This is a genomic window from Cohnella hashimotonis, from assembly GCF_030014955.1.
Taxonomy (GTDB): Bacteria; Bacillota; Bacilli; order Paenibacillales; family Paenibacillaceae; genus Cohnella; species Cohnella hashimotonis.
On record NZ_JAGRPV010000001.1, the window covers coordinates 7,318,690 to 7,549,375 of the forward strand.

Genomic DNA, 230,686 nt, shown 5'->3' on the forward strand with positions numbered 1-230,686 from the left:
TGTCGAGGATCGCGTCCGCGGCGATAACGAGCTCCTGCCCTTCCTCCCGGCAGGGCTGCCGGTCGTACGCCGACTCGGGCGCGAACCACTGCGCATGGCAGCCCATGAACACGTGCCGGTCATGCCAGGTACGCACATGATGGGCCGGATATTTCTCCAGCGCCTTCATCATCAGACCCGCCGCTTCAATGGAGACAGGCTCATGCTCGTTTAGCAAACCGGCTATAGCGCTCATAACTCTCCTATCTTGGACGTAATCGCAATTTCCTTGGGGCCAATTATATCAGCATCGAATTTTGAATGTTGTCGCTTTTTGTCTTGGGGCTTATTATATCAATTTCGACAAAAATGCAAATGCCGCGGGAGGAGTAGCCGGGGATAGCGGATAGTAGTACGGACAGGGCAAAAAGGCGTTGCGGGGAGGTTTCCGCTTCGCCTGTTATCAATATATTTCCAGCAAACTCTGGCGAAAACGTTCCCCAGTGCATGCATGACGATAGCTGGACAATCGCCTCGGGTTCCCCAGCTCCTCGTTCCCATTGCTGCTGCGACCATGAGCTGGCCGTCCATCGATAACTTTGATCGCTCTATCGGAAATGCGGGATAACGGTTGCGGCGCTTTCCATGTTACGTTGAAGGAAATCAGGCGACATGAGGAGATGAAGGGACGCGATGATGAGCGAACAGCACCTACATGGAATATTCGTACCCACAGTTACGCCGTTTACGGCGGACGAAGAGATAGATCCGGTATCCTGCAGGCGCTATGTGGATCGGCTGCTGGCCTATGACATTCAGGGCTTGGTCGTCGGCGGCACGACAGGCGAATCGCCCACGCTCTCTTGGGATGAAGCGGCCTCGCTATTGCGCATGACGCAGGAAGCCGTCCGGGAAAAAGGAAGTCGGATACCGGTCGTGGTGGGCACAGGTACGAGCAGCACTGCCGCTTCAGTCAAGCGGACGGAGGACGCGGGAAGACTTGGCGCCGATGCCGTCCTAGTCGTCGTTCCATATTACAGCCGCCCTTCGCAGGAAGGCATACTGGCGCATTTCCGCCGCGTATCGCAGGTTGGCGTGCCCGTCATCGTTTATGAGATTCCGTCCCGAACCGGCACGAGGCTGAGCGTAGATACGGCCCGCCGAATCATGGAGCTGGATGGCGTCATCGGCATGAAGGACAGCACGGGCGACACCTCTCTGCTCGAGGCGCTCGTGCAGACGACCTCGAAGCCGGTGCTATGCGGTGAGGACCAACGTCTCTTCGATATGCTGGGTCGGGGCGCCCGGGGCGGCATCCTCGCCTCGGCGAACATAAAGACGGATGTCTTCGTCGATATGTATCGCAGGTTCGAGCGGGGAGATACGAAAGGAGCCGCCCAAGCGTTCACGACTGTGCTGCCCTGGATGGAGCGACTGTTCAGCGAACCGAATCCCGCGCCGCTCAAGTGGCTCCTGGCCCGTCAGGGCATCATCGCTTCCGATTCGCTGCGGCTGCCGATGAGTCCGATCTCGCAGACGCTTCGCACGGAGCTGGAGGTATTGCTTCAGGCGTCGTCATAAAAAAATCGCCGGGGCTGTATGCTCCGGCGATCCATTCTCTCGCATGTCCTTCTTCTCCTGGCTTCGTGATTCCCCTAGCTTCGTGCTTCCCTGGATTCGTGCTTCCCCTGACGTCAATCGGCCAGGATGCTGCGCATCCGCGCCTCCAGCTCCGCCCTCGCCCGGGCGCCGGCGACTTCCTCGAATATCGCCATGCCCGCACTGAGATTAGGCTTCCGGTTCACGTTGTGCGCGTCGGTCGCAAGCGTATGCGCATGTCCCGCCGCAATAAGCGCACGCCCGTACTGCTGCGCCTCCGGACCGAAATTGCCGACGAGGCTGTCCGCCGATACCTGCGTCCACAGTCCGAGCTCGATCAGCTGCGGCAGCAGCTCCGGATCGTCCCTGAAGAACGGATGCCGCTCCGGGTGCGCCATGACCGGCGTTACGCCCGCGTCGAGCAACCGCTGCACGATCTCCGGCGTAGCCGGATCGTAGCCGGTCCAGCGCTGCTCGAAGAGCAGATGCGTGCCCGGCCGGCCCAGAAGCGCGAACGAGCGGTTCCTTCGATGCTCGTCGAAGAACGCCGCGCTCACCAACTGGACTTCGTTGCCCGGATGCAGTCGGATATCGACGCCCTGCCTGTCCAGCTCGCGCTCCAGCTCTTCCAACTTGCGGTGCACGACGTCGGACATCGTGAGGTACAAGCCGTTGAAGTGAGGCGTCACGACGATATCCCGTATGCCGTCCTCATAGGCGATCCGCGCCATCGCCACGGACTCGGCCAGATCCTTCGCGCCGTCGTCCACGCCATGCAAGATGTGGCAGTGTATATCGATCATGTCAGCACCTCCCTTGTATTTTCCCTATGTTAGCAGACGGCTCCGCGAGGGACAAGGTACGACATCATGGGTTTATACACCTGCCAGCCAGCTTCGGCAATCCGATGCCAGCTCCTGAAGCTCGTTGAACAGTACGCCCGCATGGTATCCGTCGCAAACCGCATGATGGAGCTGCGCCGACACAGGCAGCCAAAGCTTGTCGTGTTGCCGATCGTATTTTCCCATCGTAAAGATCGGAAGCAGGAAGTTGCCCTCGCCGTAAATGTTCAGATTAAATCCCGTAAAGTTCACCCAGGGGATGCTGGAGATCGGAAAGGTATTCGGCGGTTCGTCGGGGCAAGGAAACAGCTGTCTCGCGTGTTTGTACCGTTCTGTTTCTTGCAGGCAGCGCTTGTAAAAGGCACCGAAATCCTCGCTATACGGCGTCCAGATGCTCGAGAAGGTACTGTCCTCCTCATGAAAAATCGTGAAGCTCGGCGACATCCGCTCCCATATGCCCAGCCTGCCTTCGGAATCGAAGCAGGTCCTGAACTCGGGATGGCGATTCACCGCCGTCGCGATCATATGGATCAGGGCAGGATATAGCTTGACGTTCTTGCGCTTAAGCTCCGCTTGTAAAATAGCGATGTCGATGTTCGCGGTCATGCTGTACGTGCAGCGTACCCGATTCATATAATGTTCGAAATAGGGTTTTCGGCTCCACGTTTCCATGGATATGGGATGAAATTTCATTGTTTTCGCCCTCCTAAAATAATTGGATTTTAGGAGGGCACATCGACTGCTTTGATCATATCCGTTCACGTCCCTCGTTATTGTCTCACCGAAGTATCTGTCGCGTATAAAACGCATCGAAATTTGCCCGATCATTCGCTTGCTTTAGCGCGTCCATCTTGACCGCATCCAAGTAGCCTACGCATATGAACTTCATATCCGAATCCCTCCCGGTTCATGGGCGAGCCTCGCCTTTATTGTAAATCGTTTCGCATTCGTGCGGATCCCTTTTTCTGTCCGGTTGTCTTCCATGAAGGCGCGAAGAACCTCGAAGTCTTCCTTTTCATGCCCGAAGCTGGGAATGATCGGCGTATGCTTCAAAAGAAAGATCAAGTCCTCAGGTGTCCGGTAGTACTCCTCCGTATCGAATTCCATGGACTGGATGTCCATAAATCCCGCCTCCGCCAACGCCAGCTCGTATTTACGCAGCAGCGTCCCGTCCGTTTCTTCATAACTCTGTCCTCGGCCGAAGGCCTGCTTCAAATTGAGCTTATCGCCCTCGGCGACCTGCTGGGTGATGAATACACCGTCGGGGGATAGCACCCTAGCTACTTGACTTGCATTGAATCCGGCATGACGACATGTCACGATATCAAAAAAACGTTCGGGAAAATCGAGTCGCTCGGCGTCCATTTGTACAAAACGCACGTTTGCGGCACCGACTTGTGCCAGATTCGCTTGCGCCGTCCGAATCATTCCGCTTGAACGATCGATTCCCACCAGCAGCAGTGCCGCATCGCGGATGTCCAGAACTGCCTCGCCGCCTCCGGTGCCGATGTCCAGCAGCAGATCGGATGGCCTGCACGCCCGTTTGACCTCTTCATAGATGTCGGCTCGCGCTCCCTCCGTCAGCACCTTCAGCTTGCTGAAGTCCCAGCCGTTCGACAGCCCGACGCGATCGTAGAACGCTTTGTATTCCGCTTCATTCACGATTGATCCGCCTTTCGGACGAGGCTCTCTCTTAACGATAAGGCCATCCGCGTTTACGTTACGACTTGCCCGTCTTGCCCGCTACGGAAAAATGGCTCATCTCCGTCGGGGAGACTGGCTTCTTTTTCGTCTTCGCCCGCTCCTCGCTTGCGCATTCACCGCGGTATCGCCCCTCCTCCAGCTTCAAGTCGATAAAGTCGACGACCTGCTGCAGCGAAGCGATCTGGCTGACGATATTTTCCCGATGGCTTCTTAAATGAGCGACCAGCTCGGGGTGATCCGCAGGATCGGCATCGGCGGACACCGCCAGGAACGGCCGCATCTCCTCCAGCGGCATTCCTGTTTTCTTCAAGCAGGACAGCAGCCGGATCGTTCGGATGTCTTCTTCCCCGTAGACGCGATGTCCATTGTCCTTCCGCTCCGCCCGGGGCAGCAGCGCGATCTTCTCGTAATACCGGATCGTGTCCTCGGAGACGCCGGTCAGCTCCGCGGTCTGCTTGATCGTATAGACAAGCTTTGTTTTCACCCGATCCCCTCCCGAAAGTTGCTTATGTCCGTATTGTATATCTTGGAGCCGGCTCCAAGTCAAGCGAGTCGAACGAAGGCCGGAACTTGACTGCGGCACCCTTGACTTGGAGTCGACTCCAACTTTTAGAATGTGCGCTAACGGGGCAAACAGCGCCCCGGCATCCGAAGGAGGCATACGACGAATGAATAACGACGAACGGGAAAATATTGCCCTGATCACGGGCGCAAGCGCGGGAATCGGCCTTGAATTAACGAGGAAGCTGCTGGCGGAAAACTGGCAGGTCGCGGCTGTCGTCCGCTCCGGCTTTCCCGCGGACGATTCGAACATCCGGGAAGCCTTGCGGCGCGGCCAGCTTCGCGCATACCAAACGGCGGACCTCGCCGATTTTGCCGGCTTGCGGCGGGTTCTGGAAGAGATCAAAGCCAAGGAACGGCGGATCGACGTGTTGTTCAACAATGCCGGCGGGTCCTTCCCCGAGCTCAGCTATTCGGCACAGGGACGGGAGCGGCATTATGAGCTGATGACCGTCGTGCCGTATATCATCCTGATGGAGCTTACGGAGAGCCTGAAGAACGGACATTTTAAAACGGTAATCAATACCTCGTCATCGGCGTTTAAGTACACGAAGGCGTTGAGCATCGATATGCTTGAACGTCCAAAAACCTTCCGCAAGCTGCTCGGCCCGTATGCCACCTCCAAGCTGGCGCTTTCGCTCTGGACGCAAGAGGCGGCCCCGCGGCTGCTGAAGGATGGCATCCGGGTTCGCAGCGTCGATCCGGGAGGCAACAATACGCTCCGAAAGGGGAAACAATCCGGGCTGCCCCTCGTCGTTAAAGCCCTCATGAAGCTGTTCTTTTCCCCGCCAACCCACGGCGCCAACCGCTTGTACGAAGGCGCGTTCGGGGAACATCGCGCGGAAACGGGCGTCTATTTGGAGAAAGGCAGCGTCAAGGACTTAAAGCACCGGGATCAAGCCAGAAGCGTGCTGGAAAGAATGAATGCGATTTATGAACGGGAGTTTCTCGCACAGGGGTGATAGCATAGACGGAGCAGTACCGGTCGCTGCTCCATTCTTTTCCAGAAGCTCAAACCGCCGATTCCGCTTCATACTCCCCGTCGAGCAGGCGATCCAGAAACACGCCCGGCGATTTAAAAAACTTTTTCCAGGATACCCCTCGGAAAATCGTCAAGCTCTGGTGCTCGATATCGTAGCTGCCCAGACTCTTCTGACACGGAATCCACACAAGCATTCCCGTGGCGCCGTACGCATCTGCGTCCGCCAGCAAGCTGATCAGCTTGATATCGTCCGCTTGAAATTCAGTAATCTCCACGAGAGAACAAAACTCTACGTAGGAGAAGTATTTGGAGTCGGGGAGTTCTATGCGTATTCTCGTTTCGGCTAGATCTTTAATGATGGCGGTAGGCAGCTTGGCCTTCTTCAGTTCTGCGATCCGTTTGTCGAGATCGTGGAGTTCCTTGGGTTCGTAGCCGGTAATCAGCTCCATAATCTCATGACGCTTATTAAACCTGGCTACGTGATAGGGTCTGTCGCCGTAGTGGTTTTTTAACCGGACATCCGCACCGCGCTCGAGCAAATATCGAACGACCTCGACATGGCCGGCGCATGCAGCAGAATGCAACGGTGTATTGGAGTCGTCGGGATGTCTCGCGAAGGATTGATAGTCGATATCGACCCCTTCCTCCACCAGCAGCTTCACGAATGCGAGATGTCCGTTAAAAGCTGCAAGCCCCAGCGCTCTGCCGCCATGGCTGGGCAGGTCCATGCCATTTTGGATCAGAAATGCGGCCAGCTTCACGTCTCCATTATAGGCTGCATGCCACAGTGCCGTGGTTCCGACGTGGGATACTGCATTGATCTGCGCCCCGCGATCGAGCAAATATTGAACCTCGTGAATTCGACCTTTTCTGGCGGCGGACGTGATAGAAGGATATGCCTTGTCGTTAAGGTCCGCGCCGTACGCAATAAGCAGCTTAACGATCTCAAAATCCCACTCGCGATATCCGCCCCAAGCCCAATCCAGGTAAGTTCCCCCGGGGCTTGGCGCATTCAAGTCCACACCCGACTCGACGATGGACTTGACCTTATCGTAATCGACGCTTTTAATGGCTTGAAGCAGTTCCTGATCAAGATGGTTCACGATCTTATCCTCCCTCATGATACCTGACTTAAGCGGCTCTTTCGAAGGATCTGCGGAGGTTTTTTCCACTTTGCCCCATTATACACGATCCAAAAACGTGCTTTGAGGGTGGGATGGGGGCTGGCGAGAGAGCGACAGTGGGCGGCGGAATAACGATTCGCCAGCGTCTTAATCTTGCGGGAGCGGCGGTACGCGGACTACTCCGTTGCAAGCTGGCGTTTGCCCGACGACTTGGGAACGACGAAGGAGACGATCGTCCCGCCTTCGGGACGGCTGCGAACGAGCAGGCCCTTGCCGTAGAGTTGTCTCAACCGGCGATCCGTATTGGCCAGGCCGATGCCTGCGCGACGTCCGGACGGCACGCCGGACAGCTGTTCCTGCGGAAGCCCATCGGGCGCCATGCCTACGCCGTCGTCTTCGATCGATATCTCAATCTCGTCTCCGATCTCCTGAATCCGAATCCGGACGGTGCCTCCCTCATGCCGCCTGAGCACGCCATGACGAACGGCATTTTCGACCAACGGCTGGATGGACAGCGGCGGAACGAACAGTTGAAGATGGTCCCCCGCCTCCAATACGGCGTGAAGCCGGTCGCCGAATCGCGCCTTTTCAATAAACAGATAGGCCCGCACCAGACGAAGCTCGTTCTCGAGCGGCACGAGCCGATCCGAATTGGAGGAGTCGAAGCTGGCCCTCAGGTAATCGCCGAATACCGACAGCAGCTCGCGCATGCGTGCGGTATCGACATCCGCCAGCGCAGCGATGGAATTGAGGGTGTTGAACAGAAAATGGGGCTGAATCTGCGCCTGCAGCCATGCCGCCTCCAGACGCTTCTGCTCGCGCGCGGCCCAGGCCACATCCGTGAGTGCCTTCACCCGCATCCGCAGCTCATGCGCATCGACGGGCTTCACGATGTAGTCGTTGGCCTGCGCGTCGAAGCCCGCCGCGATATCTTCCGCCCGGTAGCGGGCTGTGAGCAGCAGAATTGGCAGCTCGGAGGCGGAGAAGCACGCACGGGCGGTGCGGGCGACCTCGTACCCGGAGATGTCCGGCATCATAACGTCCGCAATCAGCAGATCCCAGGGGCCTGAATTCAGAAGAGACAGCGCCCGGGTGCCGCTCGTCGTCGTCGTGATCTCATAGAGCTCGGCGGGGAGCACATGCTCCAGCACGCGCAGATTAACCGGATCGTCGTCGACGGCAAGGATGCGGAAACGATCACCGCGCGCGGGCGCTTCCGTCGGAGCGTCCACCTCCGTCCCGGCGACCGCGGGCGCCGACGCTTCCGAGAACAGTCGGGCCGCGCCGACTTCGTGATGCGCCGAGTCCGAGTCGGCCGCGGCAGAGGAGACGGGATCAAGTAGGAGAGGGTTCAAAGCCGCGGGAGCGGAGTAGGCCGAATCCGAAGGGACCGCCTCCGCCGCGGGCAGCGAAAACCGAAAGACAGACCCCATGCCTGGCGTAGAATCGACCGTCAAGCGACCGCCGTGGAGCTCCACCAACCGCTTGCTGATTGCAAGTCCCAGTCCGAATCCCGCCGCATTCGTATCCGGCTGAAGCTCGCCTTGCTCATAAGGCTCGAAGATGCGCTTCGCCGTGTTGGCATCCATTCCGATTCCCGTATCCGCTACGCGAATAACCACCTGATCTCCTTCGACATCCGCGTCGATCCAGATCCGGCCTTCGTTCGTGAACTTGACCGCGTTATGCAGCAGGTTGAACAGGATCTGCACCAACCGGTTCTCGTCCGCCATTACGGCCGGCAGCGCGTCGGGCACCCGGTTCTCAAAACGAATCGGCTTCCCCGCGGCCAGGTACCGGACCATATCCAGCATGCCCGCAACCTCCGACTGCAGCCGGACAGGCGACGGCTTCACCGACAGGCTTCCCTCCCGCAGCCGATTCAGATCGATGAGGTCATGCAGCAGGAAGGACATGCGCTTGCCCATCGCGACGAGCAGCGCGAGACGATCCCGATTGGCCGCCTCGCCCGCCCGCTCTTCGCTGTCGAGTACGGCCTGGGCCATGTTCAGCATGCCGTGAAGCGGGTTTCGCAGCTCATGCGACGTGTGAACGAGAAATTCATCCTTGCGCTTGTCGGCAGTCTGTAGGCGCTCCGCCAATCGGACAGTCTCGGCAGCATTTCTGAAATATCGCTTGAACCAATAGAGCGCGAACGAAATGAAAAACGCCAGCATATCGAACGGATAATAGCCGACATCCAACGAAAAAGAGTAGCCGAATATGCCCCATATCAGATTCCAGGCGACGGCGACTACGCCCAGCAGCAAATAAATGGCGTCAGGCGCGCCTCTGCGGACGGCGAGATAGAAAACGATCGGGGCGGTAACAAATGAGATCAGCAACAGGACTGTATGTATCCCATCCGTAAGCATATAGGTGAACGCCCGGACCGGAGACGCCAGAACGAATAAGCCGAAGAGAACGCATGCGACGAGGTGCCAGCGCGCATAACGAAGCATCCTGAACTCGGGCAGTAAGGTTCTTACATATTGCAGCAGCAGCGCCGCCGTGCACAAATAGCTTAAGTAGAACGTTTTATACAAAGTCTCGAAGCCGACTCCGAACCAGACGGACAGCAAGCGGTCCTCGTTGCAGAGGATCGTTAATGCGCCGCATATCCCCAACAAAGAAAAGAGCAGCAGCTGACGCTGCCGGGCGCCGAGGAAAAACAGGGCGATCGCGTACAGGACATGCATGGCCATCAGCAGGACCAGCGCCGCTTGCGAGCCGACGGTTAAACCGTACGACCGGCCCATCGCCTGGACCGTTCCGAGCCGAATGGGCTCCATCAAGCCGCCTCTGACACGATCGTCGAAGTTGGCGACTTGAAGCACAAGGTCAAGTACGTCGCGATCGGCGACAAACGTGACGGAATAAGGCACGGCACTCGCCGTATAAGCGGACGCGCGGTCCGCCGGACGGCCGGCGCCGCCCATCAAGCGACCGTTCACGTACAGCGCCGACGACGAAGAGACTCCCGGCACGCGCACAGTCAATTCCCGCTCCGGCAAGCCGCCGGCCGGGAGCCGGATGCGAAGCCGATAGGTCCCGAAGCCGATGAGCGGGTCGCTCGAGTTATTGTGAGCACCTCTCCAGCTGCCGGGGACCTTGATTGAACGGGCGGAGCTTCCTTGCGATTGGAAGGTGCCGTCCGAATCGGGCGCAATCAGCCGAGACGGATAGAACGTCCACTGGCCGGAGAGGGAAAGAATCGGTTGGGATGCCGGATCCCAGCCGCTTAGATCCAGCTGGCCGTTTTCGGCCACCGCCCTCGCATTGTTCGTTTGAACGCCGATCCAGGCCAGGCGAATGCCTGTCAGCACGATCAGAAACAGCCCGACGACGGCTGCTATTTTTCGTTTTTTCACCATAGGATACGAGTTCGACAAAAAGCATGGAATTCCTCCGCAAGCTTGCCAGTCCGCTTAAGGTACCTTCACCACGAACGGGATCGTCAGCAACTGTCCGTCCCTTTGGAATTGGCCCCAGAGCTTATAGACTCCGCTGTGCGGGAAGGCGATGCCGAATAACGCTTGAGGGCCGGTCGAGGCCGCATTTACCGGATGAACATGAAGATATTCCTGCAGCTTGTCGTCTACCGCGATGATATGGCCGACGCTGCCGAGGTAGGGCTGCAGATCGGACACCGGCTTGCCCGTATCTACATCGCGAAACGTGACGCTTAGCCCTGTCTGCATATTCGCCATCAGATGCCCGAAGTGCAGCTCCACCTCCATCCCTCCGGCGACCTGCGACAGCAACGCCGGGCCTGCGGGAAACTCGGAACTGCGGGAGCCGTCCGGGTCCGAGCCGCTCTCCGACCCGCCCGACACCGACACCTCCGCGCTCCGCGTCAATTCATTCAAGCCGCTCGGGATGAAATCGGCGAACAATCGATAGTTCCCTCCCTCCTGAAAGGTAACGGGAAGAACGAAGGCTCCTTCTCCCTGATATTCGGGATGGATGTGCTGGAATTCCCGCAGGTCCGTCGAGATGGCGACCAGGTGCAGCAGCTTTTCGCTGTTCACGTCGAACTTCCGGACCGGCTGCCCGTCCGCCCCGCTAATCCGGATGACGAGCTTCGCGGACCGCCCGGCTTCAGGCTCCCCCTCCGGCCAAGACCAAACCGCTTGAACCCCCTTCTCTGAGGGACTCTCCGCCGCGGCGCCGGCATGCGTATGCCCTGCGGACAAGCTCATCGGATCGATCAGCGGATCCTGCATATCGGCGTCGACTTGCGGCATCGCGTTCATCATGTCGGCCATGTCGTCCATGTCGTCCATGTCAGCTATGCCAGCCGCGCCAGCCATGTCCATCCCAGCCATGTCCATCCCAGCCATGTCCATCCCAGCCATGCCAGTCATGTCGGCCATCCCAGCCATTGCAGCGTCATGCGCAACCATCGATTCCGTCTTTCGTCCGCTTTGCGCGAAGGCCGCGATCAGAAAAAAGAGCGATACCGCAAGCAGCGCGCAGAACGCCCATGTCGACTTGTTGTGCTTCATCTTCCGGATCGCCCTTTCTGGTTGAGACGAAGCCGATCGACTCTCAAGAGAGCGGATCGGCTTCGTTCGACTCCTTTATTTTGCCTTAATAATCGGAGCTCTTCGGCTTCGGCAGATCCAGCGTCGGCGTCGAATCCAGGAAGTTGAACGGCTTGAGCAGCATCGATACCCACTCCGTCGACATCATCGGCCATTCTTCGGAGCGCGGAATGTGCGTCGTGCCGGTCGTCACCCAGACGACGTCGTCCTTTTCGTAGATATCGCGATTCTGCTGCGTCCAAGCCCCAAGTCCGGTGTCCTTGGCGTTGTTGGTGACATACTTGCCTTCCGGATAAATCTCGTCCTTCTTGTATGGCGTCACCCAGATGTGCTTTTTCATGTAGCCCGCGCGCTGCATCAGCTCGTCGTCCGCGGTGAATAGCGGTTCTTCGGCGAAAGGGTGCGTGCCTCCGGCGTTGGCGATAATCTGATAGCCCGATACGTAACCAGCCTTGTTCTTGGAGGCCGAGTTGGTGAGCAGCACCACCTTGTCGGGATCGAACTTCTGCGCGGCTTCCAGTTCCGTACGATATGTCTTCTGCTCCAACACCATCTCGCTTTTCCGGTACTTGTCGTTCTTGGCCGCGACCGTCACCGGCTGCAGCTCCATCGCCGTATTCGTCTGTCCGTCCACGTCCATGTCCAGGCGGAAGTTGTAGATGTGCTGGTGATAGACGGCTACCGTATTCGGCGCGACCAGCGTACCGTTGCGAATCTCGTCGTTGCTCTCGTCCACGTATTCGTCTACCGAGCTGTCCACCTTGGCCGTGAAGGCCGACTTCGCCGCTTCGACACCGGAAGCCCCGACATCGATCTTGATATTGCCGTTCTGTTGGAAAATATAATCGAAGGTGTAGTCGTAATTGCCGATAACGGTGATGTAACGGACGACCAATTCGGTGCGGGCGCGGGCGCCGGCCGTGCCGTCATACTCGGCGTGCGTCCAGTCGGAATCCGCGTAGCGCTCGAATACGCCGATCACCTTCGGAAGCGTATAAGGGGCGCCTGCGTCGTCGTTGAGCGTCGCGTCGATCAGCGTCGTATTGGCAGGAACGTCCGCGCCGACGACCATCTTCCGCGCGAGCTTGCCCAGGCCGTATTCCCCCGCATCCATGTAAGTCTTGAAGTACCAGCTAAGCGACGCATCGCCGTAAGGCACCGTCATGCCGCCGAGCCCGCCGCTGTATAGAACCTTGCGGGGCGTGCCGTTGTCGTTGTAGCTCGCCGCCGAGATGAGTGTCCCCCGGCGAGAGTCCATGCGGACGTGAAACTTCCAGTCTCCCCACGTCACTTCCTGACCCTTGATCGTGTAGCCGGCGCCTTTCGGCTGCGTAATTACGATCGGGTGAGCTTCTTCCTTGAACTCCGTCTTGCCCGATCGATTATAGCCCTGATCCGCGGTCGGCACCGGGACGACGCCGTCGTCTTCTACTGCGATGACCTTCTGTTCGTCGATGTCTACCGTCACGAGCAGATTGTTCACCAGGTGCGCCAGGTCGTTGCCGTCGCCGACGTTAAGCAAGGTCTCGTATTTATACAGCCGTCTCGGCGCTGCATTCTCGTCCTTGTCGTTGTATTCGACAGGCAGCCCGTACACGGTGAGCTTCGACGTATCGGTGATGCCGCGCTTCTTAAGCGCAGCAAGATAATCGGGATCCTTGAGCACGATCTCGAGCGCTTTGTTCGCTTGGGCGTTGTTAATGAAGTAGAAGCCGCCGTCCTTGTTTTCCTTCCAGGATACGATCGTTCCCTTGTCGAGATCGACGACGCCCTCGAAGATCTGACGCTTCTCCGAGATGACGAAGGACGCCATGCGAGAAAGTTTGTTGATCTTTTTGCTCTTATAGGCATCGCTGGACAGCGTCCAATTCCATACGAGATTTTTGTCCGGCTCTTCCAGCGCGATCTCGTCGAAGTTCATGTCCGGCTTATAATAAGAACTTTTCTTGATAATGCTGGTCGCCAGCCGAATCTCGTGGGCGTTAAGCGGATTCAGCGGATCATAAGGCGCTGTCGGAGCGACGACCACGGCTTCGGCCTTCTGCCAAGCGCCGCCCGGGATGAGCCCCGTCGCCAGAAGCGCGACGACCGCAGTCCCGATTACGAGCATCTTTTTTCTTTTCATAACGTTATCCCCTCCTATGTGTTCGTTCGCCGATGTCAGATAATATCACTTGGTTATCTTCCATCCGGCAACATAGGCTTCATCTTAATCCCCTCAAGTAAACTGATAAACCGGTCCAACCTAATCCCGGGCTCAAAATAAAGTAAATTCAAAGTAAACCGATCGCGCGCTTGCTTGAATCCAATCATTTATGTCACATTTTTTAACACAAACTCATTGCCAAGCGCTGTATCTGTATTTATAGTTAAATTTAATTCGACGATCGAGACGGGAGTGGGCGAGATGCCGGGAGAAACGATATTGCTGGCGGACGACGAAGCGGACATTGGCGAGATTCTCGGGCTGTTCCTCCAAACGGAAGGATACCGGATGAAGCAAGCCTTCAGCGGCGCCGAAACGGTCGCGCTCGTCAAGGAACTGTCGCCCCAATTGATCGTGCTCGACGTACTCCTTCCGGATACGGACGGCTATGAGCTCTGCAAGCAATTGCGCATGTTCACCAAGGCGCCGATCCTGTTCTTAAGCTGCAAGGACAACGAGCTGGACCGTATTATCGGCCTTAGCGTCGGCGGCGACGATTATATCGGCAAGCCGTTCAGTCCGAACGAGGTGCTTGCCCGGATCAAGGCCCATCTTCGCCGCTCGAAAATGTATCAAGGGGACGACGCGAACAAGGCCGACCAGCCTCGGATGGTCGTTTCCCGTTCACTGAAGGTCGACTTGAAGTCGCACGACGTCTTCGTGGACGGGCGGCCTGTCGAGCTGTCCGTCAAGGAGTTTCAACTGCTCGTCTGCTTCATGAATCATCCGCGTCAGGTGCTCACCAGCGAACAGCTGCTCCGCAACGTATGGGGGCACAAGGCAGAGACCGACTCCAAGACGCTGCACGTTCATATCGGCACGCTGCGCAAAAAAATAGAGGCGGATCCCGCCCACCCGAAGCATATCGTCACCTTGCGCGGCGCCGGCTACAAGTTCTGCGATGAAGCTGAAGCGGTATAAGCAATTTCCCCGCACGCTTGTCGCGCAGATTCTGCTTGTTTTCCTCGTCGGATCCCTTTGTCCGCTTATCTCGCTGGGTCTACTCAACGAACAGACGACGCATTCCCACTTTTCGGCGTTCTCTCAATCCCAGATGCGGTTGACCGAGAAACAATACATCGACCTTTACGAATCCTATCTGGCCGAGCAGGTCAATGCCATCGATTCGGACATCCGCAAGGTCGAAGTGTCCGTGCTGTCGTTGCAGTCCATGGCGGAGACGATCTTCTCGCATCCCGAGCGGTACCGGCCGGAAGCGCCGCATCTTCTCAAACACGGCAAGGGCTACTGGTACACGCCTACCGCTCCGGTCGAAGGGAACGGTTACCAGAGCTTGTCCAGCCTCTCGATGGACGAGACGATCCTTCGGGATCTGTCGCTGTCCACGTTGCTGAGCCCTTTATTCCGGTCCGAATCGGAGCGCAACCCCAACATTTTGGCTATTTACTACATCCATCCGGAGAACGGATATAACTATTATTCGGCTACCGATGTCGTCTTGAACGACGGTGAAGCGGCTGCTTGGGCGGACCTCTCCGACTTGCCCTATTACCAGGACGCGCTCTCCATTCCTCGGGGAGAACGAAGGGTCGCTTGGACGCAGCCTTACCGCGACGCCACCTCCAACGATATCTACATGTTCACGGCTACAGCTCCCGTTTACGATGATCAAGGGCGTCTCCGAGGCGCCGTCGCCGCCGACGTATCGGTTCAGGACTTCGTCCAGAACATCGTGGATGCGCAGTTCAACGACAAGGAAGCATTCGCGATCCTCCTGGATTCGGAGCGTCATCTGATCGCCGCCCAGCGGCAAGGAGAGGCCGAATACGAGCGCATGCGGGCGACAGGCCTCGTACAATGGAACGAATCGACGCGGTACGCCGAATATCCCGATGGCGAAGAGACCCGGATGCTGTTCACGAAGACGGTTCCGTCGACGGGCTGGACGCTCGCGTATCTCATTCCCAAAGAGAAGCTGCTTCGGGAATTCGCAAGCTCGTCGGCCGAATTGACTGCGCGAACGAACGGGAAGCTGCTGAGGCAAAACGTGCTGATCACGTTGTCGGCCGCCGCCATCTGCACACTGCTCGCCCTGTTCCTATGGCGGAGAATCGCGAAGCCGATCCGTTCGTTAAGCGGCGCCTTTGCCGACCTTGGCAACGGGGACTTCTCGGTGACGATCAAGGATAACGGGACGCAGGAGTTCCATCAGCTGCTGCGCACGTTCAACCGGATGTCCGGCCGAATACGCGAACTGTTGAACCAGCAGGTGAAGCTGACGGAGGAGCTCGAGGTCAAGGTGCAGGACCGGACGGCGGAACTCAAGATCGCGAACGAAGAGCTGGAGCAGCGGATCGAGGAGCTGACGCGTCTGGAGAGCTGGCGGCGCAGATGGATCTCCCACATCTCCCACGACCTCAAGACGCCTGCCGCGGTCGCCAAGGGCTATATCGAAGCGATCTTAAGCCGGAAGACCGACGATGCCCAGGCCGAACGCTATCTTTTTAAGATCGACGAGAGAATCGAGACCATCTCCAGTCTGGTCAACAACCTTAATGATCTTAGCTTGCTGGAGACCAAACAGGTTCAGCCGAATCTGGCGCTCGTTCAGGCCGACGCGCTGTTCGGGAAGCTGCTGAGAAAATGGGCGGACCCTCTCTCGCTCGAAGGGCGTCGGCTTCAGCTTCGCTTGAATGCCGCCGAGGCCGCTATCCGGGCGGACGAACATCTGCTGGGCAGCGTGATCGACAACCTGATGAGCAACGCGATCAAATATTCGCCCGAGGGTACCCGGATCTCGGTAAGCTCCGATATCGACGGCGAAAAGGCCGTGCTGCGCTTCGCGGACGAGGGCATCGGCATTCCAAAAGAGGCGCTGCCGTTCATTTTCGACTCGTTCTATCGCGTCGACGCCTCCCGCAACAGCCGGATCCCGGGCAGCGGCCTCGGACTCGCGATCGCCAAGGAAATCATGCTCATGCACGAGGGCACGATCGACGTCGAGATGAACGAGGTCCGCGGCTGTACGTTCCTGATCTCGTTACCGATCGGCCATACCTGACATCAGGCCGCCCGCCTGCGTACCAGCGAAGCCGCGTACACGACCAGCAGCGGCACCGTGCTGCAGGTGAACACCCATAGCGGATGGATGCTGGAGACCATAAAATTCCAATACGCTTCGCCGCGAATACCGACGGATAATGAAATCAACGTCGTCAAAAAAGCGAGCGGAAAAATCAATTGGCGGTTGTCCCGGGGCAGCCTGAGCAGGCTGTTCAGCGTCAGATGCGCCGAGAAAAGCGCGATGGACGCCTTCATGAAGGAAGCGACGATCATGGAATAGCCCATGAGCGCCTCCAGACGTTCGAATAGTTCGGTGATATAGACTGTCCGGGCCACCTCGAACATCGAATATTTGCGCTCCCCCGAGAGCGGGCCGAAGGTGAGCACCGTGGCCATCGTGACCACGAGCAGAGAAGCCGCGTTCAGCGCGACTGCCAGCGCCATTTTCGACCCGATGCGTTCCTTGGCCATGGTCCGGACATACGGCAATATCATGCAAAATACCACCAACTCCCCATAAGGAAAGCCATAAATAAAATAAATGCCGTGCCAGATCGGCTTGACGCCTTGGTCGAGGATCGGGAGCAGATAGGGTAGATGGAAACCCGGGGAGGCCAGCGAGATATTGAAGACGACGAACAGCATGACGGACATCATCAGCACGCCGAACATCCCCGCGAACCGGCCGATGCCGACCCGGGCCGTCAGCGCCACGGCGAGCGAGGTCAGAACGGTAAAGTAGCCGTAAGGCGTATTGCGCATCATCGAGCTCTTGAGAAACATGGAGATGTCCATGATGATGCCGGCTATTATCTCTAACTGCATCGTCAGGAGTAATACGCCGAGCACGACGGCTACAGGCCGGGTCGTCAGTTTGGCGCTGTACTCGATGAAGTCCATATCGGGAAATCTGCGGGCGAGACTGACGAGCGGAATCAGGAGCAGCATCCCGAGCCCGGCCGCCGCGAGCAGGCAGATCCAGGCTTCGTTGTCGCTTATCGCGATGAGCGGCGCCGGAATGTTGATGATGGAGGAGCCCGTCAAAAAAACGAATAGCAGCATGGCGGCCTGCTTTGGCGTAATCACATTTTTCAAGACTAGACTCCTCCTTTCGGACTAAGATAGGCGACGATCCGCTCCGCGAGCCCGCCGTAAATCCCCGTGAAAAGGTCGTAATAGGATGGCGCGGAGATCGCTCCCAGGCTGATCAGAAAATGATAGCCGCCGGCCAGCAGCAGCAGCGCGTAAACGGCCTTCGTGCGCCATTTGGCGCTGCGCAGATGTCCGGCGGTCCAGTCATGAACCAAAAAGGCGATCAGCGCGAAAACCAGCAAGGCACGCATCACGACTCACCCGAACGCTTGTCGACCGGCTTGCCGACATTCGTGCCCGAGGTAAAGATGGTGACGTCAACGTGGACCTCGTAGGTCGAACGCGCGAACTGCCGCGGCCAGTCTGTCTTCCACTGCCGCCACAGCTCCGTATGACGCTCGAACAACCTGTTCCCTGCCCCGACGACGTCAAGCTGATTTTGCAGCAGCCAGTCCATGCTGTCGCTCATCATCTGCTCCATCGTTTTCTGAATCCGCAACCGCAGCGCTCGTTCGTCCTTAGGCATGAGCGTCTGTCCGCAGATGAGCTCGGAGAGCGCCGTGACGGCCTTCACCCGAAAAATCAGATGCAGATGGTCTCCCGCCGGCTGCACCCGCATCGCGGTCTTGGTGGACAGCACCTCTACCGAATCCTCTTGCTGGGCGCGCTCGGCGGACCGAGCTGCGGAGCACGGAACTTCGACGACGCCGTTCTTGTAGCCGTTGTCGAGCAGTTGGACGCCTTCGAGCAACTTCGCCGGGACGACCTCCTTCATCCGGCCTTCGACGAGGATCGCCGCGCCGGCCACGGTAGGAGCCGATTCGCCGCCCGACTCCCGCTCGTACAAATAAGGGAGTTTCGCGACCGCCGAGGGACTGCGGGATTCAAGCGCGAGCTGCAGCAGACTGGTGGATACAGACTTGCCGGTCATCCGGTGCGAAGATTGCTCGCTTAAAAAATATTGCTGGCTGACCGAATTCTCGATGTACGGCGCCGTGTCCATATAATGCGAAGCTTCTCCCTTGGTCACAATCAGGTGGGTGGTCAGCCTGGGCTCGTGATCCCGGTACAGAAAGTCGAGCAGGCGCAGCAGCGAATACTTGCGCGCGAGCGCATCGCTCACCAATATGATCCGCATATGACTCCACTGGGCTTTTCGCCCGAGATGGATCGTAATATCCCTGATGGCTTCGATCACCGACTCGTCGTCGGTCCGAATGTTGATGTAGGCCTTGTCGGGCTTGCCGCGCCCGACGATGTTCTGGGAGGGCTTGAAAATCTGCACGGTCAGCCCGATCCCTCCATTCGGCGCCTCGTCCAGCGCAAGCCCCATCACGAAGCCCCGCTGCGGGAGCTCCGCCCGGTCCCCGCAGCCGGTCAGCAGCGGACCGAGCAGCGTCGCAAGGAGAACGAGCCGTCCTATAGTAGCGTATCGGCTTAACATGCGGCACCTCCGTTGCGGCGGATTAGGTGGAGCTGGGCGGTCGGGGCCTCCGGACTAGTGCCGGGAGCTTGGTGCGAACCAACGAATCGCGGAACTGATCCGCCTTCCAAGGCGCGATTGGCGTGAGATAAGGCACCCCAAGCGAGGTAAGGGTGACGAGATGGAGCCAGATGAACAGGTAGCCGAGCAAAATGCCGAAGCCGCCGAGCAGCGAGGCGAACGCCATCAGCGGGAACTGAATCAGCCTCATGGCGATGGACAGATTGTACTGCGGCAGCGCGAACGAGGCGATCCCCGTCAGTGCGACGACGACGACCATAAAAGGCGATGCAATGCCTGCGTTGATGGCGGCTTCCCCGATGACCAGCGCGCCGACGATGCTCACCGCCGAACCTACGTTTCTCGGCAGGCGGATGCCCGCCTCCTTGAGCAGCTCGAAGAAAAAAACCATGATGACGGCTTCGACGAAGGCGCCGAACGGAATGCCTTCGCGAGAGTCGACGATCGCGAGCAGCAGGACGGTCGGGATCAGCTCGGTATGGAACGTCGAGATCGCGATGTACAGGCTGGGCAGCGAGATCGCGATAAAGAGGGCGATGAAGCGAAGCCACCGGATGAAATTCGATACGAGCACCCTTTGGTAATAGTCTTCGCTCGACTGCAGCAGATCGAAGAATAAGCCCGGACAGATCATGATCGAGCCGGAGCCCTCGGCCAGCAGGACGATCTTGCCGTTCAGCATCGAAGACGCGGCCACGTCGGTCCGTTCCGTATAGCGGAACTGCGGAAACGGCGACAACGGGTGGTCCTCGATCAACTCTTCGATGAAGGAGGTGTCGATAATGTCGCCCTTTCCCTTGCAACTCTGCAGGCGTCGCTCGAATTCGGCCAGCAGGGCCGGATCGACGACGCCGTCCAAATACCCGTAGCCGATCATCGTATTGGAATGCCCGCCTGCTCTGAAAAACTGAAATTTCAGCGCCGGCGTCTGCAGCCGCATGCGGATCATGCCGACGTTCTTCTGAAGACTCTCGACCGTGCCTTCCCGCGGCCCCTGGACGACCGGCTCGGTCTCCGGCTCCGAGACCGGACGCGTCTCAAGCCGCTTCGACTCGAAGCAGAGCGCCTGGTCCCAGCCGTCGATAAGCAAGATCGAATAACCTTGCAGCATGAGCCGATCCGCAGCCGCCCACTCGCTCTCGAGGCTCGCGCTCTCCGCGGATACGCCGCGAGCGCCGAAAAATACGCGGATCAGCTCCGGCGTGATGTCCAGCCCCGGGCCGATCACATGGTTCGACAGGTCCTGCAGGGCGCTTTTCATATAATTCGTGCCGCTGTCGGCCAGCGTCTTGAAGTGAACGGAGGCGGCCCGGTGCTTCAGGTCCGGCCCGTACCGCCAGTCCTTGACCGCCAGGTCGTCGCAATGCTTGTAGACGCGCCGCAGCCGATCCAGATTGGCGTTCAGCGACTTGGACAATCGTTCCGACGCGATACGTGCCACCTCCCTACCGTAAGTCGGATGGTGTAAAGTTTTCCAATGCGGTGCCGGTTTTATGCAACGAATCGTCTTCCGACAATCGGTCCAGGCGTTCGCTTGGGATGATCGAACGGATTCGGTATAATTGCGGTAGCAGGTTTTTGAATTGCAAAATAAAGGAGTGTATACCGTGGCGCAGACCATTAAAGGAAAAGTAGCGATCGTGACCGGAGCCGGGAAAGGGATCGGCAAAGCCGTCGCGCTCGAATTGGCCAGAGAAGGCGTCCATGTCGGCTTGATCGCGCGAACGGAGAAGGATCTGCTCGATGCTGCGCGCGACATTCAGGCGCTCGGCGGCAAGGTCGCTTATGCCGCGGCCGACGTGTCTTCCCTGCCGGAGGTCGAACAGGCGGTCGACAAGATCACCCGGGACATCGGCGCCGCCGATATTCTCATCAACAACGCCGGGATCGGCACCTTCGAGAAATTGGTCGAGATGGACCCCGCGCATTGGAAAAAGATCATCGAAGTGAACTTGCTGGGGACCTTCTACGTGACGCGCACCGTCCTGCCCCAGCTCATCGCCAAAAACGGCGGAGACATCATCAACATCTCTTCGACGAACGGCCTGAACGGCGCGCCCGGCTCCAGCGCCTACAGCGCCTCGAAGTTCGGCGTCATCGGCCTGACGGAATCGCTCGCGCAGGAGGTCCGCCGCAACAATATCCGCGTGACCGCGCTGACGCCGAGCACGATCGCGACCGATCTGGCCAAGAGCTCGTCGTTGATCCCGGAAGGCAAGGACGAGCAATATATGCATCCGGAGGACATCGCCGAGTATATCGTAGCTCAGCTGAAGCTGTCTCAGCGCATGTATATCAAGACGGCGAGCATGTTGAATACGAATCCTTTCTAGGATGGGGAAGGGCCACCATGAGAGCACTTCATGACAATCCGGACCGCCCCTTCCGGGAGGATCCGGATTTTTACCTGTCCCATTTCGGCAAAGAGGATTGCGTGCCCAGCCATGCCTTCGGTCCCGGCGTCCGCGATCATTACAAGATTCACTTCGTTCATCGGGGAACGGGCATCGTGCAGGCCGGCGGCCACACGTACAGGTTGACGGCGGGACAGGCCTTCCTCGCCTATCCGGACAAGCTCATCTTTTACCAAGCGGATGCGGCGGATCCGTGGACTTACTCGTGGGTCGGATTCCGCGGCGATCGGGTTGCGGATGTGCTGGCACGAACACGGCTGACGCCCGAGACTCCTATATTCCCGATGGACATGCGATTGATGCCCAATCTGTACGAGCTGCTGCGGGAGGCCGAGGGGAGGCCGGTCAATCGCGACCTGCGCATGACGTCGCTGCTGATCGACGTGCTCACGTCGATCGTCGAGCAGATGCCCGTGTCCGCAGATGGAAGGGCCGGCGTCGGCGCCGATGCCGTTTTGCCCATGCCGACCCGCAAGCAGGATACCTACGTCCACCGAAGCCTGGACTTTCTCCATTGCCACTTCAGCGAACCGATTACGGTCGAGCAGCTGGCGTCGACGCTGGGCCTGGACCGCAAATATTTGTCGGTCATCTTCAAGGAGGCGACCGGGCTGCCTCCGCAGCAGTATTTGCTGCATTATCGGATGGAACGGGCCGGAGAGCTGCTCCGAAAAGGGCAGTATACGGTCGGGGAGGTGGCTCGTTCGGTCGGATACCAGGATGCGCTGCTGTTCTCCAAAATGTTCAAAAAGCTGAAAGGCGTGCCGCCCAGGCAGTATCGCTGACTCGCAAATCGCCTGAAAGATTGTCTCAAAATAAGACATTATGCCATATTTCCCTTCCATGCGGACATGGGCTTATAAGCCGCGGCGGCCTATAATGGGCCTATCCGCATGAGAAGGAGCGTTCGAGATGACTTATTTAGCCAGACAAGATCGATACGACGCCATGACATACAACCGCAGCGGCAGGAGCGGCCTGAAGCTTCCGGCCATTTCGCTTGGACTGTGGCATAACTTCGGCGGCATCAACAACTATGAGAACGGCAGAGCGATGGTAAGACGCGCATTCGACCTGGGCATCACGCACTTTGACCTGGCTAACAATTACGGACCGCCGGCCGGCTCCGCGGAAGAGACGTTCGGCCGCATGCTGAAGGACGATCTGCAGCCCTACAGGGACGAGCTGATCATCTCCACGAAGGCCGGCTATTATATGTGGCCCGGTCCCTACGGCGAATGGGGCTCCAAGAAAAGTCTGGTCGCCAGCCTGGATCAGAGCTTGAAGCGGATGGGACTCGACTACGTCGATATTTACTACCATCACCGGCCCGATCCGGATACGCCGCTGGAGGAGACGATGGCGGCGCTCGATCTCATCGTTCGCCAAGGCAAAGCGCTGTATGTCGGCTTCTCCAATTATCGCCCGGAACAAACGCGCGAAGCTTCGCGCATTTTGAAGCGGCTGGGGACGCCTTGCCTGATCCACCAGCCGAACTATTCCATGATGTCCCGGTGGATCGAAGAGGGACTGCAGGATGTGCTCGACGAGGAAGGCATCGGCTCGATCGTATTCTCGCCGCTTAACCAGGGCATCCTGACCGACCGGTACCTGAACGGCATCGCCCCCGACTCGCGGGCGGCGGGTCCGAGCGTGTTCCTGCGCTCCGAAGGCATCGACGAGACGCTGGTCGCGAAGGTCCGGCAGCTCAACGAGCTGGCCGAGGGCAGAGGGCAGAAGCTGTCTCAGATGGCGCTGGCCTGGGTGCTTCGCGGCGGCCGCGTCACGTCCGCGCTGATCGGCGCGAGCAAGGTCGCTCAGATCGAGGATGCCGTGGGAGCGCTCGCGCAGCCGTCGTTCACGCAGGAGGAACTGGAGCGGATCGATCGGATCTTGGCTTAGCGTGCAGCAAAGGCGCCGGCATCAGCCGGCGCCTTTGTCGTTGTTTATTTAGAGCAAACCTCTACAGGGAAAGATTGCCCTGACAGTCCTTTTAGGTTTGGTCTTTCGCGGCCATGCCTGCAAATATACATCTAATTTCGTCGATATCGACCATTTTGGACAAGGTAGATGCATAAGAGCAGTTATTTTCTTCCATCAGCCCGATTTCCGACTTGTACTTTGAATTTACCTGCGTATTTGCATGTATTTCATCAAGTGTTGCGGGTCGGAAGAAAATACATGTACAAATGCGGGTATTACGACCCGCCAAACACGCTTGCAAGCTCCGGCACGCCGAAAGCGCGCTTACCTTCCATCAAGCGCCGCCGACCGAGTCAGGAAGAAAAGCACGGTCTCTTTTCTCACCTTCGATCACCGGTTCATCGATAGGCCTTCACCTGATTCCGACCAATCGAAGACAACCGAAAAGACTTGATCCGGCTGCAGACGCAATTGCTCGTACGAGAGCGGGGCCTCCCTGTAGGAAACGACCCGATCGATATAATGCCGGGGATCGATAAGCCTGCTCCGGATGGCTTCCACCGCGTTAAGCCGATCCTCCAGCCCCCTGTCCCCGGGCATTAGAAGAAGGACGCCCTCCGAGTTCAGGTCGAGCCTGGGATCCAGACTCAGCCTATCCAGGTAGTTGGCCTGGTAGACGATGCGTGGCCAGTGATTGACCAGCCCGGACATCGGGTTGACGTAGTACGTATTCGGATCCCGGTAAGTATTAGGCGTTCGGCGAATCAGCTTATGCGCAAGCGCCGCCCCCTGCTTGGAGCCCGAGGCCTCGACGACGATGTTCGCTCCGCCGTCGCAATAAGCGAGGATTCGCTCGGCGACATCCGGGTCGGCGGCCTGGACGCAGGCATGCACGCCATAGCTGTAGGAGCGCTGAAGCCTGGATTCGGAGAGATCGACCGCGATAACCCGGCATCCCTTGCTGGCCAGGAACCCGGCGGAGAACGCGCCGATCGCGCCCTGCCCGATCACCACCGCGCACTCGTGCGGCTGGGGCTGCGCCGCCATGACGCCTCTCAAGCTGATCGCCGCCACTGGGCTTGCGACGTAGTCCAGCGGATCGGCGCCCTTCGGCAAGACGATCGCCTTATCGCCCATCCCGACGAGATGGAAGCTTGCCTGCCCGCCCCATTGCGAATGGATGCCCGCCGGACCGTTCTGCGAATTGTAGCTCAAATAATCGCCTACGCGGTAGCCCTTTACGTCCTCTCCCATCTCGACCACTTCCCCGACGGCAGCGTAGCCGGGGATGAGCGGGAATTTGCCCGCAGCGCCATAGTGACCGCCCAGGACGCGGGTTTCCGTCCCACTGGAGACGAAGGTGTAGCGCGTCTTGACGAGCATTTGATCCGGCTTCATCGCGGGCAGCGTAAAGGTGCCGAAGCCTACCGTGTTTTCTTGTTCAAAAACGATCGCGTGAATGGTGGTCATTTTCGTGGAACTCTCCTTTTCTGTAAGTCGGCAGCGCAGCGGCACGGAACGCTGACCTTACGCAGATTGGCTGACCGATCCGCGTAAGGTCGGGCGCTATCCGGGTCCGGGTTATGCCTGAAACTCGATTACGGGTTGGGTTGCGATATCGTTAAGAATCTCCTTGTACGCTTCTTCATACTTCATGCCGAAGGTATAGGAGCCGGGCAGCAGCTCCTTGACGGCTTCTCCGCCGCTCGTCGTGCCGAAGGCTTTCCAACCATCCGCGTAGTAGCTTGCGTTGCCGCCGTCCAGCGGATGGCCCAGGCTATCCTTCAACAGCACCGTCACTTTGACTGTCTGAAATACGACCGCAGCGTCCGTCCCGACATTCTGCAACAGCTCCTTATAAGCGCCCTCGTGCTTCATGCCGAAGGTATAGGAACCGGGCAACAGCTCCTTGCTGACCTCGCCCCCGCTCGTCGTGCCGAAGGTCTTCCACCCGTCCGCATAGTAGCTCGCACTGCCCGTATCCAACGGGTTGCCCAGGCTGTCCTTCAGCCGCAACGTCACTTGGACTGTCTGAAATACGACCGTCGCGTCCGTCCCGACATTTTGCAACAGCTCCTTATACGTGCCCTCTTGCTTCATGCCAAAGGTATAGGAGCCGGGCAGCAATTCCTTGCTGACCTCGCCCCCGCTCGTCGTGCCGAAGGACTTCCAGCCTCCCGCATAGTAACTCGCGCTGCCTGTATCCAGCGGATGACCCAGGCTATCCTTCAACTGCACCTTCACCTTGACCGTCTGAAAAACGACCGCTGCGCTATTCCCCGTGTTCTGCGCGATTTCTTTATACGTTCCTTCATAAGACATGGCGAACGTGTACGCCTTGTTCGGCAAGGGCTTCCTTGCGATCCCGCCTGCGTCCGTCACGCCGAACGACTTCCAGCCGCCGTCGTAGTAGGACACGATGCCGCCGCTCAGCGGATTTCCGGCGCTGTCCTTGAGCTGCACTTGAACGGATGTCGTCGCAAGCGTGAAGCCGAGGGCCTTGGCCATCTCGATATTTCCCGCCCGATCCGTCGAGCGATAGCGCAAGGCGACCTCGCCTTGCGTATCGAACGTCACGGCAGCGGTATAAGGCTGCCAGGTCGTTCCGTTATCCAGGCTGATCTCGGTACTCGCCAAGCCGGATACGCTGTCCGCGCCCGTTAAAGTCACCGCAACCGGACTCGTGTACGTCCCGTTCGGTCCGTCCGGTGCCGCAGGCGATACGGTTGCCGTCGTTACAGGCGCAACCCGGTCGATTTGCAGCGTCCGGCTTTTCGCCGTCTCGACGTTGCCCGAGCCGTCAATGGCGCGATAGAGCACCTCGTAATTGCCGTCCGCCGCCAAAGTGACCGGCGCCGAATACGTCTGCCAGAGCCCGCCGTTGTTGGTGCTGTATTGCGTCTTGGCGATGGCTGACAAAGCGTCCGTGGCCGTCAGCGTGAAGGTCACGGGCTGCCGGTACGCGCCGTTCTCGCCATCGGGTACGGCCGGGGATACCGACAACGCCGTTACCGGCGGCGCCGTATCCACGGTTACCGACCGGATCTCCACGTCGTCCAGATAGTAGGTGTCCAGGGCGGCCGGCAGATCCGTAAACACGTACATTGAAACATTCGTGACGTTGCCCGTTTCCTGAAGCGTATACGTCCCGCTTATTTGCTTCCAGGACGTCTCGCTCAGCGGTTGGCTCGTCAAGATGATCTTCTGCTTGGAGACGCCGTCCACCCGATAGGACAGACCGATCCGTAGCACCGCGCCCGCCGATGAACTCGGCGCCAGCTTCGCCCAGGCGGAATAATAATACGCGTTGCCTTTCGCAATGTTGGCGGGGAAGCTCAAGCTTCCGAACGCGTTCGTCTTCGTAATCTTCAAGGACTGGGCGCCGCCATGCGCTTCCAGCGCGCTCAATTCCCTGACCACCTCCCAGCCGGTATACAGCGGCGTCGTGCCCTCCATGCCGGGATCGGAGACGAGGTTGTTGCCCAGAATCGGCGTCGGAACCGTTACAAAGGCCGTTGCCGTATGGCCGCCCTCAAAGGTGGCGGCCGTGATCGTGGCCGTGCCCGGACCGACGGCCTGCAAGGTCCCGTTCGCATCGACGGTCACCGCGCTGACGTTATCGGAGCTCCACTGGACATCCTGTTGCGTCGCGTCGGCCGGAGATACGGTCGCCACGAGCGCTTCCGTCCCGCCGAGCTGCAAGGTCAGCGTCGTCTTGTTCAAGCTGACGCCCGTCGACGCGACCCAGCTTTTGTTCCCCTTGAAGGAAGCCCAATCGGCCAGGACGCCTGTCAGCAGCGCGGGTTTGTTGGCGTTGATGGCCAAGGTGCCTGGCTGCGTGCCGATCGATATTTTCGTCCCGACCGCAATATTCCCTGTGAAGCCGTTCAGCTGGCTTTTCTTCAGGATGCCTTCCGTCAGCACCCTGCCCGATTGTCCCGGCACGACCCGCTCCAGGGTGAAACCCACGAAGCTGGCTGCCGGATCGGCCGCGGTCATGAGCCGCATCGAGCCGCTGTCGGCATCGAATACGACCGGAGCGAATCTCGGAATGCCGGCGGACGTGAGATTGCGCAGCGTTAGCTGCTTGTCTGGCACCTGCGGATAGTACTCGTTCAGGGTCACGTTGTATTCCTCCGCATAACCCGAAGCGCCCAACTGCGCATTGATCTGATCGATGATATAAGCGTTCGTTTTCTCGGTGTAGTTTTCGTTAAATACGACGGTTTTGGTCGTTCCGTCCTCGAAGGCGACGGACAGGGTCTTGCTATTGACCGTCAAATCCCCGAGCCTTCTTCCGAGCGTGTTGTTGACCGTAACGTTGGAACTGATGCCGACCTTGATGCCGGAGATGTCCCAATAGCCGTACAGATACCCTTTCAGGCCTCCGCCTCCGTCCCGCACCGTATACGAGCCCAATAGGTCGGACACCGCGGTGCCGCTTACCTGTACGGAGGAGCTGCCGCCTACGGCTTTGCTGAACAGCGCCAGGGCTTTTCCCCTGTGCCTGTCGTCATAGCCGATCGGCGTGCTGTTATTGAGGGTGACCTTGTAGTCCGCATGGTCGGCGTACTGATTTTCCGGCTTCTGCGTGATCCACGGAATGTCGTCCTGGGTCATGTAGGTGCCTACGAACTCCGTGTTGTTGAAAATGACTTCATCGTCCGTGCCGCTGCCCAGAGACTGGATGGCTACCGGCTTGGACTGCGAGGTCGATACGATCTTGCTGTCGTTGATGATGTTGATCTGCGGCTTCGTGAAATCCTCCCGGTTATGCACGTACCAGCCGGTCGCCTTGGAGACGAACGTACTGTCGTAGAACGTTTCCAATACACCGCTGGCCGAGCCGTATCCCCAAGCGTGGGAACCGTCGCCGCCGCTTCCGCCCCACACCTGGGCCGGATCGTGATCCGGATCAAGCGGAACCCCCGGATTGGCCGCTATCCAGTTCTGGCGGTACTGGACCGCTTCCAGGTTGCCGTAATGCTCGATATGAACGTTGCGTACGGTATGAACGGCATCCTTGTTACCGCCGCTTTGTTCGCTGTGAACCGGATACCGCATGTTCTTCGCCGTAATGGTCAGATTCTCCAGCGTCGCCGTTCCCCTCAGCCACACGGTGGACGATCCTGTGATCTGGCTGTTGTTAGACGATGCCGGGAGCTCTCCTTTCAGCCAGACGGTGTCCCTGTCCGTGCCCCGGAGCGTGACATACGGCTTCACGATCCATTCGATATCCGTATAGACGCCCGGATAGACCAGGATCACGTACGGCTTCTCGGCGCTGCTGTCCAGAATGCTGTCGTTGGCCAGCTTGGGCGAGGTAAAGTCGCCGGTGCCGTCGGACTTCACGGTCAAGGTGACCGTCTGGTCCACCCACTCGACGATCGTTACCTCGCTCGTCGCCGTTTTGCCGCCATCCACCGTGGTCGCCGTAATGTGAGCGACGCCCAGGCCTTTCCCGTATACGGTTCCGTTCGCGTCCACGATCGCAACTTGCGGATTGTCCGACTGCCAAACCACCTCTGTGTTGAACGCATTGGCAGGCTGCGCGGAAGCGGTCAACGTCTCAGTCTTGCCGAGCATGATCGTCGCTGCGCTCTTGTTCAGGCTCAGACCGGATACCGGTATCCAGGCGGGCGTATCCCGGTTGGTGACCGGCCTCGCCTCGACATCGTCCAGATAATAGACGTCCGTCTCCGCCGGGGCATCGGTAAACAGGTACACCGATACGTTTGTCACGTTCCCGGTTTCATTCAGGGTGTAGTTCCCCTTCACCTGCGTCCACTCCGTGCTGCTGAGCGCCGGGCTTGAGGCCACGACGATTTGCTTGGATACGCCGTCTACCTTGTAGGACAGCGCTAGCCGGATCACTTTTCCGGAAGCGCTGCTCGTCTGCAGCTTCGCCCAGGCCGAGTAGGCATACGTCGTTCCGTTCTGAACGGCGACCGGGAACGTCACGCTGCCATACACATTGGTCTTGGTCACCTTCAAGGCTTGATGTCCGCTGTGAACGTTGACCGCGTCCCATGCCCGGGTCGTCTCCCAGCCGTTCGGAAGCGGGTCGGCTTCCAGTCCCGGATTCGCGATCAGATTGCCCCCCTTGACGGGGACGCTTAACGCCGTATCCAGCGTAATGGAATCGATGGCGAAATCCCCTGCGGCATTCGTCGGAACGACCTTGATCTGCTTGATCGTTCCCGTCCAGCCCGGCAGCGCGCTCGGATCCCACACATACTCCCGAACGGCCGTGTCCTCCGGCAGGACGAAGGTCGTCAGGGAATTCAACGGATTCCATTGTGGAGAGGCCGTCGTCGTAAAATACACCTTCGCCTCATTGCCGCTCGTACCGTTCTTCAGCTTGAGCTTGATTCGCTTGATATCCGAAGCTTCGAGATCGATGTTGTCCGGCGAGATCAGCGCAGGCTCGCTGCCGGTAGCGGTCGCCCGGAGCATGCCGCCCGCTGTCTGAACGCCGCTTACCTGCTCATTGTTCGTCCAGCCTTCAAGGCCGTCGAACGCCCAGGTTTTCGATGCGGTATAAATCCGGATGAACTGTTCGTCCGGATCCCACCGCACGACGTATCCGAACGCCTGATTGAAGAAGGACACCGGAATGAGGAGCTCGCCCGAAGGCAGCAATGTCGGGGCATGCGCTAGCGTCATCGTCTGGCTGTCCTTATAAGCCGTCGTGTCGCCGGCCTTGAGCTTGTAGACGCGGTCGTCCTTGACCGCGATTAACGTCTGGGTCGCCTCGTCCCATTCGGTGCCGGCGCCGAAGCGCTTCAACAGTTCGCCGCCCGGCACCATGACCGTCCCGTCGGCTATAGCCGGCGCTTGATACAGCCGAACCGGCTTGCCGTCGACGCTCAAGCCGATGCCCGTGTCGGGAGAGAGGACGACCCCGATGGAATCGATGGCGAAGCTCCCCGTCGAAGTCATCGGATCGAACCGGAGCTGGCGGATCTTCCCGGTCCACGAGGCGTTTTTCCACATCTCGAGCAGGTAGTCGGTGTATCCGTCGACATTGCGCTCCACATAGAAGCTGACGGACTTGACCTCGTTCCAGTTCGGATCGGTATCCGTCGTGAAGAACAACTGTCCCGTGGAAAACACGCCGCTCTTCATTCGAATCCGGATATAGGGGTGATCCGAAGCTTGAATGTTCAATTGGTCCGCCGACCGAATGCCCGGGTCGGTGTTGTTGGCGGTTCCCGACAATGCGCCGCCTGCGACCGTCAAATTGTCGATTTGCTTCTCCACGGTCCAACCTTCCGCATCGTCGTCGGTGTCGAAGCCCCAGAGCGGATCGTACTGGCTCGTTACGGCCGGCGGCGTCGGCGACTTGAGCGGCAGCACCCGACCCGGCGGGTGCAGGATACCAAGGCGCGCCTTCTGGACCGGCGTCGGCTGAGCGTCCGCATGCGCGCCCCCTTCATCCGTAAAGACGTTCCGGATGGCATCCAGGTAGCCGAAGCCGGCCAAGCCCGCGGGCATCATGAAGTGCCCTTCCCCGAACTCGTTCCAGTTGTCGAACATCACCAGCTTCTTGCCCAGACTGCCGCTCGGTAGGGATGGCATGAACGAATCCGTAACCCATTGCGAGACGGCTTCGAACTCCGCGGGCGTCGCATAGTAGCCGGACTTGCCTTCCCACGCCGTATCGTCCCTGCCCATGCTGATCGTCGGCAGCGTATCGATGAAGCCGGTATCGCGCTGCGCGTTCATGTTCGCTTTTTGAACCTCGGCATGCCCGCCCGCGCTGCCCCAGCTATAGGCATAGATCGCGTCGAAGCCGGCCTGGTCCCGCTCGCTGAGCGACGTCGCGTCCGAAGCCGAGGTGGTCGTCAGCAAAATAACGTCGTCGAAGCCGGCGTTCTGGACCGCCGTCCGCAAATAATCGGTCTCGGCTTTGACCCCCGCCAGCGTACCGCCGAAATCCCGCTTCAATCCGGAGAGACTGTAGATGGAGACGACGGGCTTATTGTCGATCACCATGTAACGCGGATCCTTGAAATAATACTCGATCCAATACGGCACGATGTTCATGCGGAAATCCTGGCTGTTCTGCGCCTTGGAAGCCGCATTCTCCCACATGATCGCGAATTTCACGCTGTCCCCGTATTGGGAGTTGAAGAAGCCCTCGTGCAGCGACTCGTGCAGATAAGGATCCTTGATCGGCGCGCCTTCTCCGTACGCGGGCCTGATCCAGCACGCCATCTGGTAATCGATGCCGTGCTCGGCCATCCACTTGGTCTCCCAATCCGCCGTCTCCGGATTGCCCTCGTCGTAATAGCCGAGGTAGGGCTCCCGCTCCGCGTACGGGGTGATCGTATCCCAGCCGAGATGGCTGCCTTCGCGCCAGATCGGGCAGCTCTGCACGCCGACGGCATAATCGTCGGAGACGGCCGGCACCGGCTCGGGCACGTAGTCGGCCGGAAGCGGCAACTTCTCGTACAGCAAAATGTCGTCGAGCCACACGACGCCCTGCACGGATGCGGAGGTCTCGAAGGCCACCCCATCCAGGCTGGTTGCGCTCGAAGCGAGCGGCACCCCTTGCGCCTGCAGCTTGCCGTTTACGTAGAGATCCGCCGTCGCGCCGGACATGTCCAGCTTCGCTTTGACTTGATACCACAGATTGGCCGAATAATCGTAGAACGGGATCGCTTGACCCGCGGCGCCGATATATGCGAGCTTGCCATTCGCCGTAACCAGCTTCAAAGGGGAAGCGCTTCCATTAGTGAGGGATGCGGAGAACCCGTCTTTTTTCTGAGGCAGGAGGAGCTTAAATTCAAACACCCTGTCATACGTCGCCGCCGGCACGCTCTTCTTAAGACGCATGGTGCCGGTCGCTCCGGTCGCGTCCCACTTCAGGCTGTAAATATCTGGGCGCGTGGCGCTGTTCATTTGCTCGACCGCGAGCGCGCCGCCGGCCGTAACCGTCTGCCAGTCTCCGGGCAGATCCCCCGGCAGGAGAGAGAGGAATCGCTCGTTTACGTCGTAGCCTTTGTAAATCTTGACGGGCGCAATAAACATGTCGCCCTTCGCGGTCCCCCCGGTGAGAATCCCCACCCGGTTCAGCCTGGCAACTTCATGCTTGAAGCCGGCGCCCGCGGCTTTCTGCACGCCGTCGATATAGACGTCGGCCGTATCCGCATCGATATCCGCGACCACCTTCACGCCATATTCCGTGCCGGCGGCATAGGCTTGCAGCGTTTGCACGTTCCCGCCGGCGGTTTCCAGCCGCAGCTCGCCGTTTTGCGTCACGATGCTGACGGCCTCGGTATCGTTGTCGCCGAGCTGCCACTTCGCGCCATCCATGCCGGCTGATAACTTGAAGCGAAATTCCAGCGTCAGCACGCCGCCGCTTTGCGCGACAAACGCTCTTTGCATGGACACCGGCAGCGTCGCGTTCGTATCGGTGATCTTGAACCAGTTGTTATAGGCGCCGGTCACGCTGCCTCCCGCCTTGCGGATGTCCCAGCCGGACGGCAGCTCTTCGCCGCCGTTTTTGTACAGGAACGAGAAGTTTTCGTCGACCAGATAGCCGACCTTCGGGGCGGCGGGACTCTCCTCGGCCTTCGCGAAGGACGATTGTTGTACCAGGATGACGATCAGGATAATGACGGAATAACACAGAGCCCCCAATGCCACTCTTCTTTTTTGCATCGACATAGCACCCTTTCCGATCCCGGAGTAGTGTTTCTTCCGCGGCTTCTGCCGCAAAACCGTTCCAAGCGCCCGCTAAGGCTCCCCACCGTTACGCGGAAAGCCTTAGCGTCGTAATCGTTTCTGCTTCAATTACTGGTTTTGCGCTTTCCACGCGTCGATCTGCTTCTGGACTTCGGCCAGCACTTTATCCAGTCCCGCTTCGTTCAGACGCTGCTTCATATCGGCGAGGAATTTGTCAAAATCGGGCATCGAGCCGGTCTGCATGATCGGCCACAGCTCGGAATATACCGCGCTCACCTGCGCGATCTCGGTTTTGACCGCTTCTCCGTTGAAGAGGAAGCCGAGAATGGACGATGTCTTCGCTTCCTTGTTGTTCTTCTGCATCTGTTCGAGCGAAGCCGTCGAGTTCCAGCCGGAATCCCACTGATCCCACAGCGGCCCGAGCCAGTTATGCCAGATCGCCCACGTCTGCTCCGCCCCGCTCTTGGCTTCGATGGACGGACTGTCCGTTCCGGCGCCCGATTTTACGGTATAGTTCTTGCCTTCCAGCCCGTACGCGAGCGTATTGGACAGCTTCTTGTCCTTCCACACCTGGTTAAGCAGCTGCATCGCTCTCTCCGGATTTTTGGACGTCACGCTGATCGCCGTGGCCGCGCCCACCATATTCGGCGTGCCGATCGTCGGGTAGTTGGCCAGCGATTCCACCGTCGGATAGCCGAACAGGGCGGTCGATTTGGAGCCATCCGCCGTGTATCCGCCGGAGTCGCGCATGACCGCGTATTTACCAGATTTCGCTTCGGCGATGAAATCCGTTTTGATGGCGGCGTCCTTGGCTACGTAACCTTTCTTGTAGAAATCGCTCATCGTGCGGTAGTTGTCGAGGAAGGCCGGAATGTCGAGCTCCATGACGGCTTTTCCCGCAATCTCGTCATAACGGATGCCCTTGGTAATATTGGTATGATCGAGAATATAATCGCCCGGGGCATTGACCGTCTTGGTGACGAGCAGCGGCGTAATCTCCGGTTCGTTTTTCTTGATCGTCTCCAGATACGGCTCCAGCTCCTGCAGCTTGTGGACCTTCGTATAGTCGAAGTTGTACTTTTCTACCAAGTCCTTTTTGAAAACGATGCCTCCGGGCGTCGTGAACGGAGATTGCGACGGAATGGCCATGATCTTGCCGTTGTACGTGACCGCCTTCCAGGCGCGCTCGTCGACTTTGGCGAGAATATCCGGACCGTATTGCTTCAGCAAATCGTCCAGCGGCAGGAAGGCGCCCTTCTGCACGTTCAGGTCGATCGGATTCGTCCAGTTCGACGTGAATACCAGATCGTACTCGTCGCCGGAGGCCGACATGAGCTTCATCTTGTCTTCCCAGCTGGCGGCATCGATAAAATGAATGTGCAGGTTCGCGTTGACGGTCTCTTTGAGGCCTTTATTGACTTCCGCTTCGATCGCGTCCTGATCCTTGATCGTGTCGATCGGCTTGCGGATATACCAGCTCACGTCGACGAATTTCTCTAACGGATCGGCCGCCTTGCTCGCTGCGGGCGACGCCGCGCTCGCGCTTGGACTCGCGCTGGCACTTGCGGTGCCGCTTGCGCTCGATTCCGACTCGTTATTCTTCCCGCTGCACCCGCTGATGGCGAGCGCGACCATGCTTGCGGACAGAATAACGCCCAGCTTGCTGTCTACTTTAAGCTTGCCTACTCTCACACAAAGGCCTCCCTAGGTTTATATGGACGTGCATCTATATCAAACAGCCGCAGGACCGCGGATCCATGCGCCCGTATTGATACCAAGCGCAAGCAAGCTATCCTTTTACGGAACCTACCGTCAGGCCCTGCACGAAATATTTCTGAAAGAACGGGAACACGACCAGCATCGGCCCCGCCGCCAGAATGCACATCGCCATCCGGGCGCTAAGGCTGGGAACCTGCTGTCCCGGCTTGACCAGTCCGTATTGGACGGCCTCCGCGCTGTTCAGAAACTCCATATTGCGCAGCACGCGGATGAGCAAATATTGCAGTTTCATCAAGTTCTCGTTTTCGATATAAAGCAGCGTCAGCCACCAATCGTTCCAATATTGCAGCACCAGGAACAATCCGAGGGTAGCCAGCGCAGGCTTCGTAAGCGGCAGAACGATCTTCGTGAAAATAATAAACTCGTTAGCCCCGTCGATTTTGGCCGATTCGAACAGCGCTTCCGGCAGCGATTGCAGAAATCCCTTCATCAGCAGAACATGCCAGCCGGTGATCAGGAAAGGAAGAATCAGCGCCAGCACATTGTCCTTCAAATCCAGCCAGCTTACCATCAAAATGTAAGAGGGAACCATCCCGCCCTGAAACAGCATCGTGAAGAACACGTAAAGAGAAAGCTGCTTCCGATAGGCATAGTCTTTTCTGGAGATGGCGAACGCGAAGCCGGTCGTTATAAAAAGCCCCGCCGCCGCCCCGAGCGCCGTCGTATAGATATTGACCAGATAGGCGTTCAGCAGGACGCCGGGATTATGCAGCAGCACCTTGTAAGCGGTGAGATCGATCTGCTTGGGGAAGATAGCGTACCCGGATTTAAGGATATCGCTCTCGTTCTGCAACGACGTTCCCAGGACGACCAGGAAGGGATAGATGCATATGAAGCATACCAGAATAAAAAACAAGTGGACGACCGTTCGGCTTCCGATATAAGGGGAGCGAACGACCGGATTCGTCGGCTTGGACATGGCGGATACGCCCTCCTTAAAATAACGAGTTGTCGGCGTTGATCTTTCTTACGACGTAGTTGGTGAGGATGACAAGCGTAAACCCGACGACCGATTGGAAGAACCCGGCCGCGCCGGCCATGCCGATGTCGCCCAGATCGACCAGCGAGCGATACACGAACGTATCGATGACATCCGTCGTAGGATAGAGCAACGTGGAATTCATCGTCACATTATAGAAAAGCCCGAAGTCGCTGTAGAAAATTTTGCCGATCTGCAGGATGACCATCATCGTGATAATGGGCATGATCATCGGAATCGTGATGGACACTGCCTGGCGGAGCTTGGTGGCGCCGTCCATCCGGGCGGCTTCGTAATACTCCGCATCGACGCCGATAATCGCCGCGTAATAAATGACCGCGCCATACCCGAGCCCCTTCCAGATCGCGACGACGATCAGAATGAACGGCCAGTATTTCGGATCGTTGTACCACATGACCGGTTCCATGCCGAACGCTTCCAGGCCTTTGTTGAGGATGCCGTAATCCATGTTCAAGAGCGCCTGGAAAGCAAAGCCTGCCACGACCCACGAGATAAAATAAGGAATGAACAGCACCGTTTGATAAGCCTTCACGGCTTTCCTGCCGACTTCCCGCAGCAGCAGCGCGAAGAATACCGATACGGCCGTGCCCAGCGCAATGAACACGAGATTGTAGAGCAGCGTATTTCTGAGCACTCTGCGCAGGATATCGCCGTTGAACAGAAACCGGAAGTTGTCGAAGCCGACCCACGGGCTGTTCCAGATGCCGAGGTTGTACTTGTAGTCCTTGAAGGGAAGCAGCAAGCCGTACAGCGGAACGTAGTCCATCAGGAAGAGAAGCAGAATGCCGGGCAGAGCCAGTAAGGTGAGGCCGTAGCTTTTTCTGAATGTTTTCATGGGCTTGCTCCTTGCTCGAGGTGATACCCCAACAATAGTGATTTCCGTGCGCCCCGTATATTTTGAACTTTGTCTGTTTCTTTGAAAAATGCCTTTTTGGCGGAAATACGGGCTTCTGGGCACTCCGATAAATGTCCGAAACTCCGATATTGGCGCATTCGCGAGCGTACAGGGTATAAAAAAGAGCCTTCACGGGGCATTCAACCCGCCGTGAGGCTCTTCGTTGGGGCAGCGCTTTACCAGGAGATTTCGAGCGCGCCAGTGAGATTGTCGATCCTGATGCAGTCGCTTGACGTATAATCGGGCAGCTCCAGATAGACGTCGCCGCATTTCACTTCGACCCTCGCTTCGCGCAGGGCGTCAAGCGGCGGGTAAATCGTCAGGCTCGCCTCGCGCAGTCCGGCGACCGTGATCAATCGCGTCGAGCTTCGGTTCGGCGTGGGCATCGGCGAGTGCTCCCTGCAGGAGACCAGACTGCCGCCCGATTGGCGAACGAACAATCGGCATTCGTCGTGGAAGGTCCGGTCCAGCGAATACGCGGAAGGCCCGTCGCCTACCTTCGTCGTCTGGCCGATGAGGATCGGCACGCCCTGGGGAAAGCGCATCTGCAACGATACGGACGTATCCTGGCGGCAGCCGGTGAAAAAGTAGCCGTTGTCGCGGCGCGCGATGAACAGCAAGGCCGACTTGGAGGCCGCGGCCTGCTTCGTCTGCAGGAGCGAATACCCGAATTGCGCCAGCACATAGCGGGCTTGCACCGATACGTCCAGATAGCGCTGCGGCTGCCTGACCGGCAAATCCGTGACGCTGCCCCGCAGGAAAGGCAGCGAACCCCGCACCCAGCCGGCTTGCCCGCCGTTCCAATCCGGCAGCCGCCGGGTCAAGGCCATCACGCGTTCTTGACCTTCCCGCTGCGCGGTCGAACAGACTTGCATATAACGATCGCTCGCGTCCGCGAGCACCTCGCCGATTCCGCCGCCGCCGATGAGCGGATCGTGATCGATGATCGACGGGGAAGGACTCTCGTCAAAGATGGGGTCTTGGGCCAGCGCAGCAGAAACGGAAACCTCCATTTCCCCTTCAAGGCCTTCCTCCTGCCGAATATTCAGCAGCCGCTGCAAATCAGGGTCCAGCGCCGGTCCGTAGAACAACACCTTCCCGCCGCCGCGAACGTAATCCGCGAGCAGGCCTGCATTGGCCTCGTCAATCCACGAGGTCGGCGTAAATAGTACGGTTCGATGCAGCTTCCGCCGGGTGTCTTCGCTCATCTTCCGGAAGCTGTCCGTGCTGAGCACAGTGTTCAGCGGCAAGCCTTCGTTGACCGCGTTGCGCACGAACCATTCCTCAAAAAATATCGTCTTCGATCGCGCCTCCGAATCGGCGACGGCGGCATGATACTCGGCGAACGGATACAGCCACGTCAATATGCCCGGCTCGTCGGGGAAGTCCTCGATCGCCCGCCGAAGATGCGGAATCACTTCCTGCGCGCACGTATCGATCAACTTTCCCTTCTCCGTATCGATGGTCAGGATCTCCACGATGCCCGGACTCTCCAGCTTCCCGTCCGCGTTCATGCGGCCGACGGACAGCGGACAGTAGATATCATGGGGCTCCCGGTCGTACAGGTCCCGCCACGGATTTTGCCAGAACCACGGGTCGTTCGCATAGAAGCGGTAAGGATACGTGTCCCCGGGAAGCACGGCGATCCGCGACATGTACGAGGCCACTTCCAGGCCGAAGTCGAAGTTGAGCGCGCCCCAAGGCGAATTCGGCGGCGGCAGCTCGATATATCCGGCTTCGTACAACTGCTTGAGCGGTACGAAATCCTTGGTCAGATCCATGCCCGTGCCGAAGTTCGTGCCCCGCACCTCGGTCCGGAAGCCCGGACATTCCTGCTTGAACGCCTCCCAGAAGGATAGCAGCTTGCCCGACAGCTCCTCGTAATCGGCCAGCGGCAGCGAAGTTCCGTCGAAGTTCGCGCCGAGATACGTCCACGGAAAAGAGGAGAAGCCGAAGCCGTTGGAGAACCAGATGTAATCGAAGCCGAGCGCAGGCAGGTAGCTCGCGCATTGCCGTCCCAGGAATTGGCCGAACGGTGTACCCTCCGGAATGCCGTCCGGGTACGTCGCGTAGGCGGCCTTGTCCGCGTGCAGCTTGGACCAGACGCAGACGACCGTGTAATCCGCCCTTAACGCGACGAATTTCCCGCCGAGCTCCGGCTTATTGATTTCAGGGTGATCCTTGTATTTGAAATCGGAATACGCGAACTCGGGTCCCGCGTCAAAGGTCGCGCCCACCTCCATGCGAATGCCGAACTTCAGCCCGGCAATCCGCTTGAAGGCCGCCACGATATAGCGCAAATCCCCGTAGGTGACGCGGCACGGGTCGTCCCGGTACAGCTTGGCGACTGCGGCATCGTTCTCGCTTTTGATATGGCTGAATTTGTCCTCGTTGGCGAAGCCGATATAGCGGCCCCATTCGAACTCGCTGTCGAAGTTCCCGTTCCAAGTCAATATTTCGCTGCCGTCCGATACCCAGAGCAGCATCGAGCAGCGATCGGCCAAGCCGATCAGCGGCAGCCACTGCCGAATCGCCTCCTCGCATACTTCGTCGATGGCCGCCGGCTCCATGCTCGTAAACGGCTTCAGACTCATCTCCAGCGTCACTCTCTTCAGCGCCGCCTTCTCGCTTGCTTGCCCCATGTTCCCTTATCCTCCCGTATTCGGATTACTGTGCTTGCTCCGGGTTGCTAATGCTCGTCGGACGAAGCTCGTCGCAAGAGAACGAAGCGTCGACGCCGTATACGGTCACTTGCCGGCGCTCTCCCGGAAGCAAATCGAAATATTCGTCGGACAGCCTCGTCCGATCGTCCAGGCCGAATTGCACCGCATGCGCATACGTGTCCGAGCTGACCGTGAAGCTCGCTTCGTCCCCGCGCACCTCGAAGGATGAGATCGTCAGCTTCGCGGCGGGGATCCGCAGCTTGCGGAACACCTCCGTCCGAAGCGTCGACGGCGCAACGATGCGCTCCCGCGGGGATGCGCCGTTCCCCTGCGCAGTAGAGCTAGAGCCGTGGCCTTGCGGCGATGCGCTGCGCGGAATGACGGCCAGCGTGCCTTGCAAATCATCGTGCTCGCCCAGCGGCAGCGTCAGCACCTCCCCGCGCGAATGCGCGGGCAGCTCAATCGTGACCGGACGCGTCTCGCGCTGCCGGCCGTCGAAGGAGACATACCCCGCCTCCGCCTCCAGCCGGATCGGTGCCGGCGTCTCGTTGATTCCGACCACGCGCGCGACGCCGCCTTCCCGGCGGATAATGAGCTTGACCGGGTCGAACGCCCGCTTCACGTAGTAGTAAGCGATCTTCCGCGTCGCGTAATAGTCGATAATCGACCAGCCCACCTCGCCCCAGCAATCGTTATACATCCAGAATAAGCCGCCCGAGCAGAGCTCCTTGTAGCGGAACGACTCCAGCGAATAGCCGTACATAAGCCCCTGGCACACGCCCGCATAGTGCAGGTATTCGTCGGTCGACAAGCCCTCGGCGTCGATATAATGCTTGCTCACGCCCGCGGCGACGGTTTCTTTCTCGAAAAAGTTATTATGGTACTTCCATATCTCCCCGTTCCTGTCCAGAGGAGACCCGCCATGGTAAGCCTCGATCGAGGATCGGCGGCAGGGTCCCACGTAGCCGTACTCGGACACGAACTTGGCGTCGAGGCGATCGTAGGCCTCGGGCGCGATGCGCTTCTCCATATCCGGGCTCATCATGCCTTCGTGCCAGTGATGCACGTCGCCCATTCGGTGGTCATTCGGCTGCGCGCCTCCGTACGGGGAGCCGTTCCAGTACGGAATATCCGGACAATTCCGCCTGACGGCCCGCGGAGCGAGCTCGTTATACAGCACCGCTCCTCCGAAGAACGGCGGCTTCCGCCCTTCCGCGGTCCATTGCACGATGGCCCAATGGTCTTCGTTGTCCCCGCACCAGAGAACGAGCGAAGGGTGGTTGCGCAGGCGGCGGGTCTGATAGTCCATCTCCGCCTCCGCTTCCCTTCGGAACCATGCCAGATGATCGGGAAACAGCCCGCAGGCGAACATAAAATCCTGCCAGACCATGATGCCGTTCTCGTCGCACGCGCGATAAAACGCGTCGCGTTCGTAGAGGCCGCCGCCCCACACCCGCAGCATATTGAACTGGGCCTCCCGCGCTTCCCCGATCAGCGTCGCGTACTTTCCGTCGGATACGCGGGTATGGATCGAATCGGCTGGGATCCAGTTTGCCCCTTTGCAGAAGGCGCGGACGCCGTTGATTTCGATCGCGAACAGCCGTTCATCCTCCCCGACCTTATCCTGCAGCAGCCGTACCGAGCGGATGCCGTGGCGAAAAGCCGGGAAGTCGACGCGCCCGCGCGCCGTCTTCGCCGCAACCCGAATCTCGTACAGGTGGGGTGCTCCCATCCCGTTGGGCCACCATAGCTTCGCGCCTTCGACGACGCCTTCCAGGTCGAGAAAATGGACGCCCGAGCGGACGCATACCTCCTCCTCCAAGGCCAGGATGACGCGATCGCCGTCCAGCACCTCGACGGTGATCGTCGCTTCCGTCGTCGCCAGGGAAAGGAAGCTCTCCAGCTCCACCTCCAGGCGCAAGTCCGCCCGCGCGTCCGCCTTTTTCGTATAGGCTCTGACGCCCCGGATCGCAAGGTCCCGGTAACCGGTCAGCGTGACTTCTCCCATGATGCCGCATGTCGGCACCTTCGGCCCCCAATCCCAGCCGAAGCCGTATTGCGGCTTCCGGACGAACGTTCTGTGCGGGTCTCCTCTGCCGTACGCTTCGCAGTCGATCAGGTTATTTCTAAGAAAGGCCGTATCCTGCTCGCTGAAGTGCTCGACCCCCGAAGTGACGCGCACCCACAGCGAATTGTCCCCTTCCGTCAACGCCTCCCTGACAGTCCTCGTAAACGGGTAGAACGCGCTGCGATGATGTCCGATGTGCCGGCCGTTCAGAAAGACGTCCGCCTCGGCGTCCAGCGATTCCAGGGACAGCTCGACCGTGTCGTAGGCCATGAACGCCGCGTCAAGATAAAAGCTCGTTTTGAACCACCAGGACTTCAGTTGCGTCCACTCACATGCGAAGGAGTTCAGGCCTTCCAGCGGTTCCAGGATGATGCCCGCTTCGATCAGCGGCATATGGATGTCGCAAGGCACCTGCGCGCCGAGCCAGCCTTCCGTCTGCCGCATTACCTCCGCAGCGTGCTCCGGCCCCCTGTGCAGCTCCTCGTAACGGACGAACCAATCCTGCTTCAATGCCAATCGTCTCAATCCGGCACCCTCCTATTTCAGAATTCCGATCATTCCTAAATGAAAGTCGGTTCCCCGGCAATCCTCGCGGTTGCCGTGAACGACCTCCAGCTCGATATGATGCCGGCCCGCCGGCAGCTCGTCCGCGATCCAGTACGGCCTGAGCCAGCCGCCGTCCAGGCACCAGTCCGGCCGGTCGCGGCTGACCGCGACGGCGTCTCCCCCGTCCAGCCGATAGACGAATTCCGCCGACTTCTTGCCGAAGTCGAAGATCAGGACCAGCCCTCTCCCCGAGAACGAGAAAGAGAGCTTCGCGCCGATCGCCGAAGTGCTCAGCAGCCGGTCCACCCTAGGCATCAAGGCAGCCGCCCGCCTGATCGTCCAGGGTCCCTCCAGCTGCACCTCCTCGAACGGCACAAGCTTCGTACGCTCCCAGTGATGGGGATTAAAGGCCGGCGGCAACGCCCGCGACGGCAGGTTCGCCCGGTCGAGCGGGTTCGGTGCGTCCGTATCCGAATCGGCATCGGGCGCTGCTGCATGAGGCGCTGCGGCAGGGAGCGTTGTCGTCAGCTCCCGCTCCAACAAGGCAATCACGCATTGGCCGTAACTCAGGCTTCCCCGATGGGTCGGGTGCAGCCCGTCCGGCAGCCATTCGTCCCAGGTCATGCGTCCTTTGGCTACTTCCTCCCAAGCATGGCGCCCCGCCCACACCGAGCTGATCCCGTAATGCTCGGCCAATTGCTCGAACTCGGCGATCGAGCCCGGCACCTCCTTGCGCGACATCGCTTCGTACATTCTTTGGCTGTAGGTATAGACCAGGACCAGTTCGCTGCGGCCGTCCGCCAGCAATTTGCGGAGCAGCCCTTCTCTTGCCCGCATGCGGGGCTCGGACGCCGTCAGATAGTCATTGACGGCGAACTCGACGAAGATCAGGTCGCATTCGCGTTCGATCAGATCCCGTTCCGCCCGGAACACCGCCAGATCGCTGCCCGTGGCGCCGATCGCCGCATTCTCGACGACGATCCGGGTGCGGGGAAACGTCTCCGCGAACCACCGCGTCACCGGCTCCGGCCAATTATGCGCCGATCTGCCGTCTTCCGTTATCGATCCTCCGATGAATCCCAACGTCACCGTGCCGCCCCGGAGCTTATTTCTCGTCCGTGCCAAGCTGCTTCTTGTTATGATCGTGTCCGTACCGATCCACCTCGTTCTCCGCTGTTTTCCTTAAATTTAGCGGGCCGCGCTTCCGGCGTACACTTTGATTTGCGTCGGTCTCTTCAAATAAACGCTCTAAATAATGTTCGTTTCTATGAGATTTGTCCGTTATATTTACTTTTGGCATGGCCTGGGCTATCTTAGCTTCTACCAGACCTATAAGGGGAAGCCCGTCCATGAAGCTGAAGACCAAGATCAAATCGAAAATCCTTCTGAAAATGGTGCTGTGGTTCAGCGCTTCCGCCTTGTTTATCGTCGGCATTCTGTCGGTCGTCATCTATTGGAACGCGCAAAGTCTGATGGTCAAAAAGGAATCGGACAACAACCAAAAAATCCTGTTCCAGGTCAAATACAATACGAACCTGATGAACGACGCCATTACCCGGCTTGCGCAATCGATCTTCCTGAACGGGGATATTAATAAGATCATGTACGCGAAAGAGGAAAATATGGTCGATGTCATCATCCGGATGAACACCGCCGTGACCTCCTTAACCTCGTCGTATCCTTACGTTCATTCCATCAGCATTTACAACCGCAATCTGGATCAGTTTTACAACGCCGGCTCCCCGGTCTTCTTCAACGATACGCAGCTGTCCGAGCTGAACGCGTCCGACCGGGTGCTCCCCAAGTTAAAACCGATTTATCGCGATATCCACAAAGTGATGAACGGCCGGGTCGAGAGCGAACACGTTCTTTCCTATTTTATGTACGAGACGCCGATGGACGACGAGAAGCCGAGCGCGCTGGTCATCAACGTCAAGCCGGAGTGGCTGCTCGAGAACATTCGGCAAATCAATATGATCGATCCGCAGAAAAAGAGCAGCATCTTCCTCCTCGATCAACAGGACGACATCGTGGATACCGATCAAGCCGCAGAGAAGCAGAATCAATTGAAATGGTTCCAGCAGGAATACACGCGTTACAAGCAGTCCGATCCCACCCCGTCAACCGACGGCTCCTTCAAGAGAACCTACATGGACACCCAATACTTGGTCACCTTCAGCTATATGGACAGCATCGGCATGACCCTGATGAAGATTCAGCCGGCGCTGGAGGTCAATGGCTACTTAAACAGCTTCAAAACCAGCATTATTTTCATAACGGTCTTCGTCCTGCTGATGGCGATCGCGATTTCCGTGAGCATTTCCCGCAAAATTTACAGTCCGATCGGCAATCTCGTACAGACGATATCCGCCGGACGGATGCACAAATTCGATCTGCGGGGGACCGGAGACGAAATCTCGTACCTGGACTCGGTATACAAGCAATCCATGGAGCAATTGAACCTGTTCGATAAGCAGCGGTACCAGTATGAAGACGTCATCAAGCATTATTGGCTGAATCGGCTGCTTACGGAAAAGGTGAAGCTGGGCAAGACGGAACTGGCGGATCTTTTTCTCGAAACGAAGATCGCGCTGCCCCTGGAAGGCACCTATGCCGTACTGCTCCTGAAAATCGACAACTACAGGCGCTTCCAGCAAACCTTCTCCGCGCAGGACAAAGAAACGATACGCTTCGCCATCATCAACATCGCTTCCGAATGGGTGGCCAAGAAATACGTGAACGAAGGCCTCGACCTGCGGGACGACCATGTCGCAATCATGCTCAGCCTCCCGGCGGAGGACGAGACATTCGAGGAAGAAATAGCCGCGTTGATCCGGGAGGCGCAGCAATTCGTCCAGCAGTATTACAAAATCACGTTTACCGCTTCCCTCAGTCCTGCGCTGCATCGGCTCGAGGCCTTGCCTACGCTCTACAACAAAGCGTTGGAGCAGTCCGTATACCGGTTCATCTACGGCCATCGTTCCGTCATCGATTCGAAGGCGGTCCTCGCCAACGAAGCCGGCAAGAAGAAGGGTTATTCCAAACCGCTCGAAGAGCAGTTTCAGGAAGCGATTCTCAAGGGCGATACGACCGGGATCGAAAGCGCCTTGAAGCCGTTATTCGATGAGATGACCCAGCTAAGCTACTATAATGCGATGGCTTCCACCTTCCGCCTGCTGGAAATCGCGAGAAAGACGCTGGAGCAGCGCCTCGCGACCGACTTGTCGGCGCTTCCGATCGATCTCTCCGCCTTCTCGCTGTCGATCATGGAGAACGAGACCCTGGGCGGGATCTTCGACAGGCTCGTCGATACGCTCGGCCAAGCGCTGCGCGCCCACGAAGGGGGAGAGCTTCCGCCTCCCAAGGTCAACCATTACGTCGTCGAGACGGTATCCGAATACATATTGACGCACTACGACGATCCGACGCTATGCCTGGCCTCGATCGCTTCGATGATGAAAATCACGCAGCGGCGCCTCGGCAATCTTTTCAAGGAGGTGATGGAGGTATCCGTTGCCGACTTCATCAATGAGACAAGGCTGACGAAGGCCGCGGAATTATTGACCGGAAGCGAAGTCAGCGTACGCGAGATCGTGGAAAAGGTGGGCGTGCTGAACGAAACCTATTTCTTCAGCCTGTTCAAGAAACGGTTCGGCGTGACGCCGAAGGAGTACGCCTTGCAGAATAACGTCAAGCAGCTGAAGAAATCCGGTCCCCATACGGAATAAGAAAGAGGGCCTCCCTTTATGAAGTACCGCATTATCGTGACAGACCGCGCCAAGCGAATCGTCGAGGAAATGAACTTCCGCCGCCTGCTGAAGCAAGTCTGCTGCCCGACCCTGGGACACGTCGGCGCGGAGCGCCTCGAGGAATTCGGCGCGATGTTCTTCCACCCCATGGATCGCGCGGAGCTGCAGGAAGCCATTCGCCGCTTGAAGGAAGTCAGCGAAGTCCCTCCGTTTATCGTCAGCGATATGGAGTGCGGGCCCGGCAATATGATACGGGGCGCCACGAAGTTCACTTCGATGATGGGACTCAGCCAGGCGAATTCGGAGGAACTCGCCTACGAGGTCGGCCGGATCGCCGCGGCGGAAGCCGGCGAGATCGGTTTTAACTGGACCTTCTCGCCGGTCGCGGATATCGCGTCGGACGCGGATAGCCCCGTCGTGAGCACGAGGAGCGCCGGCCACAAGCCGGAGCAAGTCGTGAAGATCGCAGGCGGCTATATGAAAGGTCTGCAGGAGCATGGCATGATGGCTACGATCAAGCATTTTCCGGGGGACGGATTCTCCTCCTGGGACCAGCATCTGACCACGCCGAACCTGCCGCTTGACGCAGCCTCGTGGAGAAACGGGCCGGGGCGCGTCTTTCGGGAGCTGATCGATCAGGGTGCCATGGCGGTAATGCCGGGACATATCGCGCTGCCCGCCTTCGACGAGCCCGACGCGCGCGGCCTGTATCCGCCGGCGACGGTATCGAGGAAGCTGCTGATCGAGCTGCTGAGGCAAGAGCTGGGCTTCGAAGGCTTGATCGTGTCCGACGCGATCAACATGGGCGGGGTCGTCGGCTATATGAACTATTACGACGCCTGCGCGGCGGCGCTGACGAACGGCTGCGACATGCTGCTGTTTCCGCAGATGGACGAGCGCTTCTATGCGGAGATGGAGCGGCGGCACCGCGAGGGGAGCTTGACGCTTGCGACGCTCCGGGACCGGGCGAGCCGCATCGTGTCGTTGAAGGAGCAGTTCGGGCTTTTCGGGGCTTCGTCCGCAGGGCGGGGTCGAGAGCGCGGCGAGCAGGCGATCGCGGGACGGCAGCCTGAAGGACAGGAGGTCCCAGGACAGGAGATCGCAGGACAGAAGATCGCAGGACAGGAGATCGCAGCGAGTAACAGCGCTGCCCGCAGCGCTGGCGCGGAACAGGAAGGCGCCGTTCCGGATAAAGCTGCCCGTGCGGTAGCAGTAGCGGAGGCCGTCTCGGAACGGAGCATTACCATCGTCCGCGATCGGGAAGGGCTCCTCCCTTACCGCTTCACGCCTGCAACGAAGGTGCTGCATGTCGTGATCGTCAATAATCACGACCGCTACGGCGAGCTCTGGGAGCGAATGAAACGCGAGATCGGCAAATATGCCGGGACGGTCGACCAATGGCTCGACCCCGGTCCCGACGCCTTGTTCCAAGTCGCCGCCGATCAGGCCTACGACGTAATGATATGCTCGATCGGAGGCCGCTTGAGCTACGGGCTCAATGTCGTCCGCCTGCACGACGAGGTGGCGAGGAACATGATGGGCGGCTGGACCAAGCTGGGGACGCCGGTTATTTTCATCGCCCACTTCCATCCCTTCGTGCACAAGGAATACGCGGCTTCGATCGACACCATCGTGAACACTTACGGCGATATCGATTGCACCGCGGAGCAGCTCTTAAAAGCCATTGCCGGCGCGGGCGAACGACCGATCAACGCGCGGCTGTTCGCGCATGACTGAGGCAAGTAGCAGGATAATGTTCGGTTTGAACCGGAGATTTCTGAGCTATTCCTCAAAAAAAGCCTATCCCCTGCAAACGACAGAGGATAGGCATAGACATTTCTCAGTCGAAATAGTTAAGACTCATCGCCTCCCGAACCTCTCCCATCGTGTCCTGAGCGATGTTGCGAGCGCGACGGGTACCGCTTATTAAGATATCATCAACGATATCCGGTCTCGCGGCATAATAAGACCTGCGCTCCCGCATGGGCTCAATAAGCTGTTCTAGTGCAAGCGCGATCTGCCCCTTGCATGCGGAACAACCCATCGTTCCTTTTTCGCAGCCCTCGCGAATTTCTGGCGCTCCGTCAGGCCTGAACGCTTGATGATAAGCGTAAATCGGGCAGACTTCCGGATGCCCCGGATCGTTTTTATGAATACGGGTCGGGTCCGTCCTCGCCCGTTTGATTTTAAGCGCGATCTCTTCGTACGAGGAATCCAGCGCGACGGCGTTGCCAAGGCTTTTGCTCATTTTTCCTTTACCGTCGGTCCCCACCAGTCTAGGCATCTCGCTGATCAGCGCTCTCGGCTCTGCAAGTACAGGTTTATACAATTCGTTGAATCGGCGCACGATTTTTCGCGACTGTTCCAGATGAGGCAGCTGGTCGTCTCCGACCGGAACGATCGTCGCTTTGCAAAAGGCGATGTCGGCCGTCTGGCTGACCGGATAACCCAGAAAGCCGTAGTACATATCGTCCAAGCCGCTGTTCTTGGACTCCGACTTGATCGTCGGGTTGTGGCGCAACGCATTGACCGTGACGAACATGGAGAACAATACGGTTAGCTCCGCGATCTCCGGAATCATAGACTGGACGAAAATCGTTGCGCGATTCGGATCAATGCCGACCGCCAAATAATCGAGCGCCACCTCGCGCAGATGGCTTCTGATGAGATTCGGCTTGTCGAAGTGCGTCGTTAACGCTTGCACATCCGCCAGAAGAATATACGTTTCATATTGTTGCTGCAGAGCCACGCGATTTTTGAGACTGCCGACGTAATGGCCAAGGTGAAGCTTGCCGGTAACGCGATCTCCTGTCAGTACCCGCTCTTTCATTGAATAACACGCTCCTTAATTTGGATAATGCAATTCGAAACCCTCGGATAATCCAGCGCCACCACCAACCATCTTCCATGGCCATCACCCCCTTTAAAAATCAAAAAAACTTCATCCAATAAGGACGAAGTTATCGTGGTACCACCTTAAGTGAACGTACCGTTGCGCATGCTGTGCGAACGATCCGATCGGCTCTGTACGGTGCGGAGATCCATACAGTCAGATCTCGATACCGCTCCCTTGGTAACGGCGGGATACCCGGCATTCCCCTACTACATTCAATATGCAATGGTTCGGGGAAGCAACTCCGAAGGCCATTCGAACATACGCTGGACACCGATTCGCAGCAACCACCGGCTCTCTGCAAGTCCATTAAGTATGCCTACTTACCCTTCTTCTGCGTTGTTGTGAATATTAGGTGTACTTTACCATAAAAGGATGCGGTCAGCAATCCGAATATATTATAGCCGCTCCGCCAGCTCCAGAATAATGCCCTCTGGCCCGCGGACGTAGCACATCTTATAGATATCTTTATAATTCTGTATTTCGCTAAAGGCTTCCATGTCTTTCTTTTTCATGTTGTCGACGATCGCTTCAATATCATCGACGGCCAGGCAAATATGACGGATGCCTAATGTATTCGAATGCGATTGCTGAACGCCGTTTTCATCCGTTGGATGGATATACTGGACCAGCTCCAACCACGTCTGACCGTCCGGCGAACGCAAGGCGACGCAGGATGTCTTCACGTTCTCAAGCCCGACGATCACATCCAGCCAAGCGCCTTCTGCTTCCCATTCCCCATGCACCTCGAGCCCGAATTCGACGAAAAAAGCTTTGGCCGCTGCCAGATCGTTGACGTTTATGCCGATGTGGTCGATGCGTTGGATTTTCATGCTGGACGCCTCCTCATTATTCGATCAAGATTGCTCAGATCTGTGTCGTAATTTTCCCCACCGCCATGTAACCCCTGCGCTCATAGCATACAACAACCCGCTTATAGAGAACAGAACGTCGATCGTCAACCAGTCGATGATATAGCCGCCGGTGATAATCGCGAACCCGGAGGCGGCGGAGGTCCAGAAATACCTTCGATAACCCGGGCTACTTTTAGCGGATGCAGTCTGCTGTAGTCGGTAATCAGATTCGGATTCTGGTCCGGCGTCGCGTTCTGAAAATAATTGATTAGAACAAGGGCCGAGAGAAGGAGGGGCGCAAGCGTCTTTTCATTTAGGCCTCCACGACTGCGATCTAACCGAGGATAAATTTTACATTACTTGCAACATTCCCTCTACCTGAATCGTCTAAATAGCGCATGTCGTTACACAACAGAAATGTTTATGTAATCGTTTTGTAACATTGCGCAATCGAATGGCATTTGTTAAAAGAAACCGCTATTCATTAATCGGGGGTGTCCAGATGGGAAAAAGGTTAGGCTTGTTGTCCGTACTTTTGATTGGCGCGCTGGTCGCAGGTTGCAGCTCAAGCAGCGACAACGATTCCGCCGCCAACCGTGCGCCGGAGTCGAAATCCCAAGCAGTCTCTAATGAAGCCGCAGCCGCAAGCGCACACGACCAACGAGCATCCACGCCCTCCGATATGTTTTTCCAGGATTACGGGACCAACCCCTATGTTTCTGCAGAAGATGACCGGCTGTCTACGTTCGCGATGGACGTTGATACGGGCTCCTATACATTGGCAAGAAGCTATATCAAAGACGGGAACGTGCCGCCTCAAGAGGCCATCCGGCTGGAGGAGTTCGTCAATTACTTCGATCTGAACGACGCGCCGCCCAAGAACGATACGTTCGCCATTCATGTCGACGCCGGCCCCTCTCCGTTCGGGGAAGCAGGCACGCAGCTCGTCCGGATCGGCATCAAGGGCAAGGAGATCGAATCGGAGGCGCGGAAGAGAGCGAACCTGACGTTTGTAATCGACGTATCCGGCTCCATGGATGAGGACAACCGGATCGGTTTGGTCAAGCGGAGCTTGGAGCTGCTGGTCAATCAGTTGAAGCCTAACGACCGGATCGGCATCGTCGTGTACGGCTCGACGGCGCGCACGGTTCTGCAGCCTACGGCTGTCGAGGACGAGGGTGCCATTTTAGCGGCGATCGATGATCTTCAGATCGAAGGCTCGACGAATGCGGAAGCCGGACTGCTGTTAGGTTATAAAATGGCGAGCAAATTCAACGACGAGGATGCGATCAACCGCGTGATTCTGTGCTCCGACGGCGTGGCCAATATCGGCGAGACCGGTCCCGAAGGCATTCTCCGTACGATTGAAGATTATGCCGCGAAAAACTTGTACCTCAGCACCTTCGGATTCGGCATGGACAATTACAATGACGTGCTTATGGAGCAACTGGCCGACAAAGGCGATGGCGCCTATGCTTATATTGACGATATGGATGAAGCGAAAAAGATCTTCCAGGAACAGCTGACCGAGACGCTGCAGACGATCGCCAAAGACGCCAAGATTCAAGTCGAATTCGATCCTGCGCAGGTGAAGGGCTATCGCCTCCTGGGTTATGAGAACCGCGCGATCGCGGATGAAGATTTCCGCAACAACAAAGTGGACGGCGGCGAAGTGGGTGCCGGGCATTCCGTCACCGCGCTCTACGAGCTCCAATTGAAGAGCGACGCAGCCAAGCCTTGGGGCAAGGTCACGATTCGATACAAAGACGTGGACGACAACAATCGATCGCGTGAATCGTCCGCATCCATCGGCCCCTCCGACAAGCTGTCCGATGCCACCTTGTTTATCGCCGCCGTCGCTGAATTTGCCAAGATCATGAAGGACAGTGAAGGCGTCGGGGAAAGCCGGCTGCAAAATGTTCTCCAGACGGCGGAGAAGCACGCGTCCAGCGAGCGGCAGGAGGAATTCGGGGAGTTGGTTAAGACGTTCATGGACATTAGAGGTTGATAGTATTGCGTTATACGTCTGAATGCCTCGTATATGTCAGAAGGCCAGCGTTCCCCAAAAGCGGGGCGGCTGGCCTTCTTTCTCGGTTTTTAAGATGCAGCCACCGCTTTATGGTTCATCTATTTACTCCGGTCGCTCGTTTTTTGATTAACTGCCGAACGCATCTTCAAAAGCCCTCATGCATTGACTATTCCTCGAACCGTCCAGAACCGCGAACGTAATATGCTCAAATAGCGAGCCATAGCCCTCTTCCACCAGAAGCGCGTTCCACCAGCCTGCGACTTGCACCGGATCGTTCCTGAAAACGCCGCAGCCGTACGCGCCCAAGATGAGGTTCTTGTCTCCATTTTTAGCGAACAGGGCCAATGCAATACGCATTCTTTCCTTCATGACGCGCAGCGCCAGCTCGGTGTCTTCTCCCTTTAACACGACCTGACCATAGTTAACGGCGGGCAGTGTCAGTACCGAAGCCGTGACAGGCTCAGCCAGGAGGTTAAACTTCTCATCTCTGAAAAAGACGACATCAGGGGAGTAGATGGCGTGATGCGTGTACATCATCGAACCGCATGCGCGATTCGCCTTATAGAATGCTTCATGCCGGAGCTGCGTGCCATATAGGCCGCTGGATGCAGCCAGGCTTTCCTCTTGCGCCATCGCTCCGTTTAAAAATCCGCCGCCCGGATTTTTGGCGCTGGCAAAGTTAAGGACGCCCACATGCGCCTTTCCCGATTGGACCCAGTTAAGGATGGCCTTAACGGTCGCCGCATTCACTACTGAACATTCAGCCAATGGGCCGTCCCGATCCACCCGGATAAGCTCCACTGCCGCTTTGGCTTGCTCCGGCGTAATCAGGGCGCTGCGATCCTCTGCGTATTTCTGTTTATCGGCGAAATTCACTTGCTCCCCGTTAATCGTATAATATCCCTGCTGCATATATTGGAGCGTATCTCTCGCAATTATTTTCCGATCCACGTCTAACTCCCCTCTTCCTCTAGCAAGTTGTCCCTGACCTCAGTCAAAGCAAAACCAAGCAAATTCGAGCCGCGCCATTTTAGCGGATTTTTCGCATCCGGATGATCCTTCTCCAAGCCGATACCCCAGATCCGGTCGAACGGGCTCGCTTCCACCAAAATCAGATCTTTTGTAGACTTCAAATATTCCCGCAGTCTCCGATTTTGCGAGAACTTTGCGTAGTTACCTCTCTTTACGATCTCATAGCAGTTCTGTTCCCAGACCGTACTTTGAAAATGTTTGACCGCGCGGCCTAAAGCCTTCATTTCCTTTGGTTGCGAAGCACTCATAATCTTACGAAGCGCGTCCGCATCGCCAAAAAGCCGCGCCTTCTCCGCCATCATGTACTGTTCCGTGCAGGAATAGGCTATTCCGTCGACCTCGAACCTGGACATCCACCATTGGCTCAGGCAACTCGGGCTCACGCTTCCGTCCGCCGCCGGCGTATGTCCCCAGAAAAACAGAAACTTTGGCTTTTCGCCTGCGTTGTATGCGCGTTGCAGTTGCTCCAATTTATTATTCATAAAAGTTCTCCCGCTTTCTATGATAGGCTTTGCCGGTGTTTTATTATTATCACTTTGATATTATCAAATTAATACAATTGAATCCAATTGTCAATCCATGATTTCTTTATCGCGCAAAAAAACATCGCCAGGGCTCTTGGGCCGTTTGGCGATGTTTTGATTCAATGTAAGGCGCAGCGCAAACTTAGCATTTCGCCCAAACACATTTGCTCGCCATAGCGACCAAATTCCGCTAACCTCATTGCCGTACCGCTGCGCGCAACCGTTTCCCGCTGAGTCATAAGACGCTCGCGCATCTCTATCTCGTTGTGTGCCGCCATTTTCGGCAAGATAAGACCCTGGCGCATCACTATTTCGTTGCGTGCCGCCAATTCCTACAAGATAAGAACCTGGCGTATCGCTATTTCGTTGCGTGCGGCCAATCCATCATATAGGAGAACGTATGTGGCGAACCGAACGCTATGACTCTTGCGTTGCAATCCACCAAGTGTTCCCAGCGGGGTCCTTCACGCCTGCGCGTCGATCAGGATCTCCTGCTTTGCGGGCCGGTTCCATGACGGATACGCCGCCTGCATGAACGGCATGCTGATAAGTCCCCCTAACATCCTCAACATAAATATGCAATTGAGCAACGGTTGCCTCCCACTTCTCCGTGGTCTCTCCCAGCATGACAACCGTATCCTCAATCTGTACTTCGACATGCATGACAGAGCCATCCGGTCGAAGATAACGCCTAAGTTCGTTTGCGCCGAAAGCTTCTTGCAAGAAATTCAATACTGGCTTTGCATCCGGCACGACTAAATACGGCGAAACACTTGAATATCCATTCGGCTTCCAACCGTTAGACATAGGCTTCCAACCGTTAGACATAGATGTGCCTCCAATTCGTTATTTCATCATTTCGTTCCACTCGCTTAAATAGATGGCATGTTCCATCTGTCTGGGTTCAGCCGGCAACCAGGCTATAAACTCCAGCTCATTGCCGTCAGGATCGTCGAAATAAACGGCTGCCGTAGGCATCCACGCATGTACGACCGGCTCGATCGGTTCTTTTCCGAGCGCTTTTTTAGGCTTGATCCCTCTTTCTCTTAGCCAGTCGATCGACCCCTTTAACAAATCCAGGTCAGTCCCAAAAGCAAAGTGCCGTTTACTAACCTCGGTGCCCTGCGGCACTTCCCAAATGCCAAGCAATTGGCGTTCCTTGCCGATGTAAAAGAATGCCCCTTTTCTTTCTTCAATGACTAAGGCAAGTTCGAGTCCCAGCTTCTTATAAAAAACAATCGATGCATTCAAATCCGTAACCTGTAAATGCGTCTCGTACAAATTTTTAATCATCGCGCCGCTCCTCAATTCCCGATCCGCTTGAATTTGCGGACTTTATGATCATTGTATAGGAAGGATATGTTGCCGCCAACTTTAACTGAATGTGGGCATGTAAAAACCGCCAAGGCCCTCGGGCTGTTGGCGGCTTGTTTGCCTGTATAGATACTGCTATGCTTGGCGCGGCGTTTCCTCATTCCCCGTCGCGATCGGGTTCTCGCCGTACGACACCCAATCGCTCCAGCTCCCGACATACAGCTTCACGTTCGGATACCCGGCCTCCGCCAACGCCAGCACGTTCGGCGTCGCCGTCACGCCCGCGCCGCAGTAGACGATGATCTCCGCGTCCACTGGAATGTCCTCGAACCGCGCCTTCTGAGCCGCCGCGCCCTGAAAGAAGCCACCCGGCGAGCCCGCTTCCCAAAAGCGGTTGATGGCGCCCGGAATGTGCCCGGCCTTGGCGTACTTGCTCGTGTCCTCGCCCGTATAGTGAGCGGGCTTGCGCGCGTCGATTAATACGGCGCCCTCGCGCCCGATCGCCGCCTGCACCCGCCCGACGTCCGCGAGCAGCGCCTCGTTCACGCGGGCAACGAACGTCCTGGCCACCGGCGCCGGCAGCTCGCGCGTCACGGGATGGCCGGCGTCGCTCCAGCCGGAGTAACCTTCCGCCAGCAGCCGCACCCGCTCGTGGCCGAGATACTTGAGCGTCCACCAGAGCCTCGCGGCGATGCTGCCACCCTGGTCGTCATACACGACGACTTCCGTCTCCTCGCCGATGCCCGCAGCGCCTAGCTTCCGCGCGAACGCGTCAAGCGGCGGCAGCGGATGCCCGCCTCCATGCTGCTCTTTCGGCCCTGACAAGTCCGCGTTAAGGTCAAAGAAGACCGCGCCCGGAATGTGGCCTTCCCCGTAAGCGCGCCGCCCCTCATCCGGCTGGCCGAGCACGAACCGCACGTCCGCGAAGACGACGTTCGGTTTGCCAAGCAAGGCCGCAGCCTCACGGATGCTGATCAAATTAGACATGTTTAAGCTCCTCCGATCGGCAAAATAAGCTCCGTGACATAGTTATCGCTGTCCGTCGTGCTCCACGGATCGATGATATATCGCTCGTACGAAGTCCCCTTCAGCGCCACCGACTGCCGCTCCGCCCACTCCTGCACCTCGCGGTACGTCTGCCCGATCGTCCGGTAATCGCCGCGATGGACGACGCTGATCGCCTCGAAGCCGCCGACTTCGGTCGTCAGCCCCTCGCTCGTCCCGTCGTCGATGACCGCCGTATAGCAGTCGACGCCCGTGAACGTCCGGTCGATGCGCTGCCCGATGTCCTCGAAGTACAGCATGAAAGGGCCGTACGCGTAAAGGTTGTGGCGATTGCACAGCTCGACGAACAGATTGCTGTACAGCACCTCCATGTCCGCCTCCTGCCGATCCTTCACCTCGTAGCGGAACGTCATCGTGCGGTAGAGCGGAAACTTCGCGATCTGGATCTCCCGCGCCTTTGGCGGCTCGGCCAGCAAGGACTCCCCTTGCTTCAGCAGCCGGTGCCATTCCTGGATGGCGAAGTGCTTCTTCTGCAGCTCGGCCATCTGCTTCTCGACGATCAGGAGCTCCTTGGCCATGTAATCCTCCAGCACGTCGAGGTTCTGGCGCTCCAGCATTTTCCCGATATCCTCGAGCTTGAAGCCCAGCTGCTTGTAATATTTGATGAGGGGGATCTTCCGCATGCCTTCCTTGGAATAGTAGCGGTAGTTGTTGTCCGGCGAGATGCGCTCCGGCTTGAGCAGCCCGATGTCGTCGTAGTAACGCAGCGTGCGGATCGGAATCCGGCACAGCTTGGACACCTCGCCGATCGAATACCATTCCATGGTTGTCCCCCTCCGCTCTTTTTTCCGAAAATGCCGATTGCCCGTTGCCCGTCATACGTACGTTAGAGCAGCCGCTTGATCGCTTCCTTCATCCGCAGCAGCTGCGGATCGAGCAGCCGCTCGCGCTTGTCGCCGAGTCCGAAGCCGACGGTCAGCTCCTCCTTCACGACGCCCGGCCGCGAGGACAGCACGTAGATCCGGTCCGACAGCAGAATCGCTTCCTCGATATCGTGCGTGATGAACAGGATCGTCGCGCCGAATGCTTCCTGCACCTCCAGCAGCCACGTCTGCATCGCGCTCTTGGTCATGGAGTCGAGGGCGCCGAACGGTTCGTCGAGCAGCATGATCTCGCCTGAAGCGAGGAACGTACGCAGAAAGCTCGCCCGCTGCTTCATGCCGCCCGACAGCTGGCCCGGGTATCGGTCCTCGTACCCGCGCAGCCCGACCCGATCGATCAGCGCATCCGCACGCTCGCGCGCCAGCTTCTTGTTCGTGCCCTTGAGCCGGAGCGGCAGCGTGATGTTATCCATGACCGTCTTCCACGGGAGCAGCAGGTCCTTCTGCTGCATGTAGCCGATCTCCCCGTTTACCTTCAGCTCGCCTTGGTCGGCGGGGAGCAGTCCCGTAATCATGTTAAAAAGGGTGCTCTTGCCCGAGCCGCTCGGCCCGAGAATCGAGACGAACTCCCCCCTGCCTACGCGGAGCGAGACGTCCCGCAGCACCTCTGTCTCGCCGAAGCGCTTGCCCACGCGGTCCAGCGCGATCAGAACCTCGCCTTCGCAGCTCGCAGTCGCCGGCTTCTCTTGCACCTTTTGCATAGCCATCACCTCGATCTCCAATGGGTTGCCCGGCTGCCGATCCGGTTGATGACGGCGATCAGGACGACGCTGACCAGGACGATGACCAGGATGGAGGCGAACACCTTATCGAGCGCGTAGGCATTCTTGGCCCGTACCATGTACACGCCGATCCCCTTCGTGCCGCCCTGCCATTCCGCGATGATGGCCGCCATGATCAGGTAGGTAGCGGCAATCTTGAGTCCTGAGAAGAAGTTGACCATCGCATAAGGCAGCTTCAGGTGCAGAAACGTCTGGAGCTTGCCGGCCTCGAACGAGCGGAACAGGTTCACGTAGTCCCGGTCCACCTTTTCAAAGGCGTCGACGAGACTGATGCAGATGGGGAAAAAGCACACCATGACGATAACGAGCACCTTGGGCAGCATGCCGAAGCCGAACCAGATGATCAGAATGGGCGTAATGACGATCGTGGGCACGGTCTGGGAGACGATCAGTATGGGATAGAGCGACTTCTTGACGATGTCGAAGCTGTCCATCAGAATGCCGAGCACGAACGCCAGCACGATGGAGAGCAAGAAGCCCAGCGCGGATTCGTACAGCGTCGTGCCGACATGGCCGGCGATGGCGCCGAAGTCGTCGATCAGCGCGTTCACCGTATCCAGCGGAGAAGGAAGAATATACATCGGCACGTCCGCCAGCGTCACGATGAGCTGCCAGAGGACGATGACGGCCAGCAAGGCGAGGATCGGGTACAACCGTTGGTCCGGTCGAATGCGTCTAGTCATCAGTTGTCACGCCTTATTTTTTATAATTCCGACTGAATTACTTATAATTTAACAAGCGTTTAAATACCTGTCAATCCTGCCGCAACGCCGCTTGGCCGCTACGGTACGGCCGCTGCCTCAAATGATCCAGAAGCGCCTGCCCATGCTCGCCCTGGAACCAAGTCGCATGCCCCAGCCAATACAGATCGTACGCCATATCCGCGTTGGACACGGATCGCACGATGCCCGCAAAATAGTCGATCTCGGAGAGCACGAACTCCGCATGCACGAGCGGCAGCAGCGCCGGTAGTGCAGCTTGTTCGGCGGCGCTTAACGGCCTGACCGATTCATAGCCGGCGAGCAGCGCCTCCATGTCGGCATAAGCGACCAGGCCGTCCTGCTTGCCCGCGTGAAGCGCGAGCCAATCCACCGTGCCCCGCTCGATCGCCGTCGCCAGATCGTAGACTGCGTTGGTGCGGTCCGCAAGCCCGAAGTCGAGGATGGACGCTACCTCCGTCCCTTCCGGGTCTTCGCGCCACAGCAGGTTCGAAGCATGCCAGTCGTTGTGCGACCAGAGCGGCTGCAGACCGGCCAGATGCGGCGCGAGCCGGTCATAGAACGGCAGGAGCGTGGCCTTGAAGTCCTGCTCCCACGGACGGCTCGCCAGATAGCCGGCGAGCGCCTCGCGGCGGGCGACATAGGCCCGCAGCGCGGCGCGCGGGTCAGCGGCGGCGCTTGCGAAGATCGAGAAGCTCGAGACGAGCGGCCGCACCCGTCTCGCCGGCGCATCGAAGCCCGCTGCCGCGACGTGCATGCGGGCCAGCGCTTCCCCGGCCGCATAGGCATGGGCTTCTCGCTGAAATGGACTCCACGAGACGGCATCCCGGTACAGATCCGTCCCCTGCGCAAGCCGATGGACCTCGTACGTCCACTCGTCCATCGCATAGGCGGTCGCCCCGTCCCGCCCCTCCAGGATCTCGCTGACCGGAACACCGTTCGTCCGCAGGTGGCGGATGAACCGATGCTCCTCGTTCAGTCCTTCGACGTCACGCACCGAACGGTGGTGACGCTTTACGAACAGGCGGCCGCCGCCGGACATCTCGGCGATCGTCGCGCTCGAGAACGGGCGCGGGCTATGCCAGACGAGCGCCGTAGCCTCGCCGACATCTGTCGCGAACCGGCTGAGCAGCCGGTTCGCTTCCTCCAGCGCGATCGGCGCCCAGTCCGGCCGGACCAGCTCCGCGCCCATGCCGTGGGCCTGCACCGCTGCGCCTGGCACTGCACCCGGTGCCGCCCCCGCCGCCGCGTGCGCCCGCTCGCTCATATCGCAGCCCTCTGCGGCAGATATTCGTTCGTGTATGCCGTCCGCCAGCTCTCTTTGTCGTGCAAAATGCCATGCTCGGCAAGCCATGCCGCGTAAGGCTCGATCAGCTCGACCCGCTGGCGCCCCCAGGCGCCGTCATGCAGCCAGGTCGGCGCGATCAGCGGCAGCGAACGCTCGAACAGCCGCCTTGGAAAGTATGGCACGAACTTCTCGAACACCGGCACCGCCGCAAGCGGATCGGCGGCGACTGCCAGGTAGCCCCGCTCGGTTGCCTCCAGAAACGAGCGGACTACCTCGGGCTCCCGCTTCGTCAGCGCCTCCTGCGTGCCGAGCAGATAGCTGTGATACGGGGGTGCCCCGATCTCGTCCACCGGCCATACAATACGCTCCGACTCCGGCACCGCGGTGTCCATCAGAATCTCCCATGCCCAGTAGCTGCCGAACGTCGCATCCGCTTCGCCCGCGGCGATCGCGTCCGGCGTCAGCTCCCGCGTGCCGGCATCCACAATGACGATCGCGTCAGGATCGCCGCCGTCCGCCTCCACCAGCTGGCGGATCATCGCGAGCCCCCGCGGCGTCGGATTCATCGCTACGCGCTTGCCGGCCAAGTCGGCCGGCCTGCGAATGCCCGTGCTCCGCACCGTCTGCACCGTCTCCATCCCGCGATGATTGATCGCCGCGACGCCAACCACCACCGGCTGTTTTTCCCGCTGCACGAGCAGCCGGTTGCTGGGAAAAATGCCGAAGTCCGCCTCCCCCCTCGCCAGATAAGCCAGCGTGTCTCCCCGCCCGGGGTCGTACACGGTGAATTCGACGTCGAGCCCTGCCTCTCGATACCAGCCCTGCTCTCTCGCATAGTAGAACCCGGCCGAATTCGTCCAAGGGTAGAAGTATTCCAGCATAACCTTCAAGTTTCTCATGAGGCCGACTTCCTTTTTTATAAAATGTTAAATCTCTCGGTTCCCTAGCAGGATCCCGTGTTGCTTGACCTTGCTTTCCCTTGCCTTACCTTGCCTCTTTGCCTTGCCGCCTTGCTTTGCCTGATGTTCGATCCTCGTCACTTTTTAGGCAGAAACTCGTTCGTAAAGGCGTCCGCCGCGACCAGCTCTTTGTCGATCAGGCCCTTCTCCTTCAGGAATTGCGCGTAAGCGTTCCACACCTGCTCCTTCATCTGTCCCCATGCCGGCGCATCGGCGATATACTGCGAGGCCAGGAACTTCTGGCTCTCCACCGCCAGCGTCTTGTCGATCTCCGGCGCGTGCTTGAGCAGCAGCTCCGCGCTCTCTTCCGGATGCGCGATCGCGTATTGGTAGCCTTCCTCGGTCGCCTTCAGGAACTTGCGCGCTTTGTCCGGATCGCTCTTCAGCGTCTTGGTGCCCGCGATCAGGATCGGCGTATAGTAATCGAGCGCGGGGTCCAGATCCTTGGCCGCGATATAGTTTATCTCGACGCCCCGGTTCTTCGCTTCGACCCCCGTCCAGCCCTCGAAGATCCAGGCAAAGTCCACGTTCTTGCTCGTTGCCGCGAAGAAATCGTCGCTGCCGATATCGACCCGCTTCAGCTTGCCGTAATCGGCGCCGTCCTTCTCCATGACCGCCTGCAGCACCGCTTCCTCGGAGGGCGAGCCCCATCCGCCGTACACCTTGCCTTCAAAGTCCTTCGGGCTCGTAATGTTCTTGTCCTTGGGGGAGGCGAAGCCCGACGTGTTGTGCTGGATCAGCGTGGCGACCGCCTTGATCGGCAGCGGATCCTTGCTCGTGAGCGCGTACGTCACGTCCTCCTGATAGCTCACGCCGAAGTCGCCCTTGCCGGCGGCGATCAGCGTCGCGGTCGTGCCCTCCGACGGTTGCGCGATGTCGACGTCCAGTCCTTCCGCACTGTAGTAGCCTTTTTCCAGAGCGACGTACAGGCCCGTGTGGTTCGTGTTCGGCGTCCAGTCCAATATGACCTTGACCGCCTCCGTCTTCGCCCCGCTTGCCTCATTCTTGTCGCTGCCGCAGCCCGCCAGCAGTCCTGCCGCCAATCCTGCGATCGCCAATATCTTTATCGTTTTTGCCGCCATCTTCATCTTCCCTCTCCTGCGTGGCCTGTTATAATTTTTGTAATTCCGATTGAATTACACTGGTTTAGAAAAATAATAACCCTCCAGTCAACTGGAGGGTCAAGTATTTCCTTGGCGAGTATGCGAAAATGGCTGGGACAGCATGTGAAGTTTCTCTAACTTTAAATAAAAGAAAATATGGGGGGCGATGTGAATCTTTTCATTAATAGCTTGCCTTGGCCCATTTACATAGCGATTACGGTTGGTTTTGTGGCTTAGTTGCATGCTACCTTCTGATAAACTTTAAAAAGTACCCATGGTTCGTTAGTCTTGGCTTTCTACTGATTTGCTGTTCAGATTTTTCGGCAGGTGCTGTAAAAGGGCCTAATTTACTGGGCTGGCATTCTAAATGGGTGGATACGTTACCTATAGTCGATATGCTGGGAATTCCAGTATTGATTGTTGCAGGAATAAAAAAATTCACATGACAAACCGGAAGTGCGCAGATCTCTGATCATTGCAGCCGTTCTGTTTACCTTCGGCGTTTTATTGATGGGGTCTATATTTGTCATGCTGTTGTTACGCGATTCTTAATAGAAAAATGGTTCTAGATTATAAATAGGGAGGTCTTAGGCGTCGTGCGTTATGCGCTACTCGATTGGGACAACACCATTCACCGGGGCTACACCATATATGGATTAACGGATCATCTTGTCGAAAAGGGGATTGTCGCGGACGGCATTCATCCGATTCTTGAACGGATTAAAGAGGCGTATCGCCTGCAGGAAATCTCTTACGCGGACTATACGCTTCAGACGTGTGAGACGTTTGCCGAGGCGCTGGCGGGTTGTTCTCTTGAGGCCTATCGCGCTTGTGTCGCTTCTTTTGTGTCCGAGAATGCGCGGCATTTATTTAATGAGACTGAACCTCTGTTCGCGCTGCTGCGCCGCTATCAGATCGAAGTCTATCTCGTCAGTGGCGCGCCCGCCGAGGTGTTGAGAGTTTATGCCGAGCGGTTTGGGTTTAGCGGCCTGTTTGGGTTTGAGCTAGAGGAGCGGGATGGTAGGTTGACCGGACAGGTTGCCTGCAACTATGGAGTGGATAAGGCTCGCGTGCTGCAGTTGCCGACGTTTCAGGCGCCAGGTGCCGTTCATGTGCTGAGCATGGGCGATGCGGTGGCGGATATTCCGCTGCTGGATCATAGTCGGTTTGCGGTAATTGTGGGGGAAGGAAGGCTGGTTCTGCGAGATGGTGTGAGGGTGCTTCGGTTTTGGGGTGAAAAATGGGACTTAACTCTCTTGGAAAGGAAATTGGATTGAATCCAGAGTCTGTAAAATACTTCGTATTATGAGGTTAACCAGCTAAATTCCTGGTTAGCCTCTTTTGTTTTAAGATTGCTGTAGCCGGGAAGAACGATAAATTTTTTGGGGCAGCACCTGCTAAGCCCGTTACACAAACTGTTCTCCCGCTATTGCACAAACCATGATTAAGCTGGTTGAGACATTCCAGATCTCGAATAACACGCGAAGCTATGGGCGTGCAATGGTTAGCGGGCTCCGGCAAACGAACTGTAGGAGGATTTATGAAACCTGTTATTGGAATTGACGTCTCAAAAGGTGAACGCGAAGGATACATGCTTCTAGAGCGGAATAAGCCTTTTGAAAAGGCGTTTCGCTTCCTGCACACACATGAGGATATGACAAGGCTCATCAATAAGTTGCAGGCTGTAGAAGATCTGGTCGGGGTAAAACCAGCTGTAGTTTGGAATCAACAGGACACTACCACTTGGGGCTGGTAGCTCTGTTACAGAAACATGGATATGAAGTCATTGCGCTCAATCCGCTTATTCCTCAACGTGCTCGGAAGTCCAAATTGAGGAAAGTAAAGACAGATACGGAGGACGCCAAACATCTGGCAGAACTGTATTACAAGGATGAACTACAGCCCGGACCGGCGAAGAGATCAATGGAACTGGACGAACTCCGTTTTCTGAGCAGACAGCACCAAATGATCAATCACTCCTATGTCCAAGCCCAACTTAATTTTCAATCTATACTGGATCAGCTATTTCCGCTGTACACGAACATATTTGGCCAGTTGTTTTCCGCTACTGCGCTTGAAGTGTTGCGGAAGTACCCAACGCCAAAATTTGTTCTTTCCACAACTACGGAAGAGATAACGGACACGATTATGACCTTCTGTAATCGATCGATCAACTGGGAGTCCAGTAAGGCCACAGCGATTGTCGCAGCAGCCAAAAGCAGCCTTATCATTGATCCGAACGCCAGCCAGGTTACAGCGTTGCGACTTATGATCAATTTGCTAATGGAGTACCAAAGCCATCTTGCAAATTTGGAACAAGAGATTCAAAAGAAAGCCAGTTGCATTGCCGGCTATGAGTTATTGCGCTCAATTCCCGGTATAGGCCCAAAGCTAGCAGCTGTGATCCTGTCGGAAATCGGAGACATCTCTTCGTTTGACCATGCTTTGCTAAGGGCGTCAGCACACGGGAGATCCAGGACCACCTGCAGAATCTCTACGGCCTGGAGGTCTCGCCAACCTTTAATTTCAATGTGACCAACAAGATCATCCCACTGATCAAGGAATGGCAGAATCGGCCTTTGCAGGGCGTGTACGCCGTCGTCTTCCTGGATGCGATCCACTTCAATGTCAAGCAGGATGGCGCCATTGTGAACAAGGCAGCCTTCATGGTCATCGGTATTGATCTGGACGGTAACAAGGACGTGCTGGGCATGTGGATCGGCGAGAACGAGTTCGCCAAGTTCTGGCTCCTAAACGACCTCAAGAATCGCGGCGTTCAGGACATCCTGATCACCTGCGTCGACAATCTCACCGGCTTCTCTCAGGCGATCTCGGCCTGCTATCCGAAGACGGAGATTCAGAAATGCATCATCCACCAGATCCGCAACTCCACACGTTATGTCTCCTACAAGGATCTGAAGAAAGTGACGGTGGATCTGAAGTCCATCTACAAAGCCACAACCGAAGAGATGGCACTGCTAGAGCTGGACCGCTTTGAGGAGGCGTGGGGCTTCAAGTATCCGCTCATTATTCGCTCGTGGCGCGGCAACTGGGATGAGCTCGCCACCTTTTTCAAGTATCCGCCCGAGCTGTGCAAGCTCATCTACACGACCAATATGATCGAGAGTTACCACCGCCAGCTTCGCAAGGTCACCAAAGGGAAAAGTATCTTTCCCGAGCGACGAAGCGCTGCTCAAGATGCTCTATCTCGTCACGATGGATGTCACACGCAAATGGACAGGCCGCGTCCAAAACTGGGGACAGATGCTCCTACAGCTCTCCGTTTTCTTTCCGGACCGGATCGGCCAGCACTTGCCTTGAGGCCAATCTCCCCTCCGGGGAGTTTCATATAAATGAGTTTACACAAATTTATTGACAGACCCTCAATCCACTCCTATACTGTCACCTACTAGAGGAACCTTAAAAAGACTTTTTTAAAAACAAAACAAACTCCATCCAATTAAGAACGAAGTTTTCGTATTGTTGCTCCAAATGATTGTATCGCTGCATCGTCATAGTTGCTCAATTCTTTTATTTACTGTGGATGATTCCCAATGCCGTTTTCAATAGCAATTTCTCTACAACGTGCAATTCTGTCATTCCTCTTTAGAATCTGACCCATGATTTATTCACACTGCTTACAAGTTGAAATTTAAATAGAATCAGATCAATATAGAAAAATCGCCACGTCCAATGTAACAAAACTCTAAAATTACATTGATTCTGTTAATTAACAATTAAATTGGATATTTGAATTCCAGTAGAATAATTGTGGCATAAGTTTCTTATTGCATTTTCATAGTTTAAAATTAGAAAGTTATTTGTAGCATGATATAATTGTACTTCTTTAAAGAACAGAACCAATAACTCTTCCGCGTGTGAGTCATCATCCCAACAATTCACGATTATACGCATTAAGGAATCCATAAATTGAGCATCATTATAGAATTGTTTCATTTTAGCAATCAAGCTGATTTCAGTCTCTTTTGTGATCTCCTTGTTAGCAAAGCAAAGCAGCAACCTACTAGATTCGTTTGCTAAATCAACATATTCTGCATTAATTAAATATTGAAAGTTGGTTTTATCTAATTTTAAAACTGTTTTGTCTAGCGCTAAGTTACTAAACATGGCAAAAAGTATTCTGATAATTGTGCCTTCTGTTTGAGTAAATGAAATAAGTTGCGCCGCTTTCTCAAAACTTTGTTGAATAATGTTTTGGTTTTGCACCGGGAGAAATCCTTCGTAAATATTAATATTATCAAAATTTATAATTCCATTATTTATATGTTGGTGTAATTCATAAACAGTATAATTATTAATAATATAACTCCAAAGTAAGTTAACTAAAAAGTCAATTTCTTCATTTGTATTACTTTTTAAAGCTATTACTATATCCTCTAACATTTTATTCTCTTTTAATGATTCCAAGGTTGTTTGAAAATCAGTATCAAATGCAAAGAAAAGCACAATTATTAGTTCCTCGTGTAATTGAGACCTTAATACATCATTTACTGATCTATAAAAAAGATAAAAGTTAATAAAACCCTCTTTTCTACTCACCTTAGTAATTTCAAAAATTGTGTTATATGCGAGTAGTTTAAAAGGAACTTCGTTGAGTAAATCATCAATATTGAGTAGCGAATTTTTAAACTTATTTTCATATTTCGTCCAATCATCTATGTCACCGTATAATCCATTACTAATCTCTTCTTCAACATTAAGTAGGTTCGGGTCATTTAAAAAAACCTTCCCGAAAACCCAATTAATTTCACTAGACATTATATTCAGTTGCACTTCATTATTCTCTATTTTTAATTGATGAAAAAGGTTCCATAAGTTTTTCTTGGTTGGGTTATTACAAAATTCAAAAAGATAACCCATAGTAACCATCCCGTACATTTTACATACATCGGCAATTTTCAGGCTATTTCTAGTGACACGCTCGATACTTACAAGATTTAGATGAATGGATTCAGAATATTCATGAACTATTAAATTTCTATTCAGAAGCACTTCATTTTCTAACTGGAATTCAGGCTCAAGAATTGAGTTAATTATCTTTAGCAATCTTGATTCCTGATTAAAAAAATGTTGAAAAACCATCATAAATGAATTTTCTAATATAAATTTTTTGATGATTTTATCGTCTTTATGATTTTTCGCAATCGCTTCCAGAAAATCAAACTTTCGAAACTCTCTAGGAATAACAACAATTTTTTCTTGGACTATAATATTACAAATCTTTGATATAACCCACCAATTTTCTTCTATACTCATATTATCGATTTTTAAAAGCTGATTTTCTATCTCATCATTATAAACATTGTCTAGAACCTCTGAAATTTCATTAAAGTTATTTTTCAACAAGTGAATTGAAACTACTAGGGATGTTCTCATACTAGTGTAGTCAGGAGAAACAATGTACTTTTCAACAAACCTTTTTAAATATTTTCTTTTAATTTCATTTGAAACCTTCCCTAGATTTGCATGTAAATCGCAAGCTGTAATAATGAACAATTCTTCTAAATACTTAGCAAACTTATTTTCGTATTTGGGAACGCCCCTAAATGTACCTTCATTTAATATATCTAATGCTAACCAGGAGCCTATCTTTCCAACACTTTTTCCAGTGGCACAGTCATAATCGTCACTTGATCCATTGAGTTCGCCACATAACGAATCAATAATATCAATTAAAAAGTCTTTATGCCGATATAAGTAACCAACACAAAATAAAAAAGTATTTCTCCAGTATGCACTTCCACAAATTAATTTCAAAGTTGTAATAATATATTGATCAGCCTTATTGTGCATTAAAAACTGTGCGGAAAAAAACTCTTGTAAAGAACGTATATTAAAACCTACTCTTCCGTCTTCAACTTCTGTGATAAATACTAGTCTTTCAACAATTGCAAAAGAAATTTCTTCTATATAGTTCTCGACAACTTGCTTTTCAAGTTCTAGTTCTTCCAGCTCTTGTCTAGCAAAAACTTTAAACTCGTCAATTAATATACTTGATGACGGTGTTCCTTTTCCTTCAGCGCTAACTTGGAGAAAATACCCTAACTTGTTATGAATGGCATCGACTTCCTTTGGATAATCATTAAGTACTTTAACTACTCCCTTTTGTTTTTCTCTCTTAAAAATTGTAGAATAATACTCATTGAACAAATTATACCTATCTCTTGGCGGCTCTCCTCCGCTCTTCACTAAAACAGCCATTATAGTTGCTTGTAAAGGTGTCCTCATTAAGCTTGAAATAACCTCATCTTTGAGAGCAGTCTTTAACAATTGCAAGTAATTTTCTCTATTTTCAACTGATGGTTCCATCATTTCCATAAGTTTATTTAAATACATCTTACAATCGTCCTTTGACAAGTCTGCAAGTTGTAAATGCTGAAATTTTGTATCATCAAACTCCCTTGTGTAGCCTTGAGGCCTTGTCGTTGCAATTATTATTGCATCAGAATTTCTTTGCCTTAACTCAATCTCCACAAATGTAACGATCTCTTCCAAAACAGTTCTTCTGTTTGAAGTAATGGGCACTTCATCTAATCCATCAAAAATAAATAAAAGTGACATGTTACTTAATAGTTCTCTAATGCTGTCATAACCAATTTCGCCGTCGCCCTTCTTTTCAAAGACATATTTCAGATAAGTCACAATTGATATATTCTTGTCTTCATCCTCCTTCTTTCTTTTAAGAACCCACCCGGCATAGTCTTTCAATGTTATTTTTATGGGGAGTCTGATACATTGCGGTTCTTCAATCCCGGAAGTCAAACAATCCTTTAAAAAAGAAATAACTTCCTCTGAAATACTTTGATTCGACATTGATTTTAATAAATTTGCACGGTGAATTTGACATAAGAATTGCGTTATCGTGGACTTCCCGTATCCAGGCCCTCCTATTAGAACAAATTTATTTATGTCATTTTCCATTATCTTAATATGTGCCTCTGAATGCATCCGGTGTGACTCGTCACCGATGTTAATTATTCGTTTTAAAAATTTGTATTCTCCTTTTATAACATTATCATTTAATAAACCATCTTTAGTTGCATAAAGATCAATAAACACCTTTTCTAGATTTATTGTTTTATCTGTCATATTACCTGCGTGTTCTAGCCTAGAGACCATGTCTCCTTTAAATTCTTTCTCTAAATACCTCGACAGAAGTTCGTATTCCATTTTTTTGTTTTTATTAAATAAGGTAAATAGAGAATGTAAGATGTCGCCTGGTAGAATAAAGCTCGAATATGAAGTTGCTACCTCTCGGTTATTATCCAAAAATCTGCATAAATCACTTTCTCCAAAAAACACAATATTCCCTACTAAGTGTTTATACTTCTTTGAGAGGTTCTCCAGTTTATCTCTTGTTCCCGTAGTTTCAACACCACTTATACTAGCATTAGTAAAGAAGATATAATTATCAGGAGTTCTAACCCCCCTTTTTTTCCTCTTTTCAAAACTCATCATTTCTTTCTCAAATTGCATTTTTATCCACGCAAAATCTTTTTCGTTTTCAGTTTTAATTTTATACTTAGCCTGAATAACCCAAAGACCATCCCATCTGTTTGATGAACTTGGGAATGGACACTCGCCTTCAAAAGTCGCTTCTCGCCCTCCATCAGGACCATCACCAAAAATAATAGTTCCGTTACCAAAAATTGTTTTTGATAAGGATTGTATCATATGTTCAAAATCTCTAGAGTTAAAGCGATCAAAAGAATAATTCGACATATACATCAACCCCAATTTTAATGATTTTAATTTTGACTAATGCAGAGTATAATTATATCATCAAAAATTGTAAAATGATGGAGTGTTTCCATTTTATTTATTGAAATTTGTATAATTTATCTTATCAATGCAGGATAAGTGTCTAACACTTTTTGTTCCAATATACACAATTTTAAAATCAACGCGAATCCACATGAACACACGCCGGCGCGCATTCTCTCTCCTTATATGGAAGACGCGCTGGTGACGTTGGGCGTGACGCCTGTGGCCAAGTATTCTGCGAGCGGCACGGTGCAGGAGCATCTGGAGCCTTGGTTGGCCGACTTGCCGACAATCGATCTGATGAACGACCTTTCTCCCCAAGCCGCGCTTGGCTTTCCGCCCGATCTCATCATGATCAGCTCGCACTTCCTCCCAGCCGAGGATTACGATACCATTGCCAAGGTCGCTCCGACTTATTTGTTCAATGGGGATCCGACGGACTGGAGAGCGCAATTGGGCAAGGTCGCCGAGCTTCTGGGCAAACAGAATGTTGCGGAGCAGAAGCTGGCCGAATACGATGACAGGGTCGCCGAGGCAAAAGCGCAGTTGGCCAATGCGACCGAAGGGAAGACGATCGCGATCGTATGACCGTCCGAGAAAGAGTTTTGCCTGGTGGGCAGCAACTTCTTGTCCGGTAAGCTGGTCTACGGCGAACTCGGCTTGAAGCCGCATGAGCTTGCCAACGGAACGCCCGACAACTTCGGCTCGCTCACGTTCGAGAAGCTGCCGGATCTGGATGCGGACGAGCTATTTATCATTATCCCGGAAGGCCAGACCGAGGAGCAAGTCCGCAAGCTACTGGAAGACATTCCGCTGTGGAAGACGCTGCCGGCCGTGAAGAACGATCGCGTGCACTACGTGTCCTCCGGGCACTGGATCAATTCCGCCTATATGGCCAATCTGGCCGTGTTGAAGGATGTGAGCGAGGCGCTGCTGCCTTAATTACAAAGATTTAAATGCCGGTACTCCTGCAGGGTGAGGAGTCCGGCATTTTTTAAAACAGTAAAATCGCCTCATCAATCAACGACGTCAAACCATCCAGGAACATTGGTAATCATCCCCCACATGACATCGGGAATCATTAGCTCCTTTTGCGAAGAACGCGATAGCGTCGTCGTAATTTCTGCTTGCCGTCCGGTCCTAACCTTCTCAACCCAATCCGGATTCAGCAGCATGGCATGGCCAAGCCCGATCAAAGGGATTCCGGTTGCGAGCGCCTGAACGACATCTTTGGGCGTCCACAACCCGCCGACGCCGATGACGGGAATACGGTCCCCCACGAGCTCCTGGATCATGACGATTCTTGACTTCTCTTTGTCCTTGTCCTCTTCTCTTCTTGGACCGGCCCAGAAGCGATCTACGGATAGATGTATAAAATCCAAGCCTTGTGCCGCCAGCACTTCCACGAATTGAAGGGTGTCGGCCATCGTAATCCCGGGGTTTTCATTTTCTTCCGGAGAGATTCGGTATCCGACCGCGAACGGTGATGCAGCGTGCTTGGCAACCGTATCCTTCACTCGCCTTATCAATTCGAGCGGGAAATTCATACACTTCTCCAGGGTCCTGCCCCAATGGTCTTTCCTGCGGTTCGAATGGGGAGAGAAAAATTGCTGAAGCAAAAAGCCGTTAGCCCCGTGCAGCTCGACTCCGTCAAAGCCTGCTTCGATCGCCCTGCGAGTGGCCTGTGCGAGGTCATAGATGACCGCTTCGATTTCCGTTACAGTCATTGCCCTGGGAACGACCGCACCCTCCCGCTCTGCCGCGACAGCGCTGGCGCTGAGCGCTTGGCCGTCCGGCAGAAGCAAAGGGTTGCTCAGTCGGCCGCCATGAAAAAGCTGCACGAGCGCTTTCGTTCCATCTTTCCGAATGACGGAGGCCATTTTCTTTAATCCCGGGAGCAGATCGTCATCGTCGATCCCAAATCTGTTCTCGCCCAGCTTGCTGGATTGCGACACGAGCGCGGCGTGATCGGAGATCATAATAGGTCAGTTCATTGTCCGTTACTTCTCCGTTAGATCGAGAAGCCATAAGGGTCATCGGGGCCATCGTAATCCGATTGTTGGCGGTGACGCCGGATGGGAAACGGAAGGATGAAAATATGAATTCGTACGATTTGTTCATGTTGACTCTCCTTCAAGCTAAATGTATTTCATTAAAGACCGATCGGTCCATAATAAGCAAAAAGTAATTACGGACCATACGGTCCATAATAATGAAAAAGAAAAACGAACTCTACTTGCGTTCGTTCAGCTTCTCCAGGATAACGGAAATGGTATCCTCCATGACGTCTCCCTGCGCTTTTGCTCGGATCATTACATTGATTTCTTGCAAAGATACCGTAAGGAAGCGGGTACGCTTTCGCGATTCTGTTCCAGTGCGGAGCGACCCGTTCTGTTTGCCTCGTTCGATCGCCTCCAGGAAAACCTGCTCGATTTCGTGAAAGTCGCTTTCCACCAACTCCTGAAGCTTGGGATCGTGAGGGGCCAACTCGATCGCTTCATTCGCAGTCATGCAGCCCATTTGATTTCCATTGCCGTCCAGCACCGTCTGAAAAGCGGTCGAGATTGCCAGATAAGCATTGGGCTGGCTCAAGCACGCGGAGAACCCATCCATCCGGTCCTTTTTGTACAATTGGAACGCCCGAAGAAACAGCTCGTGCTTGCTGCCGAAGGTCTCGTACAGGCTGCTCATGCTAAGCCCCGTCGCCTGAAGCAAATCATTTAGCGAAGTCGGCTCGAAGCCCTTTGACCAAAAAAGCGTCATAGCCTTCCTTATCACATCTTCCTCATTGAAATCATGCGGCCTGGCCACTTTGCTTCACCAACTGAATAGGAGTATGCAACATTACGGACCAATAAGTCCATAATGCCGATAGTCCTGGAAATTGAGGGCTCCGGCATTTTGTTAATTATAGGCGCTTCAGCTAACGAATTTTCCTGCTGCGATCTCAATGGCGCATCGCGCATGGTACGCCGCAAGATCCTTCGCGAACTTCTGATCCGGAAACTGCCTGTGAAGCAGCTTCAAGCCGCCCGCTGTCAATGACAAGTGATGGCAATAGCGATAGAAGCGCATGCGGGCCGGGTCCAGATCGTCCCTTTTCAAAAAGCGGTAGAAATCGCCGAACCGAAGCTGCAGAAGCTATGCTCGTGTTCGAGATCGTAAAATTCGGCTCCTTCAATATCAATGAGGAACGGCTGCATCTGATCGTCGACTAAGATATGGTCGGGACCGAGCTCACCGTGGATAAAGCGATATTGACTCCTCGGCTGGATTTCCGATGCGAGCCCATGCAGCTTATCGAGCAATCCGCTATCATTCTCCCTCACATTCGCCAGATGCCCGGCAGCATACGTCAAGGCCGACTCCGCATGCTCCCGCCGCGCTTCAAAACACGGCTGCTCGTCACCTCCATTATGATCCGCTTTCCCATACCGGTCCCTTTCCATCGCATGCATGGCACCTATCAAGTCCCTAACTCGGCGGAATAATGCATCCCGAGCATTGGCGTCTTTCAACTGAAAATAGGCTTCCGCTTTCTGCCCCTGTACGTACTCGACAAGCGCAAAGTCGAAAGGGATCCGGTCACGATCGTTATTCAAATCGTATAATCTTGGCGTGCTGATCCCGTGCTGCCGGAGATAACGATTATTCAAAGCGAAGAGGTCGCTCCCGTATGATCTGTGGGCCCCCGACTCGTTCAAGATCTCTTCTTGGAAATAGTTCTGGGAGAGGTCCCAAACGTAGAGCACGCAAGAGAATCCGTTCTGGCATTCGACTTTGTAAACGGCCTTTTGCGCGCCGCCGTGCATTCTTGCGATTCCAGCCACGAGATAGCCGGCGCCAAATACTTTGCTGACATGCGCTTGCACTTCTTCTGGCGCAAAATGAAATTGAGGGATCATCGTGCCACGCTCCGCTTCATCCGTATTTGCCGGCCGGCTATACAAATGTATAGGAAGCTGGTTCGAAAATATAGACTGTTTCTTTGCTGTCTGTTAGAGTGTTGGTTGAGTTCTGTCGTTTGCGAAATAAGGGCCGGGCGTTCACATCGCGTGAACGGACCGGCCCTTGATTTTTGGTATGAACCACGACTCTCTCGCAGCTAATTTTAAAGGCTCGTCACCGTCGTCCCCGCCATCAGGTCGGTCAGCGCGTCGTGGATGACCGAGGCCGGAATGGCAAATCCGATGCCTTGGGCCTCCGCGTTAACGGCCGTATTCACGCCGATCACTTCGCCCTTATCGTTCAGCAGCGGGCCGCCCGAGTTGCCGGGGTTGATCGAGGCGTCCGTCTGCAGCAGATGCTTGTACTGATGCTCGGTACCGTCCTCTTCGGCGATCGTGATCGGACGTTCCTTGGCGCTAAGCACGCCGACGGTCATCGTGTGATCCAGACCGTAAGGGTTGCCGATGGCGATCACCCAGTCCCCGATGCTGGCTTGATCCGAATCCCCGATCGTCAGGGCCGGGAACTTCTTGCCGTCCGGACTCTCTACTTTAATAACGGCCAGATCGAGATCCGCGTTCGCATTCACGACTTTTGCCGCGAGGGGTTCGTCGTAGCCCGGCACGGTAACCTTGAGTTCCGTCGCGTCCGCTATCACGTGCTCATTCGTAAGGATATATCCATCCTCGTTGAAAAAGAAACCCGTCCCCGTGCCCATCAACTCAGGCTCGCCGCTCTGCTGCGACTGCATCGATTGCCCGCGCGGATCCGTCCATCCGCCGCCGCGTCCTCCGAAGAGGCCGTTTGCCGACGATTGGCTCTCGACGCCGTAATTCTCGATTTCCACGACTGCCGGATTTGCCTGGTCGAACACGGTGGAGATCTTCTCGTCTACGTTCGAGGAAGCTGAGACCGACGCCGTCGTAATTCCGGCTGCGTCCGAATAAGCGCTGCCGGCCGCTGCCGACTCGGCTGCCGCGGAGGCGCCTCCGGTGAACAGGTTCAACCGATCCGACATGACGCTCATTCCGCCGACGACCATGGCGCCGACCAGGAATGAGGCAAAGATCGACTTGGGCGAGAATCCCTTAGGATTATCCCCGCGCCGATTGCCGCGACCGCCTTGACCGCTGCCGCCGTCTTCCGCAACTGCCGCTTGCTCGGCTGCGGCTGCGTTCAGCTCTTCCTCGTAAAAAGCGCGCAACGATTCTACTCGATTCGAAGGATCGTAATAATAGGTAGACACTTCATTCTGGTTATTTATTTCATGGTTCTTCTCGTTATGTTCGTTCATTCGAGTCATCCTCCCATGCTTGCTGGCTATGACTCTATCTTGGACCTCCAACCTAAATCTGAGCTTAAATGAGCCTAAAAGGTTCCTGAAAGATTACGTGGGCCCAGTCGCCTCGGAAGATAGGCTTCACGGCATGCTGCCGATAGCCGCAGTCCGCCATTATTTACAAAAAAGTGAATCAAAGCGTATCTCTCGGAATAACACCTTTGTCATGCGTCTATAATGAAGATAGCCATTATTAGTTTAATCATTGTTTGTTACAGGTTATTTTAAGTTAGTTGAAGTTCAAATAAGAAACTGCTAGACTGGAGGTGAGGTGAATGTATATGTTTGACGTGATTGAGAAGGAAATGGCTATTGCTCAAGCCGTGGCATTGTCGGAAAACATGAAGCCATATCTTCAATTGGAGGATGCTGAAAAAACGACGTTGCTTGTCAAAGCGCTGGCTAATTATATCGAGCGTTCGTCCACAAAAAATACGACGGACGTACTTCAGTCCATCGAGCAGTTATTGACGACGGGCAATACGCCGCAAGCGCTGCAACGCGCCCTTCTCTACATGGTCACGCTCGGCGTCGATTCCGCTCCCGCTTCTTTCCGGACATTCACGACAGGCGAAGCGGCCCGCTTTTTTGGAGTCAGCGTAGCTACGATTAACAACTGGATCAACCAGGGGCGGTTCCAAGGCGTGGAAAAAGGGGAGCGGTTCAAGCAGGCGCGCATTCCGGAGAACGCTGTGTACACGGCCCCGACTGGCGCAAACTCTACGGTTGCAGAAGTTGCACAGCGCTATGAGTCGGAGCAAGCGCGCTTGGGAAGAAACAAGCCAATGACGGCTGTCGAAGAATTGGCTGATCGTTTAAATACCGTCGTTCATTTCGAGGAGAAATACGGAGGCACGTGGGAAGAGACACTGGCAAAGAAATCGGATCTTACGCCAAGCGAAGCGCGGGATGCGGAGCAATGGGTAAGCCTGCTTAAATTCATAGAAAAGCGGGGGGACTGGTAATGCGTTTCCCCTCCAACATTAGGCAACTTGAGAGGGATTTCGACGCCGTCCTTCTAGATTCACGTGATGGGGACGGGACCGGGCTGTTAACAAGCATGCGAGTCACACGCCATTCATTCATCTTCAAGGATGGCTCGCGGCTTTTGGTCACGGAGGAATTGAGCGGCGGACTTATTGAAGTCTCTTACTACAACTGGGTCGATCAAGATGGACAAGACATTTTGAAATTCCACAGCGAGTCTCACAACGGCGATTCTCGTTACCAGACAGCCACTGAACCGCATCACATTCATCCTCCCGAGCAATCCACGCTGACCAATCGAACCCGTTTTCCTAATTTTCACCACCAGGAACTCCCCGCAATCATGGAACATATTTTTTTGGCGTTGCTCGCCTCAAAGAAGGTATAATTTCCTTCATGGAGATGCACAACGGGACGAGAAAGCTGTAGTCTGTGCGACTACAGCCTCCCCCTAAGGATCCGATTACCGTGCACTTTTACGCGCTCGACTACAAATTGATGCCCTGTGTATAGCGAAGGCTTCGGCAACGTCACTCCGTCTCCGTCTTGCCGCTCTCGACGACGTCCTCAAGCAGCAGTTCAGCGAAGCATAGCCTCCCAGACCTTAACTTAGACTGCTTGCTGCCTTTTTCCGGCTAGCCCTTCACCGCTCCGATCATCACGCCTTTGACGAAGTATTTTTGCAGAAACGGGTACAGCAGCAGGATCGGCACCGTCGCCACGATGATCGCGGCGTACTTGATCGTCTCGCCGATCGGCATCTTGTCGGCGCCGCCGACCCCGGTCATCATCGAATCCGTACTGTTCGTGATGAGGATCTCCCGCAGGATGAGCTGCAGCGGATACAGCTCCCGGGTGCGCAAGTAGATCAGCGCGTTGAACCAGCTGTTCCAATGGCTGACGCCGTAGAACAGGATCATGACCGCCACGACCGGCATGGACAGCGGCAGTATGATGCGGAACAGAACGGTAAAATCGTTCGCGCCGTCCAGCTTCGCCGATTCCTCCAGGCTGATCGGAACGCTCTGGAAGGCCGTCCGCATAATGATCAGGTTGTAGGCGCTCATCGCGCTCGGGATGATCAGCGCCCAGCGGCTGTCGAGCATGCCGAGGTTGTTGATGAGCAGGTACGTCGGGATCAGTCCGCCGTTGAAAAACATCGTGAAAACGATCATGAACATGACCGGATTTTTCCACTTCACGCTCTGTCTCGAGAGCGCGTACGCCCCGAGCGACGTCATGAGGATGTTCAATGCGGTGCCGGCGACGACGTAGAGCAGCGTGTTCCCGTAGCCCGTCAAGATCGCGGGATTGTCGAATACGAGCTTATACGAATCCAGCGAAAAGCCGTGCGGGTACCAGATGAGGCCGCGCATCTTCACCACCCATGCCGGGTCGCTGATCGAGGCGATCAGCACGTAGAGGAACGGATAAAGGGTAACCGCGGAAAGCAGGAGCATGAGCACGACGTTCGAGCCGTCGAAAAGGCGTTCTCCAAAGCTGCGTTTCATGAGAGCCGCACCTCCTTACCAAAGCTTGTTTTCGCTGGTCCGGCGGCTGATGGCGTTGGCCAGCACGAGCAGCGTAAAATTGATGAGCGCGTTAAACAAACCCACGGCGGAGCTGTAGCTGAAGTTGGATTCCAGAATGCCCTTCCGGTACACGAAGGTGCCGATGACGTCGGCCGTCTCATAGGTGGAGCTGTTGTACAGGAGCAGGATTTTGTCCGTGCCTACGCTCATGAAGTGCCCGATCTGGAGGATCAGCAGGATGACGACCGTCGGCATGATCCCCGGCAGCGTGACGCTCAGCGTCTGCCTCCAGCGGCTGGCGCCGTCGACGCGCGAGGCCTCGTACAGAGACGGGTCGATGCCTGACATCGCGGACAGATAGATAATGGAACCCCAGCCTACGCTTTGCCAGACGTTCGAGGAGATGAAGATCGTCCGGAACCAGCCGCTCTCGCGCAGGAAGGCGACCGGCTCCGCGCCGAACCACGACAGCACGTTGTTGATGAGGCCGTCTCTGGCCAGGAAGTCCACCAGCATCCCGGCGACGACGACCAGCGAGATGAAATGGGGCATGTACGTTACCGTTTGAACGAATCGCTTCAGCCGGGAGCTGCGAAGCTCGTTCAGCAGAAGAGCGAGGATGATCGAGGCGGGAAAGCCGAACAGCAGCTCGTAGAAGCTGAGCAGCAGCGTATTGCGGAGCAGTCTCCAGAAGTAATAGCTGTTGAAAAAGTCGTTAAAATACCGAAAGCCGACCCAATCGCTGCCCCACATGCCCAGGCCGGGGGAATAATCCTTGAATGCGATCTGCAAGCCGTACATGGGCACATAGTAGAACAGAACGTAATAAGCGACGACCGGCACAAGCATGATGTAAATATATTTGTTGATCCGGAGGTCGCGAAGGGTGCCGTACTTCCAGCCGTTCTTATCGACCGCCGGCTTCTCCGCAGCGGATCGCTGCTTAAGCATAAGGGACATTCGCATGCCCTCCTTTCGTCAACTGTGGCGTTCCCGCCCGGCATTTATGGCCGCCGATGACAGGGAGAGGGCAGACCTTCCCCCTCCCCATTTTCCGTTCGACTGCTATTGCCGTTGATTGAAACGGTCGAGCGCCGCCTGACGAACTTTGATCGCCTCGTCGATGCCCATTCCCTTGATCGTGTCGACGAACTTGTCGAAGTTATCGATCGGCTCGGTGCCCATGATGAACTTGTTGATCATCTCGTCCCGGTACGTCTTGACGTCGTTCATGATCGAGGACGTCTTGGAGCTCTCGTCCGCCGTGAGGGTCACCAGCGGCATCTCCTTGCTGTGGTCCGCCTGCGACCAGACCTGCTGCGCCTCGCGCTGCTCCGGCATCGTGAAGTACTGCTCGATGTAGCGCTTATCCTGCACCATCGGACCGTTGAAGCTGGCAAGGAAGTATTTGGCCATCGCTTGCGTGACCGGCAGCTTATCCGGGTTGTTCATGATCAGATCAGTGTATTTCGGATAGCCGTTTTCCATCTTGTAGCTCTCGCCTTCGATGCCGAAGTTGAACAGCATATGGCCTTCCTCGCCGTATTTGTAATCGAGCCACTTAACGATCTCCGCCGGATTCTTCGCCGAAGTCGTGATCGCCGCGCCGATGCCCGTGAACGGCATCGTATATTGGCCCATGACCTTGTCGCCCGCTTGCAGCCCCGGATAAGGCGCGCCGACGAGCTTGAAGCCTGGCGTATTCACCTGGGTAAGAGAGGTATAGCGGGAGATGCCGCTGCCGGGATACGCGGACAGCGCGCCGAGCTGGTTGTTCGTGACCTTCGCGTCCTTCAGCTTGCCGTCGGTCGTCGCATAGTCCTGATCGATCAGGCCTTCCTTGTACCACTTGGCCATCGTAGCCAGGAATTCTTTGAATTGCGGCTCCACCGGGCCGTACTTGATCGTGCCGTTGTCGTTGTAGAAGTCGGAGCCGATGCCCCAAGCCCCTACGAACAAGTGGTTGAAGTCCATATCCGCGATCGAGAACAAATAAGGGATCTCGTCCTTCTCGCCGTTGCCGTTCGGGTCTTTGTCGCGGAAAGCCGTGAGAACCGTCTCCCATTCCGCCAGCGTCTTCGGCACCGCAAGGCCCAGCTTATCCAGCCAGTCCTTGCGCAGCACCGGACCGTTCACGACGGCAAGGATGGGATCTCCGAGCAGGAACGGCATGACGTAGATGTTGCCTTCGTCCGTCGTGACCAGCTTGCGGAATTCCGGATTTTCCGCCAGCACCTTGGACAGATTCGGCGCGTTCTGCTCGATCAGCTCGTTGAGCCGGAGGATCTGTTTGTCCTTGATCAGGCTGTCCGGTCCTTTGGCGGCGCCGGCCCATCCGAATTCGATCACGTCCGGAAGCTTGCCCGAGGCGAGCATCAGGTTGAACTGATCCAGCTCCTGGCCCACCGGCGGATGCTGGAAATCCACCTTCGTGCCCGTGATCTTTTCCATTTCCTTGTATGCGGCGATCTCATTATAGTTTTTCATGGTGGCGGCTACGTTCGGGTTGAGCGACACCCAATAAGTAAGCGATTTCGGAAATCCGACTTCCTTGGCTGGCTCCGCTCCCTTGGACGCTGCCGTCGTCCCCGCGGCCGCGGCCGCCGTCGAAGCGCCGGGGGAAGTATCTTTTCCGTTGCACCCGGTCAATAACGCTGTCATCAATGAAGCTGCCGCTACTGAGGTTGTAAGCACTTTCAGAACATTCTTCATTCCTTTAACCCTCCCGTATGTTTCGTTCGCGGCTTGCGTGCCCCGCCACTTCACTCTAATTTGAACAAGAGCGGTCTGCCTACAGTCCGTTGACTGAAGTCCTAACCGCTCTTCATATGGGCGACCAACCGATTTTCAGCTGAACTAACCGTTCTTCGTCGAACCCGCTCGCTGCGCGGTTTCCCGGTACTTTCCAGGGGTAATTCCTTCGAGCTTCTTGAACACGCGGATAAAGCCGATATCGGTCGCGTACCCGACCTGCCGGGCCACCTGAAGGACGGACAGCTCCGATTCGGCGAGCAGAAGCTTCGCCTGACGAATGCGAATCTCCGTCATATAGTCGGTCAAGTTCACGCCGTTCTGCTTTTTGAAAAAACCGGAGATGTACTGCGGCGTCATGCCGAAATGATCGGCGATCGAGGTCAGGCTAAGCCCGTTGTGCGCGCAGTTGTCGACGATATATTGCTTGAGGCTCTCGCTCAGCCGATCCTTTTGGTCCGTCCTCGCCTCCAGGACGCTGTCGCAGACGGCCCGGCAGAGCGACTTGAGCCGGCCGAGCATATCCTCCGCCGATTTGCCCGCGGCTACGAACTTGGCGGGATCCTTGATGGCAGCCGGAAGCTGCTCTTCGCCGAGCTTCAGCGCGTGAATGACCTTCAGCATCGTGCTGAGCAGATCGAAGAAAAGCGCCTTGCCCATCTCCGGCGTGATCACCCCGCTCCCCATGTTCGTCTCGTACAATTCGTCCAGCAGCCGCAGGGCGTCGTCGCAGGCGCCGCTTTTCATATAGTTGATGAGCTGCGACTCGATCTCCATCGGATAATCGTAGTAGCTTCGCCCGCTCCGGTCGATCTGCTCGTAATAAATGACGGAATCCGCGCCGTGAATGATCCGGTAGTCCAGCGCGTTCACCGCCTCCGTGTAGCAGCGGCTGGCCTCCCGCAAGCCGGAACGGACCGAGCTGATGCCGATGGCGATCTTCATATGGAATCGTTCTTCAACGACCCTTTTCAGACTATCGACCAGCTCGCCCAGGTTCTCCCCGCTTTCCGGCACGCTTAGCAGCAGCGCCAGCCGGTTTAACTCCATCTCGGCCGCGTAACCGCTCTCTCCGATAAACTCGCTGCTTACGTTAAAAAGAAACCGCACGAGCGCCCAGTCCCATTCGCCGCCTTCGCGCAGGAATTCGCCGCTCTCGTCCAGCTCGACGAGCATCACTCTGAACTCCTCATGCGGGAAGCGAATGCCCATGAAGGCCAGCGATTCCTTCGTCAAAGCCGCCGTCTCCGCCTGCCCCTTCAGCAGCCGGGAGAGAAAGTGGGCGCGTACGACGGGAATGTATGCGTTCAGCTGTTCCTTGGCTTCCTCGCTATCCGCCAACGTCTGGGCGATCGACGTCTTGATGAATTCATATTCGTTCAGCTGAGCGGGCCGCTCCGCGTTTTTCCCCTTCATCAGGGCGTACATCATATCCTTGATCGGGCTGTAGCTCCGATACGCCATCCAATAGGCGGCCAGCGTCCCCGCCCCTACGGCAAGCCCCAGCAGCACCAAGGCCCATACTTTAATATCGTTCACCCGGGCCAGCACGACCTTTTCGGGCACGAGCGATATGTACTTCCAACCGCTTTTTCCTGTCGTAAACGAGATCAGGTCCGCGTTATCCTTCTTATAACCGTTGCCCGCCCGGAGCCACTCGTCCCGGAATTCCTCCGGAAGCTGCCCGCTGCCGGACGTAGACAGGATGACCCGATCGTTTTCGTCCAGAATAAACATGGAGCCGCTGTTCGCCCATTCGATCTGCTTCAGCAGGTCGAAAAACTGCCGGTCCTCGATCATCATCACCAGGGTGCCCCAGATGTGCTGCTCGTCCCCCAGCGGCAGAGATACCGCGCATAGAATGACGTTCTCCGTCGACGCGTCCACCTTCAGCTGCTGGACCGGCCAGAACGTCTTGAAGTGATAGTCCCCCAGCAGCTCCGAACGGATCCGGCTCATGCTCAACCCGGGGAACACGTACAGATTGTTGAAGTACAGGTTTGTATCCGTTTTCATAGATGGCGTTAAAATGACGTCCTGCTCGCGCAAATGGATGAAGAAGTCGTCGACGAAGCCGGTGCCGCTGCGAATGTTTTTGAGCGCCTGCACCGCCTCTTGGTACTGGACGTACTTGCCGCTCTCTTCGATCGTCCACATCGTCTGCAGCTTGGGATGCGTCGCGACCTGCACGATCAATTGATCGATATCCATCAGACGATTATCGGCCACCTGCCGGACCTGCTCCAGCATCGCCAGATTCGAACGACTCGCATTCTCGATCATCCGGGTCTCCATCCGCGTGTACAAGACGGCGGAGAACGAGACGGGAATGATCAAAATGACGATGTACGAGAGCCATAGCGTCAAAAAAACACTTTTGCGATTGCGCAGCACCGCGACTCCTCCCTCTGGTACGAAATGGCACAGCCACCGGAAAGTATACGATGGGAAGAAGTGTAACATAGGATACCGGGCGTGAATAGTCGATCTCATTCAACTATAGAGGTACGACAAAACATCGCACGGACATTTTCTTGTCCTGGCGATGTTTTTTAGAACTGCTATTTGTCCTTCCGTTCTTATAAATAGCGCGAGACGAAGTGTCGGTAGGGAGAAGTAGCCGGGATCGCATTCGCCAGCCGAGTGAGACAGGCTTGCATCTCTCCGAAGCACGTTCTGCCTAACCAATCTTCCTCCAGCAGTTCCTCGGGCAGCATGGGATCGTTCAGACTCAAGTCCGCCATCCTCTCCCCCAATTCCAGGAAGCGAACGAAGGCAGACAAACCGTCATCCGAATCTCCGATCTGTCCAGCGGCGATCACCGGCAGGAATTCCGAACGCAGCCAAGCGAGCTGCTTCTCATAAGTCTCGTTCAACGCGTCCAAGCGCCACAGCTGCGTGGCTTGCCGAGGGGTTGGGGCTCCGTGGACGAACGCGCCCCTCGACATAGTCACCCGATCGGCCAAGCCATGATGCTCCGCGAAGCGGAGCGCTTCCGCCGCATAATCCCAAGGCGAGATATAGACGCTCTTATATAAACCCCCGAAGCCAAGTTGCAGCAGATCGCCGCGGAACGCGTCGCGTTTCTTCCGCTCCGTCTCCGGCACCTCGAACAGGACGCTCAGCCACCGCCCGTCCCAGCGCCGGTCAAGGAGCTGCGGTTTGCTGTTGATTCCCGTGAGGAAGCTCATGCCCGCCTTCGTGAGCGAATACCGCGAGCGCTCCGGGGAGTGAACGTACCCTTCCCTTTTAAGCCTTGCTAGCGCGTTCCGGACGATCTGATGATCGACGCCCCGCGCCTCGTATATCTCGACAAGGAGTTTCACGTCGATGCTCTCCGCCGAGGAGATCAGAAATAGCACTTGCTTCTCCAGCGATATCAGTGTGTCTCGCCCCCAGCATAAAAAATCGACGCAAAAACAATTGACAGGTCATGTCGGTGATTATAATATGAATTAACACGAACGTACATATTTTTATTATAAAAGTGAGGGATTCCTATGCACATCCGCTATCACGGGCATTCCTGCATCCAGTTGACCGACGGGGCTCACTCCGTCCTGATCGATCCCTTCATCAGCGGGAATCCCCATGCCGCGACGAAGGCGGAAGACATTCAAGTCGGACATATTCTCCTGACGCATGGTCACGACGATCATATCACCGATGCCGTATTCGTTGCAAAGAGAAACAACGCTCCGATCGTGGCGGTAGAGGAGCTGGCCGAATTCATGGCGGGACAGGGGGTATCCGCGGAACCGATGCACGTAGGAGGAAAATGGATATTCCCGTTCGGCCGCCTCTACCTGACGCAGGCCACGCATACTTCTTCCGTGCGCGCACCGGACGGGCAGCGAATTTATGCCGGCGTTCCCGTTGGTTTCATCGTCGAGATGGGAGGCAAAGTCATCTATCACGCGGGGGATACGGGCCTATTCGGGGATATGCGTCAGCTCGGGGAACGGTTCGATATCGATGTCGCGTTCCTGCCGATCGGCGGGCGGTTCACGATGGGACCGGAAGAGGCGCTGTTGGCAGCGGAATGGCTCCGCGCGCGGCACATCGTGCCGATTCATTACGATACCTTTCCGCCCATCCGCCAGGATGGCGAGGGATTCGTCCGAAGACTGAACGACATGGGAATGACGGGAACGGCCATGAAGCCGGGATCCGGGCTGACTATCTATTAACCGCAGATGGCGGAACGAGGGGCGAGAGCGATGCCGATCCTTTATACCTTTTATCACATTATGCTGCCTATCTTGATTCCCATTGGCATCGGGGCGCTGCTGCACAAGAAGTTTAAATTCGAGCTTGGCAGTTTCTCCAAGCTGATCCTGAACTATTACGTTCCCGCGCTCGCTTTTGTCAAAATTTACGAATCGAAGCTGTCGGCGGGGCTGGTCGTGTCCGTATTCGGTTTTTTGCTGCTTCAATTCATCGTTATCGTCATGATCGGATATGGCGTCAGCCGCGTCATGGGCTATTCAAGACCGATGGCCGCAAGCTTCTCGAACAGCGTCTCCTTGACGAACAACGGGAATGTGGGCATTCCCATCAACGCCATGGCCTTCAAGCAGGATCCGTTCGCCATGTCGATCCAAGTCATCGTGGTCGTCTTCGAGCTGTTCGCCACCTTCACGTTCGGGCTGGTGAATGCCAGCAAAGCGACCGCAGGCCTGAAGGGCGCATTGATTCAATTCTCCAAGATGCCGGTCCTGTACGCCATCGTGGCAGGCGCTCTGCTTCGCGTCTTCGACATTCCTCTCCCCGAGCCTATCGTGACGCCGCTGGATCAGATCGCTGCCGGCATGCTGTCGTTCGCCCTCGTGTCGATCGGCGCGCAGATGGCGTCGGCGAAGCTTCAGCAGAACACCTCGGCCGTCCTTCTGAGCAGTCTCGTCCGGCTGGTCGTCTCGCCGCTCTGCGCTTTCGCGTTGATCCAACTGCTGCAGCTTCACGGCGTTGCCGCTCAAGCCTTGTTTATAGCCAGCGCGATCCCCACTTCGCGCAACAGCGCGGCGCTGGCGTTGGAATACGGTAACGAGCCGGGGTTTGCCGCTCAAGCGGTGCTCTTATCCATGCTGCTCAGCAGCGTGACGCTCACTGTAGTGGTCGATTTGGCCATGCGGCTGTTTTGACGCTCAAACGCTTGACCTGCAGTCTCGCGTGTATCAGGAGATCGCGATATAAATCTCCGCCTGTCCGTTGTTCGGATCGACCTGAGGGCCATAATACTCAAAATCGCCCGTAAAAGTCCGCTCGTTGCCGGGCTGCTGCGACCACTGCCAGATCTCTCCCCATGTCCGCTGCACCGCCTCGATGATCGGCCCTCTCTCCGTGACGAATACAGCGTATTGGGCGGCAGGCACGACAAAGGTTTTAACGGACTCCATCTGTATAACCGGCAAAGTGTCCCCCACGTGCACGCCGACCATGACTTCATACGTTCCGAGGTGGCCCTGCTCATAGTTAAAGTAGCACCCGTAGAGACCCGGAGATAAAATATGCGCCCCCAGTTGCGCTTCGATCCGATTCGCGTAAAACCGCTCATACAGCATCCCTATTTTGCCTGCACCGCTTAATTCCGCCGCATTTGTCGTGACCGTACTGATTCCGGCCAATAGGAAGGAAGGTCGTTCTTCGATACGTACAGGTTTTTGATTCATGGTCAATCACTCCTTTATCTGCATGCGCCCAGTATAAACAAACCAACCTGACAGCTTCCTGTCAGGTTGGCGCGCGGCTTTTATATTTTTCTGCAATATGCGCTGCGCGGCTGGCGATAATCTCGCGCAGATGAACAGGCTCTATGACCTCTACTTGATGACCCAAGCCGAGAATAAACCGGTACAGCCATTCGTCTTGCGGATAGGCCTTCTTCACCTGCCATCTGCCGTCCGCCGCCGGCGAGAGCGCCTCGATCCCGAACCATTCCTCCGCCAGATGACGGGCATCGTCATCGAATCGCAGGACGATCTCCTTCGCCTGAGGCAGTTCGCCGCTCGGGCTTCGGGCCGAGTCGTGCGTCTCCGGCGGAAGCTGCCTGCGGACGAATGTCCGTCCCGGGGCGATCTCGAGGTCTTTCATTCGCAGCAGCTTGAACAGTCTGAACTGCTCCTTTTCCAGACAATAGGCTTGCAGGTACCACTGCCTTCCCTTTAACACGAGCGTATGCGGCTCGATCTGCCGGCGCGATAGCTCGCCCTCTGCGTTGGAATAGGTGAGTCCCACGGTTAGGCAGCTATCTATCGCCTCTTTTAAAAGCTGCAATTTGGGCTGCAGCCTCTCGTTGCCGTCCCAAGGCGCATAGTCGATCCATACGCTGCTTGTCTTATGATGGAATTCCTCGGCGTAATCAGGCGCGACTACGCTGTTGATTTTCTCCATAAGGCGGAGATGCTGCTCGCTGCCGTACGAGGTCGAGATGCTTCTAAGCGCGGTGACGATGGCGGCAAGCTCGTCGTTGGTCATCACATTGCGATCCAGACGGTAGCCTTCCGTCAACCCGATGCCGCCGTTCGTTCCCTGGTAAGTGACGACGGGAATGCCGGCGGCATGAATGGCTTCGACATCGCGGTAGATCGTTCGAACGGACACTTCGAACCGCTCGGCAAGCTCCTTGGCTTGCACCATACGGCGATTCATCAGAAGGATGATGATAGACAAAAGTCTCTCGAGTTTCACTTCGTGCCCCCCTGGCGCGGTCTCGCTTTGGATCTATTCTATAAGGTATTTGGTAATTCCGGCAATTCAAGCGGGCTCATCGCGCTAGATTTCTCCCAAGGAACCTGGCTAACACGCACTTTTGCACGATAGACTGCACCTTAGCGCCATTCTGGCCGGGAATGCTGCACTTTGCAGGATAGCGGGGATATCGCGCTCTCTACATGAGGGCAGCCCCTTGGCAACGACACATTGACAACGCTTTAAATCCCTGTGTATGATTAGAAAACAAGACATAAACGCGCGTTCACAACCAGACGAAAGACTTCCACTTCAACTCGAAGGAAGGACAGACCGCTCATGCAAAACCCGCTCTCGTTCGACGGCTTCATCCAGATCGCCATCGAAGACGACCTCGGCGTCAATCTGAACGTCAAGCCGCGGGCCTAGCCCGTTCGGCGCAGACAAGGGAGGCAAGCGCTATGAACCGCTTAAAGGAGCCGCGCAAGCTCGATATCAACCCGATCGTCAGCATCCTGGAGACGGTCGACATTCAGAGCGGCGAGCGCCGCGTCCTGGCCGAGTTCGATCATCTGATCGAAGCGCCCAATTGGACCCGCGACGGCAGCCGGCTGATCTACAACAGCCAGGGACGCCTATACGAATACGATCTTGCCGCGGGGAGCAGCCGGGCGATCGACTCGGGCTTCGCGGTTCAATGCAACAACGATCACGTCCTGTCGCCCGACAACGACCGCATCGCCGTGAGCCACCATACGTTCGAGGACGGCCAGTCGCGCATCTACGTGCTGCCCTTGCAGGGCGGACATCCCGAGCTCGTCACGCCGATGGCCCCCAGCTACCTGCACGGCTGGTCGCCCGACGGCAGCACGCTCGCTTATTGCGCGGAGCGGGACGGCGAATATGACATCTACACGATCCCGGCGAACGGCGGCATCGAGACGCAGCTGACCGACACACCGGGCTTGAACGACGGACCCGAGTATTCGCCGGACGGCCGGCATATCTGGTTCAATTCCGTACGGTCCGGGCTCATGCAGGTATGGCGCATGAACGCCGACGGCAGCGAGCAAGTCCGCATGACGACGACCGAGGAGAGCAACAACTGGTTTCCCCACGTCTCGCCGGACGGACAATGGGTCGTCTATATCGCCTACCGCAAGGGCGACGTCGCGCCCGGCGATCACCCTGCGAACAAGCACGTCGAGCTACGCTTGATGCCCGCCGCCGGCGGGGAATCCCGCACCCTCGTCTCCTTGTTCGGGGGACAAGGCACGCTTAACGTAAATTCCTGGGCGCCAGACAGTCGCACCTTGGCGTTCGTTAGCTACCGGCTTGCCAAGTAATCATTTTTCGCGTCATCGAAAAGGCCGCAAGCACATCCATCTCGTCTTTAAACGAAGGGAAGCAAACACCGCAATGGCGTTTGCTCCCCTTTTGCCTTACGTTTCCCTCGTCCGTAATGATGTCGTTAATCCACGACGTTAAACCACCCCGGGACATTAGTGATCATCCCCCACATCTTATCCGGAATCCGCAACTCCTTTTGCGAAGAGCGCGAGAGCAGCGTCGTGATTTCCGCTTCGCGACCGGACCGAACCTTTTCGATCCAATCCGGATTCAACAGCATGGCATGGCCGAGCCCCACTAAAGGGATGCCGGTTCCGAGCGCCTGAACGACATCTTCCGGCGTCCATAAGCCGCCGACGCCGATAACGGGCACGCGCGCTCCTACTCGTTCTTGGATCATGACGACCCTCGACTTCGCGTTGTTCTCCTCTCTCCTCGGACCGGCCCAGAAGCGATCTACGGATATGTGTATAAAATCCAAGCCTTGTTCCGCCAGCACATGCACGAATCGAAGCGTATCGGCCATCGTAATTCCAGGGTTTTCATTCTCTTCGGGAGATAAGCGATACCCGACGGCGAACGGCGATGAAGCGTGCTTAGCAACCGTATCCTTCACCCGTTTAATCACTTCGAGCGGGAAGTTCATGCGCTTCTCCAACGTCCCGCCCCACTTGTCTTCCCTGCGGTTCGAATGCGGCGAGAAAAATTGCTGTAGCAAAAAGCCGTTGGCGCCATGAATCTCGACCCCGTCAAAGCCCGCTTCAATCGCTCTGCGAGCGGCCTGGGCGAAATCATCGATGACCGCTTCGATCTCCGCTTCCGTCATCGCCTTGGGTACGGCCACCCCCTCGCGCTCTGCCGCGACTGCGCTGGCGCCAAGCGCTTGACCGCCCGGGAGCAAGGCAGGATTGCTCAACCGGCCGCCATGAAAAAGCTGAATGAACGCCTTGGTTCCATTTTTCCGGATGACGGACGCCAATTTCGTCAATCCCGGCAGCAAGTCGTCGTTGTCGATGGCGAATAAGTTCTCCCCCAGCTTGCCGGATTGCGACACGAGCGCGCTGGAGGTGAACAGCGTGCCGATTCCGCGGGAACGGAGCTCGTAATACGCCAGTTCGTCGTCCGTCACTTCTCCGTTAACGGCGGATGCCATAAGCGTCATCGGCGCCATCGTCACTCGATTGTCGACGGTTACGCCCGAAGGGAATTGGAAGGATGCGAATAAAGGTTCGTAAGATTTGTTCATGTTCATTCTCCTTTTAAAGGTTGTATTATTAAGGACCACTCGGTCCATAATAAGCATCATAGTTATGGACCAAAAGGTCCATAATGGCGAAAAAGAAAACGAACTATCATTCGCGTTCGTTCAGCTTTTCCAGTGCAACGGATATGAAATCCTCCAAGACATCTCGCTTGGCTTGCGCTCGGATCATGACGTTAATTCCTTGCAGAGATACCGTAAGGAAGCGAGCGAGTTTGCGAGAATCAAGTCCGGCGCGGAGCGAACCGTTTTCTTTGCCTCGCTCGATCGTCTGCCGGAAAACCTCCTCGATATTGTAAAAGTCGCTCTCCACCATCTCTTGCAGCTTAGGGTCATGGGGAGCCAACTCAATGGCTTCATTTGCGGTCATGCAGCCCATCTGACTTCCCTTGCCGTCCAGCACCGTCTTAAATGCGTTTGTGAGCGCCAGGTAAGCATCAGGCTGACTCAAGCCTTGGGTCAAGCCGTCCATACGATCCTTCTTATACAGCTGGAATGCCCGGAGAAACAGCTCGCGCTTGCTTCCGAACGTTTCGTACAGGCTGCTCTTGCTCAGCCCCGTCGTTTGAAGCAATTCGGCCAACGAGGTGGATTCATAGCCTTTTGACCAAAATAGCGCCATAGCCTTCCTTAGCACGTCTTCCTCATCGAAATTGCGCGGACGGGCCATCTTGCATCACCTCTTAAGCAGCAGTATACACTATTATGGACCGTTTAGTCCATAACCATGTGTGCATGCCTCGTATCAAGTTGATTCCATGTCGGCTGCGGGACGTCAAAAGTACATCGCCGGGCGCTGACCGCGCGGCGATGTACTTTTGACGTCGATGACGTTATGCCTCTTTCGGGTCTTCCTTGTCTTCCGTACCGATCGGATTGTCCGCATACGCTCTTAGGACTAGGTGGCATCCTGCTGTTCCAGCCATCTCAAAATCTCTTGGTTTGTTTCTTCCGGCTTTTCTTCCATAATCCAATGACCGCAATCCAGATTAACCACTTCCACATTGGGCACGAACTTTTTCAGGTTTTCAGACTTCTGGACCATATCCCGGTCGCCGTAGATCATGAGGGTCGGCTGTTGGATGATGGGGTTAACCTCCGCCAATAAACGCCAGTTGCGGTCAAGGTTCCTGTACCAATTTATGCTGCCCGTGAACCCTGATGTTTCAAAAGCGGAGACGAAAACGGCCAGCTCGCTGTCGCTCATCAAGGGCTCGCCCAGTGGTGTCTCTGCTCTGGCGAGATTGATCAACGCCATTCCTGGCTGAGGCTCTGTGGGAGGCTCGTTCTTCCTGTACAGGTTACGAAGAAACCGGAACGTATTGTCTTCGAATACGGCGTCCGCGACGCCTTGCTGTCGATTGAAGTGGACGAAATAGAAGTCGCCGCCAAGTACTTCCTCCATGAACTCGATCCAGGGCTTTTCTCCGCGCTCTTGGTAAGGCAAGCTCAGATTTATCACTTTGTTTACACGGCTTGGATGCAATAAGGTCAGTCCCCAAACAACAAATGCACCCCAATCATGACCGACAAAGGTGGCCTCTGCGTATCCATAGTGATCGAGAAGTGCGATGAGATCACCCGACAAGCGTTCAATGTCATAGTCTGTTACTTCGGTCGGACGGGATGAGTTGCCGTAACCCCGCTGGTTTGGGACGATGACATGATAACCCGCTGCGGCAAGGACGTGCACCTGATGGCGCCAAGAAAAGGCATGCTCTGGCCAGCCGTGACAGAGGACAATAGGTTTTCCGGCATTTTGTCGGCCTGCTTCAAAGACTTCGAGTTCCACACCGTTGACTGAAATCGTGGTGGGCTTGGGAAAATCGGTTGGATTAAACATTGCATGGCTCCTTACATCATTTTCTGTAATTCGCTCGATACCTTATTGGCTGAAATCAAAACCTCCTTCTTGTGATACATGTAGTTTAATGGACTAAAGGTGACGTCTTTATGTCACCATTCTGAATTCATGTAGAAAAAAGAGAGCATTTATGGACAAAGTGGAGAGACTCATTTCGAATGATGAAAAAAGGGGTTGTTTCTACAAAAGTTATAAGAATAGACTCTAATAAGGTCATGTTGCAAACACTTTCTAGAAGCCACCTGTTGACTTAACGTTGACTTCTGCGCATAAAAAGCAGAGCAATGGCAACCCTCTCGCCCTGCTCTGTACGCATCTTCACAACCTACTATGTACTTTTCAGCCTTTACTCTTCCCCACCGCCACCGGATTTCCCGCATGACCAGCTTCGGACCGGCTAAGGCCGCCCCTTCTCGGTTCGACCCTCTTGGTGTTGAATTCGGATACACTAAACAAGCCGCCAAGGCCCTCGGGCTACATGGCGGCTTATTTGCTGTATTTACTGCTATGCCTTTCTCTGTTCTTACTCTTCCCCCGTCGCAATCGGGCTCTCCCCATACGAGATCCAATCGCTCCAGCTTCCCGCATACAGCTTCACATCCGTGAAGCCCGCTTCGAGCAGCGCCATAACGTTCGGCGTGGCGGTGACGCCCGAGCCGCAATAGACGATGACTTCGCCGTCCTGACTGAGGCCGGCGAAGCGTTCGCGCTGTGCGGCGGCGGACTTCCACTTGCCGTCGGCGTCGCGGCCTTCGCCGAAGGGGCGGTTGATCGCGCCCGGGATGTGGCCGGCCTTGCGGTCGATCGGCTCGACTTCGCCGCGGTAGCGGGCGCCTTCGCGCGAATCGATGAGCGCGACGGCCTCGGCCTTCGACCCGACGGCTCCCGCCGCCTTCGCAGCCACGACTTCGCGCACGCGGTCCACGTCCGCGAGCAGCTCCAGCCGCGGCGACGGCAAGAACGTCGCCGGCGCGACGCCCGGCGTCTCCGCCGTCACGGCGTGGCCCGCGCGCTGCCAGCCCGCGAAGCCGCCGTCGAGCACACGCACGGCGTCGTGGCCCGCGTAGCGCAGCAGCCACCACAGCCGCGACGCCATCGCGCCGCCCTGGTCGTCGTACGCGACGACCGTCGTGCCCGCGCCGATGCCGGCCCTGCCGAGCGCCGCGGCCAGCGCGTCCAACGCGGGCAGCGGATGCCGCCCGCCGTGCTCCCCGACCGGAGCGGACAAGTCCCGCTCCAGGTCCAGGTATACGGCGCCCGGAATGTGCGCCTCTTCATAAGCCGCGCGGCCCGCATCGGGCTGCCCGAGCACAAATCGGCAGTCTGCGACGACAAGTCCCGGTTCGCCAAGCCTCGCCGCCAGCTCCTCCGCCGCGATTACGTACTTGCTCATACCCGCTCCCCCTCCGCTTCCTTTTTCCGCTATGCGGTCGTTTGGTTCGTCGGGGCTGCCTCCCCCGCTATTTCCCCCTGCTCCGCGATTTGCTGACTCAGCGGGATAGCCTGCCCCCCTTCTTTTCGCGCCTCCGCATACCGATTCTTCGGCATCGCCAAGCCCAAGTGTCCGCGCAGCGTATCATGCTCGTATTCCTCGCGGAACAGCCCGCGCTGCTGCAGGATCGGCACGACGTGGTCGACGAAGTCGTCGATCCCCTCCGGCAGCACATGCCCGAGGATGATGAACCCGTCCACCGCCTCTTCGCGAAAAAACCGCTCCAGCACGTCCGCGATCCGCTCCGGCGTCCCGACCAGCGGCCCCTTCGGCGTCGCGTTGCGAAGCGCTGCCTGACGAAGCGTTAAGCCTTCCTCGCGCGCCTGCCGCTTGATGTTGTCGGTAACGCTCTTGTAGTTCTCGCTGCCGACATCCCCCAGATCGGGAAACGGCTCGTCAAGCGGATACTGCGTGAAGTCGTGATGGTTGAACCAGCGTCCCAGGTAGCGAAGCGCGTTCTCGATGCTGATGAGTCCCGCGATCCGCTCGTACTTCGCCTCGGCCTCTTCCTGCGTCGCGCCGACGACCGGCGCGATGCCGGGCAGAATGAGCAGCTCGTCCCGCCGCCGCCCGTACTTGGAGAGCCGCCCCTTCACGTCGTCATAGAACCGCTTGGACGCCTCGACCGTCTGCACCCCGCCCATTCCGGTGAAAACCGCGTCCGCGCCTTCGGCCGCCAGCTCCTTGCCGGCCTCCGATGACCCCGCCTGAAAGACGACCGGGTACCCCTGCGGCGAACGCCGGATGTTGAGCGGTCCCTGGACCGTGAAGTGCTTACCCTGATGATCGAGCCGGTGCATCTTGTCCGGATCGAAGAAGACGCCGCTCTCCTTGTCCCGCGAGAACGCGTCCTCTTCCCATGAATCCCACAGCCCGCGCACCACCTTCAGATGCTCGGACGCCCGTTCGTACCGCTCGCCGTGCGCGGGATGGCGCTCGCGGCTGTGGTTGAGCGCGGCGCCGTCCAGCGCCGACGTCACGAGATTCCACCCCGCGCGGCCGCCGCTCAGGTGATCGAGCGAAGCGAACTGCCGCGCCACCGTAAACGGTTCGCTGTACGTCGCCGATACCGTGCCCACCAGGCCGATGCGCGACGAGTAGGCCGACAGTACCGACAGCGTCGTCACCGGCTCCAGGCGGTCGAGGTACTGCGGCATGCTCACTTCGTTAATGAAGAGACCGTCCGCGATAAACGCGAAATCGAGCTTGCCGGCCTCCGCCTTCTCCACCATATGGCGGTAATGCGCGAGGTTCGTCGCCCCGTCCGCCGGCGTGCCGGGATACAGCCAGGAGGCCATCTGCTCCCCCGTTGCGAGCAGCGCCGCGCCGATGTGCATTTTCCGATTCGTATCCGTCATGCCCTTCACCTCTCGAAAGCTCGTCGCGAGCGTAATCTACCCTCATGGCCTGTCAGTTGCTCTGTCAGTTGCTCTGCCAGTTGCTCTGCCAGTTGCTCTGCCAGTTTCTTTGCCAGTTCCTCTGCCCGTCCGCCCCTTACTCGCCCGCCCGCTCGTACGCGATATAAGCGTTCACCCGATGCGCCATCGCCGATCCCGCCTTCAGCGCGCCGGCCACCACGATCGTCTCCGCGAGCTCCGCCAGCGACGCGCCCTCCGACTTGGCGAGCTTCGTATAATACTCGATGCTGTAGGCGCAGCCCTCGATATGCGCGATCGCGACCGCGACGAGCGACTTATCCTTTGCGCCGAGGCTTCTGGGCGTCAGCACTTCCCGGCCGAACGACACGAATGCCGTATACAGCTCCTCGTTGACCGCCTCCAACGCCTCCAGCTTCGTCAGATTCTCGCGCGCATACAGGTCGTCCGCAGGCGATTCCTCGTACGCATTCAGCGCATTGATGCCGTGGTACAGCGCCGATCCGCCCTTCACGAGCGCGCTGACGCCGATCGCCTCGACGACTTCCTCCTTGGTGGCTTGCAGCTTGCGGCCCGCCGCGACGTGCAGGTCGATGCAGTACGGACAGCCCGTCGCATGCGCCGACGCGATCGCGATGATCTCCTTCAGCTTGGCGCCGAGCGCGCCTTCCTGCATGGCCGCCTTGTTGAACTCGCCGAACGCCTTGAACGCCTCTGGCGCGTGCGGCACGAATTTTGGAGCGTATTTGGGAAAATAAGACCTCGCATAAAGGCTGTCCTGTTCAGCGGATACGGTCATGGGGTGCCTCCTTCAATGTGAGCGAGCGGTCCTCGCAATATTCCCTTGTATATAGGTGCGATTAATCGGTAATTAGTGCTATAATAACACGCATAATCGGTTTTGAATAATTGAATTATCGAATGCTTCCGTTTCCTTTTATCGAATCGTCATTTTAAACTTACAGTCATCCCGGGAGGAACGACCATGGACATTCGCGGCATATCGACCTTTCAGACGATCGTACGGACGGGAAGCTTCCAGAAGGCGGCGCAGGAGCTGCAGTACGCTCAGTCCACGATCACCAAGCAGATCCAGAACCTTGAGGACAGCCTCGGCGTGAAGCTGCTCGAGCGCGGCAAGAAGCTGCGGCTCACGCAGGCGGGCGAGCTGTTCATCGCCAAGAGCGACCGGCTGCTGCGCGATTACTACGAGCTCCAGCAGACGATGACCGACCTGAACGACGGGGAAAAGGGCGCCGTGAACGTGGGCATCATGGAACCCGCGGCCAGCTATCGCATTCCGGCGCTGCTGAAGCGGTTCGCCGACGCGTATCCGAACGTAGACATCCATCTTCGCATCCACAATAGCCATATGTTCAATCAGCTCGTCAGCGACGGCTCGGTCGACTTCGCCATTTGCGCGACGCCGGACAGCGGACTCGGCACGACATTCGAGCCGCTCTATGTCGAGGACATCGTGCTGCTGCTGCCGGCCGCGCATCCGCTGGCCAAGCAGCATCGCATCCGCCTTGCGGACTTGCGCGGCGAACAGATTCTGCTGACCAATGCCACGTGCCCGTTCCGCCGCAAGCTGGAGACCGCGCTGCACGAAGGAGGCGGCACGCCGTACCGCAAGATCGAGATCGGCAACATGGCCGCGCTCAAGTATTACGTCCATGTCGAATACGGCATTGCCGCCGTGCCGCGCATCACCGTGACGCCTCCGCCCGAAGGCACGATCGTCCGCGCCATCGAGGATCTGGATGCCGGCCTCACGACCGGCCTGCTCATGAAGAAAGACACGCGCCTGCTGAGCGCCGCAGCGCGCAAGCTATCGGCCTTTCTGGCCGAGGAGCTCGGCCGGTTGAGCGAGCGCGCAGAAGCGCCTGCGATCGCGGAAGCCTCGCCCGCCTGAGGCGCGAAGTCGTTATCGTCACCCCTGCCCTGCCCTTACTTCAGCCCTTCATCTCCCGGCCGCCGCTGCGCCGCCGCGCCTTCCACAGCCGACTCGCCACGGCGTACAGCACGCCCAGCGCCGTCAGTCCGAGCAGGCCGCCGGACAGCGGCCGCGTCGCGAAGATGGCGAAGTCGCCGTTGGACATGATGAGCGACTGGCGGAACGCGCCTTCCAGGATCTTGCCAAGCACAAAGGCGAGCACCATCGGCGCCGGATCGAAGCCCGCTTTTCGCATCAGATAGCCCAGCACGCCGAAGAAGAGCACGACGCCCATGTTGAAGCTGTCGTTGCCCAGGCTGTAGACGCCGATGAGCGTCAGCACGACCGCGAACGCCATCAGAATGCTGCTCCGCACCCGCAGCAGCTGGATGAACAGGCCGACGAACGGCAGGTTCAGCAGCAGCAGGAGCGCGTTGCCGATGTACATCGACGACACGACGCCCCAGAACAGGTCCGGATGCTCGCCGATCAGCTGCGGGCCCGGCGTGATGCCGTTCAGCAGCAGCGTGCCGAAGATGAGCGCCATGACCGCGTCCGACGGGATGCCCAGCGTCAGCAGCGGGATAAATGCCGCGCCGGCCGCCGCATTGTTCGCCGACTCCGGTCCCGCGACGCCCTCGATGGCGCCTTTGCCGAAGCGCTCCGGCGTCTTCGACACCTTTTTCTCCACGCCGTACGAGGCGACCGTCGCGATGATCGAGCCCCCGCCGGGCAGGATGCCGACGAAGAAACCGATGACCGAGCCCCGCACGATCGCCCACTTCGCCTGCGCGAAATCCTTGACCGTCGGCCACACGCGCCCGACCTTGGTCTGCTTCAGCGTGCCTTTGGACAGGTGCTCGAGGTTGTACAGAATCTCGCCGACGCCGAATACGCCCATCGCCATCGCCGCGAAGTCGATGCCGCCGAGCAGATGGTTCGAGCCGAACGTCAGGCGAACCGAGCCCGTGATCGGGTCCTGTCCGATCGTCGCGAGCAGCAGGCCGAACGCGGCGCACACCGCGCTTTTCAGAAACGACTTGGTCCCAAGGTACGCGACCAGCAGAATGCCGAGCGACGTCAGCACCGCGTACTCGGGCGCGCCGAATTTCACCGCGAAATTCGCCAGACCCGGCGCCAGGAAGCTCAGCCCGATGACGGCCAGCGTGCCCGCGACGAAGGAGCCGATCGCGGCGATGCCGAGCGCGATGCCCGCCCGGCCTTGCTTGGTCATCTGGTAGCCGTCGAACGTCGTGACGACCGACGCGGCTTCGCCCGGCAGATCGAGCAGCGTCGAGGTGATGGAGCCGCCGTACATGGCGCCGTAGTAGATGCCTGCCATCATGATGATCGAGCTCTCGGGCGGCAGCGTGAAGGCGAACGGCAGCAGCAGCGAGATCGTAGCGGTCGGGCCGAGACCCGGCAGCACGCCGACGATGTTGCCGATCAGCACGCCGATGAGGCAGTACATGAGATTGTGCCAGGACAGGGCGACTTCGAAGCCGGAGAGCATGGCATTTAGCGTATCCATCGGCTACCTCGCGCCGGACAGCAGAATGTCGTGGGGGAACGGGACCTCGAGGCCCCAGCCGAAAATCAGGTAGATCAGCGCGGTGAGCCCGACCGACACGGGCACCGCGACGCGCCAGCGCTCCTTGCCGAGCAGCTTCGTCCAGAACAGCAGCAGCGCAAGGCACGGCAGCGACAGCCCGAACCGCTCGAACATTAGAATAAACGCGGCAAGGCCGAGCACGGCGTACAGCGGATAACGGGAATTGCGCGTAAATCCCTCTTCTTCGGCGCCCTCGGTCCGCTCCCAGGCAGCCTCTAGCGCGGCGTCGTCGGTGCCGGGAACGTGGTGGACATGCTCCTGAAGCTGGTGTAACGTCCCGGCGGCGGGTTTCTTGCGCGTCGCCAGCGCGAGCAGCCCGAGCGAGACCAGCACGATGAGGACGGACAGGCAGGTCGGCCACAGGCCGGGCCCGGGATTCTGCCAGCTGCCGAACTTCATCCGCGCGGATAAAAAAAGAAAGTAGACACCGATGCCAAGCGGGACGACGCTGGGCCACAGGGCTGCTGTGTTTATTCTAGGCGTATTCATCGGTTTCGCACCCTTTTCCAGGCAGGAAGGCCGAGCGCGCGCGGTTGGTCCGCTTGGCGCTCGGCATCGCTGCCTTTATGAGTTTTAAATGAGGAATCAGGACTTCTTCAGATTTTCCTGGTAATAGCCTAGCGCGTCGTCGTAGGCTTTGCGGAAGTCGGCGGCCGGCGTGAAGATCGGCTCGATGAAAATGTTGTCGAAGCTCTTCTTCACGTCGGCGTCGGCGGTCGCTTGCTTGAGGGCGTCCTCGAGCTTGGCGACGACGTCGGCCGGCGTGCCCTTCGGTACGAACAGCCCGCCCGGAGGCGGCGCGAACGTGAGGCCGCTGAGGTTCTGCTCGTCCGACGTTTGCACGTCCGGCAGAATCGCGGAGCGCTTCTTGGTCACGATGGCGAGCGGACGGAACTTGTTGTCCTTCACGTACGACAGAATTTCCGAGTCGACGTTGACGATCGCGTCCACGTTGCCGCCGAGCAGCGCGTTGACCGCGTCGACGCCGCCGTTGAACGGCACGAGCTGGAGCTTGAGGTCCTGCGTCTTGGCGAACTGCTCGAGGCCGATGAAGGACGGCGAAGACGGGCCGGTCGTGCCGATCTTGATCGTGTTCGGCTTGGCCTTGATCGCATCGGCCAGCTCCTGCAGCGTCTTATAGGAGCTGGACGCCGATACGGCGAGCGCGTACGGGTTGTCCATGAAACCGCCTACCGCGTCGAAGTCGGCTGTCGTGTAGCCGACGTCGGACGACAGCGGCGTGATGATGCCGGGGCCGACCGTTACGAAGCCCACGGTGTAGCCGTCAGGCTTGGCCTTGAGCACTTCGTTCATCGAGAGCGCGCCGGCGCCGCCCGGCTTGTCGATGACTTCGACCTTCTGTCCGAGCACGGACTCGAGCTTCGGCTGGAGCGCCCGGACCGCCAGGTCCGACGCGCCGCCCGCGGAGAACGGTACGTAAATTTGAATGGTCTTGGTCGGGTAGTCGGTGCCTCCGGAAGAAGAACTTGCACTTGCGCTGGCGGAAGCCGGCGCGCTGCTGGGCGGTGCCGCTTCGCTCGATGCACCGCCTGCCGCATTATTGTTGTTGTTACCGCAGGCGCCCAGCACCGTCGTTAACAAGAGAGCCGCGCCAAGGGCGGCGAATCGGAATTTCTTTTTCATCTAGGTCCCCTCCAATTATCCATGTAAGTTACTCGGATTAATCAGATTATAGATGGCGACCTCAGACGATGTAAAGATGAAATAACGAATAGCAAATATCGAAAAAAGTGAATCGCCTGAACCCGTAACCGCCTCTCGCCGTCTATATTGAAAACGCCCAGGAGGGGAAGCGATTGGCTAGACTTGAATATAAGAAGAGCTGGAAGGGCTTGGGCAGCGCCGCTGCGATCCTGACGCTTCTATCCGCATGCTCGACGGCCGAGGCGCCCGGGCGAGATCCGACGAGCGAGCCGCCTGAAAATAAGACCGCTGGCATGACACCGGTCGCCTCCATACCCGACAAGGACGTCTACCTATATCCGGACACGGCAAAAACCGCGATTCTCGCCGTCGGAGATACGCGGCAGACGATGGATTGGAGGTACTCGACCGTCCGGGGCGTGATGCCGGCGCTGGAGATCGCCGACTACGATCACGACGGCGACGACGAGCTGGCGGCCGTGCTGGAGCTGGGCTCGGGGACGGGCTTGCTCCTGGACGAGCTCCATGTCGTGGAGTTGACGGGAACGAACGGCGCAGGCGAGCGGCCATTTGCCGACCATGTATTTCAGGAGGAGGATTACCTGGCACAGCTGGGGGATGCGCTCTCGTTCGAGAAAACGGAACAGGCGGGCAAGTGGCTCGGACGCATCGCGGCCGGGGATAAAAAGTATGAGGTTGATATAAGCGCGTTCGTCGATGCGTATGGCGCCGAAGCGATCGAGGAGAAACTGGGGTACGGCGCCGTTGTCTATTTTAATGCAGCAGACACGGGACTGAGCCTGCGGGCCGCGGTCGGCCTTGTAATCGACGGCCTTGCGGAGCCCCAATATATCGGCAATATTACGGCTGCAATCCGTTACGAAGCAGGTTCATTCACGCTCGGCTCCTACGCCTTTACGGCCGAGTGACGCCCTTTCTTCATACTCCGCCTTATATCGCTCATAAGCCTTCTCGCACCAACTGGCCTTCAGCCCGTTGTCGTACAGATCGAAGCGCGTACTCGGCGAGACGGCCGTCGTGTTGCGCTCCAGCGCCTCCGCGTAGCGGCGGACCCGCTCGAAGACCCTGCGTGCCCGCGTATGATCTCCGACCCGGCGGAACCGGTGTATGCGCACAAGCCCGTAGATGTACTGCACCATGTCCTCCAGGTACGAGAAGCGCAGCTCGTCCTCGAGCAGCCGCGCGGCGACCTGCGGCTCCTCCGCTTCATCGATGGCCTTGTCGACGAGGCGGCGGCAAAGGTACAGCAGCTCGACGGTATCGGTCAGGCTAATGCCGGCGTTGCCGCCGGAGGCGCGGTGATCGTATTGCATGTGGGCGAGCGGAAAGAGCTCGTCCGCCTCCTCGCGCAAATAACCGGTGAGCGAGTGCCGGATGCCCTGCGAGTACTGATAATGCTTGAGGTACTTGCTGTTGCGCATCGCTTCCTCCAGCTTTTCGTAAAACGCTCGAGCCAGAACAGCCGATGCGCCGTAGCGGAGACGATAGTATTCCTCCGTGAGCCCATCCGCGTCCAGCCCCGGGTTCCATAGCATGCGGTAGAGCTGGTAATTCGTGAGCGAGAGCGTGCCCCAATGTCGGTCCGTGAGGTGCATATAGTGGAAATGCCGCACGCCGGATCGATAGTAAAAGGGAATATCGTGCTTCATGATCGACAAGAAAGGGATGGGGCAGCCGGCGAAGGACCCGACGTTATAATACTCGCCGACAAAGATATTGCCCTTGTAGTGCCGATCCTTCTCCGTCGTCCAGGGGAGGAAATTAGCCATAAGTTCTTGGTTCGTCTCTGTGCAAGCCGCATCGTCGAGCGCGTGCAGAAAGCAGCGTTCGATCGGAAAAAAGGTCGGGAAGCAGCTGCCGTAATCGAATTCCGCCGGCAGCGCGCGGTCCGGCGCCGGGAGCGTCTCGTGGTAGATCGGGAAGATGATCTCAATTCGGCGCTTCAGACGGCCTTCGGCCGCCGCCCGGTCCAGATGGCCCCTTAACGTGTGGACGAGCAGGATCATCCGGTATGACAGGTTCCCCGTCTCCACGCAGCGCGGGCACTGGCACCAGGTGCCGTTGTCCAGCATCCAGAAGTTAAGGACGTCCGCATGCCGCCATTGTCCGCCGATCAGGTCGTCGGTCAACCGCATGCACAGCTCGCTCACAGCATCAGGGTGCGTCGTGCAAAAGTTATCGCCATAGCCCTCGCGGTCGCCCTGACCGACATCGAAGCTGCGGCGGCCGTTCACGAGGCCGTACCAATCCGGATGCGCGTCCGCATACGTCGCCGTTCGGCCGGCTGCCCGCAGCTCCGCTGCGCATCCGCGATCCAGCGCTTCGCTGACCGGGTACGGATCCCGCGGCCGGTCCTCGCCGCCCAGCAGCGAATGCGCGTACGGGTAATCCGCATGGGGATTCAGGAAGCGGTTCAAAATGTTATGGCCGCCCATGCAAATGCGAATACCCCTCTTTTTGAGCGCAGAGGGGTCGCGAATCCGGTCAAGGGATGCAAAATTAATACGACTGCGGCCCAGCCAGTCGAGCAGCTCGGAATTTCCGTCGTCGATATGCTCGCTGTATACGCCGCGCGTCTCGAATCGCGGCGCATCCAGCAGCTCGATGTGCCGCGGCGCAAGCGCCTTCGCAGCCGGAACGTGCATGCCCTGGCGCCCGAGCCCGAACCAGCGGAAGCCGAGCGCCTCCAGCAAAGCATACGCGCCGTAGAGCACCCCGCTCCGACTTTTGCCGGATACGATCCAGCTCACGCTGCCGTCCAACTCATTCGTGATCACGGCATAGCCTTCATCGGAGAGCCCATCCCAAGCCGCCTTATTCTTGAGCAGCCAAGCCTTCCATGCTCCAGCGGCAGCGGTTCCGTCCGGCGGCTCGCCGACCCATACGGACAATGGCTTCGCATCAAGCGCCGCAGGGTCCGATGACTCCGACTCGCGCGGCGAAGCTGCCGCTTCAGCCTCCTCCGAGCCGTGGGCTCGCAGCTCCCGGTGCCCGATCAGCGTTATCTTCCGCTCATCGTTCTCGCCTGCCAGCGCGAGATGCCCGGCCAACTCCAACGCCGCAAAGCACGCGGTGCAGGCCGCCGCGTCCGGCGATGTGGGATCCCCCCAGTCGATCTCCCTGTCCGCGCCGGCTGCAGCCCGTACGGACGCGAAGCTTCCTTCGTCCGCTAAGATCCGGATCGTTCCAGGCAGATATCGTTCATTCATGATGTGCGCCCCCCTTTTCACATAACGGTCAGCCCGCGTTCAACTTCTTGTAATCTCCTGGCGTCGTGCCGGTCTGCTTTTTGAAGACGCGGATGAAGGTGCTAACATTCGCATAGCCGACGAGCTGCCCGACCTCCTGAATCTTCAGATCGGTGCGGCTCAGAATCTCCTTCGCCTTGTCCATCCGGTAAGTCATGACATAGTCGACAAAGTTGGTGCCGCTCTTCTCTTTGAAGTAAGTCGACAGGTAACCCCGCGTGATGTTCAGCCGGTCCGCCATCATGTCGAGCGAGATATCCTCGGCATAGTGATCCTCGATATACTTCATGACGAAGCTCGTGATCGGGTCGTTCTCCGACTTCTTTTCCCGCACCAGCTGACACCCTCTCGCCAACAGCGATTCGAGCAGCTCCGCGTACTGTTCGAACGTATGGCAAACCTTCGCCTCTTCGTAAGGAGAGGCGATGCCGGACAGCTTGCCCGGGTCGATATGATGCGTGAACAGCATCTTCATGATCCGGTTCACCAGTTCCCTGGCAAACGCCTCGTACTGATAGGCATAGGCGCCCTTCCGCTGCAGCCGGGCCAGCGCGCGGCCGAGCATCGGCAGGACGACCTCCTCGTTGCCTTCGACGAGATTGAGATCGAACTCCTTATCCTCCTGGTGGCTGAACGCAAAAGCCTGCGGCGGCTCCCGCCGCTCCGTAATCAGCTGCGGCTCCGCGCCTAGCCTTCGCTGCAAGGCCAGCTCGGAGACCTGCGCGTACGCCCGGCTGATATCGTCGACCGCGTCGTAAACCGAACTGACAGCCGTCGTGATCAGGGGTGCCCGGCTATCGGAAGCCAGCGCGTTCAGGATATCCTGCAATAGCGGCTCCAGTGCGGGCACCTCCCCTTCCTCCGCGTACAGCACGGTCAGAATCTCGTCCTGCTCCAGCTGCAGCGTAACGGCATCCGGATACGACGAAGCCAGCCTTCCGCCGATATAATCGCGGAACAATCCGGTCGCCTGCGCCAATCCGCCCTCTCTTTTCGCCGAAGCGAGGTCTGCCGGCGCCAGGTGAAAGAGTACCAGCCGATACGGCTTGTCCAGCGGCTGGAAATGCTCGGACAGCCGGTCGATCATCTTCATCCGGTCGGCATAAGCGTACAGGTTCAACAGCGAATTCTTGCGGTTCATATCCTGTTGGATGCTGCTGAGCTTGTCGCCGATCAAGCGGAACTCGCGGATGCTGCTGCTGGGCGGCCCGCCCTTGACCGAACCGATCCAGTCCGCGAGATGCCGGACGGGCGCATTCAGCCTGCGGCTAATCCAGGCGGATACGCCGATCCCGATCAGCACCGCGATGGCGAGCAGCACCGCAAGCAAGGCGGTCAAGCGCAGCAGCTGTTCGTTCACGCGCTCGTTCGGAATGACGCTGACGTACGTGAATCCGGACTGTCCGCCCTTTTGATAGAAATAATACCGCCCGTCCACCAGCGCATACCCCGCCCGATCATGCTTCGCGAGCAGCCCTTCCGGCAAGGACAGCGACGACGACGCGTACAGAATCCGGCCCCCGGCATCGACGATTCCGAACGGCTGACTCTGATCAGCCAGCGAGAAGTCCCGATAGGCTTGCGCAACGTTCATAAACGCCAGAACGGCAGTGGAGCTATCGTTCACCCGTTTGATGAGAATGGGGATATAGCTGCCTCTGTCGGACGCTGTGCCGAGCGAGTCCTGCCAGTACGTCGTGGCGGGATAGACGGCGAAGCTTGACTTTTTCCCCATCTCCGACTGCCAGAACGACAACGGATAATCCTTGCTGTAGAACAGCTTGCCGAACAGCTGCTTGGCATTCGCCGCGCTGTCCTTCTCGATCGCGTAGCCGTTCGTCTTCATATACAGGATGAGATTGCTCACGTACAGGGACGGGCTCCCGATGCTCGAAGACAGCTGATCGCGGACCGCCACGGCCGTATCCATGCGCAGCTCGGGATCCTTCGACAGGAGCGATACTTGGTCGTTGAACAGCAGCGAGAGGCCAAGGCTTCGGATCTGCTCGAAGTGCTCTTCGTAATTGCGCACGGTCGCGTTCAGATTCAGCCGGCTGTTTTTCGTAATTTCATCCTTGATCGTATCCAGGAAGAAGACAAAGGCGACGCCGATGAAAACGACCAGCAATAAAATCACGAGGAGAAAGCTGCCGAACAAACGGTAGAACATGGAGTCCGTCGCAAATCTTTTCACCGCGCCATCCTCCCGCCCTCATTTTATGTCAAATTTTCTGACATTGAATCAAACAATATGAAAGCGCATTCCGACGCTTTTCCCGCTCATTTTTATATAATTTTAACGCAAATCGCGATATGGACCAATATTCGTTTTTTCCGGTGATGCTTACTTTTTCAGATTTGAAGCCATTTGTCGCATTTAAATCAATTTTCCGACAACGTTGCGATTCCCATCGCGCATGCCAAGACGTAAAGTCATAGGCATACGTCAGCTAATCTGACAGTCACACCTGGCAACCCAATAAATACGCATCGAAAGGGGATTAAGATGGCGCTCCTTGAATCCGAACTCAAAGCCCGCAGCTTAACGCTGAACCGGACCCGCCCCAAATTCGCAAGAAAGTTTTCGAAAAGCTGGATTTTGCTGCTGATGTTCCTGCCCTGCCTGCTGTACTACATTTTATTTAAGTACTATCCGATGCTCGGCATCGTGATCTCCTTCAAGAACTACAACCTGTACAAAGGCATCTGGGAAAGCGATTGGGTCGGCTTCAAATATTACGTCACGTTTTTTCAAAATCCCGACTTCTGGCTGCTGTTCCGCAATACGTTCCTGCTCGGCGTCTATACGCTTATCTTCGGCTTCCCTGCACCGATCATGCTGGCGCTGCTGCTGAACGAGTTGAAGAACATGGCGTTCAAGCGATTCGTACAGACGGCTACGTATCTGCCGCACTTCATCTCGAATGTCATCGCGGCCAGCATGATCACGATGTTCCTGTCCCCGACCGGGGGACTGATTAATCGCATGCTCAACGGCCTCGGCATCGGGACGATCAACTTCCTGACGGAGCCCTCGTGGTTCAAGCCCATCTACGTCCTCTCCGAGATCTGGCAGCACGTAGGCTGGGAGACGATTATCTACCTCGCCGCCCTCTCGTCGATCAATCCGGCGCTGTACGAGGCGGCCAGCATCGACGGCGCGGGACGGATGCGGAAGATGTGGAGCGTGACGCTCCCGGGCATCGCCCCCGCCATCGTCATCCTGCTGCTGCTGAACGTAGGGAAAATTCTCGAGATCGGCTTCGAAAAGGTATATCTGCTATCCAACCCTACCACGTACGCGACTGCGGACATCTTCAGCACCTACGTGTACCGGGTCGGGATGACGAACGGCAATTACAGCTACGCATCGGCCATCGACGTATTTACCGGCATCGTCAGCCTCGTCTTTATCGTCTCGGCCAACTATATCAGCCGCAAGCTAAGCGACAGCAGCCTATGGTAGGGGGAGGAGCAACGATGAACCTGCGCAAATGGTCCATATCATCCGTCGTCATCGGGGTCTGCCTGATTCTGATTGTCGCAACCATGCTGTATCCGTTCCTTTATATGACGTCCGTGTCCCTGAGCAAGAGCATCTACGTCCTGCGGGGCGAAGTCACCTGGCTGCCCAAGGCGCTCGACTTCAGCGCGTACAAAGCGGTGTTGAAGGACCCCCGCATCGGCCAGTCCTACCTCAACACATTTATCTATGTGTCGCTGGGCACGCTCGTCTCGCTGGTCATAACGGCCCTCGGCGGGTACGCGCTCTCCCGCAAGGACATGATGTTCCACAAAGGATGGACGTTGATCATCATCTTCACGATGTTCTTCCAGGGCGGGATGATCCCGACATTCCTGGCGGTCAAATCGCTCGGTGTCATGGACAGCGTCTGGGCGATGGTGCTCCCGGGCGCGGTCAGCACCTGGAACCTGCTCGTCATGCGCACCTTCTTCGCCGGCTTCCCCGGCGAGCTCGTGGAGGCGGGACGCATCGACGGCCTGAACGACTTCGGAATTTTCGTCCGCATCGTCGTACCCCTGTCCAAGGCCGTCTTTGCCACCATCGGGTTGTTCTACGCGGTCGGGATCTGGAACAACTTCACCACCCCGCTTCTGTATTTGCGCAATCCCGATTTGTTCCCGCTGCAGGTCGTGCTGCAAAACATCGTGCTGGCCGGCAATACGAACGGCGAGTCGATGAGCGTAGGCGCCGATTCGATGATCGTCGACGAATCGCTCAAGTACGCCACCATCATGGTGTCCACGATCCCGATCATGATCCTGTATCCGATGCTGCAAAAGTACTTCGTCAAAGGCGCGATGATCGGCTCCGTCAAGGGATGATCGAAGGAACCGCTCAGGGAGGCCCGGGCCATTCGCGGTTGCGGTCTAACCGCTTCGATATAGATGGCAATGCGATCGAAGGTTACACTAGACATGGAGGGTGAATTCGAAGATGAAAAAATGGCCCATGATGATGCTCAGCCTGACCCTGACCGCCGCCGTCGTATCCGGTTGCACAGGAAGCAAAGACAACGGCTCCGCCGTCCAAACGCAGAGCGGAGCATCCGCGGCCGCCTCGGGCGCGGACGAAGCGAATTCCCCCGCCGGCAAGACCTTTTCGATGCTCGTTGAATCGAACGCAAGCTGGCCCTACGATAAATCGTGGCCGGTTTGGCAATATCTGAAGGATGCGACCGGCGCGACCCTCGACGTCCAGACGCCGGCGGGCAAGCTCGCCGAAACGGTGCAGCTGAACGTCGCCTCCGGCTCGTTGACGGACATTACGATGCTGCTGAGCCTCACAGACGCCAATAAATACGGCCAGCAAGGCGCATTCGTCAACATTCTGGACTATGTCGACCGGATGCCTAATTTCAAGGCATGGACGGAGCAGTATCCGGACGCGCTTCGCGCCAACATGTCTCCCGACGGCAAGCTGTACATGTTCCCGAACGACGGCTTTGGAGAGACGAACCGCATGAGCTGGATGTATCGCGAGGATATTTTCAAAGCCAACAATCTCACGCCGCCGGCCACATACGACGCGTTGTACGACGTACTCAAGCAGTTGAAGGCGAAGTATCCCGACAGCTATCCGCTGAGCTTCCGGATGGGCAAGACGCTCAATTCGAACCTGACCAAGATTCTGGGGCCTAACTTCGGCACGAGCGACACGTTCTATTATGACGACGCGACCAAGGAAGTCGGATACGGTCCGACCGAAGTCGGCTACAAGACGATGGTCGAATATCTGAACAAGTTCACCAAAGAAGGCCTGATTCCGCCGAACTGGCTGACCGTAGACACGAAGCAATGGCAGGACCTGATGTCCACCAACAAAGCCTTCATCACCTTCGACTATCTGAGCCGCATCGACTTCTTCAACCAGCCGCTGCGCGCGGACAATCCGGACTTCACGCTGGCGTTCATGGCGCCTCCGGCGGGACCTGGCGGCCGGCAGCTCAATCCGTACACTTCGTTCCTCCAGTCCGGCATGGCCGTGTCCTCCCAATCCAAGCAGATCGAGGCCATCATGAAGTACGTCGACTTCTTTTATTCGGAAGAGGGACGGGACCTGGCGAGCTGGGGCAAAGAGGGAGAGACCTACACGACCGAAAACGGCGTCAAGAAGATGAACCCGGAATATACCGACATTGCCGACTTCCGCAAAAAGACCGGTTTATCTACGCACGGCACTTATACTTGGATCGACTTCGATGCCCACCTGGCGCTTGCCTCCGACGAGTTGAAGGCCGCGTACGAGCAGGCCAAGCCTTACGACGCGCCGTTCACAATCATCCCTTCGTTTACGAACGAAGAGCAGGACGTGCTGTCCACGGTCGGCGCCGCGGTCGATAAGCATCGGGAAGAAAATATCGCCAAATTCATTATGGGCTCGCGCCCGTTGACGGAATGGGACCAATACGTGGCCGAAGCGCAGAAGCTGGGCCTCGACAAGGTCAAAGCGATCTACAAGACCGCCTTCGAGCGCGCAGCCAGCTATCAATAGCCGACGATGAACGCCTACTGTGAGCCGAGGGAGGCGAAGGTCATGAACGATACCCGGGAAACGAGGGCGTTGAGGACGGCCGTCATCGGCGGAGGCGCGATCGGCCTTCGCCATCTGGAGGCGCTCGCCCAAGTCGAGGAGCTGGAAGCCTGTGCGGTCGTGGAGCTGAACGAGGCGCAGCGCCACGCGCTAGCCGCGCAATTCGGCATCCGCGCCTATGCGAGCATGGAGACGATGCTGGAGGCGGAGCGGCCGGCGCTGGCGATCGTCGCGCTGCCTCATCATCTGCACGTCTCGGCCGCGCTGCTCTGCATTGAATACGGCTGCCATCTCCTGCTGGAAAAGCCGATGGCCAATACGGTCGCCGACTGCGACCGCATCATCGAAGCGGCGGAACGGCGCGGCGTACAGATCATGGTCGGGCACACGCAGCATTATCTGCCGGAGAATCGGGCCGCCAAGTCTTGGCTCGCCGGCGGCGAGCTGGGCCAGCTGGTGATGGCCCACGATATCAGGCATGTGAACTACTTCCGCGAGGACCGTCCCGCCTGGTTTTTCGACCGGGAGGCGGCCGGCGGCGGCATCATGATGAATCTCGGCGCCCACTCGATCGACAAGCTGCAGTGGCTGACGGACTCGCGGGTGCTCCGAGTCAAGGCGGCCCTCACTTATCTGGGCGGACGCGGCAATGTGGAGGGCTCCGGCATGCTGATGCTGGCGCTATCCGGCGGCTTCTCCGCCACGATCGTCCAGTCCGGTTACGCCGGCGCCGCCCGGAGCGAGACCGAGCTGATCTTCGCCGGCGGGATGCTCCGCATCGTCGCAGGCGAAGGCGTATATGTCAGCCGAGGCGGCACGTACGAACCGATCGAGGTGCCGGCGTCGGAGGCGCCGCTCGTCCTGCAGCTCCGCGACTTCTGCCGGTGCCTGCGCACCGGCGAAGAGCCGGAGTGCTCTGGCGCGTATTCGCGATCGGTCATCGAGACGCTGGAGAGCGTCTATCGGTCGCATGAGAGCGGGGCTGAGGAGGCTGTAGGCGGAGGGCGCGCTTAAGATCAGACCTCATGCATGTCCACTCATGCACCGGCATTCACGATACCCGTACGGCTGTCCGCAGCATGCCTGTTCTGCATCGCTCCGGTCCTGCCAAGCGCGATGCTGCATCGGACGTCCTGCACGGCATAAAGCGCCAATCCGGCCTTCCCTTCTGGAGCCGGATGGCGCTTTTTTTCAAGCACACGCCTTTGCAGATGAATCACGTCTATTAAGCGCCGGTAAACTTCAGCATTAGACTGTTCTGCACTTCAAACCGGGCACCTGGAGCGATTTCCTCGCCGTCCAGCACCATAAGCGAGATCGCGCGCGCCCCTTCGAGCGACACGCGAATCGGACGATCGGCGCGCAGCTCGTATTCCCATTGTCCCGGCGCGGTCCGTTTCCATTCGATATGGAGCATGCCCCTCTCCGCCAGCAGCGGCACGCTGCCGGAGGCATACGCCAGCGTCCCCGGCTGAAAGCGCAGCCGGTAACGGCAAGGGTCTTCCCCCTCTTCCGGGATGAGACCAAGCGCGTACCGCGACAGCTGCCAGGTCGGCGAAGCGGACCACGCATGGCAATGGCTCCAGCGGGTATCGAATACCTCGAGCAGCGTCGTGACGCCCTGGTCCAGCATCCACCCCCAGCACGCCCGATATTGCTCCAATACGAAGTCTGCCTCCCCCGCCTCCCACAACGCCTGCAGGGAAAAGTGGGAGAAGCTCGGGGTGATCAGACGCTCGTGATTGGCCGAAGGGTGCGCAAGCCGCGGCGCGTCGGGATTGTTCGGGAAGCAGCTCAGCATATGCGCCTTGATGTATGCGACCGCGCGCGGCTTCTCCTCTTCGTCGAACAAGCCATACAGCAAGCCGAGAACGGTAGCGTGATATCCGGGCTCCCTCGTTTCCGGCGAATAAAGCGCCTCGGCCGGCACCGATTTAACCAGCAGCCCCTCCGCCGATTGATAGTGCTCCGCCACGATCCGGCCCATCTGTTCACGCTGTTCCCTGCGCTTCTCCCCCTTGTCGTGCAAGCCCCGCGCTTGCTCCCATACTGCCATCTGCCCCAGCGTGTTCAGCAGAGTGAGATTCAGGCTGACGTTGATATCGCCGGGCGCGACGGCGTGTCCCCAGTCGATGAAGTCCCAAGTGTCCGCGGAAGGAAGCGTGCCTCGCGGCGTCATGTGCGCGAAAAAGTAATCGATCGTGCGCTCTGCCGTCTCGTAGCATTCCTCCAGCAGGCTGGCGTCCCCGGTCAGCCTGGCGTAACGGAAGCAGCCGTCAATCCAATAAAGTGCGTACGTCGTTAAATAAGCTTCCTGCCCCGGACAGAGACCTGCAGCCAATCCGTCATGCCTGCGGCGGTAGGAAGCCTGCTGCAGCCCCCGGCGAACGAGCTCGAGATCCCCGAAGGTGACGCCGAGCACTTCCATGCCGATGACGGCGGCATCGCCGATCCATTGCCCCCGCTCTCTCGTCGGCGTATCGATCAGCGCATCCTCGGAACAGGCGCGCAGCGTCTCTACGCCCAGGCGCCAGACGTCGTTCAGCCGGGAGTCGCTGCATTGGAAGGTCCCGGCCGATTCGCCGTAGCGGGTGCGCTGCATGCCTTCCGCTTGAAGCGAAGTCACGTCGGGCGGGGCGGCGGCGACATGGACCTCGATGAAGCGGAATCCGCGCGGCGCAAACGTGAGCAGCCGCTGCGGCCCGCCCGCGGCGATCCATCGGTCGACGTGGCAGGACGTGCTGGCCGACAGCGGGATGACCGGAAATACCCGCCCGTCGGTCAGCGATTCGGCGTAGCCCGCTTCAACGATCGTCCCTCGCGGCACATCGATCGCGATGCACGGGCGGTACAAGCCGATCTTGCCGAGGTCGAACCGCACCCAGACGCCGTCGTCCGGCAGATGCGGCTGCAGATCCCGGCTAATGAACCGTACCGGCGGATCGTCGTTCGCGTACCCGAATCGGTCGGCATACGTGCCGCGCGCGATCTCGGCTGCCACCACCGGCAGACGGAGGCAATCCCAAACCGTACTGGAACGGTATGCGGCATCCCCGAGCGGATGCTCGATTTCGAGCGCCTCCGACCACCCTTCCCCGTCGAACGCCTGACGCAAATCCGGCAGCAGCCTGGAATCGCAGCTTTCCATCCAGCCGAGCTGTCCGTTGATCCGACGGTCGATCGGCTCGAAGGCGTCCAGCTCCTTGCACCTCCACGCCAGCCGAATCGGCCCCTTTTTCCCGGTCGCCCGGTACTGCAGAAAGGGATGGATACCTCCCATTAAAATGCGCGTATGCACCCCGTAATCGTGCACGATGACGGACAGGATACGGCGTCCGGCGGGCATATGGACGACGTGAACGTCGTATTCCGGATGCTCGGGGGAAAACCGCGCCGGCCCCTCCGCGATTTCCTCCCCGTCTACATAAACGCGGTACAGGCTGCTGCCGAATACGTTCAGCTGCCAATCGTCGGCTTCCTCAAGCACCAATGCCGTTTGGAAAAGGACATAGACGTTTTGCGCGCGAGAAGGCGATGGATGCCACAAACAGGGTATGTTCTTCATGCAAGAAGCCTCCTTGTCGTTGCTTATGCCGATTGTATCAACCGGACGGAAGCACGCAGGAGGCCGCAGCTTTCATTTTAGGTGGACAAATGAATCATTTCATTTCAGTTCACTTCATTGATTCGAGGAGATACGGTCAATCCCGACGGAGGAAAATGCGGCGATATTGATTCGGGCTGACCCCTTCGTGCTTGCGGAAAAGCCGGCTGAAATATCTGCTGTCTTCATAGCCGCAAGCGTATGCGACTTCCTGGATCAGGAGATCCGTGCTTAGCAGCAGCATGGCCCCCTTCTCCATCCGAAGCTTGGTGAAATAATCGTGAGGCGTGAAGCCCGTCTGCTCCTTAAATAACCGGTGAAAATGCGGCGCGCTGAAAAATACCGTCTCCTGCCACCGGTTTAAAATGTCATCGGTAACGGGGCTTTGTCCGACGGCATCGTGCATCCGCAAGATGTACTTCGTAATATCCGAACGCTCTCTTGGCTTGCCCATCTTCCGGTCGGTGAGCGGCGTGCAGACGACGTGTCCGTCCTGAAGCTGCCGGGACAAGACGAGCAGCAGCCGCAGAAACAGGGCCTGCAGCTCCAGCTTCCGCAGCGGCCCGTCTTGGCGGAAAGCTTCGACGACCTGCTTGACGAGCGCAACGGTCTCCTCGCTTGCCCCGTCGATCCGCACCATATTCGGCAGCCATAGCGAGGCCAGCTTGGCCGCTTCCCTCGGAAGCTCATCCGGATAAATCGGCCCTTCCCGATCCCCGACAATGTGAAGGAGGCCGTCTCCCGCTTGCGGTTCCCAGTCGAAATGGATCGCGCGATGCGCGTGCCCGAGCGACGCGTCGTGATCGTCCTTGAACGAGTGAAGGACCCCCGGCGGAATCATCAGCAGCGAACGCTCCCCGTACGGAAAAGAGCCCAGCTCCGTAAAAACGGTGCCCCGGCCGCGCTCGATCAGTATCATTTCGTGATCGAACACATAGCGCGAAGGTACCTTCATCGGATATTCCGTATAGTGAGCAAACCGGACATAGGGCCTGATTTCACGGAATTGCGCCAACTGCACGAACGGGAGCATCGTCATTCTCCTGTCTGTCTCGAATGAGATGATTGTACCGTGTCCATCCGTAAAGGAACAGTGTCTGTGCGGACGCTGCGCAATCAGCAGCCGATTCGTTAGTCTATCGCGCACCTAAAGTCTCTCTCTTTCCCCACCCGCCCTACTCGTACCGGATCAGCGTCCCGATCGTCCGCGTGCTCTTGTCCGCGTAGTTCGCGTACGCCTCGGCGGCGCGCTCGAGCGGGTAGACGTCCGTGATAAGCGGCCGCACGGAGATCCGCCCCTCCGCCAGCAGGCGGATGTACGCCGCCAAATTACGCCCCTCGGTCCATCGCACGTGGCCGAGCGGGTAGTCCCGGTTGTCCCGCTCGTACGACGCGTCGTACCGGCCGGGGCCGCCGGCGCGCGAGATGAGCACCTGCGCTTCCTTGGCGAACATGAGCCCGCGGCTGAAGCTCATCGTCAGGTCCCCGACAATGACGACTTTGCCCCGGTCGCGGACCCACTCGAGCGCCTTGTTAATCAGCGGCTCGCCCGGCCCGCTGGCGCAAAGCAGCACCGCGTCCGCTCCCGTGCCGTCGGTCGCCTCCGGCAGCGCGGCCTCAAGCGCGCCCGCATTCGCGTAGGCGTGCGCAATGCCCAGCTGCCGCAGCCCGCCGGCACGCTCGACGTTCAGATCGTAGCCGACCGCGCGGCAAGCGGCGGCATGGGCGATCTGGGCCACGAGATTGCCCAGAATCCCCAGCCCCACGACGACCGCGGATTCGCCGAACCGCAGGTCCGCGACCCGCAGCGCGTGGATCGCGATGGCGCCCAGGCCGCCGAAGGCCGCCTCCTCCGGCGCCACGCCTTCCGGCACGACGGCCGTCAGGTTCGTCGGCACCGCGAGCCATTCCGCGTGCCGCACGTACGGCACGCCGTAGCAGGCCACGCGCTCGCCGACGCGGCGGTCCGCCACGCCCTCGCCGACCGCTTCGACGATGCCGACGGCGCTGTAGCCGATGGCCGCGGCCTCGTCCGAGGCGCGACCCACGAAGCCCATCTCCGTGCCCGGGCTGATCGCGGAGTACTCGGTGCGGACCAGCACATGCCCCGGCGCCGGGTCCGGCCGCTCCAGCTCGATCACCTTGATGTTCCCGCTCTGCGTTACAATGGCGCGCATAGATATACCTCCCGCTTGGGCGATTCGCCGATCGTTTTGATGTTCTTGTTCTATTGCCCTCACGTCATGTTGCCCTCGCGCCTAAACGATCTGCTGATCGTTCTGCTTGCGATAATCGCTCGGCGACACGCCCATATACTTCTTGAACGTCGTCGTGAACGTCGATGCGTTCAAATATCCCGTCTTCTCCCCGATCTCGGCAATCGACAGGCTCGTGCTTCGGAGCAGGTCCCGCGCGTGCGACAGCCTCACTTTGTTCAGATACTCCACGTAGTTCACGCCGAACGTCTTCTTGAAGTAGTTCGAGAAGTACTTGGGCGTCGTCTCCATGACCGCCGCGATCTGGTCCAGGTACAGATTTTCCATGTAGTGCAGCTCGATGTATTGCGAGATAAAGGCTGAGTTCAGCTTGTTCTTCGGCTCCGCTCTCCCATAAGCGGACAAGCGGCCCGCCACCGCGACCAACGCCTCCTCCAGCTCCCGATAGTCGAAGGTCTGCTCCGCGCGGCGGCAAAATTCGGTCTCGATCGCGTACAGCTCCTCGCGCATATTCGCGGAGCTGCCGGCGTACCGGAGCATGTAGAAGAGCATCGACTTGGCGATATGAACGAGCTGGTGGCGGTGGACGTTGCGCGCCGCGTTCTCGCCCATCGTCTCCCGGATGATCTGGACGCTCTCCTGCAGCTTGCCGTTCAGCAAGTAATTCGAGAGCTTCTCGAGCTTCTCGAACGGGAAGTAGACGTTCCATACGTATTCGATCTCCTCGACGTCGAGCACGCTCGCCGCGTCTCCGACGCCCCGGTACAGCATGCCGTTCATGACGTCGCGGTAGCCGCGATTTGCATTTTTAATCTCCGAGGCATACGCCTCGCTCACGCAAGCCCACAGGTCATAGCCGAGCAGCGCCTCCTTCTCGGCCGCCGCGATGGACCCGCGCAGCCGCTTGAGCAGCCTCGCCCGCTCCTCCGGCTTCGACAGGCCGACGACGGCGATAAATTCCGCGCGCGACACATGGAAGACGCTGGCTTCCGCTCCCTCCCGCCGAAGTCCCGCCTCCAGCCGGTCCGCGATCGTCTCGACGGGCAGCGGCGCTTCTCCCGCATCCGGCCTCGGTCTCGCCTGGAACAGCACCATGACGAAGCAGTGCTCTCCGAACAAAGCCGGATAGTAGGTTTGCAGCTGGATGTCATGCGCCTTGGCATGCGCGCTCTCGTCGAGCGCCTGCAGGAACACGCCCCTGCGCAGCTCCTTGTCGGCAAACGCCAGCTGATCCCGATACAATTCGTTGTCCGCCTGCAGCTTGACGATCCCGCTGTAAATCTTGCGGAAGTCGTTGCCTTTGCTGTGCCCGCCCCCGAGCAACCGGAGGATCCGCTTGACCGGCCGATTCAGGTAGATGCTGAGGAAGACGGACAGCGCGACGGCGCATATGATCGCGGTGAGCATGATCGAGTCGTTGGCCTGCGTCACCGGGTTGAGATTCTGGAACTGGTAGGGCACCTTGTCGATATAAATAAATCCGTTGTAGTCCGATTTGTAGAAGTTGTATTCGTAGTTCTCGCGCGTCAGCGAGGCCTCCCGGTCCGCGTTGAAGTAGACGTCGTTCAGCACGTCGACGAGTCCCCATTGCTTGTCCGTGCTGTAGATGATGTTCCGGTCCTGGTCCAGCAGGATGAGCGACGCGCCCGGAATGACCGACTGCTGGTTGACGTGCTTGAGCAGCGCCGCCACATCGATCATGACCATGACGTTTTTGCTGGACGTCGCGAGCTTGTTGCCGCCGAAGGCGATCATCAGGTTGCGGGACTGCGGCTGCTGATTGATATCCAGCACCTTGAAGCTGTCCGCCGGAAAAATCTTGAACGCATGCTTGGTCGACGCATACGTTTTCCAATAGCTCGCGTTGTACGTATCGTGCCGGTATTTGCCGTCGAAGAACCGCTCGAAGCCGCTCGTGCCTTCGGACGTGATCGCGAGGCGCGCATCGTCGTAGAAGACGACGACCTCCTCGATATAGTCGACCGTAGAGATGAGCGTGGACAAATTTTTGACCAGCGTGTAGACCTTGGTCATGTCCAGGCTGTCGTCGTCCGGCGAGATCAGATTGTCCGAGGGCGGCAGGCTGTGAACGGAATGAATGATGTTGTCCACCGTCCGGAAGCTGTCGTCGAACGACTGGACGACCGACTTGAAGACCAGCGTATTGTTCTGCGTGACCTTGTCGTAGATGCCGGATATGGAGTTGCGGTAGATGAGATAAGTGGATACGAACATAATCGCGATGACGAGCAGCAGGGAGAAAAAAATTTGCAGAACGCCGAGGTTCGTCACGATCCGCTTCATGATAGGCCATCATCCTTCGCGTCGCTGGTGTATCCGTTTATTCTACCATCAGCCCTTTTCCGCGCCCAGCATAACGCCCTTGGCAAAGTACTTTTGCGCAAACGGATAGATCAGCAGCACCGGAATCATCGCAAGGATGATCGTCGCGTTTTTCTTCGCCTGCGGCGCCAGCGCGGACGCGTCGACGAGCGAGGACGAGTTGCCTTCGTGGAAGATCAGCATGCCTCTCAGCACCACCTGCAGCGGATATTTCCACTGGTCGTTCAAATAGATCATCGGGAGAAAAAAGCTGTTCCAGTGGCCGATGAAAAAGAATAGGCCGACGGACGCGAGCGCGGGCTTGGAGAGAGGCAGCACGATATTGAAGAGGATGCGGTACTCCGAGGCTCCGTCGATCAGCGCCGCTTCGCGAATTTGCGCCGACATATTTTCATAGAAGCTCTTCAGGATGATCAGCTCGAACGTCCAGATCGCGTTGGGGATGACGAGCGCCCATACGGAGTCCAGCAGGCCAAGCTTCTGAACGATCAGGAAGTTCGGGATGATGCCCGGCTGCAGGAACATCGTCAGCACGATCGCGAGCATCCAGAACTTCCGTCCGACGAACTGCGGCTGGGACAGCGGATAGGCCGCCACCGACGTAAACAGCAGATTGATGAACGTGCCCAGAAACGTATAGTAGATCGTGTTCAGGTATGCTCTCGGAATTTTCGGATCGAACAGGACGTCCTTGTACGCCTCCAGGTTGAAACCGTGCGGCCAGAGGAACACCTCGCCCTTCGTCACGCTGGCGGTATCGCTGACCGACACGGCCGTGATATAAAGAAGCGGATACAGGGTGGAGATCGCGACGGCGATCAGAATCAGCGCGTTGACGACGCCGAACACCGTGAATCTGCGTTGTCCTACCATAGTCCCTTCCCTCCCAGCCGCTTGCTGATCAGATTCGCGCCGAGCAGCATGACCATGGCGACCAATGCCTCGAACAGCCCCACTGCCGCGCCGTAGCTATAGTTCGACTCGAGCAGTCCCTTGCGGTACACGAAGGTCGAGAAGACGTCGGCGACGTCGTAGGTCATTGAATTGTATAGGAGCAGCACCTTCTCGTAGCCGACGCGGAACATCGATCCGGTCTTCAGGATGAACACGACGAGGATCGTCGGTAGGAGGCCCGGCAGCGTGACGTGCCACATCATGCGCAGCCGGCTCGCGCCGTCCACCCGCGCCGCTTCGTACAGCGTCGGATTGATCCCGGCAATCGCCGCCAGGAAGATGATCGCTTCGTAGCCCGTATTGGCCCAGATGTCCGAGAGTACGTAGATCGGGCGGAACCAGGCCGGGTCGATCAGGAAGTACTTGGACTCGAAGCCCATCAGGTTCAGCAGCTTGTTCACGATGCCGTTGTTCGGGGACAGAAAATCGATGATCATGCTGCTGATGATGACGACGGACAGGAAGGTCGGCAGGTAGCTGGCCGTCTGAACGAACTTCTTGAACCAGCGGACCCGAACCTCGTTCAGCAGAATCGCCAGCAGAATCGGGAACGGGAACGAGCATATCAGAGCGAAGAAGCCGAGCAAAAACGTGTTGCGGAGCAAAAGGAAGAAGTCCGGGCCGGAGAAGAAGCGCTCGAAGTGCTTGAAGCCGACCCAGGGACTGTCCAGAATGCCCGTATACACGCTGTAATCCTTGAAAGCGATGATCAGGCCGTACAGCGGCCCGTATCGGAAAAGAGCGTAAAAGACGATGCACGGAATAAAGAGGATGAGCAGTTGTCTGTCGCGCGCGATTTTGCGGAGCAACGTTCGCATGAGGTTCCCTCCTGTCGGCGAAGGATGGGCGCGGGAAGGTCGTCCCGCGCGCCGTCCCCCGCGATGCCGGGTGTGACGCAGCCTGATTCGGCGTTATTTGGCGCTGTCGAAGCGCTGCTGCGCATCGTTGAAAATCTTGGCGAGCTTGGCCGCGCCCAGCTTGTCGGCGTTAGTCTTCCACGCTTCCCACTCGGCGTCGCCGTATTTCTTGTCGAGCACGTAGCGGGTGTTGAACTCCTCGGCCGCCTTCTGCAGCGAAGTCTGCAGCTCGGCGATCGTCGCGGTCTCGTCGTCGGTGAAGTTCAGGACGGGGTCCAGCGGTTCGAACTTGTTCCCGTTCGTAATCTTGTCCTGCGCCTCCTGCTCCTTCTCCGTGTAGTTGAAGTACACGCTCCGGTGGTCCGGCCGCAAGTACGCGCCTTCGAGCCACATGCCGTACTTGTTCTCGAGCACCTTGATGTCGACGGCCGGCTCATTGGCCAGCTCCGGGTACACCGGCTTGCCGTTCGCGTCGAAGTTGAACGTCTCGCCCTCGACGCCGAGCGTCATCAGCGCCGCGCCGGACGGACTGGTCAAATAGTCGAGCAGCTTGAGCGAAGCTTCCTTATTCGCGTTGTTCGCGACCGTGATCGACCAGCCCGCTTCGATCTTCGGCAGCGACCGGACGTGACCGGTCGGCCCGACGGGATTGCCGTAGCGCAAGTCGTATCCAGGGTTCGCGTCCTTGACCTGGTTGTAGAAGAGGTCGAGGCGTCCGATCCAGTCGAAGGTGACGAACGACTTGCCCGACGTCATCTTGGACGTCCAGGAGTCCTGCGTATCGGTGATGAATTCGGGGTCGAGCAGCTTTTCGTTATACAGCTTTTTCATAAAGTCCAGCATGGCCTTGCTCTCCGGCTGCGTGGAGGCGAACTTCCACGTCTTGGCCGCCTCGTCGTAGTAGACCGGATAGTTCGCGCCGCCGATGCCCCAGCCGTACGCGAAGTCCTTGAAGATATTGACGGTGCTCTTGGACGCGTACGGGTACGAATCCGGGTAGATTTGCTTCAGCTTTTTCAGCGCCTGGTAGAAGCCCTCCGTATCGGTCCACTCCGGAATGCCGTTTTTCTCGAAGATATCCTTGCGGTACAGGAAGCCGTGGTTGACCGCCCGGTTCATATCGTAGATCGGCCAGGTGTACATCTTGCCGCTCTCGTCGCCGTAGGACTTGACGACCCAGTCGTTCTCCTCCATATAGAGTTTCTTGAAGTTCGGCAGCATGTCGGCATAGTCGTTGATCGGGACGACCGCGCCTTGCTTGCCCAGCTTCTTGAGCTCGGCCGCCGTCAGGCCGTGGAAAATATCGGGCAGCTTGCCGGAAGCGACGGTCACCTTCAGCTTGTCTTGGTAGGTAGAGGACGCGTAGGTCTGAAAATTAACGGTGATGCCCGTGCGCTTCTCGATCTCCTTGACGATCATCTTGTCGTTCGGAGGCGAATCGCCGACCAGCATCCAATTGATCGTCGTCGGCTTGTCGACGAGCGGCAGCTTGAGCCCGCCCGTATCCCCGTAGTCGGCAGATGCGCTTGCTGCGCTGCTTGCCGAAGCGCCCGCAGCCTGCGAGCTTGCAGCTTGAGCGCTTGCCGTGGGGGAACCCGTCGCCCCGTTGTTTCCGTTGTTGCCGCCGCAGGCGGCCAGCGCCGTGACGGTCAGCGCCAGAACGACGCCGCCGCTTATCCGTTTTATGACCATTTTCTTTCCTCCCCAAGATTGGTTTGTGAGGCTGCCTTGCAATCCCCATCCTACGAGACGATCCCGAGCTCGTAAATTCAGCGTTTTGACCGAGGCGGATATTTTCCGGACCCCGCGTCTTGGAAAGCGCTTAACACCAAGACTGGCAAGGGTTTTGCCCATGTGGAAAATGCTAAAGTCGTAGAAAACCGTAAACAATCGGACGAATTTCCCGACGCGCGCGGCCGAATCGCGGGCGCCGTTCTGTGCGCATGCTGTATTTTCGAATCAGCCGTTGCGCTTGCCGTCCGCTCTCATAAATTATAACGACATCTCGATCTTCGCGGACAAGGGGGAGCGATCCAGCGTGGCAACCGGCTTGCTAGACGCGCACGAACGACATGGGGTAACCGTGATTGCCTGCACGAACCGCCGCGATTACCTGGACAACCTGTTCCGCAATTATGCTCGGCAAACGCATGCGGTGAAAGAACTGGTCGTCGTCGTCAACAACGACCGTATTCCGCTCGCGCCATACCGGCGGATGGCGGGCAAGCATCGCAACGTGAGAATCTATCGCATGCCGGAGCATCGTTCGCTCGGCGCCTGCCTCAACTTTGCCGTCGGCAAGGCGCGCTACGGCCGCATCGCCAAGTTCGACGACGACGATTATTACGCGCCCTACTATCTGACCGACAGTCTGCGGGCGCTTCGCGCCTTCAAAGCCGATGTCGTCGGGAAGCGCGCGCACTATATGTACCTGCGAGGGGCAAGGAAGCTGATCCTTCGTTTCGGCCGCGACGAGAACAAGCCTGTCGGCAGGCTGCCGGGCGCCACGCTCGTCTTCCGCAAGCGCGTGTTCGAGCGGGCTCGCTTCCCCGACCGCAGCGTCGGCGAGGACGACCTGTTCTGCGATCTCAGCAGGCGGCAGGGCTACAGGGTCTATTCGGGAGGCCGGTTCAACTTCGTCGCCGTCCGCAGGAAGAACTCGGCGAATCACACGTGGATCATCGGGGACCGGGAGCTCCTCGCGCATAACCGGACGATTCCGAACGTGACCGACTACAAGCGCTACGTGCGCAGAAAACCGCGGAGCGGCCGGTAATGTCGCGGGGGGAATGGCGCGCAGCGACGGAGGAAGGGCGATCGGGGCGCAGCGGAGGATCGGAGAGCAGGCGGGCTTCCGGCCCACTCGCGGTGTCCGTCGTGGCCTGCACCAATCGGCCCGCGTATATGGAGGCGCTGCTGCGCAACTACGGCAGGCAGCGCTATGCGGCCAAGGAGTTGATCGTGATCCTGAACGGAGCGGATCAGCGGCTGGATGCGTACGCGAAGGCCGCTGTACCATACGGCAGCGTACGCGTCTTCGCGATGCCGGCGAGCGCGTCGCTCGGCCGCTGCCTGAACGTCGGCGTGCGGATGGCGCGTCATCCGCTCGTCGCGAAGTTCGACGACGACGATTATTACGGACCGGGGTACTTGTCGGAGAGTGTGCGGATATTGCGCGCGACCGGCGCAGACATCGTCGGCAAGCGCGCGCACTACATGTATCTGACCGGCAGCAAGCTGCTTCTGCACCGGTACTACGACAGGGCGAACCGGTACGTCGACCAAGTTCAGGGCGCGACGCTGCTCGTCCGCCGGCAGGTGCTCGACCGGGTCTCCTTCCGCGACCTGAACCGCGGCGAGTGCGTCAAGTTTTGCGCCGACGCCAGGGCGACCGGTTTCACGGTCTATGCGGGAAGCCCCTGCGATTTTATCGCCATGCGCAGGCCCGGGTCGCGGGACCATACCTGGGTCGTCAGCGACAAGCGCCTGATGACCCGGCACGCCAAGGTTCTGCGCGTGAAGAACATACGAAGGTTCGTCTGCCGAAGCTAGCCGAGGCGGGCGAACCTTTTTTCCGCGCAAAATTCGCCTGACGCCCGGCACCGATTCATAGTATGATTTCATATGCGCATATTCGCGTTTACGCAAAGGCGCAAAGAAAAGGACGACTCACCTTCGGAGGTTTGAATGCATACATACACGCAGGCGCAGCGGCGCGCCATCCACAAACGGACGCTCGTCATCGTCGTGATCGCGCAGCTGTTCGGCGGCGCGGGGCTCGCGTCGGGCATCACCGTCGGCGCCTTGCTGGCGCAGGACATGACGGGCTCGGACGGCCTAGCCGGGCTGTCGACGACGCTGTTCACGCTGGGCTCGGCGCTGTCGGCCTTCGCGGTCGGCCGCCTCACCCAGCGGCTGGGCCGGCGGGCCGGGCTGACGGCCGGCTTCCTCGCAGGCGCGGTCGGCGCCCTGGGCGTCGTCGCGGCGGCGGCCTGGGACAGCTTGCCGCTGCTGCTGCTGGCGATGCTGGTGTACGGCGCGGGCACCTCCACCAACCTGCAAGCGCGCTACGCCGGCACGGACCTGGCCGAACCGCATCAGCGGGCCCGCGCGGTCAGCATCGCGATGGTCACGACGACATTCGGCGCCGTGGCCGGGCCGAACCTGGTCTCGCCGATGGGCAGGCTCGCGTCCGACTGGGGCTTACCGGCACTCGCCGGGCCGTTCATGCTGGCCGCGGCGGCGTTCGCGCTGGCTGGTCTCGTGTTCGCGATCCTGCTGCGCCCGGATCCGTTCCTCGTCGCCAAGGCGAGCGCTGCTGGTGCTTCTGCCGATATGCCTGCTGCTGGCAATGCCGGTAACAAGGTTGGGGGCTCCGTCCCCGATGCGCCCGTGCGATCCGGCAACCGCGGTATCGTCGTCGGCGCGTCGGTCATGCTGATCACCCAGATCGTCATGACCGCCGTCATGACGATGACGCCGCTCCACATGAAGCACCACGGCCACAGCCTCGACATGGTGGGATTGACGATCGGCGCGCATATCGCCGCGATGTTCCTCCCTTCGCTCGTGACCGGCGTGCTCGTGGACAAGATCGGGCGCATCGCGATGTCCTGCGCCGGAGCGGCGACCCTGCTCTGCGCCGCGCTCGTCACCGCATTCGCGCCGGGCGACTCGTCGGCCTGGATGATCTTCGGCCTGGTGCTGCTCGGCCTCGGCTGGAACTTCGGCCTCATCAGCGGCACGGCCGTTATCGTCGACGCGACGACCCTCGGCACGCGCGCCAAGACGCAGGGCACCGTCGACGTACTTATCTCGCTCGCGGGCGCGGCCGGCGGCGCCCTGTCCGGCGCTGTCGTCGCCCTGTCGAGCTTCGCCGCGCTCTCGCTCGCGGGCGGCGCGCTGGCTCTGCTGCTGCTTCCCGTGATGCTCTGGTATCGCCGAGGCCCGCGGCGCCAAGCGTCTCGTTCTTTCGATGCGTAGTCTCAGCCCCACGAAGCAAATCACACCGCCAACCAGCCCGATGTAGCTCTGCATATAGACTGGACTATTCCCCCTTTCTAACCTGATTCAGGAATTCTCGCTATCACTCCGGCAGACTTCGCAGGAATAAGCCTTTCCGCCGGGGAATACATCGGGTAGAGTATGTTACATACGTACGCAATCAAAGGAGGTTGGCCACGTGAAGTCCATCACCGTACAGAGTCTCGCGGACCAATTCAAGCTGGAGGTGCTGGCGGGCGCCGGCCGCCTGGACCGGCAGATCACGCGCTCGCGCGCGCATCGTCCGGGCCTAGAGTTCGTCGGGTACTTCGAGTTTTTCCCGATGGAGCGCGTGCAGGTGCTCGGCCGCAAGGAGATTACGTATTTGCTGCAGCTCAGCGTCGAAGAACGCTTGCTTCATATCGGCAACATCGTCAAGTACCACCCGCCCTGCTTCATCGTTACCGCGGGCCAGCAGGAGTTTCCGTATCTGAAAAAGTTCTGCGACGAGGAGGGTATTCCGCTGCTGCGGACCGCGGATCCGACGACGGAGTTCATCGCGAAGCTGGACGGCTATCTGGTAAAAGCGCTCGCGCCCGAACAGTCCATCCACGGCGTCTGCGTGAACGTGTCGGGAATCGGGGTGCTGCTGCGAGGCAAATCCGGCATCGGCAAAAGCGAGACGGCGCACACGCTCATCCGCAGGGGCCACCGGCTCGTGGCGGACGACGTCGTCGTGCTCAAGAAGCTGGGCCCGTCGCTGCTGCTCGCCTCGCACAACGAGACGACGCGCGAATTCCTCGCGCTGCGCAGCGTCGGCCTGATCAACGTCGTGCGGCAGTACGGCCGCCGGGCATTCCAGGACGAGACGCGCATCGTGCTCGATATCGAGCTGGCGACCTGGCGGGACGGCGAGCTCAGCAACGCGCTGGAGCTGGAGCCCAAGTTCTCCGACTACCTCGGCGTGAAGATCCCGTACATCGAGATCCAGCTGCAGCCCGGACGCGACGTCGCCGGCCTGATCGAGGCCGCGGCGAACAACTGGTACCTCAAGCAGCTCGGTTACAGCGCCGCGGAGGAGTTCATGCAGCGGATCCATAACGGCATGCAGTGAGACATTCCTCATGCGAAAAGCCTGCCTTACGCTATAGAAGCGATAGGCAGGCTTTTCGCATGATGCGTGGCACGATGCGATCAGATTAAAAAAACTGAATCTCGGACACGCACGTATCCGCGTACTTGGTCCCGGGCGTCACGTCGAGAATGACGAATTTGACGCTGGACGCTTTCACCTTTTCATCGAAAAAGATGTTGAGCTTCTTGGTTAGATCAAGCAGTAGGACCGTGCCGTCCGAAAAAACCAGCTTGGCCTTCTTCACGCTGCCATTATCCAGATATGATGCGACCGATTTGCCATAGCCCGGCGCGATCGCGACGCCGCTCAACTCCGTCTTCTCGGCGAATGAGAGCTTCACGCTCTGGCCGACGCCCAGCCCTTTCACGCCTTCGCACCAGCAAGTTGCAGGGTCTTTGTCAACGAGGTTGGATGCCCCATAGAATGCTGTCTTGGAGCCTGGCAGCTTACTGGAGGCGGTCGCTTTGACGACCTTAAGAGAGGATCCGTATTCCCAATCCGATTTCACCAGTTCTGCCTGCCGTTTGTGCAAATTGACTTTGTATTCGACACGGTAGTTATCCCGTATGATAAACCAAACATAATAAATCCAGTTTTTATTGCCTTCATTATCGCCGTCGGGTATCACCACTTCGACCTGCGCAGAGGGCTTGCACTTGCAGGCTGCCGTCGCGATGGCGACCGCTTCGGCGGAAGTGAAGGTTCTGTCGCCGTACGGATCGCGTATCAACGTTCTCTTGCCGATGAATAATGCGGTCAGTTCGGACGGAAGCGCGTCCAGCTCGAGCGTGATCTTGCCGGATCCGAATGCCACCGTGCCGCTGCCCTTATGAACGTATACGCCTCTGGCGTCCGAATCCTCGTACGCGTACGTCCACCTCACCGCCCGGTCTTCCTTCGCCGCGATCGGCGCGGTCGATTCGAACGTATACGTCTCGCCCAACCAGGCCTTGTAGCTGATCCGAACGGTACCGTCGTCCGGATTGACGCCGACCTGCAAGGTGCCGTCTATGTCTTCGTCTTCTGCGAAGGCTTCATCGACCCAATCTCCCTCGTAAGCGGACAGCCAGGCCGTCTTCTGCGATTCCGCTGCTCTGCTGTCGGCCGGGTAAGCCAGCATCGTCCAAACCAGTGCCGCGATCCCCAGCAGCGCCAGCGCTTTGCGCCATGTCATTATGAAGGACTCTCTTTCTATTTTGGATATAGAGAGAGCTATTTCGCTGCGAAGCAGTTAAATCCCTGCAAAACCAACCGTGAAGCGACAAGGGATGATGTGTCTTCCGCCCCATCCGGGTGCCCATCCCGCTCCTGCGTCGCATAGTGGAAGTTGCGCCTTTATCCCGTTATGATGAGAATAGAACGAGTCTTATCAAGGAGGTCGGACCGCCGTGTCACCCAGAAATCCGGCCAGAGACAGACAACTGCGCGAGGCCCGCACCAGCCAGATTCTCGATTCTGCGCTGACGGTCATCGCGAGGCGCGGACTGTCCGGCACGAAGGTGGCGGACATCGCCGAGACCGCCGGCGTCAGCGTTGGCAACGTCTATAAATATTTCGCTTCCAAAGAAGACATCTTCGAGGCGCTCGTTCACCGCGGGCAGCAGGAATACCGCGATTTTGTCGAAGAGGCGCTGGCGATGTCCGGCTCGCCGGTGGACAAGCTCGTCTGGTACACCGAGCAGTGGATCGCGAAGCGCGAATGGGCGATCACCATCCTGCTCCAGTACGCGCGCACTTCCGAGGCCGTCCCGGCCCGTCTCAAGCAGGCGGTCAGCGCCAAGTTCATCGACAACCTTAGGCCGATGGCGGCCATTATCGAACAAGGACAGCAATCCGGCGACATGGTGCCCGGCGATCCGATGGAGCTGGCGCTGATCTACGTGTCCCTGATGGAGGGACTCACGCTGCACGACATCCCCGATACGCCCGAGCTGACGTCCGGCATCGCGGACCGCGCGCTGAGATTGCTGCTGCGGGAGCATTAGGCGGGGGTTGCGAGATTCGGCTGCTGCTGTGGGATCCTTCGGCGCGGATCGCGAGCTTTGGCTGCTGCTGTGGGATTCTTCGGCGCAGATCGCGAGCTTTGGCTGTTGCTGCGGGATTCTTCGGCGCAGAATACAATAGCGGACGGCGAGCTTCGGTGGCGGTTACGAGAATCGTCGGCGCCGATCGCGAGCCTCGGCTGCTCCTGCGAGAATCTATTCGCGGCGTTGATGCCGCTTTTTTTATATTCGTTAATCCTTGTTGACTTATCGGATATATTGATTTAATCTGTTCACATGATGAACAATTATTCACTTTGTTAAAAGGATGGATGAGCACCGTGAACCTGTTCTGGTTTATTCCGACCTATGGCGACGGACGTTACATCGGTACCGATATCGGCGCTCGGAACGCGACGCTGTCCTACTATCGGCAGGTGGCGATGGCGGCCGACGATCTCGGCTTCGACGGCGTGCTGCTGCCTACCGGCCGCTCCTGCGAGGATTCGTGGGTGCTGGCCTCCATGCTCGTACCCGATACCGAGCGGCTTAAGTTTCTCATCGCGGTGCGTCCCGGCCTCATGTCCCCGGCACTCGCGGCTCGCATGGCCTCGAGCTTCGACCGGCACTCGCGGGGGCGGCTGCTCATCAACGTCGTTGCCGGCGGCGACCCCGAGGAGCTGGCGGCGGACGGCATCTTCCTCGGACACGACGAGCGGTACGCCTTGACGGACGAGTTCATGACGGCTTGGCGCGCACTGCTCCGGCAGGAGCGGGTCGAGCTGGACGGGGAACATATCCGGCTGCAGGACGCGTACAACTTCTATCCGCCGTTCCAATCCCCGCATCCGCCCGTCTACTTCGGCGGCTCTTCGCCCGCCGCCATCGACGTCGCCGTGAAGCATGCGGACGTCTACCTGACCTGGGGCGAGCCGCCCGAGCAGGCGCGGGAGAAGATCGAGCGGGTCCGCGCCCGCGCGGCCGCGGAAAATCGTACCGTCCGCTTCGGCATGCGCCTGCACGTCATCGTCAGAGAGACGGAGGACGAGGCATGGGCAGCCGCGGACGCGCTCATCCGCCATCTGGACGACGACACGATTGCGAGAGCCCAGCAGGTTTACGCGCGCATGGACTCCCACGGCCAGCAGCGGATGACGGGCCTGCACGGCGGCGACCGGTCGAGGCTCGTCGTCGGCCCCAATCTGTGGGCGGGCATCGGGCTCGTACGCGGCGGCGCCGGTACCGCACTGGTCGGCTCGGCAGACAACGTCGCTGCCCGTATGCGGGAATACGCCGAACTGGGCATCGACACGTTTATTCTGTCAGGCTACCCGCATCTCGAGGAAGCTCACCGCACGGCCGAGCTGCTCTTCCCTCGGCTGCGGCCCGAAGGGCCGCATACCGCCAGCGCATCTGCCGCCCGCGGCGAGATTATGGCTTATCACTATACGCCGGGCAAGTAAGACGCCCGGCTCTCGAACAGACGCCCCTTCGGAGCGCCGGCTGCATGCCGGCATTCGAAGGGGCGTAATCGTTATGCGCGGGGATGGCGGGCGGGATGGGGGCGGGGACGGAGTGGTGCAATCACTGTACACGGGGAGCGGGAGACGTGGGGGTGGTTGAGCGCAGAGCGATTAGATGCACTATTACGGTGCACGGGGAGCGTAGACGCAGGGTTGGTTGAGAGCACGGCGTGCAGATGCACAATTATGGTGCACGAGGCGCATGCGACGCGGGGTTGGTTGGGCGCACGGCGCGCAGATGCACAATTATGTTGCACGAGGCGCATGCGACGCGGTGGTGGTTGGGCGCACGGCGCGCAGATGCACAATTATGGTGCACGAGGCGCATGTGACGCGGGGTTGGACGGGCGCACGGCGCGCAGATGCACAATTATGGTGCACGAGGCGCATACGACACGGGGTTGGTTGAGAGCACGGCGCGCAGATGCACAATTATGGTGCACGAGGCGCATGCGACGCGGGGTTGGTTGAGAGCACGGCGCGCAGATGCACAATTATGGTGCACGAGGTGCATGTGACGCGGGGGTGGACGAGCGCACGGTGCGCAGATGCACAATTATGGTGCAGGGTGCGCGGGAGACGAGAAGCTGGACGGGTGGAGGGCTCGTTGATGCACTGTTATGGTGCACGGTGAGAAACAGGAACGGAGCGGACCAGATGCCGGCGGACAGATTCGTGCACAAGAGGATGCTAGCGCATAAACGCCCCTCCGGAGCGCCGGCTTCATGCCGGCTTCCGAGGGGCGTCCTTTGTCTTAATGGCGGTCCAGGCGCCGCAGCCAGTATTCCCGCTCCGTCGCGTAGTCGGGATGCTGCCGCAGCTTGGACACGCTATCCGTGCCGCCGCTGAGCGGGTTCGGCTTGTCGGTGCCGATCCGGGCCGGCGCGCCGTTCAGCACGATGATGCGCGTCCCGAGATACAGCGCTTCGTCGACGTCGTGCGTGATAAAAAAGAAGGTGCGGCGCTTCTGCAGCCAGAGCGACTTGACCAGCGTCTGCAGGTGCTCCCGGGTGATCGCGTCAAGTGCGCCAAACGGTTCATCCATCAGGACGATCTTCGGGTCTGCCGCCAGCGTGCGGGCGATCGCCGCGCGCTGCTTCATGCCGCCCGACAGCTGATAGGGCAGCTGATGCCCCGCGTCGGACAGGCCCACCTGGGCTAACGCCTCGGCTGCTATCTCCTCGCGCTCTCTCTTCCCGGCCCCGCGCATCCGCAGTCCGAACTCGGCATTGCGCCTGACCGTAAGCCACGGAAACAGGTTGGCATGCTGGAATACAACGCCGACCTCTGGTCGGGGCTTACCGCCCGCGGCGCCCAGCATCTCCACGCTCCCCGTTTCCGCACACTCGTAGCCGGCCAGCAGGCGCAGCAGCGACGTCTTGCCGCTACCGGAGGCGCCGAGGACCACGACGAACTCCCCGTCAGCGATGTCCAGAGAGAGGTCCGCCAACACTTTTTTGCGCTTGTCGCCCCGCCCGTACGTCAGATCGACGTTCCGGACGGAGACGGCTGCCGCCGCGCGCGGCCCCCTTACCTCGCCGACCGCTGGCGCCAAAGGCGCGATGTCGAGTACGCTGCTCATGTCGCTCACGCTCCTAACGCAGTATAGCCTCCTGGTAAACCGACAGCTCGGGCGCGCTCTGAATCTGCTTTTGCTCGACCAGGAATTCCCCGGTCTGCTTCAGCACGTCGGCAAATCCGCTCTTGTCCTTCTCCGCGCCCAGATACTTGGCGTCCGCCTGCTCCTCCGAGGTCAGCCAGATGAGCTGCTTCGTCTGCGCGAGCGCGTCTTCCTTGTCCGTGCTCAGCACCGGGGCCAGCGCCTCGGCAACCGTGTCCGGATGCGCCCGGTATTCCTCGACCGCATCGTCCAGCACATTGACGTATTGCTTCACGAAATCGGGATAGTCCTTCGCGAACTTGTCGCGCACGACGCCCACGTCGGCCGTGATCGCGCCCTGCTCGGACAGCGCCTTGGCGGAGATGACGACGCTGCCGTCGTCGGCCGTGAGCTTTGCCAGCACCGGATTCCATACGAATGCCGCATCGATGTCCTTGCGCTGCCAGGCGGCGAGGATGTCCTGCGGCTGCAGGTCCAGCACCGTCACCTTCTGCAGGTCGACGCCGCCCAGCTTCAAGGCGGACAGCAAGCTGAAGTGAGCGGTAGAGCCAAACGGCGTAGCCACCTTCTTGCCTTCCAGATCCTTGACGCTCTTGATCTCCGACGCGTTGCGCACGGCCAGCGACTCCGCGTCGCCGATAATGTCGTGGAGGAAATAAACCTTATAAGCGAGCTTGTTCGCGATCCCGATAGAGACGGGCACGGAGCCTGCAAGCCCGAGGTCGATGCTGCCCGACGCAACCGCGGTATTGACGTCGCGGCCGGAATCGAACTGCTTCCAATTAATCTTCGTGTCAGGAAACGCCTTTTCCGCGAGCCCCTGCGTCTTCACGAACAGCTCCGCGTTCGGGATGACCTGGTAGCCGATCGTGACTTCCTTCGGCAGCGAGCCGCCGCTTTTCTCTTCGCCGCAGCCGCTCAGCGCCACAGCGAGCAGCATGACGGACGCAGCGAGAACCATACGTTTTTTTCTTTTGAACATACGACTAACCTCTCCCTTTTCCCCAATTGATCCTGTTAGACATCCTTGCCGATCCACGGCACCCAGGCGCGCTCCAGCCATCGGATAGAGGCGTCCAGCAGCACCGCGATGATCCCCATGAGAATAATGCCTGCGAAAATAACGTCGCTGCGCAGAAACTTGCTCGCGTCGAGCACCATCCAGCCGAGCCCCGACTCCGCCGCCACCATCTCCGCAGCCACCAGCGTCGTATACGTCATGCCGAGCGCGGTTCGGACGCCGGTGAAAATATCCGGCAGGCACGACGGCAGAATCACGTGCGCGAACAGTCTGCCCCCGGATGCGCCGAGCGAGCGGGCACCGTTGATCCGGTCTTGCGGAATGCGGGCGACGCCCGCCGCGACCGCGATATACAGCGGTGCGAATCCGGCCAGCGCCAGCAGCGCAATCTTGGAGGCGTCGCCGATCCCGAGCCAGAGCACGAGCAGCGTGTAGTAGGCGAGCGGCGGCAGCGGCCGGTAAAACTCGATGAACGGCTCTGCCAGCGCGCGGATCCGGGCCGAATAGCCGCTGACGAGTCCGAGCGGGATCGCCGTCGCCAGCACGATCGCGAACGCCGTGCCGAGCCGCGCAAGACTTGCGCCGATATGGCTCAGCAGCGAACTGCCTTTGTACCCTTCCCGGGCAATCTCCAGGAAGGCTTTCCATACGGAAGCAGGTGCGGGCACGAAGAGCGGATTGATCCAAGCCAACGCCGTCAAACCCCACCACAGAATCACCGCAGCCGCGACCGCCGCGACGGAGATACGCCAGTGACGCGTGAACATGGCGAGGATCCCTCCTTTTCGGATACGTGCTAATCTAGTGCCGACCTCAAGCCAATCTCGAGCTGAAGAGCGAATATACACAAAAGAGCCCCTTGGCCGCGTATGCCGACACGTCTGGCTAAAGGGGATCTCCGGCTTTCCGGTCGATCGTTCTACAGCGTGAATATATATTCACCATTCAAATTAGAGGTTACCAGCAAATCCCTACTTAGTCAATTGGAATTTTGTGATTTAGAATTTCAATCCATGAATTGGTTTTTCCTATTAGTCAACGCCCTTATTTGCCCTTATCATTACTATTAATCCGACTTCGCAGACTGGAATTGTGTATTTTAAATTTTGAGGGGGATTCGAATATGGCAAAGAACAGACAACTTAAGCTGGGCGCAGTGCTTCACGGCGTGGGATCGAGCATGTCGGCATGGCGGCATCCCGACATTCCGTCGGACGCGAGCATCAACTGGCCTCGTTATCTGGAGCAGGCGCAGCTGGCCGAGCAAGGCAAATTCGACTTCATCTTCATCGCCGACGGTCTCACCATCAGCGAAAAGTCGATCCCGCACTTCCTGAACCGTTTCGAGCCGTTGACGCTGCTGTCATCGCTGGGTGCGGTGACCTCCCGGATCGGGCTCGTCGGCACGCTGTCGACCTCGTACAGCGAGCCCTTCACCGTCGCCCGCCAGTTCGCCTCGCTGGACCATATCTCGGGCGGACGCGCAGGCTGGAACGTCGTCACCTCGCCGGGCGAAGCGACCGCGGCCAACTTCAATAAGGGCGAACATCCCGATCATTCGAAACGGTATCGCCTGGCAGCCGAGTATCTCGAAGTCGCCAAGGGACTGTGGGACTCGTGGGAGGACGACGCCTTCGTCCGCGACAAGGAGAGCGGCGTGTTCTTCGATCCCGACAAGATGCACCGGCTGAATCACAAGGGCGAATTCTTCTCCGTCGAAGGCCCGTTGAACGTTGCGCGCTCCAAGCAGGGTCGCCCGATCGTGTTCCAGGCCGGCTCGTCGGAGCCTGGACGCGACCTGGCCGCGAGGACGGCGGACGCGGTCTTCACCGGGCACGAGACCATTGAAGAAGCCCAGGCGTTTTACGCCGACGTGAAACGAAGAGCCGCCGAGTACGGACGCTCGCCGGACGAGATTCTGATCTTCCCGGGCATCGGGCCCATCGTCGGAGCTACGGACGAGGAGGCAGAGCGCCGCTACGAGGAGATCGCCTCGCTCGCGTCGGTCGAGGACGCGCTTCTGTACCTCGGACGCTTTTTCGACCATCACGATTTCTCCGCGTACCCGCTCGATGAGCCGTTCCCCGACATCGGCGATCTCGGCACCAACAGTTTCCGCAGCACGACGGACCGGATCAAGCAGAAAGCCAAAGAAAACGGCTGGACGCTCCGCCAGGTCGCGCTCCGCACAATGACGCCTAAAGGCCCGTTCGTCGGCACGCCCGAGAAGGTCGCGGACCGGCTCGCGCAATGGTTCGAAGGAAGCGCTGCGGACGGCTTCATCGTCGGCGAGGCCGTACCCGGCGGATTCGCGGACTTCGTCAAATACGTCGTGCCGCTGCTTCAGGCGCGGGGACTTTACCGCTCGGAATACGAACAGGATACGCTCCGGGGCAACCTCGGCCTGCCTTTCCCGGTCAATCGCTATGCCGCGCCGGTTGCGGTCCGTTCCTAAATCACTTTACTCATTCGGGAGGATTATTCGATGTACAGCACCCAACGCTCGTTCAAATGGACTTCTATCCTGCTTGCGGTCTCGCTCGCGCTGACGCTGGCGCTTGCCGCTTGCGGCAACAACAATAACGGCGGCGGCCAGGCCGCTGCCGGAGATGCGAGCCCAAGCGCCGCCTCTCCCTCCGCTTCGCAAGCGGACGCCTCGTCTTCCGCCGCCACGCAAGGCGGCGAGCTGACCTATGCGCTCGCCACCTCGCCCGACACGCTCGATCCGCAGCGCAGCGGTCTCGCCGTCGCCGTCCGCGTCATTCGAACCATTTACGATAACCTTGTCGTCAAGCTGCCCGACAACACCATCAAGCCTTGGCTCGCCACCGAATGGACCGAGTCCGAAGACGGCCTGAGCTATACGTTCAAGCTGCGCCAGGACGTCAAGTTCCAGGATGGCACGCCGTTCAACGCAGAAGCCGTAAAGTACAACTATGAACGCATCCTCGATCCGGCCACGAAGGCCGCCAACGCGAGCGCGCTGCTGAAGCCCTTCAAGTCGGCCGAGGTCATCGACGAATATACGGTCAAGCTGAATCTCGAGACGCCTTCGCGCGCCTTCCTCGGCAATCTGAGCCAGGCTCTTCTCGGCATCGTATCCCCGACGGCCGCGAAGAAGTACGGGGATCAGTTCGGCAAAAATCCGGTAGGCACCGGACCGTTTAAGTTCGTCAAGTGGGAAGAAAACGCCGAGATTACGGTCGAGCGCAATCCCGATTACAACTGGGGACCGGAGATCGTCGACAACAAAGGCGCGCCCTACCTCGACCGGGTGACCTTCAAGATCGCGCCGGAGGAAGCGACGCGGATCGGCAGCGTGCAGAGCGGCCAGGTGCTGGCGGCCGAGACCGTGCCTCCGCAGAACATCGTCTCGCTGAAGAGCAATCCGGATTTCCAGGTGCTGCAGGCCAACACGATCGGGCTTCCTTATACGCTGTTCATCAATCAGGAGCACGCGCCATGGGGCGAGACCAAGGCCCGTCAAGCGCTGCAATACGGCATCGACATCGGCGCCATCGTCAAGACGCTGTATCTTGGCACCTACGACCAGGCCTGGTCCGCGCTGACGCCGGGCGTGCTCGGTTACGACACTTCGCTGGAGAACGCCGTTCAGCCGGACGTAGACAAAGCGAACGCGCTGCTTGACGAGATCGGCTGGAAAAAAGGCGCCGACGGCATCCGCGAGAAGGACGGCAAGAAGCTCACCCTGCGCTACGTCGACGGCTCTCCAAACCGCGAGAAGCGCAACGATATCGCGGCGATCATCCAGCAGCAGCTGAAGAAGATCGGGATCGATACGGAAGTCGTTATTACGAAAGACATCCTGACCGAAGTTTACACAAACAGCAATTACGACCTCTACGGCAACAGCCAGGTTAATGGGGACCCCAACGCGCTGTCAGCGTTCTACCACACGGCGCCCAAGGGCGCACTCGGCAACCTTTCCAAAGTCTCCGATCCGGAGATCGATCAATGGCTGGAGCAGGGCGCCGTGGAAAAGGACGACGCGAAGCGCGCCGAGCTATATAAAAAGGTGCAGCAGCGCATCAAGGACGAGGCGATCATCCTCCCGATCTACGTATTCCCGTATACGGTGGCGGCCTCCAAGTCCGTACAGGGTCTGAAGTTCGACCTGCTGGGCTATCCACTGTTCAACGACGTCAGCCTGGCCAAGTAAACGGAAGGGAAGGGGTAACAAACGATGCTCAAAGCCGTGACCGGACGCATACTCTCCTCCCTCCTCGTCATCGTCGGCTCGTCCGCGCTCGTGTTCGTCATCATGTACCTGCTGCCGGGGGACCCGGTAGCAAGCATGATCGACGTCTCCAACGCCTCGCCCGAGACGATCGCGAACCTCCGTCACCAGCTCGGAATCGATCGCCCCTTCCTGCTGCAGCTTGCCGATTACTTCGGCAAGCTGCTTCGCGGCGACTTCGGCCAATCCGTGCTGAACTCGGAGCCCGTGCTGCCCAAGATCGCGAAGCATTTCCCCGCGACGCTCGCCCTGGCGGCTTGCAGCGCCGCCGTGTCGGTCATCGTCGGCGTGCTCCTCGGCGTGCTGTCGGCGATCCACCGCAACAAGCCGATCGATCTCATCGCCCGGATCGTCGGGCTGCTCGGCATCTCGATGCCCGCCTTCTGGACCGGCATCCTGCTGCTGCTTATCTTCTCCATTCGGCTCGGATGGTTCCCGGCGATGGGCTCGCACGGCTGGCGGACGCTCGTTCTGCCCGCGCTTACGCTCGGCCTGATCGGCGCCGGCTTCATCGTCCGCATGGTCCGCAACAGCATGCTCGAGGTCATCGGCGACGCCTTCGTCGTCACGCTCCGCGCCAAGGGCTTGTCGGAGCGTGCCGTCATGTACCGGCATGCGCTGCGCAACGCGCTCATTCCCGCCGTCACGATGATCGGCGTGCTGGCCGGCGAGATGCTGGCGGGCACCGTCGTCATCGAGACGGTGTTCTCCAGGCAGGGCATCGGCCGGATCATCGCGGACGCCATCATGGCGAAGGATCTGCCGGTCGTGCAGGGCGTCATCCTGTTTTCCGCGCTCGTGTACGTCGTCGTGAATCTGCTCGTCGACTTGTCGTACGCGGTCATCGATCCGCGGGTGCGGCGGGCGGCTTAGGGTGTGGGGCAGCGGTTGGCGCAAGCATGGCGGGTGAAGCCTTCAGCGTAGACATGCGGCCAGGCGAGCGGGTGAGTCGGTGGAAGCAGGCGTGAGGCTGCGGCGGAGTTGCCGGCTCCCGGGTAGCGCTGGCGTGGCAGCGTGACATGCGACGGGGGTGCGGATGGCGCCGTGCGATGGCGTGACACTGCGGCTGGGGTGCGGACGCGCGCAGCTACGGTTGCGGATGGCGCCGTGCGATGGCGTGACACTGCGGCTGGGGTGCGGACGCGCGCAGCTACGGTTGCGGATGGCGCCGTGCGATGGCGTGATACTGCGGCGGGGGTGCGGACGCGCGCAGCTACGGTTGCGGATGGCGCCGTGCGATGGCGTGATACTGCGGCGGGGGCGCGGACGCGCGCAGCTACGGTTGCGGATGGCGCCGTGCGATGGCGTGACACTGCGGCTGGGGTGCGGACGCGCGCAGCTAAGGTTGCGGATGGCGCCGTGCGATGGCGTGACACTGCGGCGGAGGCGTTGGAAGCGGCGATAATTGCTAAAAGGCAGTTAATCCGGCGCGCACCCTCTCGTTTTGGCGAATAGTTGTCGAAAGGGTTACTACTTAGGTCAACCGAAAGTAAAAGTGCCGCGGAGTGCGGCTGAAAGGGAGGAGAGTACAGGGAGTTGTTGCTTGAGAAGCGTGGAAATGAAGCCGCGTACGCGCGCAAAAACCTTTGCACCTTGCTCTGTGCGAAAGCAGCCTGAAACCTTATCTTTAACTTTCACCATGCGAATATCGCGTTCGGCTTGGTTATTGTCAAAGGGCGCCTTGGCATCATAAAGAAAGCGGAGAATGGCGTCCTTGTAACTCAGGAACCGCTGTCCCAAATTCGCCGCTTTGCTTTTCGTTTTTCGGCCTCTCGGGCCGGTTTTGGGGCGAACGGGGTCTTTAGACCATTCCAGTTCACCTTGTTTTAGAATTTCGTCGTACTGTTGCTGCATCTGCTGGATGTGTTCCTGTCTCAAAGGCTCACCTCGTTTTCGGTGGTCCGAAGCTGTCTTCCAGCTTTCCTGCAGCAACGTTTTCATCCGCGTCGACCAGGTATGCTTGTCATGCTCGCTTATCCCCTGGCATTCACGAAGCAGATGGGCGCAGCAGAGCGAGTGGGAGAAGGAGAATTCATCTTTAAAGTAAGCGCCGTAGCTGTCATGCATCACCGTTCCCGTGTAAGTAGACAAGATTTCTCCTGCTTTCATGCCCACACTTCCGCGGCTGGGATGAACGGTAAATAGCGTGTAATCGGCAGTGGAGGCAGTATGTAGCCAGTGCTCGTGATCTTGGACACGAAGGCCCGTTTCGTCGCAATGCAGATGGTCGCTTTTCAGCAGCGCCTCGCGCGCATGTTGCTCAGCCGGTGCTAGTCGGTGATGCATGACTTTAAGGTACGACAAGAGTGTGGCATCGCTCGGACGGTAACGGGTTAAATCGGCAAAGAGCTGCCCAATACGCGCAAGCGGAATCATTTGAAACGCGCTCAAATACGCAGTCCAGGCTGCAAACCCGTCGCCGTATTGTGTGGCAGCATTCACGCCCTCAGGAAATAGGGCGCGCTGCGTACACCTGCAATGCGGACAACGCTTTTTCTCTGAGCGATACTCGGTGACCACTACGCGTGGCGCAGGCAGGTCAAAAACCTGACGTCTCTCGTAGTCCAAAGGCGGCACGGCTTCGAGCGACGCCTGACAAGCGCCACAGACGGATAGGGTTTGATGAACGACGTGATCCGGCGCTTCAGAAAATAGCAGCGTATGTCCGTCATGGCCCTTTGGCGCTCCCTTTTTTCCGCCGGGTTGCCGCGAGTTGGTCGGTTTGCGGAAACCATCACTTGAAGGCGGTTTGCTGCTATTGCGGGAGTTTTGGCCAAGCTGACGTTCGAGGTCTTTGATTCGGTTTTCAAGCTTCTCAATTTTAGCGGTATACTGCTCGATTGTAGCGGTAAACTGATCGACCAGCGATGTAATGAACGCCTCGATGGTCTCAGGATCGCTATGGCTGATCTGCTTGATGAGTTTCTTATCTATCATTCGGTTACCCCGTTTCTGAACGTATAGGTATAATCTTTTACACCTATATCCAGAAAACTAAAAGGGTGGACCTAAGTAGTAACTCGAAAGGCAGTTATTTTGTTCGTTTTGTCCCGCTTTGTGCGTATGTCGGTGAAATAGCTGCCTTTTGAGCCTTATTTCCTTAACTCGAAGGCCATCCGCAGAAATAGCTGCCTTTTAACCATTATTTTCTGACCGGTGGCGGCGCGCCCTGATCTTCGTCACCAATCGGCCCATACACATTTGGGTCTATACAAACGAAAGGACGTGAAACCCGATGAGACAATCGACGGCTGCCGAGGCGGTGCTGCAGCGCCGGAAGTGGGAGCTCCCCGCCTATCGCGGACGCGCAAAACGAATCAAGCCGGCGGATCTGTTCGTCTACGCCGCAGGAGCACTGATCCTGATCATCGCGATTTGCGCCGCTTTTCCCCAGTGGATCGCGCCATACTCGCCGACGGACATGATGCTGGACGCGATCATGCAAGGGCCTAGCGCCGCTCACCCCTTCGGCACCGACTACTACGGTCGCGACATTCTCAGCCTCGTCGTGTACGGCAGCCGGGATTCGCTGTATATCGGCTTCATGTCGGTGCTGGTCGGAGGTCTCGCGGGCGGTGCGATCGGCACGATCTCAGGTTATATCGGCGGGGCGGTGGATGCTGTCCTGATGCGGATCGTGGACGTGCTGATGACGATTCCAGGCATCTTGCTGGCGCTGGCGATCGCCGCCGCGATGGGACCGGGTCTCGGCAACATCGTGCTGGCCGTGGCGGCGGCATCCGTCCCCGGCTATGCCCGCGTCATGCGCGGACAGACGATCAGCATCAAGAGCCGGCCGTTCGTGACGGCTTCCCGGGCGATCGGCGCGACGCCCTTCTCGATTTTCTGGAAACACGTGCTGCCCAACTCGCTCTCCCCGCTGCTCGTCATGGCGACGCTCGGCATCGGCACCGCGATCCTGACCGGCTCCGGCCTCAGCTTTCTGGGACTGGGCGTATTAAAAGAAATTCCCGACTGGGGCGCGCTGCTGTCGCAAGGACGCGGCTATCTGACGGTAGCCTGGTGGATCTGCACGTACCCCGGTCTCGCGATCACGCTGCTCGTGCTGGCCGTCAACATCGTCGGCGACTGGCTGCGCGACCGGCTCGATCCGAAGCGCAAGGAAGGCTGAGCGGCGCCAAGGATCGCGTCTGCCGAGTCGAGGACGTCCGGTCCCTTACACAGAAAGGAGTCTGTCATGCAAAGCCTGCTAGAGATCGAACAACTGTCCGTCGGCTTCCGCACGAAGCGCGGATTTCTGCAAGCCCTGCACGACGTGTCCCTGACGATCGCCCCGGGAGAGACCGTCTGTCTCGTAGGCGAGTCTGGCAGCGGGAAGACTGTCGCCTCGAAGGCTGTCATGCGCCTTGTCGACTACGAGAACGGGCATATCGAAGGCGGCCGTATCGCGCTGAACGGCGTCGATCTAACCGCGTTTACCCAAGGCGAGCTGCGCAGTCTCCGGGGCAAGCGGATCGCGATGATCTTCCAGGAGCCGATGGCCGCGTTCGATCCCGTCTACACGATCGGCTACCAGATCGTCGAGACGATCCTGCGGCACGAGCGCAAGACGAAGGCCGAGGCTAGGGCGCATGCCGCGAGCTTGCTCGCGCGGGTCGGCATCCCGGAGCCGGAGCTGCGCATGAAGCAGTACCCCAGCGAGCTGTCGGGCGGCATGCTCCAGCGCGCGATGATCGCGCTCGCGCTGTCCTGCGGGCCGGAGCTGCTCATCGCGGACGAGCCGACGACGGCGCTCGACGTGACGATTCAAGCGCAGATCCTCCACCTGCTGCAGGAACTAAAGGCGGAGTTCGGCATGTCGATCCTGCTGATCACGCATGACCTGGGCATCGCCGCGCAGATCGCCGACCGGATCGTCGTCATGTACGCCGGTCGCATCGTCGAGCAGGCGACGGTCTCCGAGATGTTCGCGCAGCCGCATCATCCGTATACGAGCGGTTTGCTGCGCTCTGTCGCCACGCTCGACACGGAGAAGGGCGATCGGCTGTACGCCATCGCGGGCAGCATTCCGAGCCTGAGCAAGCTTCCGGAGGGCTGCGTGTTCCATCCCCGCTGCCCGCACGCGACAGACCGGTGCCGCGCGTCGGCGCCGCCGCTCGTCAAGCGTGGCGACCGCGAAGCCGCTTGCTGGCACGCGGATGCGCTACTGCAGGACGGCACGCTTAGCGCCCGAGAGGCGCAAGCAGAAGCGACGGATCGCGGCGAGGCAGCGACGGTGATCCCATTGCCTGACCCCGGTGCAACTGCGGCCGCGGTATCTGATCGCAGCTTGCCCGCAGACGTGGCAGCACCTCGCGGGCAAGCCACGGCCGTGGCAGCGTATCGCGAGGAAGCCAGGGCAGGGGCGTCGAATCGCGGTTTGCCTTTTCACGATACACCCATGCCGGAAGCAGTCCGCGTCGTACATGAAGCCGGCGATGAAATCGGGACGACGCAGACGGAGCAAACGAAGGCCGGGACCGTCGAGCTGTTCAGGGTGGAGGACGTGTGCAAGTACTATCCGATCAAGCGAGGATTCCCTGGACGTTCCCGGACGTTCGTGCGTGCGGTGGACGGTGTCTCCTTCTCGATTCGCGAGGGCGAGACGCTTGGCCTCGTAGGCGAATCAGGGAGCGGCAAATCCACGCTTGGCCGGCTGCTGTTGCAGCTGGAGCCCGTTACCTCCGGACGCGTGCTGTTCGAGGGCGAGGACCTGACCCGCCTCGGCGCTTCGCGGCTTCGGCAGACGCGCAGGCATATGCAGATGATTTTCCAGGACCCGTACGGCTCCCTCGATCCTCGCTGGAACGTCGGCGATCTCGTCGGCGAACCGCTCGCCGTCCATCATGGACTCTCCGGCAAAGAAAAGAAGCAGCGCGTCGAAGAGCTGCTCGCGGCCGTCGGCCTCGACCACGGCATCGTAAGTCGGCATCCCCACGAATTCTCGGGCGGCCAGCGGCAGCGGATCGGCATCGCGCGGGCCATCGCGCTCCATCCGAAGTTCGTGCTCGCCGACGAGGCCGTGTCCGCGCTGGACGTATCGGTGCAGGCGCAGGTCGTCAACCTGATGCAGGACCTGCAGCAGAAACTGGGGCTGACATACCTGTTTATCGCGCACGGCCTGCACGTCGTCCGCCATATCTCGGACCGGATCGCCGTCATGTACCTGGGCAGGATCGTAGAGATTGCGCCGAGCCGCGAGCTGTTCCGGCGTCCGGCCCATCCCTATACGCGAGCGCTCATCGACTCCATCCCGCACCCGGATCCGCGGCTGCGAACCGAACCCGCCGCCATTCGCGGCGAGATCCCGTCCCCGGCGCGTCCGCCGGCGGGCTGCAGATTTCACACCCGCTGCCCGCTGGCGACGGACAAATGCCGATCCGAATCGCCGGCGCTGCTGCCGTTGGACGGCGATCGCTCCGTCGCCTGCCATTATCCGCTCCAGTAAGGAGCCGGGAGCTGCGAGCGAGAATAGCGCGGCTACGCGGAACTCGAGCTGCTGTAAGCGAGAAAAGCACCGACATGTAGCGCGCGATCGGCGGCAAAAGCTGCTGCAAGTTTGTAAACATTGTTGCAGGGAGGGCGGTCAAAGTGGGAAAGTAGATGTAACGGCTAGTCATCTTAAAGGAGGATTGTACACATGAGCCTGCTGGATCGATTGTACGAGGAACTGGCGAGCGCGGAGGCGGAGATCATCGGCTGGAGGCAGCATCTGCACCGGCATCCCGAGGTCTCGTTCACTGAACGCCGCACGCCGGCGTTCGTGGCGGATAAGCTGCGGGAATTCGGGATCGAGACGCGGACAGGCGTAGGCTGGCGGGAGGAACATGATCTCGCTCAAGAGCGCACTGACAGCTTGCCGGGCGGCGGCGTAGTTGGCTATATCCGCGGCGGACATCCCGGTCCGACGCTGGCGCTGCGCGCCGACTTTGACGCGCTGCCGATTCAGGACGAGAAGGATGCGCCTTACCGCTCCACGGCGGTCGGGGCGATGCACGCCTGCGGCCACGACGGCCATACGTCCGTGCTGCTCGGCGTCGCCCGCGTGCTGCAGGCGCACCGCCACGAGCTGGCGGGCAACATCGTGCTCCTCTTCCAGCACGCGGAGGAAAAGCCGCCGGGCGGCGCCCGGTTCATGATCGAGGACGGCTGCCTCGAAGGCGTCGACGAGGTTTACGGCATCCACCTCTCCTCGGAAATTCCGCTCGGCCGCGCCGGTCTTCGCGCCGGTCCTGCGATGGCCGCCGTCGATGCCTTCAAGATCAAGGTCATCGGCAAAGGCGGGCACGGCGCGCGGCCCCACGACACGGTCGACGCCCTCGTCATCGGCAGCCAGATCGTAGGCGGCCTGCAGCAGATCGTCAGCCGCAGGGTGAATCCGCTGGCGTCCGCCGTCGTATCGATCGGCGTGTTCCGTGCCGGGACCGCCTTTAACGTCATCGCCGGCGTCGCGGAGATCGAAGGCACCGTACGCACCTTCGATCCTGCGCTTCGCGCGAGAATCGAAGCCGACGTGCGGGCGATCGCGGAGGGCATCAGCACGGCCGGCGGCGCGAGCTGCGAGATCGAATACGCAAACGGCTATCCGCCGCTCGTCAACGATCCCGATAAGACCGAGACCGCCCTCCGTGCCATCGCGCAAGCGCTCGGCGAAGAGGCGTTCATCGCGCTCGATCCGGTGATGGGGGCGGAAGACTTCGCGTATTACCTGGAGCAGCGTCCGGGTGCGTTCATCCATGTCGGCGCGCGCAACGCGGAAGAACGAACCCAATTTCCGCATCACCATCCCCACTTCGACATCGACGAGCGCGCGCTGCTGCACGCCGGCAAGCTGTTCCTGGCACTGACATTGGCCGAACGGCCGACCGCCTAACGGCATGACGGCATGACGAAGCACCGGGGACGCATACGAACAGGAGGCGGCCCGCGCGGGGCAGCCTGGTATGTCAAAGCCGGCAAACTGGCTTAGGCCAGTGCCGGCTTCCCTTCTACTGCAGCTTGTTAATCTGCGCGATCAGTTCGTCGACGGCTTCGTCGACGCGATACGGACCGTAATTCCACTTTTCCCGGCTGACGTTGATGATGCGGTTATTTTTGACGGCTGGCAGCGTGCTGTACAAGGGATCCTTGAACAGTTCCGTCAGTTCCTCCATCTCGTCTTCTCTCATCTGCGTAAAATAGTAATCCGCAGGATTTGCAATAAAGGCTTCTAACGAGAGCGCAGTCCCGCCATCCGCGTATTGCTTTAACTGATCGGGCATCCGGAAGCCATAATCCTGGTAGATTAATTTGCCGAGCGTGCCCCCTTCTCCTCCGATCAGCATCTCCTTGTCATAATAAACGAAAGTGAGCGCCGTCGTACCGGGTTCGATCCGCACGTCGATCTGGTCCCGGATACGCTGAAGCTTCTTTTCAAACTCGGAGATCCACGCTTCCGCCTCCGTCTCGCGGTTCATAATATCGCCCATCGTGCGGAGCGTATTGATGACATCAGGGTCTCCGCCCCAGGCCACAGCGATCGTGGGCGCGATCTTGGCATAGTTCTCGTAGTCGGCTGCGTCGTAATAGTCGGGTACGATGATCAGATCCGGGTCAAGCGCCGCGATCGCCTCTTCCTTGCCCAGACCCTCACCGATATTCGTAACGCCCGTCATCTCTTCAGGATACTGCTTCAGCGTAGCATCGTCCGCACCGGCCGGGCTAAGCCCCAACGGGAGAAGATAACCGCCATACGTAACGACAACCACATGCTCCGGATTAACCGGGATCTCCGTTTCCCGCTTCAGCGCATCTTTGTACATCCGCGTTTGCACCGACGATTCCGCTGCCGTCGTCGCCTTCGCGGATGCAGGCTGCGAGCTTTGTGCCGACTCTCCGTTCCCCGCGCCATTGCCGCCGCATGCGGCAAGCAGCAGCGATATGCCGAACAACAGGCTAGCCGCCATGGACGGCTTGTTGCTGACCTTCACTTCGTTCACGCTCCGTATCGATGATGAGTGATAACAATTATCATTATCATCAACACTATAATCGGCGTCAGCCGCCTGGGCAATGAACGATTCGGGCGCAAATTTGGGACGAATTGAACCTGTCGTGCCGAGCACCTGCATCTTGGATTGAACCGGCGTCATGCCCAGCTGCTTTTTAAATTGCTTGTTAAAGTAGTACATGTCGGCGTACCCGACGCTCTCGGCGATGTCCCGAATGCTCATGCTCGTCTCGGCGAGCAGCTCCTTGGCACGGTTCATACGCGTTCGCGCGAGATATCCCAACGGGCTTGTACCGTACTTGCGCCTGAATACCCGGGAGAGATAGTGGGCGCTGTAGTGAAACGCTCGGACAAGCTCGTCCATCGAAGCAAGCTCGCGATAATGAACGCGCAGGTAGCCTGCGATCAGCTCCGCCAGGTCTGACCGATGCGCCTCCTTGGCAAGCCGCAGTTGACGGAACTGCTCGTAGACGAATTGATAAAACAATCCGGTTGCGAGCACCCTCTCCAATTCGCCTCCCTCCGTCCACGAACGGTGCAGCTGCTCGGCGAGCTGCCGAAGCTGCCAGGGCTCGGGGCATCTATAATCGTAATTGGAGGTCATTGAAGCCGTCGCGCTCGTGCGCCCTTTGGCCACACGCCCCCCTTCTGCTTTAAAAACCGGCTTGTACAGGACCAAATAATACGCGTAGGACTCGCTTAGACACTGAATCTGCAGGCTATCCCCTTTGCAGACGTGCAGCAGTTGATCTCGCAGGTGAACGACCTGCCTGCTGCACAGCAGCAACTGCGCTTCTCCCCGGGCGGCAAGCAGGAATCCATGCGCCGGCAAGCGGTAAGGCGCGAACGCCTCTCCCCGCCTCAACGTCGCGAGACGAATATCAAGCAGCTTGACCGGCACGCTTGCCCAATCGCCGATTGTTTCAGATTCTGTCATGTGGACGCACCCCGACACGCATTCGCAGATTTCCATTTATTATCGTGCAATTCTCACGCCTGCCCCGTCTCCCGCAGCGCCTGCTGATGGTACAAACGCTGCACCGCATCCTCCATCGGCGGATTGGACAGGCCGAAGCGGATGTCGCGGAAAAGCCGTTGCAGCGGATGCGTCTGGGCCAGACCGTGCGCGCCGGTTATGCGCAGCGCTTTGTCGGCGACCGATAGCGCCGTGCGGATCGCAAACACCTTGACCGCGCCAAGCTCGGCGATGCCGGCAGCCTCGTCGGCGACGACATGCTCCCAACGCGCGGCGACGCTGTACATGAAATGCCGCGCAGCCGCCAGCTCGATGTCGATCTCGCCGATGAGCGTGCCGATATGCGGCAGATGGAGGATCGGCCGATCGAGCGAATTGGGCTGATACGAGGCGGCGAAGGCGAGCGCCTCTTCGCGCGCGGCGAGCGCGGCCCCGAGGTAGCAAGCGGGCACGTGCAGCAGGTACGGGTTGGCAGGACCTCCTCGCTTGCCTGGAGGGGCGCGATAGACGAGCGCTTCAGCGGGCAGGATGACGTCGTCCAGCACGAGATCGTGGCTGCCCGTACCGCGCATGCCCATCATGTTCCAGACCGGGTCCACGGAGACGCCTGGCGCGTTCATCGGGATCAGGAAATCCGCCGGCCCTTCCGTATCCCCTTCAATCAGGGTCGTGTTGACGACGACCAGATCGAGCACCGGCGCGAGCGACGTGAACGTCTTGCGCCCCCGGACCACATACCCTTCTCCATGCTGCTCGGCCGTCGTCTGCATTTTGCCGCCGCGGGACGGGCTCCCGGTCCCTTTTTCCGTCGCAGCGCGGTTCATGAGCTTGCCCTCGGCGACCGCCCGCAAAAACGGCGCAAGCTTGTCCTCGCTCCACGGCTTCTTCGCCGCCAATTCGGCCACCGTACTCACATGCCAGCCGATTGCCAGCGCCAGCGCCGGATCGCCCATCGCAATCCGCTCCTGGTACAGAACCATCTCATAGACCGTCATACCTTCGCCGCCATACGCACGCGGAACCGGCCATTTCGTATAGCCTGACGCGCGCAGCTTCTCCGCCGATTCGAACGCAAATCCGCCTTCCTGGTCGACAGCCTGGGCCAGCGGCTTGAACGAATCCGCCATTTCTCCGATCAGCGCGAGGCGCTCCCGCTCGGTTTCCGTTCTCGCAAAGGTGTCAGACATCTCATCCGCCTCCGGTACTTTTCTCTGTTTCATTATTGCTTAAGAGCCTAGCATGTTCCGCCAGGCGGATCAAGCGACGCAATTGTGTAAAAAGACAGCCCTGCGGAAGCAGGGCTGTCGGTGGATTAAAGACGCAAATGTTATTGGATGGCCACGCCCGCGCTGGCGTAACCTTGTATGGTATTGATCAGAGTCAGGCCAGTCGCTGTAGCCGTATAGACCATAAGTAGACGTGTCTGCGCCGTCACGGGGATATTGAGCCCTGTCGTGATCCCGTTCGCAGTCGTTCCTAGGGCCAGTATGCCTGTCATAGCAGGCGCCAGCGTCACAGTCGCGCCAGGGATTTGCGTGAATGTATTGTTCGGCGTTTCTGACGCGTACAACTGCGCGGTTATGGTTACCGTCGTGCCGAGGAGGGTAAGTGCCATGGTATTGGTAAAATAAGCGCTGATTGAAGTGATCGTACCCGCTCTCGGCATGCTAAAGCCGAAGTTAAGCAGCGTACCTGCGGCACCTGTCAGATCGATATTACCGCCGAGCGCGGATACACCCGAGACCGAATTACCGAACCCGATTAATGCGCCCGTGCCTTGAAGCCCCCCCGCTATGGTCGTAACCGTTACTGGTAGGCCGGAGGCGTAGGGGATAATAGTGGCTGCGCCGGCTGGACCTGGGGCGCCGGTGTCGCCTTTATCACCCTTCGGGCCTTGCGCGCCGGTTGCCCCCACAGGTCCAGCAGGGCCTGGAGCGCCGTCCGCGCCTTTGGCTGCGATTAGCAGATAATCTGGAGAAGTATCCGGCGTGCCAGTTGGCCCTGCAACCAGTGCAACATATGTGGATCCGTTATAAGTTACCACCCGGTATTGCGGATACAACGGAGCCTGCACCGAGTTGAATACCACTGCGCCTTCAAAGCCCGCGCCATCCGCCCCTTTCGCGCCAGTCGTGCCGGCAGCACCGGTTGCGCCGGTGTCGCCCTTGTCGCCCTTGGCGCCTGTCGGGCCAGCAGGACCCGCAGGCCCTACGTCCCCTTGGTCGCCCTTAGCGCCCGTTGCTCCGGTTGCTCCGGTATCGCCTTTCGCGCCAGTAGGACCGGCAGGGCCTACTTCACCTTGGTCGCCTTTTACACCTGTTGCTCCGGTTGCTCCGGTATCGCCTTTCGCGCCAGTAGGACCGGCAGGGCCAACTTCACCTTGGTCGCCTTTTACACCTGTTGCTCCGGTTGCTCCGGTATCGCCTTTCGCGCCAGTAGGACCGGCAGGGCCTACTTCGCCTTGGTCGCCTTTAGCGCCGGTAGCTCCCGTTGCGCCTGTCGAACCAGTGTCGCCTTTGGCTCCTTGCGGGCCAGTATCACCCGTATCGCCCTTCGCACCTGCTGCTCCCGTGTCACCCTTATCGCCCTTTGCGCCGGCAGCTCCGGTTGCACCCGTGTCGCCTTTATCTCCTTTATCGCCTTTCGCGCCCTTAGCCACGATCAGCTTATAATCTGCCGACGTATCCGGCGAACCCGCAGGTGCAGCCTTCAGCACGATGTAAACCGATCCATCGTACAGGACGATCTGATACTGCGCATAGCTCGAGGCAGCCGAGGCGCTGTAATCCACAGCGACGTTCAGACCGACACCGTCAGCACCTTTCGAGCCAGTGGGGCCTGTGTCGCCTTTATCGCCCTTATCACCCTTGTCGCCTTTATCGCCCTTCGCGCCTTGAGCGCCGGTCTCGCCCTTCGCGCCGGATCCGTTACCGGAAGTGGTGTCGTCGAAGCTCAACTTCACAGTCTGCGTCTGCTGGTTCCATCCGATATCGGCGCCGAACGCCGTCGCGAACAGGCGGACCGGGATCAGCACGCGGCCGTCCTTGACCTGCGCCGGCGCCTGCAGGCTGACCGTCTGAACGCCGCTATCCGTCGTAACCGTTGCGGTATTTTCCCCAGCCTTTACGACTACCTTAACGCCATCCTTAACCGCAGTGACCGTTTGCGAAGCATTGTCCCAGTTGACGCTTGCACCAAGCGTGCCGTTGATGTCCTTCATGGGCACCAGCACAGTGTTGTTCACCAATACAGGGGACACTTGGTATTGGATATTGGAGCCGTTGACGTTAAGCGTCACGCCGCTGGCGGCGCTCACGGGAGCGGCAACCAGGGTAGCGGCGAGCAGCAATAAGCCCGCGGCGGTTTTCGTTTTCTTTTTCAACACGAATTCATTCCTCCGATGTCTTATTATGAGAACGTGGCTTGTCCAACAAAGCTACAAAGCCTTCCTAAAATAATACAAACATTTTAACAAAATTCGACAGATTTTTATATGAAATAGATGTGCCGTATTTCCGACATTTGCTTATAAAACCGCATTATGATTCGACATGATGATTCAACCGTCTTGCATCTGCACCCTTTTTGCATGTTCCACCCGTTTAGGGGTATGAATGTTTATAGAGAAATTCGATTGGCGAAGGGCGGGCGGACCGGCATGGTACGTGTATTGGTGGTAGACGACGAGGCGGGAATCTCGGAGGCGGTCGCTTACGCGCTGCAGCGCGAGGGATATGAGGTCGATACGGCGGCGGATGGCGTGGAGGCGCTGGAAAAGGTGGCGGCGCAGCGACCGGACGTGATGGTGCTGGACGTGATGATGCCGCGCATGGGTGGATATGAAGTCTGCCGCAAGCTGGACGGCAGGGACCGTCCGGCCATTCTTCTGCTTACGGTTAAAAACGATATTGTAGACAAAGTGCTGGGGCTCGAGCTGGGGGCGGACGACTACATGACCAAGCCCTTCGACATCCGCGAGCTTCTCGCGCGCGTCAAGGCGCTCGCCCGCAGGGTACAGCTGGATCACGCACCGGCTCAGAACGCGCCAGCCGATACGGAGACGGTGCGGCTCGGCACGCTGGCGATCGAATCGCTCTCGCGGACGGCGCGCGTGGACGGGCAAGCGCTCGAACTGACGCCCAAGGAGTTCGATCTATTGAAGCTGCTGGCAGCTAATCCGGAGCGCGTGTACACGCGGGAAGCATTGCTTGAACTCGTGTGGGATATGGACTTCGCGGGAGGAACCCGGACGGTGGACATTCATGTCCAGCGGCTGCGGCGCAAGCTCGGAGACGCGCAGGGCCTGATCCAGACGGTGTTCGGCGTCGGCTACAAGAGCGCCAGGCCGTCGGAATGAGCCGGGGCGTGCGCATCGGCCTGCAGGGCAAGCAGTCGCTGCTGCTCGCGCTGCTGCTGGCGGCTATCGTCGCCGCGCTGAGCATGCAGGTGCTGTCGGGCATTCGGGACGACCAGAAGGAGCGGCTCGAGCAGACCTTCGCCCGCCAGGCGGAGGCCGCGAATCTGCGCGTGCGCGATGCCTTTCTGACCGGCGAGCGCGTCGAGGCGAAGCCCTTTATGGAAAAAAACGCGCAGCGGCTGGCTGTCGACCTGGGCGAACTGAGCGGCATGCCGGTCACGCTCTACGATACGGACGGCGTCCTGGCCGGCACGTCGCTGCCCATTCAGCCGCGGACGGACGCGTCCGATGCGCTGGCCTACACGGCGAGGGGGATGTCCGCTTATATTACGGAAGGCGACGCGCTCTTATACCTCGCTCCGCTCTACAATGCCGATCAACTGCTCGGTACGGTACAATTCCACGCGTCGCTCGCCGACCAGAATGCGTTTTACGAGCGCATCCGCGATCTGTTCCTGTATGCAGGGCTCGCAGTGCTTGCGGGCGGCTTCCTCGTCGGCTATCTCTTCGTCCGGCGCCAGGTAAGCGTCATCCGCCGGCTGAACCGGGCCACTCAGCAGATCGGACGCGGCGATTATTTGTCCGCCGCGCCCGTGAGGCGCCGGGACGAGCTGGGCGAGCTGGCCGAAGGCATCTTCGACATGAGCGGCAGCATCTCTTCTTCGGTAACGCAGCTCCACGAGGAGAAGCGCAAGCTCATGGATGCGATCGCGCGGCTGACGGAGCTCGAGCGCCAGCAGAAGCAGTTCATCGGCAACATCAGCCACGAGTTGAAAACGCCGCTGACTTCGATCCGCGCTTACGCGGATCTGCTGGAGATGTACGCGGACGACCCGGCGTTGCTCGGCAAAGCAAGAGAGCGTATCGGCACGGAAGCCGCACGGCTGTACGAATTGGTCGAAAAGGCGCTGCAGCTGTCCGCGATGGACGTTTACGACTTTGAAACGAAAGCGGAACAGGTCGCACTCGCTCCCTTATTAAAGGAAGCCACCGAGCGCATACGGGTCAAAGCGGACGCCGTCGGCATCCGCATGACGCTGGATCTCCAGGACGGCAGCGTCTGGGCGGATTCCGACAATCTTATGCATATTGTGCTCAACCTGCTCGATAATGCGGTCAAGTACAATGTGTCGGGCGGCGCAGTGACGCTAAGCAACCGGCTGACGTATGGCGCAGACGGCGAGCCGCGAATGATCGTCGAGGTCGCGGATACCGGCAGAGGCATTCCGCAGGAGGCGCAGTCGCGCATCTTCGATCCGTTCTACACGGTCAGCGGCGACCGTTCGCGCGCGACCGGGGGTACCGGACTTGGACTGTCGCTTGTCCGCAGCCTTGCGGAAAAGCAGGGCGGCTCCGTTCGGCTCGCCGAATCCGGCTCGGGCGGCTCCCGATTCATACTCGAGCTGCCGGTACGAGAGCCTAAGCGCAAGTCGTAAACGGCGCTCCGAATTGTTTACAACTTCGATACATGCCGGATATGGCTTCGATATATCGCGATTCTATACTGATCTCAAGACAGGGACGACGGACGCAGGGCAGCGCGGTATGGGCGCCTCGCCGCAGCTGCTCCCTGGCGAGATCCATATCAGTCAGGAGGACCTGTCCATGCCGAACAAAAAAGGAGAGATCGCCGTTAAGCTCACGCTATTGCTCATGCTCGCCATCGAACTGACAGCCTGCAGCGCCAAAAACGGCGAGCCGATCCCCGTCGCTTCCGGCGCGAGCGCCGGGCAGACGGACGATGCGTCCGCCGCGCAGGGCGCAGGCGGCGGCAAGCGCAAGCTGACCGTCGTCAAGGAGACGGACGCGCCGAAGCGGAGCGACGTGGCGATCGAACGCATCCATCGCTTCGAGGGCGCGGCGATCGACGCCTGGCTCTCGGACGACGCGCTCAGGATTACGACGACGAAGCTCGAAAAGCCGGGCACCGACACGGAGGAGCCGAAGTTCAGCTATGCGGCCGAGACCGTCGATCTGACGAGCGACGCCCGCAAGCCCGCGAAGCCGGCCGAGACGGAAGGCGACACGGCTGCGCTTGTGAAGGAAACCCTGTCTCCCGACGGCAAATTCGCCTTCGTGCAGCGGTGGAAGGATAAATATACGGCCCGCAACTTCATTAAAAATGTCGCCACCGGCGGCATGACCGAGATTAAAGGCACCAACTATCTCGAGTCGGGCGGCTGGATCGACGAAGGCACGTACCTTCTTGCGGCCGGCTCTATGGAAGGACGCGGCGACGTCCTGTCCGTCAAGACGGACGGCACCGTATCGAAGATGACGCTCGACGATCCGCAGGTCGAGCTGTTCACGAAGTTCACGGCATCGCACGGCCGCGTCTACTACACGGATCAGGCGCAGAACCTGAAGACGCTCGCCTACGGGACCGCTACGAAGCCCACCGTGCTCGCCACCGGCGTATCCGGCTTCGAGGTCGCGCCGGACGGCGCCAGAATCGCCGTCTCGACGGTCGTCGGCCAGGACGGAACGGCGGCTCGCCTGCTCCTCTACGGCGCGGACGGACGCCAGCAAGGCTCGGCGATCGGCACAGGCGATCTGATCCCGTACATGAGCTGGTCCGCCGATGCCGTGAAGCTCGCTTTCGCCGTATACGCGGAAGACCGCAGCGGCATGAACGGCGTGTACGTGTTCGACGCCGCTTCGGGCACGGTCGTGCCCGTCGTTCCGAACGCTTTTCCCCAATACCCGCTTAGCTGGAATCCCTCAGGCACGAGGCTGGGCGTCACGGCTGCCGGCAAGGGCGATCTGCCCGTCACGGAAATTATCGATTTTAAAAACCAACAAACCCCTTAAGGAGATGGAACTTATGAAAAACAATATGATGAAGAAATCGGTACTCGGCGCGATGGTGCTCGGCATGACGATCACAGGCGCGGCAGGCGTCTACGCAGGCACGAACATGCAGAAAATCACGGCCTATCTGAACAGCAGCATCGGCATCAAGGTCAACGGCTCCGCCTACGTTCCGACGGACGCGAGCGGCAACAAGCTCACTCCGATCACGTACCACGACACGACGTATCTCCCCGTCCGCGCGCTGGCCGGCGCCCTGGACGTTCAGTTGACCTTCGACCCGAAGACGAATCAGGTCGTGATCACCACGGCTAAGCCGAATACGCCTCCGCAATCCGCTGATCTGGCCAGCATCGGCTATACAACGGCGCAGATCAAGGAGATTCAGACGGCATTCGCGGCATTCGACGGTTTCACGACGCCTTATATGCCAACGCTGATGGCGGCCAACGATACGTATAAGCAAGCATCCGCGACCGGCGACGGCGTGAACTTCGTTTTCTCGCATATGATCGTGAACGTGTCGCCTCGCGACTATGCTTTCGACTACGAGGGTACGAACGTGACCTTGTCGAACGGCGTAAAAGCCAAGTGGTATAAGCCTTCCGACACCGACATGCTGACCTTCAAGCTCGACGACCGCTACGTGACGCTCAGCTCCATGGACGGCGCGCTGAACAAGGCGCAGCTCGAGAAAATCGCCGTCGGCGTCGCCAAGCAATCCGACAGCACGGCCGGTCTGGCCATCGTCTCCTACACCGATGCGCAATTCAAAGCCATCAAGACCGCCTTCGCCGGGTTTGACGGCTTCACGACGGCATACGCACCGACGCTCATGGCCGGCGACGACGCCTTCAAGCAAGCCGCAGCGACCGGCGACGGCGTGAACTTCCTCTTTTCCCACATGACGGTCGGCGTCTCGCCTCGCGATTACTCGGACGGCTACGACAGCACGAAGGTCACCCTGTCGAACGGCGTTCAAGCCAAGTGGTATAAGCCTTCCGGCACCGACATGCTGACCTTCAAGCTCGACGACCGGTTCGTGACGATCAGCTCCCCGGACGGCGCGCTGAACAAAGCAAAGCTGGAACAGATCGCCGTCGGCGTCGCCAAACTGAAATAAGGCAATCATTCTAAGGAGGCCCGCATCATGAAGGTATCTTTCAAAACGGCGTCCTACGGCTTCGTGCTGGCCGGCGTGCTCGTGCTCGCCGCGTGCAACTCCGCCGGATCGGCCTCGTCTAACGGAAGCGATGCGCCCAGTGCATCGCCGTCCGCATCCGCTTCCGCGGCGGCTCCCGCTTCGCCTTCGGCTTCCGCCGGCAGCGGGACCGAGGCGCCGGCTTCCCCGTCGGCCGGCGAGCCGGCGAGCGCATCGGCTCCGGCATCGGCCGCGCCGACCAAGGTCTCCGCCGAGGTCGCAGCCGAGATCAAAGAGCTGATGAAGCTTGCCAAGGAAGGCAAGGCGCCCGGCATCTCGTACGTCGCGCACGATTCGCTCATCGACGACGTAAAGAAGGATTGGGGCAAACCCGACTCGGACGATATGGCGGGCAAAGGCTTCTACGCCGTCTACAGCAAGCATCATGCCGCGTTCGGCTACAACAAAGGCAGCCAGCTGTTCGACATCCGCTCGAGCGACGCCAAGCTGCAGAAGCTGACGCTGCTGCAGATCGAGCAGACGCTGGGCAAACCGTCGTCCACGACCAAGAGCGGCGACGACACCATTTACGTCTACGAGACCGGCAAGGAGTTTCAGCTCAAATTCGCCATCCCGAAATCAACTGGCAAGGTCGATCATATCTCGGTCTTCTCGAAGACGGGATCGCGCAACAATATGGCGGGCTAAAAGCCTGCTCACGAACAAGCCGCCGGGCGCATACCCTGGCGGCTTGTTAATCGTTATAGAAGAAAACGCCCAAGCGCGCAAAAAGTGATGGATTTTCTCCGAAAAGCACTCCTTTGGCCGATAACCGGATCTATCGTGCACTTTTGCAGGATAGTCCTCAACGCTTTTCAGACCAAAGCGAGTATCCCAGCCAGGCCAGTCCCAAGCCCATCGGCACCGCCGCGAGCCGGCCGAGCTCGTGCGGGAGCACGGCGGCAGCCAGAGAAGCGACGGCCCCGAAGGCGAGCAAGCCTGCCGCCCCGCGCGATAAAATGCCGGCCCTGAACGTCGCGATGCCGAACAGCAGACCGCCGAGCAAATACGCTGCGGCCGATACCGGTCCCGCGGCGGCAAGCGCGCCAAGGTCAACCTCGCTGCCCGCTCCGCTTGAAAGCCCCAGGAATCCCTCCACGATTTTCGGCGCGTCGGTCGTGAGCAGCGGCAAAATGAAAGCTTCGATGAAGGTAAGCGCCATGAGGAGCGCAAACTCGAGGCTGAAAAGGAGATAGCCTGCCAGGCCCAGCCACCCGGCCTTCTCGACTTGCCTGGCGTAGATCCCCGTGATACCGGCCAAGGCCAGGAGACTCATCAAGATGGTTAAGTAATGGGCAATGGCCCAAGCGTCGGTAGTTACGGACGAGAGAACATCGGACGGATGAATCATCTGGATAACGATGAACAGAATCCCTGCCAGCATCGCCGCCACGCCTGACCAACGAATGAGGCCGGGGGCAGTGATCTTGTTACTTCCTGCGGTTGTGCGGTTCGCGTTCATCGATTTGTCTCCTCTTTCATGAAAGTAGTATGATCTGTTCCTATCTTGAACGCGGGCGCGTAAGAACGTTCGGAGCTCGCCCCGACGACGGAGATCAACGGCAAGCCGAGATCGCGTATGTTCCTAAGAAAACCGTGAAGTGCCGCCTGATCGGCCACCGGGCCGCGAAGGACGGTCGTTCCGTTGCTGTCGCGGGTAAAACATAACCCTTCGAACCGATATCCCCATTTGGAATCTAGATGCCCTTTTACGCGAATCTCGTACCGTCTTGGCTCCCCATCGTTCTCTGGAGATCCTTGCGATCCTTCCATTTTGCGTTTCCTCCTTTGTGCTTCCGCTAAGGTTAAGATACAGGTTCGCGTGAGGAGTCCGCATCACCACAAGTGGTGATTTATGCAGCAAAAAGCCCCGCGCCGGTCGATAAACCGGCCAGAACGGGGCTGTAGAGAGACGCGGAAGCGCTAGTCTAAATCGAGCTCTTCCGCCCGGCGAACGGCCGCGCGGCGGTTGTTCACCTCGAGCTTGCTATAAATATTCTTCGTATGCGACCGCAGGGTATTCAGCGAGATATGGAGCATGCGGGCGATATCCGGACCGCTCAGCTCAGTTCGGAACAGCCGAAGCACCTCGAGCTCCCGATCGCTCAACGGCTCGCTTAGCGTGTGCTTGTGCGCCGCTCTGCTCTCGGCTCTGCCGAGCGCGGACAGAAGCTGAGTGATATAACCGGGGGAGACTCCCTGTTTCAAAGCAGCTTCAAGCAAGGCGGCCATGGGCTGGCCTACGTCCGCGAAGATGCGGACGTAGGCTTCCGATTCGGCTAAGGCCAAGGCGCGTTCCAACGGTCCAAGCGCATCAAGGCGGTTGCCTCGGGTCTCATGAGCCATCGCCTGCAGGATCAGAATCTCGATCGAGCTCCCGGCCCTCCCGCCTTCCTCTGCCGCTTGAAGCAAGCGTTCCAGCAGCCCCAATACTTGACGAATCGAATGGTCACTGCGATCGCGCCTATACTTCGCCAGGAGCGTCCTGGCAAGCGTGACGTGCTCGAATTCGCGCAGATAGGACAGCTCGTCATAGGCGGACAACCCTTGCTCCCGCACCCAATCGAGGGCATCGTCCAGCCGCCCCATTGCAAGCCAGATCCGTGTTTTCATCGCCGAGATCGGACGCACATTGGGGAAAAAATGGCCCTTATACAGCCGCTCCGCCTCATGGAGAAGCGAGAGCGCGCCATTCAGGTCTTCGTTCGCCTCCGCGACCCGGGCCATGGCGACGTACCAGCGATAGCCGATCTGCGGGCGAAGGGCGCGCTCGTTCAGTTCCTTGCCCTTCAACAGGCGATCCGCGGCGGCCTGAAGATCGTTGTGCTCGCGGTCGAGCTCGCTCATCGCCACGTGGATATCGATCGTCCCCCGCGACATGCGCTCGCCATGCGACTCGGCTACCTCCAAGCCTCGCTCGTAGACCCGCATCGCTTGGCGCAGCCGGCCTTGCGCAATCCGGATATCGGCCAAGGCGATCGCGCCCCCGATCGCGTCCGAGATATTTCCGGCCAGCAGCACGCCGGCCATACCCTCGTCAAACATCCGGTACGCGGTCTCGAGATCGCCGCTCGTCCACGCCGCCAGTCCCAAGAGCGCCGCCGCCGCGCCGCGCCGAAGATGGTCTCCCTCAGGCACGAGCTCGAGGACCCGCCGGGCATATCGGATCGCTGCCGGTATATCGCCCAGCACCTGGGCGCGCGCGGCGCGATACCCGGCGATCGTGCCCGGAAGATGACGGAACTCCTCTTCGTCCACGACGACCCTGTCCGCCATGCTGGCTTGGCTGCTCGCGGTTGTTTCGAGCCGGCGTTCCGCGTCTTGAAGGCGCTCCTCGACGGCTCCGAACTCCCCGCCGGCCATTAACGCCCAGGCGAACGCGACGCTCAAGACGGGTCTGCGGCGTATCAACTCGTCGGGCAGCGCTCTCAGCCAGCCCAGTACGGCAAGCCCCTGCCTAAGTCTCCGCATCTCCGGCCAGGCACACTCGATCAGGTCCGCTGCCCGCGCGTCATCGCCTGCCGCCAATGCGTGACGAATCGCGTCGGCTGCCGAGCCATGCCGTTCGTACCATCGACTTGCACGCCGATGCAGCTCGGCTATCCGATCCGGCTGGTCTGCCTCTAAATGAACGGCGAGCACCTCGCCGAAGAGGTGATGGTACCGATACCACTCGCGTCTGTCGTCCAGCGGGACGACAAAAAAATTGCCCTTCTCCAGCGCTTCCAATCGCGCGCTGCCCTCCCCTTCGCCGGTGACGGCATCGCACAGCGGCCCGGACAACCGTTCGAGGATGGAGGTTTGAAGCAGAAAGCTCCGCATCGATTCCGGCTGACGGCGCAGAACCTCCTCGACCAAATAGTCGATGATGTACCGGTTGTCTCCGGCGAACGCGCGAATGAATGCCGGAATGTCCTCGCGCCCTCGCATGGAGAGCGCAGCCAGCTGGAGCCCCGCGATCCAGCCCTCGGTACGGCTCTCCAATGCTTCAATGTCGTCCGCCGATAGTGCCAGGCCCATCGCCTCGTTGAAGAATGCGGCCGCTTCGCCGGCGGAAAAGCGAAGGTCCGCGGCACGCAGCTCGGTCAAGTCGCCGCGTACGCGCAACCGGCTTAGCGGCAGCTGCGGATCCTCCCGAGTCGCGATGACCAGATGCATTTGCGGGGGGAGATGCTCAAGCAGGAAGGCGACCGCGTCGTCGATCGGTTTGGCGCGAATGACATGGAAATCGTCGAGAACCAGAACGAAAGGGGTCGGGATCGCCGATACCTCATTGAGCAGAATGGTCAGCGCTGATTCGGTAGACGACGGTTGGGAAATGCGCGGGAGAGCTCCGTCTCCTCCGATAGGCTCGGTTATCCTGTTCACCGCAGCGACGAGATGGGCGAGAAAACGCGCGGCATCGTTATCCCTTTCGTCCAAGGAGAGCCATGCGACAGGTCGACCGCAGCCGGCAGCCCACTCGCCTATGAGCGTCGTCTTGCCAAATCCGGCGGAAGCGGAGACAAGGGTGAGCTTGCGGTCCAGACCGTCGTTCAACCGCTCGAACAGACGCGGTCGCGGAATGGTCTTGGACCGGGACACGGGAATATACAGCTTCGTAGTTAGGATCTGCACATTCATGGTTGAATCGGGTTCCCCATTCTATCGGTTCATATCCAATAGGATAGCTTGAACGGCTTTATTTCTCCACTGCAAGTTATGCCTGCCAGGAACTTTCTCCATGCATGCGCGTCTAACCACCATATGGAAATTATGAGCGAATGCCGTGCGTGGCAAATGAACGAATCGCATCCATCGGTCGCTTTTAAGCGCTGCCCCGCTTCGGTGGAATCGTTCGACGTCCTTTTGCATTATTCGGACGGGGCTATGGACCGAGCACTGACTGTGCTTCCCTGCCCAGGTACGGTCGATCAATCGAGCGGAGCTGTCATGGAGCCGGGAATTTTGTTTGGCAAGCTGGATCAATTGTTCAAACCCTAACAACCGGAGGGCGGACTATGCTTAAAAGCACCGTATACGCCTTTATTTTACTGGTCCTGACTTGCACGGCTTGCGCCCCTTTATTCGGAGCTTCTTCAAAAGAGGGGTTATTGCTGGAACAGCAAAGCTTGGTCAGATGGCGGGCTGATGAGAATATATTGGAGGTATATGCCGTCATCGCGAATTACGCCGATAAAGACGCTTCGTTTGCAGCCTATGTCGTATTTCTAGACCCGCATTTGAGGGAGATAGACGGCCTGGATCGGATTGAAGTCAAAGAGGATGACCGTAAAGGAAAAACGCCTTTTCTGCTAAAACCCTATCAGGAGACCGTATTGAGGCAGCGTTTTTATACGGATGAACCGCTGAAGCGAGAATGGCTGTCCAAAGGCGTCGGCATTGAAATCGCAACGCAGGGGAAGCGCATGACGCTTCCCATCAAATACGGAGAAATCGGGTAACGGCCTCAAACGGATGCCTCTGTCTCTACTCGCTCGTAGTCGCCGCCGCGGCTGAGCCAGAGCGCTTTGCCCGTCTCGAGCCGCAGCATGTCATCCCCCACACTTAACCATAAAGGACGAAGTGGCATCTGCCTGCTTCGTCCTTTTCCGGCAATAGCATGAGCCTCAACGCCTGAGCACCTGCAAGCTGTACGCCCGCCCGAAGAGCGGCGCAAGCACACGCCACAGCGTCCCGTTCGCCGCTTCAGCCTGCGACATCGCCTCCGGACCGCCGACATCGACGGGGTCGAGCCCGATATCGGCAGCCAGTCCGGCGACAGACGCCACCGCGGACGGATCGTCCCCATAGAGGAACGCCGTCGCGCGGCCCGCTTCGTACCGCGGCTCGGCGAGCACCTCCCACGGCAGCGTGTGAAACGCGCGGACGATCCGCGCGCCCGGCGCGAGACGCCGAACCTCGGCGTCCGCGGACGCGCCGTCGAACCGATTGACGCAGTTGATCAGGATCCTGCCGCCGAGGTCGCCGGCAGGCGCCAGCGCTTGCTCCACGTGCTCCGGCCGTACGGCCAGCAGAATCGCTTCGCCGGATGCGGCCGCTTCCCGCACCGTGCCTGCCCGCGCGTTCGGCCCCGCTTCCGCCAGCAAAGCGCTCATCCGTTCGCCGTGCGGATCGCGCGAGCCAAACGTCACTTCATGCCCGTGTTCCGCCCACCGCTTGCCCAGCGTACCGCCTATCTGTCCCGATCCGATCGACGCGATTTTCATTTCGCAGCAGCCTCCCTGTTCAACATGTTTTGGTAAAAGTCCAGCTTCTCCTTCGTCTGCCCGATCACGTCGGCCAGCGCCCGGTACTGCGCCTCCATGCGGATCAGATGCTCCCCGAGTATGCGCGTCCGGCTCTCGATCGCCTCCCGGTCCTCGCCGCTCAGCGGGAACGTGGCATTCGCGAAGCAGCGTCCCTCCTGCAGAAAAGCCTTCATCTCCTCGAGCCCCAGCCCCGTCCGCTTCAAGCAATGCAAGGAGGACAGCAGCTTCACGTCGTCCTCGCTGTATGACCGCAGGCCCCCCGGGCTCCGCTCCGGCGGCTTCGTCAAGCCGATCTTCTCGTAGTACCGGATCGTATCGATGCTGAACCCGGTCAGCTCAGCCGCTTGGCCGATCGAATACATCCGAACCCCTCTTCTCGTCTCGATAAACCTATTGTAGCGGCTGGAGTTGACTCCAGGTCAACAGGCAACATCCGTCAGCCGCCGGCGTCCGTCTTCGTCGCCGCTCTAGCAGGAAAACGCAGCTGCAGGGCGACAGGTACCGACAGGAGGACGATCGCCGAGGCGAGCAGGTAAGTCGGCACGAGCGTCATCGCCTTCATCAGAAAGCCGGATGAAGCCGTTCCGACAATCATGGCGGCCATCATGACGGGTGTCGAGGTGCCGCTGACGCGGCCGATGTAATCTTCCTCGACCATCGAGACGAGCGCCGCGCCGAGCACGACCTGGAGGAAAGCCATCGCCGCGCCGACCAAAAACCGCATAGAGGCAGTCAGTCCCGTCCAGATCGACATGGCTTCAACCGCGACCGACACCGCCAGGAAGGTGAATCCCGCCGCGACGACGAGACGCAGGTTCACCTTGCGGCCGAACGCCGCGGCCGCTCCCCCGCCGATCAGCATGCCGATGCCGCCCAGCGCGTAGAACCATTGCAAATCCTCTTTGTCCAGGTGAAGACGCTCGGTGATGAGAAATACGTCGAGCGGCTGGATCAGACCGGCCCCGAGTCCGATCAAGGCGAAGGAAAACGTGATCAACAACAGATTCCGCTGGCCGCGCATATAGGCCCATCCGGCCTTCATCTCCTTCCAGACAGAGCCCCCGGCGGGTCTCGGCTCTCTCTTGTAAGTCGGCAGCGCCAGCTGTATGAGCGCAGACAAGGCGAACAGGACGATCAGCAGAACGAGGGAGCTCTCGACGCCCGCCCACGTGTAAATGACGGTACCGAGCATCGGCCCGACGATGGTGAACAGGGCCATCATACTTTGCGTGACGCCCGTCGCCGCCGGGATCAGCGCTTCGGGCACATGACGCTTGAACATAACGGCTGACGATGGCTGGGAAAACTGGCTGACGATGGCCGACACGGCCGTCGCCACGAACACCGCCTGCCACCAGCCGGCCAGCACGAACGCGAGGATGACCGCGATGGAGACGGCGCTGAGCGCATCGCCCGTGATCATCGTCCGCTTCGGATTCCAACGGTCGGCGAGCGTGCCTCCGATGAGCGAGAAGACGAAGATCGGCGCGTATTCGAACACGTTCAGCAGCGATACCGCCACGGGGTCGTTACCCGTGTGCTCGATCACATAAAACAGCAAAGCCATGTTGCGCACCCAGATGCCGATCTGCTGCATCAGATCGGCCGAAGCCACCAGTACGAACACCTTGTTTTTCCATAAATCCTTCATTCGCCATCGCTCCCCGCATTAATAATCCGACCAGTCGGTCTATTAATTGTGCAAAAAAAAGTAGCCGCTTATGAAATGGTTTGAACTGTCCGGAACGGCTCGGAATAGTTCTCCCCATGCGCCGCTCCGGATATCGTCGGGCCAATCTGTACTACCCGTCTGCTCCGACGCCGCGGATGCCGCGAAGCAGAATGTCGATGGACCTGCGGTATAGCGCCGCGATCTGCTCGGCTCCCAGCTCGTAATAAGCGACGCCGAGCCCACCCATCAGACCCAGAACGATGTACATCAGCTCGCCTACGTCCATGCGCTCGAACTCCCCGCTCTCCATCCCGTCCTCGAGCAATTGCCGGAAGATCGGATAATGAACGCGAGTAAGCTCTAACAAGCGCTCATGAACGGCGGGATCGGCGGTTTCGCTGCCGCCGAACTCCTCCGCCGCTTTCATGAGCGGATTCTGGAAGTCGGAGGCGAAGTGGTCGGCGAGCGCATACAGCTTGTCGGTCGCCGTGCCCAGAGGAGCGGATATCGCGGCCCACTTATCTATCCAATCCAGCATCGTCAATTCCAGAATGTACAGGAACAGCTCATCCTTGCCCTTAAAATGGTAATAGATGCTGCCCTTGCTGGCGCCGGCCGCCTCGCGGATCTCGTCCATCGTAGCGGCGGAATAGCCCTTCTGCTCGAACAGCACCTTCGCCCGCATAGCGATTCGCTTCTTGGTGTGCTCGCCTTGTCCGGCAGGTCTGGCCATCGGACTCTCTCCTTTCCCATCCATAAACCGACCATCCGGTCTATTAACTCAGTTTATTCGAAAATAGCAGGAATGGCAATGCGATGCCGCCCGCCACGAATCGACAGCGCCGGCATGCCTGCTTGGAAGCCGCGTGCGGACGCGAAACGCGAAAAGCCCGGCAGCGGATTACCGCTCCCGGGGCAGGATGGATGCTGATGCCAATGCCGATGTCGATGTCGATGTCGCACAACGGTTCGAATGTCCGTTTTACAGCTAGACCTTGAACTTTTGCACCGACGCGCTGAGCTGCTCCGCCAACGTCGCCAGCGTCTGCGACGTTTCCGCCGTCTGCTCGGCCGCGCCTGCGGACTCCTCGCTCGCCGACGCAACGTGCTCCACCGACTTCAGCACTTCGTTGGCTTGGGCCGACTGCTCCTCGCTGGCCGCCGCGATCTCGGTGACTTTCTCGGAGGTCCGCTGGACGGTCTCTATGATTTGGTCGAAGGCTTCCCCCGTTTGGATCGAGGAGGTGACGCCGTCCGCAACAGCCCGCACGCTCTGCTGGGTGCTCTGCTGAATGCCCCGGATGATCGCCGTGATCTGCTTGGTGGCTTCGCCGCTGCGCTCCGCCAGCTTGCGCACTTCGTCGGCGACGACCGCGAACCCGCGGCCTTGATCGCCGGCTCTGGCCGCCTCGATCGCCGCGTTCAGCGCGAGCAGGTTGGTCTGATCGGAAATATCGTCGATGACCTCGATGATCTCTCCGATTTTGTTGGAATCCGACTCCAGCTTGTTCATCTGCGAGCTGACCGCGTTCATGCCCGCGATGGACGTCCGTACGACGTCGCCGCCGTTCCTCGCAATGTCGAGTGAACGATTCGACAAATCCGCAGCCTCTTCCGCGTTGAGCGCCACCGAGTAGATCGCCGCCGACAGCTCCTTGAACAGATGATTCATCGTCTGCGCGGCATCGGCCTGACTGGCGCTGCTGCCCGCAATCTCCTCCGTGCTGGCGGAGATCTGCTGCGAAGCGGCCGAGACGTTGTGCGCGGAAGTCGATGTCAGTCCGATGAGCTGCCGCAGACTGCCCGTCATCACATTCAGCGATGCGACCATCTCGCCGATCTCGTCTTTGTTGTTGACGCGAATCTCGCCGCCGGTCAGATCCCCGCTCGCCACGCTGCCAAGCGTGCGGGTAACGAGCCTGACCGGGCCGGAGATGCTGCGCGTCATCGCATAAGCGAGGACAAGCGTCGCCGCAAGCGCGATGCCGCTGACCGCGAACATAAGATACTCCGCGTTATTCTTCGCATCCGAAGCCCTTTGCGACGCATCGCTTATAATCTTTGCGATGTCCTGCTCCATTTTCCCGTGTGTCTCCCGGAATTCGGCGAACAACGCTTTGCCGTCTCCTACTTTATCTTGTGCCTCCTCGATGCTGCCTGCACGCACGAGCGCAATCTGGGTCTCAAAGTATTTCTCGATCGCTTCAATCTCGGGCTTCGCTTCGTCGATCAGCGCCTTCATCGTCGGATGTCCCGGAAGATGAACGCTGATAGCGTTAAGGTCGTCTTGCACGCCCTGCACGCCTTTCTGATAAGTATCCAGATACTTTTCGTCTGCACCGATCAGAAAAGCTCTCGTCGCCGTCTCTTGGTTGACGAGCGAGGTCATGAGATTTGAAGCGGCCATCGAGACGGGAATCGCGTCCGTGACGATATTGTTCGTCTGGTCTTGAATTTTGTTCATCCCTTGAAGGCCAAAAACGGCGACAAGAACCAGGAGAATCAGGACTAGGAGGTAACTGGCGTACATTTTTTTCGCTACGGTGAGCTTCATCGCGCTTCGTCCCCATTCTCGGATTGGTCATAAAGTACTACCTTTATGATAAAATTCGACAATGTTCTTGTAACCGCAAATCTGTTGCGGTACCCCGCATATTTTTGCGGGGCGGGGTTTGCGAGAGGAATTCAGCGAGAGGATGGGGCTGCAGCCATAGTTGAGCTTACAACGCTGGCAAGGGCGCCTGCGTGCGCTTTTTATCTATTCAAATTTGAATAGTTTGGTTATAATGAGCATGACTACGCAAGAAAGCGAGTTGGTGCGAATGTCGTCGATTAGATTGCTGGTGTTGGGAACGATCCGGAGGCGGGGCGTCACGCACGGCTACGGCGTACATCAAGACCTGACGGCATGGCGAGCCGAGACCTGGACGAATATCAAGCCAGGTTCGATCTACCATGCGATGGATAAGCTGGCAGCCCAAGGCATGATCCGGGCTGAAGACCCGGGCGATTCCGTCAAGCGCGGGCCTGCGAGGACCGAATACACGCTGACCCCGGATGGCGAAGCGGAATTTAAGACGCTGCTCGAATTGGCGCTGAAAAGCAACGAATTTCAGCAGATGGCGGCGGGGATTGCGTTTATGGAGACGCTGTCCCGGAAACAGGTCATCGCGCTGCTTGAGGAACGGCTGGCCGCACAGAAAGCATCCGCCGCATTTCTGCGGACGCTGCCGACCGAGTCTCAACCGTCCGATCCATCCAAACATCCGGAGCTTGTCGGCATGTGGGCCGGATATATGGAACACGCCGTAACGGCTACCAGACAGCTGCTGCAGTCGCTGCATGACGGAAAATATACGTTTGCGGATGACGTGGAATAAATGATGGGGAGGGGAGCAGGAAGATGATCGAAGCTGCCATGCACGACGGCCATCCGATACAAGTCGAGGTCGAAGGGGACGGGCCTGCCATCTTGTTACCGGTGAATCCCTGGCCGTTAGAAGGGCCGAAGGCGGAAGAGATGCGCAAATGGGGCACGGACCCTGCACTCGGACGAACGTTGATTGACGGTCTTCGCGACCGATATCGCGTCATTGCCTTCGACTACGAAGGCCACGTGCTCAGTACGCCGAAGCCGGATACGCTGAGTCCGGGCAATGTGGCGGCAGACTTTCTCGTCATCGCGGACGCTGCAGGTGTGGATCGTTTTGCTTACTACGGCTACTCCTGGCTGGCGCTTGCCGGCATGCAGCTGGCCCTGCGCACTGACAGACTCTCCGCGCTGATCATGGGCGGTTATCCGCCCGTAGGCGGCCCGTATCGGGAGATGCTGCAGGTCACGCAGGCCACGTATGCCATGTCGGGCGAGAGCGGGACTATCGCTGACGGCTGGGGCGGAAGCTCTGCAGATGCTTCCTCCTGGGAGGATCTTGATTGGTCTACCGTCGAGGTCGCTATGAATCGCGATCAGACCCGGCAGTTCGTCACGCTGTACGAGGCGCTGCAAGACTTCGACGATCGTATGGCACAAGCGCAGATTCGAATGCCGCGTCTCTGCTTCGCAGGCACAAACGATATCATCGCGTACGGAGACGCCTTCGGCGGCGTCACGGTCGATATCGCCGGCGCCTTCGCGAGCAATCGCGCAGCTCTTGAGGCATTCAGCTGGGAAGTCCGAATGCTCGAGGGGCTCGACCATACACAAGCCATGCAAGCTGCCCAAGTGCTGCCGCTTATCCGACCGTGGCTCGAAGCAAAGCTATAATCAGGCTATTATTCGGGGAGGCTCGTGGGAATGGAGATTGAAGCGCAAGCTAGGCTAACGGTAAGCAACATAGATGATTCATTTGGAAGCATTGAGTGGCACGAAACAACCCCCATTTTAAACAACCTGATGACTTCAGGGGCCGAACTGACGTTTAGCCCGCTTGCGCCGGGTCTTGAGGCGGATGTGGTTAAGGTTACGCAGGGGGAAGAGCAATTCGTGCTGAAGGTGTGGAACAAACACTCGAAACCGGACGTACAACGCCAATATCGTCTTTTAAAGAATCTGCATCGTCAGCAAATCCGCATATCGGAGCCAATCGGTTACGGGCGGACCGAAAACGGAGACGCTTTACTGTTGACGCGTTATCACGGCCCTTCAGTAACGAAGTTGAGTCCGAGCAAATTTCAAAAAATCGCCGCGACGCTAGCCGATATTCACCGCCTCCCCACGGATAAATTAGAAAGCGGCGTGTTAGCTCGATATGATTTTGTCGGTTATTTTTATCCGGGGATCGAGGCTTTTCCGGCGATGAACGAGGAGCTGAACCGTCTTGTCGCTCTAGCGGATATCAAGATGGAGCGGGTCATTCACGGCGATTTCAATTTAGGCAATATTCTGGAGGAGCATGGACAATACACGATCATCGACTGGACGAACGGGCAGCTGGGGGATCCCCGATTCGATCTGTCATGGGCTTGCCTCCTTCTGCGTATTTATGTAAGCGAGAGTAAGAGCCTTACGTTTTTATATAAATATCAAGAGGAGATGCCCGTAACGACGGCGGAGCTGGAGATCTTTGAGGCTCTTGCCTGCCTGAGGTGGCTATTGCTAGACCGAACAGAGGGAGTGCCCAAGCATGCGGATACGATGAAGAAGGTAAAAAAGATCGTCAGAACAAATCGATGTTTGAATGAGTGCGTACTCCTGTAAGGGAAGCTGCCAGCCTGCCTGGCAGCTTCATCACGTTTTCGGCCCATTTACTCCGCAGCTCCCGCTCCGTACCGCTCTCGAATAAAATCGAGAAAAACCTCGCCCACCGGCGTCAGCTGCCTGTTCTTTTTCCACACGACGCCCACCGTAAGCTCGCTTGCGGGATCGTTCACATGAACCCAAGCCATCGGGTAATTGCGGACGCCCAGTGTCTTCGGCAGCAAGGAGACGCCGAACCCCGCCGATACCAAACCTGCAACCATATCCAATTCATCGGCACGATAAAGGGTGTCCGGTTCGACGCCGGCACCGGCCAGCAGCGCCTCCACCGTATAGCTTAACGCGCAGGATGGCTTTAACCCAACATAAGCTTGCCCGCCGAGTTCCTCCAAACGAATGCTCTTTTTATCCGCCCACGGATGGTGAAGAGGTACTGCCAGATACAGCTCGGACTTGCCGATCAACTGCCAATGGAACGCATCGTTCACGGACTCCCAAGTCGTGATCCCGAAGTCGCTGTCGTTATTGTGGATTCGCACGGCCAGCTCTTCGTTCGAGCATTGATTCAGTTCGAAGCGTATATCGGCGTATCGTTCGCGGAAGGCGCCAAGCATGGTGGGGAACAGTTCGGCGCCAACGATATGCGGAAAACAAAGCGATAACATGCCCGACCATGGATTGATTTGATTCGCGATTTCTTGCTTGGCCTTCTCGATCTCCGTCAAGGCGTTCTGCGCCCGTTCCAGGAAAAGCTGTCCATAGCGATTGAGCGCCAAGTTGCGTCCGCGCCGTTCAAACAGCTCCACGCCGACTTCCTTCTCCAGCGTAGCAATGGAACGGCTTAACGCAGGCTGCGTGACGGACAGCTGCTTAGCCGCATTCGTCATATGCTGCGACTTCGCTACCGCGATGAAATACTCGATCTGCTGCCACTCCAACGCCGATCACCTTTTCCTATGATTACAAAATGTCATGATTTTAATGAAAATTATAAATTAGACGTATAAGCAGGGCAAGTTTAGGATGGAGGAAAGAGAGGAGACTTGGCCAATGAAATCTTATCGAGCGTTAACGGTAGATTGGAAGGATACGAAGCTGCAGCCCGAGATTCGCGACTATTCCATAGACGATCTCCCCGACGGAGAGGTGACGATTCGGGTCGCCTATTCAAGCGTCAACTACAAGGATGGCTTGACGATTATACCGGGAGCCGGGATCGTCAGTCACTATCCGCATATACCCGGCATCGACTTGGCAGGCACCGTGCTCGCATCGTCGGATCCATCGTTTAAGGAGGGGGATGAAGTGCTCGTTACGGGATACGGGCTGGGCGCGTCTCATTCCGGCGGGTTTAGCGAGCTCGCGCGCGTCCCGGCAGCGTGGGTCGTGCCTATGCCGGCCGGTCTGACCGCCAAGGCCGCGATGGCCCTCGGAACCGCAGGATTCACGGCCGCTTTGTCCGTCCACCGCATGGAACAGAACGGCCTCCGCCAGGATCAAGGTTCCGTCCTGGTGAGCGGCGCCACCGGAGGCGTCGGCAGCTGGGCCGTCTCGATGCTGGCGAAGTCGGGCTACGCGGTGACGGCCAGCACCCGCAAGAGCGCGGAGATCGACTATTTAAAAAGCATCGGCGCGCGGGAGACGATCTCGCCTTCGGAGCTGGAGACGCCGGAGGGGAAGTCGCTGAACCGCGAGCGCTGGGCCGCAGCCGTCGATCCGGTCGGCGGGCCTTTCCTGACGCACGTCTTGAATTCGGTCCGGTACGGCGGCTCCGTCGCGCTTAGCGGCTTCACGGGCGGAGCGGAGCTGGCCACAACCGTTTATCCTTTTATTCTGCGCGGCGTTAACCTGCTGGGCATCGATTCGGTGTTGTGCCCGATGGACGTTCGACGCACCGTATGGAATCGCATCGCTGCCGAATGGCAGCCGGATGGCGCGCTTCTGGACGCGATCGTGCACGAGATCTCGTTGTCCGAGCTTCCCGCCGCGATCGCTCAAGTGCTGCAAGGACGCATGCGCGGCCGCGCTGTCGTCGCGCTGTCCTGATTCGTGCAGGGGAACTGAGGGAGGAGAAAACGTTATGCCAACCGTTCGAAAAGAAATATTCATAGATCGCCCGCCCGAACAGGTCTGGGATGCGGTCAGAGACGTAGGCGCATTTCATCTTCGTCTCGTCCCGGGTTATACCCAAGATACGCTTCTGGACGGAAACGAGAGAACGCTGATCCTGCCGAACGGCGACGCGGTACGCGAGCTGATCGTTTCCGTGGATGAAGAGGAGCGTCGAATGGTGTTTGCCGTGAAGGAAGGAAAGATGCCGCTTCTCCACCATAATGCTTCGTTCCAGGTATTTCCTGATAGCAATAAGGGCAGCACTTTCGTTTGGACAACCGACTTTCTGCCCGAGGAGCTCGCGCCGCAAATTCAGGCGCAGGCAGATCGAGTGTCGGCGGTTATTAAACAAACGATCGAGAACGCGAATTAAATCAAAACAGCGGCAGACCGGGACTTTATTTTAGTCCAGGCTGCCGCTGTTGTTTTTATGGAAGTTGCGGCAGCAGCGGACGCAGCGCCTCCGCCCAATGCCCGTAGCCCCGCTCCGTCAGGTGGCAATAATCCGGCGCGGTCTCCTGCGACAGCGTCCCGTCGGCTTCGAGCAGCTGCGGACCGATGTCGACGAACCCATACCCGCGCTCCTGCGCGATCGCCGCATACCGCTCGTTGATCTCCGCGATCGTCCTGCGCCGGGGATGGTCCGGCTCATGTTCGCGCGGGAACACCGCCATGATAACGATCCTGGCGCCTGAAGCCTTTGCTTCCACGCGGTCGCAGATCGCGCGCAGTCCGTCTGCGATCTCCTCAGGGCTGTTCGCCCGCGCGTTTTCCGTCTCGCTCGTATTGTTCGTGCCGATGAGAATGACGACCGTCTGCGGATTCAACCCGTCCAGCTGGCCGTGATCGAGCCGCCACAGCACGTTCTGCGTGCGATCCCAGCCGAAGCCCATGTTCAGCACCCGATACGGAGCGAATACCGAATTCCAGGCTTCCCGGTTCCCGTGCACTTGCGCCGACCAAGGCTCGCCTCCCCAGAAATGCGTGATCGAGTCGCCAATCAGAACGACCTGCGGATCGATCGTCCGCTGCACGCTCAGCACTTGCTCATGGCGGGCCCACCAGTCGTAGCTGTCTTCCTCCAGCTTGGAGACCGGAATTACCGCCGTGTTGATCGTTTTGCCTTCAATCGTCATGCGATCTCCACCGTCCCTATCGCTTCTTAAAAAAGTCATACCGGAAGTCCGACCCCGTCGATCTCCCGGACCGCCGCGGAGAGTGCGGCAATCGCCTGTTCGGCCAGCTGCTCCGGCGTTACTTTACGGCCGTCCGTGTTCCAATCTCTCGCAAGACCGTACGCGATCCAGCTGAGGATGACGGACATCCGCTGCGCAGCCGCGTCGTCCAGGTACGACTTTTGACCCAGGAGCTGCCGGAAAACGCCCTTCAAAAGCTTGACCATCTTGTTCTCGATATAGGGGCTCATCGCCTCGTAGCTGCGCGCGCACTGCGTGCTGAAGTTGGCGTGAAACTCGCATAGCGTCACGATAATGCCCGTCAGCGTCGCCCGGTTCAGGTCGGCATGGCAGGACAGCTTCTGCATCAGGCTGTCTTTGAACATCTGCGAAAGCGCGTCCTCCATCAGCTCGTATTTATCCGCATAATGGGCGTAGAAGGTCGCGCGATTGATCGTCGCCCGCTTCGTGATGTCCCCGATCGTAATGTCCTTGATATCCTTGTTGGGAATCAACGCATTGAACGCATCCAGGATCAACTGCCGCGTACGCAGGACGCGCGGATCCGTCTTGATCTCCTCCAAGCCTCTCCCCCCTCGCAATCGGCCACTTTTCAGACAATACGGCCCTTTTGTCGCTTAAGCGATAATCCGCGGCAACTTGACGGTTGTCGGCAGGTTACCGTTATCTTATCATAACGTAAGCAACAGGTGTTGCATAAGTTCAAGCACGGGAGAGGGGTAGGCATTCATGGTTCTGGTTCTTCAAATTCTTCTGGCGTTGTTGTTTTTCGTCTCCGGACTCGGCAAGGTCGCAGGAATTAAAATGCAGGTTGAAAACTTCAGCAAACTGGGGCTGCCGCAATGGTTTCGCGTGGTCACGGGGCTGCTGCAGCTGGTTGGCGTCGCCGGACTCGTCGTCGGCTTCTGGCGCGACAGCTGGGCCGCCTGGGGCGCCGTTCTGATCGGCGTCATCATGCTCGGCGCCGTCGCCTTCCACGTGCGCGCCAAGGACAAATTCGGCGCGATCGCGCCTGCGCTGGTGCTGGCCATTCTCGCCATCGTGCTCGCCGCGCTCCTTGGCTCGGATCTGGGCGACTTCCCGAACTAAGCAGAGCGCCTCCCCGATCGAATCTCGGGGAGGCGCTCGCCGGCACGGACGTTTCTAGGATTCAATGCAGCATTGCCTTAAAAATAAACGCTAGCTTAAGCCTAAGCAAACTTTCGGTTTGCTTTAGCGGCATGCCGAGCAGCTTTTCCAGCTTCTCGATCCGGTATGCGGCCGTATTCCGGTGAATGAACATTTTGGCGGCCAGCTCATTGATTTGGCCGTCGCACGCGATCAGCGTTTCCAGCGTAAGCAGCAATTCCTCCCGCTGCCTGCGTTCGTTCCGCTCCTTTAAGGTTGGCTTGTCGCACGCCCGGTCCGGCTTCATTGCGAGCAGCCCTCCCAGATAGCGGTCGACATAGGCCGTCATGCTTTCCTGCGGCAGCTTCTCAAACAGGTGCATCCATTCGAGCATGAGCCGATCTTCTGCCTGCTTGTTCGCGACGGGCTCCATCCGCTTCAACCTCCCAGACGTGTATTCGTCCTTCGCTTCCCTTTTTGCCAGGCGCAATGACGGACCTCTAGCAGTTGGCGATCCGATGCGAAGCCTTGACTTCAATCCCGCTCTCGATCGCAGCGAAGCCGTGGGAGTCGTCGTAGATGACGCCCCCCCGCAGCAATGTCTTTTTCACCTTGCAGCCGATCCTGCGGCCTGCGTACGGCGAATGCTTATGCCGTTGATGAAGCTGCCCGGCGGCGAGAATATAGGGCTCGTTCAAATCCAGCAGCACCAGATCCGCGTCAAGCCCAGGCTTGATCGCGCCTTTCATGCGCTCGTAGCCGAAGTGTTTGGCCGGGGCGCCCGAGAGCAGCCGGCTAATATGAGCCAGCGGAATTCCACGCTTCAGATGTCCTTCGTCCACGAGCAGCTCGAGCGAGCTCTGAGCCCCCGCAATGCCGCCCCAAGCGACGAACAGGTCGCTCGACGCCTTCAGCTGACTCGGGCAAGGCGAATGATCGGAGGCGACCAGATCGATGTCGCCCTGCGCGAGACACTTCCACAGCTCCGCCTGCTCCTCGCGGCTGCGAAGCGGCGGGGCGCACTTGGCCACAGCGCCCATTCGCGCGAGATCCGCATCCGTGAGGGTCAGATAATGCGGGCAAGTCTCGAGCGTCACATCCGTTCCCGTTAATTTCGCCTGACGGATCGCCATGACGGCAGCCGAGCTGCTGATATGCGCAAAATGCAGCCGACAGCCGGACTGCTTTGCATAATCGAGCGCCTTCTGCACGGCTTCGACCTCGGCGATTACCGGCCGCGAGCCGGTATAATCGGCCGCTCCGCTCCGTCCCTCCCGACGTGCCAGTTCGGTCAGCCTCGCAACAATCGACTCTTCCTCCGCGTGCAGCACCAGTACTTTGTTAAGCTCGGCGATCCGCTTCATTCCTTCCAGCAGCACCTGGTCGTCGGTACGCCGGAAGGCATCCTCATGGTCGTCGCCAGGCGAGGACATGAACGCCTTGAACCCGACAACCCCGGCGTTTGCGAGCGGTGCCAGCTCTTCCAGATAGCCGGGCATAAGCCCGCCCCAGAAGCCATAATCCGCATAGGAAGCGCCGGCTGCCAGCTTGCGTTTAAGCTCCAGCGCCTGAACCGTCACGGTAGGCGGAATGCCGTTAAGCGGCATATCGATATAGGTCGTGCATCCGCCGGCAGCCAACGCCGACGAGCCGCTCCGGAAGCCCTCCCAATGGCCAAGCCCCGGTTCGTTCAAGTGGACGTGCGCATCGATCATGCCCGGCATGACGACAAGTCCTGCGGCATCGATAACGGCGGCCCGGCCGCGTTCGACAGAGGCTGACAAATGTTCGATTCGGCCATCGCGGATACCGATATCCAGCTGCGCGACGCGATCCTCAAGCACAACCTGACCGTTGATAATAACGAGATCGTAGCGGTCTGCGGAAGACGGCTCGTTTTTCATTCGGATCTACTCACCCCTGTCTTCTGCTTGAAGCCCATTCATCGTTTGCGCCGCTCTTCTCCTGGCAGATTAATCGTCGAGACCGATGAGCTTCGCCGGATTCGACGCGATCATATGATAAATATCTTCCGGAGCGAACTGATAATCGAGCATCGTCGCGACCATGGTCCGCATTCCCTGCACCGGCGTCGATGCGGCGCGAATGCCGTAATCCGTGCCGAGGACGAACCTGTCGATACCGACCTCCTTGATCGTCTTCATCCACGCGACCGTATTCGTATGGCGGCCGAGCTCCGCTCCCATGTCCATATATTCCTTCTCCACGTAATAGTGGGTGCGCGGCACGTCCGGATACAGCCAATCGACGAGACATGCCTCCAGGAAGGCGCCCCTGGCCGCCGCTTCCTTCTGCTGCTCGACCGTCATCCGGCCTCTGACCGGATGGGCGATCAGCACCTTCTTGATTCCATACTGCTCGGCCAGATCAAGCAGCCGGAACGCTTCCTGCACCGAGACATGCCCGGTGTTCAAATAAACCTGCGGGTGCTCGGCCACCATCGTCAGGATCTCGTCGAGTTCCTCGGTAACCGTGCCGTCCGTCGGAATGGACGTCGCGACGGGCAGCTCCTTCTCCGCGAACTTCGGGAAGGCGTCCTTGAAGGGGACGAGCTTGCCGTCGACAAGCGTCGATTCGCGCTCTGCCGAATAACGCGTACAGTGCGAGCCGAAGCTGATGAACCGGCAGCCCTCTTCCATATGCAGCGCTGTCCGTACCGAGCGCGGATTCATTCCGCCGTGACAGGAGTTCATCAGATAACCCCCATACGTATGGATGCCCGGCACATGGCGGTTGACGACCCACGCCATACCGGAAGCCCAGCCGAATACGTCGTAGTAGACGATGCTTCTCATACCCGCGGCCGCCGCTTCCTGCGCCACCTGAATCGGATCCTGGTGTCCCGGATTCGAGTTCAGGACCGGCCCCGCATGGACATGGCTGTCGATCGCCCCGATCAACAGCTCGTCAGGCAGCTCCATCGAGCGGCGGTAGAACGATTCTTTCCACTTGGAACGGTCAACGGTAAGGGATGGGACGGACGACGACGAATCAAACATGGGATCATTCCTCCTGTAATGAAAATGGGTTGCGAATAGCAGACGCCGTCTACCCTTTCACAGCGCCGGCCATAACGCCGGCAATAATACGCGAGCTGAAGGCGAAATACATAATGGTGACCGGGAGCATCGAGAGCACCATGCCGGCCATCAATTGCGGATAATTCGTGCTGTATTGCGATTTAAAATACGACATGCCCAGCGGCACCGTCCGCATCGAAGCATCCTTCAGCAGCACAAGCGCGAACGAGAATTCGTTCCAGCAGGCGAAAAATTGCAGAATAGCGACCGTCGTCAAGACCGGCGCCGCCATCGGCATGATGATCATGAACATCGTCCGGCTGAAACTCAGCCCGTCGATGGCGGCCGCTTCCTCGATCTCTTTCGGAATGCCCGTCACATAGCTCGAGACGAGCAGAATGGGCATCGACAGATTGAAGGCGACATACGGAATAACGAGCGTGTACCAATGGTCGGCAAGTCCGGTCTCTTTGAACAGCAGATACACCGGGACAAGCAGCGCATGGATCGGTACGAGCAGGCCGAACAAGTAGTAGATGACCATCAGCCGCTTACCCTTGAATTGCAGCCGGGCGACGAAATACCCGGTTATAAACGCGATCAGCACGATCAACACGACCGATATGGCGGTTACTCTAATGCTGTTCAAAGATAATTGCGGCATGTTCGTTAGCTTGATGGCTTCAACGTAATTTTCGAAGTGCAGCTTGCCCGGAAGCGAGATGATGCTGTTCGAGAATTCTGCCTGCGTCTTCAGCGAGGAATATCCCAGCCATAAAAGCGGGAAGATGCAGCTTGCGGTAAACAGCAGCATGATGCCGTTCATGACCAGCTTCTTGCCGAAGCGCATGAGATTGGGGGATTCTCGTTCTGTCGCAAGCTCCGCCCGCAGCTCCATTACGAGACACCTCCGTCCGTGCTGCGTTTGCGCTGAAGCGCAAACGCGCTAAGCAAAATAATGAGAAGCGTTAACGCCATGATCGCAATCGCGAGCGCCGATCCGTACCCGTAGCGGAAACGCAGGAACGACGTGTCGTAGGCGTATAGCGCCATGACGGAGGAGGCATTCCCCGGCCCGCCGCCCGTCATCGCATAGATATGTTCGAAGCCCCGCATGTTATTGGCGATGCATAGCAGGGACGCGACCATAAGCGTCGGCTTGGCCAGCGGGATGATGACGTACCAGGCTTTGCGGAAGCCGGTCGCCCCGTCGAGCTCCGCGACCTCCAGCACCTCTTTGTTAATGGCCGATAGGCCGGCGAGCATGAGGAGCGTATAGAAGCCGATGTTCTGCCAGGAGAGCGGGATTGAGACGAGCAGGACGATCGGGCCGGACAGGTCCAGCCAGGATTGGGCGAGCCGTTCGAGTCCGAGCAGTTTGAGCCCTTCATTTAAAAGTCCGTAATTGTAGTTGTAAATGAGCGTCCAAAGAAAAGCGATGATGATCGGGGCCAAAGTGGAAGGGAAGAAGCTGATGGTGCGGTGGAGCGCTTTGAACCGGACCGCTCTGGACAGCAGAAACAAGGCGAATAAAAACGCAAGCCCGACCTGCCCGATTAACCCGTATACGGTCATGAGTCCATTGTTCAGGAACGAATGCCAGAATACATGGTCCCGCATAATCTCGACGTAGTTATCGAGGCCGATGAAGCTTCTTCTCGGCCCGCCCGTCCAGGAGTAGAAGCTGTACCTGAAAGCCGAGAGAATCGGGACCAGCACGACAAACGAATAGACGGCAAGACCGGGCAGCAGATAGAGCAGCGTCAGCCAACGCGTAGGACGGAGCGCTTTGCCCATGGGATACCTCCTTATTCGAGATCAAGCAAGCTGTCTCGTACTATCGCTTGGACAGGAACGTCTTATATGCCTGCTGCACCGCTTCCGCCATCTGCTCGGGCGTTCTCGCGCCGGACATGACGCTCTGAATTTCGGTATTGATGACTTCGACGATCGAGGCATCGAACCACAGGTCGAAGATTTTCGTCGCATCCGCCGCCGCACTCGCTTCATAAGCGGCAAGGGCGATCGGGTGAAGCTTCGCCGAATCGAATTGTCCGGGGTCAAAAGCAGGGAACCCCCCCACCTCCGCCATTAGCTTGGCGCTCTGCGAGCCCGTCATGTATTCCAGCAGCGTCATTATCGCATCCAGCTTCGGACCTGGCTTAATCTTCGCATTGATGCTGTAATAGACGCCGGCGCCTCCGGAGGAAGCAAGCGGATTTCCCTTGCCGCCCGGAGCAGCCGGGAACACGGCTAGCTTTGTTGCGTTCTTCACGTTGTCCGGCGCATTGTTGACGACGTTCATCGCCGACCAGATCCCGCTGACGAACGCGGCCGAGCGTCCTTCAAAATAATAAGAGACCATCGTATCGCCATCGACGGAGTTCATATCCTTGTTGAGGTAACCTGCCTTCGACAGATCCGACATCGTCGAGATCGCCTGAATGAAGCCCGCGTCGGTAAAGGCAGCCCCGTTGCCGGCCAGGATCGATTCCGTCCATGCGGGACCGTTGTACCGGTCGGTCAAGGCGCTGATCCAGCTCGATAGCGCATAGCCTTTGCCCTTGTCGCCATAGGAAAATAGATTGATTCCCTTGGCCGCAAGCTTGCTGCCGGCGTCCATCACTTCATTCCAGTCCTTCGGGAAATGGTCATAGCCGATGTCGGCGAACAGGTCTGCATTATAGTAAATCAAGTGCGTCGGCCCCGCTGCGATCGGAATGCCGTACACGCTGCCGTCGCGCGTGCCGGCATCCAGCGTTCCGGGCCGGTAGCCATCCCGCCATTCCGGCCGCTTATCCAGCTCCTCGTTCAAAGGCAGCACGATGCCGTTCGCCACGAAATTCGTCATCCAGGAACCGGGTACGATGAACACGTCCGGCATATCGTCGGCAGCTGCCAGCGCCTGCGCCTTAATGGAGTAGTCTTCGTTTTGCAGCTGCTCCTCCACGATTTCCACTTCGGGATGATCCTTCTTGAAGCGTTCCACCCCGTCCAGCACGGCGGTGTCCTCCGGGCTTTTGCCGATATTCGACGTTTGATATCGATGCATCAGCTTGATCGATACGGCGCCGTCCGCCGATTTCGATGAATTTGAAGTCGCCGCTTTATTTGAACATCCGTTCATCAGCATTGCGCACGTTACACTGACGCCAAGCACAGCCTGCCATTTTTTCATTTTCTCCGCTCCCCTTATCTGTTGTCTGTTGCAAGCCTTGCACAATTTGGCATCCAAAATTGGATACAATCGTGCGCAAAAAAAATTTAGCGCTGAAAAATATCCGTCAAATTCATTACGCTGCCCGTCTTCACCGTAAAATCAAGCGAGCGCTCGATTTGCAGCAGATGCTCCGTCATAATTCGGGAAGCGAGTTCCCCGTCCTGGAGCACGATCGCCTCCACCAATTGCTCATGATCGCGGCAGAAGGTTTCGCTTGAACCGTACAACGCGATAATGACTGCCGTAAGCGAGATCAGCTCCTCCAAAAAGGTGTAGTAGTAGCTGTTCTGAGCGAGCTCCGCCAGCTTCAGGTGAAAATCGACCGTCACATCGAGCGCCCCGATGACATCTCCGTCATGGCTCGCCCGGTGCTCCTCCTGCAGCAACCGCTGCAGCTCATCGATCTGCGCCTCGGAAGCCACCGCACATACTTTCCTCACCATGGAAGATTCAATGACACGCCTCATCTCGAATACCGACCGCGCATCCTCAACGCTTGGACAAGATACAAATGCGCCGCGGTAAGGAATGACCGTCAGCAGCTTTTCCATGGCCAATCTCCGGAGCACGTTGCGAATGGGCGTCCGGCTTACCTGGAAGGCATCGGCCAGCGAATCCTCGATCAGCTGCATGTTGGGCAGCAGCTTATGCTGCGTGATCGCCAATTTGATCTCCTTGTAGATTTCATGCTCCTTTTTTTTGCTCACCGCGGCCCTCCCTCTCATTAAGAATTTCATACAGCTCATTAATGAAACTCATACAGCTCATTTTGAAAATCACACGGCAATAACCATGTTAGATATACTGACATTCTAGATGCGGCGGCGGGTCCGGTCAATGCAGGTAGCGGATTTTCGTCAGCGCGCACATATAGGCATTGTCGGAAGCGACAGCCCGACCGGCGTGGGGAGCGCTATTCTCTCGGCGGCGCCTTAAGGCCTCGCCCCGCATATTTTGTCAAAATTTAAGCGCCTTCCGCGAAAAACGATGGTACCATGAATAGTTAGTACTACCGGGTCGGCGTGCGTTCCGGCACAATGGACGTAACAAAGAATGCGCCAGCCCGAAAGGAGCGTACACGACATGACGATGCGCAAAGTCGAAATAAACGGTACCGGCAAATACTTGCCCGGACGCCCGGTTACAGATGCCGAGATGGACGATCGGCTGGGCGTCGCCCGCGGATGGACGCGCAAGACGACAGACGTCGCCGTCCGGTACTTCGCGGAGGGAGAGACCGCGTCGGAGATGGGCGCGAAGGCTGCCTATGCGGCACTGGACGATGCAGGGCTGCGCTTCTCCGATATCGACTGCCTCGTCTGCGCCAGCGGCACGCGCGAGCAGGCGCTCCCCTGCACCGCCGTCTATATTCAGCAGGCGATGGGTCAGGAGCGATCCGGCGTACCCGCCTTCGACATTGACGCCACCTGCCTCAGCTTCCTCAACGCGCTGGATGTCATGTCGTGCATGATCGCGGCGGGCCGCTACCGCCGCGCGCTCATCGTGTCGACGGAGATCGCGTCGCTCGGGCTGGACTGGCGGCACAAGGAAAGCGCCGCCCTGTTCGGCGACGGCGCGGCCGCCGTCGTCCTGGGTCCCGCCGGAGAAGGGGAGCGATCCGCCATCGTGGGCGCATCCCTGCGGACATACGCGGACGGCGCCGCCTTCTCGGAGATCCGCGCCGGCGGCTCGCGGCGCCATCCGCGCGGGCTGCGGCCCGCGGAGCCGGAAGACTATCTGTTCCGCATGGACGGTCCCGCGATCTTCAAGATGGCGGCGCGCCTGCTGCCCGACTTCGCGGACGATCTGCTGCGGGCGACCGGCTCGCGCATGTCCGACTTCAAAGCTGTCGTGCCCCATCAGGGCAGCGCGATGGCCGTGCGCCTGCTGCGCAAGAAGCTGGGCATCGCGGAGTCGCAGCTCGTCTATATCACGCCCGACCACGGCAATACGATCGCGGCCTCGATCCCGATGGGCCTGCACGAGGCCGTCCGCGCGGGACGGATCGTCCGGGGCGACCGGGTGCTGATGATCGGCACGGCCGCGGGGCTGACGCTCGGAGGGCTTGTGCTTGATTACTGAGCCGCGGTCCGGCAGCCGGCGAATCCTGCTCACCGGCGGCAGAGCGCCCGCTACGCTGGAGCTCGCCCGGCTGCTCCGGGCGGCCGGGCATACGGTGTTCGCGGCAGAGAGCGCGCCCTATCATCTCTGCCGGGCGTCCCGCGCCGTGGAGCGCAGCTTCACCGTACCGGCGCCTGCGTTCGACCCGACAGGCTTCGCGGCGTCGCTGGCTCGAATCGCGGACGAGTGCCGCATCGACGCCATTATCCCGACGTGCGAAGAGATTTTCCACGTCGCGCGGGAGCTGGGCCGGTTCGCGGGCCGCTGCGAGGTGCTCGCCGCGCCGCTGGACGAGCTCGACAGGCTGCATCATAAAGGCGCGTTTATCCGGCTGGCGGAGGAAGCGGGTCTCCCCGCACCGCCGACGGCGATCTTCGCGTCGCCGGACGGCTGGCTGCCGCTGCTGGCGGACGACGCGTTCGCGCACGGACTCGTGCTGAAGCCCGCGTATTCGCGCTTTGCTGCGCGCGTCATCGCGGTCGAGCCGCGCGAGGGGCGCTTGTCCCCTTCGGTAAGGGAGGCGGTCCGCCGCAAGCTGGACGAAGCCGGCGGCGTATCGCCGCGCCGCCCCTGGATCGCGCAGAAGCTGCTGCGCGGCGAGGAATGGTGCACGTACGGCGTTGCGCACGACGGCGTGCTCGCCGCGTTCGCCGCGTATCGCAGCCGCTTCCGGGCCGGGCGGGGCGCCAGCATCCACTTCGTCGCCGAGGCGCAGCCGGCGCTGGCGGATTGGGTCGCGCGATTCGTCCGCCACGCGCGCTTCACGGGACAGATCGCGTTCGACTTCATGGCGGAGCCGGACGGCGCGGTCTATCCGCTCGAATGCAATCCGCGCGCCACGAGCGGCATTCATCTGTTCCGCCCGGGGGACGGGCTGGCGGAGGCGCTTCTTACGCCGGCGGAGCTCGCAGCGAGCGGGGCGGTAGCGACGCCCGGGCCCGGCGCCGGCGCCATGCTGTCTCCCGCGATGCTGACGTACGGGCTCGCACAGGCCGTCCGCGAACGCAAGATGCGCGAGTGGCTGCGCGCCTTCGCCGGCAGCCGCGACGCGGTGTACCGGCGCGGGGACCCCGCCCCCGCGGCCGAGCAGCTGCGGCTGTTCGCCTGGCTCAGACGGACTGCGGCCCGGCATGGCCTGACGCTTCAGGAAGCGTCGACAATCGATATCGAATGGAATGGTGAACGATGACCAGAGCGTTAATCACCGGCGCAACCGGCTCCCTCGGACGGGCAACCGCGCTGCGTCTCGCAGAGGCGGGTTGGACCGTGACAGGCGTCGGGCGCAATGCCGAAGCCGGCCGGCGGCTTGCGGCTTCCGGCATCGCGTTCCGCCGGATCGATATCGGCACGCAGCCGGAAGAGACCGCCGAGGCATGCGCGGGCCAGGATTATGTCATTCACTGCGCGGCGCTGTCTTCCCCGTGGGGCCGTTATCGGGACTTCGAGGCGGCGAACGTCGCCGGCACCGCCCATGTCTCGGCCGGTTGCCTCCGGCACGGCGTCCGAAGGCTCGTGCACGTCTCGACACCGAGCGTTTACTTCGATTACAGGGATCGGTTGAACGTGAAGGAAAATGCCGAGTTGCCCAAGCGACCCGTCAACGCCTATGCGGCGACCAAGCTGATCGCGGAGCAAGTCGTGCACAGAGCGGCGGGTCAGGGACTGGACGCGGTCATCCTGCGCCCGCGAGCCATCTTCGGGCCGGAGGACGGCTCGCTGTTCCCCCGGCTGATGCGGGTCAACGAACGACGCGGCATTCCGCTCATCGGCGGCGGGCAAGCGCTGCTCGACCTGACCTACGCGGACAACGTCGTGGACGCCCTGGAGGCTGCCTGTCTCGCGCCATCGTCGGCAGCCGGGCAGGTCTTCAACATCTCGAACGGCGAGCCGGTCCGCCTGATCGACCTGCTGCGCCGCCTGTTCGAGCTCCTGCAGCAGCCGCTCCGCCAGCGCGAGATTCCGCTGCGCACGGCTCTGGCCGCGGGCTCCTTGATGGAGCGCGCGTACCGGATCATGCCGTTCCTCGGCGCGGAGCCGCCCTTCACGCGTTATACCGTCGGCCTGCTCGCGTACAGCCAGACGCTCGACATCTCGGCGGCACGCCGGGCGCTCGGCTATGCGCCGCGCGTGAGCATCGACGAGGGGCTGCAGCGTTTCGCCGCCTGGTGGAGGGGGAGCCGATGAGCGCATTCACAGACATCGTGCCGGTAGAACTGAAGCTAATGGCGGCGGGCTATTGCGTGCACCCCGAGTTCGTGACGATCCGGGGCGGCTCGCTGCGCACGGCGGCGTATCCGGCCGGCTTTGCGCTGATCCGCCATCCCGTTCAAGGCTGGATCTTGTTCGACACCGGCTATTCCGCCCGCTTCGAAGCGCTGACGCAGCGGCTTCCATACGCGTTGTACCGCCGGCTCACGCCCGTCCGCTACCGGGAGGAAGACGCCGCAGTCCGTCAACTCGAGCGGCTCGGCATTCGCGCGGACGAGATCGGCACCGTGATCCTGTCGCACTTCCACGCGGACCACATCGCCGGAGCGCGGGACTTCCCCCGCGCACGGTTCCTGTATCCCGAAGCCGCCTATGCGCCGCTGCGCCGCCTCGGACCGGTGCGGTCTACGCGCGCGGGCTTCCTACCGGGCCTGCTGCCGGACGGCTTCGCGGAAATGGCGATGCCCATCGAAACGGCCGCCGCTTGGACGCCGCTGCCGGGCCCTTCGCCGCTAACCGGCGGCTGGGACCTGCTGGGCGACGGCAGCCTGATCGCCGTCAGCCTCCCGGGGCATGCCGCTGGCCAGATCGGCCTGCTGCTCCATGCTGCCGATTGGCAGCCGGCCACCGCCGCTGACGCAAATGCTGCCCCAGCCGCCCCAGACCGTGCGGTCGCAACGGACTCTCCCGCCGCGCCTCCGCCGCTTCCCGCCGCCCCGCCCCGCGCAGCCGGCCTGACACACTGCCTGCTGTGCGCCGACGCCGCATGGTCCAGCCGGGCGCTGCGCGAGAATCGCCCGCCGCATCCTGCCGCCGGCATCGTCATGGACGACCGGCGGGCTTACCGCGACAGCTTCGCGCTGCTGCGAAGCTGGCAAGCCGCAGATCCGGCGCTCGTCATCGTGCCGAGCCACTGCCGCGAATTTTTCCCCATCGACGACCCGGAGGTGTCCAAGCGATGAAAAGAGCCGCCAGCTTCATCCACCACTACCTGCTCGCCCGGCGCAGCGCCCGCCGCTGGCAGGACCGCGTCGCGTTCGACAGCTGGCGCGAGGCGCGCGTACTGCGCCATATTGACCGCGTGCGCCGCAAATCGCCATTTTACCGCGAGCTGTGGGCGGGCATCGCCGATGCGGATTGGCGCGCTTTTCCCGAGATCGACAAGTCCGCCATGATGGCCGGCTTCGACCGGCTCAACACCGTCGGCATCGCCAAATCCGAGGCGTTCGCCGTCGCGGAGGCGGCGGAGCGGTCGCGCGACTTCTCGCCCGCGCTGCGCGGCATCACGGTCGGCCTGTCGTCGGGCACCTCAGGCAATCGCGGTCTGTTCCTCGTGAGTCCCGAGGAGCAGGCGGCCTGGGCCGGGACGGTGCTCGGCAAGCTGCTGCCGGTCTCGCCGCTCAGCCGCTTCAAGATCGCCTTTTTCCTGCGCGCGAACAGCAACCTGTACGCATCCGTCGGAGGCCGGAGGCTAAAGTTCGGTTTCTATGACTTGCTCGATCCGATCGACGCGCATCTCCGGCGCCTAATGGCAGAGCAGCCGGATCTGATCGCCGCGCCGCCGTCCATGCTGCGCATGCTGGCAGACGCGGTCCTCTCAGGCAGCCTCGAGGGCGTCCGCCCCCGGCGGATCATCGCCGCCGCCGAGGTGCTCGACCCGCTGGACCGCGCCGCGATCGAACGGGCCTTCGGTCAGCCCGTGCATCAGGTATATCAATGCACCGAGGGCTTTCTCGGCTGCACCTGCGCGCACGGCACGCTGCACCTGAACGAGGATCTCGTCTATATCGAAAAGGACTACGTTCCTGACAAACCCGGCACGTTCGTGCCGATCGTCACCGACTTCTCGCGCCGGACGCAGCCGATCGTGCGCTACCGGCTGAACGATCTGCTCGTGGAACGTACGGCGCCTTGCCCCTGCGGTTCGCCCTTTACCGCGATCGAGCGGATCGAGGGGCGGTGCGACGACATTTTCTACGCCTCGGCCTTGCAGCCGGACGCAGCGGCCGTCCCCGTCTACCCGGACTTCGTGACGCGGGCGATCATGGGCGCATCCGTCGAGATCGAGCAGTACCGGGCCGTACAGACGGCGCCGGATCGCTGGACGATCGAATTCGACCTGCGGAACGGAGATCTGCGCCAAACTGCCGAGTCGCGCATCCGACAGGCGGTCGAAGCCCTGTGCGAGCGGCTCTCCTGCGTGGCCCCCGAGCTCTCTTTTACGTCCTATGCACGCACGCCGGGCGACCGCAAACTCCGCCGCGTCGAACGGAGGTACGCACCGTGAGCCTATCGGTCGTTTTTTACGACAGCACGAATATCGAAGATTGTCCCTGGCCGGACACGACATACGGGCTGTATGCGATAAGCTACCTGATCCCCGTCATGAAGGAGCGCAGCGAAGCGTTCGTCGGCAACGTGCGTACGCGCCTCCTCGTCATGAGCGTCGACGGCATCCCCGTGCCCGTCACCGTCAACGATGCGGAGTACGCCAACTCCTATGCGTGCTCGCCCTACACGCACTACGTGAGCTATGCGAAGCAGGAGCTCTCGCTGCTCCGCAATCGCGCGCTTATCGCCGCCTTGTCCGCGGTGCTGACCGGGATCGGCGGCCTGCTCAAGGCATCGCGGTTCAACCGCGTCGTGCACGTCAACAACTGGCTGCTGTCGACCAACCTGTATCCCGCGCTATCGGACGAGCAGTGGTCGGCGGCGCTGGACGGCTTGATCCGCGCGTTTCCCGGCCACGCCATCGCCTTCCGGTCCCTCAACGCGTCGCTGAACCTGCGCGAAATGGACCTGCTTCGCGAACGTCGATGCCGCCTCGTCCCCAGCCGGCAAATCTACCTGCTGCGAACCGGCGACTCCGACTTCGGGAACGCCAAAGCCCGCTGGCTGCTGAAGCGGGACCGGGCGCTGGCGGAACGGCACGGCTATGTCGAAGTCGGCCCCGCAGAGATGACGTCGGCGGACCTCCCGCGCATTGCGGAACTGTACAAGCTGCTGTATCTGGACAAATATTCGCTGCACAATCCGCAGTTCACGGCGCGTTTCTACGAGCAGGCGCTTGCCGAGGGCACGCTTGAGCTGCACGGCTACCGCGACGGCGCCACAGGCAGACTGGAAGCGATCCTCGGGTTTTACGCGCGGGAGGGCGCCATGACGACGCCTCTGTTCGGGTATGACACCTCGCGCCCCCAGGCGCACGGCCTCTACCGGATGCTGTCGGCCCTTCTGATCGGCATCGCCCAGGATCGCGGACTGCTGCTGCACGAGAGCTCCGGGGCGGCGCAGTTCAAGCGCAACCGCGGCGCGGTCGCCGACATCGAATACACGGCGCTGTACGACCGGCACTTGCCCGCATGGCGAAGAGGCAGCTGGTCCGCGCTCGAAGGACTGCTTGGCAAGATCGGCGTACCGCTGATGCAAAAATACAAACTGTAGTCGGGTCCGGAGGAACGAGGAATGGCGATGCATGGGAAGGTTGAGAAAACGGCGTTGGTAACGGGCGCGTCCAGCGGCTTCGGCTTGCTCATCGCGATCGAGCTGGCCAAGCGGGGCTACCGGGTGATTGCCGCGATGCGGGATCCCGAGAAGCAGGCGGCGCTCATGCAGGCGGCCGAACGAGCCGGTGCCGTCGGAAGCATTGCGGTCGCCAGGCTCGACGTGACCGATGCGGAAACGATTGATGGCGCTGTGGCGGACATGCTGCGGAGATACGGACGGATCGACGTGCTGGTAAACAACGCAGGCATGGCGGTCGGCGGCTTCGTCGAGGAGGTGCCGATGGCGGCGTGGCGGGCGCAGATGGAGACGAACTTCCTCGGCCTGGTGGCAATGACGCGCGCCGTCCTGCCGGCGATGCGGGCGCAGGGCCACGGCACGATCATTCAGATGAGCAGCGTAAGCGGCTTGTGGGGGATCCCGGGGTTCGGCGCTTATGCCGCGTCCAAGTTCGCGGTCGAAGGCTTCAGCGAGAGCCTGCGCCACGAGGTCGCGCCATTTGGCATCCGCGTCGCCCTCGTCGAGCCCGGCGCTTATCGCACGGCGATCTGGGCCAAGGGCTTCGCGGAGATGCATGGGCAGCCGGAATCGCCCTATGCCGGCCCGCTGAAGGCCGTGCTCGGCATCGCCCGGCGCACGGCCGAGACGGCGCCCGATCCGCGCGAGGTCGCCGAGCTCGTAGGACGCCTGGTCGACAAGCGCCGCATTTCGCGGCTGCGCTATCCGATCGGCCGCGGCGCGCGCCTGCTGCCGCTCGCCGGCAGGCTGCTGCCGTGGCGGATAATCGAGGCGGCGACAAGGCGGGTTATGCGCAAGGGGCGCTAGTCTATTTCACGGGACGAAATGGACCGTTATTTTATTCCATCGCAGGCGGCTCTACGCCAATATAGGTCGGCAAGCGCCAGGTCAATTGGCCTTCCGGAGCCGCTGTAGGCACGAATGCCGCGTAAAACTCGGAATCGCCCGTTCCGGTTCCCGTGAACGCAAGCTGAAAGAAATGATGCGGATGATAGAATCTCTCCATCCACTTCGTGAAGATACCCATCCTAGCGGCCGTTTCGGGATACTGAATCTGCGTAAAGCCTTCGGGAAAGCTGCTTTCCGGAAATTCATAACGGTAGCCTTGCTTCTGCAATAAACAGTCCGACCCGGGCTCTTGTACGTTAAATGTAAACGGATGGGGTTCGCAGCTTCGATTGTCCCGTGTCTTATAATCGCTCGAGACGCGAATCAGCATCCCCTGCCCCGGCTCGATCAACCGCTCCTCGAACGCCGGTCCCCACAGCAGCACGTCAAGCCCGCTGAAGGCCTGCCCTTGATTGGTCAATCCGCATTGGACCGTAGACGGAACGCCTGCGTCGCCCGACGCATAGGAAGCCCAACTCGTAAAGGCAAGCAGAGGCGCGTCGCTCGGCTCGAAATAATCGGAAAAGCGGAAGGCACTTCGAAAATGAAGGCCGAATTGTTGACCGTCTGCGGATAGGCCTGACGGGGACGCAGGCTCTTGCCCGTAGCCCCTCAGCGCCGCTTCGCGCGGAATGGCCAGCAGGTCGGCTGCCAGCGCCAGCGCATCGTCCGCAAAGACCGTCTTTTGCTCCCAGACTCCTTTCAGGTCATCGGTCCTTGCGCCCGGCTCACAAACCGCCGTCCACTTTGAAGGTACTCCGTTCCTTTTCCGTGGCCGGCTTCCGGCCAACATCTCATTGAACAGATCCAAGTCGTTTACGATCGTGTCCGCCAGCTTTCCGTTAAGGTACAGCCGCATCACGAGCAAGTCGCTGTCATGCAGAACGGCGCCGACCGCAGGGACTCCCAATCGAGCGGAGATTGCCTTGCCCAAAGCGTCCAGTTCGCCGATGTCCTGCTCGTCGAGCCTTTGATCATAAATAGAAATCCAGCTATCGGAGGAGACCTGCAGAAGAACGGAACGGTCCGCGGACGCCGGATCGTCCGTTTCTTCATAATCGGCTTCGAGGATTTTCTCTCGAACGACGCCCGCCAGCCCCTCTAACAATCGGTCGACGCCACCCGCCCCCGCCAATACCTGAATACTCGCTAGAAACGTCCCCATTTTTCGCCTCCGCTTCAAAAGTTTTTAAGCGTGCGCCAACATTTTTCCTTATACTGGATTATATAAAAGACACGTAACGGATGCACGAACAATTCCGCGCTGCAGCCGCTGGCGCAAGTAGGGAGATCATCGATGAGAGCGAGACTTTTCTGTATCCTTGTCCTATTGTTGGCCGCCGGCTCAAGCACAGCCAGCCAAGCGTATGCCGCCAAGCCCCAGCCCTTCCTTAGCCCCATCGAGCAGGGCTGGGCATTCTGGAACGGCAGCGTGCCCAAGGACCTGTCGGGACACTGGTCCGAACGGCTGTTCCAATGGGGCCTTCGCTATCGGTTCATCACCGGCTACCCGGACGGCTCCTATCGGCCCGACCGGCCGATGGCCGAAGCCGAGTTTCTGTTGATGCTGTATCGTTCATACGGAGCGACCCCTCTTCCATCCGTTATCAGCGGAGAGAAATGGAGCGACAGCCCTTACCGCCTGGCCGAAATGTGGAATCAGCCCGCGCGCGGCCTGGAAGACGAGACCGCCAGAACGGCGCCGATGAAGCGCGTGACCGCGGCGGAAATTCTGACAGCGGCGCTCGGCCTGCATTACGACGGCGAGAATGCGATCCGTTATCTGCTCGGCAATCGGCTGGCCAGCGGGAAAACGGCGCCGACGGTCCAGGGCTTCCGCGGCGAAGACACCGTGACGCGCGCGGAAGCGCTGCAGTGGATTCGGAACTTGAAGCTGAGCGGCGCAGCGCGGATCTCTGTCAGGCCGCAAGCTGAATCCGACCCCGGGCTGATACCGCCGCTGCCTGCTGCGGGAGAAGGCCTGCGCGATTTTCTGATGATACCGGGAACGCTTCAGGACCTGTCTCTGCTGGACAAGACCGGCCGCGCGTTCCCGCCGGGGACCGCCAAGTCTGCGATCGACGCGGCGCTTGGCGAGCCGGATGACAAGGACATAATGGGCAGGCATATGTACGGCCAGTTAGGTATCTTTTACGATTCGTCCTACAGGATGAGCGGTTGGTCGGTATTTCTGGATACGTTGGACGAGGACGCCCCCTATCTGACCGACAAAGGCATCATCGCCGGCGGCAGCACGCTTCGCGATGTTCTGCTCGCGTACGGCACCGCAGGTTACGGGAATGGAGGCAACGCCGGTTATTTTTACGAGCTCATCGACGGCACGCTGGTTCCGCGAATGGGAATATCGGATATCAAAAATCCGGATCGAGCTTATGTTGTTTCCTTCGGCACGACGGATAACGGCATCGTTCGCTCCATCTATGTTACGACATACAAAGTGGCATTCCCGCCGGTATAACCGGTAGACCTCAGAATATTAGGGATGCCTCTCCTTTTGTCCGAAAACAGCTCGACTAATCGACCCGTGCGCCTCACCTCGTAGCTCTATCGTCGTTTTAACAACCAAAATACATCTAATTCTACTCGCCTCGCCAGAAACGCCAGCCCTCCGACTACGTGCGCTTTCCTGCTCACAAATCGCGGGTTCGTGCCCTTATACCTCCTAATCTGCACAAAAAAGCCGGCTTCCGCCGCGGAACCTCCGCTGCGAATGCCGGCTTTTTCCTACATCTGATATTATCCCTCTACGGTCGCAGTCTCCGCCTTCACCGTCTCGGACGCGAGCACGGGATGAGGCTTCTTGAGCTTGGCGACGAACAGGCTGAGCGGCAGCGCCGCGAGCGCGACGAATGTCGCGATCAGGTACACGTCGTTGACGCTCATCGTGAACGCCATCATCTCGATATGTTCGCGGTTCTGGTCGCCCGCCATCGCCAGGTCGGTGCCGTGGTCGATGGAGCGCGAGGCGAGAAGGGTCGTGAAAATCGCGATCGCGAAGGAGCCGAAGACGTTCCGCGTCCAGTTCGAGATGGAGGAAGCGTGGCCCGAATTTTCCCGGGAGATCTCGTCCATGGCCGCGTTGCTCGACGGCATAACGACGAAGGCAATACCCAGGTTCCGCACGATCATCCACCAGATGACGTAAGTATGCGAGACATCGATGCTGAGCCAGCTAAGCGCGAGCGTGCCGACAGTCAACAGAACGATGCCGATGGACATCAGGACGCGCGGGCCGACGACGTTGTACAGCTTCCCGACGATCGGCATCATGAGCGCCATCGCGAGCGAAGCCGGGAGCAGGATCAGGCCCGTGTCCATCGCGGACACGTGCTGGATGCGCTGCAGGAAAACCGGCGTCAACAGCGTGCCGGAGTACAGGCTGATCGTGATGATGTTCGCGATGATCGTGTTCAGCGTAAAGCGGCCGTTTTTGAATACGCGCAGGTTGAGCAGCGGCGACTCCGCCGTCAACTCGCGCAGGATGAACAGCGCCAGCACGACCAATCCGAGCAGGAGCAAGCCGAGAACCTTCCACGATCCCCAGCCCCAGCTGTGGCCCTGGCCGAGCGCCAGCAGCAGCGACGTGCTGCTGACCACGACGGTGATGAAGCCGAGGCCGTCGAACGACTTGGGCACGCTAAGCCGGTAATATGGAATGTACAGGTATACGAGCAAAATAGCGATCAGGCCGATCGGCAGATTCATGATGAACAGCCATTGCCAATCGAAGTTCTGCAGCAGCCAGCCGCTGATCGTCGGCCCGAACGCCGGCGCCAGCATCGCGGACAAGCCCCAGAAGGCGATGGCCATCGGTTGTTTGCCGCGCGGGATAATTTGATAGATAATGGACATGGTAGCCGGGATGATCAGGCCGCTGAAGGAGCCTTGGAGCACCCGGAACAGAATCAGCGAAGCCTCGCTCCATGCGGCCGCGCACAGCGCGGAGGCTGCGGTAAAGCCGATGAGGGAGAACAGGTATAGCCTTTTGTAGCTGAACCGCTCGCCAAGGTAGCCGACGATCGGGGCGGTCGTGCCCATCGCGAGCATGAAGCCCGTGAGCGTCCATTGGACCGAGCTCAGCGTAGTGTGAAAGTGGTCCTTGAGCGGCTCAAGCGCGAGATTGATCGTCGCCGAAGCCAGGACGCACAAGAAGGAACCGATAAAAATGGACAACATAACCGGCCAAAAACGAACCTCCGGCGTCTTCTTTTCCGTATTCATAATAGCTCTCTCCATCTCCCAGCTTTATATGTCTATATTTACATATAGGAAAACGCCATAATATTACTACTCTTCCTCGTCTGTGTCAAAGCAATTTTGCTGATAAAGGAGCAACGATTTGAACACCCTCTCCTACGGTCTGCTGAGCTTGCTCGCGCAATCTTCTTTTTCCGGCTACGATCTGATGCTGCGGATCCAGCCGTTCTGGCCTGCCAAGCACAGTCAGATCTATCCGCTGCTCGCCAAGCTCGAGCAGGACGACTACATTCGCTTCGAGCTGGTCTCGCAGCGCGACAAACCCGACAAAAAAGTGTATTCCCTGACCGGCAAAGGCCAGGAAGCGCTCAAGGACTGGTTCGATCAGCCCACGGCCGAGCCCGCGCTTCGCGACGAGATGATGCTGAAGGTGTTCTGCATGTCGTACGCCAAGCGCGAGTCCGCCCGCAAAATGCTCGCCGACCGGCTGACCTTCCACGAGGAGCAGCGGCTGAAGTACGAGAGCAAGCTGGTTGAGCTGAAGGGACGGGCCGACTGGCCGGAAGCCGGCTTGCCCGAGCCTTCGCATCCGCTGTTCGGCGCCTACCTGCTCACGCGCAAGGCGATCATGTCGAACGAAACCAACACGGAGTGGTGCAGGTGGGTGCTGAGCCTGCTGCCGGAGAGCGATTGAGGGCGCGTTGACGCCCTCGCGCGCGCCTTACTCGAGCGCCGCCTCATTCGGCCCATCGCCTGCTCTACGAGAGGCGTTCGCCACCGCATCGGCCCCGATCCGGCCCATCGCCTGCTCTACGAGAGGCGTTCGCCATCGTATCGGCCCGATCCGGCCCATCGCCTGCTCTACGAGAGGCGTTCGCCATCGCATCCGCCCGATCCGGCCCATCGCCTGCTCCACGAGAGGCGTTCGCCATCGCACCGGCCCGATTCGGCCCATCGCCTGCTCTACGAGAGGCGTTCGCCATCGCACCGGCCCGATCCGGCCCATCGCCTGCTCCACGAGAGGCGTTCGCCATCGCACCGGTCCGATCCGGCCCATCGCCTGCTCTACGAGAGGCGTTCGCCATCGCACCGGCCCGATCCGGCCCATCGCCTGCTCTACGAGAGGCGTTCGCCATCGCACCGGCCCGATCCGGCCCATCGCCTGCTCTATGAGAGGCGTTGCCCCTCGCACCCGCCTCTTGCGCTCCATCCAGCCCCCCTCCGATTCTCGCTGCGCCCTACAGATCCACCTCGACCATCGATTGCGCCAGCGTCGGATTGTCGGTGATAATGCCGTCGACCTGGAACTTCAGCACTTCCTTCAGCGCCCGCCTGTCGTTGACCGTCCACACCCAAACCTCGCGGCCGCCCGCATGCGCCTGGTTTACGAGCTGCTTGGTCAGCATGATCTGCTCGACCGTGTAGAAGTCGACGTCCAGCGCGGACAGATTGCCCAGCGCGAAGTACAGGATTCGCCCGATCTTGATGTCGGGATCGATGGCCCGGATATGCCGCAGCGCGTCTCCGTCGAACGACTGGACGTAAGCATCCTGCTCCATCCCTGTCTCCCGGATCAGCCTGACGACCTCCTCCGCAAGCGGCTCGCCTGCGCCGTACGGCTTGAGGTCGACGATCAGCTTGATGCGCCCTTGCGCCTCGGACAGCACCTCGCCCAGCGTCGGGATTCGAACCGTTTCCCCGTTCTCGTCCTCCCCGAGGTCAAGCCTGCCGAGCTGTGCGTAGGTGAGGTCGGCTATGCGCGCGTTTTTACCGGTCATCCGGAGCAGATTCGCATCATGGAACAGCACCGCGACCCCATCCTTGGTCAACTGAACATCCAGCTCCGCCGCCGTCATCCCCTTATCGATCGCCGAGAGGATCGCTTGCAGCGAGTTCTCCGGGCTACCGGTCGTGTCGCCCCGGTGCGCCGCGATCAGCACGCTCCACTTGGCATAGACGAGACTGCCGTTCGCCCGCAAACCGATGAACACCGACAAGCTCACATAGACGACCGCCACGGACACGAACAACAGCCTTCTTTTTTGCAGCCCCTTCAAATAACGCCCGACGCGGCCTTCCAGCCGCCCGAGCCTGCTGCGATATATAGCCAAGTGATCCTGCGGCTTCACGCCATGGGAACGGCCGAAGTTGTAAAATAGCCGCGTCAGCAGGATGATGTTGACCGGCAGGAGCAGCAAGGCGAACATGTACGTCAGAATGGTTGACAATGTCAGCGAATAATGACGGGAAAAGATCGTCAGCACGTTAATGTTCAGCCAGGAAGGCAGATAGGACAGCGATGAGATTGCAGTCGAGCCCGCCGCGAAGACGATTGCGTTGAACAGGAACAGCGACAGGAAGAGCTGCGTTCGCCTGCCCCGCGTCAGCGCCTGACTGCTGCGAATCGCCTGGGTCGTCGTCTTGCCCTCCAGCACGATGAAGTGCAGCGCGAATATCCATCGCAGCAGCGCGTACAGCGCGGCGACGATCAGAAGCGCGTACACGAACGTCATCGTGAACGACGCATCCAGCACCTCGCGGTCCACGAAGACAGGAACGTTGAACAACGCGTAAAACGAAGCCGACAGCGGCGAGTCGATGAACGGGATCAGCACGAGCAGCATGAACAGCAGTTGAAAAATACCGAAGCCGAGCAGCCGCGGCGTTTGTCGGATCGTCGTTTTCACTGCGTCCGCAATCGCGATATTTTTGCCGAAATAATGCTGCTGCACGAGTACGATCAGCACGATCAGTTCGATCAGCACGGCGAGGGACGCGACCAAGCCGATCAGCGCGAGGCCCAGCACGCCGTTGTAGCTGAGCCCAAGCCGGTAGACATCCCCGTTGAGCAGGGAGCCGGAGCCGACGACCGTCAGAATCCGGTTGAACATGTACGTAATGACGGGTACGACGATGAAGCTCGTGGCCAGCATATACAAATATTCAAAAAGCAGGAGCTTCGGATACGTGGCGCGAAAATCGCGGAAGGCTCTGCCAAGCAGTCGGAACATATCGATTCATCCCAGTTCTAAAGTGAAGTATGAAGGCCTGTGAAGCCCGGGTCTTCTAATCATACCATCCTCGTAAAGTGCCCCCCGGGTTCAATTTTCCCGCCCTTGGAACGCCGGACTAGGCATACGCATACCTTATCCTATGTTCAAACAGACGGAGGTATCGCCATGAGCTTGCCTTACACCGCCGGCGGCGCAACAACGCCGCTCTATCAATGCGCTTCCCATGTCCATGAAGCGCTGAAATCCGTGAAGGACCATATGCACGGGCTGTGCGCCCAGCACGCCGGCAAGCTGGCCAGAGTCGAGACGCTTGAAGGCGACGTGTTCGAGGGACACCTCATGCACTGCGACAGAGGCATCCTGTACATGAGCATACCCGACACCCGTGCCTTCTTCCCCGGGCCGCAGGTTCCGTTCGGGAATCCCGGCTTCGTGCTGCCGCTCGTGCTCTTCAACCTGCTGACCATCTCGCTGCTCTAGTCGCAGCAGCCAGCCTCATTAATGACGAGGAGTGAGAAATAATGGCCTTTATGCCACCTATCGGACCGCAAGGCACGCAGCAGGCGCCTACCGCGCCGCCGCCGCAGTCTCCGCCGCCGAGACCGCTCACCGCATCCGCCCTGGCCGTCGACCCCGGCGCCATCCGCGGCTGCCTGTTCCGCAACACGTACATCTGGCCAACGAACGGCCAAGGTTTCTGGTTCTATCCGACGTTCGTCGGCAGAACCTCGGTATCCGGCTTCCGGTGGAACGGCTTCTTCTGGATGTATTCCGGGATCAGCCTGGACCGGATCGAGTCGTTTACGTGCTTCTGAGTAGGATTCGCAAAAAAGAAGCGGGCGCCGGATCGACCGGCGCCCGTTTTGACGTTTATGGCTGAATCTCGTCCGCCGTCCACGTGAACGCCCAGGGGCCGCGCAGAACTGCGGTCGGTCTCCTGAACGTCACGATGACCGACTTGGCGTCGGGCTCGACCTCGAACTCCATGTACGCGACCGCTCCGGTGCGTTCATCCAGCTTGGCCATCGAGCTCCTGTCGACATCAAGGTTATACAGCATGCGGTCCGGCTGCCCCTCTGCGTGAAGGTCCGTATAGATCCGCAGACTGCCCGGCTTCATGCGTTCGGTCTTCGTAATCGTGACTGGGTATCCCGCGATCTCGAACGTCTTGTTTAGCCCATTGGTCGTAACGGCCGGTAGCTTCACGGTCACCTCGTCAGGATAAGCGACGCTGATCTCCGGAATACTCATCGTATACGCAGCCCCTAGCCGGTCGCTTAGCGGAAAATAAAATTCGCTCTGCGGAGCGCCCGTGCCTCGCACGAACGATAGCTCGAGCGGTGTCCCCGTTTCATCCTTCACGGTCAGAGGATTGTTCGAGCCATATCGCGCCGCTGTGATAATCCCATAGCTGTCGATCCGAAAAGATGTCTGAGGCGGCGATACCAGCGCAATCCTCGCCCTGTCGCCGACGCGGTCTGCAATCGCAGTCACGGAGAGTCCGTTTACCGACGCAGTCTTGCCCAGCTCCGGGTAGCTAGCGGCGGCATCCGCCTGGTCGAGACGCGCCTCTACTTCCCTCACGGGTTGCAGCGGCAGCCGCAGTTTGATCGCGCCTTTGAGATCAAGCTTGCCTTCGCTCCAGAAGGAAGCAGTCCACTCTCCCGCTGCCCATGTGCTCATACTGCGCGGTATTTTGAACACGTCACCCTGCTCATTCACCAGTTCCAAACTCTCTACGCGCGGCGCCTGCTCTCCCGCCATCGTTATATATGTCATCTCTTTGTCGGACAAGATGCCGGTGATCGTGATTTTGCCTTGGCCAACGTTCAGCACAATCGGCTTCTTCAGCACGTACCGCTCGGACGGCGTCTCCTCCTCCGACACGATCCCCGTGCCCGGCGAAAATTGAAACGTCTTGCGCAGCGCAGCCCATACCCGGTCATGGTTCGCGATGCCCGCCGACAGGACGAGCAGCGCCAGCAGGGCGGCGGCGGTCGCCAGCGCGCGCTTGCGCCGACGCCCTTCCGGACGCTGCCGTTCCCGTGCCGCCGCCGCGATCCCCGCACGGCTCCGCTCGCGAAGCTCGTCCGGGAGGGGGATCGTCTCCATCAACCTTTTCATATCATCGGTAGGCATCCTGCCCCTCCTCTCCCGCTCGCTGCTTCAGCCTCGCCAGCGCGCGGTACAGCATCGTCTTCGTTGTTCCAAGCGGCAGCTCCAGCACCTCGGACACTTCGCGGATCGTCAGGTCGTAATAATATCGGAGCAAAACCACTTGCTTCTCATTCAAGTCCAGCGCCTCAAGCAGCGCTTGAAGCGAGAGCGCCAGCGGAATATCGGTCTCGTCTTCCACGATCAGCTTCGCCTCGTATGACGGATCCCACGCCGAGACGTTTTTCCGCCGCCGATAGATGTCCGTGGCGCAGCGAATCGCGATTTTCATCAGCCAGGTTTTGAAAAATGGCGGCTCCTTTAATCGGCCGATCGCCTTATAAGAGCGGTAGGCCGTCTCCTGCACGGCGTCCAGCGCATCCTCGGGGTTGCCCAGATACACGAATGCCGCGCGGTACAGATCGCCTTCGTACTGTCCGAACAGCTCCGCATACGCCTCGCTGTCGCCTTTTTGCGCTCGTTTGAGTAGCTCCAGAATCTCCATCACCCGCTTTGCCATTGCTACAGCTTCTATACATTAGACGCGCGGCCGGCGGATTTGGCTTTGAGTGCGGCCATGTCTCCCGTCCTCGCCAACAATTAGCTGTTAAAAGCATCTATCCGGATACGAATCCCTGCCTGCAAAGAAATAATGGCTCAAAAGCATCTAATCCGCCCGCATCGGCCGATTTTCATTCTTTTGCCGTAAATTAAATGCCTTCTAGCAACTATTCAATGCAGAATATCGGGCCGCGAGTAATTAACTGCCTTTTAACACTTATCGCACCTCTACGCCACGCCTGACAACGCAAAAAGCCGGACGCTCCCGCGCCCGACTCTTCATGTATTCCGTCCGTTCCGCATCGCTCGCTGCCCCGGCCCGATTCAGTCAGACGAAGTCCCGCCCTACTCCAGCTTCGCCGCCGACACCTCGCGGCGCGCCTCGCCGCCCTCGCCCGTGCCCGTGCCTTTGCCCTTGCCGCCCGACAGCAGCCAGCCGCCTACGGCAATCAGGATAAGCACGACGTAGAACGTCAGCTTCCAGGCCGCGGACTCCGCGAAGTCGTGCGGGATGACGTGCAGCGACGGATGCGCCAGTGTGTGCACCGCGAGCTTGACGCCGACCCAGCCGACGATGACGAAAGCGGCGATCTCGAGGGACGGCCGGCTCTCGAGCAGCTTCACGAACAGGTTGGCCGCGAAGCGCATGATCAAGAGGCCGAGGAAGCCGCCGAGGAAAATGACGGCGAAGTGTCCGCCGTCCATGCCGCCGATGCGCGGCAGGGTCGTCTCCGGCAGCGCCACTGCGAGCGCTACGGCCGCGAGGATTGAGTCGATCGCGAAGGCAATGTCGGCGACCTCCACTTTGACGACGGTCATCCAGAATCCCGACTTGGGCTTCGCGCCCGTGTGCGGCTCCGCGTCCCGCTCGCCCTTTTTCACGATTGCTTTTCTGAAAATATGATTGAGTGCGATAAACAGCAAATACAGCGCCCCGATCGCCTGCACCTGCCAGACGTCCACCAGAAACGAAATCGCGAACAGCGAGGCGAAGCGGAACACGAACGCCCCCGCCAGACCGTAAAACAAAGCTTTCTTCCGTTCCTTCTCCGGCAGATGCTTGACCATGATCGCCAGCACGAGCGCGTTGTCGGCGGCGAGCAGCCCCTCGAGCGCGATCAGCACGAGCAGCACCCAGCCGTACTCCATCAGCAATGCGAAGTCCATGATTGTGCCTCCTTCTAACTGAAGTTGTATCGGATCGCCGGCCTGCAGCCCGTTCTTCCCTCGAACAAAACAAAACGAGACCTCTGCCTTGTTCAAGGGCAAAGGTCTCGCTAACAATGCCATAGTCGGCAATGCCAATAAAGCCGGAGAGCAAGCTCTCGTATTGACGACTTTACTGTAACAGCTACTCCCCTTTGGAGTCGGTATGCGGTAAAAGATTGCGGCGAAGCGCGATCCTGAGTTTGTACGGCTTGGCAGGCTGGAGGTTTCAAAAAAATTAGCGCCGCTACAGCAGATGCATCTTCGCCTCCGCCTCCTGCCACGGCACCGTATATCCGCTCCCTTTGGCGCAAAAGATCGAAGAGGACGTGTACAGCGGATCCGCGTCCTTCCTGTAGCCTTTTCGATCGATGACCTCCTGCGCATTATGGCAGTCGCCGTAGCCGCCGAAGACGCAGCGGATGCTGCCCCGGCCGTGCGTGAAGGCGGCCAGCTCCGTCGCATAGTTCATAAAAGTGGCCACGGGCGCCCGACCGGTCACGATCGCATGCGTATCCGTCGTGTGCGGCGGCTCGAATTGTCCGCTGGCGCGCTGAATGTCGGACAACACCCGGCCCATCTCGTCGATGCCCACTTTAATTTTGAAATCGTAAAAGGGCTCGAGCAGCGCATTCTCCGCCTTCTCCAACCCCTGCCGCAGCGCCCGGAAGGCCGCCTCGCGAAAGTCGCCGCCGTGCGTATGCTCGTTGTGCGCGGCGCCCCGCAGCAGCGTAATCTTGAGGTCCGTGACCGGCATGCCCGTCAAAAGCCCGTGATGCTCCCGCTCGTAGAGATGTGCCCTCACGAGATTCTGGTTGCCCGTGCTGAATTCGTTGGGATGGCAGACGCTCGCGAACGCGATCCCGCTGCCCCGCTCTCCCGGCTCGAGCAGCAGGTGCACTTCGGCGTAGTGCCGCAGCGGCTCGAAATGCCCGTACCCTTTGACGGCCGCACGGATCGTTTCTTTGTACAAAATCTCCGGCGGCCCGAAGGATACGTCCATCCCGAACCGCTCCTTCGCCACCTGCTCCAGCACTTCAAGCTGGATCAGACCCATGACGTGCAGGCGAATCTCCTGCAGGCTCTCCTCCCAGACGACATTCAGAGACGGATCTTCGGCATTCAGCATCTGAAAAGCGCGCAGCACGTCCTTGACGTTCAGCGATGCGGGGTAGATCACCTTGGACTGCAGCGTAGGCACCATCTCATACGCCTGCTTGTCCGAATATACGCCGAGCCCGAGGCCGGTCTCGGCCGCTGACAGTCCGGTGACTGCGATCAGGTCGCCGGCAGCCGCACGGTCCACCGCCTGCGATCGACTTCCGTTAAATGTCGTCAGCCGCGTGACTTTTTCCGTGCAGCGGATGTCGCCGCACGCGTACGAGAGCTCGTCCCGCACCTGTAGCGTGCCGCTCAGGACCTTGACGAAGGTCAGGCGCACGTCGTTCGCGTCGTGCCGAATCTTGTAGACTCGCCCGCCGAACGGCGCCGCCTCGTCATAATCGGCCGTCGTCAGCAGATGCAGCTGCGCCAGAAATTCCGCCACGCCGGTGTCCTGCAGCGCAGAACCGCTCGCGCACGGGAAGAGTCGACCTTCGCGAATCAGCGTCCGCAGCGCCTCCAGCCAATAAGTCGGATCACCCCGTCCCTCCAGGAATGCTTCCAGAAGCGCTTCGTCCCGCTCAGCGAGACGCTCCCGCAGCGGTTCGCCGACGGTGCCTTCCGCCGCAAGGCTTCCCCCGATCGACACCGCGTCCGGCGTGAGATGCATGCGAATCTCCGCCAGAACGCCTTCCGCGTCGGCGCCGACCCGGTCCGTTTTATTGATAAAAAAGAACGTCGGCACGCGATGCTTGCGCAGCAGCTGCCAGACGGTCTCGGTGTGCCCCTGCACGCCCTCCGCCGCGCTCACGATGACGATGGCGTAGTCCATGACCAGCACGGCCCGCTCCATCTCCGGCGAGAAGTCGACGTGCCCCGGCGTATCGATCAGATAGTAGGTGTCGCCTTTATAAGCCAGGACCGCCTGGTCCGCAAACACCGTAATCCCCCGCGCCCGCTCGATCTCGTGGCTGTCCAGGTAAGCGTCCTTGTGATCGACCCGCCCCCGCGCCCGGATGCTGTTCGTATGATAAAGCAGCTGTTCCGCAAAGGTCGTTTTGCCCGCATCCACGTGCGCGAACAGTCCGATCGTCTTCCGCATGATGATGTGACCCCTCTTCCGTCGCTCATTCCAGCAAATTCGTTACCCCCATTAAAACATAATTGTCCTGAATGAGAATAGCGGAGGTGGCTTCATCAGGCAGGCAGCAGGGGATGACGCAGGTGCAGCGCGGGGTGCGGGCATGCAGGTGCAGCGCGGGGTGCGGGCATGCAGGTGCAGCGCGGGGTGCGGGCATGCAGGTACAGGTGCAGCGCGGGGTGCGGGCATGTGGCGGCAAATAAAATAGTTGTCAAAAGGCAGTTAATTTCCTTGCATCGCGACTCTGCAAACCGATAAGTGTCAAAAGACATCTATTTCCCGATAAACGCCGCCCCAGTCCCGATATACCGCCAGATAACTGCCTTTTGACAACTATTTCTTCTCGGCTGCCTCGTAAGCGAAAAATAACTGCCTTTTAACCACTATCATGCCCGTAGCGCGGCCCATCCAGCCCATTCGAGCTTCGCCCAAGCCCCTCAGGCCGGCAGCCCCGGCCCGCCCAGCCGCTTTTTCAGCCGGGTCGCAGCGTGGTACGCCATGAGATAGATGCCCGACAGCAGGAACAGCCCCCGGCTGTTCAGCAGCGCAAAGCCCCGCAGCGGCAGCCAGGTCCCCGGATCCCGCGCGATTCTCCGCATGCTGTCATAGAAATAGGCGCGGCGGCTGGCCTGCCTCAGATCGTTACGCAGCCTGCCCAGGCCCGAGCGGTTATCGAGATTGTGCAGGCTGTTGTCCAACACGCGGTCGAACAGCAGCCCGGCCGTCATCTTATCGGTTTTTTCCCGGTCCTCGTAGGCTTCGTAATAGAGCCTGAACTTCTCGACGAGGGCCAGCTCCTTCTGCAAATAATCGGGCTTGAAGCTGTGCATCAGGGAGCCCTCGCGTTGATAGTAGTTGTACAAAGCCGCGGGAACAGCCGTCACGATACGGGTATGCAGCAGGTAGAACAAATTAAACAGCACGTCCTCGCTGAACACTTCCCCGTGCGCGTCGAACCGGATGTCATGATCGACGATGATGCTCCGCTTGTACAGCTTGTTCCAGAGAACGACCGAGAACTTCTTGTCCAGCCAATAGCGGTCGATGCCGCACTCGGCGATGCTGACGGTCCTGTCGGTCAGGCCGAGCGCCTTCGGGACGGCCTTCCGGTCGTAGACGAGGCTGTAATCGCATGCGCAAATATCTGCATCCGTCTCAAGCGCACGCCGGTACAGCGTCTCGAACATCGCCGGCTCCGCCCAGTCGTCCGCGTCGACGAAGCCGACATAAATGCCGGTGGCCGCATCGAGCCCCGTGTTCCTCGCGCCGCCTTGTCCCTGGTTGGCTTGACGGATCACCCGGATCCGCGTGTCCGCCTCGGCATAACGCGCAAGAATGTCGGCCGAACGGTCCGTCGAGCCATCGTCGACCACAATGATCTCGATGTCGCTTAACGTCTGTCCGATCAGGGAATCCAGGCACCTCGGCAGATACCCGGCAACATTGTACACGGGCACGATAATACTGACTGCTGGCTTCATGGGCATCCTCCATAAAATAGAAATGTGTAAAAAGGCCCGGATCGGCGTTCTTTTATGTATGTAAGCGCGGAGGGGAACTCCGGGATTTCTCGCGTGGATGAGCTGGATTTCGAAGAAAGAGCTTTTATTATTTAAACCTTGAAAAGAAAAGTTAAACGATACGATTAATTCGCGAGACCTATACGCGTGCGCCCATCCGAACTTGAGGTTGATTCTGCCCGCGTACATGATTTACAATACGGGTACATCAACGGATTGGAGTTGAAGAATGAATGTGATTTTTCTTGCCTACGCGAAGGAAGACGGCGATCGTTCGCCTGTATTCTTTGCCATGCAAGAAAGTTACGTTCTTCTTCGCTCGATCGGCGGGCCCTGATCCAACCTTGGATCGGCGGATTTTTCCTGTACCCATCGGAGCTGCGAGAAGTAACTTTCTTGCGGCTCTTTCTATTTTCCAAGGGAGGAATCCGCCATATGTCATTAATTCAAGTGAAAAACCTGACGTTCGCTTACGACGGCAGCTACGACAATATCTTCGAGGACGTGAGCTTCCAGCTCGATACCGATTGGAAACTAGGCTTCACCGGCCGCAACGGACGGGGCAAGACCACGTTCCTCAACCTGCTGCTCGGCAAATACGAATACCGCGGGCACATCTCGGCTTCCGTCAGCTTCGAATACTTTCCTTTTCCCGTCGCGAACCCCGAGGATCTGACGCTGTTTGTCATGGAGGGCATCGTGCCGGAAGCCGCGGAATGGCAGATCAAGCGGGAGCTCTCGCTCCTCAAGGTGTCCGAGGACGCGCTGTACCGCCCCTTCGAATCGTTGTCCAACGGAGAACAGACCAAGGTGCTGCTGGCCGCTTTGTTTCTCAAGGAAAACAGCTTCCTGCTCATCGACGAGCCGACCAACCATCTCGACGTGCATGCCCGCAAGCTGGTCAGCGATTATCTGCGCTCCAAGCGCGGCTTCATCCTCGTGTCTCACGACCGTGCGTTCCTGGATAACTGCATCGACCACGTCCTGTCGATCAACAGGGCCGATATCGATATTCAGAAAGGCAACTTCTCGGATTGGCAGGAGAACAAGCGGCGGGAGGACGACTTCGAGCTGGCGGAAAACGACAAGCTCAAAAAGGACATCAAGCGCCTGTCCGAAGCGGCCAAACGCACGAGCGACTGGTCCGACGCCGTCGAGAAAACGAAAAACGGCACGCGCGTCGGCGGTCTGCGCCCCGATAAAGGTTACATCGGCCACAAGGCCGCCAAGATGATGAAGCGCTCCAAAGCCACGGAGCACAGGCAGCAAGCCGCAATCGATGAACGGGCGGGGCTGCTGAAGAATATCGAGAGCGCGGAAAGCCTGAAGCTCGCGCAGCTCCCCTATCATCAGGACCGGCTCGTCGAGCTGGCGGGCGTGTCGATTTTCTACGGCGAGAAGACCGTGTGCGGAAATGTCGCATTCGCCGTCGAACGGGGCGAGCGCATCGCGCTGTCGGGACCGAACGGCTCGGGCAAGTCGAGCATCCTCAAGCTGATCTGCGGGGAGGACCTGACCTATACAGGCACGCTGAGGAAGGGAAGCCAGCTCAAGATCTCTTACGTGTCGCAGGACACCTCGCATCTGCGCGGCAACTTGTCGGACTATGCCGCGGCGCACGGGATCGACGAGAGCTTGTTCAAAGCCATTCTGCGCAAGCTCGATTTCGCCCGGGTGCAGTTCGAGAAGGACATCTCGTCCTACAGCGGCGGCCAGAAGAAGAAGGTGCTGATCGCCAGAAGCCTGTGCGAGCCGGCGCATCTGTACGTCTGGGACGAACCGCTCAACTTCATCGACGTTCTGTCGCGCATGCAGATTGAGGACCTGCTGCTCGAGCACGCGCCCACGATTCTGTTCGTCGAGCACGACAGCGAGTTCTGCAGGCGGATCGCGACGAAGGTCGTCGAGCTGTAAGACCGGGAATTGTGCGAAATGCGGATTTTGTCGAAGGAATTCAGGCTCCGTGCATCGAAATTAAGGGGATTAGAATAGCTCGGCGAGGCTGAGCGACGGAGGGTCCCCATTGATCGTACGCACCAAGCTCGCGATCCCGCAGCTACGAAGCGCTCCCGTTCCAAGGCCCAGGCTGATGCGAAAATTGAACGAGGGACTGAACGCCAGGCTGACGCTCGTGTCCGGCCAGTCCGGCTACGGGAAGACGACGGCGCTGAGCCAATGGGCGCGCGAGGCGAATCTTCCCGTGGCCTGGCTGTCGCTGGATCGGCAGGACAACGATTGGATCGCGTTCTGGAGCGGCGTGACGGCAGCCATCGAGACCGTCGCGCCGGGCTTCGGCGCATCGGTCATGCCGCTGGTGAAGGAGGGGCCGTCGTCCGCCGCGGCATCGGTCTCGGCGTCGACACCCGCCTGGTCGTCGGAGCCCGCGATCAAGGCGCTGCTGAACGCGCTGCACGACCTGGCGGGCGAGCTCGCGATCGTGCTCGACGATTATCAATTCATCGAGCTCCCTGCCATCCACCGCTCCTGGGCGTACTTTGTCGAGCGCTTGCCGGATACGGTGTATCTCTACGTGGCGAGCCGCGTCGATCCGGCGATCCCGACGGCTAGACTGCTGGCCAGACAAGAGCTGCGCCGCGTGACGACGGACGATTTGAGATTCGATGCGGACGAGGGACGCGTCTTCTTCGAGCTTAAGGCAGGGCTGGCGCTCACGGGCGAGCAGACGTCCGCGCTCGTGCGCCAGACGGAAGGATGGATCAGCGGACTGCAGCTCGCAGCCATCTCGCTCGGACGCAGCCCGGACCCGGCCTCGTTCATCAGGCAGTTCAGCGGCCGGCAGCAGCACATCTCGGATTACTTGCTGGAGGAGGTGCTGCGGGATCTCGAGGAGCCGCTGCAGGCGTTTCTGCGCGAGACTTCGGTCCTGGCGCGTATGAATCCGCAGCTGTGCGAGGCCGTGACGGGCCGGACCGACTGCCGCGCGCTGCTCGCGAGACTGGAGCAGTTGAACCTGTTCCTGATTCCGCTGGACGAGGAGCGGCATTGGTACAGGTATCACCACCTGCTGTCCGACTTTCTACGGAACCAGTTCGCCGGCACGGATCCCGAAGGATGGGCAGCCGCGCATGCAAGAGCCGCGAGAGCGCTGGAGGGACAGGGCTTCGTCGAAGAAGCCGGCGAGCACTATCTGGAGGGACGGCAGTATGGAGACGCCGTGCGGCTGATCGAGCGCCATCTGCCCGACCTCATCCGCAGCAGGGGAGCGACGCTGAGCCGCTGGGTGCTGCGGCTGCCCGAAGGCTGTCTCGAAGGGAAGCCGATGGCGGAAATGTTCTATCTGCTCCTGCTCACCGGCAGCGGGCAGAAGGAGCTGGCCGCGTGCAAGATCGGCGAAGCGCGGGTGCGTTACGAGGCGCTGCAGGGCGCGATGGACGAGACGGCGTGGCGCTCGGTCATGGGCAACCTGTATTTCCTGAGCGGCGTTGCCTGTTATCTGCTCAAAGACCTGGACGGCGTAACCGCCTACTTCGAGCTTGCGGAGCGGCTCTTCCCCGAAGCGCGGCTGCTGCGCTCCGTCTCGTTCAACAACAACCACGTGCTCGATGAATTCGACGATCATATGGGCTACCTCAACGACTACCATGCCGCACTAGAATTCATGGACCGGTGGCTGGGCGTATGGGGAGACAATCTGGCGCATCCGTTCGTCCTGTCGCTGCAAACCTCATTCAGTAAGTTGTTGTACGAATGGAACCGGCTCGAGGAAGCGGAAGCTTGCGTGCGACGGTTACTCGGACGCAGCGATACGCCCCCTGTCGCCCGCACTCTGTTATATCTGTACGGGAGCGCGTCGCGAATTCTGCAGGCCCGCGGCCGGCCGGCCGAAGCCTCGGACCTGCTGGTTCAGCTGCGGGCGCACGTCGACTCGCCGGACTACGATCTGTACATGCGCAGAATCGGGGCCGAGGAGGCCTGCCTGCGCTTGCGGCAGGGCCGGCCGGATCAGGCAGCGCAGTGGCTGGCGCAGTGCGGCATGTCGCACGCGGACGAGGTGTCGCTCGGCAGCGTCGCGGAGCAGTTGGCCCTGGCCAAGGTGCTGGCGGCCTGCGGGCGCGAAGCGGAAGCGCTGGATCTGGCGGAGCGGCTGTACGCGCTGCTGTGCAGGGAGGATCGCCTGCGGGACCGCGTGCAGGCGCTGCTCGCGCAGTGCGCGGCGCTGCGCGGTCTCGGGCGGACGGACGAGGCATTGGTCCGGCTGGATACGGCCTTGCGCCTGGCGGAGCCGCAGGGCTTCGTCCGCAGCTTCGTCGACGAAGGCGAAGGCATGGCGGAGCTGCTCGCCGCGTATGCCGGGACGGAGGCGCGCGGGAATGCGGGCGCCTTTGCTTACGCGAGAAGGCTGCTGCAGGCGGTGGCGGACGAAATGGCCGGCAGGATGGCGGTGCGCGCGGCGGCGGATGGCGACGGGGCCGACAGGCCGACGGTGCGCGAGACGGCGGATGGCGACGGGGCCGGTAGCCCGGCGGTGCGCGAGACGGCGGATGGCGACGGGGCCGGCAGGCAGACGGTGCGCGAGGCGGCGGATGGCGATGGGGCCGGTAGCCCGGGGGAAAGCCGAGGTGCTGCGGTACGCGCCCAAGCGGCTGTCCGCGGAGCGGCCAAAACCGGCGGCGCTGCGGAACGCACCCAGACGACGGGAGACGACGGGACATACGACGGAATGCTCTCGGTCAATTGCTTTGGCAGGTTCAAGGTAAGCGACCCGGACGGCCGGGAAGTCCGGTGGCGCACTTCCAAAGCGGAGGAGCTGCTGGCCTACCTGGTGCACCACCGTGGAGAAGCGGTGGACCGCTATCGCATCATGGACGCGCTGTGGGACGACGACTCTACCAAGACTTCCGCCAATCTGCATACGACGGTGCACCTGCTTCGCAAGACGCTCGGCAGCATCGGGATCAAAGACGTCGTTCAGCACAACCGCGGCTTTTACCGTGTGGACACGGACATCCTCGATTGCGACTATCTGACGTTCGAGGCATGGGTTTCCGCCGGCATGTCCCTGACAGAAGACAACATTGACCGTTGCGAAGCGATCGCCAAGCTATACGCGGGGCCTTATCTGTCGGACAACGGCTATCATTGGTCCGATCCGATCGGCAAAAGCCTTGAAAATGAATTTTTAGCGCTGCTGCTCCAGATTTACGATTATTACATGGGCGACGGTAATTATCCCGCTGCCATTGCGGTCATGAAAAGAGCGCTCAAGCACGCGGCATGGCGCGAAGACGTTCACGTGCGGCTGATCCAGGCGTATCTGGCGAACAAAGATCGGATCGCGGCGCTCAAGCAATACGATGCGTTGAAGCGGATGCTGCGCGTCGAGTATCGGCTGGAGCCGGGAGATGAGGCTAAGCGGCTATTGAACCTGCGCTAACCGTCCGACATATGACGTCAAAAATCCAACAAATCCACGGTTTCTAAATGCTGGGAATTGCAGCGATTTTCGATGAAATCCCTTGTGTGGTCGGGCATTTTGCAGCTCCGTATAGGCATTCGAATATCATATTTTGTTTAGTATTTTTTGCTACCATAGGCTCAGCTTAACTAGAACACAGAGGAGGCCTATCGGTTCACGATGAAAAAAAGAACGGTTAGCTTGTTTCTCGCTTTGTCCATGTCCCTCCCGAGTGCGGCCGCGTTCGCGAAAACGTCTGCCGACTTCGCCGACCTGAAGGATTTGGACGCAGCGACGAAAGCCAAGTTCGACGCGCTGATCTCGGCGGGCATCTTCGACGGCGTATCCGACACCACCTTCGGCTTAAGGGAGGAGATGAATCGCGCCCAATTCGCCAAGGTTGCCGCCCTGATCTACGGTCTGGAAGTGGACACGAGCTTGAAAACCTCCAGCTTCAAGGACGTCAAGGCCGACGATCCGGCGAACGGTTATGCGCTGCCGTACATTGAGGCGGTCAAAAAAGCCGGCATCACAGACGGCTACGGTTCAGGCGTATTTGACCCTGCGGGAGATGTCACGAAAGAGCAGCTCGCAGCGTTCCTGATCAAGGGGCTCGGACAAAAAGAAGAGGCGCAGAAAATCCCTGGCGTAAAAGACGCTACCGTGTCGGACTGGGCCAAGGGTTACGTCGCGCTGGCATTGGAAAAGAAACTCTTGTCCAACGGCGCGGACGGAAAGTTCGGTGGCCAGGCGAACGCGACCCGGGATTTGCTTCTCACCGGGGCTTATGAGGCGAAGGCGCAGTACGTTCCACCGGGATCGACGCCAACACCAACGCCTACACCGACTCCAACACCGACACCGACACCAACGCCGGTTTATCAGACACCTGCGCCGACGGCAACGCCGACGCCAACTGCAACACCGACGCCGACTCCGACCGCGACGCCTACGCCGACGCCGTCCCAATCGCCGTCACCGTCACCGTCACCGTCTCAGTCTCCATCGCCATCGCCTTCCCAATCGCCTACGCCGACGGCTGCCCCAGCCATCGCGAATGTCGCGGTTGCACAGGGAACCTTGGCATACTCGACTAGCATCACCTACACGGCCGGCCAGGGCAACGTGCTGCGGATTAAAAAGCAAGCCGACGCTTTCTCCACTCCGAAAGTCGGGGATGACGTGAGCGGGATTACCGAGGCTTATCAATCGGGCGCCAATATCGCGAATGTCGAAGCTGGCAATCATATCGGTCTTTACGAAGTCGATGGTGTGACCGGCACTGTGGTTCGATTCCGTGATATTACGATTGATGAGGAAAATATCGGGGAGGCGCCTTACGAACTGTATTATCCAGCCAACTTCTACGAGCTGGAACCTGGCTCTGCACCCAGCACCGTACAGCTTGCGGCACTGAAGAACTTGCCTCAAGATGCGACAAAGTGGCAGATTATCGCAGGCGAGAACGGTATTGACGTGCCTGCTGCCGGAGCCGTCTTTAATGGCACAGATTATACAGCCGGAGATGACATTCCTTTTAACGGCACCAGTATCGTCGTTGCCCTGGCTGCTACGGACGCCCAAGGTCATGTCATCGGATTTGCGCATCTCGCGTACTCCACGACGACCGATTCGCTTGCTTCGTTAGAATCGTTGTATGCGGGACTAGGACAAAACACCATTACGATTCAGTTCGGCGATGACTTGGATTCGACAACCATGAATAAGACGAACATCAGTGATTTGATCGAGTCGATTGTCATTAACCCGAACAGCCCCAATGCTGCCACGGTTGACTTGGGCGCCAGCAGTTTCGAGTGGATAACCGATCCTAATTCAGGCCCTTCGTTTCCACCGAACTTTCCGCCGATAACGGGATTCCCTTCGTCGGCGCCTTCGGCAAAAATTACGGTTCCCGCTATGAACCTGAACGTGGGAGACGTGGTTCGTGTTAATTTCCAGAATGGCGCAGTGAAGAATACCTCTGGAAAAGTTCAATTGAACTGCATGACAACTGTCCAATCGCCCCGTACTTAATATCGCGTTAAAACAAACCGTCAGGGACATCCTCCTGACGGTTTGTCGTTTCCGTAGCTCTCGCGTTGAAATAGCTGCTGAAAGGCAGTTATTTCAACGCCGAATCCCGGTCCCGCCTCGATTAGTTGCTAAAAGGCATTTATTCTCAGCTTGGCGGCCTTGAATTGCCCCATGCAGGCAAAAATAACTGCCTTTTAACACTTATCGACTACAGGCGGAAGGATCCACGAGATTTTAACTGCCTTTTAGCAACTAATCGCGAACCCTCGCAGGCTGTCGGCATCTAGGCAGACCGCGCCGCGGGCAGTCAGCAGCGCTTACCCCTTTCACGTCAACACAACGGCAAATGCCGCCGCCAATACCAGGCACAGCGGGCTTTACAGCCTCGTGTCGTACTCGGCGAACGCGGTGCTTTGATTCTTTTAAAATCGAACAAATCGCACACCTTGATGATGATCTCGATGCTCCGGATCATTTTGTCCGAGCCTTTATACGCAAAAATGCAGAGCCTGCAGGGTCTGCCGCGCTCCTGCCACTCTGCATCTGTGTGCATGCTTATCGACCGCTTTTCCGCACAAACGCCAGCACCTCGTCCACCTGTTGCTCGACGCGATGCGCCTCCGACGAGACGCTCCGGAACAAATCACCGACCGTCCGCAGGCGCTGCGGCACCGTCGCGATCGTGAAGTCACCAGGCTCGAAGCCCTCCTCCACTTCGTCCCAGGTCACCGGCGTCGACACGGTTGCAGCGCGCGTCCCCCGCACCGAATAGACTGCGGCCATCGTCCGTCCCCGCCACAGCTGCAGATAGTCGAAGTACAGCTTGTCTCCCCGCTTCTCCACGACGCGCTCGAGCGTGATCCGGTCCGGCAGCTGCTCCTGCATGTACCGGGCGACGAACGCGTTGATAAGCCGGGCTTCTTCGAACGTATATTTAGGCGCGATCGGCACGAACACCTGCAGCCCCGTGGCGCCGGACGTCTTGGGGAAGCTCGCGAGCGACAGCCCGTCCAGCGTCTCCTTCAGCTTCAGCGCGACCTCGCGCACCGCTTCGAATGGCATGCCCTTCGCCGGGTCCAGGTCGAATACGAGCTCGGTCGGCATATCCTTGCGGTTGTATCGGTCGATCGGCACATGGAACTCGACCGCGCCCCGGTTCGCGAGCCAGGCCAGCGTCGCCGCATCGTTGAGCAGGATCCGCTCCTTGCCGCCGTACGCGATCCGCGGGAGCCAATCGGGCGCCTCGCCGTGAACCGATCGCTCTTCGACCCGCTTCCCGCCGATTCCGTCGGGATAACGCCAGACCATGAGCATGCGATCGCGCGTATAGGGTAGCATGTACGGCGCGACCTCCATTAAGAAACGGATCAGGTCCAACTTGGCGATGCCGGCTTCAGGCCAGACGACACGGTCCGGGTGCGTGATCTCGAGCTCTCTTCCTTCGATCGCGTAGCGTTGCTTTTCCATCGGGAAAAAACTCCTTTTTGGCACATGCTGGTCATTAATTTGCGCTCGGCGGTCCACATTATGTAGGAGGCGAGGCCGATTAACGGGACGGCATATCGATCGTTACTTACCATGATCAGAGCAATGCCAAACCGCGCATAATAAAAAGCCGCACACTGCGCGGCTTTTTAGATTCTTCGCGTATGTCGGCTATTGCTAACAATGGCGGAATTAGACCGAATCGGCACGAGAAAGGCTGAGATCCTCGTCGGCCGGCTTCCCAAGACCGGCAGTAGCGGCGGACGAACGCTTGAAGTGGGCGACATTGGCAGGGCGGCGTTGATGAATGATGTCGCGCCAGTGGAAATCCCCACGCTCCAGCGAATGAACGAGCAGCTCTGCGGTCGCCATGTTCGTCGCGACGGGAATGCCGTATACGTCGCACAGTCGAAGCAAGGCGGTGATGTCCGGTTCATGAGGCTGCGCGACAAGCGGATCGCGGAAGAAAACGAGCAGATCCAGCTCATTTTGCGATACCATGGCGCCGATCTGTTGGTCGCCGCCGAGCGGTCCCGATTTGAAGGTCATGATGTCCAGATCCGTATTTTCCATGATCAGCCGTCCCGTCGTGCCCGTCGCGAACAGCGTATGCGGTTTGAACAAGGCTTGGTAAGCGATCGTGAACGCAATCATCTCTTCCTTCTTGTGATCGTGCGCGACAAAAGCAACATTCACCTCAATCACCTCTGCATTCGATTTTATGTTAGTTATTATTACATAATACTATCATTAATCTTATTTTTCGACAACAACCCATGCAAAACAAAATTAAATGTCATATTTATTGCCGCAAAGGAGATCTCCATGGAACCCGTCCGCCTTTAATATAAGTGATTGATAATATAACGAACCAATTATATAATCAGTTGTAAATATTTAAAGAACTGAAGGAGTGAGATAGTTGGTAATCAATCAGACATCGATTGCTGAAATGGCAGACACGATGAAACTTCTTTCAGATAAGACTAGACTAACGATCGTCGCCTTACTTAAAGAACGTGAGATGTGCGTTTGCGATATTGTAGACGTTCTGGAAACGACACAACCTAATATCAGTCAGCATCTGAAGAAGCTTAAAACGGGTGGGATTGTGAATGAGACACGCCGAAGCCAGTGGATTTATTACTCGCTAAATGTGAATGACAAACCCTATTTAAACGAAATTATTAGTCAATTACCTTCAATGAAAGATCGAGTAAATGCGCTCCAATCCAATAGCTGCTGTTAACTTGGAGGTCCTATGCTAGCCATTGCGTCTATCATTTTTCTTATAACACTGATTTTTGTGATCTGGCAACCAAAGGGGTTGAATATCGGTTGGTCAGCCTGCGGCGGCGCCATAATTGCACTGATCTTTGGAGTCGTCAACTTCCAGGATGTGTGGGATGTAACGCAGATCGTTTGGAATGCTACGCTTGCCTTCGTCGCTGTCATTTTGATCTCTTTAATTCTTGATGAGATTGGTTTCTTTGAATGGGCGGCGCTTCATATGGCCCGCGCAGCCAAGGGTAACGGTAATTTGATGTTCGTGTATGTTATCTTGCTCGGAGCTGCTGTTGCCTTTTTCTTTGCCAACGACGGTGCCGCACTCATCTTGACTCCGATTGTTCTTGCCATGGTCAGAGCACTGAAATTCGACGAGCGAATGATTCTGCCCTTCATCATGGCAAGTGGCTTCATCTCGGACACGGCTTCACTTCCGCTTGTAGTCAGCAACCTTGTGAATATCGTCTCTTCCGACTTCTTCGGCGTAGGATTTGTTGAATATGCCAGTCGGATGATCGTTCCGACCCTGTTCTCCGTTGCGGCCAGCCTTCTCGCGCTTTACTTGTTCTATCGTCGAAGCATTCCGAAGCAGTACGATTTGTCACAGGTGAAGAAGCCGGCGGAAGCGATTAAGGATTTACGTATGTTTAAAATTTCATGGGTTATCCTGGCGGTCCTTCTAATTGCGTATTTGATTAGCGAGTACATTGATATGCCGGTGTCCATTATTGCAGGCGCGGCTGCGATCATCTTCTTGCTATTGGCGAGACAAAGCCGCGAGGTGCATGCCTGGAAGCTCGTGAAAGGCGCTCCTTGGGCCGTTGTCGTTTTCTCCATCGGGATGTATGTCGTCGTCTATGGTTTACGGAATGTGGGTCTTACAGACGAGCTGGGCAGCGTTTTTAAATGGGTAGGCGATCAAGGTCTATTTGTGGCCACGGTGGGCTCCGGTTTTATCGCCGCTATCCTCTCCTCCATTATGAACAATATGCCGACGGTTATGATCAATGCTTTGGCCATTCAGGATACGAACCCTACAGGTATCATTCGCGAAGCCTTTATCTACGCCAACGTTATCGGCTCCGACTTAGGACCGAAGATTACGCCGATCGGGTCATTAGCTACGCTGCTTTGGCTGCATGTACTCTCCAGCAAGGGCGTTAAGATCTCTTGGGGAGCTTATTTTAAGACAGGCATTATTCTTACCGTCCCTGTCCTGGTCGTCACGCTCTGCGGATTGTTCCTCTGGCTAAAAGTAATCGGTTAAATCCATAAACCAATCCATCTTAAAAGGGGTCATTCAAATGTCTAACAAACCGCTCGTTTACTTTCTGTGTACCGGCAACTCCTGCCGCAGCCAAATCGCTGACGGCTTCCTGACCGCGCTTGGCGGAGACAAGTATGAAGTTAAAAGTGCCGGCTTGGAGGCACATGGACTTAACCCTCGAGCCGTTCAAGTCATGAAAGAGGCTGGCGTCGATATCAGCAACAACAGCTCCAACGTAATCGATTCGGAAACGCTGAACCGTGCGACCTTCGTCATTACACTCTGCGGCCATGCTGACGAGCATTGTCCGGTTATTAGCAACAAGAATGTGATCAAGTGGCACTGGGGCTTTGACGATCCGGCCAAAGCGACCGGCACGGAAGAAGAAATCATGGCACAGTTCCGATCCGTACGCGACGACATCAAGGCTCGGATTGAGAAGTTCGTTCAAACCGGTGAATAAGATGACAGCTACAATCAAGCTCATGCATGTCACTGTAAGATTGATATCAATCCGATTCAAAAGGAAGCATTAAAAAAGATATTTCAGTAAGTAACAGAAGGAGATGCTCTTCAGTGGAGCGCCTCCTTCATTTTTATTTTCGGCATCCTTTGACTCAATGACCCATAGGCTCTCCCCAATGTAAAAATAAAGTTCAAATGGAGATACTACGCACTAACGACCGACAGGAAAGGGCAAGGATAATGAAATTAAATCCGGTAATACCTTTTGAACCTATACTGGCAAACAAAGCTCCTCGGGGGGACAATTGGATATCACAGATCAAATGGGATGGCGTTCGCATGCTCGTCTATTGCGATGGCACAGAAACTCGCTTGGTAAATCGCCGACTAAACGATCGGACGCAACAATACCCGGAATTTCTTCTGCCCAATCAATACTGCGCTGCTTCCTCCTTTATTTTAGATGGAGAATTTGTGGCGTTTGATGAAAAGAAACCATCTTTCCATGAAATTATGAAGCGCGATCGTCTCCGGAAAAAGCAAAGCATTGAGTCAGCAATTACTCAAGTGCCTGTGACCTACATGGTTTTTGATATTTTGTTTTTAAATGGCAACTGGGTAACCTCGGAAAGTTTAAAGCGAAGACAGGCGTTGTTAAACCAAGTAATCACACCTACTGATAAAGTTCAGATTGTCCAGAATTTTTCTAACGCTGATGCTTTACTTGATTTGATGAAGGTTCACAATATGGAGGGTGTTGTCACTAAAAACTTGGATAGCAGCTATGCTATTAACGGTAAGGATTCCCGATGGCAAAAACGAAAATTGAATAAAGATTTATATGCCGCCATTGGCGGGGTTACGTATCGTGGAGGGACAATTAATGCGCTCTTATTAGGTGTCTATTCTCAAGATTCGTTTATCTATATCGGCCATTCGGGAACAGGAAAGTTAACCAATGCTCAGTGGAAAGAACTTACTCGAAAAGTGGAACCCTTTATCGTTCCATGTTCGCCCTTTGTGAATATTCCCGATCGACATGAAGAGGCGATTTGGGTCAAACCGCAAATCGTCGTAAAAGTTCAATTTTTTGAATGGACCCCTGCAAATACAATGAGGCATTCAAGCATTCAGAGCGTTATTGAGCGTATGGTCCCGACCGAATGTACCTTCGATCAGGTTACTACATAAAAACACTCGCGAAGTCCCAATTACTATCATCATAAGCACATCGGCCATACCGGAACGGGCAGACTGACAAAGGGCGAATGGCGAGTGGAGATGGCGGGAAGGCCGCGCGCTGCGCCAGCCTTCCATTCAAGCGTTCGTGAATGCGTCGCCGGAGCAATGCAAGCTGCCTTGGGTTGAATGAATATGGCTTGATCGGCCCTAAGCTCCCGAATCTCCGGTTACGCAAACTCCTTTTTCCGCTTCAGGTATTGGAGGTAGCTGTAGAGAGACATGACGATGGCGATCCCGAAGATCCAGGCCGGCAGGAAGCGAAGCATCGCGAATGGGGTTTCGAACAGAAAGGCGCGCCAGAAAGCCGCCCCTTCCTTCTCCCACAAGCCCTCGGTTAAATAACTCGCTTTGACATCGAACAGGGCGGCAAAAATATTCCCGTTGAAGATCGCGCAGGTGTAGACGAAAAAGAGACATGCCGTTGTCAGCGCATAATGCGTCAGGCGCTTGTAGAAGGCGACCTGCGAGCCGGCATCGGAAAAAATCTCGTCGCGGCCGTCCGCGGGTTTCTGCCAATACTGCACGCTGCCCCAGCGACTGCCCTTCAGATGCGCCCATCCGAAATCCGCGTAGGTTGCCTTATACTCCTCGTAATTCTCGACGCTCATCTGACGCTGGTAGTCGAGACGGATGACCATCTTGCGATCGGAAGGTTCAAAGACGTATCCGCCAAGCGAGCCGATCCTGCGGCAAACGTAGCCTTCGGCCAGTCGATCGTTCAGCCACTTCTCCTCTTTCAGCAGGTTAGCGAACCATTTCCGTTTTTTCACCTTAATCCCTCGTTTCATAGAGTGATAGCAGATGCTCTACCCTTCTCCGCTCGATGGCGAGGATGCGCTCCCCGTCCTGCGTGATCCGGTATACCTTCCGGCGGCCCGTCTCGCCCGGCACCGGGGCGATCCAGCCGTGCTTGCTCAGGTTCTCCACGGCGCCATACAACGTCCCCGCCGCCAGGATGACCGTCCCTTCGCTCATCTCCTCGACCGTCTGCATGATCGCATATCCATGAAGCGGCTCCTTGAGCGCCAGTAAAATATAATGCATCGTTTCCGACAGTGGCAGCAGCGGATGCTTCATGCGGCGCCCCCTTTCTATATACAGTCTAACTGTACAGTTGAACTTAATACGATTATATACAGTTCAACTATACATTTCAACTGTATATTGAAAATCTGGCCTTTACGAACGAAAGACGCCAGTCGCCCCCAAACAGCAAGGGCAAGCTGGCGCCTCTTATCTCTCGGCTCTCACGATTTAACGTCAACATCGTCGATATAATACGCGAATATGGGTTCGATCGGCTTAAAGTACAGGTAACCATCGTCTTCCCAATGCTGAAAATGCAGATCCATCCGCGCGTCGCTCCAAGGCTCGGGCGTGCCCTTGGTGTGGAGACGTCCCGGCAGCACAGGCGCCTCCGTCACGGCCGGAAACTCCTGATACCCGAACAGCAGGTTCTCGTGCATCGCGATAATCTCGTATTTGGGTCCGTGGAACGCGCGCTCTTCCTGCAGCTGATAGTGATAATAAATGTAGCTGGCGACCATCTCCGGCTTCAGATGCGCGACTCTCCCCGCCCGCCGTTCGACCGGGTCCTTGCGCAGCCAGTGCTCGACGCTCGCGGGCTCGTTGAAGCGGAAGACGTCGATCATCGGGATCCACTTCCGCGGCTGCGCTTGCCCCGGCCATTCCTTCAAGCAGGGCGCGGCATCACCTGCGATCTCCTCAGGCGCTACAGGGCTGTCGATGCATTCGTAGTAGAGGAACAGATTGTTTGTCCAGTGAAAGGCCGCCGCTGTCATCACCCGCCCGGCCCGGATCAGACTCAGCGCCTGCCCGCTTTTGACGAGCGTCTCAATGCCCGTTTCCTTTTTCCCGTCCGACCATTCGGCCCGGTAGATTCGCCGCTCGATCACAAGCCGCACCTCGCTTCATCCTTGATCGACACCGTTCGCACGACTCGACAACCATTATACCTCACGAGCAGCCTTCAGAGCCGTCCGATAATCACGAGTACCGCGAGCGCCAGAAACACGACGTTAATGCCGATCTCCCGGTATTCGCCGCGGAAGATATGGAAGAGCGCGCCGAACAGAACGACGGCGGCCAGCGCGATCGCCGCGATCGGCGTCAAAGCCGGCGCGATCCCTGTCGCCTCGGGCAGGATCAAACCGAGCGCGCCGAGCAGCTCCAGGACGCCGACCGTGACGACGAAGCCTTTTGGCACCTCCTTGACCCAGCCCCATGCGGCAGCTCCCTTTTCATACTGGACCGCCTTCATCCATCCCGCGTATAGAACCCCCACCGCAAGCAATCCCTGCGCGATCCATAATACGATATTCATCCTCCGATTCCCCTTATCCCGTGTGTCGTCAACCCTCGTCTATAGCCTATAATAGGAGGTAGAACGACGCGCCGGAAGAAGGCACTTAAACCATACAAGGTATAGAAAAGAAAACCTTAGACCACGACTGGAGGCCGCGGCATGACGGCTTATTGCAAATTCGAGACGACGCTCGAGATTCTCATCGGCAAGTGGAAGCCCGTGATCCTGCTGCGCCTGCTCGCGAGCGGCACGATGCGGTTCAGCGAGCTGCAAAGGTCGATTCCCGACATCACCAAAAAGATGCTCTCGCAGCAGCTGAAAGAGCTCGAATATCATGATATCGTTCACAGAGAGGTCTATCCGTCGATTCCGCCCAAGGTGGAATATTCCATCTCGGAATACGGGCAGCGCTTAACGCCGATCCTGCAAGCCATGAACGATTGGGGCGTCGGTCATCTCGCGCATTTGACCGAGCTGTACGGGGAGGAACGCTCTGCGGAGTGATCCGCGCGCGTTAGTCCCGATCGTCGCGGCCCGTATCGTTCGGCAGAGGAACGGCAGCGGACTTAAACAGATCCTTGCGCCAAAATTCGACGACGGTATGGTCCGCCAGCTCCATGGATGCCCACGAGTTTTTGTATCTCAGCCCGTACCCGTCCATCATGTCGATCGCGCTTTGAACGTCCGCGTTCCCCACCCGCAGCTCCATCGACACCACTTGGCCCATCATCTTCAACAGCCGTTCCAGCTCAGCGCTCATCCGCCGCTCCATCCTCCGATCATGTTTCCCTTTAATGACAGGGTTTCATGATCCCCTCTTTTGTGGTAAATTATTCCCCGTAATCAACCACTTCACTGCGGAAGGACGGATATTGATGAACAACGGCGCCTGGGAAAAAATGAAGAAGCTTGTGGCCGACGCCCGTATGAAAGTCGTGTACGGCGGCATCGCGATGGCCTACCTTTTCCCGATCATCTACGGCAGCGACTGGCCTGAAGTCGGCTGGTGCTAAGCGAAGGAAAACGGGTTCAGGCGGGATTTGTGCAAAGAGAAAGGCGGCCTCGTTAGAGGTCGCCTTTAACATTTCCTTTTTTCAATGCAAGGCCTATCGACGCTCGGTTAAATCGCCCCTGCATCTCTTGCCGTATAGAACGACGGGTAGATCGGACGGAAATTCAGCTCTTCCCGAATGCGCGTCGTATCGACGATCATATCCCACGGATCGAAAGGCTGCTGCTCCGCCTCCGGTGCGCCCTCGCCGCCATGGAGCTGCCGAAGCTCCTCGGCCGTAATCGGCGCATCGTCGCCCACATTGTAGATGCGGCCATCAATGCCTGGCGTGGAAGCTGCGAGCAGCAGGGCTTGGCCGACATCGGCATGATGCGCCATATGCATGCGTTTGGCCGGATGCCAGCTTCGAATGTATGGGAGTATCTCCACGATATGCGGATCGCCGTCGCCATAGACGAAGGGCAGCCGAACGATCCGAACGCCCAAGCCCTGCTCGCGATGAAGCCGCAGCAGCACCGCTTCGGCCTCCACTTTGCTTTGCGGATAAGCCTGGGTCGGGCTCAGCTCGTCGTCTTCACGGCTGGGCCGCGTGCGGACCACTGAACCATAGACGTTGTTTGTGCTGGTGAAAACAAACCTGGGCACTTCCGCCTGCAAGGCCGCATGAGCCAGCGCGATCGTGCCGTCCAGGTTGGCCGTTCTGGTCGTCTCCTCGTCCACGCCGCGGAATTGCGCCGCCAAGTGAATCACCGCATCCTTCCCCCGCAGCGCGGCGATATAGCCGTCCGGCTGCAGCAGATCGCCTTCCACGATCTCCGCCCCTTGCCGGCGAAGCCCGTCCGCCTTTTCGGCCTTTCTCACCAGCAAGGTCACGCGATGACCGCGCTGCAGCATACGCTGCGCAAACCGGCTCCCCACTTTACCTGTAGCCCCTGTTATAAAAGCGTTCATTTTAAGCCCTCCTACGTTTTTTAGTTGCTATACGGGCAGTATAATAGAAGGAGCAGTCGGCTTCCCTCCTCCGTTTATCGTAGGTTTGGGAGTGTCAGGATACGGGGAGGAATGGAGATGGAAGTGGTTGCTTCCAGAAGGTCGTTGGGCGAATTTCTGCGCATACGCCGGGAGCGGCTGACGCCGGAAGAGGTCGGACTGGTCTCTTATGGACGGCGGCGGACCGCGGGTCTTCGGAGGGAAGAGGTCGCCCAGCTCGCCCATATCGGCACGTCCTGGTACACCTCCCTGGAGCAGGGACGCAGCGTTAACCCGTCCGAGGATGTGCTGAACAATATCGCCAAGGCGCTGCGATTAACCGAGGACGAGCGTCGCCATCTTCACCTTCTGGCCAGATCGGATCAACAGGAACCGGAGGAAGAAGACCGCGATATCGCCACGGGCTTGGAACGAATGATCCAGGCGCTGGACCCGCACCCGGCGTTCGTGCTCGGCAGATACTGGGACCTGCTGCTGTGGAACAAGGCGGCTGAGCTTGTTTTTCATGTGCCGGCCTTCTCCAAGGACACAATGCCAAACTTCAATTGGATGCGGCACCTGCTGACGAGCGACAAGCTGGGGCCCGACCTTATGGACGGAGCGTCGAGAACGCGCGTGTTGATCGCGCAATTTCGCGCGGATTTCGCACGCTTTCCAAATGATGCGCGGTTTAAGACGCTGATCGAGGAGTTTATGGAAATAAGCCCGCTGTTCCGCGAGCTCTGGCCGATGCATGATGTCGAGACGGCGACCGATCACCGCAAGCAGAAGTACGATCCCAGGATCGGAGAGATGGCGTTCGAGCATTTAACCTTGCAGCCGCCGACCCATCCGGATCTGAAGGTCATCGTCTTTACGGCGTCGGCGGATACGGCGGCGAGGTTGCAGCGTTTATTGGATGCATCGGAAGGTTGAACCAAGGAATGCAATCGTGATTCTTTGTGCCAAACAGTTTTAAGACGGTCGAAAGTGCAGGATGGCACTAACGCCCTTGCCTCTCGGCATACCACGCCAGCGCCAGCCGCTCCATCTCGCTGACGAACGCCTTCTTGGCCGGACTGTATTCGTTCGTGCGCGCGTGGCGCTCGGCGAGCTCCTCCTTGAACCGGCTGTACCTCGCAGCTTCCGCCGGATGACACCGCAAGTAATCTCTGAAGACGAGATGCCGTTCAATCTGGGGGTTATCCGTCTCATAAAAATGAATGTGATGCGTCCGTTCCTCGCCGCCTTTGCGCAGCAGGCGCCTGCCGGGAATGCCCCACTCTCCGGCGATGTCGTATCCGAGCAGGCGCATCCGGTCGTTATACGCATCGATCCGATCGATGTTCCGCACCACACCCATCATATCGATGACGGGCTTCGCCTTCATGCCCGGCACCGACGTGCTGCCGAAGTGCTCGAAGCGCACGATCTCATCCCCGAATATCGCGCTTAGAAATGCGACTTCGTTCTCGTAAAGCCGCGCCCATTCCTTGCTGTAATCGCTCAGCCTAACCTTCATCCGACACGCTCCTTGCAAGCTTGGGCTAGAAGTGCCCGCGCGGTTTTTTCCCGGCCCAGCGTTCGTCGATCTTCTCCTGGGAGGATTGATACCGGGTGTCCACGCTCAGCCGATACTGGTTCGTCGTATTCTCCAGCGAGCAGTGCAGGAGGAACATCCCGAAGATCATCACGTCGCCCGCCCGGTACTCGGTCGTCGCCCACTTGCCGCCATATTTGCCCGTAATGACGAGCGGATCGTCCGTGTAGTTGTTCACTTTGTCCCAATCCGAATCCTTGGTGCCGTAGGTGCGCTTCAGCTCCTCAAACCGGTGCGAGCCCAGACACATAGCCAGACCGCCCATCGCGTAGCTGATGTCGCCGATCGGGGACCAGACGGTGTACAGGTTGTGCGTGCCGCGGCCCATATACACGATATCATAGTGCGCGCCGGTGTAGTCGCCCTTGCCGACCGCGCGCAGCCATTTGTAATTATAGGTCAGCGACTTCTCGCCAAACAACTCATCGAAGAAGCTCATGATCCGCGGCCCGTTCAGCACGTCCAGCAGCTCCGGTAGATCCTCGTTCGTCCCGCCAAAAAACAGCGTTCTGCTGCCGTCCGCCATAACGCCGTCCTCGAGCAGGGTATCCCTGTCGAGCTTGCCCATCTTCTCCATCTTGCGGAGAACCGCGCGCCTGGCGTTCAGCACTTCCTCCCGATCATGGAAGTCGCGCAGCAGCAAATAACCGTCCTCCGCCATTCTGGCGCGCAGGGCGTCGAAGTCATGCCTGATATCGTTCGAATCCCTCAGCTCCGTCAGATGCTCCCCGCCGAGCTCCAGCTCCCGGCTCCCTACCTTTACCATCATGCGCGTCTCACTCCTGTCGTCGATTGTAGCTTCAGTATAGGGAGAGACCGCGGGGACTTCCATTGAAGACCGTTGCAAATGCATGTATAATCGTACAAAATGTTTATGTGAAAAAAGGCGGCGGGACGATGGCCACGATGGATATTCCTTACGAATTGGGCGAGGACTTCGTTGCGCCGGCTTTCCGTTTCCAGTCCATCTGGAAGGTAGAGGCCAACGATGCTTACCATTCGTTCAAGCCGCATGGCTTCATGAGCGCGGGGCTCTTCGTCACCTACGATGGCAAAGGGAGCATCATGTACGGGGATACAAGCGAAGTCATGGAGGCGGGTACCTACCTCCTCGTCTCCGGCGACGTGCCCTGTTCGTACCGCTGCTTGGACGACGACTGGAAATTCTACTTCCTGCACTTCGACCCGCTTGATGTAGCCGAGTTGCTAGGGCTCGCTACTTGGCGGCCGGTATCGACCGGGCGCATATCCGATGCCGTCCGACTGTGCGAGCGCCTGATCGACAGCCTCATTCTCCAGCCTGCCGGCTACGGCATGGCCGTACACCTGACCGCTCAGGAGCTGCTGCACCTGTTCGCGCAGGAACGCACCGCCTACGGCCGCAGCCGCCATCCCGAGCTCGACGACATCCTGTACCGGATGCACAAACAGATCGGCTCATCGGTCCCGGTGGACGAGTATGTCCGGCTGAGCGGACTTTCGCGTACGGCTTTTTACACCAGATTCCGCGAGCGGACTGGCATGTCCCCCACCCAGTATGTGCAGGAGCTAAAGCTGGCCTCGGCCAAGGCGACGCTGGAGACTACGAATGCTACGGTTAAGGAAATTGCCGCATCGCTGAAGTTTTATGATGAGTTTCATTTTTCGCGGCTGTTCAAGAGAAGGTATGGAGTGGCGCCGAGCGCTTATCGGCGGGGATTGTAGCGTGAGGAAAACCCGCCGGGGCTGGAGAGCTGCGGCGGGTTTTGTTGTTAATGCGCCTTCAATTATCTAGTGGCACTCTTTTTAGCGATATTATCGCTAAAATCATACGGCGTCCCTTCACTAATCTATACTTTCGCTTAGTGTGCATCGTTATTGGCGTAAGAATGAAGTGTGTACGGAGGAGAGAATCATGCGCAAACTGCTTGAGCAGCTATATAACGGGCAACTCATTCCCGTCGAACAGATTGTCTCCAATGATCCAGCATACCGCGCAGTCAATCAACAGATCACAGAAACGATGAAAGTATGGCAAAAAAGACTGGATGGAGCAGAATATGAAAATCTAGAACAGCTGCTAGACTTGTTTTCACAACTGGAAGAAGCAGGCATGTCAACTGCGTTTGTATATGGCTTTCAGCTGGGTGTTTCTCTGATTTTGGAATCAGCGACGAGTTTGAAGGATGCAGAATAGTTATCACTTACATTCATTGCAGACAGGATTATTCCCGCATTCAACGAATATGTAAAATATTGATACTTTTTGGAAGTGTAAATAAGGCCTTAGCCAACTTATTAAACATCTAAATGAGTACATGGAATCCAGTACAAATAATATGATGAGGTGCTCCAGATGAGTGAGTTTAGTGCAAGTTATCATTTAAAAGCTAAGGATAGAGAACAAGCGATAAAGCTCATTAAGGACGCTGGTCATCAGGGGTTTGTATTTAACGAAACGAATGGATGGGTTACTTTCCTCATAAAAGGACAGGTTTTTGATATCAGTGAATCCGTCATTCAATGCAACCGCGGACTGCTCGTTCATTATATTTACGCAGAGGATCATGGATGGGAGTTTAGAGTGTTTGAAAAGGATCGTAACGTTTTTGAGTACACCTGCGATTGGAGCGATGAGATCCATATCGAAAAAAATAGGTTCGATTTAGATGTGATTAAAGAAATGGTCTCGTCTCAAGGCCATGAAACGAGTGACTTAGAAGAAATTTTTGAAATGGATGAGTTCGATTATGAACATTCTCCGGCCTATCAATTAGCTGAAAAAATCGGATTGGTTCACTATGAATGGCTATCGGCAGACTATATAAACAGTGACGATGAGTTGGAAGAGAGAGGTTTGATCCTCGTAGAATAATGTTAGTCTCAAAGAGGTGGGAATCAATCAAACCTAATTATGATGATCTTGGTCTGTCCATCACAATGGGCACGCAGCTCCGGAGTGAAGTAGAGCGCCAATTGTTGAAGGAATTGCTTCTTCACCATAGTTTTGAGAATAAATTGTATTTTGACTGGTCTGAGAGTTGTATAGAAGGCAAATCGTTACATTTTTTAGACGGTTCTTTAGATAGATATTCAGGAATCAGTATTTATGATGAAAACAATGAATTCGTTGCAGACGGTTGGATGGATTTTGAGTTCGATCCTAGTTCCAATCAATTGTCTGTTTACTGGAGTTTCCTAGACATTTACTTGAACGGACAAAAAATAAAATCAATTCAAATGGACAAGATGCCGACGTCAAGCGAGAACCGACTTATGGAAAGAACCCAGGAAAACGATTTTATTTACTTCGGCTTTTGGAAACGCGTATTAATGAGAATCATCGATTTTGGCATCATCTTCATTCCACTGGGTCTCTTATACCGTTTTGCAGTTTATGAATCCGTCCAAATGAACTCTATCCTACCGTATATCCTGATGTGGATCGTTACATCGGCATATTATGTCCTGACCCTTTCAATCTTTGGAGGAACCCCGGGAAAGTTAATCTTGAAGGCCAAGGTCGTAGATCATTCAGGAAATCAACTATCCTTTTATCAATCGCTACTTCGAAGCATATTTTATATTTTATATGCGGTAACCATGATTTTTGCATTCAGCGATGCGAACTTTAAACCTATAAATGCGCCATTTGACGTCATCGCCCAGCTCATAGGAGTCGTAACGATCTTATCGGATTTGATTGTATTGTTTAATCGCAGGAAGAAAGCGTTGCATGATTATATCGCAGGCAGCGTGGTTATCAAGCAGCCATTCTCTCAAAAAAAGGATCGCGCTTCGTCGAAAAAACGACCGTTAAGCGATGGGCGGGACTATACCTTTGGAGAGATAAAGAGATAGCAGATACTGTATTTTAAAAAACCAAGGGCGGGCGTTCACTTATCGTGAACGGACCCGCCCCTTATTTTTTCTTTACCGCGCACCATTCGCCCATTCGCTAACTCCCCGTTAGATCACCGACGTTCCCGCCATCAGTTCGGTCAACGTACCCCGGACAACCGAGGTCGGAATGGCAAATTCGATGCCTTGAGCCTCTGCGTTCACGGCCGTATTTACTCCGATCACTTCCGCCTTATCATTAAGTTGCGGTCAGTCGGAGTTACCGGGAATTAAAGAGGTCCATCAGATGCTCGTACGTTAATTTTTCCACTCACTGTACCATTAGCTGTATTATAATTCACATAAAAAACATGTCCACTTGCGTGAGTAACATTAATAGTCAAACTTCTATTTGCGCTAACGGTTCCATTATAGATCTGTTGTTTGCTACCATTTAAATCGTATGATAAGTAGACATTTAGAGTTTGGGATTGTGAATTGGAAATATACACTTGGGCATAATCGTATCCAGACTGCTGGGACCAAGAGCTTCCACCATTATTGAGATTCGCATTATTGATAGTTAAGATGTCAGTGTATGGAGAATCAGCAACGGCTGAAACGGACGACAACGACATCAATGCGACTACGACGGCAAAAATAAAAAAACTCCTTTTGAATCCTTTCATTGTCCTTCCCTCCGATATTCAACTACCGTGTTAGGGGATAGATTTAAATTACCATATATATTCATTAATTTTCTATTGATTCCCAGAATTTCAAGTTTAGCTCGTTGCAGATGCGGCAAGGATCAACTTGCTCATCGGAAGTTTGCATGGCGCCCGTGATTACAACACCACTGCCAATTGCAGGTGGCATAACAGTATAATACGTGTATAATAAGTATAAGATAAATAAGAAGCCAGTGCCGCCAGCACTGACTTCCCGCACAACTGCTTCGGCGGGGGTGCCTCCAGTCGATCGCTGAAGAAATGACCCGTTATCCCGTGGCGAGTAACCTAGGGCGGGTCATTTTCTTTTATTCAGGTAAGTAAGCAACGCCAGGATAAACATACCAAGCATCATTACTTCCTGAAAAGAAAATGTCATAGCCTCACCTCCGATCTGGAGGCGGACTACCCCGACTAGGCGAGTCGTACTGGATTAGTATACCATTTTTTCCTCCCTGCATAAATTAAAAAGAGAGCTCCAAGATTCATCGTCCGAGGACGAATAAAGGCAGGATACCGATGTTGCCACGCCAGTCGGTAGTACTATGAAATGAAGAGTTGACATCATGACTCGAAGAGACATGGTTTTTTTACGCAAAAACGCTTGCCTGCATGCAGGACAAGCGTTCTTACTCATACTTTCATACGATCACCAAGCAAATACGCCTTTCTCATCCAAAAACTCGCCATTATGGCGCTGGCCATCCGTCGCATATCCGACTATAATCGCAGCGGCGGCTTCCTTCGTTTTCCCGCCCGCCGCATTGCCGTTCAGATCGGTGGTCGTGAATCCCGGCGTGACCGCGAATACTTGCGCGCCGCTGTCTCGGACTTCATAAGCCATCGACAGCGTCATGGCGTTGTTGGCCGTCTTGGACGAGTTGTAGTCGAAGGCGTTCAGCGTGAACGCGGCATTTTGCATATGGTCCAGGGATGCCATGTCGGTCGAGACGTTGACGACGGTCCCTTCGTTCGCCTTGATCAAAGGGAACAGGCGCTGGTTCAGGCGGAAGGTGCCGAAGAAGTTGACCTCGAAGGCGTTGCGCAGGTCTTCTTCTTTGGTATCGGTAAACGAGCGTGAGAACGCGCCCGGCATGCCGGCATTGTTGATGAGCAGCGTGAGCTCGGAGTGGTTCTTGTTAATCGTGTCGGCGGCCTGTTCGATGGACTCCAAGTCGCTCATGTCGATCGCCACGAATTCGACGTCCAGCCCTTTGGACGCCAGCTGTGCGACGGCCGCTTCGCCCAACTTGGCGCTGCGCGCGCCAAGGAGAACTTTCCAGCCTGCCTCGCCCAACTGCTTCACGACCTCATATCCGATTCCTTTATTCGCGCCGGTGACGAATGCGGTCTTTTTCATGCGAATCCCTCTTTCCGTAAGTGGTTTTCCTTTAACGATTTATAAGTTACTATGCTACACTTAGTGTAGGTCAACCATGATTTTGAGATAAGCGAGGGCGCGTATGCTGACGATCGGTGAAGTGGCGAAGGACGTCGGAATCAATATCGGAGCCATCCGTTTTTACGAGAGAAAAGGACTGCTGGAGCCCGCCGCCCGCAGCGAGCAGAATAACCGTCTTTACACGGAGCATGATCGGAACTGGCTGCTGTTCATCAAGTGTCTTCGCGAGACGGGGATGAGCGTGGAGGACATCAAGACGTATTATGACAAGGTAAAGGAAGGCACCTCCACCCTGCCGGAGCGAATCGATATGATTCAGGCGCAGAAGGCGAAGCTGCTGCAGGACATCGAGGAGAAAAACGCGCAGCTCGTTCGTCTGGAAGAGAAGCTGGAGCGATATTACCGCGGAGAAAATTACTAAAAACCTCCTGCACCGCATGATGAGCGGTGTTGGGTTTTTTTTGTCGTATAGGCAACGCAGGAATTCAGCGCTACTTGTCGAAACCTAAAACAATAAAATATTTCCAGTTCAATTTTGGAAGGAAGTTTAATGGATGTACTGTTACAACGATGGTCAACCTGCCGTAGGAACTTGTACGTATTGCGGAAAGTTTTATTGCAAAGATTGCATGGTCGACGTGAAAGGAAAGTTCTTTTGCCGAGAGCATGTTAACAATGCGTTCGATGAGGCCAGGCAGCAAGCGGCGGCAACGCATTCTCCCAACATCGTTATTAATAATGCAAACAACAATATAAATCGAAACATCAACACGTCAGGCGGCTATGCTTATCCCTATAAAAGCAAAGGAATCGCCTTGTTGCTGTGTCTCTTTTTTGGTTGGATAGGCGCGCATCGGTTCTACGTCGGTAAGGCCGGCACGGGCGTGTTGTATTTTCTCACCGGAGGATTTATGGGAATTGGCGTCGTTTTGGATTTGGTCTTAATCATTGTCGGGTCATTCCGGGACAAGGCCGGTTATCCGTTGCGTTGAGGCCGGTACGGCGAGATCGGAACGCAGTGTTCGTTCTCTCCTCCTGCTGTTCAGATGAACATCGTCGAAAATGTCCTCCACCAACCTAAAATCCTCCGACGCCTCGACCGATGCGGTGACGGAGGTTTTTTCTTTATTTCCGCTCAAACCCTAAGATCCGGTCCCTATCGTCGGAAACGTCATCATGATCGGTCGATCGGTCATCGACACTCCTAATCGCCTCATCTTACTATAAATAGGAACGCACGGCACCAAGACAGCACGAATGGGCCCGCCATAGAAATCGGATTGGAAGCGTTGCCAGAAAGGCCGTTTGAAGCGGCGAAGGCCAAGGAGACGGAGGTGAAAAAGCAGACTTGTTGTAACACAGATTGCCGCAAAGGAAACAACATCTGCGAACGACAATAGAGGAGGAGTAACGGAAAAATGAGGAATTCGATCATACAACGAGCGAAAAAGGGCTTGGCCGGACTCGTCGCGGCGACCCTGCTGGCGTCGGTATTGCCTATGACGTCCTTCGCCGCCGACGACGTACCGACAGCGCCCAGCTATGCGATATTAGGGTCCAAGGTCGAGGCGAAGTTAATGAGCGTACAGGCTTCGCCTTACCCGGCGGGAGAGGCCAGAGTCGTCACAAAAGACGGAACGGAGGGCTGGGAGCTTACTACGGACGAATGGCCTGGATTTATCCGCGTGAACGTCGACGACGCCTATATCTTCGGCGGCAGCAACCGGGTGGAGGTCGACGTCAAGTATTTCGACGAGTCTGCCGAAGACGGCGTGATGGGTAAGTTCACCATCGCCTACAATTCGGTAGATGCGATTTGGAAGGAAGCGGAGACTGTCCAGTTGACGGGAACGAACAAGTGGCTGGTGCATAAGTTCATCCTGGAGGATGCCAAGTTCGCCAACGAGTCCGAAGGCAACGACTTCCGGGTGGCCTACTGGGCACAGTCGATGGGCAAGAGTCCGAAGCCGATCACGATCGGATCCATTGCCGTCGAGAAGCTGAAGAACTCTGTAACAGCGCCCAGCTACGCGATATTAGGGTCCAAGGTCGAGAAGAAGTTAATGAGCGTAGAGGCTTTTCCCTATAATGATGTCGCCAAGGTCGCCACCAAAGCCGGCAGGGAAGGTTGGGAGCTCACGCCGGATGAATGGCCCGGATTTATTCGTGTCAACGTCGACGACTCCTATATCTTCGGCGGCAACAACCGGGTGGAGGTCGACGTCGAGTATTTCGACGAGTCGTCCGACGACGGCGTGCCAGGGAAGTTTACCATCGCTTACAATTCGGTAGAGGCGACCTTCAAGGAAGCGGAGACCGTACAGTTGACGGGAACGAATAAGTGGCTGGTGCATAAGTTCGTCTTGGAGGATGCCAAGTTCGCCAACGAATCCGAAGGTAACGACTTCCGGGTTGCCTATTGGGCGCAGTCAATGGGCAAGAGTCCGAAGCCGGTCGTGATCGGGTCCATTTCCGTCGAGAAGCTGAAGCGAGTTTCAATGACCGGCACATCCGATAAAGTCGGCAATATTTTTGACGTGAACGAAGATCCGACGATTAATCTGGAGTTCGTCAACGAATACGACCAGCCGGATACGCTGGCGGTTGACTATCAGGTGTTTGACGCCGCCTACGGCCGATTGCTGAAGACCGGCTCCGTTTCGGTAGAAGCGGCTCCCAATAGCGTGAAGACGATAGAAAAACTGAAGCTGGATATCAAGGATAAAGGCGTCTATACGCTCCTCATCGATGCGAAGGATGCGGACGGTTCGACGAATATCCATCAGGATATTCCGTTCAGCATCATTCAGAAATTGGATCCAAGCAATACGCTCCCGAACAGCGTTTTCGGCGCACAAACGCATCTGGCCTGGGGAGGCATCTACAACGCGGAGAAGATCGCGCCTCTCTTCAAGGATATCGGGGCCAAATATGCGCGGGACGAATACTACTGGAGCAGCGTCGAAACAACGAAAGGGGTTTACACGTTCCCCGAAGGCTACGACCATTACATTGATACGGAAATCCAAAACGGCATCGTGCCGCTGATCGAGCTGAATTTCGGCAACAATTTTTACGATGGCGGCAAGGCGCCTCACACGCCGGAAGCCGTCGCAGCTTACGCGAACTACTGCAGAGCGGTCGTCGCGCATTTGAAGGGCAAGGTCAAGTACTTCGAGATCTGGAACGAGTGGAACGGCAGCTTCGGCAACGGGCTTGGCGTCTCGGAATACTATACGCTTCTTAAAGAAGCCTATAAGGCGATTAAAGAAGCCAACCCGGATGCCGTCGTATTGGGCGGCGCGGTGGCCGCTTCCGATTACGGCTGGCTTGAGTCGCTTCTGAAGGCGGGCGGCGGTGATTATATGGATGTCATCTCTTTCCACCCTTATACGAATGCCGGTCCGGAGGGCGCGAAGTTCGCGGAGACGATGGTTCGCGTCAAGGAATCGTTCAAAAAGCTCGGCTTCGACAAGCCGATGTGGGCCACGGAGATCGGCTGGAGCTCGGGCAATCACACCGAAGTCGAGCAGGCGGCGTTCGCTACGCAGATCAAGACGCTGGTGCTGTCGATACCCGGCGTCCTCGATAAAGTTCTCTGGTACGACTCGCTGAATGACGGCATGGACAAATCGGACTACGAAAGCAACTTCGGTTTGCTTAGCCAAAGAGGACCGTATTCGGCGAAGCCGGCGTACGTCGCGCTCTCGGCCAACGAGAACCTGCTTGGCGACGCGAGCTTCGTCAAGGAATACAAGCTGGACGACAATATCCGCATTCTGAAGTTCCACAGCACTGCCAGGGGCAAGGACATCCTCGCCTTGTGGACGAAGAACAAACCGCAAACGATCGGCTTGAATCTCGGGACCGACACGTTTAAGACCGTCGATCTGTTCGGCAACGAAACGGATACGACAGCGGCCCAAAACATCCTGTCGACGACGTTAACGGGCACCCCCGTTTATTATGTCGGCAGCTTCAGCGACCAGCTGTCGCTGGCAACGCCAAGTTTTAAAGCACAGAGCGATGAAATCAACGTCGCGGCCGGCGATACCGTCACGGTGAACATCAGCCGTTCGGCTGCCGCTGCCGCCATGTCCGGCAAATACAGCGTGAGCATGCCGGCAGGCTGGACACTGGCAGAAGACGGTTCGTTTAAAGAAGGGCAGAGCGTCGACACGCTGACGTTCACGGTGCCAGCCGATTACGCGAACGATTCGGATACCATCGCGATCATCGCGAACGACAGCAGCGGGAGCAAGGTTGGCGACGTAAAGATCAACGTCAAAAAAGTGATTCCGATCGTCGTATCGGTAACCGCCAATCCGGTGAATCCGGCAGATCCCAGCAAAAAGTGGGAACTATTGGTGGAAATTCAGAACAACTATTCGAAGCTGGCCTTGTCGGCCGGCACGCTCAGCGTGACGGAGCCTGTGGGCTGGGCTGATACGCAAGCCGTGCCTTATGACGCGATTAATCCGAGCGAGTCGCGCGTCATCAAGCTGCCGATTCCCGATGGCGCGATCAAGGAAGGCACGCATGTCAAATTGAACGTCCAGCCCGATTCCGGCGATGCGATCGTCATCGATCAGATCATCAACGATCTGTCCGTAGCGACGTACGCGCAGGCGTCGGTGACCGTTGACGGAAATATTACGGAAGAAGAATGGGACAATGCCCAGACGAAGACGATCGATCAGGCTTCGCAGGTTGAGGGCATCGCCGACTGGGGCGGCCCGAGCGACTTGAGCGCGAAGTTCCGCACGAAGTGGGATGAGGAATATCTGTACCTGGCGATTCAAGCGACCGACAACGTTCATAACCAGCCTTATACGGACGGAAGCACCTGGCAGGCGGACGGCATTCAACTCGCGATCGATCCGGGCAGAATCTACGGCTCCGGCTCCCGCGGCTACAATGAGATCGGCTTTGCCTTGAACAATGACGGCACTGTGCAGAAGTATCGTTGGATCGCCGTCCCCGGGCAATTTTCGGGCGCGTTCGACGATATGAAGGTGGCCATCAAGCGAGACGAGGACGA

188 protein-coding genes, 2 pseudogenes and 1 other annotated feature (2 of these 191 running past the window's edge) are annotated in these 230,686 nt (G+C 58.1%); of the genes and pseudogenes, 79 read left to right on the forward strand and 111 right to left on the reverse strand.

Annotated elements, in window-relative coordinates; translation table 11 throughout:
• On the reverse strand, positions 1-235 hold the beginning of the coding sequence (locus KB449_RS29165) for an asparagine synthase-related protein (protein ID WP_282911710.1). It extends 1,688 nt beyond the left edge of the window; the window shows 235 of its 1,923 coding nt (coding positions 1-235); it begins with the start codon at positions 233-235; its stop codon lies beyond the left edge, outside the window.
• Between the two features lie 440 nt (positions 236-675).
• Between KB449_RS29165 and dapA the strand changes: the two genes are divergently transcribed.
• A complete protein-coding gene (dapA, locus tag KB449_RS29170; protein WP_434082530.1) occupies positions 676-1,560 on the forward strand; it encodes a 4-hydroxy-tetrahydrodipicolinate synthase in 885 nt (294 codons plus the stop codon).
• Positions 1,561-1,673: 113 nt separating this feature from the next.
• Here the strand turns inward: dapA and KB449_RS29175 are convergent, their stop codons facing one another.
• From KB449_RS29175 to KB449_RS29190, 4 genes are all read right to left on the reverse strand, one after another.
• Entirely contained in the window at positions 1,674-2,381 is a 708-nt protein-coding gene (locus KB449_RS29175) for a tyrosine-protein phosphatase (RefSeq protein ID WP_282911712.1), read from the reverse strand.
• Positions 2,382-2,453: 72 nt separating this feature from the next.
• On the reverse strand, positions 2,454-3,113 hold the full coding sequence (gene catA / locus KB449_RS29180; protein ID WP_282911713.1) for a type A chloramphenicol O-acetyltransferase: 660 nt from the start codon (positions 3,111-3,113) through the stop codon (positions 2,454-2,456).
• Between the two features lie 192 nt (positions 3,114-3,305).
• Positions 3,306-4,082, reverse strand: a complete 777-nt coding sequence (locus KB449_RS29185) for a class I SAM-dependent methyltransferase (RefSeq protein ID WP_282911714.1) — start codon at positions 4,080-4,082, stop codon at positions 3,306-3,308.
• 58 nt (positions 4,083-4,140) lie between these two features.
• Positions 4,141-4,608, reverse strand: coding sequence for a MerR family transcriptional regulator (locus KB449_RS29190; RefSeq protein ID WP_282911715.1), 468 nt, complete (start codon positions 4,606-4,608; stop codon positions 4,141-4,143).
• Positions 4,609-4,792: 184 nt separating this feature from the next.
• Between KB449_RS29190 and KB449_RS29195 the strand changes: the two genes are divergently transcribed.
• Positions 4,793-5,647, forward strand: a complete 855-nt coding sequence (locus KB449_RS29195; RefSeq protein ID WP_282911716.1) for an SDR family NAD(P)-dependent oxidoreductase — start codon at positions 4,793-4,795, stop codon at positions 5,645-5,647.
• 49 nt (positions 5,648-5,696) lie between these two features.
• Here the strand turns inward: KB449_RS29195 and KB449_RS29200 are convergent, their stop codons facing one another.
• The 4 genes from KB449_RS29200 to KB449_RS29215 form a co-directional block, all read right to left on the reverse strand.
• Positions 5,697-6,770 (reverse strand): ankyrin repeat domain-containing protein, encoded by a 1,074-nt coding sequence (locus tag KB449_RS29200; RefSeq protein ID WP_282911717.1) that lies wholly within the window; start codon positions 6,768-6,770, stop codon positions 5,697-5,699.
• A 197-nt stretch (positions 6,771-6,967) separates the two neighbouring features.
• Positions 6,968-10,183 carry an ATP-binding protein gene (locus KB449_RS29205; protein WP_282911718.1) on the reverse strand — a complete coding sequence of 1,072 codons (3,216 nt, stop codon included), beginning with the start codon at positions 10,181-10,183 and terminating at the stop codon, positions 6,968-6,970.
• Positions 10,184-10,219: 36 nt separating this feature from the next.
• Complete coding sequence (locus KB449_RS29210; protein ID WP_282911719.1) at positions 10,220-11,299, reverse strand: hypothetical protein; 1,080 nt, start codon at positions 11,297-11,299, stop codon at positions 10,220-10,222.
• 85 nt (positions 11,300-11,384) lie between these two features.
• Positions 11,385-13,463 (reverse strand): copper amine oxidase, encoded by a 2,079-nt coding sequence (locus tag KB449_RS29215; RefSeq protein ID WP_282911720.1) that lies wholly within the window; start codon positions 13,461-13,463, stop codon positions 11,385-11,387.
• Positions 13,464-13,745: 282 nt separating this feature from the next.
• On the opposite strand from KB449_RS29215, the gene KB449_RS29220 reads away from it, so the two are divergent.
• Both KB449_RS29220 and KB449_RS29225 read left to right on the forward strand, forming a co-directional pair.
• Positions 13,746-14,465 (forward strand): winged helix-turn-helix domain-containing protein, encoded by a 720-nt coding sequence (locus tag KB449_RS29220; protein ID WP_282911721.1) that lies wholly within the window; start codon positions 13,746-13,748, stop codon positions 14,463-14,465.
• On the forward strand, positions 14,446-16,566 hold the full coding sequence (locus KB449_RS29225; RefSeq protein ID WP_282911722.1) for a sensor histidine kinase: 2,121 nt from the start codon (positions 14,446-14,448) through the stop codon (positions 16,564-16,566). The genes KB449_RS29220 and KB449_RS29225 overlap by 20 nt, the downstream gene beginning before the upstream one ends.
• A 2-nt stretch (positions 16,567-16,568) precedes the next feature.
• On the opposite strand, the gene KB449_RS29230 is transcribed toward KB449_RS29225, so the two are convergent.
• The 4 genes from KB449_RS29230 to KB449_RS29245 are packed head-to-tail and all read right to left on the reverse strand — an operon-like array spanning position 16,569 to position 20,605.
• The gene (locus KB449_RS29230) at positions 16,569-17,654 is read right to left on the reverse strand and encodes a GerAB/ArcD/ProY family transporter (RefSeq protein WP_282912935.1); all 1,086 of its coding nucleotides are present in this window, start codon (positions 17,652-17,654) and stop codon (positions 16,569-16,571) included.
• 11 nt (positions 17,655-17,665) lie between these two features.
• Complete coding sequence (locus KB449_RS29235) at positions 17,666-17,911, reverse strand: hypothetical protein (RefSeq protein WP_282911723.1); 246 nt, start codon at positions 17,909-17,911, stop codon at positions 17,666-17,668.
• A complete protein-coding gene (locus KB449_RS29240) occupies positions 17,911-19,104 on the reverse strand; it encodes a Ger(x)C family spore germination protein (protein ID WP_282911724.1) in 1,194 nt (397 codons plus the stop codon). The genes KB449_RS29235 and KB449_RS29240 overlap by 1 nt, the downstream gene beginning before the upstream one ends.
• A 22-nt stretch (positions 19,105-19,126) precedes the next feature.
• A complete protein-coding gene (locus KB449_RS29245; RefSeq protein ID WP_282911725.1) occupies positions 19,127-20,605 on the reverse strand; it encodes a spore germination protein in 1,479 nt (492 codons plus the stop codon).
• Positions 20,606-20,771: 166 nt separating this feature from the next.
• On the opposite strand from KB449_RS29245, the gene KB449_RS29250 reads away from it, so the two are divergent.
• From KB449_RS29250 to KB449_RS29260, 3 genes are all read left to right on the forward strand, one after another.
• Positions 20,772-21,497 (forward strand): 3-ketoacyl-ACP reductase, encoded by a 726-nt coding sequence (locus tag KB449_RS29250; RefSeq protein WP_282911726.1) that lies wholly within the window; start codon positions 20,772-20,774, stop codon positions 21,495-21,497.
• 17 nt (positions 21,498-21,514) lie between these two features.
• Positions 21,515-22,363 carry an AraC family transcriptional regulator gene (locus KB449_RS29255; RefSeq protein ID WP_282911727.1) on the forward strand — a complete coding sequence of 283 codons (849 nt, stop codon included), beginning with the start codon at positions 21,515-21,517 and terminating at the stop codon, positions 22,361-22,363.
• 127 nt (positions 22,364-22,490) lie between these two features.
• Complete coding sequence (locus KB449_RS29260) at positions 22,491-23,480, forward strand: aldo/keto reductase (RefSeq protein WP_282911728.1); 990 nt, start codon at positions 22,491-22,493, stop codon at positions 23,478-23,480.
• Positions 23,481-23,891: 411 nt separating this feature from the next.
• On the opposite strand, the gene KB449_RS29265 is transcribed toward KB449_RS29260, so the two are convergent.
• From KB449_RS29265 to KB449_RS29300, 8 genes are all read right to left on the reverse strand, one after another.
• Complete coding sequence (locus tag KB449_RS29265) at positions 23,892-24,971, reverse strand: zinc-binding dehydrogenase (protein ID WP_282911729.1); 1,080 nt, start codon at positions 24,969-24,971, stop codon at positions 23,892-23,894.
• Between the two features lie 111 nt (positions 24,972-25,082).
• Positions 25,083-33,170 (reverse strand): OmpL47-type beta-barrel domain-containing protein, encoded by an 8,088-nt coding sequence (locus KB449_RS29270; protein ID WP_282911730.1) that lies wholly within the window; start codon positions 33,168-33,170, stop codon positions 25,083-25,085.
• Positions 33,171-33,302: 132 nt separating this feature from the next.
• A complete protein-coding gene (locus KB449_RS36630) occupies positions 33,303-34,886 on the reverse strand; it encodes a DUF3502 domain-containing protein (RefSeq protein ID WP_282911731.1) in 1,584 nt (527 codons plus the stop codon).
• Between the two features lie 97 nt (positions 34,887-34,983).
• Positions 34,984-35,892, reverse strand: a complete 909-nt coding sequence (locus tag KB449_RS29280; protein WP_282911732.1) for a carbohydrate ABC transporter permease — start codon at positions 35,890-35,892, stop codon at positions 34,984-34,986.
• A 16-nt stretch (positions 35,893-35,908) separates the two neighbouring features.
• Entirely contained in the window at positions 35,909-36,808 is a 900-nt protein-coding gene (locus KB449_RS29285) for an ABC transporter permease subunit (RefSeq protein WP_282911733.1), read from the reverse strand.
• Between the two features lie 236 nt (positions 36,809-37,044).
• Positions 37,045-39,510, reverse strand: coding sequence for a hypothetical protein (locus KB449_RS29290; protein WP_282911734.1), 2,466 nt, complete (start codon positions 39,508-39,510; stop codon positions 37,045-37,047).
• A 25-nt stretch (positions 39,511-39,535) separates the two neighbouring features.
• A complete protein-coding gene (locus tag KB449_RS29295) occupies positions 39,536-42,124 on the reverse strand; it encodes a glycoside hydrolase family 2 protein (RefSeq protein WP_282911735.1) in 2,589 nt (862 codons plus the stop codon).
• A gap of 12 nt (positions 42,125-42,136) precedes the next feature.
• Positions 42,137-43,228 (reverse strand): SGNH/GDSL hydrolase family protein, encoded by a 1,092-nt coding sequence (locus tag KB449_RS29300; protein WP_282911736.1) that lies wholly within the window; start codon positions 43,226-43,228, stop codon positions 42,137-42,139.
• A gap of 266 nt (positions 43,229-43,494) precedes the next feature.
• Here KB449_RS29300 and KB449_RS29305 point away from each other — a divergent pair, with 266 nt between their 5' ends.
• Positions 43,495-45,873 carry an AraC family transcriptional regulator gene (locus KB449_RS29305; protein ID WP_282911737.1) on the forward strand — a complete coding sequence of 793 codons (2,379 nt, stop codon included), beginning with the start codon at positions 43,495-43,497 and terminating at the stop codon, positions 45,871-45,873.
• An 18-nt stretch (positions 45,874-45,891) separates the two neighbouring features.
• On the forward strand, positions 45,892-47,631 hold the full coding sequence (locus tag KB449_RS29310) for a glycoside hydrolase family 3 protein (protein ID WP_282911738.1): 1,740 nt from the start codon (positions 45,892-45,894) through the stop codon (positions 47,629-47,631).
• Between the two features lie 103 nt (positions 47,632-47,734).
• Here the strand turns inward: KB449_RS29310 and trpS are convergent, their stop codons facing one another.
• Positions 47,735-48,724 carry a tryptophan--tRNA ligase gene (gene trpS, locus KB449_RS29315; RefSeq protein ID WP_282911739.1) on the reverse strand — a complete coding sequence of 330 codons (990 nt, stop codon included), beginning with the start codon at positions 48,722-48,724 and terminating at the stop codon, positions 47,735-47,737.
• A gap of 117 nt (positions 48,725-48,841) precedes the next feature.
• Positions 48,842-49,133: a binding site (T-box leader), on the reverse strand.
• A gap of 52 nt (positions 49,134-49,185) precedes the next feature.
• On the reverse strand, positions 49,186-49,620 hold the full coding sequence (locus KB449_RS29320; RefSeq protein ID WP_282911740.1) for a VOC family protein: 435 nt from the start codon (positions 49,618-49,620) through the stop codon (positions 49,186-49,188).
• Between the two features lie 523 nt (positions 49,621-50,143).
• Here KB449_RS29320 and KB449_RS29325 point away from each other — a divergent pair.
• Positions 50,144-51,649, forward strand: coding sequence for a vWA domain-containing protein (locus tag KB449_RS29325; RefSeq protein WP_282911741.1), 1,506 nt, complete (start codon positions 50,144-50,146; stop codon positions 51,647-51,649).
• A 147-nt stretch (positions 51,650-51,796) separates the two neighbouring features.
• Here the strand turns inward: KB449_RS29325 and KB449_RS29330 are convergent, their stop codons facing one another.
• The 11 genes from KB449_RS29330 to KB449_RS29380 all read right to left on the reverse strand — a co-directional run bounded on the left by KB449_RS29330 (position 51,797) and on the right by KB449_RS29380 (position 61,316).
• Positions 51,797-52,621 carry a TIGR02452 family protein gene (locus KB449_RS29330; RefSeq protein WP_282911742.1) on the reverse strand — a complete coding sequence of 275 codons (825 nt, stop codon included), beginning with the start codon at positions 52,619-52,621 and terminating at the stop codon, positions 51,797-51,799.
• A gap of 2 nt (positions 52,622-52,623) precedes the next feature.
• The gene (ybiA, locus tag KB449_RS29335; RefSeq protein ID WP_282911743.1) at positions 52,624-53,184 is read right to left on the reverse strand and encodes a riboflavin biosynthesis intermediates N-glycosidase; all 561 of its coding nucleotides are present in this window, start codon (positions 53,182-53,184) and stop codon (positions 52,624-52,626) included.
• Positions 53,185-53,643: 459 nt separating this feature from the next.
• Positions 53,644-54,054, reverse strand: a complete 411-nt coding sequence (locus KB449_RS29340) for a VOC family protein (RefSeq protein WP_282911744.1) — start codon at positions 54,052-54,054, stop codon at positions 53,644-53,646.
• Between the two features lie 18 nt (positions 54,055-54,072).
• Positions 54,073-54,519: a VOC family protein gene (locus tag KB449_RS29345; protein WP_282911745.1), complete on the reverse strand. Its 447-nt coding sequence runs from the start codon at positions 54,517-54,519 to the stop codon at positions 54,073-54,075.
• 156 nt (positions 54,520-54,675) lie between these two features.
• A complete protein-coding gene (locus KB449_RS29350; RefSeq protein ID WP_282911746.1) occupies positions 54,676-55,527 on the reverse strand; it encodes a sulfurtransferase in 852 nt (283 codons plus the stop codon).
• A 2-nt stretch (positions 55,528-55,529) separates the two neighbouring features.
• Positions 55,530-56,369: a MerR family transcriptional regulator gene (locus tag KB449_RS29355; RefSeq protein WP_282911747.1), complete on the reverse strand. Its 840-nt coding sequence runs from the start codon at positions 56,367-56,369 to the stop codon at positions 55,530-55,532.
• Between the two features lie 62 nt (positions 56,370-56,431).
• Positions 56,432-57,193 carry an ABC transporter ATP-binding protein gene (locus KB449_RS29360; RefSeq protein ID WP_282911748.1) on the reverse strand — a complete coding sequence of 254 codons (762 nt, stop codon included), beginning with the start codon at positions 57,191-57,193 and terminating at the stop codon, positions 56,432-56,434.
• A complete protein-coding gene (locus tag KB449_RS29365) occupies positions 57,193-57,951 on the reverse strand; it encodes an ABC transporter permease (RefSeq protein ID WP_282911749.1) in 759 nt (252 codons plus the stop codon). The genes KB449_RS29360 and KB449_RS29365 overlap by 1 nt, the downstream gene beginning before the upstream one ends.
• Positions 57,952-58,021: 70 nt before the next feature.
• Positions 58,022-59,254, reverse strand: a complete 1,233-nt coding sequence (locus tag KB449_RS29370) for a phosphotransferase enzyme family protein (RefSeq protein WP_282911750.1) — start codon at positions 59,252-59,254, stop codon at positions 58,022-58,024.
• Positions 59,251-60,174: an ABC transporter substrate-binding protein gene (locus KB449_RS29375; RefSeq protein ID WP_282911751.1), complete on the reverse strand. Its 924-nt coding sequence runs from the start codon at positions 60,172-60,174 to the stop codon at positions 59,251-59,253. The genes KB449_RS29370 and KB449_RS29375 overlap by 4 nt, the downstream gene beginning before the upstream one ends.
• 137 nt (positions 60,175-60,311) lie before the next feature.
• Positions 60,312-61,316, reverse strand: coding sequence for an ABC transporter substrate-binding protein (locus KB449_RS29380; RefSeq protein WP_282912936.1), 1,005 nt, complete (start codon positions 61,314-61,316; stop codon positions 60,312-60,314).
• A 617-nt stretch (positions 61,317-61,933) separates the two neighbouring features.
• Here KB449_RS29380 and KB449_RS29385 point away from each other — a divergent pair.
• The 4 genes and pseudogenes from KB449_RS29385 to KB449_RS29400 all read left to right on the forward strand — a co-directional run.
• Entirely contained in the window at positions 61,934-62,614 is a 681-nt protein-coding gene (locus tag KB449_RS29385; protein ID WP_282911752.1) for an HAD family hydrolase, read from the forward strand.
• Between the two features lie 263 nt (positions 62,615-62,877).
• On the forward strand, positions 62,878-63,093 hold the full coding sequence (locus KB449_RS29390) for a hypothetical protein (RefSeq protein ID WP_282911753.1): 216 nt from the start codon (positions 62,878-62,880) through the stop codon (positions 63,091-63,093).
• Positions 63,081-63,872, forward strand: coding sequence for an IS110 family transposase (locus KB449_RS29395; RefSeq protein ID WP_282911754.1), 792 nt, complete (start codon positions 63,081-63,083; stop codon positions 63,870-63,872). The genes KB449_RS29390 and KB449_RS29395 overlap by 13 nt, the downstream gene beginning before the upstream one ends.
• A pseudogene (locus tag KB449_RS29400) lies at positions 63,782-64,658 on the forward strand (IS256 family transposase); the annotation flags it as partial. The gene KB449_RS29395 and the pseudogene KB449_RS29400, both read left to right, overlap by 91 nt.
• A gap of 405 nt (positions 64,659-65,063) precedes the next feature.
• Here the strand turns inward: KB449_RS29400 and KB449_RS29405 are convergent.
• Positions 65,064-69,080, reverse strand: a complete 4,017-nt coding sequence (locus KB449_RS29405) for an NACHT domain-containing protein (protein ID WP_282911755.1) — start codon at positions 69,078-69,080, stop codon at positions 65,064-65,066.
• A 243-nt stretch (positions 69,081-69,323) separates the two neighbouring features.
• Here KB449_RS29405 and KB449_RS29410 point away from each other — a divergent pair, with 243 nt between their 5' ends.
• Both KB449_RS29410 and KB449_RS29415 read left to right on the forward strand, forming a co-directional pair.
• The gene (locus KB449_RS29410) at positions 69,324-69,710 is read left to right on the forward strand and encodes an ABC transporter substrate-binding protein (RefSeq protein WP_282911756.1); all 387 of its coding nucleotides are present in this window, start codon (positions 69,324-69,326) and stop codon (positions 69,708-69,710) included.
• A 24-nt stretch (positions 69,711-69,734) separates the two neighbouring features.
• Entirely contained in the window at positions 69,735-70,064 is a 330-nt protein-coding gene (locus tag KB449_RS29415) for a TroA family protein (protein ID WP_282911757.1), read from the forward strand.
• A 74-nt stretch (positions 70,065-70,138) separates the two neighbouring features.
• On the opposite strand, the gene KB449_RS29420 is transcribed toward KB449_RS29415, so the two are convergent.
• From KB449_RS29420 to KB449_RS29435, 4 genes are all read right to left on the reverse strand, one after another.
• On the reverse strand, positions 70,139-71,101 hold the full coding sequence (locus KB449_RS29420) for an oxidoreductase (protein WP_350356250.1): 963 nt from the start codon (positions 71,099-71,101) through the stop codon (positions 70,139-70,141).
• Between the two features lie 253 nt (positions 71,102-71,354).
• Positions 71,355-71,885: a TetR/AcrR family transcriptional regulator gene (locus tag KB449_RS29425; protein WP_282911758.1), complete on the reverse strand. Its 531-nt coding sequence runs from the start codon at positions 71,883-71,885 to the stop codon at positions 71,355-71,357.
• Between the two features lie 338 nt (positions 71,886-72,223).
• Positions 72,224-73,027, reverse strand: coding sequence for a phosphotransferase family protein (locus KB449_RS29430; protein WP_350356251.1), 804 nt, complete (start codon positions 73,025-73,027; stop codon positions 72,224-72,226).
• Positions 73,028-73,233: 206 nt separating this feature from the next.
• On the reverse strand, positions 73,234-74,364 hold the full coding sequence (locus KB449_RS29435) for a S1C family serine protease (protein ID WP_282911759.1): 1,131 nt from the start codon (positions 74,362-74,364) through the stop codon (positions 73,234-73,236).
• Positions 74,365-74,684: 320 nt separating this feature from the next.
• Here KB449_RS29435 and KB449_RS29440 point away from each other — a divergent pair, with 320 nt between their 5' ends.
• Together KB449_RS29440 and KB449_RS29445 are read left to right on the forward strand one after the other, a co-directional pair.
• Entirely contained in the window at positions 74,685-75,374 is a 690-nt protein-coding gene (locus KB449_RS29440) for a helix-turn-helix domain-containing protein (protein ID WP_282911760.1), read from the forward strand.
• A 95-nt stretch (positions 75,375-75,469) separates the two neighbouring features.
• Positions 75,470-75,784 (forward strand): toxin-antitoxin system TumE family protein, encoded by a 315-nt coding sequence (locus KB449_RS29445; protein ID WP_282912937.1) that lies wholly within the window; start codon positions 75,470-75,472, stop codon positions 75,782-75,784.
• 247 nt (positions 75,785-76,031) lie between these two features.
• Here KB449_RS29445 and KB449_RS29450 read toward each other — a convergent pair whose 3' ends face one another.
• The 5 genes from KB449_RS29450 to KB449_RS29470 form a co-directional block, all read right to left on the reverse strand.
• Positions 76,032-76,907, reverse strand: coding sequence for a carbohydrate ABC transporter permease (locus tag KB449_RS29450; protein WP_282911761.1), 876 nt, complete (start codon positions 76,905-76,907; stop codon positions 76,032-76,034).
• Positions 76,908-76,922: 15 nt separating this feature from the next.
• Entirely contained in the window at positions 76,923-77,888 is a 966-nt protein-coding gene (locus tag KB449_RS29455; RefSeq protein ID WP_282911762.1) for an ABC transporter permease, read from the reverse strand.
• Between the two features lie 105 nt (positions 77,889-77,993).
• Positions 77,994-79,640: a type 2 periplasmic-binding domain-containing protein gene (locus KB449_RS29460; RefSeq protein ID WP_282911763.1), complete on the reverse strand. Its 1,647-nt coding sequence runs from the start codon at positions 79,638-79,640 to the stop codon at positions 77,994-77,996.
• A 144-nt stretch (positions 79,641-79,784) separates the two neighbouring features.
• A complete protein-coding gene (locus KB449_RS29465; RefSeq protein WP_282911764.1) occupies positions 79,785-82,073 on the reverse strand; it encodes a helix-turn-helix domain-containing protein in 2,289 nt (762 codons plus the stop codon).
• A 185-nt stretch (positions 82,074-82,258) separates the two neighbouring features.
• On the reverse strand, positions 82,259-83,005 hold the full coding sequence (locus KB449_RS29470) for a PaaX family transcriptional regulator C-terminal domain-containing protein (RefSeq protein ID WP_282911765.1): 747 nt from the start codon (positions 83,003-83,005) through the stop codon (positions 82,259-82,261).
• Between the two features lie 174 nt (positions 83,006-83,179).
• On the opposite strand from KB449_RS29470, the gene KB449_RS29475 reads away from it, so the two are divergent.
• Both KB449_RS29475 and KB449_RS29480 read left to right on the forward strand, forming a co-directional pair.
• A complete protein-coding gene (locus tag KB449_RS29475; protein WP_282911766.1) occupies positions 83,180-83,869 on the forward strand; it encodes a metal-dependent hydrolase in 690 nt (229 codons plus the stop codon).
• 30 nt (positions 83,870-83,899) lie between these two features.
• On the forward strand, positions 83,900-84,820 hold the full coding sequence (locus tag KB449_RS29480) for an AEC family transporter (protein ID WP_282911767.1): 921 nt from the start codon (positions 83,900-83,902) through the stop codon (positions 84,818-84,820).
• A gap of 33 nt (positions 84,821-84,853) precedes the next feature.
• Here KB449_RS29480 and KB449_RS29485 read toward each other — a convergent pair whose 3' ends face one another.
• Together KB449_RS29485 and KB449_RS29490 are read right to left on the reverse strand one after the other, a co-directional pair.
• Positions 84,854-85,348, reverse strand: coding sequence for a GyrI-like domain-containing protein (locus KB449_RS29485; protein ID WP_282911768.1), 495 nt, complete (start codon positions 85,346-85,348; stop codon positions 84,854-84,856).
• A gap of 61 nt (positions 85,349-85,409) precedes the next feature.
• Entirely contained in the window at positions 85,410-86,366 is a 957-nt protein-coding gene (locus tag KB449_RS29490; RefSeq protein ID WP_282911769.1) for a helix-turn-helix transcriptional regulator, read from the reverse strand.
• Between the two features lie 461 nt (positions 86,367-86,827).
• On the opposite strand from KB449_RS29490, the gene KB449_RS29495 reads away from it, so the two are divergent.
• Positions 86,828-87,712 (forward strand): TolB family protein, encoded by an 885-nt coding sequence (locus KB449_RS29495; RefSeq protein ID WP_282911770.1) that lies wholly within the window; start codon positions 86,828-86,830, stop codon positions 87,710-87,712.
• Positions 87,713-87,837: 125 nt separating this feature from the next.
• Here the strand turns inward: KB449_RS29495 and KB449_RS29500 are convergent, their stop codons facing one another.
• The 6 genes from KB449_RS29500 to KB449_RS29525 form a co-directional block, all read right to left on the reverse strand.
• Positions 87,838-88,962, reverse strand: coding sequence for an NADH-dependent flavin oxidoreductase (locus KB449_RS29500; protein WP_282911771.1), 1,125 nt, complete (start codon positions 88,960-88,962; stop codon positions 87,838-87,840).
• 106 nt (positions 88,963-89,068) lie between these two features.
• Positions 89,069-89,647 carry a TetR/AcrR family transcriptional regulator gene (locus tag KB449_RS29505; protein WP_282911772.1) on the reverse strand — a complete coding sequence of 193 codons (579 nt, stop codon included), beginning with the start codon at positions 89,645-89,647 and terminating at the stop codon, positions 89,069-89,071.
• 228 nt (positions 89,648-89,875) lie between these two features.
• Entirely contained in the window at positions 89,876-90,820 is a 945-nt protein-coding gene (locus KB449_RS29510) for an alpha/beta fold hydrolase (RefSeq protein WP_282911773.1), read from the reverse strand.
• Between the two features lie 544 nt (positions 90,821-91,364).
• Positions 91,365-92,234 (reverse strand): sulfurtransferase, encoded by an 870-nt coding sequence (locus KB449_RS29515; protein ID WP_282911774.1) that lies wholly within the window; start codon positions 92,232-92,234, stop codon positions 91,365-91,367.
• A gap of 29 nt (positions 92,235-92,263) precedes the next feature.
• Positions 92,264-93,691, reverse strand: coding sequence for an LLM class flavin-dependent oxidoreductase (locus KB449_RS29520; RefSeq protein ID WP_282911775.1), 1,428 nt, complete (start codon positions 93,689-93,691; stop codon positions 92,264-92,266).
• A gap of 136 nt (positions 93,692-93,827) precedes the next feature.
• Positions 93,828-94,508: a carboxymuconolactone decarboxylase family protein gene (locus KB449_RS29525; protein WP_282911776.1), complete on the reverse strand. Its 681-nt coding sequence runs from the start codon at positions 94,506-94,508 to the stop codon at positions 93,828-93,830.
• A 186-nt stretch (positions 94,509-94,694) separates the two neighbouring features.
• On the opposite strand from KB449_RS29525, the gene KB449_RS29530 reads away from it, so the two are divergent.
• Positions 94,695-95,624 carry a LysR family transcriptional regulator gene (locus KB449_RS29530; protein WP_282911777.1) on the forward strand — a complete coding sequence of 310 codons (930 nt, stop codon included), beginning with the start codon at positions 94,695-94,697 and terminating at the stop codon, positions 95,622-95,624.
• 40 nt (positions 95,625-95,664) lie between these two features.
• On the opposite strand, the gene KB449_RS29535 is transcribed toward KB449_RS29530, so the two are convergent.
• The 3 genes from KB449_RS29535 to KB449_RS29545 all read right to left on the reverse strand — a co-directional run bounded on the left by KB449_RS29535 (position 95,665) and on the right by KB449_RS29545 (position 98,901).
• Complete coding sequence (locus tag KB449_RS29535) at positions 95,665-97,176, reverse strand: tripartite tricarboxylate transporter permease (RefSeq protein WP_282911778.1); 1,512 nt, start codon at positions 97,174-97,176, stop codon at positions 95,665-95,667.
• Positions 97,177-97,179: 3 nt separating this feature from the next.
• Complete coding sequence (locus KB449_RS29540; protein ID WP_282911779.1) at positions 97,180-97,746, reverse strand: tripartite tricarboxylate transporter TctB family protein; 567 nt, start codon at positions 97,744-97,746, stop codon at positions 97,180-97,182.
• Positions 97,747-97,842: 96 nt separating this feature from the next.
• Entirely contained in the window at positions 97,843-98,901 is a 1,059-nt protein-coding gene (locus tag KB449_RS29545; RefSeq protein WP_282911780.1) for a tripartite tricarboxylate transporter substrate binding protein, read from the reverse strand.
• 173 nt (positions 98,902-99,074) lie between these two features.
• Between KB449_RS29545 and KB449_RS29550 the strand changes: the two genes are divergently transcribed.
• Entirely contained in the window at positions 99,075-99,851 is a 777-nt protein-coding gene (locus tag KB449_RS29550; protein ID WP_282911781.1) for a hypothetical protein, read from the forward strand.
• Here KB449_RS29550 and KB449_RS29555 read toward each other — a convergent pair.
• Together KB449_RS29555 and KB449_RS36635 are read right to left on the reverse strand one after the other, a co-directional pair.
• Positions 99,813-102,152 (reverse strand): DUF4838 domain-containing protein, encoded by a 2,340-nt coding sequence (locus tag KB449_RS29555; RefSeq protein ID WP_282911782.1) that lies wholly within the window; start codon positions 102,150-102,152, stop codon positions 99,813-99,815. The two genes, KB449_RS29550 and KB449_RS29555, sit on opposite strands and share 39 nt — an antisense overlap.
• 28 nt (positions 102,153-102,180) lie before the next feature.
• Entirely contained in the window at positions 102,181-104,385 is a 2,205-nt protein-coding gene (locus KB449_RS36635; RefSeq protein ID WP_282911783.1) for a helix-turn-helix transcriptional regulator, read from the reverse strand.
• A 312-nt stretch (positions 104,386-104,697) separates the two neighbouring features.
• Here KB449_RS36635 and KB449_RS29565 point away from each other — a divergent pair, with 312 nt between their 5' ends.
• From KB449_RS29565 to KB449_RS29580, 4 genes are all read left to right on the forward strand, one after another.
• On the forward strand, positions 104,698-105,657 hold the full coding sequence (locus tag KB449_RS29565; RefSeq protein WP_282911784.1) for an ABC transporter permease: 960 nt from the start codon (positions 104,698-104,700) through the stop codon (positions 105,655-105,657).
• 14 nt (positions 105,658-105,671) lie between these two features.
• The gene (locus tag KB449_RS29570) at positions 105,672-106,538 is read left to right on the forward strand and encodes a carbohydrate ABC transporter permease (protein ID WP_282911785.1); all 867 of its coding nucleotides are present in this window, start codon (positions 105,672-105,674) and stop codon (positions 106,536-106,538) included.
• 112 nt (positions 106,539-106,650) lie between these two features.
• On the forward strand, positions 106,651-108,207 hold the full coding sequence (locus KB449_RS29575; protein ID WP_282911786.1) for an extracellular solute-binding protein: 1,557 nt from the start codon (positions 106,651-106,653) through the stop codon (positions 108,205-108,207).
• A 42-nt stretch (positions 108,208-108,249) separates the two neighbouring features.
• The gene (locus tag KB449_RS29580) at positions 108,250-109,260 is read left to right on the forward strand and encodes a Gfo/Idh/MocA family protein (protein WP_282911787.1); all 1,011 of its coding nucleotides are present in this window, start codon (positions 108,250-108,252) and stop codon (positions 109,258-109,260) included.
• Positions 109,261-109,471: 211 nt separating this feature from the next.
• Here the strand turns inward: KB449_RS29580 and KB449_RS29585 are convergent, their stop codons facing one another.
• The 7 genes from KB449_RS29585 to KB449_RS29615 form a co-directional block, all read right to left on the reverse strand.
• Complete coding sequence (locus KB449_RS29585) at positions 109,472-111,811, reverse strand: alpha-L-rhamnosidase-related protein (protein ID WP_282911788.1); 2,340 nt, start codon at positions 111,809-111,811, stop codon at positions 109,472-109,474.
• A 136-nt stretch (positions 111,812-111,947) separates the two neighbouring features.
• Positions 111,948-112,883, reverse strand: coding sequence for an AraC family transcriptional regulator (locus KB449_RS29590; protein ID WP_282911789.1), 936 nt, complete (start codon positions 112,881-112,883; stop codon positions 111,948-111,950).
• 142 nt (positions 112,884-113,025) lie between these two features.
• Positions 113,026-114,027 carry a zinc-dependent alcohol dehydrogenase gene (locus KB449_RS29595; protein ID WP_282912938.1) on the reverse strand — a complete coding sequence of 334 codons (1,002 nt, stop codon included), beginning with the start codon at positions 114,025-114,027 and terminating at the stop codon, positions 113,026-113,028.
• An 81-nt stretch (positions 114,028-114,108) separates the two neighbouring features.
• Positions 114,109-116,370 (reverse strand): helix-turn-helix domain-containing protein, encoded by a 2,262-nt coding sequence (locus KB449_RS29600; RefSeq protein ID WP_282911790.1) that lies wholly within the window; start codon positions 116,368-116,370, stop codon positions 114,109-114,111.
• Between the two features lie 48 nt (positions 116,371-116,418).
• On the reverse strand, positions 116,419-117,282 hold the full coding sequence (locus KB449_RS29605; RefSeq protein WP_282911791.1) for a carbohydrate ABC transporter permease: 864 nt from the start codon (positions 117,280-117,282) through the stop codon (positions 116,419-116,421).
• On the reverse strand, positions 117,276-118,181 hold the full coding sequence (locus KB449_RS29610) for an ABC transporter permease (protein ID WP_282911792.1): 906 nt from the start codon (positions 118,179-118,181) through the stop codon (positions 117,276-117,278). Before KB449_RS29610 ends, KB449_RS29605 begins: the two co-directional genes overlap by 7 nt.
• Positions 118,182-118,274: 93 nt before the next feature.
• Positions 118,275-119,912: an extracellular solute-binding protein gene (locus KB449_RS29615; RefSeq protein WP_282911793.1), complete on the reverse strand. Its 1,638-nt coding sequence runs from the start codon at positions 119,910-119,912 to the stop codon at positions 118,275-118,277.
• A 346-nt stretch (positions 119,913-120,258) separates the two neighbouring features.
• Between KB449_RS29615 and KB449_RS29620 the strand changes: the two genes are divergently transcribed.
• The 4 genes from KB449_RS29620 to hprK all read left to right on the forward strand — a co-directional run bounded on the left by KB449_RS29620 (position 120,259) and on the right by hprK (position 124,317).
• On the forward strand, positions 120,259-120,996 hold the full coding sequence (locus KB449_RS29620) for a glycosyltransferase family 2 protein (RefSeq protein ID WP_282911794.1): 738 nt from the start codon (positions 120,259-120,261) through the stop codon (positions 120,994-120,996).
• Positions 120,996-121,772, forward strand: a complete 777-nt coding sequence (locus tag KB449_RS29625; protein ID WP_282911795.1) for a glycosyltransferase family 2 protein — start codon at positions 120,996-120,998, stop codon at positions 121,770-121,772. The genes KB449_RS29620 and KB449_RS29625 overlap by 1 nt, the downstream gene beginning before the upstream one ends.
• Before the next feature lie 135 nt (positions 121,773-121,907).
• Positions 121,908-123,203, forward strand: a complete 1,296-nt coding sequence (locus KB449_RS29630; RefSeq protein WP_282911796.1) for an MFS transporter — start codon at positions 121,908-121,910, stop codon at positions 123,201-123,203.
• A gap of 199 nt (positions 123,204-123,402) precedes the next feature.
• Complete coding sequence (hprK, locus tag KB449_RS29635) at positions 123,403-124,317, forward strand: HPr(Ser) kinase/phosphatase (protein WP_282911797.1); 915 nt, start codon at positions 123,403-123,405, stop codon at positions 124,315-124,317.
• A gap of 85 nt (positions 124,318-124,402) precedes the next feature.
• On the opposite strand, the gene KB449_RS36735 is transcribed toward hprK, so the two are convergent.
• On the reverse strand, positions 124,403-125,512 hold the full coding sequence (locus KB449_RS36735) for a discoidin domain-containing protein (RefSeq protein WP_282911798.1): 1,110 nt from the start codon (positions 125,510-125,512) through the stop codon (positions 124,403-124,405).
• Between the two features lie 214 nt (positions 125,513-125,726).
• Here KB449_RS36735 and KB449_RS29645 point away from each other — a divergent pair, with 214 nt between their 5' ends.
• Both KB449_RS29645 and ssuD read left to right on the forward strand, forming a co-directional pair.
• Positions 125,727-126,323, forward strand: a complete 597-nt coding sequence (locus tag KB449_RS29645; protein ID WP_282911799.1) for a TetR/AcrR family transcriptional regulator — start codon at positions 125,727-125,729, stop codon at positions 126,321-126,323.
• Positions 126,324-126,661: 338 nt separating this feature from the next.
• On the forward strand, positions 126,662-127,783 hold the full coding sequence (gene ssuD / locus KB449_RS29650; RefSeq protein WP_282912939.1) for an FMNH2-dependent alkanesulfonate monooxygenase: 1,122 nt from the start codon (positions 126,662-126,664) through the stop codon (positions 127,781-127,783).
• Between the two features lie 814 nt (positions 127,784-128,597).
• Here the strand turns inward: ssuD and KB449_RS29655 are convergent.
• The 3 genes from KB449_RS29655 to KB449_RS29665 are packed head-to-tail and all read right to left on the reverse strand — an operon-like array spanning position 128,598 to position 131,252.
• The gene (locus KB449_RS29655) at positions 128,598-129,425 is read right to left on the reverse strand and encodes an ABC transporter ATP-binding protein (RefSeq protein WP_282911800.1); all 828 of its coding nucleotides are present in this window, start codon (positions 129,423-129,425) and stop codon (positions 128,598-128,600) included.
• Positions 129,426-129,438: 13 nt separating this feature from the next.
• On the reverse strand, positions 129,439-130,446 hold the full coding sequence (locus tag KB449_RS29660; protein WP_282911801.1) for a taurine ABC transporter substrate-binding protein: 1,008 nt from the start codon (positions 130,444-130,446) through the stop codon (positions 129,439-129,441).
• Positions 130,447-130,481: 35 nt separating this feature from the next.
• Entirely contained in the window at positions 130,482-131,252 is a 771-nt protein-coding gene (locus KB449_RS29665) for an ABC transporter permease (RefSeq protein ID WP_282911802.1), read from the reverse strand.
• A 356-nt stretch (positions 131,253-131,608) separates the two neighbouring features.
• On the opposite strand from KB449_RS29665, the gene KB449_RS29670 reads away from it, so the two are divergent.
• The 3 genes from KB449_RS29670 to KB449_RS29680 are packed head-to-tail and all read left to right on the forward strand — an operon-like array spanning position 131,609 to position 135,616.
• Complete coding sequence (locus KB449_RS29670) at positions 131,609-132,940, forward strand: LLM class flavin-dependent oxidoreductase (protein WP_282911803.1); 1,332 nt, start codon at positions 131,609-131,611, stop codon at positions 132,938-132,940.
• 30 nt (positions 132,941-132,970) lie between these two features.
• Positions 132,971-134,665, forward strand: coding sequence for an ABC transporter substrate-binding protein (locus tag KB449_RS29675; protein WP_282911804.1), 1,695 nt, complete (start codon positions 132,971-132,973; stop codon positions 134,663-134,665).
• Between the two features lie 24 nt (positions 134,666-134,689).
• Positions 134,690-135,616 (forward strand): ABC transporter permease, encoded by a 927-nt coding sequence (locus KB449_RS29680; protein WP_282911805.1) that lies wholly within the window; start codon positions 134,690-134,692, stop codon positions 135,614-135,616.
• Between the two features lie 606 nt (positions 135,617-136,222).
• Here KB449_RS29680 and tnpC read toward each other — a convergent pair.
• Complete coding sequence (tnpC, locus tag KB449_RS29685; RefSeq protein WP_282906813.1) at positions 136,223-137,680, reverse strand: IS66 family transposase; 1,458 nt, start codon at positions 137,678-137,680, stop codon at positions 136,223-136,225.
• A 298-nt stretch (positions 137,681-137,978) separates the two neighbouring features.
• Here tnpC and KB449_RS29690 point away from each other — a divergent pair, with 298 nt between their 5' ends.
• From KB449_RS29690 to KB449_RS29700, 3 genes are all read left to right on the forward strand, one after another.
• A complete protein-coding gene (locus KB449_RS29690) occupies positions 137,979-138,875 on the forward strand; it encodes an ABC transporter permease (RefSeq protein ID WP_282911806.1) in 897 nt (298 codons plus the stop codon).
• Positions 138,876-138,941: 66 nt separating this feature from the next.
• Positions 138,942-141,191 carry an ABC transporter ATP-binding protein gene (locus tag KB449_RS29695; RefSeq protein WP_282911807.1) on the forward strand — a complete coding sequence of 750 codons (2,250 nt, stop codon included), beginning with the start codon at positions 138,942-138,944 and terminating at the stop codon, positions 141,189-141,191.
• A 198-nt stretch (positions 141,192-141,389) separates the two neighbouring features.
• Entirely contained in the window at positions 141,390-142,616 is a 1,227-nt protein-coding gene (locus tag KB449_RS29700) for a M20 metallopeptidase family protein (RefSeq protein ID WP_282912940.1), read from the forward strand.
• Between the two features lie 115 nt (positions 142,617-142,731).
• Here the strand turns inward: KB449_RS29700 and KB449_RS29705 are convergent, their stop codons facing one another.
• From KB449_RS29705 to KB449_RS29715, 3 genes are all read right to left on the reverse strand, one after another.
• Positions 142,732-144,669 (reverse strand): ABC transporter substrate-binding protein, encoded by a 1,938-nt coding sequence (locus KB449_RS29705; RefSeq protein ID WP_282911808.1) that lies wholly within the window; start codon positions 144,667-144,669, stop codon positions 142,732-142,734.
• Positions 144,670-144,722: 53 nt separating this feature from the next.
• Entirely contained in the window at positions 144,723-145,895 is a 1,173-nt protein-coding gene (locus KB449_RS29710) for an acyl-CoA dehydrogenase family protein (protein ID WP_282911809.1), read from the reverse strand.
• Between the two features lie 140 nt (positions 145,896-146,035).
• Positions 146,036-148,057 carry an exosporium glycoprotein BclB-related protein gene (locus KB449_RS29715; protein WP_282911810.1) on the reverse strand — a complete coding sequence of 674 codons (2,022 nt, stop codon included), beginning with the start codon at positions 148,055-148,057 and terminating at the stop codon, positions 146,036-146,038.
• A 309-nt stretch (positions 148,058-148,366) separates the two neighbouring features.
• Here KB449_RS29715 and KB449_RS29720 point away from each other — a divergent pair, with 309 nt between their 5' ends.
• The 5 genes from KB449_RS29720 to KB449_RS29740 all read left to right on the forward strand — a co-directional run bounded on the left by KB449_RS29720 (position 148,367) and on the right by KB449_RS29740 (position 153,785).
• Positions 148,367-149,065, forward strand: a complete 699-nt coding sequence (locus KB449_RS29720; RefSeq protein ID WP_282911811.1) for a response regulator transcription factor — start codon at positions 148,367-148,369, stop codon at positions 149,063-149,065.
• Positions 149,062-150,561: a sensor histidine kinase gene (locus KB449_RS29725; protein WP_282911812.1), complete on the forward strand. Its 1,500-nt coding sequence runs from the start codon at positions 149,062-149,064 to the stop codon at positions 150,559-150,561. The genes KB449_RS29720 and KB449_RS29725 overlap by 4 nt, the downstream gene beginning before the upstream one ends.
• Positions 150,562-150,730: 169 nt before the next feature.
• The gene (locus KB449_RS29730; RefSeq protein ID WP_282911813.1) at positions 150,731-151,936 is read left to right on the forward strand and encodes a TolB family protein; all 1,206 of its coding nucleotides are present in this window, start codon (positions 150,731-150,733) and stop codon (positions 151,934-151,936) included.
• Positions 151,937-151,949: 13 nt separating this feature from the next.
• Positions 151,950-153,059, forward strand: coding sequence for a stalk domain-containing protein (locus KB449_RS29735; protein WP_282911814.1), 1,110 nt, complete (start codon positions 151,950-151,952; stop codon positions 153,057-153,059).
• Between the two features lie 27 nt (positions 153,060-153,086).
• Positions 153,087-153,785, forward strand: a complete 699-nt coding sequence (locus KB449_RS29740; RefSeq protein WP_282911815.1) for a YjgB family protein — start codon at positions 153,087-153,089, stop codon at positions 153,783-153,785.
• Between the two features lie 157 nt (positions 153,786-153,942).
• Here KB449_RS29740 and KB449_RS29745 read toward each other — a convergent pair whose 3' ends face one another.
• The 3 genes from KB449_RS29745 to KB449_RS29755 form a co-directional block, all read right to left on the reverse strand.
• Positions 153,943-154,599, reverse strand: a complete 657-nt coding sequence (locus KB449_RS29745) for a hypothetical protein (protein WP_282911816.1) — start codon at positions 154,597-154,599, stop codon at positions 153,943-153,945.
• Positions 154,596-154,910, reverse strand: a complete 315-nt coding sequence (locus tag KB449_RS29750; protein ID WP_282911817.1) for a hypothetical protein — start codon at positions 154,908-154,910, stop codon at positions 154,596-154,598. The genes KB449_RS29745 and KB449_RS29750 overlap by 4 nt, the downstream gene beginning before the upstream one ends.
• Before the next feature lie 150 nt (positions 154,911-155,060).
• A complete protein-coding gene (locus KB449_RS29755) occupies positions 155,061-157,760 on the reverse strand; it encodes a winged helix-turn-helix domain-containing protein (RefSeq protein ID WP_282911818.1) in 2,700 nt (899 codons plus the stop codon).
• Between the two features lie 377 nt (positions 157,761-158,137).
• Here KB449_RS29755 and KB449_RS29760 point away from each other — a divergent pair, with 377 nt between their 5' ends.
• Positions 158,138-158,581 carry a hypothetical protein gene (locus tag KB449_RS29760; RefSeq protein WP_282911819.1) on the forward strand — a complete coding sequence of 148 codons (444 nt, stop codon included), beginning with the start codon at positions 158,138-158,140 and terminating at the stop codon, positions 158,579-158,581.
• 165 nt (positions 158,582-158,746) lie between these two features.
• On the opposite strand, the gene KB449_RS29765 is transcribed toward KB449_RS29760, so the two are convergent.
• The 5 genes from KB449_RS29765 to KB449_RS29785 form a co-directional block, all read right to left on the reverse strand.
• Complete coding sequence (locus tag KB449_RS29765) at positions 158,747-159,346, reverse strand: NADPH-dependent F420 reductase (RefSeq protein ID WP_282911820.1); 600 nt, start codon at positions 159,344-159,346, stop codon at positions 158,747-158,749.
• A complete protein-coding gene (locus tag KB449_RS29770) occupies positions 159,343-159,750 on the reverse strand; it encodes a MerR family transcriptional regulator (protein WP_282911821.1) in 408 nt (135 codons plus the stop codon). Before KB449_RS29770 ends, KB449_RS29765 begins: the two co-directional genes overlap by 4 nt.
• Before the next feature lie 74 nt (positions 159,751-159,824).
• On the reverse strand, positions 159,825-161,039 hold the full coding sequence (locus KB449_RS29775) for an MFS transporter (RefSeq protein WP_282911822.1): 1,215 nt from the start codon (positions 161,037-161,039) through the stop codon (positions 159,825-159,827).
• A 151-nt stretch (positions 161,040-161,190) separates the two neighbouring features.
• Positions 161,191-161,793 carry a TetR/AcrR family transcriptional regulator gene (locus KB449_RS29780; RefSeq protein ID WP_282911823.1) on the reverse strand — a complete coding sequence of 201 codons (603 nt, stop codon included), beginning with the start codon at positions 161,791-161,793 and terminating at the stop codon, positions 161,191-161,193.
• Between the two features lie 255 nt (positions 161,794-162,048).
• Entirely contained in the window at positions 162,049-163,614 is a 1,566-nt protein-coding gene (locus tag KB449_RS29785; RefSeq protein ID WP_282911824.1) for a methyl-accepting chemotaxis protein, read from the reverse strand.
• A 268-nt stretch (positions 163,615-163,882) separates the two neighbouring features.
• On the opposite strand from KB449_RS29785, the gene KB449_RS29790 reads away from it, so the two are divergent.
• Genes KB449_RS29790 through KB449_RS29800 form a run of 3 tightly spaced genes read left to right on the forward strand, consistent with a single transcriptional unit; the run spans position 163,883 to position 166,257 of the window.
• Entirely contained in the window at positions 163,883-164,440 is a 558-nt protein-coding gene (locus tag KB449_RS29790; RefSeq protein ID WP_282911825.1) for a PadR family transcriptional regulator, read from the forward strand.
• A 23-nt stretch (positions 164,441-164,463) separates the two neighbouring features.
• Positions 164,464-165,324, forward strand: coding sequence for an alpha/beta fold hydrolase (locus KB449_RS29795; protein ID WP_282911826.1), 861 nt, complete (start codon positions 164,464-164,466; stop codon positions 165,322-165,324).
• Positions 165,325-165,354: 30 nt separating this feature from the next.
• Positions 165,355-166,257 carry a phosphotransferase family protein gene (locus tag KB449_RS29800; protein ID WP_282911827.1) on the forward strand — a complete coding sequence of 301 codons (903 nt, stop codon included), beginning with the start codon at positions 165,355-165,357 and terminating at the stop codon, positions 166,255-166,257.
• Positions 166,258-166,304: 47 nt separating this feature from the next.
• Here the strand turns inward: KB449_RS29800 and KB449_RS29805 are convergent, their stop codons facing one another.
• Positions 166,305-167,195, reverse strand: a complete 891-nt coding sequence (locus KB449_RS29805; protein WP_282911828.1) for a LysR family transcriptional regulator — start codon at positions 167,193-167,195, stop codon at positions 166,305-166,307.
• 112 nt (positions 167,196-167,307) lie between these two features.
• Between KB449_RS29805 and KB449_RS29810 the strand changes: the two genes are divergently transcribed.
• Both KB449_RS29810 and KB449_RS29815 read left to right on the forward strand, forming a co-directional pair.
• Complete coding sequence (locus KB449_RS29810; protein ID WP_282911829.1) at positions 167,308-168,303, forward strand: acrylyl-CoA reductase family protein; 996 nt, start codon at positions 167,308-167,310, stop codon at positions 168,301-168,303.
• Positions 168,304-168,337: 34 nt separating this feature from the next.
• Positions 168,338-168,742, forward strand: a complete 405-nt coding sequence (locus KB449_RS29815) for an SRPBCC family protein (RefSeq protein ID WP_282911830.1) — start codon at positions 168,338-168,340, stop codon at positions 168,740-168,742.
• A gap of 55 nt (positions 168,743-168,797) precedes the next feature.
• Here KB449_RS29815 and KB449_RS29820 read toward each other — a convergent pair whose 3' ends face one another.
• Complete coding sequence (locus KB449_RS29820; RefSeq protein WP_282911831.1) at positions 168,798-169,505, reverse strand: GDSL-type esterase/lipase family protein; 708 nt, start codon at positions 169,503-169,505, stop codon at positions 168,798-168,800.
• A gap of 35 nt (positions 169,506-169,540) precedes the next feature.
• Positions 169,541-170,128 carry a TetR/AcrR family transcriptional regulator gene (locus tag KB449_RS29825; RefSeq protein WP_282911832.1) on the reverse strand — a complete coding sequence of 196 codons (588 nt, stop codon included), beginning with the start codon at positions 170,126-170,128 and terminating at the stop codon, positions 169,541-169,543.
• Positions 170,129-170,294: 166 nt separating this feature from the next.
• On the opposite strand from KB449_RS29825, the gene KB449_RS29830 reads away from it, so the two are divergent.
• Entirely contained in the window at positions 170,295-170,654 is a 360-nt protein-coding gene (locus KB449_RS29830; RefSeq protein ID WP_282911833.1) for a DoxX family protein, read from the forward strand.
• Positions 170,655-170,715: 61 nt separating this feature from the next.
• Here KB449_RS29830 and KB449_RS29835 read toward each other — a convergent pair whose 3' ends face one another.
• The 7 genes from KB449_RS29835 to KB449_RS29865 all read right to left on the reverse strand — a co-directional run bounded on the left by KB449_RS29835 (position 170,716) and on the right by KB449_RS29865 (position 177,640).
• Positions 170,716-171,105, reverse strand: coding sequence for a helix-turn-helix domain-containing protein (locus KB449_RS29835; RefSeq protein WP_282911834.1), 390 nt, complete (start codon positions 171,103-171,105; stop codon positions 170,716-170,718).
• 67 nt (positions 171,106-171,172) lie between these two features.
• Positions 171,173-172,576, reverse strand: coding sequence for an allantoinase AllB (allB, locus tag KB449_RS29840; RefSeq protein WP_282911835.1), 1,404 nt, complete (start codon positions 172,574-172,576; stop codon positions 171,173-171,175).
• Positions 172,577-172,645: 69 nt separating this feature from the next.
• A complete protein-coding gene (locus KB449_RS29845) occupies positions 172,646-173,692 on the reverse strand; it encodes a DUF6282 family protein (protein WP_282911836.1) in 1,047 nt (348 codons plus the stop codon).
• A gap of 49 nt (positions 173,693-173,741) precedes the next feature.
• A complete protein-coding gene (locus tag KB449_RS29850) occupies positions 173,742-174,611 on the reverse strand; it encodes a carbohydrate ABC transporter permease (protein WP_282911837.1) in 870 nt (289 codons plus the stop codon).
• Positions 174,611-175,510, reverse strand: a complete 900-nt coding sequence (locus tag KB449_RS29855; RefSeq protein WP_282911838.1) for a carbohydrate ABC transporter permease — start codon at positions 175,508-175,510, stop codon at positions 174,611-174,613. The genes KB449_RS29850 and KB449_RS29855 overlap by 1 nt, the downstream gene beginning before the upstream one ends.
• A 40-nt stretch (positions 175,511-175,550) precedes the next feature.
• Positions 175,551-176,891, reverse strand: coding sequence for an extracellular solute-binding protein (locus KB449_RS29860; protein WP_282911839.1), 1,341 nt, complete (start codon positions 176,889-176,891; stop codon positions 175,551-175,553).
• A gap of 86 nt (positions 176,892-176,977) precedes the next feature.
• The gene (locus KB449_RS29865; RefSeq protein ID WP_282911840.1) at positions 176,978-177,640 is read right to left on the reverse strand and encodes a GntR family transcriptional regulator; all 663 of its coding nucleotides are present in this window, start codon (positions 177,638-177,640) and stop codon (positions 176,978-176,980) included.
• Positions 177,641-178,016: 376 nt separating this feature from the next.
• On the opposite strand from KB449_RS29865, the gene KB449_RS29870 reads away from it, so the two are divergent.
• From KB449_RS29870 to KB449_RS29900, 7 genes are read left to right on the forward strand one after another with little or no spacing between them, the layout of a single operon-like run.
• Positions 178,017-179,015 carry a beta-ketoacyl-ACP synthase III gene (locus tag KB449_RS29870; protein ID WP_282911841.1) on the forward strand — a complete coding sequence of 333 codons (999 nt, stop codon included), beginning with the start codon at positions 178,017-178,019 and terminating at the stop codon, positions 179,013-179,015.
• Positions 179,005-180,243, forward strand: a complete 1,239-nt coding sequence (locus KB449_RS29875) for an ATP-grasp domain-containing protein (RefSeq protein WP_282911842.1) — start codon at positions 179,005-179,007, stop codon at positions 180,241-180,243. The genes KB449_RS29870 and KB449_RS29875 overlap by 11 nt, the downstream gene beginning before the upstream one ends.
• Positions 180,240-181,238 carry an NAD-dependent epimerase/dehydratase family protein gene (locus KB449_RS29880; protein ID WP_282911843.1) on the forward strand — a complete coding sequence of 333 codons (999 nt, stop codon included), beginning with the start codon at positions 180,240-180,242 and terminating at the stop codon, positions 181,236-181,238. The genes KB449_RS29875 and KB449_RS29880 overlap by 4 nt, the downstream gene beginning before the upstream one ends.
• On the forward strand, positions 181,235-182,224 hold the full coding sequence (locus tag KB449_RS29885) for an MBL fold metallo-hydrolase (protein ID WP_282911844.1): 990 nt from the start codon (positions 181,235-181,237) through the stop codon (positions 182,222-182,224). Before KB449_RS29880 ends, KB449_RS29885 begins: the two co-directional genes overlap by 4 nt.
• Entirely contained in the window at positions 182,221-183,549 is a 1,329-nt protein-coding gene (locus KB449_RS29890; RefSeq protein ID WP_282911845.1) for a F390 synthetase-related protein, read from the forward strand. The genes KB449_RS29885 and KB449_RS29890 overlap by 4 nt, the downstream gene beginning before the upstream one ends.
• Positions 183,546-184,706, forward strand: a complete 1,161-nt coding sequence (locus KB449_RS29895; protein WP_282911846.1) for a GNAT family N-acetyltransferase — start codon at positions 183,546-183,548, stop codon at positions 184,704-184,706. The genes KB449_RS29890 and KB449_RS29895 overlap by 4 nt, the downstream gene beginning before the upstream one ends.
• Before the next feature lie 21 nt (positions 184,707-184,727).
• Entirely contained in the window at positions 184,728-185,591 is an 864-nt protein-coding gene (locus KB449_RS29900) for an SDR family oxidoreductase (RefSeq protein WP_282911847.1), read from the forward strand.
• A gap of 31 nt (positions 185,592-185,622) precedes the next feature.
• Here the strand turns inward: KB449_RS29900 and KB449_RS29905 are convergent, their stop codons facing one another.
• Positions 185,623-186,837 (reverse strand): hypothetical protein, encoded by a 1,215-nt coding sequence (locus KB449_RS29905; protein WP_282911848.1) that lies wholly within the window; start codon positions 186,835-186,837, stop codon positions 185,623-185,625.
• A gap of 132 nt (positions 186,838-186,969) precedes the next feature.
• Between KB449_RS29905 and KB449_RS29910 the strand changes: the two genes are divergently transcribed.
• Positions 186,970-188,151 (forward strand): S-layer homology domain-containing protein, encoded by a 1,182-nt coding sequence (locus tag KB449_RS29910; protein WP_282911849.1) that lies wholly within the window; start codon positions 186,970-186,972, stop codon positions 188,149-188,151.
• Positions 188,152-188,429: 278 nt separating this feature from the next.
• Here KB449_RS29910 and KB449_RS29915 read toward each other — a convergent pair whose 3' ends face one another.
• Positions 188,430-189,914, reverse strand: a complete 1,485-nt coding sequence (locus KB449_RS29915) for a DHA2 family efflux MFS transporter permease subunit (protein ID WP_282911850.1) — start codon at positions 189,912-189,914, stop codon at positions 188,430-188,432.
• Positions 189,915-190,032: 118 nt separating this feature from the next.
• Between KB449_RS29915 and KB449_RS29920 the strand changes: the two genes are divergently transcribed.
• The gene (locus KB449_RS29920) at positions 190,033-190,584 is read left to right on the forward strand and encodes a PadR family transcriptional regulator (RefSeq protein WP_282911851.1); all 552 of its coding nucleotides are present in this window, start codon (positions 190,033-190,035) and stop codon (positions 190,582-190,584) included.
• Positions 190,585-190,611: 27 nt separating this feature from the next.
• Here the strand turns inward: KB449_RS29920 and KB449_RS29925 are convergent, their stop codons facing one another.
• Together KB449_RS29925 and KB449_RS29930 are read right to left on the reverse strand one after the other, a co-directional pair.
• A complete protein-coding gene (locus KB449_RS29925) occupies positions 190,612-191,100 on the reverse strand; it encodes a hypothetical protein (RefSeq protein WP_282911852.1) in 489 nt (162 codons plus the stop codon).
• Between the two features lie 28 nt (positions 191,101-191,128).
• A complete protein-coding gene (locus KB449_RS29930; RefSeq protein ID WP_282911853.1) occupies positions 191,129-192,901 on the reverse strand; it encodes a glycerophosphodiester phosphodiesterase in 1,773 nt (590 codons plus the stop codon).
• Between the two features lie 168 nt (positions 192,902-193,069).
• Between KB449_RS29930 and KB449_RS29935 the strand changes: the two genes are divergently transcribed.
• On the forward strand, positions 193,070-193,384 hold the full coding sequence (locus tag KB449_RS29935; protein ID WP_282911854.1) for a hypothetical protein: 315 nt from the start codon (positions 193,070-193,072) through the stop codon (positions 193,382-193,384).
• A 41-nt stretch (positions 193,385-193,425) separates the two neighbouring features.
• The gene (locus KB449_RS29940; RefSeq protein ID WP_282911855.1) at positions 193,426-193,719 is read left to right on the forward strand and encodes a transporter; all 294 of its coding nucleotides are present in this window, start codon (positions 193,426-193,428) and stop codon (positions 193,717-193,719) included.
• Positions 193,720-193,774: 55 nt separating this feature from the next.
• Here KB449_RS29940 and KB449_RS29945 read toward each other — a convergent pair whose 3' ends face one another.
• The 5 genes from KB449_RS29945 to KB449_RS29965 all read right to left on the reverse strand — a co-directional run bounded on the left by KB449_RS29945 (position 193,775) and on the right by KB449_RS29965 (position 200,548).
• On the reverse strand, positions 193,775-195,043 hold the full coding sequence (locus tag KB449_RS29945; RefSeq protein WP_282911856.1) for a hypothetical protein: 1,269 nt from the start codon (positions 195,041-195,043) through the stop codon (positions 193,775-193,777).
• Positions 195,030-195,578 carry a sigma-70 family RNA polymerase sigma factor gene (locus tag KB449_RS29950; protein WP_282911857.1) on the reverse strand — a complete coding sequence of 183 codons (549 nt, stop codon included), beginning with the start codon at positions 195,576-195,578 and terminating at the stop codon, positions 195,030-195,032. The genes KB449_RS29945 and KB449_RS29950 overlap by 14 nt, the downstream gene beginning before the upstream one ends.
• Positions 195,579-195,964: 386 nt before the next feature.
• Positions 195,965-196,786: a TerC family protein gene (locus KB449_RS29955; protein ID WP_282911858.1), complete on the reverse strand. Its 822-nt coding sequence runs from the start codon at positions 196,784-196,786 to the stop codon at positions 195,965-195,967.
• 286 nt (positions 196,787-197,072) lie between these two features.
• Positions 197,073-199,031, reverse strand: coding sequence for a GTP-binding protein (locus KB449_RS29960; RefSeq protein ID WP_282912941.1), 1,959 nt, complete (start codon positions 199,029-199,031; stop codon positions 197,073-197,075).
• Between the two features lie 473 nt (positions 199,032-199,504).
• Positions 199,505-200,548 carry a glycosyltransferase gene (locus KB449_RS29965; protein ID WP_282911859.1) on the reverse strand — a complete coding sequence of 348 codons (1,044 nt, stop codon included), beginning with the start codon at positions 200,546-200,548 and terminating at the stop codon, positions 199,505-199,507.
• Between the two features lie 474 nt (positions 200,549-201,022).
• On the opposite strand from KB449_RS29965, the gene KB449_RS29970 reads away from it, so the two are divergent.
• From KB449_RS29970 to KB449_RS29980, 3 genes are all read left to right on the forward strand, one after another.
• Positions 201,023-202,501, forward strand: a complete 1,479-nt coding sequence (locus KB449_RS29970) for an Lsa family ABC-F type ribosomal protection protein (protein WP_282911860.1) — start codon at positions 201,023-201,025, stop codon at positions 202,499-202,501.
• A 109-nt stretch (positions 202,502-202,610) separates the two neighbouring features.
• Positions 202,611-205,982, forward strand: a complete 3,372-nt coding sequence (locus KB449_RS29975; RefSeq protein ID WP_282911861.1) for an AfsR/SARP family transcriptional regulator — start codon at positions 202,611-202,613, stop codon at positions 205,980-205,982.
• Positions 205,983-206,183: 201 nt separating this feature from the next.
• Positions 206,184-208,040 (forward strand): S-layer homology domain-containing protein, encoded by a 1,857-nt coding sequence (locus KB449_RS29980; protein WP_282911862.1) that lies wholly within the window; start codon positions 206,184-206,186, stop codon positions 208,038-208,040.
• A gap of 555 nt (positions 208,041-208,595) precedes the next feature.
• Here KB449_RS29980 and ligD read toward each other — a convergent pair.
• On the reverse strand, positions 208,596-209,507 hold the full coding sequence (gene ligD / locus KB449_RS29985) for a non-homologous end-joining DNA ligase (RefSeq protein WP_282911863.1): 912 nt from the start codon (positions 209,505-209,507) through the stop codon (positions 208,596-208,598).
• A 309-nt stretch (positions 209,508-209,816) separates the two neighbouring features.
• Positions 209,817-210,221: pseudogene (mgsA, locus tag KB449_RS29990) on the reverse strand (methylglyoxal synthase); the annotation flags it as partial.
• A gap of 256 nt (positions 210,222-210,477) precedes the next feature.
• On the opposite strand from mgsA, the gene KB449_RS29995 reads away from it, so the two are divergent.
• The 4 genes from KB449_RS29995 to KB449_RS30010 all read left to right on the forward strand — a co-directional run bounded on the left by KB449_RS29995 (position 210,478) and on the right by KB449_RS30010 (position 213,735).
• Positions 210,478-210,774 carry an ArsR/SmtB family transcription factor gene (locus KB449_RS29995; protein ID WP_282912942.1) on the forward strand — a complete coding sequence of 99 codons (297 nt, stop codon included), beginning with the start codon at positions 210,478-210,480 and terminating at the stop codon, positions 210,772-210,774.
• A 12-nt stretch (positions 210,775-210,786) separates the two neighbouring features.
• Entirely contained in the window at positions 210,787-212,079 is a 1,293-nt protein-coding gene (locus KB449_RS30000; RefSeq protein ID WP_282911864.1) for an arsenic transporter, read from the forward strand.
• A gap of 37 nt (positions 212,080-212,116) precedes the next feature.
• Positions 212,117-212,542 (forward strand): arsenate reductase (thioredoxin), encoded by a 426-nt coding sequence (gene arsC / locus KB449_RS30005; RefSeq protein WP_282911865.1) that lies wholly within the window; start codon positions 212,117-212,119, stop codon positions 212,540-212,542.
• 242 nt (positions 212,543-212,784) lie between these two features.
• Complete coding sequence (locus tag KB449_RS30010; protein WP_282911866.1) at positions 212,785-213,735, forward strand: ATP-dependent DNA ligase; 951 nt, start codon at positions 212,785-212,787, stop codon at positions 213,733-213,735.
• 218 nt (positions 213,736-213,953) lie between these two features.
• On the opposite strand, the gene KB449_RS30015 is transcribed toward KB449_RS30010, so the two are convergent.
• The 4 genes from KB449_RS30015 to KB449_RS30030 all read right to left on the reverse strand — a co-directional run bounded on the left by KB449_RS30015 (position 213,954) and on the right by KB449_RS30030 (position 216,130).
• The gene (locus KB449_RS30015) at positions 213,954-214,556 is read right to left on the reverse strand and encodes a DUF2812 domain-containing protein (protein ID WP_282911867.1); all 603 of its coding nucleotides are present in this window, start codon (positions 214,554-214,556) and stop codon (positions 213,954-213,956) included.
• A 1-nt stretch (position 214,557) separates the two neighbouring features.
• Complete coding sequence (locus tag KB449_RS30020; RefSeq protein WP_282911868.1) at positions 214,558-214,863, reverse strand: PadR family transcriptional regulator; 306 nt, start codon at positions 214,861-214,863, stop codon at positions 214,558-214,560.
• Between the two features lie 170 nt (positions 214,864-215,033).
• Positions 215,034-215,711, reverse strand: a complete 678-nt coding sequence (locus KB449_RS30025) for a hypothetical protein (RefSeq protein WP_282911869.1) — start codon at positions 215,709-215,711, stop codon at positions 215,034-215,036.
• A gap of 65 nt (positions 215,712-215,776) precedes the next feature.
• Entirely contained in the window at positions 215,777-216,130 is a 354-nt protein-coding gene (locus KB449_RS30030; protein ID WP_282911870.1) for a DoxX family protein, read from the reverse strand.
• A 141-nt stretch (positions 216,131-216,271) separates the two neighbouring features.
• Here KB449_RS30030 and KB449_RS30035 point away from each other — a divergent pair, with 141 nt between their 5' ends.
• Complete coding sequence (locus KB449_RS30035; RefSeq protein WP_217595146.1) at positions 216,272-216,616, forward strand: winged helix-turn-helix transcriptional regulator; 345 nt, start codon at positions 216,272-216,274, stop codon at positions 216,614-216,616.
• Positions 216,617-216,626: 10 nt separating this feature from the next.
• On the opposite strand, the gene KB449_RS30040 is transcribed toward KB449_RS30035, so the two are convergent.
• Complete coding sequence (locus KB449_RS30040) at positions 216,627-216,872, reverse strand: hypothetical protein (protein ID WP_282911871.1); 246 nt, start codon at positions 216,870-216,872, stop codon at positions 216,627-216,629.
• Between the two features lie 115 nt (positions 216,873-216,987).
• Between KB449_RS30040 and KB449_RS30045 the strand changes: the two genes are divergently transcribed.
• Entirely contained in the window at positions 216,988-217,125 is a 138-nt protein-coding gene (locus tag KB449_RS30045; RefSeq protein WP_282911872.1) for a hypothetical protein, read from the forward strand.
• 107 nt (positions 217,126-217,232) lie between these two features.
• Here the strand turns inward: KB449_RS30045 and KB449_RS30050 are convergent, their stop codons facing one another.
• Positions 217,233-218,075 carry an NAD-dependent epimerase/dehydratase family protein gene (locus KB449_RS30050; protein WP_282911873.1) on the reverse strand — a complete coding sequence of 281 codons (843 nt, stop codon included), beginning with the start codon at positions 218,073-218,075 and terminating at the stop codon, positions 217,233-217,235.
• A gap of 117 nt (positions 218,076-218,192) precedes the next feature.
• Here KB449_RS30050 and KB449_RS30055 point away from each other — a divergent pair, with 117 nt between their 5' ends.
• Positions 218,193-219,029 (forward strand): helix-turn-helix transcriptional regulator, encoded by an 837-nt coding sequence (locus KB449_RS30055; RefSeq protein ID WP_282911874.1) that lies wholly within the window; start codon positions 218,193-218,195, stop codon positions 219,027-219,029.
• 67 nt (positions 219,030-219,096) lie between these two features.
• Here the strand turns inward: KB449_RS30055 and KB449_RS30060 are convergent, their stop codons facing one another.
• Positions 219,097-219,615, reverse strand: coding sequence for a GrpB family protein (locus KB449_RS30060; RefSeq protein WP_282911875.1), 519 nt, complete (start codon positions 219,613-219,615; stop codon positions 219,097-219,099).
• Between the two features lie 25 nt (positions 219,616-219,640).
• Entirely contained in the window at positions 219,641-220,462 is an 822-nt protein-coding gene (locus KB449_RS30065) for a phytanoyl-CoA dioxygenase family protein (protein ID WP_282911876.1), read from the reverse strand.
• Between the two features lie 128 nt (positions 220,463-220,590).
• On the opposite strand from KB449_RS30065, the gene KB449_RS30070 reads away from it, so the two are divergent.
• The 4 genes from KB449_RS30070 (at position 220,591) to KB449_RS30085 (ending at position 223,533) form a co-directional block, all read left to right on the forward strand.
• A complete protein-coding gene (locus KB449_RS30070; protein ID WP_282911877.1) occupies positions 220,591-221,397 on the forward strand; it encodes an AraC family transcriptional regulator in 807 nt (268 codons plus the stop codon).
• A 190-nt stretch (positions 221,398-221,587) separates the two neighbouring features.
• Positions 221,588-221,869 carry a DUF6809 family protein gene (locus KB449_RS30075; protein WP_282911878.1) on the forward strand — a complete coding sequence of 94 codons (282 nt, stop codon included), beginning with the start codon at positions 221,588-221,590 and terminating at the stop codon, positions 221,867-221,869.
• 159 nt (positions 221,870-222,028) lie between these two features.
• Entirely contained in the window at positions 222,029-222,547 is a 519-nt protein-coding gene (locus KB449_RS30080; protein WP_282911879.1) for a hypothetical protein, read from the forward strand.
• A gap of 104 nt (positions 222,548-222,651) precedes the next feature.
• Complete coding sequence (locus KB449_RS30085) at positions 222,652-223,533, forward strand: RDD family protein (RefSeq protein ID WP_282911880.1); 882 nt, start codon at positions 222,652-222,654, stop codon at positions 223,531-223,533.
• A gap of 269 nt (positions 223,534-223,802) precedes the next feature.
• On the opposite strand, the gene KB449_RS30090 is transcribed toward KB449_RS30085, so the two are convergent.
• Together KB449_RS30090 and KB449_RS30095 are read right to left on the reverse strand one after the other, a co-directional pair.
• Positions 223,803-224,201 carry a hypothetical protein gene (locus tag KB449_RS30090; RefSeq protein ID WP_282911881.1) on the reverse strand — a complete coding sequence of 133 codons (399 nt, stop codon included), beginning with the start codon at positions 224,199-224,201 and terminating at the stop codon, positions 223,803-223,805.
• Positions 224,202-224,892: 691 nt separating this feature from the next.
• Positions 224,893-225,603 (reverse strand): SDR family NAD(P)-dependent oxidoreductase, encoded by a 711-nt coding sequence (locus KB449_RS30095; protein WP_282911882.1) that lies wholly within the window; start codon positions 225,601-225,603, stop codon positions 224,893-224,895.
• Between the two features lie 103 nt (positions 225,604-225,706).
• Between KB449_RS30095 and KB449_RS30100 the strand changes: the two genes are divergently transcribed.
• The 3 genes from KB449_RS30100 to KB449_RS30110 all read left to right on the forward strand — a co-directional run.
• Positions 225,707-226,066 carry a MerR family transcriptional regulator gene (locus KB449_RS30100; protein ID WP_282911883.1) on the forward strand — a complete coding sequence of 120 codons (360 nt, stop codon included), beginning with the start codon at positions 225,707-225,709 and terminating at the stop codon, positions 226,064-226,066.
• Between the two features lie 133 nt (positions 226,067-226,199).
• Positions 226,200-226,637, forward strand: coding sequence for a TM2 domain-containing protein (locus KB449_RS30105; RefSeq protein ID WP_282911884.1), 438 nt, complete (start codon positions 226,200-226,202; stop codon positions 226,635-226,637).
• A 426-nt stretch (positions 226,638-227,063) separates the two neighbouring features.
• Positions 227,064-230,686, forward strand: partial view of an S-layer homology domain-containing protein gene (locus KB449_RS30110; RefSeq protein ID WP_282911885.1) — the 5' portion only. 2,026 nt of this gene lie beyond the right edge of the window; the window shows 3,623 of its 5,649 coding nt (coding positions 1-3,623); the start codon lies at positions 227,064-227,066; its stop codon lies beyond the right edge, outside the window.

Excerpts from the sequence above, each read along its gene's own strand:
- dapA (WP_434082530.1), top strand. The coding sequence starts at position 676 with ATGAGCGAACAGCACCTACATGGAATATTCGTACCCACAGTTACGCCG.
- KB449_RS29175 (WP_282911712.1), bottom strand. The coding sequence starts at position 2,381 with ATGATCGATATACACTGCCACATCTTGCATGGCGTGGACGACGGCGCG.
- catA (WP_282911713.1), bottom strand. The coding sequence starts at position 3,113 with ATGAAATTTCATCCCATATCCATGGAAACGTGGAGCCGAAAACCCTAT.
- KB449_RS29195 (WP_282911716.1), top strand. The coding sequence starts at position 4,793 with ATGAATAACGACGAACGGGAAAATATTGCCCTGATCACGGGCGCAAGC.
- KB449_RS29210 (WP_282911719.1), bottom strand. The coding sequence starts at position 11,299 with ATGAAGCACAACAAGTCGACATGGGCGTTCTGCGCGCTGCTTGCGGTA.
- KB449_RS29215 (WP_282911720.1), bottom strand. The coding sequence starts at position 13,463 with ATGAAAAGAAAAAAGATGCTCGTAATCGGGACTGCGGTCGTCGCGCTT.
- KB449_RS29220 (WP_282911721.1), top strand. The coding sequence starts at position 13,746 with ATGCCGGGAGAAACGATATTGCTGGCGGACGACGAAGCGGACATTGGC.
- KB449_RS29225 (WP_282911722.1), top strand. The coding sequence starts at position 14,446 with ATGAAGCTGAAGCGGTATAAGCAATTTCCCCGCACGCTTGTCGCGCAG.
- KB449_RS29235 (WP_282911723.1), bottom strand. The coding sequence starts at position 17,911 with ATGCGTGCCTTGCTGGTTTTCGCGCTGATCGCCTTTTTGGTTCATGAC.
- KB449_RS29240 (WP_282911724.1), bottom strand. The coding sequence starts at position 19,104 with ATGTTAAGCCGATACGCTACTATAGGACGGCTCGTTCTCCTTGCGACG.
- KB449_RS29255 (WP_282911727.1), top strand. The coding sequence starts at position 21,515 with ATGAGAGCACTTCATGACAATCCGGACCGCCCCTTCCGGGAGGATCCG.
- KB449_RS29260 (WP_282911728.1), top strand. The coding sequence starts at position 22,491 with ATGACTTATTTAGCCAGACAAGATCGATACGACGCCATGACATACAAC.
- KB449_RS29265 (WP_282911729.1), bottom strand. The coding sequence starts at position 24,971 with ATGACCACCATTCACGCGATCGTTTTTGAACAAGAAAACACGGTAGGC.
- KB449_RS29270 (WP_282911730.1), bottom strand. The coding sequence starts at position 33,170 with ATGCAAAAAAGAAGAGTGGCATTGGGGGCTCTGTGTTATTCCGTCATT.
- KB449_RS29280 (WP_282911732.1), bottom strand. The coding sequence starts at position 35,892 with ATGTCCAAGCCGACGAATCCGGTCGTTCGCTCCCCTTATATCGGAAGC.
- KB449_RS29285 (WP_282911733.1), bottom strand. The coding sequence starts at position 36,808 with ATGAAAACATTCAGAAAAAGCTACGGCCTCACCTTACTGGCTCTGCCC.
- KB449_RS29290 (WP_282911734.1), bottom strand. The coding sequence starts at position 39,510 with ATGGGGCAAGCAAGCGAGAAGGCGGCGCTGAAGAGAGTGACGCTGGAG.
- KB449_RS29305 (WP_282911737.1), top strand. The coding sequence starts at position 43,495 with ATGAAGCTGAAGACCAAGATCAAATCGAAAATCCTTCTGAAAATGGTG.
- KB449_RS29310 (WP_282911738.1), top strand. The coding sequence starts at position 45,892 with ATGAAGTACCGCATTATCGTGACAGACCGCGCCAAGCGAATCGTCGAG.
- trpS (WP_282911739.1), bottom strand. The coding sequence starts at position 48,724 with ATGAAAGAGCGGGTACTGACAGGAGATCGCGTTACCGGCAAGCTTCAC.
- KB449_RS29320 (WP_282911740.1), bottom strand. The coding sequence starts at position 49,620 with ATGAAAATCCAACGCATCGACCACATCGGCATAAACGTCAACGATCTG.
- KB449_RS29325 (WP_282911741.1), top strand. The coding sequence starts at position 50,144 with ATGGGAAAAAGGTTAGGCTTGTTGTCCGTACTTTTGATTGGCGCGCTG.
- ybiA (WP_282911743.1), bottom strand. The coding sequence starts at position 53,184 with ATGAATAATAAATTGGAGCAACTGCAACGCGCATACAACGCAGGCGAA.
- KB449_RS29340 (WP_282911744.1), bottom strand. The coding sequence starts at position 54,054 with ATGTCTAACGGTTGGAAGCCTATGTCTAACGGTTGGAAGCCGAATGGA.
- KB449_RS29345 (WP_282911745.1), bottom strand. The coding sequence starts at position 54,519 with ATGATTAAAAATTTGTACGAGACGCATTTACAGGTTACGGATTTGAAT.
- KB449_RS29350 (WP_282911746.1), bottom strand. The coding sequence starts at position 55,527 with ATGTCTAATTTGATCAGCATCCGTGAGGCTGCGGCCTTGCTTGGCAAA.
- KB449_RS29355 (WP_282911747.1), bottom strand. The coding sequence starts at position 56,369 with ATGGAATGGTATTCGATCGGCGAGGTGTCCAAGCTGTGCCGGATTCCG.
- KB449_RS29360 (WP_282911748.1), bottom strand. The coding sequence starts at position 57,193 with ATGGCTATGCAAAAGGTGCAAGAGAAGCCGGCGACTGCGAGCTGCGAA.
- KB449_RS29365 (WP_282911749.1), bottom strand. The coding sequence starts at position 57,951 with ATGACTAGACGCATTCGACCGGACCAACGGTTGTACCCGATCCTCGCC.
- KB449_RS29370 (WP_282911750.1), bottom strand. The coding sequence starts at position 59,254 with ATGAGCGAGCGGGCGCACGCGGCGGCGGGGGCGGCACCGGGTGCAGTG.
- KB449_RS29375 (WP_282911751.1), bottom strand. The coding sequence starts at position 60,174 with ATGAGAAACTTGAAGGTTATGCTGGAATACTTCTACCCTTGGACGAAT.
- KB449_RS29380 (WP_282912936.1), bottom strand. The coding sequence starts at position 61,316 with ATGGCGGCAAAAACGATAAAGATATTGGCGATCGCAGGATTGGCGGCA.
- KB449_RS29390 (WP_282911753.1), top strand. The coding sequence starts at position 62,878 with ATGAAACCTGTTATTGGAATTGACGTCTCAAAAGGTGAACGCGAAGGA.
- KB449_RS29405 (WP_282911755.1), bottom strand. The coding sequence starts at position 69,080 with ATGTCGAATTATTCTTTTGATCGCTTTAACTCTAGAGATTTTGAACAT.
- KB449_RS29420 (WP_350356250.1), bottom strand. The coding sequence starts at position 71,101 with ATGATCTCCGATCACGCCGCGCTCGTGTCGCAATCCAGCAAGCTGGGC.
- KB449_RS29425 (WP_282911758.1), bottom strand. The coding sequence starts at position 71,885 with ATGACGCTTTTTTGGTCAAAGGGCTTCGAGCCGACTTCGCTAAATGAT.
- KB449_RS29430 (WP_350356251.1), bottom strand. The coding sequence starts at position 73,027 with ATGATCCCTCAATTTCATTTTGCGCCAGAAGAAGTGCAAGCGCATGTC.
- KB449_RS29435 (WP_282911759.1), bottom strand. The coding sequence starts at position 74,364 with ATGAACGAACATAACGAGAAGAACCATGAAATAAATAACCAGAATGAA.
- KB449_RS29440 (WP_282911760.1), top strand. The coding sequence starts at position 74,685 with ATGTATATGTTTGACGTGATTGAGAAGGAAATGGCTATTGCTCAAGCC.
- KB449_RS29445 (WP_282912937.1), top strand. The coding sequence starts at position 75,470 with ATGCGAGTCACACGCCATTCATTCATCTTCAAGGATGGCTCGCGGCTT.
- KB449_RS29450 (WP_282911761.1), bottom strand. The coding sequence starts at position 76,907 with ATGAAACGCAGCTTTGGAGAACGCCTTTTCGACGGCTCGAACGTCGTG.
- KB449_RS29455 (WP_282911762.1), bottom strand. The coding sequence starts at position 77,888 with ATGTCCCTTATGCTTAAGCAGCGATCCGCTGCGGAGAAGCCGGCGGTC.
- KB449_RS29460 (WP_282911763.1), bottom strand. The coding sequence starts at position 79,640 with ATGAAGAATGTTCTGAAAGTGCTTACAACCTCAGTAGCGGCAGCTTCA.
- KB449_RS29475 (WP_282911766.1), top strand. The coding sequence starts at position 83,180 with ATGCACATCCGCTATCACGGGCATTCCTGCATCCAGTTGACCGACGGG.
- KB449_RS29480 (WP_282911767.1), top strand. The coding sequence starts at position 83,900 with ATGCCGATCCTTTATACCTTTTATCACATTATGCTGCCTATCTTGATT.
- KB449_RS29485 (WP_282911768.1), bottom strand. The coding sequence starts at position 85,348 with ATGAATCAAAAACCTGTACGTATCGAAGAACGACCTTCCTTCCTATTG.
- KB449_RS29495 (WP_282911770.1), top strand. The coding sequence starts at position 86,828 with ATGAACCGCTTAAAGGAGCCGCGCAAGCTCGATATCAACCCGATCGTC.
- KB449_RS29500 (WP_282911771.1), bottom strand. The coding sequence starts at position 88,962 with ATGAACAAATCTTACGAACCTTTATTCGCATCCTTCCAATTCCCTTCG.
- KB449_RS29505 (WP_282911772.1), bottom strand. The coding sequence starts at position 89,647 with ATGGCCCGTCCGCGCAATTTCGATGAGGAAGACGTGCTAAGGAAGGCT.
- KB449_RS29510 (WP_282911773.1), bottom strand. The coding sequence starts at position 90,820 with ATGTTTAATCCAACCGATTTTCCCAAGCCCACCACGATTTCAGTCAAC.
- KB449_RS29515 (WP_282911774.1), bottom strand. The coding sequence starts at position 92,234 with ATGAGCAAGTACGTAATCGCGGCGGAGGAGCTGGCGGCGAGGCTTGGC.
- KB449_RS29520 (WP_282911775.1), bottom strand. The coding sequence starts at position 93,691 with ATGACGGATACGAATCGGAAAATGCACATCGGCGCGGCGCTGCTCGCA.
- KB449_RS29525 (WP_282911776.1), bottom strand. The coding sequence starts at position 94,508 with ATGACCGTATCCGCTGAACAGGACAGCCTTTATGCGAGGTCTTATTTT.
- KB449_RS29530 (WP_282911777.1), top strand. The coding sequence starts at position 94,695 with ATGGACATTCGCGGCATATCGACCTTTCAGACGATCGTACGGACGGGA.
- KB449_RS29535 (WP_282911778.1), bottom strand. The coding sequence starts at position 97,176 with ATGGATACGCTAAATGCCATGCTCTCCGGCTTCGAAGTCGCCCTGTCC.
- KB449_RS29540 (WP_282911779.1), bottom strand. The coding sequence starts at position 97,746 with ATGAATACGCCTAGAATAAACACAGCAGCCCTGTGGCCCAGCGTCGTC.
- KB449_RS29545 (WP_282911780.1), bottom strand. The coding sequence starts at position 98,901 with ATGAAAAAGAAATTCCGATTCGCCGCCCTTGGCGCGGCTCTCTTGTTA.
- KB449_RS29555 (WP_282911782.1), bottom strand. The coding sequence starts at position 102,152 with ATGAATGAACGATATCTGCCTGGAACGATCCGGATCTTAGCGGACGAA.
- KB449_RS29565 (WP_282911784.1), top strand. The coding sequence starts at position 104,698 with ATGGCGCTCCTTGAATCCGAACTCAAAGCCCGCAGCTTAACGCTGAAC.
- KB449_RS29570 (WP_282911785.1), top strand. The coding sequence starts at position 105,672 with ATGAACCTGCGCAAATGGTCCATATCATCCGTCGTCATCGGGGTCTGC.
- KB449_RS29575 (WP_282911786.1), top strand. The coding sequence starts at position 106,651 with ATGAAAAAATGGCCCATGATGATGCTCAGCCTGACCCTGACCGCCGCC.
- KB449_RS29580 (WP_282911787.1), top strand. The coding sequence starts at position 108,250 with ATGAACGATACCCGGGAAACGAGGGCGTTGAGGACGGCCGTCATCGGC.
- KB449_RS29585 (WP_282911788.1), bottom strand. The coding sequence starts at position 111,811 with ATGAAGAACATACCCTGTTTGTGGCATCCATCGCCTTCTCGCGCGCAA.
- KB449_RS29590 (WP_282911789.1), bottom strand. The coding sequence starts at position 112,883 with ATGCTCCCGTTCGTGCAGTTGGCGCAATTCCGTGAAATCAGGCCCTAT.
- KB449_RS29595 (WP_282912938.1), bottom strand. The coding sequence starts at position 114,027 with ATGCGCGCCATTGTAACGCAGAGCGGGAACATCAAGGTGATCGAGCTG.
- KB449_RS29600 (WP_282911790.1), bottom strand. The coding sequence starts at position 116,370 with ATGAAGCGGATCGTGACGAACCTCGGCGTTCTGCAAATTTTTTTCTCC.
- KB449_RS29605 (WP_282911791.1), bottom strand. The coding sequence starts at position 117,282 with ATGGTAGGACAACGCAGATTCACGGTGTTCGGCGTCGTCAACGCGCTG.
- KB449_RS29610 (WP_282911792.1), bottom strand. The coding sequence starts at position 118,181 with ATGCGAACGTTGCTCCGCAAAATCGCGCGCGACAGACAACTGCTCATC.
- KB449_RS29615 (WP_282911793.1), bottom strand. The coding sequence starts at position 119,912 with ATGGTCATAAAACGGATAAGCGGCGGCGTCGTTCTGGCGCTGACCGTC.
- KB449_RS29625 (WP_282911795.1), top strand. The coding sequence starts at position 120,996 with ATGTCGCGGGGGGAATGGCGCGCAGCGACGGAGGAAGGGCGATCGGGG.
- KB449_RS29630 (WP_282911796.1), top strand. The coding sequence starts at position 121,908 with ATGCATACATACACGCAGGCGCAGCGGCGCGCCATCCACAAACGGACG.
- KB449_RS36735 (WP_282911798.1), bottom strand. The coding sequence starts at position 125,512 with ATGACATGGCGCAAAGCGCTGGCGCTGCTGGGGATCGCGGCACTGGTT.
- KB449_RS29655 (WP_282911800.1), bottom strand. The coding sequence starts at position 129,425 with ATGAGCAGCGTACTCGACATCGCGCCTTTGGCGCCAGCGGTCGGCGAG.
- KB449_RS29660 (WP_282911801.1), bottom strand. The coding sequence starts at position 130,446 with ATGTTCAAAAGAAAAAAACGTATGGTTCTCGCTGCGTCCGTCATGCTG.
- KB449_RS29665 (WP_282911802.1), bottom strand. The coding sequence starts at position 131,252 with ATGTTCACGCGTCACTGGCGTATCTCCGTCGCGGCGGTCGCGGCTGCG.
- KB449_RS29670 (WP_282911803.1), top strand. The coding sequence starts at position 131,609 with ATGGCAAAGAACAGACAACTTAAGCTGGGCGCAGTGCTTCACGGCGTG.
- KB449_RS29675 (WP_282911804.1), top strand. The coding sequence starts at position 132,971 with ATGTACAGCACCCAACGCTCGTTCAAATGGACTTCTATCCTGCTTGCG.
- KB449_RS29680 (WP_282911805.1), top strand. The coding sequence starts at position 134,690 with ATGCTCAAAGCCGTGACCGGACGCATACTCTCCTCCCTCCTCGTCATC.
- tnpC (WP_282906813.1), bottom strand. The coding sequence starts at position 137,680 with ATGATAGATAAGAAACTCATCAAGCAGATCAGCCATAGCGATCCTGAG.
- KB449_RS29690 (WP_282911806.1), top strand. The coding sequence starts at position 137,979 with ATGAGACAATCGACGGCTGCCGAGGCGGTGCTGCAGCGCCGGAAGTGG.
- KB449_RS29695 (WP_282911807.1), top strand. The coding sequence starts at position 138,942 with ATGCAAAGCCTGCTAGAGATCGAACAACTGTCCGTCGGCTTCCGCACG.
- KB449_RS29705 (WP_282911808.1), bottom strand. The coding sequence starts at position 144,669 with ATGACAGAATCTGAAACAATCGGCGATTGGGCAAGCGTGCCGGTCAAG.
- KB449_RS29710 (WP_282911809.1), bottom strand. The coding sequence starts at position 145,895 with ATGTCTGACACCTTTGCGAGAACGGAAACCGAGCGGGAGCGCCTCGCG.
- KB449_RS29720 (WP_282911811.1), top strand. The coding sequence starts at position 148,367 with ATGGTACGTGTATTGGTGGTAGACGACGAGGCGGGAATCTCGGAGGCG.
- KB449_RS29725 (WP_282911812.1), top strand. The coding sequence starts at position 149,062 with ATGAGCCGGGGCGTGCGCATCGGCCTGCAGGGCAAGCAGTCGCTGCTG.
- KB449_RS29730 (WP_282911813.1), top strand. The coding sequence starts at position 150,731 with ATGCCGAACAAAAAAGGAGAGATCGCCGTTAAGCTCACGCTATTGCTC.
- KB449_RS29735 (WP_282911814.1), top strand. The coding sequence starts at position 151,950 with ATGAAAAACAATATGATGAAGAAATCGGTACTCGGCGCGATGGTGCTC.
- KB449_RS29740 (WP_282911815.1), top strand. The coding sequence starts at position 153,087 with ATGAAGGTATCTTTCAAAACGGCGTCCTACGGCTTCGTGCTGGCCGGC.
- KB449_RS29745 (WP_282911816.1), bottom strand. The coding sequence starts at position 154,599 with ATGAACGCGAACCGCACAACCGCAGGAAGTAACAAGATCACTGCCCCC.
- KB449_RS29750 (WP_282911817.1), bottom strand. The coding sequence starts at position 154,910 with ATGGAAGGATCGCAAGGATCTCCAGAGAACGATGGGGAGCCAAGACGG.
- KB449_RS29755 (WP_282911818.1), bottom strand. The coding sequence starts at position 157,760 with ATGAATGTGCAGATCCTAACTACGAAGCTGTATATTCCCGTGTCCCGG.
- KB449_RS29760 (WP_282911819.1), top strand. The coding sequence starts at position 158,138 with ATGCTTAAAAGCACCGTATACGCCTTTATTTTACTGGTCCTGACTTGC.
- KB449_RS29765 (WP_282911820.1), bottom strand. The coding sequence starts at position 159,346 with ATGAAAATCGCGTCGATCGGATCGGGACAGATAGGCGGTACGCTGGGC.
- KB449_RS29770 (WP_282911821.1), bottom strand. The coding sequence starts at position 159,750 with ATGTATTCGATCGGCCAAGCGGCTGAGCTGACCGGGTTCAGCATCGAT.
- KB449_RS29775 (WP_282911822.1), bottom strand. The coding sequence starts at position 161,039 with ATGAAGGATTTATGGAAAAACAAGGTGTTCGTACTGGTGGCTTCGGCC.
- KB449_RS29780 (WP_282911823.1), bottom strand. The coding sequence starts at position 161,793 with ATGGCCAGACCTGCCGGACAAGGCGAGCACACCAAGAAGCGAATCGCT.
- KB449_RS29785 (WP_282911824.1), bottom strand. The coding sequence starts at position 163,614 with ATGAAGCTCACCGTAGCGAAAAAAATGTACGCCAGTTACCTCCTAGTC.
- KB449_RS29790 (WP_282911825.1), top strand. The coding sequence starts at position 163,883 with ATGTCGTCGATTAGATTGCTGGTGTTGGGAACGATCCGGAGGCGGGGC.
- KB449_RS29795 (WP_282911826.1), top strand. The coding sequence starts at position 164,464 with ATGATCGAAGCTGCCATGCACGACGGCCATCCGATACAAGTCGAGGTC.
- KB449_RS29800 (WP_282911827.1), top strand. The coding sequence starts at position 165,355 with ATGGAGATTGAAGCGCAAGCTAGGCTAACGGTAAGCAACATAGATGAT.
- KB449_RS29810 (WP_282911829.1), top strand. The coding sequence starts at position 167,308 with ATGAAATCTTATCGAGCGTTAACGGTAGATTGGAAGGATACGAAGCTG.
- KB449_RS29815 (WP_282911830.1), top strand. The coding sequence starts at position 168,338 with ATGCCAACCGTTCGAAAAGAAATATTCATAGATCGCCCGCCCGAACAG.
- KB449_RS29820 (WP_282911831.1), bottom strand. The coding sequence starts at position 169,505 with ATGACGATTGAAGGCAAAACGATCAACACGGCGGTAATTCCGGTCTCC.
- KB449_RS29830 (WP_282911833.1), top strand. The coding sequence starts at position 170,295 with ATGGTTCTGGTTCTTCAAATTCTTCTGGCGTTGTTGTTTTTCGTCTCC.
- KB449_RS29835 (WP_282911834.1), bottom strand. The coding sequence starts at position 171,105 with ATGGAGCCCGTCGCGAACAAGCAGGCAGAAGATCGGCTCATGCTCGAA.
- allB (WP_282911835.1), bottom strand. The coding sequence starts at position 172,576 with ATGAAAAACGAGCCGTCTTCCGCAGACCGCTACGATCTCGTTATTATC.
- KB449_RS29845 (WP_282911836.1), bottom strand. The coding sequence starts at position 173,692 with ATGTTTGATTCGTCGTCGTCCGTCCCATCCCTTACCGTTGACCGTTCC.
- KB449_RS29850 (WP_282911837.1), bottom strand. The coding sequence starts at position 174,611 with ATGGAGCTGCGGGCGGAGCTTGCGACAGAACGAGAATCCCCCAATCTC.
- KB449_RS29855 (WP_282911838.1), bottom strand. The coding sequence starts at position 175,510 with ATGGGCAAAGCGCTCCGTCCTACGCGTTGGCTGACGCTGCTCTATCTG.
- KB449_RS29860 (WP_282911839.1), bottom strand. The coding sequence starts at position 176,891 with ATGAAAAAATGGCAGGCTGTGCTTGGCGTCAGTGTAACGTGCGCAATG.
- KB449_RS29870 (WP_282911841.1), top strand. The coding sequence starts at position 178,017 with ATGACGATGCGCAAAGTCGAAATAAACGGTACCGGCAAATACTTGCCC.
- KB449_RS29880 (WP_282911843.1), top strand. The coding sequence starts at position 180,240 with ATGACCAGAGCGTTAATCACCGGCGCAACCGGCTCCCTCGGACGGGCA.
- KB449_RS29885 (WP_282911844.1), top strand. The coding sequence starts at position 181,235 with ATGAGCGCATTCACAGACATCGTGCCGGTAGAACTGAAGCTAATGGCG.
- KB449_RS29890 (WP_282911845.1), top strand. The coding sequence starts at position 182,221 with ATGAAAAGAGCCGCCAGCTTCATCCACCACTACCTGCTCGCCCGGCGC.
- KB449_RS29900 (WP_282911847.1), top strand. The coding sequence starts at position 184,728 with ATGGCGATGCATGGGAAGGTTGAGAAAACGGCGTTGGTAACGGGCGCG.
- KB449_RS29905 (WP_282911848.1), bottom strand. The coding sequence starts at position 186,837 with ATGGGGACGTTTCTAGCGAGTATTCAGGTATTGGCGGGGGCGGGTGGC.
- KB449_RS29910 (WP_282911849.1), top strand. The coding sequence starts at position 186,970 with ATGAGAGCGAGACTTTTCTGTATCCTTGTCCTATTGTTGGCCGCCGGC.
- KB449_RS29915 (WP_282911850.1), bottom strand. The coding sequence starts at position 189,914 with ATGAATACGGAAAAGAAGACGCCGGAGGTTCGTTTTTGGCCGGTTATG.
- KB449_RS29925 (WP_282911852.1), bottom strand. The coding sequence starts at position 191,100 with ATGGAGCGCAAGAGGCGGGTGCGAGGGGCAACGCCTCTCATAGAGCAG.
- KB449_RS29930 (WP_282911853.1), bottom strand. The coding sequence starts at position 192,901 with ATGTTCCGACTGCTTGGCAGAGCCTTCCGCGATTTTCGCGCCACGTAT.
- KB449_RS29935 (WP_282911854.1), top strand. The coding sequence starts at position 193,070 with ATGAGCTTGCCTTACACCGCCGGCGGCGCAACAACGCCGCTCTATCAA.
- KB449_RS29940 (WP_282911855.1), top strand. The coding sequence starts at position 193,426 with ATGGCCTTTATGCCACCTATCGGACCGCAAGGCACGCAGCAGGCGCCT.
- KB449_RS29945 (WP_282911856.1), bottom strand. The coding sequence starts at position 195,043 with ATGCCTACCGATGATATGAAAAGGTTGATGGAGACGATCCCCCTCCCG.
- KB449_RS29950 (WP_282911857.1), bottom strand. The coding sequence starts at position 195,578 with ATGGCAAAGCGGGTGATGGAGATTCTGGAGCTACTCAAACGAGCGCAA.
- KB449_RS29955 (WP_282911858.1), bottom strand. The coding sequence starts at position 196,786 with ATGGACTTCGCATTGCTGATGGAGTACGGCTGGGTGCTGCTCGTGCTG.
- KB449_RS29965 (WP_282911859.1), bottom strand. The coding sequence starts at position 200,548 with ATGAAGCCAGCAGTCAGTATTATCGTGCCCGTGTACAATGTTGCCGGG.
- KB449_RS29970 (WP_282911860.1), top strand. The coding sequence starts at position 201,023 with ATGTCATTAATTCAAGTGAAAAACCTGACGTTCGCTTACGACGGCAGC.
- KB449_RS29980 (WP_282911862.1), top strand. The coding sequence starts at position 206,184 with ATGAAAAAAAGAACGGTTAGCTTGTTTCTCGCTTTGTCCATGTCCCTC.
- ligD (WP_282911863.1), bottom strand. The coding sequence starts at position 209,507 with ATGGAAAAGCAACGCTACGCGATCGAAGGAAGAGAGCTCGAGATCACG.
- KB449_RS29995 (WP_282912942.1), top strand. The coding sequence starts at position 210,478 with ATGGCAGACACGATGAAACTTCTTTCAGATAAGACTAGACTAACGATC.
- KB449_RS30000 (WP_282911864.1), top strand. The coding sequence starts at position 210,787 with ATGCTAGCCATTGCGTCTATCATTTTTCTTATAACACTGATTTTTGTG.
- arsC (WP_282911865.1), top strand. The coding sequence starts at position 212,117 with ATGTCTAACAAACCGCTCGTTTACTTTCTGTGTACCGGCAACTCCTGC.
- KB449_RS30010 (WP_282911866.1), top strand. The coding sequence starts at position 212,785 with ATGAAATTAAATCCGGTAATACCTTTTGAACCTATACTGGCAAACAAA.
- KB449_RS30020 (WP_282911868.1), bottom strand. The coding sequence starts at position 214,863 with ATGAAGCATCCGCTGCTGCCACTGTCGGAAACGATGCATTATATTTTA.
- KB449_RS30030 (WP_282911870.1), bottom strand. The coding sequence starts at position 216,130 with ATGAATATCGTATTATGGATCGCGCAGGGATTGCTTGCGGTGGGGGTT.
- KB449_RS30035 (WP_217595146.1), top strand. The coding sequence starts at position 216,272 with ATGACGGCTTATTGCAAATTCGAGACGACGCTCGAGATTCTCATCGGC.
- KB449_RS30040 (WP_282911871.1), bottom strand. The coding sequence starts at position 216,872 with ATGAGCGCTGAGCTGGAACGGCTGTTGAAGATGATGGGCCAAGTGGTG.
- KB449_RS30045 (WP_282911872.1), top strand. The coding sequence starts at position 216,988 with ATGAACAACGGCGCCTGGGAAAAAATGAAGAAGCTTGTGGCCGACGCC.
- KB449_RS30050 (WP_282911873.1), bottom strand. The coding sequence starts at position 218,075 with ATGAACGCTTTTATAACAGGGGCTACAGGTAAAGTGGGGAGCCGGTTT.
- KB449_RS30055 (WP_282911874.1), top strand. The coding sequence starts at position 218,193 with ATGGAAGTGGTTGCTTCCAGAAGGTCGTTGGGCGAATTTCTGCGCATA.
- KB449_RS30060 (WP_282911875.1), bottom strand. The coding sequence starts at position 219,615 with ATGAAGGTTAGGCTGAGCGATTACAGCAAGGAATGGGCGCGGCTTTAC.
- KB449_RS30065 (WP_282911876.1), bottom strand. The coding sequence starts at position 220,462 with ATGATGGTAAAGGTAGGGAGCCGGGAGCTGGAGCTCGGCGGGGAGCAT.
- KB449_RS30070 (WP_282911877.1), top strand. The coding sequence starts at position 220,591 with ATGGCCACGATGGATATTCCTTACGAATTGGGCGAGGACTTCGTTGCG.
- KB449_RS30075 (WP_282911878.1), top strand. The coding sequence starts at position 221,588 with ATGCGCAAACTGCTTGAGCAGCTATATAACGGGCAACTCATTCCCGTC.
- KB449_RS30080 (WP_282911879.1), top strand. The coding sequence starts at position 222,029 with ATGAGTGAGTTTAGTGCAAGTTATCATTTAAAAGCTAAGGATAGAGAA.
- KB449_RS30090 (WP_282911881.1), bottom strand. The coding sequence starts at position 224,201 with ATGAAAGGATTCAAAAGGAGTTTTTTTATTTTTGCCGTCGTAGTCGCA.
- KB449_RS30095 (WP_282911882.1), bottom strand. The coding sequence starts at position 225,603 with ATGAAAAAGACCGCATTCGTCACCGGCGCGAATAAAGGAATCGGATAT.
- KB449_RS30100 (WP_282911883.1), top strand. The coding sequence starts at position 225,707 with ATGCTGACGATCGGTGAAGTGGCGAAGGACGTCGGAATCAATATCGGA.
- KB449_RS30105 (WP_282911884.1), top strand. The coding sequence starts at position 226,200 with ATGTACTGTTACAACGATGGTCAACCTGCCGTAGGAACTTGTACGTAT.